Annotated in this window: 164 protein-coding genes, 1 tRNA gene, 1 other RNA gene, 4 pseudogenes and 1 other annotated feature (1 of these 171 running past the window's edge); of the genes and pseudogenes, 78 read left to right on the top strand and 92 right to left on the bottom strand. The window is 51.3% G+C overall.

The annotated features are described in order from the left end of the window. Positions 1-62: 62 nt before the first annotated feature. From OH663_RS13830 to OH663_RS13810, 5 genes and pseudogenes are all read left to right on the top strand, one after another. Positions 63-266 carry a TraR/DksA family transcriptional regulator gene (locus OH663_RS13830; protein WP_263525773.1) on the top strand — a complete coding sequence of 68 codons (204 nt, stop codon included), beginning with the start codon at positions 63-65 and terminating at the stop codon, positions 264-266. 33 nt (positions 267-299) lie between these two features. Beyond that, the gene (locus OH663_RS13825; protein ID WP_263525772.1) at positions 300-473 is read left to right on the top strand and encodes a hypothetical protein; all 174 of its coding nucleotides are present in this window, start codon (positions 300-302) and stop codon (positions 471-473) included. Positions 474-581: 108 nt separating this feature from the next. After that, entirely contained in the window at positions 582-917 is a 336-nt protein-coding gene (locus OH663_RS13820) for a hypothetical protein (protein WP_413814562.1), read from the top strand. A 2-nt stretch (positions 918-919) separates the two neighbouring features. After that, positions 920-1,012 (top strand): annotated as a pseudogene (locus OH663_RS13815) (helix-turn-helix domain-containing protein); the annotation flags it as partial. A gap of 134 nt (positions 1,013-1,146) precedes the next feature. Further along, complete coding sequence (locus OH663_RS13810) at positions 1,147-2,310, top strand: integrase (protein WP_200010382.1); 1,164 nt, start codon at positions 1,147-1,149, stop codon at positions 2,308-2,310. 15 nt (positions 2,311-2,325) lie between these two features. Here the strand turns inward: OH663_RS13810 and OH663_RS13805 are convergent. After that, positions 2,326-2,402, bottom strand: a tRNA-Arg gene (locus tag OH663_RS13805). Between the two features lie 39 nt (positions 2,403-2,441). Beyond that, entirely contained in the window at positions 2,442-2,621 is a 180-nt protein-coding gene (locus OH663_RS13800) for a hypothetical protein (RefSeq protein WP_045440841.1), read from the bottom strand. Between the two features lie 37 nt (positions 2,622-2,658). Between OH663_RS13800 and fimW the strand changes: the two genes are divergently transcribed. The 4 genes and pseudogenes from fimW to fimZ all read left to right on the top strand — a co-directional run bounded on the left by fimW (position 2,659) and on the right by fimZ (position 6,107). Continuing rightward, positions 2,659-3,252, top strand: coding sequence for a fimbria biosynthesis transcriptional regulator FimW (fimW, locus tag OH663_RS13795; protein ID WP_045440839.1), 594 nt, complete (start codon positions 2,659-2,661; stop codon positions 3,250-3,252). A 166-nt stretch (positions 3,253-3,418) separates the two neighbouring features. Beyond that, positions 3,419-4,144, top strand: a complete 726-nt coding sequence (locus OH663_RS13790) for an EAL domain-containing protein (RefSeq protein ID WP_081918183.1) — start codon at positions 3,419-3,421, stop codon at positions 4,142-4,144. Next, positions 4,114-4,875, top strand: coding sequence for a fimbria biosynthesis regulator FimY (gene fimY / locus OH663_RS13785; RefSeq protein ID WP_286595098.1), 762 nt, complete (start codon positions 4,114-4,116; stop codon positions 4,873-4,875). Before OH663_RS13790 ends, fimY begins: the two co-directional genes overlap by 31 nt. A gap of 592 nt (positions 4,876-5,467) precedes the next feature. Further along, a pseudogene (gene fimZ / locus OH663_RS13780) lies at positions 5,468-6,107 on the top strand (fimbria biosynthesis transcriptional regulator FimZ). 93 nt (positions 6,108-6,200) lie between these two features. Here the strand turns inward: fimZ and sfmF are convergent. From sfmF to fimA, 6 genes are all read right to left on the bottom strand, one after another. After that, positions 6,201-6,737 (bottom strand): fimbria assembly protein, encoded by a 537-nt coding sequence (sfmF, locus tag OH663_RS13775; RefSeq protein ID WP_413814477.1) that lies wholly within the window; start codon positions 6,735-6,737, stop codon positions 6,201-6,203. Then, positions 6,730-7,737, bottom strand: a complete 1,008-nt coding sequence (fimH, locus tag OH663_RS13770) for a type 1 fimbria D-mannose specific adhesin FimH (protein ID WP_048221911.1) — start codon at positions 7,735-7,737, stop codon at positions 6,730-6,732. Before fimH ends, sfmF begins: the two co-directional genes overlap by 8 nt. Positions 7,738-7,741: 4 nt before the next feature. Beyond that, the gene (locus OH663_RS13765) at positions 7,742-10,363 is read right to left on the bottom strand and encodes a fimbrial biogenesis usher protein (protein ID WP_048221912.1); all 2,622 of its coding nucleotides are present in this window, start codon (positions 10,361-10,363) and stop codon (positions 7,742-7,744) included. Between the two features lie 7 nt (positions 10,364-10,370). After that, positions 10,371-11,063, bottom strand: a complete 693-nt coding sequence (gene fimC, locus OH663_RS13760; RefSeq protein ID WP_048221913.1) for a type 1 fimbria chaperone FimC — start codon at positions 11,061-11,063, stop codon at positions 10,371-10,373. 41 nt (positions 11,064-11,104) lie between these two features. Continuing rightward, complete coding sequence (gene fimI, locus OH663_RS13755) at positions 11,105-11,638, bottom strand: type 1 fimbrial protein subunit FimI (protein ID WP_045449483.1); 534 nt, start codon at positions 11,636-11,638, stop codon at positions 11,105-11,107. Between the two features lie 77 nt (positions 11,639-11,715). Beyond that, positions 11,716-12,270 carry a type 1 fimbrial major subunit FimA gene (gene fimA, locus OH663_RS13750; RefSeq protein WP_045440823.1) on the bottom strand — a complete coding sequence of 185 codons (555 nt, stop codon included), beginning with the start codon at positions 12,268-12,270 and terminating at the stop codon, positions 11,716-11,718. 574 nt (positions 12,271-12,844) lie between these two features. Between fimA and folD the strand changes: the two genes are divergently transcribed. The 3 genes from folD to OH663_RS13735 all read left to right on the top strand — a co-directional run bounded on the left by folD (position 12,845) and on the right by OH663_RS13735 (position 14,570). Next, positions 12,845-13,711, top strand: a complete 867-nt coding sequence (gene folD / locus OH663_RS13745) for a bifunctional methylenetetrahydrofolate dehydrogenase/methenyltetrahydrofolate cyclohydrolase FolD (protein WP_045440822.1) — start codon at positions 12,845-12,847, stop codon at positions 13,709-13,711. A gap of 1 nt (position 13,712) precedes the next feature. Then, on the top strand, positions 13,713-13,925 hold the full coding sequence (gene ybcJ, locus OH663_RS13740) for a ribosome-associated protein YbcJ (protein ID WP_045440819.1): 213 nt from the start codon (positions 13,713-13,715) through the stop codon (positions 13,923-13,925). A gap of 123 nt (positions 13,926-14,048) precedes the next feature. Further along, positions 14,049-14,570, top strand: coding sequence for a metal-dependent hydrolase (locus tag OH663_RS13735; RefSeq protein WP_200012255.1), 522 nt, complete (start codon positions 14,049-14,051; stop codon positions 14,568-14,570). A gap of 90 nt (positions 14,571-14,660) precedes the next feature. On the opposite strand, the gene cysS is transcribed toward OH663_RS13735, so the two are convergent. After that, complete coding sequence (gene cysS, locus OH663_RS13730) at positions 14,661-16,046, bottom strand: cysteine--tRNA ligase (RefSeq protein ID WP_048221915.1); 1,386 nt, start codon at positions 16,044-16,046, stop codon at positions 14,661-14,663. A 172-nt stretch (positions 16,047-16,218) separates the two neighbouring features. Between cysS and ppiB the strand changes: the two genes are divergently transcribed. Beyond that, positions 16,219-16,713 (top strand): peptidylprolyl isomerase B, encoded by a 495-nt coding sequence (gene ppiB / locus OH663_RS13725; protein ID WP_003021875.1) that lies wholly within the window; start codon positions 16,219-16,221, stop codon positions 16,711-16,713. 2 nt (positions 16,714-16,715) lie between these two features. Then, positions 16,716-17,438 carry a UDP-2,3-diacylglucosamine diphosphatase gene (lpxH, locus tag OH663_RS13720; RefSeq protein WP_200012254.1) on the top strand — a complete coding sequence of 241 codons (723 nt, stop codon included), beginning with the start codon at positions 16,716-16,718 and terminating at the stop codon, positions 17,436-17,438. A 294-nt stretch (positions 17,439-17,732) separates the two neighbouring features. Here lpxH and OH663_RS13715 read toward each other — a convergent pair whose 3' ends face one another. The 4 genes from OH663_RS13715 to OH663_RS13700 form a co-directional block, all read right to left on the bottom strand. Continuing rightward, positions 17,733-19,082, bottom strand: a complete 1,350-nt coding sequence (locus OH663_RS13715) for a GntP family permease (protein WP_045440810.1) — start codon at positions 19,080-19,082, stop codon at positions 17,733-17,735. 107 nt (positions 19,083-19,189) lie between these two features. Continuing rightward, a complete protein-coding gene (gene yjhG, locus OH663_RS13710) occupies positions 19,190-21,157 on the bottom strand; it encodes a xylonate dehydratase YjhG (protein ID WP_200012253.1) in 1,968 nt (655 codons plus the stop codon). 10 nt (positions 21,158-21,167) lie between these two features. After that, positions 21,168-22,073: a dihydrodipicolinate synthase family protein gene (locus tag OH663_RS13705; protein WP_144243052.1), complete on the bottom strand. Its 906-nt coding sequence runs from the start codon at positions 22,071-22,073 to the stop codon at positions 21,168-21,170. A 4-nt stretch (positions 22,074-22,077) separates the two neighbouring features. Beyond that, positions 22,078-22,866 (bottom strand): IclR family transcriptional regulator, encoded by a 789-nt coding sequence (locus tag OH663_RS13700; RefSeq protein WP_045440798.1) that lies wholly within the window; start codon positions 22,864-22,866, stop codon positions 22,078-22,080. A 659-nt stretch (positions 22,867-23,525) separates the two neighbouring features. Between OH663_RS13700 and purE the strand changes: the two genes are divergently transcribed. The 3 genes from purE to mnmH all read left to right on the top strand — a co-directional run bounded on the left by purE (position 23,526) and on the right by mnmH (position 26,282). Further along, entirely contained in the window at positions 23,526-24,035 is a 510-nt protein-coding gene (purE, locus tag OH663_RS13695) for a 5-(carboxyamino)imidazole ribonucleotide mutase (protein WP_045440795.1), read from the top strand. Next, on the top strand, positions 24,032-25,099 hold the full coding sequence (purK, locus tag OH663_RS13690) for a 5-(carboxyamino)imidazole ribonucleotide synthase (protein WP_045440793.1): 1,068 nt from the start codon (positions 24,032-24,034) through the stop codon (positions 25,097-25,099). Before purE ends, purK begins: the two co-directional genes overlap by 4 nt. Before the next feature lie 97 nt (positions 25,100-25,196). Then, complete coding sequence (gene mnmH / locus OH663_RS13685; protein ID WP_200012252.1) at positions 25,197-26,282, top strand: tRNA 2-selenouridine(34) synthase MnmH; 1,086 nt, start codon at positions 25,197-25,199, stop codon at positions 26,280-26,282. Positions 26,283-26,336: 54 nt separating this feature from the next. Here the strand turns inward: mnmH and OH663_RS13680 are convergent, their stop codons facing one another. From OH663_RS13680 to ybbA, 6 genes are all read right to left on the bottom strand, one after another. Continuing rightward, positions 26,337-26,996 carry a methionine ABC transporter permease gene (locus OH663_RS13680; protein WP_045440727.1) on the bottom strand — a complete coding sequence of 220 codons (660 nt, stop codon included), beginning with the start codon at positions 26,994-26,996 and terminating at the stop codon, positions 26,337-26,339. Next, complete coding sequence (gene sfbB / locus OH663_RS13675; RefSeq protein ID WP_200012251.1) at positions 26,989-28,005, bottom strand: virulence-associated ABC transporter ATP-binding protein SfbB; 1,017 nt, start codon at positions 28,003-28,005, stop codon at positions 26,989-26,991. Before sfbB ends, OH663_RS13680 begins: the two co-directional genes overlap by 8 nt. A 62-nt stretch (positions 28,006-28,067) precedes the next feature. Beyond that, entirely contained in the window at positions 28,068-28,898 is an 831-nt protein-coding gene (locus OH663_RS13670) for a MetQ/NlpA family ABC transporter substrate-binding protein (RefSeq protein WP_200012250.1), read from the bottom strand. Positions 28,899-29,199: 301 nt separating this feature from the next. Continuing rightward, entirely contained in the window at positions 29,200-30,333 is a 1,134-nt protein-coding gene (locus tag OH663_RS13665; RefSeq protein WP_045449479.1) for a porin, read from the bottom strand. A gap of 186 nt (positions 30,334-30,519) precedes the next feature. After that, on the bottom strand, positions 30,520-32,934 hold the full coding sequence (gene ybbP, locus OH663_RS13660; protein ID WP_200012248.1) for a putative ABC transporter permease subunit YbbP: 2,415 nt from the start codon (positions 32,932-32,934) through the stop codon (positions 30,520-30,522). Continuing rightward, positions 32,931-33,617 (bottom strand): putative ABC transporter ATP-binding protein YbbA, encoded by a 687-nt coding sequence (gene ybbA, locus OH663_RS13655; protein ID WP_045449477.1) that lies wholly within the window; start codon positions 33,615-33,617, stop codon positions 32,931-32,933. Before ybbA ends, ybbP begins: the two co-directional genes overlap by 4 nt. On the opposite strand from ybbA, the gene tesA reads away from it, so the two are divergent. Genes tesA through OH663_RS13640 form a run of 3 tightly spaced genes read left to right on the top strand, consistent with a single transcriptional unit; the run spans position 33,585 to position 35,924 of the window. After that, on the top strand, positions 33,585-34,211 hold the full coding sequence (gene tesA, locus OH663_RS13650; RefSeq protein ID WP_200012246.1) for a multifunctional acyl-CoA thioesterase I/protease I/lysophospholipase L1: 627 nt from the start codon (positions 33,585-33,587) through the stop codon (positions 34,209-34,211). The two genes, ybbA and tesA, sit on opposite strands and share 33 nt — an antisense overlap. A 28-nt stretch (positions 34,212-34,239) precedes the next feature. Beyond that, positions 34,240-35,010, top strand: coding sequence for an SDR family oxidoreductase (locus tag OH663_RS13645; protein WP_045440718.1), 771 nt, complete (start codon positions 34,240-34,242; stop codon positions 35,008-35,010). Positions 35,011-35,069: 59 nt separating this feature from the next. After that, positions 35,070-35,924, top strand: coding sequence for a co-chaperone YbbN (locus OH663_RS13640; RefSeq protein ID WP_200012243.1), 855 nt, complete (start codon positions 35,070-35,072; stop codon positions 35,922-35,924). A 66-nt stretch (positions 35,925-35,990) separates the two neighbouring features. Here the strand turns inward: OH663_RS13640 and fetB are convergent, their stop codons facing one another. Both fetB and fetA read right to left on the bottom strand, forming a co-directional pair. Then, positions 35,991-36,770, bottom strand: coding sequence for an iron efflux ABC transporter permease subunit FetB (gene fetB / locus OH663_RS13635; protein ID WP_045440713.1), 780 nt, complete (start codon positions 36,768-36,770; stop codon positions 35,991-35,993). Continuing rightward, the gene (fetA, locus tag OH663_RS13630) at positions 36,757-37,434 is read right to left on the bottom strand and encodes an iron efflux ABC transporter ATP-binding subunit FetA (protein ID WP_045440710.1); all 678 of its coding nucleotides are present in this window, start codon (positions 37,432-37,434) and stop codon (positions 36,757-36,759) included. Before fetA ends, fetB begins: the two co-directional genes overlap by 14 nt. Before the next feature lie 227 nt (positions 37,435-37,661). On the opposite strand from fetA, the gene OH663_RS13625 reads away from it, so the two are divergent. The 4 genes from OH663_RS13625 to OH663_RS13610 are packed head-to-tail and all read left to right on the top strand — an operon-like array spanning position 37,662 to position 41,885. Then, the gene (locus OH663_RS13625; RefSeq protein WP_200012240.1) at positions 37,662-38,579 is read left to right on the top strand and encodes an SPFH domain-containing protein; all 918 of its coding nucleotides are present in this window, start codon (positions 37,662-37,664) and stop codon (positions 38,577-38,579) included. Beyond that, the gene (locus OH663_RS13620) at positions 38,576-39,034 is read left to right on the top strand and encodes an NfeD family protein (RefSeq protein ID WP_045440699.1); all 459 of its coding nucleotides are present in this window, start codon (positions 38,576-38,578) and stop codon (positions 39,032-39,034) included. The genes OH663_RS13625 and OH663_RS13620 overlap by 4 nt, the downstream gene beginning before the upstream one ends. 20 nt (positions 39,035-39,054) lie before the next feature. Continuing rightward, entirely contained in the window at positions 39,055-41,199 is a 2,145-nt protein-coding gene (locus OH663_RS13615; RefSeq protein ID WP_200012237.1) for a PA5441 family protein, read from the top strand. Further along, positions 41,169-41,885 carry a DUF3142 domain-containing protein gene (locus OH663_RS13610; RefSeq protein ID WP_200012234.1) on the top strand — a complete coding sequence of 239 codons (717 nt, stop codon included), beginning with the start codon at positions 41,169-41,171 and terminating at the stop codon, positions 41,883-41,885. Before OH663_RS13615 ends, OH663_RS13610 begins: the two co-directional genes overlap by 31 nt. On the opposite strand, the gene cueR is transcribed toward OH663_RS13610, so the two are convergent. Further along, the gene (gene cueR / locus OH663_RS13605) at positions 41,882-42,292 is read right to left on the bottom strand and encodes a Cu(I)-responsive transcriptional regulator (RefSeq protein WP_045449474.1); all 411 of its coding nucleotides are present in this window, start codon (positions 42,290-42,292) and stop codon (positions 41,882-41,884) included. The two genes, OH663_RS13610 and cueR, sit on opposite strands and share 4 nt — an antisense overlap. Before the next feature lie 292 nt (positions 42,293-42,584). Here cueR and OH663_RS13600 point away from each other — a divergent pair, with 292 nt between their 5' ends. The 10 genes from OH663_RS13600 to ybaK all read left to right on the top strand — a co-directional run bounded on the left by OH663_RS13600 (position 42,585) and on the right by ybaK (position 54,070). Further along, positions 42,585-44,732, top strand: coding sequence for a TonB-dependent receptor plug domain-containing protein (locus OH663_RS13600; RefSeq protein ID WP_045440692.1), 2,148 nt, complete (start codon positions 42,585-42,587; stop codon positions 44,730-44,732). A gap of 2 nt (positions 44,733-44,734) precedes the next feature. Beyond that, entirely contained in the window at positions 44,735-45,571 is an 837-nt protein-coding gene (locus OH663_RS13595; RefSeq protein ID WP_200012231.1) for a heme/hemin ABC transporter substrate-binding protein, read from the top strand. Positions 45,572-45,577: 6 nt separating this feature from the next. Further along, positions 45,578-46,915 carry a heme anaerobic degradation radical SAM methyltransferase ChuW/HutW gene (gene hutW, locus OH663_RS13590; protein WP_200012228.1) on the top strand — a complete coding sequence of 446 codons (1,338 nt, stop codon included), beginning with the start codon at positions 45,578-45,580 and terminating at the stop codon, positions 46,913-46,915. Between the two features lie 12 nt (positions 46,916-46,927). Then, positions 46,928-47,422, top strand: coding sequence for a heme utilization cystosolic carrier protein HutX (hutX, locus tag OH663_RS13585; protein WP_200012225.1), 495 nt, complete (start codon positions 46,928-46,930; stop codon positions 47,420-47,422). Next, positions 47,422-48,045, top strand: a complete 624-nt coding sequence (chuY, locus tag OH663_RS13580) for an anaerobilin reductase (RefSeq protein WP_200012222.1) — start codon at positions 47,422-47,424, stop codon at positions 48,043-48,045. The genes hutX and chuY overlap by 1 nt, the downstream gene beginning before the upstream one ends. Positions 48,046-48,096: 51 nt before the next feature. Beyond that, positions 48,097-49,089: a FecCD family ABC transporter permease gene (locus tag OH663_RS13575; RefSeq protein ID WP_045440681.1), complete on the top strand. Its 993-nt coding sequence runs from the start codon at positions 48,097-48,099 to the stop codon at positions 49,087-49,089. Then, entirely contained in the window at positions 49,086-49,856 is a 771-nt protein-coding gene (locus OH663_RS13570) for a heme ABC transporter ATP-binding protein (protein WP_045440679.1), read from the top strand. The genes OH663_RS13575 and OH663_RS13570 overlap by 4 nt, the downstream gene beginning before the upstream one ends. A gap of 137 nt (positions 49,857-49,993) precedes the next feature. Beyond that, positions 49,994-52,495, top strand: coding sequence for a copper-exporting P-type ATPase CopA (copA, locus tag OH663_RS13565; RefSeq protein ID WP_048221928.1), 2,502 nt, complete (start codon positions 49,994-49,996; stop codon positions 52,493-52,495). 99 nt (positions 52,496-52,594) lie between these two features. Beyond that, a complete protein-coding gene (locus OH663_RS13560; RefSeq protein WP_048221929.1) occupies positions 52,595-53,389 on the top strand; it encodes a TraB/GumN family protein in 795 nt (264 codons plus the stop codon). Between the two features lie 201 nt (positions 53,390-53,590). After that, the gene (ybaK, locus tag OH663_RS13555) at positions 53,591-54,070 is read left to right on the top strand and encodes a Cys-tRNA(Pro)/Cys-tRNA(Cys) deacylase YbaK (protein ID WP_045440673.1); all 480 of its coding nucleotides are present in this window, start codon (positions 53,591-53,593) and stop codon (positions 54,068-54,070) included. A gap of 115 nt (positions 54,071-54,185) precedes the next feature. Here ybaK and ushA read toward each other — a convergent pair whose 3' ends face one another. Beyond that, positions 54,186-55,838 carry a bifunctional UDP-sugar hydrolase/5'-nucleotidase UshA gene (gene ushA / locus OH663_RS13550; RefSeq protein WP_048221930.1) on the bottom strand — a complete coding sequence of 551 codons (1,653 nt, stop codon included), beginning with the start codon at positions 55,836-55,838 and terminating at the stop codon, positions 54,186-54,188. A 161-nt stretch (positions 55,839-55,999) separates the two neighbouring features. Between ushA and OH663_RS13545 the strand changes: the two genes are divergently transcribed. Both OH663_RS13545 and ybaL read left to right on the top strand, forming a co-directional pair. Continuing rightward, a complete protein-coding gene (locus OH663_RS13545) occupies positions 56,000-57,220 on the top strand; it encodes an MFS transporter (RefSeq protein ID WP_045440668.1) in 1,221 nt (406 codons plus the stop codon). A gap of 226 nt (positions 57,221-57,446) precedes the next feature. After that, positions 57,447-59,123, top strand: a complete 1,677-nt coding sequence (ybaL, locus tag OH663_RS13540) for a YbaL family putative K(+) efflux transporter (RefSeq protein WP_200012218.1) — start codon at positions 57,447-57,449, stop codon at positions 59,121-59,123. Between the two features lie 64 nt (positions 59,124-59,187). On the opposite strand, the gene OH663_RS13535 is transcribed toward ybaL, so the two are convergent. Then, entirely contained in the window at positions 59,188-60,492 is a 1,305-nt protein-coding gene (locus OH663_RS13535; RefSeq protein WP_045440663.1) for an inosine/guanosine kinase, read from the bottom strand. 152 nt (positions 60,493-60,644) lie between these two features. On the opposite strand from OH663_RS13535, the gene aes reads away from it, so the two are divergent. Beyond that, positions 60,645-61,604: an acetyl esterase gene (gene aes / locus OH663_RS13530; protein ID WP_200012215.1), complete on the top strand. Its 960-nt coding sequence runs from the start codon at positions 60,645-60,647 to the stop codon at positions 61,602-61,604. Here the strand turns inward: aes and hemH are convergent. The 8 genes from hemH to OH663_RS13490 form a co-directional block, all read right to left on the bottom strand. Next, a complete protein-coding gene (gene hemH, locus OH663_RS13525) occupies positions 61,601-62,563 on the bottom strand; it encodes a ferrochelatase (RefSeq protein WP_045440655.1) in 963 nt (320 codons plus the stop codon). The two genes, aes and hemH, sit on opposite strands and share 4 nt — an antisense overlap. 181 nt (positions 62,564-62,744) lie before the next feature. Next, on the bottom strand, positions 62,745-63,389 hold the full coding sequence (gene adk, locus OH663_RS13520) for an adenylate kinase (RefSeq protein WP_200012212.1): 645 nt from the start codon (positions 63,387-63,389) through the stop codon (positions 62,745-62,747). A gap of 235 nt (positions 63,390-63,624) precedes the next feature. Continuing rightward, on the bottom strand, positions 63,625-65,499 hold the full coding sequence (gene htpG / locus OH663_RS13515; RefSeq protein WP_045440650.1) for a molecular chaperone HtpG: 1,875 nt from the start codon (positions 65,497-65,499) through the stop codon (positions 63,625-63,627). 107 nt (positions 65,500-65,606) lie between these two features. Then, positions 65,607-66,212, bottom strand: coding sequence for a recombination mediator RecR (gene recR / locus OH663_RS13510; RefSeq protein ID WP_045440647.1), 606 nt, complete (start codon positions 66,210-66,212; stop codon positions 65,607-65,609). Continuing rightward, positions 66,212-66,541 carry a YbaB/EbfC family nucleoid-associated protein gene (locus OH663_RS13505; protein WP_003021764.1) on the bottom strand — a complete coding sequence of 110 codons (330 nt, stop codon included), beginning with the start codon at positions 66,539-66,541 and terminating at the stop codon, positions 66,212-66,214. Before OH663_RS13505 ends, recR begins: the two co-directional genes overlap by 1 nt. Positions 66,542-66,603: 62 nt before the next feature. Continuing rightward, on the bottom strand, positions 66,604-68,529 hold the full coding sequence (gene dnaX, locus OH663_RS13500; protein ID WP_045440644.1) for a DNA polymerase III subunit gamma/tau: 1,926 nt from the start codon (positions 68,527-68,529) through the stop codon (positions 66,604-66,606). Then, positions 67,207-67,271: a sequence feature (DnaX frameshifting element), on the bottom strand. (Overlaps the previous gene by 65 nt.) A gap of 119 nt (positions 68,530-68,648) precedes the next feature. Further along, a complete protein-coding gene (gene apt / locus OH663_RS13495; protein WP_045440640.1) occupies positions 68,649-69,200 on the bottom strand; it encodes an adenine phosphoribosyltransferase in 552 nt (183 codons plus the stop codon). 276 nt (positions 69,201-69,476) lie between these two features. After that, a complete protein-coding gene (locus tag OH663_RS13490; RefSeq protein WP_048221933.1) occupies positions 69,477-69,854 on the bottom strand; it encodes a DUF454 family protein in 378 nt (125 codons plus the stop codon). A 69-nt stretch (positions 69,855-69,923) separates the two neighbouring features. Here OH663_RS13490 and priC point away from each other — a divergent pair, with 69 nt between their 5' ends. After that, a complete protein-coding gene (gene priC, locus OH663_RS13485; protein WP_200012209.1) occupies positions 69,924-70,451 on the top strand; it encodes a primosomal replication protein N'' in 528 nt (175 codons plus the stop codon). A 13-nt stretch (positions 70,452-70,464) separates the two neighbouring features. Continuing rightward, positions 70,465-70,620 carry a pleiotropic regulatory protein RsmS gene (gene rsmS / locus OH663_RS13480; protein WP_071828900.1) on the top strand — a complete coding sequence of 52 codons (156 nt, stop codon included), beginning with the start codon at positions 70,465-70,467 and terminating at the stop codon, positions 70,618-70,620. Positions 70,621-70,697: 77 nt separating this feature from the next. Here the strand turns inward: rsmS and mscK are convergent, their stop codons facing one another. After that, positions 70,698-74,060, bottom strand: coding sequence for a mechanosensitive channel MscK (gene mscK, locus OH663_RS13475; protein ID WP_200012204.1), 3,363 nt, complete (start codon positions 74,058-74,060; stop codon positions 70,698-70,700). Between the two features lie 125 nt (positions 74,061-74,185). Beyond that, positions 74,186-74,830 (bottom strand): multidrug efflux transporter transcriptional repressor AcrR, encoded by a 645-nt coding sequence (gene acrR, locus OH663_RS13470; protein WP_045440631.1) that lies wholly within the window; start codon positions 74,828-74,830, stop codon positions 74,186-74,188. 141 nt (positions 74,831-74,971) lie between these two features. Here acrR and acrA point away from each other — a divergent pair, with 141 nt between their 5' ends. The 6 genes from acrA to OH663_RS13440 all read left to right on the top strand — a co-directional run bounded on the left by acrA (position 74,972) and on the right by OH663_RS13440 (position 81,770). Then, entirely contained in the window at positions 74,972-76,165 is a 1,194-nt protein-coding gene (acrA, locus tag OH663_RS13465) for a multidrug efflux RND transporter periplasmic adaptor subunit AcrA (RefSeq protein ID WP_045440628.1), read from the top strand. Between the two features lie 22 nt (positions 76,166-76,187). Next, positions 76,188-79,337, top strand: coding sequence for an efflux RND transporter permease AcrB (gene acrB / locus OH663_RS13460; protein WP_045440626.1), 3,150 nt, complete (start codon positions 76,188-76,190; stop codon positions 79,335-79,337). A 486-nt stretch (positions 79,338-79,823) separates the two neighbouring features. After that, positions 79,824-80,198 carry an Hha toxicity modulator TomB gene (gene tomB, locus OH663_RS13455; protein ID WP_003021733.1) on the top strand — a complete coding sequence of 125 codons (375 nt, stop codon included), beginning with the start codon at positions 79,824-79,826 and terminating at the stop codon, positions 80,196-80,198. 27 nt (positions 80,199-80,225) lie between these two features. Further along, positions 80,226-80,444, top strand: coding sequence for an HHA domain-containing protein (locus tag OH663_RS13450; RefSeq protein WP_002892050.1), 219 nt, complete (start codon positions 80,226-80,228; stop codon positions 80,442-80,444). 187 nt (positions 80,445-80,631) lie between these two features. Further along, on the top strand, positions 80,632-81,183 hold the full coding sequence (maa, locus tag OH663_RS13445) for a maltose O-acetyltransferase (RefSeq protein ID WP_200012200.1): 552 nt from the start codon (positions 80,632-80,634) through the stop codon (positions 81,181-81,183). A 116-nt stretch (positions 81,184-81,299) separates the two neighbouring features. Further along, complete coding sequence (locus tag OH663_RS13440; RefSeq protein WP_045440622.1) at positions 81,300-81,770, top strand: YlaC family protein; 471 nt, start codon at positions 81,300-81,302, stop codon at positions 81,768-81,770. 66 nt (positions 81,771-81,836) lie between these two features. Here OH663_RS13440 and ykgO read toward each other — a convergent pair whose 3' ends face one another. Both ykgO and OH663_RS13430 read right to left on the bottom strand, forming a co-directional pair. Further along, a complete protein-coding gene (gene ykgO, locus OH663_RS13435; protein ID WP_005125190.1) occupies positions 81,837-81,977 on the bottom strand; it encodes a type B 50S ribosomal protein L36 in 141 nt (46 codons plus the stop codon). Position 81,978: 1 nt separating this feature from the next. Beyond that, positions 81,979-82,239 (bottom strand): type B 50S ribosomal protein L31, encoded by a 261-nt coding sequence (locus OH663_RS13430; protein ID WP_045440619.1) that lies wholly within the window; start codon positions 82,237-82,239, stop codon positions 81,979-81,981. A 187-nt stretch (positions 82,240-82,426) separates the two neighbouring features. On the opposite strand from OH663_RS13430, the pseudogene OH663_RS13425 reads away from it, so the two are divergent. Beyond that, a pseudogene (locus OH663_RS13425) lies at positions 82,427-83,988 on the top strand (EAL domain-containing protein). 55 nt (positions 83,989-84,043) lie between these two features. Here OH663_RS13425 and OH663_RS13420 read toward each other — a convergent pair. Next, positions 84,044-84,397 carry a DUF1428 domain-containing protein gene (locus tag OH663_RS13420; protein ID WP_045440607.1) on the bottom strand — a complete coding sequence of 118 codons (354 nt, stop codon included), beginning with the start codon at positions 84,395-84,397 and terminating at the stop codon, positions 84,044-84,046. Positions 84,398-84,479: 82 nt separating this feature from the next. Next, a complete protein-coding gene (gene yczE / locus OH663_RS13415) occupies positions 84,480-85,091 on the bottom strand; it encodes a membrane protein YczE (protein ID WP_200012197.1) in 612 nt (203 codons plus the stop codon). A gap of 88 nt (positions 85,092-85,179) precedes the next feature. Here yczE and yczR point away from each other — a divergent pair, with 88 nt between their 5' ends. Continuing rightward, complete coding sequence (gene yczR, locus OH663_RS13410; protein WP_200012195.1) at positions 85,180-86,607, top strand: MocR-like transcription factor YczR; 1,428 nt, start codon at positions 85,180-85,182, stop codon at positions 86,605-86,607. Between the two features lie 53 nt (positions 86,608-86,660). Here the strand turns inward: yczR and OH663_RS13405 are convergent, their stop codons facing one another. The 3 genes from OH663_RS13405 to ffs all read right to left on the bottom strand — a co-directional run bounded on the left by OH663_RS13405 (position 86,661) and on the right by ffs (position 87,422). Beyond that, the gene (locus OH663_RS13405; protein WP_045440600.1) at positions 86,661-86,879 is read right to left on the bottom strand and encodes a hypothetical protein; all 219 of its coding nucleotides are present in this window, start codon (positions 86,877-86,879) and stop codon (positions 86,661-86,663) included. After that, complete coding sequence (locus tag OH663_RS13400; RefSeq protein WP_048221939.1) at positions 86,876-87,127, bottom strand: hypothetical protein; 252 nt, start codon at positions 87,125-87,127, stop codon at positions 86,876-86,878. The genes OH663_RS13405 and OH663_RS13400 overlap by 4 nt, the downstream gene beginning before the upstream one ends. 198 nt (positions 87,128-87,325) lie before the next feature. After that, positions 87,326-87,422, bottom strand: an RNA gene (gene ffs, locus OH663_RS13395) — signal recognition particle sRNA small type. 84 nt (positions 87,423-87,506) lie between these two features. On the opposite strand from ffs, the pseudogene OH663_RS13390 reads away from it, so the two are divergent. Next, positions 87,507-87,896 (top strand): annotated as a pseudogene (locus tag OH663_RS13390) (MGMT family protein). Between the two features lie 32 nt (positions 87,897-87,928). Here OH663_RS13390 and OH663_RS13385 read toward each other — a convergent pair. Next, positions 87,929-88,498 carry a YbaY family lipoprotein gene (locus OH663_RS13385; RefSeq protein WP_045440593.1) on the bottom strand — a complete coding sequence of 190 codons (570 nt, stop codon included), beginning with the start codon at positions 88,496-88,498 and terminating at the stop codon, positions 87,929-87,931. Between the two features lie 212 nt (positions 88,499-88,710). Between OH663_RS13385 and tesB the strand changes: the two genes are divergently transcribed. Continuing rightward, a complete protein-coding gene (tesB, locus tag OH663_RS13380; RefSeq protein ID WP_045440591.1) occupies positions 88,711-89,571 on the top strand; it encodes an acyl-CoA thioesterase II in 861 nt (286 codons plus the stop codon). 60 nt (positions 89,572-89,631) lie between these two features. On the opposite strand, the gene amtB is transcribed toward tesB, so the two are convergent. The 5 genes from amtB to decR all read right to left on the bottom strand — a co-directional run bounded on the left by amtB (position 89,632) and on the right by decR (position 95,579). Next, entirely contained in the window at positions 89,632-90,918 is a 1,287-nt protein-coding gene (gene amtB, locus OH663_RS13375) for an ammonium transporter AmtB (RefSeq protein WP_048221942.1), read from the bottom strand. Positions 90,919-90,949: 31 nt separating this feature from the next. Continuing rightward, the gene (gene glnK / locus OH663_RS13370; RefSeq protein ID WP_002891893.1) at positions 90,950-91,288 is read right to left on the bottom strand and encodes a P-II family nitrogen regulator; all 339 of its coding nucleotides are present in this window, start codon (positions 91,286-91,288) and stop codon (positions 90,950-90,952) included. A gap of 244 nt (positions 91,289-91,532) precedes the next feature. Continuing rightward, entirely contained in the window at positions 91,533-93,311 is a 1,779-nt protein-coding gene (locus OH663_RS13365) for a SmdB family multidrug efflux ABC transporter permease/ATP-binding protein (RefSeq protein ID WP_200012193.1), read from the bottom strand. After that, positions 93,304-95,076: a SmdA family multidrug ABC transporter permease/ATP-binding protein gene (locus OH663_RS13360; RefSeq protein ID WP_045440579.1), complete on the bottom strand. Its 1,773-nt coding sequence runs from the start codon at positions 95,074-95,076 to the stop codon at positions 93,304-93,306. The genes OH663_RS13365 and OH663_RS13360 overlap by 8 nt, the downstream gene beginning before the upstream one ends. Before the next feature lie 44 nt (positions 95,077-95,120). Next, on the bottom strand, positions 95,121-95,579 hold the full coding sequence (gene decR / locus OH663_RS13355; protein ID WP_045440577.1) for a DNA-binding transcriptional regulator DecR: 459 nt from the start codon (positions 95,577-95,579) through the stop codon (positions 95,121-95,123). Between the two features lie 112 nt (positions 95,580-95,691). Between decR and OH663_RS13350 the strand changes: the two genes are divergently transcribed. Next, a complete protein-coding gene (locus tag OH663_RS13350) occupies positions 95,692-96,747 on the top strand; it encodes a PLP-dependent cysteine synthase family protein (RefSeq protein ID WP_136345282.1) in 1,056 nt (351 codons plus the stop codon). Positions 96,748-96,799: 52 nt separating this feature from the next. Here OH663_RS13350 and cof read toward each other — a convergent pair whose 3' ends face one another. Then, positions 96,800-97,618, bottom strand: coding sequence for an HMP-PP phosphatase (cof, locus tag OH663_RS13345; RefSeq protein ID WP_045440571.1), 819 nt, complete (start codon positions 97,616-97,618; stop codon positions 96,800-96,802). A gap of 270 nt (positions 97,619-97,888) precedes the next feature. Between cof and OH663_RS13340 the strand changes: the two genes are divergently transcribed. Both OH663_RS13340 and queC read left to right on the top strand, forming a co-directional pair. Beyond that, positions 97,889-99,589 carry an SgrR family transcriptional regulator gene (locus OH663_RS13340; RefSeq protein ID WP_200012191.1) on the top strand — a complete coding sequence of 567 codons (1,701 nt, stop codon included), beginning with the start codon at positions 97,889-97,891 and terminating at the stop codon, positions 99,587-99,589. A gap of 64 nt (positions 99,590-99,653) precedes the next feature. Beyond that, positions 99,654-100,349, top strand: a complete 696-nt coding sequence (queC, locus tag OH663_RS13335; protein ID WP_045440563.1) for a 7-cyano-7-deazaguanine synthase QueC — start codon at positions 99,654-99,656, stop codon at positions 100,347-100,349. A gap of 99 nt (positions 100,350-100,448) precedes the next feature. On the opposite strand, the gene fadM is transcribed toward queC, so the two are convergent. From fadM to bolA, 9 genes are all read right to left on the bottom strand, one after another. Then, positions 100,449-100,847, bottom strand: a complete 399-nt coding sequence (fadM, locus tag OH663_RS13330; protein ID WP_045440562.1) for a long-chain acyl-CoA thioesterase FadM — start codon at positions 100,845-100,847, stop codon at positions 100,449-100,451. 252 nt (positions 100,848-101,099) lie between these two features. After that, positions 101,100-101,474 (bottom strand): helix-hairpin-helix domain-containing protein, encoded by a 375-nt coding sequence (locus OH663_RS13325; RefSeq protein WP_045440561.1) that lies wholly within the window; start codon positions 101,472-101,474, stop codon positions 101,100-101,102. 146 nt (positions 101,475-101,620) lie between these two features. After that, positions 101,621-103,495 carry a peptidylprolyl isomerase gene (ppiD, locus tag OH663_RS13320; protein WP_200012189.1) on the bottom strand — a complete coding sequence of 625 codons (1,875 nt, stop codon included), beginning with the start codon at positions 103,493-103,495 and terminating at the stop codon, positions 101,621-101,623. Positions 103,496-103,697: 202 nt separating this feature from the next. Next, positions 103,698-103,988 carry a nucleoid-associated protein HU-beta gene (gene hupB / locus OH663_RS13315; RefSeq protein WP_219352570.1) on the bottom strand — a complete coding sequence of 97 codons (291 nt, stop codon included), beginning with the start codon at positions 103,986-103,988 and terminating at the stop codon, positions 103,698-103,700. Between the two features lie 190 nt (positions 103,989-104,178). Next, positions 104,179-106,533, bottom strand: coding sequence for an endopeptidase La (lon, locus tag OH663_RS13310; protein ID WP_045440556.1), 2,355 nt, complete (start codon positions 106,531-106,533; stop codon positions 104,179-104,181). Positions 106,534-106,717: 184 nt separating this feature from the next. Continuing rightward, positions 106,718-107,992, bottom strand: a complete 1,275-nt coding sequence (gene clpX, locus OH663_RS13305; protein ID WP_045440553.1) for an ATP-dependent protease ATP-binding subunit ClpX — start codon at positions 107,990-107,992, stop codon at positions 106,718-106,720. A 252-nt stretch (positions 107,993-108,244) separates the two neighbouring features. Then, positions 108,245-108,868 carry an ATP-dependent Clp endopeptidase proteolytic subunit ClpP gene (gene clpP, locus OH663_RS13300; protein ID WP_003021624.1) on the bottom strand — a complete coding sequence of 208 codons (624 nt, stop codon included), beginning with the start codon at positions 108,866-108,868 and terminating at the stop codon, positions 108,245-108,247. A 247-nt stretch (positions 108,869-109,115) separates the two neighbouring features. Beyond that, positions 109,116-110,414: a trigger factor gene (gene tig / locus OH663_RS13295; protein ID WP_045440551.1), complete on the bottom strand. Its 1,299-nt coding sequence runs from the start codon at positions 110,412-110,414 to the stop codon at positions 109,116-109,118. Between the two features lie 346 nt (positions 110,415-110,760). Beyond that, the gene (gene bolA, locus OH663_RS13290; protein WP_045440548.1) at positions 110,761-111,084 is read right to left on the bottom strand and encodes a transcriptional regulator BolA; all 324 of its coding nucleotides are present in this window, start codon (positions 111,082-111,084) and stop codon (positions 110,761-110,763) included. A 306-nt stretch (positions 111,085-111,390) separates the two neighbouring features. Between bolA and OH663_RS13285 the strand changes: the two genes are divergently transcribed. From OH663_RS13285 to OH663_RS13250, 8 genes are all read left to right on the top strand, one after another. Continuing rightward, complete coding sequence (locus OH663_RS13285; protein ID WP_045440546.1) at positions 111,391-111,969, top strand: lipoprotein; 579 nt, start codon at positions 111,391-111,393, stop codon at positions 111,967-111,969. A 46-nt stretch (positions 111,970-112,015) separates the two neighbouring features. After that, complete coding sequence (gene ampG, locus OH663_RS13280; RefSeq protein ID WP_200012188.1) at positions 112,016-113,491, top strand: muropeptide MFS transporter AmpG; 1,476 nt, start codon at positions 112,016-112,018, stop codon at positions 113,489-113,491. Between the two features lie 459 nt (positions 113,492-113,950). Next, positions 113,951-114,898: a cytochrome o ubiquinol oxidase subunit II gene (gene cyoA / locus OH663_RS13275; protein ID WP_045440542.1), complete on the top strand. Its 948-nt coding sequence runs from the start codon at positions 113,951-113,953 to the stop codon at positions 114,896-114,898. Between the two features lie 19 nt (positions 114,899-114,917). Continuing rightward, positions 114,918-116,909, top strand: coding sequence for a cytochrome o ubiquinol oxidase subunit I (cyoB, locus tag OH663_RS13270; protein WP_048221947.1), 1,992 nt, complete (start codon positions 114,918-114,920; stop codon positions 116,907-116,909). Continuing rightward, positions 116,899-117,513, top strand: coding sequence for a cytochrome o ubiquinol oxidase subunit III (locus tag OH663_RS13265; protein WP_045440539.1), 615 nt, complete (start codon positions 116,899-116,901; stop codon positions 117,511-117,513). Before cyoB ends, OH663_RS13265 begins: the two co-directional genes overlap by 11 nt. Beyond that, on the top strand, positions 117,513-117,842 hold the full coding sequence (locus tag OH663_RS13260) for a cytochrome o ubiquinol oxidase subunit IV (protein ID WP_045440536.1): 330 nt from the start codon (positions 117,513-117,515) through the stop codon (positions 117,840-117,842). The genes OH663_RS13265 and OH663_RS13260 overlap by 1 nt, the downstream gene beginning before the upstream one ends. Positions 117,843-117,853: 11 nt before the next feature. After that, positions 117,854-118,744, top strand: a complete 891-nt coding sequence (gene cyoE, locus OH663_RS13255) for a heme o synthase (RefSeq protein WP_144243050.1) — start codon at positions 117,854-117,856, stop codon at positions 118,742-118,744. A 148-nt stretch (positions 118,745-118,892) separates the two neighbouring features. Then, positions 118,893-120,257, top strand: a complete 1,365-nt coding sequence (locus tag OH663_RS13250; RefSeq protein ID WP_045440531.1) for an MFS transporter — start codon at positions 118,893-118,895, stop codon at positions 120,255-120,257. 47 nt (positions 120,258-120,304) lie between these two features. Here OH663_RS13250 and OH663_RS13245 read toward each other — a convergent pair whose 3' ends face one another. Then, the gene (locus OH663_RS13245) at positions 120,305-120,796 is read right to left on the bottom strand and encodes a YajQ family cyclic di-GMP-binding protein (protein WP_045440528.1); all 492 of its coding nucleotides are present in this window, start codon (positions 120,794-120,796) and stop codon (positions 120,305-120,307) included. 174 nt (positions 120,797-120,970) lie between these two features. On the opposite strand from OH663_RS13245, the gene panE reads away from it, so the two are divergent. Genes panE through OH663_RS13230 form a run of 3 tightly spaced genes read left to right on the top strand, consistent with a single transcriptional unit; the run spans position 120,971 to position 123,548 of the window. After that, positions 120,971-121,882: a 2-dehydropantoate 2-reductase gene (panE, locus tag OH663_RS13240; RefSeq protein ID WP_045440527.1), complete on the top strand. Its 912-nt coding sequence runs from the start codon at positions 120,971-120,973 to the stop codon at positions 121,880-121,882. Beyond that, entirely contained in the window at positions 121,845-122,435 is a 591-nt protein-coding gene (gene yajL / locus OH663_RS13235; protein ID WP_048221950.1) for a protein deglycase YajL, read from the top strand. The genes panE and yajL overlap by 38 nt, the downstream gene beginning before the upstream one ends. Before the next feature lie 33 nt (positions 122,436-122,468). Further along, positions 122,469-123,548, top strand: a complete 1,080-nt coding sequence (locus tag OH663_RS13230) for a hypothetical protein (protein WP_200012187.1) — start codon at positions 122,469-122,471, stop codon at positions 123,546-123,548. A 68-nt stretch (positions 123,549-123,616) separates the two neighbouring features. Here the strand turns inward: OH663_RS13230 and thiI are convergent, their stop codons facing one another. Then, positions 123,617-125,065 (bottom strand): tRNA uracil 4-sulfurtransferase ThiI, encoded by a 1,449-nt coding sequence (thiI, locus tag OH663_RS13225; RefSeq protein ID WP_045440518.1) that lies wholly within the window; start codon positions 125,063-125,065, stop codon positions 123,617-123,619. A gap of 205 nt (positions 125,066-125,270) precedes the next feature. Between thiI and xseB the strand changes: the two genes are divergently transcribed. From xseB to yajO, 4 genes are read left to right on the top strand one after another with little or no spacing between them, the layout of a single operon-like run. Beyond that, positions 125,271-125,513, top strand: a complete 243-nt coding sequence (gene xseB, locus OH663_RS13220; RefSeq protein WP_045440516.1) for an exodeoxyribonuclease VII small subunit — start codon at positions 125,271-125,273, stop codon at positions 125,511-125,513. Further along, positions 125,514-126,413 carry a (2E,6E)-farnesyl diphosphate synthase gene (ispA, locus tag OH663_RS13215; protein WP_200012185.1) on the top strand — a complete coding sequence of 300 codons (900 nt, stop codon included), beginning with the start codon at positions 125,514-125,516 and terminating at the stop codon, positions 126,411-126,413. Between the two features lie 24 nt (positions 126,414-126,437). Continuing rightward, on the top strand, positions 126,438-128,300 hold the full coding sequence (gene dxs, locus OH663_RS13210; protein ID WP_045440511.1) for a 1-deoxy-D-xylulose-5-phosphate synthase: 1,863 nt from the start codon (positions 126,438-126,440) through the stop codon (positions 128,298-128,300). Positions 128,301-128,354: 54 nt separating this feature from the next. Beyond that, complete coding sequence (yajO, locus tag OH663_RS13205) at positions 128,355-129,329, top strand: 1-deoxyxylulose-5-phosphate synthase YajO (protein ID WP_045440509.1); 975 nt, start codon at positions 128,355-128,357, stop codon at positions 129,327-129,329. 46 nt (positions 129,330-129,375) lie between these two features. Here the strand turns inward: yajO and pgpA are convergent, their stop codons facing one another. The 6 genes from pgpA to nrdR all read right to left on the bottom strand — a co-directional run bounded on the left by pgpA (position 129,376) and on the right by nrdR (position 133,479). Further along, positions 129,376-129,894: a phosphatidylglycerophosphatase A gene (pgpA, locus tag OH663_RS13200; RefSeq protein ID WP_045440507.1), complete on the bottom strand. Its 519-nt coding sequence runs from the start codon at positions 129,892-129,894 to the stop codon at positions 129,376-129,378. Beyond that, positions 129,872-130,849 (bottom strand): thiamine-phosphate kinase, encoded by a 978-nt coding sequence (gene thiL, locus OH663_RS13195; protein WP_200012184.1) that lies wholly within the window; start codon positions 130,847-130,849, stop codon positions 129,872-129,874. Before thiL ends, pgpA begins: the two co-directional genes overlap by 23 nt. Positions 130,850-130,926: 77 nt before the next feature. Next, entirely contained in the window at positions 130,927-131,346 is a 420-nt protein-coding gene (gene nusB / locus OH663_RS13190) for a transcription antitermination factor NusB (protein ID WP_045440503.1), read from the bottom strand. A gap of 19 nt (positions 131,347-131,365) precedes the next feature. Next, entirely contained in the window at positions 131,366-131,836 is a 471-nt protein-coding gene (ribH, locus tag OH663_RS13185; protein ID WP_045440500.1) for a 6,7-dimethyl-8-ribityllumazine synthase, read from the bottom strand. Between the two features lie 86 nt (positions 131,837-131,922). After that, positions 131,923-133,026, bottom strand: a complete 1,104-nt coding sequence (gene ribD / locus OH663_RS13180; RefSeq protein ID WP_263525770.1) for a bifunctional diaminohydroxyphosphoribosylaminopyrimidine deaminase/5-amino-6-(5-phosphoribosylamino)uracil reductase RibD — start codon at positions 133,024-133,026, stop codon at positions 131,923-131,925. 3 nt (positions 133,027-133,029) lie between these two features. Then, on the bottom strand, positions 133,030-133,479 hold the full coding sequence (gene nrdR / locus OH663_RS13175) for a transcriptional regulator NrdR (RefSeq protein ID WP_003021571.1): 450 nt from the start codon (positions 133,477-133,479) through the stop codon (positions 133,030-133,032). A gap of 152 nt (positions 133,480-133,631) precedes the next feature. Between nrdR and OH663_RS13170 the strand changes: the two genes are divergently transcribed. After that, positions 133,632-134,171 (top strand): SadB/YajI family lipoprotein, encoded by a 540-nt coding sequence (locus OH663_RS13170; RefSeq protein WP_200012182.1) that lies wholly within the window; start codon positions 133,632-133,634, stop codon positions 134,169-134,171. Between the two features lie 298 nt (positions 134,172-134,469). Continuing rightward, positions 134,470-135,348 (top strand): nucleoside-specific channel-forming protein Tsx, encoded by an 879-nt coding sequence (locus OH663_RS13165; RefSeq protein ID WP_045440493.1) that lies wholly within the window; start codon positions 134,470-134,472, stop codon positions 135,346-135,348. A 74-nt stretch (positions 135,349-135,422) separates the two neighbouring features. Here the strand turns inward: OH663_RS13165 and OH663_RS13160 are convergent, their stop codons facing one another. The 7 genes from OH663_RS13160 to queA all read right to left on the bottom strand — a co-directional run bounded on the left by OH663_RS13160 (position 135,423) and on the right by queA (position 142,269). Next, positions 135,423-136,115, bottom strand: a complete 693-nt coding sequence (locus OH663_RS13160) for a helix-turn-helix transcriptional regulator (protein ID WP_200012181.1) — start codon at positions 136,113-136,115, stop codon at positions 135,423-135,425. A gap of 24 nt (positions 136,116-136,139) precedes the next feature. Continuing rightward, positions 136,140-136,505, bottom strand: a complete 366-nt coding sequence (locus OH663_RS13155) for a VOC family protein (RefSeq protein ID WP_045440489.1) — start codon at positions 136,503-136,505, stop codon at positions 136,140-136,142. Between the two features lie 300 nt (positions 136,506-136,805). Then, on the bottom strand, positions 136,806-137,777 hold the full coding sequence (gene secF / locus OH663_RS13150; RefSeq protein ID WP_045440487.1) for a protein translocase subunit SecF: 972 nt from the start codon (positions 137,775-137,777) through the stop codon (positions 136,806-136,808). 10 nt (positions 137,778-137,787) lie between these two features. Then, positions 137,788-139,635, bottom strand: a complete 1,848-nt coding sequence (gene secD / locus OH663_RS13145) for a protein translocase subunit SecD (protein ID WP_071828898.1) — start codon at positions 139,633-139,635, stop codon at positions 137,788-137,790. A 27-nt stretch (positions 139,636-139,662) separates the two neighbouring features. Continuing rightward, on the bottom strand, positions 139,663-139,995 hold the full coding sequence (gene yajC, locus OH663_RS13140) for a preprotein translocase subunit YajC (RefSeq protein ID WP_002890398.1): 333 nt from the start codon (positions 139,993-139,995) through the stop codon (positions 139,663-139,665). A 22-nt stretch (positions 139,996-140,017) separates the two neighbouring features. Further along, positions 140,018-141,145 (bottom strand): tRNA guanosine(34) transglycosylase Tgt, encoded by a 1,128-nt coding sequence (gene tgt, locus OH663_RS13135; protein ID WP_200012180.1) that lies wholly within the window; start codon positions 141,143-141,145, stop codon positions 140,018-140,020. A gap of 53 nt (positions 141,146-141,198) precedes the next feature. Further along, positions 141,199-142,269 carry a tRNA preQ1(34) S-adenosylmethionine ribosyltransferase-isomerase QueA gene (gene queA / locus OH663_RS13130; RefSeq protein ID WP_045440477.1) on the bottom strand — a complete coding sequence of 357 codons (1,071 nt, stop codon included), beginning with the start codon at positions 142,267-142,269 and terminating at the stop codon, positions 141,199-141,201. 295 nt (positions 142,270-142,564) lie between these two features. Here queA and acpH point away from each other — a divergent pair, with 295 nt between their 5' ends. Continuing rightward, positions 142,565-143,146, top strand: a complete 582-nt coding sequence (gene acpH / locus OH663_RS13125; RefSeq protein ID WP_048221956.1) for an ACP phosphodiesterase — start codon at positions 142,565-142,567, stop codon at positions 143,144-143,146. Between the two features lie 203 nt (positions 143,147-143,349). Further along, a complete protein-coding gene (locus OH663_RS13120) occupies positions 143,350-143,952 on the top strand; it encodes a peroxiredoxin (protein ID WP_045440472.1) in 603 nt (200 codons plus the stop codon). An 81-nt stretch (positions 143,953-144,033) separates the two neighbouring features. On the opposite strand, the gene OH663_RS13115 is transcribed toward OH663_RS13120, so the two are convergent. Genes OH663_RS13115 through OH663_RS13105 form a run of 3 tightly spaced genes read right to left on the bottom strand, consistent with a single transcriptional unit; the run spans position 144,034 to position 147,160 of the window. Continuing rightward, positions 144,034-145,902 (bottom strand): amidohydrolase, encoded by a 1,869-nt coding sequence (locus OH663_RS13115; RefSeq protein ID WP_200012178.1) that lies wholly within the window; start codon positions 145,900-145,902, stop codon positions 144,034-144,036. Between the two features lie 21 nt (positions 145,903-145,923). Continuing rightward, positions 145,924-146,469, bottom strand: coding sequence for an antibiotic biosynthesis monooxygenase (locus OH663_RS13110; RefSeq protein WP_045440468.1), 546 nt, complete (start codon positions 146,467-146,469; stop codon positions 145,924-145,926). A gap of 49 nt (positions 146,470-146,518) precedes the next feature. Continuing rightward, positions 146,519-147,160, bottom strand: coding sequence for a hydrolase (locus tag OH663_RS13105; protein WP_045440467.1), 642 nt, complete (start codon positions 147,158-147,160; stop codon positions 146,519-146,521). A 273-nt stretch (positions 147,161-147,433) separates the two neighbouring features. On the opposite strand from OH663_RS13105, the gene OH663_RS13100 reads away from it, so the two are divergent. Beyond that, positions 147,434-148,336 (top strand): LysR family transcriptional regulator, encoded by a 903-nt coding sequence (locus OH663_RS13100; protein WP_045440465.1) that lies wholly within the window; start codon positions 147,434-147,436, stop codon positions 148,334-148,336. Here the strand turns inward: OH663_RS13100 and malZ are convergent. The 5 genes from malZ to phoB all read right to left on the bottom strand — a co-directional run bounded on the left by malZ (position 148,330) and on the right by phoB (position 155,548). After that, positions 148,330-150,147, bottom strand: coding sequence for a maltodextrin glucosidase (gene malZ, locus OH663_RS13095; RefSeq protein ID WP_200012176.1), 1,818 nt, complete (start codon positions 150,145-150,147; stop codon positions 148,330-148,332). The genes OH663_RS13100 and malZ overlap by 7 nt on opposite strands. 183 nt (positions 150,148-150,330) lie before the next feature. Continuing rightward, complete coding sequence (gene proY / locus OH663_RS13090) at positions 150,331-151,704, bottom strand: proline-specific permease ProY (protein ID WP_045440458.1); 1,374 nt, start codon at positions 151,702-151,704, stop codon at positions 150,331-150,333. An 81-nt stretch (positions 151,705-151,785) separates the two neighbouring features. Continuing rightward, a complete protein-coding gene (gene brnQ, locus OH663_RS13085; protein WP_045440455.1) occupies positions 151,786-153,105 on the bottom strand; it encodes a branched-chain amino acid transporter carrier protein BrnQ in 1,320 nt (439 codons plus the stop codon). A gap of 407 nt (positions 153,106-153,512) precedes the next feature. Further along, positions 153,513-154,808 (bottom strand): phosphate regulon sensor histidine kinase PhoR, encoded by a 1,296-nt coding sequence (gene phoR, locus OH663_RS13080; RefSeq protein ID WP_045440453.1) that lies wholly within the window; start codon positions 154,806-154,808, stop codon positions 153,513-153,515. A 50-nt stretch (positions 154,809-154,858) separates the two neighbouring features. Continuing rightward, on the bottom strand, positions 154,859-155,548 hold the full coding sequence (phoB, locus tag OH663_RS13075) for a phosphate response regulator transcription factor PhoB (RefSeq protein ID WP_045440451.1): 690 nt from the start codon (positions 155,546-155,548) through the stop codon (positions 154,859-154,861). A 189-nt stretch (positions 155,549-155,737) separates the two neighbouring features. Between phoB and sbcD the strand changes: the two genes are divergently transcribed. Together sbcD and sbcC are read left to right on the top strand one after the other, a co-directional pair. Then, entirely contained in the window at positions 155,738-156,940 is a 1,203-nt protein-coding gene (sbcD, locus tag OH663_RS13070; RefSeq protein WP_045440447.1) for an exonuclease subunit SbcD, read from the top strand. Beyond that, positions 156,937-160,080 carry an exonuclease subunit SbcC gene (gene sbcC, locus OH663_RS13065; protein ID WP_200012160.1) on the top strand — a complete coding sequence of 1,048 codons (3,144 nt, stop codon included), beginning with the start codon at positions 156,937-156,939 and terminating at the stop codon, positions 160,078-160,080. Before sbcD ends, sbcC begins: the two co-directional genes overlap by 4 nt. Before the next feature lie 246 nt (positions 160,081-160,326). Here sbcC and mak read toward each other — a convergent pair whose 3' ends face one another. Continuing rightward, positions 160,327-161,238 (bottom strand): fructokinase, encoded by a 912-nt coding sequence (mak, locus tag OH663_RS13060; protein WP_045440442.1) that lies wholly within the window; start codon positions 161,236-161,238, stop codon positions 160,327-160,329. Positions 161,239-161,329: 91 nt separating this feature from the next. On the opposite strand from mak, the gene rdgC reads away from it, so the two are divergent. Then, a complete protein-coding gene (gene rdgC, locus OH663_RS13055; protein WP_045440439.1) occupies positions 161,330-162,241 on the top strand; it encodes a recombination-associated protein RdgC in 912 nt (303 codons plus the stop codon). A 44-nt stretch (positions 162,242-162,285) separates the two neighbouring features. Here the strand turns inward: rdgC and ppnP are convergent, their stop codons facing one another. From ppnP to OH663_RS13030, 5 genes are all read right to left on the bottom strand, one after another. Beyond that, positions 162,286-162,570 (bottom strand): pyrimidine/purine nucleoside phosphorylase, encoded by a 285-nt coding sequence (gene ppnP / locus OH663_RS13050; protein WP_045440436.1) that lies wholly within the window; start codon positions 162,568-162,570, stop codon positions 162,286-162,288. A gap of 71 nt (positions 162,571-162,641) precedes the next feature. Continuing rightward, a complete protein-coding gene (locus OH663_RS13045; protein ID WP_048221959.1) occupies positions 162,642-163,319 on the bottom strand; it encodes an AroM family protein in 678 nt (225 codons plus the stop codon). 246 nt (positions 163,320-163,565) lie between these two features. Then, positions 163,566-163,757 (bottom strand): protein YaiA, encoded by a 192-nt coding sequence (gene yaiA / locus OH663_RS13040; RefSeq protein WP_045440432.1) that lies wholly within the window; start codon positions 163,755-163,757, stop codon positions 163,566-163,568. Positions 163,758-163,783: 26 nt separating this feature from the next. Then, positions 163,784-164,329: a shikimate kinase AroL gene (gene aroL / locus OH663_RS13035; RefSeq protein ID WP_045440429.1), complete on the bottom strand. Its 546-nt coding sequence runs from the start codon at positions 164,327-164,329 to the stop codon at positions 163,784-163,786. 185 nt (positions 164,330-164,514) lie between these two features. Further along, entirely contained in the window at positions 164,515-164,970 is a 456-nt protein-coding gene (locus OH663_RS13030; protein WP_045440426.1) for a YaiI/YqxD family protein, read from the bottom strand. A gap of 148 nt (positions 164,971-165,118) precedes the next feature. On the opposite strand from OH663_RS13030, the gene proC reads away from it, so the two are divergent. Next, a complete protein-coding gene (proC, locus tag OH663_RS13025) occupies positions 165,119-165,928 on the top strand; it encodes a pyrroline-5-carboxylate reductase (RefSeq protein ID WP_048221961.1) in 810 nt (269 codons plus the stop codon). A gap of 15 nt (positions 165,929-165,943) precedes the next feature. Here proC and adrA read toward each other — a convergent pair whose 3' ends face one another. From adrA to OH663_RS13000, 5 genes are all read right to left on the bottom strand, one after another. Then, positions 165,944-167,059 (bottom strand): diguanylate cyclase AdrA, encoded by a 1,116-nt coding sequence (adrA, locus tag OH663_RS13020; protein ID WP_144243049.1) that lies wholly within the window; start codon positions 167,057-167,059, stop codon positions 165,944-165,946. 91 nt (positions 167,060-167,150) lie between these two features. Then, on the bottom strand, positions 167,151-167,471 hold the full coding sequence (gene psiF, locus OH663_RS13015; protein WP_045440421.1) for a phosphate starvation-inducible protein PsiF: 321 nt from the start codon (positions 167,469-167,471) through the stop codon (positions 167,151-167,153). Between the two features lie 130 nt (positions 167,472-167,601). Then, entirely contained in the window at positions 167,602-169,017 is a 1,416-nt protein-coding gene (phoA, locus tag OH663_RS13010) for an alkaline phosphatase (RefSeq protein WP_045440418.1), read from the bottom strand. 106 nt (positions 169,018-169,123) lie between these two features. Then, a complete protein-coding gene (locus OH663_RS13005) occupies positions 169,124-169,366 on the bottom strand; it encodes a sigma-S stabilization anti-adapter protein IraP (protein WP_045440415.1) in 243 nt (80 codons plus the stop codon). Positions 169,367-169,576: 210 nt separating this feature from the next. Next, positions 169,577-170,773: a multidrug efflux MFS transporter gene (locus tag OH663_RS13000; RefSeq protein WP_200012157.1), complete on the bottom strand. Its 1,197-nt coding sequence runs from the start codon at positions 170,771-170,773 to the stop codon at positions 169,577-169,579. A gap of 300 nt (positions 170,774-171,073) precedes the next feature. Between OH663_RS13000 and ddlA the strand changes: the two genes are divergently transcribed. Continuing rightward, positions 171,074-172,168 carry a D-alanine--D-alanine ligase gene (gene ddlA, locus OH663_RS12995; RefSeq protein WP_200012155.1) on the top strand — a complete coding sequence of 365 codons (1,095 nt, stop codon included), beginning with the start codon at positions 171,074-171,076 and terminating at the stop codon, positions 172,166-172,168. 154 nt (positions 172,169-172,322) lie between these two features. Here the strand turns inward: ddlA and OH663_RS12990 are convergent, their stop codons facing one another. Next, complete coding sequence (locus tag OH663_RS12990; protein WP_045440413.1) at positions 172,323-172,541, bottom strand: DUF2754 family protein; 219 nt, start codon at positions 172,539-172,541, stop codon at positions 172,323-172,325. 261 nt (positions 172,542-172,802) lie between these two features. On the opposite strand from OH663_RS12990, the gene OH663_RS12985 reads away from it, so the two are divergent. After that, a protein-coding gene (locus OH663_RS12985; RefSeq protein ID WP_045440411.1) for a DUF2755 family protein crosses the window boundary here: on the top strand, positions 172,803-173,083 show its 5' portion. The gene runs 43 nt beyond the window's last position; the window shows 281 of its 324 coding nt (coding positions 1-281); it begins with the start codon at positions 172,803-172,805; its stop codon lies off the right edge, out of view.

Raw genomic sequence — 173,083 nt, 5'->3', positions numbered from 1 at the left:
GACACGGATGATGGTGCGGTCTGCATCTGGCTTCGAAGTAAGGAGCACTCATGACATCATAAATCATCGATCAGGCCAGCGATCTCGAAGAGATGATGCGCGACCATGCTATTCAGGCTCACAGACTAAACCACTCAGCAGTATCAGCAACGCACTGTGAGGAATGCGGGGAGCCGATGATTCCTGAGCGTAGAGATGCGTTTCCTGGCTGTAAGAAGTGCGTAAGTTGTCAGGAAGATGAAGAAAAGCGGAATCGGAGGATGTGATGGGAAAAATGACTTTCGTTGTTGAGTTTGAAGATGGAAAAGAACCGCCAGTTAGCGCCGGCATGGAGCGACTATCGCGATGACTTCTTTACTGAGGACGAGAGAGAATCTATCGCGGAAATTTTAGAGGCCTCTGAGTTTGACGACCGTGTTGAGGAACCTATTGCTGAAGAAATCATGAGGAAAGTCGAATTGCTAACATACTGAACGCAACTGATAGCCAGTTATGAGCTGGCTATTGGGTGCGAATGCACTGCCACGTTATCCCCCATTTTCCCGGCCATTGTGCCGGGTTCTTTTTGCCTGGAGTAAACCATGCCTAACATGTCAGCACCAACATCCATCATTGGATTTCAGACGTACCAACCTGACCCACAGGACCTGTGCTCTCTGTGTGGTGGTAATTTCGGTAAAGCATCGATGATTGAGTGTAAAAACAAAATCCATGCGTGCCTTGAATGCGTGGGTATTCTTTCTGAAATAAAAAAAGAAAGAGAGATGAAAAAGAGAAATGAAACAGTATTGGCAATAAAGAAGGTACTTATAGCATCGGTAAAGGTTGACTACGGTGATGACCCAAGACACAGCGACGCTCTCTTTATCTATGACCAAATCTGTGCAGGTAAAATACCCGGATTGAAACTGGAGTAACCATGGAATCACACAGCCTCACACTCGATGAGGCCTGCGCATTTCTTCAGATATCCAGACCAACAGCCACAAACTGGATCCGCTCAGGCCGATTGCAAGCAACCCGCAAAGACCCCGCAAAACCCAAATCCCCTTACCTCACAACACTACAGGCCTGCATTGCGGCGCTTAACTCTCCGCTGCATACTGTCGCCGTGAGCGCGGGTGATGGCATAACAGAGGAAAAACAATGTCACTCTTCCGCAGAGGTGAAATATGGTACGCGTCCTACTCGACACCGGGCGGGAAGCGAATTAAGGAAAGTCTTGGGACTTCCGACAAGCGGCTCGCTACTGAGCTACATGACAAGCGCAAAGCTGAATTGTGGCGAGTAGATAGGCTTGGTGATTTCCCTGATGTAACGTTTGATGATGCCTGTATGCGATGGCTTGAGGAAAAGGCAGAGAAGAAATCACTGAAGGATGACCGCAGTAGAATGGCTTTCTGGCTGGCGCATTTTGAGGGGATCCGGTTAAAGGATGTGACCGAGCAAAAGATTTACTCAGCAGTGAACAAGATGAGCAACCGCAAGCAGCTTGAGATATGGAAAATCAAAGCAGCGGCGGCGCAAAAGAATGGAGAACCAGCACCCGTATATTCAGCTAAACCGGTCACCACCTCCACGAAGGCCAAGCATCTGGCATTAATGAAGGCAATTCTGCGGGCGGCAGAACGTGACTGGAAGTGGCTGGAGAAAGCGCCGGTGATCAAGGTTCCATCGGTGCGCAATAAGCGCGTTCGGTGGCTTGAAGCAGATGAGGCGAAAAGGCTGATTGATGAATGTCCGGAGCCACTGAAGTCGGTTGTTAAGTTTGCGCTGGCAACCGGCCTACGTCGTTCGAACATCATCAATATGGAGTGGCAGCAGATCGACATGCAGCGTCGTGTTGCCTGGGTAAACCCTGAAGACAGCAAGTCAAACCGCGCTATTGGCGTAGCGCTGAATGATACATCCTGCAAGGTTTTGCGTTACCAGATTGGTAAGCATCATAAATGGGTGTTCGTGCATACGAAAGAAGGTATCCGTCCTGATGGTTCAAAGACGCCTACCGTTAGGAAGATGCGCGTCGATGATCAGCGGGCATGGAATGCAGCTTGCCGCCGGGCTGGTATTGAGGATTTCCGTTTCCACGACCTGAGACACACGTGGGCCAGCTGGTTAATTCAGTCCGGAGTACCGCTTTCTGTTTTGCAGGAAATGGGAGGATGGGAGAGTATCGAAATGGTACGTCGTTACGCTCACCTTGCGCCGAACCATTTAACGGAACACGCGAAGCAAATTGACTCAATTTTCAGTGACGATGTCCCAAATATGTCCCATCTGGAAAATAAGGAACTTGCTAAAAATGGGTAAGTTACTGAAATATAATGGTACGCCCTGTAGGATTCGAACCTACGACCTACGGCTTAGAAGGCCGTTGCTCTATCCAACTGAGCTAAGGGCGCATTGTGAAGTGATGACTTCATGCGGATGAAACGCGTGAATTATACGGTCAGTGCCTGCTGAGTCAATGCCTTTTGTTCTGGTTGCTGACGAAGTGTACGAATGTTGATTTTTTCCGGACATACACAGGTATCCAGGAAATCACCTGGTAAGAACTCAGGCACCGTAAAGCCTCGTTTAAGGTTAAATGTATTTAGAAAATTAATGATTTTGCTTAACATTCTCCTATCCCCTCCCCTGCGGTTTAGGACCTCTTTAATGTTAAGTATCGCCATCAAAGAAGAAAATAGTCACTTCGAACATGGACTGAAAATCATTATTACCCGCCTGGCAGCTCAGTGGCATCAGGAAATTTGCTTCTTACCAGTCGAAGATATCGATCGCGCGGATATCGCATTTATATCGCTGGACGAAGATTGGGCAAGCGCAGGATGTTACCAGGTTCCTGTCCACACCCGACGCCAGCATCGTGTCGTCATTTGTAATGAACACGATAAAGATAAACTGATGTTTCGGCCCTGCCTGTACATGCTGCCACTGATTTACCGGGAAGATGATGTCGAAGAGATAACCAGAAAAATGGTGCTCATTTTACAAAAACGCGCGCTCCGACACAGCGTACCAGCCACCGTCTGTCACTACTGTACCACCCGCAATTTTTCCATTGCAGAACGCCAGTTCTTAATGTTCCTGGCCAGCGGTTACACACTGGCTGAAACAGCGCACCTGCTCTCAATCAGCGACGTCCAGGCTAAAGCGACTCGTCGAAGCATTATGAAAAAGCTACATGTCAAAAACGATCAGCAATTCTTGAGATACATCAGGGCTAATCTGAGTTTTCTGCAAAACTAGAGAGTTTCTCATTGATTGTTTTTTTATTGCGAAATGTCTCATCAGTAATTAAGTATCGGCGCCTACTGTACCGATTTCTATGCTGCCACAATGCCCTATGTATATTATTTCCGGGGAAACAAAAGGACACACTCGGTAATATTTACTCAGCTCCCGGGGGGATATCGTGACACCGAGCCTGTTATTATGGAATGATAAATCTGAGCGTACTGTAGTTTCCTCAAAAAACAGCGATGCAACCCCTCTGCAATTCGCGCTCAAATGTGAGCCAATTGTAGATTTGTCTACCGCATGCCGCTACGGTTTTGAAGTTCTCACGCATCTTCCCGCCCACATAAACAGCGAAGAATATTTCACTCAACTGTCCTTGCAGCGCAGACAGAACCTGTTCTTCCAACAAGTTACCAACGTCAGACACTTTCGACAGGATCAACATTACTCGTTGAATTTACCCATGAAGGCCTTGGCGGATTGGCCATTTTTTCATGCCCAAATTACGTCTTATCCTCCAGGACTCATCATTGAAATACAGGATCCGGAAACTTTTCTCTCTCTCAGCGCATACCAACGCACAACTGTGTTAGACGCAATTCAACGCGTTGAGACCTGCGGTATCCCCATCTGGTTGGATGACGTTAATGAAGACCTGATGGCAGCATTCATCGCAGCTAAATGGCACCTGTCAGGTATTAAACTGGATAAAAATACCTTTTGGGCGGTGAGTAAAATTCCTGGCAAACTCCATCAACTCATTCAGATGGGGAAAAAAATTGCGGATCTGGTGATCATTGAAGGTATTGAAACCGAGAAGCACAAGAAAATTGCCCTTCAAGCTGGCGCAAATCTGGGTCAGGGATATTTATGGCCAGCAATCTATCCAGACAAAGCATAATAAAAACGGAAAGGAAACAGGAAAGGATGCGCAGGGAACGACATCGCCGTTTACGAAAGACTGACTGTACCCATCAATATCATCACTGTACGCCACAGGTTTTTGACAGGATTGAATATCTTGCACAAAAACTCAATTACACATTACCGGGCGATACTATATCTCAGGCGATTATCACAGCCGATTACTATCTCGCCTATACGCTGAATCGTTATTTATTTTCTGGTACACGCACAGCTGTCTTTCAGACTATTGACTCAGCCCAAAACTGCCTGCTGGACCCAGGCTTTCGTCAGTTGGTCGTTGATATGGACGGCATTGTAAGTTCTTATTTCGATACCCTCGAATGCCTACGCCAACTCGCCAGACAGCGAAATGACATACAAATTTTTTTATTACTTGCCAGTGAAAACCAGAGCTTGAGGAATTTTATTGCAATGGCTGGGCCGTTTTATATCCTGTCACGTCGCCAGCATCTCCCAGACCTGCGTCACGCTTTATTATCTCCAACTTTTATTCGAGCAGAACGCATAAGTCAGGCTGACTGGGAGATGGTTTCATTACTATTACAAGGTACCTCCTTAAAGGAAATTGCTCATTTGCAGAAGCAACCGTATCACCGCATTATCTATCGACTGAATCAACTGATTACGCATCTGGGATTGCCTCATCGCCAACGTTTTTTGCATCTGATACATCGGTTGGATGTTACCTCCCCTCATTTTATTTAACATCTTAACTTGCTGTGATATAAGATTTTTTAAGAAATTACTTATTACAAACTAAGAAACAATGCGTTAATTTCACAATTTCTTAATATTTACAACTATTCCTGGTATTATGTTTACCGTGCATAATCAGCTAAGCCTTACGGATTCTGTGCTTAACTCGTCATAAATGAGCTTCATATTCTTCTTAACAAACCCTAAACAATTAGTGGGTTGTGTTGTTTTTAGTATTTAAAAAAATTTTTCAATCTGCCATAATTCAAATAGCAGGAAAATAATACCAATAGCCATTAACATACCCGAATCTTTCAGAATATCCTAACAGGCATTAATAAGTTATGTGTCGTAAGTCTTTTCCGAAAGAGCAGAGCAGGTATAATCACTACTGTCTTCTGATTATTTGCAAATTTTTCCTGGTGTGAAATGGATATTCCACAAACTCATTGTTCTGATAAAGAGCAACCGAATAAACAAGGATGAAACAATATTTATTCGGTTCTCCTCCAAGAACAATTGATGGCTATTTGACAATACTAATAACGCCTGATGTTTTATCAAAATCGCAAGATACACGAACAGTTTGAGGCATACTAAAATGAAACCAGCATCCGTTATAATTATGGACGAACACCCTATTGTCAGAATGTCTATAGAAGTACTGCTCGAAAAAAATAGTAATATCGAGGTTGTCTTGAAAACAGATGACAGCCGCGTGGCAATAGACCACTTGCGTACGTATCCTGTTGATCTGGTAATTCTGGATATTGAACTACCAGGTTCTGATGGGTTCACGTTACTCAAAAGAATAAAATCTCTGCAAGAGCAAACCCGGGTCCTTTTTCTGTCCTCAAAGTCCGAATCTTTTTATGCAGGACGCGCTATCCGCGCCGGAGCAAATGGTTTTGTCAGTAAAAGAAAGGATCTGAATGATATCTATAATGCGGTAAAAATGATTTTATCAGGATATTCATTTTTCCCCTCTCCCCTCTGACACCCTTAACTTTATTAATAACATTAATATACGAAAAGGAGTTCTGAATGACATGCCACTTTCCAATCGTGAGGTGACGGTTTTGCGGTACCTCGCAAACGGCTTATCCAATAAAGAGATTGCTGAACAACTTTTACTCAGCAATAAAACCATTAGTGCTCACAAAGCCAATATCTACTCCAAGCTTGGCTTGCATACCATTGTTGAGCTTATCGATTATGCGAAAATGCACGAACTAATGTAATAACACTCCCGACGAGATGTCGTTCGGGAGTGTATTATCAGTATGTGCCGTAAATAATTCGAGTTGCAGGCAGGCGGAAGGTAACAGGTTAATTTAATTATAGTTAATCATAAACGTAGCATCTGCCCTGGCGAGCCCTGGCTGTACCCCTTCCGCTAAAGCAATATAGTTTGCGAAAAAGGTCAACGTGGCATTGCCATTTTCGTCAATGCTCACAGCCTGACTGGCCTGTTCCAGAGGCAATCGCGTGCGGTCGCTGTCGCGCAGCTCGATGGCTACCTTTTGCCCCATTACCGCATCATCCAGCGCCAGCAAGCTTGTGCCCGACGCAGGGGTACCAGAAAAGGTTATTGACGCAGACCCAGGCGGACAACCTTCAAGTTTTAGCGTGAAAGAGACCGGTTGAGTGGTATCACCAGTGGTTTTCAACTGTTTTGTTGGCCATTTGCCCAATTCAACGGTTTTGTTACTGTCACTGGCAATCGCAACGCAGGTAAAATCCACCACATTGCCACGCAGCTCAATATTGATCTCACCCAATGAAGTGTCCGCCCAACACTGGGAGCTAAATGACAGAACAGACACCATCACGATAAGTGTACGAATCACTCTTTCTCGCGTCTTAGTCATAGTCCACTCGCAGATATCCACGGGCAGTGAATGGCCCTTCTGTCGGTTTATTGCCCGTCACGCTGACCGGCCACGCCCGAATCCCAACGCTCGCAGCGGCGTTATCATCAAGACGAAACGGAATAGTACTGGACAGATTATTGGGCGTCAGTGGTACGCCACTGCTGTCAGCAACGATGAAGCCTAAATCCGGGTTATCCGATACCATCATCTGGCCGGAGGCTTTCTCAGCTTCTACGCGCATGGACAAATAGGCTTGTGCTGCCACGTTGGTGCATTTAATAGCAACCGTTTTAGTCTGCGGATTTATACCTTCCGGTCGATTACCCACCCCTGCCTTGCTAAATAGCGAGGCGCCAATATCGCCAAAGTCAAACTCTACAACCTGCCCGGCATTCACTTCGCAGTTTTGCGGTACTTCTACCTTCCCGCTATAGCTGATGGTGTAAACCGGCATACTCAGGGCGTCACCGGTACTGGTCGTGACATAGACGCTGAACATAGTTTGCCGCGGGATCGGCACCATGTTAATGAATGAACGAATCACTTTTAATTTGAATACCAGTTTTGAATCCATCACACCAAACGGCTTCTGATTTGGCACGTTAGGGTGAGTCCCCATACGGATGTAATTACGCGGCGGATAAAATAATCCTGCGTAGCTGTCGGTAATACTCATTGCCCCCAGCAGGTAATCATTGAGTTTCAGATACTGGAAGCCACCTTCCGTGCTTTGGACAGGAAGTTCAGTCACATAGCTTCGATAGGTATAATCAACATGCGTTCCTGCCGGACAGGTTGCATTGACGCCAACCCAGCCGGATTTTTCCGGTAACGTCACCACCTGTCCTGGTCGATTATTACTGCTATTGAAGACATTCGACAGATCGTAAAAAACATCCGTTGGCGTGCCAGTAGAATTCTGGCAAACCGTTGCCGATGCCGAATTAGCCAATAGCAGTAAAGCGCCCCCCAGTAACAAACCCGTTTGTCGTCTCATTGTTTTAATCCTGTCGTCCCGACGCGCGTTCGCATGTCACATTAGTGAGCGTTACCGCCTGTTTCAGACTCTCTTCAGGCAAGGTATATCGCGCTGTGCAACGCGCATTTGCTCCTTCCCCCCATTGGATCAACAATTCCCCTTTCAGCGGCAGCCCGCTCAGGTAGATTTGCCCATCTTCGCCCACCATGCTGGTAACACCGCTTATGGTTTCACGTACCACCGAGCCGAATGGCACAGGTTTTCCGGCAAGCTTCGCCGTCATAAGTGCCCGCACGCCGATACGTGTATCAAACGCCGCACGAACCAGCGCCCCCTGCGTCGGCACCACGCTGCTAACGTTATTTTCTACATCGGTATTGTTGTTCATTGAATTGGTATCGAGCGCAACACGGTTGTAGCGGTAGACGGTGGCATACGGCATAACCGCATAGCCGCGCCAGTCGGTTTGAACACCTGTCTGGTTCTCTATCCGTACGCCCTGAGCGCCCGGTGCTTTAATCAGGACATTGGTATCACCCAGCGGCTGGCTAAGGGTAATGCCGTCCGCATGTCCTACAACGCCGCCGGAAAGTTGCCAGTTATAGTCATGCTGATCGCGATCGTAGTTATATCCCACGCCCAAGGTGCCATAAGCCGCCTGCCAGTTCGCGCTGGCGCTTCCGCTATAACCATTGGTGCTGCTGTGTCCCTGATTCACGCTATAGCTCAGATTACGCCCATCCAGCAACGTACCGCCGATACCGCTCTGCCAGCTATTTTGTCCGTTGCTGTTGCGGTTCGCATTAAAGGTGGCGTAGGTACGATCGAGCGCGTTATCACGCGAGTAGCGTCGTCCGGTCAGCAAGCTGAACGGCACCGACATATTGAACGCCAGAATGCGATCAGTATCGGAGATCCCTACCGATTCGTTCCACGACCAGGAGAGCGAATAGCTAATTCCCTGCCAACCGCTGGCATATCCCAGTTGATACCAGGTGTTGGTATCTGAGGTATTCCAGTATGTTTGCTGGCTACCCGAAACATACAGCGACCCGTAATCCCCCAGATTCTGCGAGATATTGATCTGGAACCGGCCCTTTTTGCTGTAGCTCAAATTGTGATAGCTCTTCACTTCCGGAACTTCGTGGCGATTACCCTCGCTGTCGTATTCGTACTCATAGCCTTCCATACTGCGATAAGCCACATCGTCGAGGGTATAGAACCCACGCGTCGAATAGCGATATCCCAGCAACTGGAAGTTGGTACCAAAATTGTTCAATGACTTCGCGTACAGAAAACGCAGAGATTGTCCCTGATGCGTGCTGTCATCCGCCAGTTGGCTACGCGCATGGGTTAAATCGACGGAGACCGCGCCCCAGTCTCCCAGATTTCTCCCCGTTCCCAACACTACCGAACTGTAGCGTGACGCCAGTTGCGTACCACCATAGGCGGTATAGCCTTCAGGCAGCCCGGCGATTAACGTCCCCTGGAAGAAGAACGGTGAATCCTGCTGGCTATTTCCACTCCGAAAATCCCCGGCGACCAGATCATACTTAATGCGCCCTTCACGCTGTAACAGCGGAACCGTGGAGTACGGCACCGTATAGCGTTGCTGACTACCATCTCTTTCATCCACCGTCACCTCAAGGTCACCGCTGGAAGACGTTGGGTTCAGATCGGTAATAGAGAAAGCTCCGGGTGACACATAACTTTGATAAATAACGTAGCCATTCTGACGAATGGTTAGCTTCGCTGCGGTACGCGCAATCCCGCGCACGGTTGGAGCATATCCCTGCAAACTGTCAGGATACATACTGTCTGACGAGTAAAGGCGCGCACCACGGAACCCGACGCTGTCAAAAACGTCATTGCCGGTGTTGCTGTCGCCCATCACCAGTTCGCCCTTTAGCGGAATAATGGAGCGCTGAAGCCATGTGCCTATATTTTTCCAGCTTTGCGAGTGGTATCCGTCACCTTTGGAATAGCTCCACGCACCATTGTTTCTAAGCCGCCAGGGACCATAATTCAGGCCACTCAACATACTTAAAAAATAGCTGTCAGAGTCACTCCCGCGGCTACCGGTGAAACTGTAGTTAACAAGCGCGGCGGGGATCCCCTCATCCCACTCATCTGGTGGAATGTAACCGCGTGCACTGTTCAACATCGAGGCCTGCGGCAGACTGACATTTAAGCGCAGAGTAGAAAAATCAAAGGTGATTTCGCTGCCAGGGATCGCCGCAGGCAAATTAATGCATGTGTTGTTTGGGTCCTGATTGAGTTCTGGAAACGCGGCAATATTGACGCCCAGCCGCTTAATCCAGTCGAGACCAAAGCACGGCATCAGCCCCCCGGATTTATCACCCGTCTTTTCCGTACTCGGTGCAAAATGAATATCCTGAGTGGCGATAAATTCATCATTGCGCCAGATATCTACGCGATAGACGCCTTCTGGCTGATGATTGCCTTTTTCAAAACGTGACAAATCCGCTACGGATGCCGTATCTGCAGATAAAAATGCAGGATTAAAATAGCTTTCTCCGTAGCTCAACATCGGAAAGAGCGCTGCCAGCGTGGACAACGCCACACCCGCCAGCGGTGGCGTAAACCCCGGTAACAGGCCAGGTAAATACGTTGTCTTGTTCATCGCTTTCTCAACGCACGCTAACCGTTTTGGCAGTGGTCACTGCGCCGTAATCATTGACCGTCTGGAACGTCACATTTCCCTGAGCGCCAGCGGGCAAAAGGATCTGCGTATCGTTCTTAGGTGCCACCATGACGTTATCAACCTTCGTTTTTCCTACGTTAAGGTTGACCAGCGTGACGTAATACGCCGACGGATTCGTGATTTTCAGGTGGTTGCCGGAACGAGAAAACTGCAGCATGCCGGGTGCATCTTCCGATATATGCGGAAGATTATTCGGTCGGACAAAGAGTTTGATACGCGACAGGATCGCCAGTTGCAGAACGTTTTTACCCTCAAGGCTGTTTTTATTTACCGACGGAATCGCCTTCACATTCATCCAGAACAGCGACTCGCGATCTTTAGGCAGCGGTTGACCGACATAGATGATACGCAGCGTATTTTCACTTTTAGGTTCGCTGACAAACAACGGTGGCGTGACAACAAATGATTTGTCTTTAACGCCAGCGCTGTTTTCAATCCATGAATTAACCAGGTAACGCTCTTTTGTATCGCTATTACTAATAGCAAGAGAAGTTTGTTTGGCTTCGGCAGGATAAATAACACGAGTTGCGCCTAATGCAATTCCCCCGGCAGCTTGTGCACCGGCAACTGAAAATAAGGCCAGTAAAATGATAACGCCTGATTTTAGATAATTAAACATAGCTACAAATACCTTTAGTGCGATTATCGTTGGGAGTTAAATCAGGGATACACCAACGTAAACCACACATCTGAACGAAGCGTTCCCGGCGTAATATGTTCCGAGACAGCCCGATAGCGAGCGGTGAAATGAAAAGTCATCTCTTGCGTTAAAATCGGAGCGTAATGAAGCGGTAGCGCATTCGGGATAATTTGCCTTTGCCCTTCATCAAATAATGCCAGACCGATCCCCGAAGCCGCAGAAGCATCGCCGCTGGCCAGGAAAACCTGCGGATCTTCTGCAGGAGTCACTCCGGCAAAGGCAATCCCAACATGGTCATAAACATCGGAACTGCACGACGTTAACCGCAGCGAAAATGGTACGCTGGTAGAGGCAAAGCTTCCCGGTTCGGCAAATGCATTCGTGCGATATTGCCCCATCTGCACCCGCAAACTCTGGCTGTCGGTGGCGACCGTACAAGCCCCGTTGACAAGCTGCCCACGCAGGTGAAGGCTACCGCTTTCCAGTATTACCGTCTGTGCAAACGCAGGCAGTACGCAGAGCAATCCAGCCAGCGCCATGCCTTTCCTTATCATCTGCCACATCCCTCTTCATCCCCGGATATTGCCTCATCCAGTGAGGCGATCATCTTCCTTGTGCAAATCAGAACGGCTTATTCGTACTTCATGATGAAGGTGGCATCAGCATTTGCCTGACCTGGCGTTGTGCTTGCTACAGTCGCTTTATAACGCGCAGAGAAACGCAGGGTGTTAGTACCTTCAACCAACGCCTGGGCAGTAGAGAAGGTCGCACCATCAGGCTTCAGTGCAGTGGACTTACTGTCAAGAATTTCGATACCTACGCCAGTCGCCGTGGTGCTGTTATCCGAGGAAGACACAGCCAACAGACTGTTGTTGGTGAGGTCCGACTGACCAGAGAATGCAACGGCAGCAGTAGCTGCAACTGTTGGGTCGCAGTCGTTCAGCACGATGGAGAACGGAATTTGTGCTGTGGTATCACCAACAGCAGCAAAGCTGGCGGTACGATACTGTCCTAAAGTAACAATCTGATCGGCTGACTGAGTACTTACCGCACAGGCTGCATTGACCAGTTCACCTTCAAAGTGAACGGTACCACCGCTAACACTTACCGGATCTGCCGCTACCGCTGACCCGGCAACTAACATCAGGCTGGCAATAACAGAAGAGGTTATTAATTTACGTTTCATGGAGTTCCCTTGAATTACACACATCCGGCTCCAGCATCCTGCGGGATCCGTTTGAATCATTATCGACATTAAATGTCAGGCAAATTATCTCTGCATCCTGTAAAGATATATATCGTAAAAGAATTAGCTAACCTTTTACTCCCACTATCCCGAGCCGTAAGTTCACTAATTTATCTTCACGAATATGACAATTCGTCACAGGGATAAATTAAACATTTCAATTAATGAAAAATACCTGCAAATCCTTTAAATGCACCTGGCTAATTCTTAATGGGATCCAGGAAAAATCTGTGTAAAAATACGTTGAATATACTCATAATGGGACGTAACAGTCTGGTTTCTTAAGCATTAACCATGAAAACATCAGGGTGATGAATTGTTTAATTAACGTTAATTTTAATTAGCACGCGCACTATTTATTCCGCTGGATCCTGTGTCTTGCGCCACCCTGCTCTCTGACAGTACTCCCGCAATCGCACGTAAAATCGCAAACGAAAACTGACAGCACGCCCCGCTTCTGACAAAATAGTCACATCCCCTTCGGTTTAACGTAACAGACGGAATCCTCTCTCTGATGGCAGCAAAGATTATTGACGGTAAAACGATTGCGCAGCAGGTGCGCTCTGAGGTTGCTCAAAAAGTTCAGGCACGCTTAGCGGCTGGATTACGCGCCCCAGGATTAGCTGTTGTGCTGGTAGGTAGCAACCCGGCTTCGCAAATTTATGTAGCAAGTAAACGCAAAGCCTGCGACGAAGTGGGGTTTGTCTCCCGCTCCTATGACCTACCTGAAACCACCAGCGAGGCGGAGCTTCTTGAGCTGATCGATACGCTCAATGCGGATACCACCATCGATGGTATCCTGGTACAGCTGCCGTTACCGGCGGGTATCGACAACGTTAAAGTGCTGGAACGCATTGCACCGGATAAAGACGTCGACGGGTTCCACCCATATAACGTCGGACGCCTGTGCCAGCGCGCGCCGCGCCTGCGCCCGTGTACCCCGCGCGGAATAGTGACCTTGCTTGAGCGTTACAACATCGACACCTATGGCCTGAATGCCGTGGTTATTGGGGCATCGAATATTGTTGGTCGCCCGATGAGCATGGAACTGCTGTTGGCGGGTTGTACTACCACGGTCACCCATCGGTTCACCAAAGATCTGCGTCGTCACGTTGAACATGCTGACCTGCTGATTGTAGCCGTCGGCAAACCTGGCTTTATTCCCGGTGAGTGGATCAAAGAAGGTGCAATTGTGATTGATGTCGGCATCAACCGTCTGGAGAATGGCAAGGTTGTTGGCGATGTGGTGTTCGACGATGCGGCTGCGCGGGCATCGTACATCACACCAGTACCCGGCGGCGTAGGCCCAATGACTGTCGCAACACTTATCGAAAACACGCTGCAAGCGTGCGTTGAATATCACGATGTAAAGGAAGTTTAAGATGGCCACATTTTCACTGGGTAAGCACCCACACGTTGAACTCTGCGATTTGCTGAAGCTGGAAGGCTGGAGCGAAAGCGGTGCCCAGGCAAAAATTGCCATTAGCGAAGGGTTAGTGAAGGTCGATGGTGCAGTGGAAACGCGCAAACGCTGCAAAATCGTTGCCGGACAGACCGTCAGTTTTGAAGGTCACAGCATTAACGTCGTCGCGTGATCCCGAGTGCCGGATGCGGTTTACACCTTATCCGGCCAGTTTACTCCATTGTCAGGTAACTGACTTCATCATCTCTTCACAGTAAACTTCTAACATGTTGTTTTCTCATTCGAAGTGAACCTCATGCCAACCATTATTACCCACGCTGCCGTTCCGATTTGTTTAGGTTTAGGCCTGGGACTCAACGTTATTCCACCACGTTTACTGTTCACCGGGATCGTACTGGCGATGCTACCGGATGCGGACGTCCTGTCATTTAAGTTCGGCGTCGCCTATGGAAACGTGTTTGGCCATCGCGGATTTACCCACTCGTTGTTGTTTGCCTTTGTCGTACCGCTGCTCTGCGTGATGATTGGCCGACGATGGTTTAAAACCGGCTTGATTCGCTGCTGGCTATTCCTGACAGTTTCACTGCTGTCGCATAGCCTGTTGGATTCAGTCACTACCGGTGGCAAAGGTGTAGGCTGGCTTTGGCCATGGTCAGATGAACGCTTCTTTGCGCCGTGGCAGGTGATTAAGGTCGCGCCGTTTGCGTTGTCACGCTATGCCACGCCGTACGGATATCAGGTCATTATCTCGGAACTAATATGGGTATGGCTGCCGGGATTGATAGTGATGAGTTTATTGTGGTGGCGCAGACGTTAAAAAGCCGGGTGGTGACTAACACCTTACCCGGCCTGAGAGCGGCTCATATTTTCCAGGCCGGATAAGCGTCATCGCCATCCGGCAATACGATTATTTACGACGCCAGGTGGTTCCCTGCGGACCATCTTCCAGCACAATACCCATCTCGTTCAGACGGTCACGCGCAGCATCAGCTGCTGCCCAGTCTTTCGCTTTACGGGCATCTAAACGCTGTTGGATCAACGCTTCGATTTCAGCAACTTCACCGTCATCCGCCTGTGCGCCACTTTGCAGGAACACTTCCGGCTCCTGCTCCAGCAGTCCCAGAACACCGGACAGTTTACGCAGATGTGAAGCCATCGCGTTAGCTGCAGCCATATCTTCGCCTTTCAGACGGTTAACCTCACGCGCCATATCAAACAGCACAGAGTAGGCTTCCGGAGTATTGAAGTCATCGTTCATGGCTTCAATGAAACGCGCTTCAAAGGCTTCACCACCGGCTGGCGCAACGGATTTATCAGTACCACGCAGCGCAGTGTACAGACGCTCCAGCGCTGAGCGAGCCTGTTTCAGGTTCTCTTCGCTGTAGTTCAACTGGCTACGATAGTGACCGGACATCAGGAAGTAGCGAATGGTTTCGGCATCGTAGTATTTCAGAACATCACGTACGGTAAAGAAGTTGCCCAGCGATTTGGACATTTTCTCGCGGTCAACCATCACCATGCCAGAGTGCATCCAGTAGTTGACGTATTCACCGTCATGCGCGCAGGTGGACTGAGCGATTTCATTTTCATGGTGTGGGAACATCAGATCTGAACCACCGCCGTGAATATCGAAATGGTTACCCAGCTGTTTGCAGTTCATTGCCGAGCACTCAATGTGCCAGCCAGGGCGCCCCGCGCCCCACGGCGACGGCCAGCTCGGCTCACCCTCTTTGGACATCTTCCACAGAACGAAGTCCATTGGGTTACGCTTCACATCGACCACATCAACGCGAGCACCCGCCTGCAGTTGATCCAGATCCTGGCGCGACAACTGGCCGTAATGCGGATCGGTGGGTACGTCGAACATCACGTCACCATTATCCGCCACGTAGGCGTGACCTTTAGCAATCAGTTGCTCGGTGATTTCAATAATTTCAGCGATATGATGTGTCGCTCGCGGTTCGAGATCCGGACGCAGAATATTCAGCGCGTCGAAATCCTTATGCATTTCCGCGATCATTCTATCGACCAGCGCCACAAAGCTTTCGCCATTTTCATTAGCGCGCTTAATGATTTTATCATCGATATCAGTAATGTTACGCACGTACTTCAGCTTGTAGCCGAGAAAGCGCAGATAGCGCGCCACGACGTCGAAAGAAACAAAGGTACGCCCGTGACCAATATGACAGAGATCGTAAACGGTAATACCACACACGTACATGCCGACTTCCCCGGCATGAATAGGTTTGAATTCCTCTTTTTGGCGCGTCAGTGTATTAAAGATTTTTAACATCGAAGATTCCGTGTAGACGTGTGTGGATAACAAAGCCCTATAATACCTATAAATTGGCCTCGAAGCAGCACACTTTGCAAGGTGATCGAACCTTGCGGTTATGCTATAACAAGCCCCTATATGTGACCCTGACCAGGGTCGAAGCACTACTCTATCGGAACAGGATGCAAAAATGGTTACTTTCCACACTAATCACGGCGATATCGTAATCAAAACTTTTGATGATAAAGCGCCTGAAACAGTTAAAAACTTCCTGGACTACTGCCGCGAAGGTTTCTACAACAACACCATTTTCCACCGTGTGATTAACGGTTTCATGATCCAGGGCGGCGGTTTTGAGCCAGGCATGAAACAAAAAGCCACTAAAGAAGCGATCAAAAACGAAGCCAACAACGGTCTGAAAAACACTCGTGGTACGCTGGCAATGGCCCGTACTCAGGCTCCACACTCCGCGACTGCCCAGTTCTTCATCAACGTTGCAGACAACGACTTCCTGAACTTCTCCGGTGAAAGCATGCAGGGTTGGGGTTACTGTGTGTTTGCTGAAGTTGTCGAAGGTATGGACGTGGTTGATAAAATCAAAGGCGTTTCCACTGGTCGCAGCGGTATGCACCAGGACGTACCAAAAGAAGACGTTATCATCGAAAACGTGACCGTCAGCGAGTAATCGTGGCGACACTGTTTATTGCAGATCTTCACCTCTGCACGGAAGAACCGGCGATCACCGCCGGTTTTCTGCGTTTTTTATCCGGTGAAGCACGCCAGGCTGATGCGCTGTACATTCTTGGCGATCTCTTCGAAGCCTGGATAGGCGACGACGACCCCAATCCCCTGCATCAGCAAATCGCCGCCGCGATAAAAGCGCTGGCTGATTCAGGCATCCCCTGCTTTTTTATTCACGGCAACCGAGATTTTCTGCTCGGCAAACGTTTTGCCCGTGAAAGCGGCATGACCCTATTGCCGCAGGAAAAAGTGCTCGATCTGTATGGCCGAAAAGTATTAATCATGCACGGAGACACCCTGTGCACCGATGATACGGGCTATCAGGCTTTTCGCGCCAAAGTTCACCAACCCTGGTTACAAACTCTGTTTCTTGCCATGCCTTTATTTATTCGCCAGCGTATTGCCGCGAAAATGCGCGCCAACAGCAAAGCCGCTAACAGCAGCAAATCACTGGAGATCATGGATGTGAATCCACTGGCCGTCGTTGCCGAGATGGAAAAACATCAGGTTCAGTGGCTGATTCATGGTCATACTCATCGCCCGGCAGTTCATAAACTGACCGCCAATAAACAACCCGCTTTCCGCGTGGTTCTCGGGGCATGGCACACTGAAGGCTCAATGGTCAAAGTCACCCCAGACAATGTCGAACTGATCGCTTTCCCGTTTTAAATTATCGCGACCATTTGCTGTAACGTTTACTACACAACGTGATAATGCAAAGCAGAAGCGTCCTTCCACAATAATAAAAATGCCCTGTCGTGTTTAAGAGAGTGCGTATGGCTGCTTCAGCATCAATATCCAGGCCCCCTCTTTTCCCAACGAAACGACAAAGACACCGACCGTTAAATCTGTGAGTTGGCATATAAGATAAGGCGACAACCAGAAGGTCTGAGTTTTGTCTTGTTGTTGTGAGATACAGGGGAGCCAGTAAACCGGCAAAGCGGTTCACTGGCGAACACACTATTATAAAATAATGCTGGCAACCAGAATAAACAGCAACCCGCATATGGATAATAGGGTTGACATCAGCGTCCATGACAACAGCGTCTCTTTGGTGGTCAGACCGAAGAAGTCTTTGATCATCCAGAAGCTGGCGTCGTTTACGTGGGAGCAAATACAGGATCCCGCACCGGTAGCCAGTGTAATCAAGGCCAGGTTGGTATTAGGATGTACCGCCAGCAGCGGAATGACCAGCCCGGCGGTAGAGATCGCCGCGACGGTGGCAGAACCCAGACAAATACGTAAGAATGCGGCTACGCCCCATGCCATCAGGATCGGGTTGATATCCATGCCCGACACCAGGGTGGAAATATACTGACCGACGCCAGAGTCGATGAGAACCTGCTTGAATGCACCACCACCACCGATAATCAGCAGCAGACCGGCAATACCCGCAATCGCTTTCCCGCAGGAATCCATCAGGTCAGGGATTGTTTTCCCACGGCCCAGTCCCATGGTATAGATCGCAAACAGCAGTGAAATCAGCATGGCGATCGTCGAGTTACCTAAGAACAGCATCACGTTGTAGAACAAGCCTGAGTCCGCGGCGCTTTTGGCATGGGCCATCTGGATGATAGTGACTACCGCCATCAGGATCACTGGCAGCATTGCCGTGAGAAAACTGATCCCAAAGCCAGGCATTTCGCTTTCGCTGAATCGGCGGGTTGCACCCAGGGAGGCAATATTACCCTCTTTTTTAAAGGCGTCCGGAATAATGCGCTGGCAGAATTTATTCAGCACCGGGCCGCAAAGAATAAAGGTTGGAATGCCGACAATAATACCGTATATCAATACCAATCCTACATCCGCACCATATTCACGGGCGATCACCGTCGGGCCGGGGTGAGGTGGTAAAAAACCGTGCGCGACCAGCAAACCGGAGAGCATCGGCACACACATAAACATCGGCGATATTTTGGCTTCACGGGCAATAGCGAATAAAATAGGTACCAGAAGGATTAAACCGACTTCAAAAAAAAGTGCAATACCGACAATAAATGCTGAACAGACTACCGCCCAGTCAAGTTTATTTTTCCCGAAATAATTCAGCATGGTCAGAGCTATTCGCTGCGCACCACCCGCGTCAGCCAGTAATCGACCGAGCATAACGCCGAATCCGAATATCAGGCCAATATGTCCCAGCGTACCGCCAAGACCGGACTCAACCGAGGTTACGACTTTATTCAGTTCCATTCCACTGGCGATGGCGACAGCAATCGAGACAATAATTAAAGATACAAACGTATTAAGCTTAATTTTTATAGTCAAAAGCAGGAGTAAGGCAATCCCTGCCACAACGATAATTAGCGGCATAATGTCCTCTCATTGTAGGGTAACGACCCCTAATAATCTGGCTACACAAATGATTTATAACGCGTAGTCAAATTATTAGGGTGTCTGGATTTTTTTATTTTTTACTATCAGTTCTTATTAATATAATCTCGCAGCGCAGCACCGATTTTATTCACATCATAAATACAACCCATCCATGTGCCGCCGCTAACTGCCTGGAGCATTGCCCAAAGCCGGGTATCATCGGGCAGTTCAGGATCAGGAAGTAAATCCTGATGACTGAGTCTGGCGTTTAATATTGCTGTTGCCTCCTCCCTTGAGGGTAATTTTTCATCGCTACGGGTTCCGAGGAAATTGACTTCGCCCTGAAGCTCGCGGCAATCAATTTTAATTTCGATAATATCTCCAGTGCGTAATTTACCGACTGGTCCTCCGGCCAGCGCTTCTGGCCCCACATGACCTATACACGCGCCAGTGGAAACGCCCGAGAATCGCGCATCGGTAATCAGTGAAACATGCTTACCGTATGACAGGTGTTTCAGCGCGCTGGTAACCTGGTAGGTTTCCTCCATCCCGGTACCGGAAGGACCAACACCGATAATGACCAGAATATCGCCCGCTTTAATTTTGTCGTGCTTGATATCGTAAATTGCACTTTTCTCGGACAGATAGACCTTCGCCACACCTTTATGGTAATAGACTCCCTGATCATCAATCACCGATGGATCGATGGCTGTGGATTTGATCACTGACCCTTCCGGAGCAATATTACCCACTGGGAAGGTAATTGTTGAGGTTAAGCCACGTGCCTTCGCTTGCTGCGGCGACATGATCACCTCGTCAGCGTCGATCTGTTCTTGTTCGCGCAGTAGTTGTTTGAATCGCTGTCGGCGTTCTGAGTGCTCCCACCAGTCCAGGTTCTCCTTCAGTGTACTGCCGGTTACAGTCATAACGTCTTCATGTAGCAATCCAAGATTGCGCAAATGCAGCATCACTTCTGGCACACCGCCCGCCATGAAAGCATTAACAGTTGGGTGGTAAATAGGGCCATTGGGCAGCACACTCACCAGTCGGGGCACCCGCTTATTGATGCGGATCCAGTCGTCAACGGTTGGGATATGGCAGCCTGCCTGATGGGCAATCGCCGGGATGTGGAGCAGCAGGTTTGTCGAGCCGCCAAACGCCGCATGGACAGTCATCGCATTCTCAATCGCTTTATCGGTGAGTATCTCCCGGGTGGTAATGCCTTGCTGGCACAGGTTCAACGCCGCCCTTGCGGAAGCTCTGGCGATCTCCTGCCACACCGGCTCACCAGAAGGGGCCAATGCCGAGTGCGGAATCGCCAGCCCCAATCCTTCGGCCACAACCTGCGATGTCCCGGCAGTACCCAGAAATTGACAGCCACCTCCGGATGAGGCACAGGCCTTGCAGCCGGCACGGCGTGCGTCCTGTAGTGATAACTCACCATTAGCAAAGCGTGCGCCTATGGTCTGCACCTTACCGTTATCTTCCCCATCTCTTGCAGGTAGCGTCGCACCACCAGGCACCAATACCGTCGCTTTATCATGCTGCGCGGCGAGTGCCATCATGGTAGCCGGAAGCCCCTTGTCACAGCTAGCCACGCCAATGACTGCTTTCACATCGGGCAGAGAGCGGATAAGACGGCGCATCACCATTGAGGCATCGTTACGGTACGGTAGCGAATCAAACATCCCGGTCGTGCCCTGCGTGCGTCCATCACAAGGATCGGAGACATACACAGCATAGGGCAAGGCACTGTTCGCTTTAATAACCTCAGCCGCCGCTTTCATCTGGATATCCAGCTCGTAGTGCCCCTGGTGCAGCGCCAGTGCAACAGGCTTACCGTCTGCGCCGCGTAAGCCACCGAGCGTACTGAGCAGTAAAATACCATCCCGATCCAGCTCATCCGGAGACCAGCCCATTCCGGCATTCATGGTCATACCAAACAGATCCCCACTCGGGCGGTTGATTAACATCTCCGCCGTCAGCGGCAGTTCACCATCAGGGCCATTGGCGTGCGTTCTGACGGTGTAGATATCGTGACTCTCGTCAGCAAAAATATTGCGTACAGACATGAGATTCTCCTCAGACCGGTAAAATACCCTGCGCAACCAACAGTGCATGGACTTTTTCTTTGGCTTCTTCTGACACCTCAAGAATTGGCGGCAAGCAATAAGTCTCTACTGGTAACCCTACGCATTGCATACCGTATTTGATTAGCGAGACAAACGGCGTTTCCAGAGCGTAAATAGATGGCAGTTGCAGTAGCTTTTTGTTCAGGTTGGCGGCGGTTGCCAGATCACCTTCGCGCCAGGCACGGTAGATACCAACGGAGAGTTCCGGTGCAAAGTTAGCGCTAGCTGAAATCGCGCCGTCCCCCCCTAACAGCAAGGTGTTCAGTAAATGGTCGTCATAGCCGCAAAATACAGAAAACGACGGGCGCACTGACTTAACTGCGTTAATCATCGTGCGCAAGTGACCGACACTGTCGATGGTGTCTTTGATGCCAACGATATTCTCATTTTGCAAGGCCAAACGTTTCACTGTCTCCGGGGTTAAGTCCTGGCCCGTCAAATCCGGAAAGTTGTACAGGATTACCGGCAAAGTGACGCTACGAGCGATCTGCTGGTAATAGTCGTCAAGATTTCGTGACGCGACCTTCCAGTAGTAAGGGTTGATGGCGACGACACCGTCAGCACCGCAGGATTCGGCATGCCGCGCCAATTTGACCGCTTCATCAGTGGAAGGCGAACCGACGCCAATCAATACAGGAACCCTCCCACCAACAACGGATATGGCTTCTTCGGTGAGCGCCATGCGCTGGGCGGTATTCATCTGGCTAAATTCACCACCGGTGCCAAGGTAAAACAGCCCGTCGACTCCTTTATTAATCAGGAAGTCGGCAACCTGGCGCATTGCCGTTTTATCAATGGTTCCGTCACGATGAAACGTACTGGATACCGGTGGAATAATGCCGCTGAATTTTTTCATTACTTCAATTTCCTTTTCGTAAATATTCATTTTCGCTTATGTATCCCAGTCCATATGATATTTGCCCGGCACACTTTCGGAGCAGTTCCAGATAACCGTCGATCTTATTTCCTGAGTAAACCACCGGATCGCCTGATAGCGAGATCGCATAATTAACCCGGTTATACATATTGAATACAGGCATACTTAAACATACTGCACCATAGGTCGATTCTTCGTTATCTATGGCCCATCCCCGAAGCCGCGTTTTTTGCAGTTCTTCCAGAAATAATTTTTTATCAGTAAATGTATTGCGCGTATGTGGAGTCAACGTAAGAGCATCTAAAAAATAATCCAACTCTTCTCTCGTTTTCCAGGCCAATAACGCCTTACCCAGTGCGGTAATATGTAATTCAAGTTTTTTGCCAATCCAGCTTTTGCTGGTCGGCACCGAATCCGGGCTTTCAATCTTGTCAAGATAGATAGCAGAATAGCTCTCCATCGCGCCCAGATGACAAACCAAGCCGCTTTTCAACGACAGCTCCTGCATTGGCCGCTTCGTCACTTCAAAAATATTCTGGCGGTGCAGTGCCTGACATCCCAGTTCGTAGTTTTTAATCCCCAGTGAATAATGGCCATTTTTATTTTTAATTAAGAAGCCACATTCCACCATCACATTCAATAAATTAAGCAGACTACTTTTGGGATACTGAAATTTTTTTAATAATTCCATATAACTTGCCACACCTACCCACGCAATATGGGTTAATATTTTTTCAGCACGGACTAATGAATTACACCCTTTGCGAACCATAATGGCTCCCTCTTGCTATTGGAATAAATGATATCGGCATTGTGTAGTGGAAAATATACCTTGTTCAACATGCTGAACCGTAATAAGGCGATTAAATGTGATCCTGTGCTCAATTTGAATAGCAGAATTATCGTACCGACATTCGGTGAATGCGAATGGATGCCAAATACGAAATTGTGTTATCAAGGCATGGTGGCGTGTGAGCGACTGAAAGAACGGTCCGCGGGTTGCACTATTCATAAAAAATTGTTTTTACAGGGTCGGTATCTTTAGCACTGCTACTTTGTAAGCGATACCGCTGGAGAATGTCCGCTTCGCGCCCCACGATGACACCTTTATCTACGCGCTTCTCAAAAAAGAGTGGAAAGAAGTAACTAAGCCACCGATATATGCACGCTACTCGCCGACATAACGAAGAAACGCACTTTGACCGGCGGCTAATAACAAAACCCAATGCTTCAATAACCGAAAATCTGCCAGTTCCCTACAGCCCAGCGTAACGGCCTGTTTGGCCATGAAAAATCTCCCAGTAACCCCTCAAGGGGATTACATCCAGGCGTTAACATTTCGCTGCGCAACCGTTTTCCTTGCTTGTATATCATGCTATTCTCTCTCGCCTCGAAAGCAGTGTGTTTCGCACCACAGGAGTTTTAAGACGCATGTCTTCCCGCAATAATCCGGCGCGTGTCGCCATCGTGATGGGGTCCAAAAGCGACTGGACTACCATGCAGTTCGCCGCCGAAATCTTCGAAATCCTGGATGTCCCGCACCACGTTGAAGTTGTCTCTGCTCACCGCACTCCCGATAAACTGTTCAGCTTCGCCGAGAGCGCAGAAGAGAACGGCTATCAGGTGATTATTGCCGGTGCAGGTGGTGCAGCACATCTGCCTGGCATGATTGCGGCGAAAACGCTGGTACCTGTTTTAGGTGTTCCGGTACAAAGTGCTGCCCTGAGCGGCGTAGACAGCCTTTATTCCATCGTGCAGATGCCGCGCGGCATTCCGGTTGGCACGCTGGCGATTGGCAAAGCGGGCGCGGCAAATGCGGCACTGCTGGCGGCGCAAATTCTGGCAACCCACGATAAAACGCTACACCAGCGTCTGATCGACTGGCGTAAAGCGCAAACCGATGAGGTGCTGGAGAACCCGGACCCACGAGGTGCAGCATGAAGCAGGTTTGCATACTTGGTAACGGTCAGCTAGGACGCATGTTGCGTCAGGCAGGCGAGCCGTTGGGCATTGCAGTCTGGCCTGTTGGCCTGGATGCCGAACCTGCGGCCGTCCCCTTTCAGCAAAGCGTGATTACCGCTGAAATTGAGCGCTGGCCGGAAACCGCACTCACTCGCGAGTTGGCCCGCCATCCGGCGTTTGTTAACCGCGATGTGTTCCCGATTATTGCCGACCGTCTGACGCAAAAGCAGCTTTTTGACAAGCTCGGCTTGGCGACCGCACCGTGGCAACTGCTGGCGGATAATAGCGAGTGGTCTGCAATATTCGACAAACTGGGCGAGCTGGCAATCGTGAAGCGTCGTGTCGGCGGCTACGACGGTCGTGGTCAGTGGCGTTTACGCGTCAATGAAACTGAACAACTTCCAGACGACTGCTACGGCGAATGCATTGTCGAACGAGGCATAAACTTCTCAGGTGAAGTGTCGCTGGTGGGCGCTCGCGCTCATGACGGCAGCACAGTCTTTTATCCGCTGACCCATAACCTGCATCAGGACGGCATTCTGCGTACCAGCGTGGTATTTCCGCAAGCCAATGCGAAACAGCAGGAACAGGCTGAAGCGATGTTGTCCGCTATTATGCAGGAATTGGGCTATGTCGGCGTAATGGCGATGGAGTGTTTCATCACCCCGGAAGGCTTGCTGATTAACGAACTGGCCCCGCGCGTACACAACAGTGGGCACTGGACGCAAAACGGCGCCAGCATCAGCCAGTTTGAACTGCACCTGCGCGCCATTACCGACCTGCCATTACCCACGCCGGTAGTGAACAATCCTTCGGTCATGGTGAATCTTATCGGTACTGACCTGAACTACGACTGGCTGAAGTTGCCACTGGTGCACCTGCACTGGTACGACAAAGAAGTGCGCGAAGGCCGTAAGGTCGGTCACTTGAACCTGACGGACAGCGATACCGCTCGCCTGAGCGCAACGCTGGAAGCACTCATTCCCCTTCTGCCGCCGGAATACGCCAGTGGGATTATCTGGGCGCAAAGTAAGCTGAAGTAACACATAAAATGTCGGGGAAAGGATCTTATCCTTCCCCACTCCCTCTATCAGCGCGTAAAATCCCCTCCATTGCTGTTTTGTATTTTCAGGATTCAACATGAACGATGGAACGGACTATCGTGCGATTCTGCTCGCCGGTACGCCTTTAATCGATGTACGCGCGCCCGTCGAATTTCAACAAGGTGCCATGCCTGGCGCAATTAACCTGCCTTTAATGGATAACGAGGAGCGTACCGCGGTCGGCATCTGTTACAAGCGTCAGGGACCGGAAGCGGCACTCGCGCTTGGGCATCAACTTGTCAGTGGTGACATCCGTCAACAGCGGATGAAAGCCTGGCAAGATGCCTGTCGTCTACAACCTGAGGGATATTTATGCTGTGCGCGCGGCGGTCAGCGCTCACATATTGTGCAGCAATGGCTGCGCGAATCCGGCATCAATTACCCATTGATAGCAGGCGGGTATAAAGCGCTTCGGCAGGCGGCGATGCAAGTGACCGAAGAACTGGTACAAAAACCCATCATCTTAATTGGCGGCTGTACCGGGAGCGGTAAAACGCAGTTGGTGCAACTGCAGCCGAACGGCGTGGACCTCGAAGGTCTGGCGCACCATCGCGGCTCTTCTTTTGGTCGCACGGTAGAACCCCAACTGAGCCAGGCCAGTTTTGAAAATCTGCTGGCAGTCGAGATGCTGAAAACCGATAGCCGTCAGGACCTGCATCGCTGGGTGCTGGAAGATGAAGGCCGCATGATTGGTGCCAATCATTTGCCCGAATGCTTGCGTGAACGCATGGCTCAGGCATCCATTGCGGTGGTGGAAGATCCCTTTGAGCTGCGTCTGGAACGCCTGCGTGAAGAGTATTTTGTGCGCATGCACCACGATTTTACGCAAGCTTATGGGGAAACCCAGGGCTGGCAAGAGTACAGCGAATATCTGCACCACGGTCTGTTCGCTATTCGCCGTCGTCTGGGGTTACAACGCTTCGCAGAGCTCACCGCATTGCTCGATGTTGCTCTGACGGAACAGCAGACTAATGGCAGTACCGATGGTCACATGGGCTGGCTGGTGCCATTACTCAACGAATATTACGATCCGATGTATCGCTATCAGCTGGAAAAGAAAGCCGCGAAAGTCGTCTTTCGCGGCACATGGCAGGAGGTTGCCGACTGGGTTCAGGCGCAGTAATAGAATTCGCATGCCGGGCTTAGCTACGCTTGCCCGGCCTGTTATTAGCGCGTATTAATGCCTGTCACGCTTGTCGGCACGTTTCGCCAGCCAGTCGCCAAATACCTGTACGACCTGCACCAGAATAATCAGTGCCACCACGGTGACAATCATCACCTGGGTTTCGTAACGGTAATAACCGAAGCGAATAGCCAGGTCGCCAACGCCACCGCCGCCAACAATTCCGGCCATTGCGGAGTATCCAATCAAACTCACCAGCGTTATCGTCAGTCCACGCAGCAGACCCGCGCTGGCCTCCGGTAACAGAACCGTACAGATAATACGCATCGGGCTGGCGCCAAAGGCTTCTGCCGCTTCAATGATTCCTTTATCAACCTCACGCAGCGCGCTGTCCACCAGCCGGGCATAGAACGCAATTGCCGCAACAGAGAGCGGTACCGAAGCCGCAATCGGTCCGATGGTATTACCGAGCAGAAACTGCGTTAGCGGCAGCAATAGCACCAACAGGATCACAAACGGCACCGATCGGATGATATTCACCAGCACGGAGCTGAGCAGATAGACAAAACGGTTCTGCCAGAATAAATGCCTGTCAGTAACGAAAATGAGAAAGCCCAGCGGCAGACCGCCAATAATCGCCAGCACCGTCGAGATGCTAAGCATCTGGAAAGTTTCATTGAACGCCAGTGTCAAATCCGGCAATAAATCATCCACGAATCACCTCCACCTGTGCAGTACGTTGACGAATATGTTCCACGGCAGCATCCACCGCGCCAGGATTTTGCGGTGCAGTCAGTTGCACCACTAAGATCCCCAGCGCACGCTCACCGATATACTCAATTTTGCCGTGCAGGATATTCACCGCTACACCAAACTTTACCGCCACTTCAGACAACACCGGCTGTTCTGCCGAGTCGCCGATAAACAAGATTTTCAGCAATTGACCGGGCAGATGTTCCCGCAGCCGTTCCGGGAGCGTCAGATTGAGCGTATGCGATACCAGTTGCTGCGTGAAAGCATGCTGCGGGTGGGCAAAGACATCAAACACTTCGCCTGTTTCCACCACTTTCCCGCCTGACATCACTGCCACACGATCGCAGATAGATTTGATCACGTTCATTTCATGAGTGATCAGCACGATCGTGATCCCCAACTGTTGGTTGATCTGTTTGAGCAGAGCCAGAATAGTGGCTGAGGTTTCCAGATCCAAAGCAGAGGTGGGTTCATCGCACAGCAGCACATCCGGGTGGTTGGCAATAGCGCGGGCAATGCCAACACGCTGCTTTTGCCCACCACTAAGCTGTATGGGATAACGGTTAGCCTTATCGGACAGCCCAACCAGTGACAGAATTTCCGTCACGCGCGGTCCGATTTTACTGCGCTCCCACCCGGCTGCTTTCAGGCTGAAGGCGACGTTTTGCGCAACGGTTCGGGTATGCATCAGATTAAAGTGTTGGAAAATCATTCCAATACGCTGGCGGGCCTTACGTAAATGCCCCCCTTCGAGCGCAGAGATTTCTACTCCGTTAACCTTTACGCTTCCCTGACTTGGGCGTGTTAAGGCGTTCAGGGTGCGCAAAAGCGTACTCTTTCCCGCACCGCTGGTACCGACAATGCCAAATATCTCACCCGCGCCGATACGCAGGCTGACGTCATCAACCGCCCTTGTTGACGGCCCACGGCCTGCGGTGAAATCCACGCAAACCTTATCTATCTCAATCATAGCCACCTCAGAAATGCGAAAAGGGCAGTCATCGCTGCCCTGTTAAACCTTTTGCGCAGCGATTATTTGGCTGCCGACATCCATTCCGGTTTCTGGAAGGCACTGTAGATATTTTTCGGATCGTCAATCACCGCACGATAGGCCGGAGATTTCACCGCCTCAACAATATCTTTAGCGAACGGTTTATCCGCATCTTCAGTGCGTACCGCGATGATATTTTTCAGGTTCTCATCCAGATGTTCTTGCTTAATGGCACTGGAGAGATCCAGTTTTGCCGCGACAGCAAAGTTGCCGTTGACCAGCGCCCCGGTTACGCCATCCAGCGTACGCGGCAGTTGCGCGGCTTCCAGTGGCTTAAAGATCAACCCTTTCGGGTTGCTGGCGATATCGCGCTCGGAGGCTTTGGTCGGATCGATATTGTCTTTAATGGTGATCAGATCGATTGATTGCAGGAAGCGCAGACCACGAGCCAGGTTGGTCGGATCGTTTGACAGGGTGATGACATCCCCTTTCTTCAGCTCATCCAGGCTTTTGATTTTATGCGAGTAAAAACCCATTCCGGCCGTAGGGACCACAATGAGCTTGCTCAGTTTCAACTCTTTATCAGCGGTGAATTTGTCAAAATAGAGCGAGTGCTGGAACAAGTTAGCGTCAATGCTACCGTTGGAGAGTGCCATATTCGGCTGGACATAGTCACTGAATTCGCGCACCACTACCTTGTAGCCTTTCTCTTTCAGCGTCGGGGCAATGGCCTGTTTCACCATATCACCATATGGACCCGGCGCAACACCGAACACGATGGTGTGCGGATCGCTGTTCGCATGAGCAAACTGTAATCCACAGGCCAGCAACAGTACCCCGCTCGCGACGCGTAAACTCTGACGCAATCCCATAACTTCTCCATTTTAACGTTGTGATGTAATGTCCCACGCCGTTCATGCGACGTTGTTTTTTTTGGCCTGCTTAACAGGCTGATTCTTAACATGACACAGATCACAGCCTGCTGTCCTTGAAATTATTTCATGATGTTGCGAAGTATGTCGTTGAATGAGTAAGGAAGGCGCTTATGCAAGTTTCAGGAATGAATAGTTGAAAAACGAAAAAGCCGGATAGCATCATCCGGCTTATAGGCGGCGCCTGGTCAATTACCCGATTAGCATCTCACCATCGGGCATCTGTTTTAGCAGGGCGTTCTTAGAAATCGTAGCGCAGACGCACCAGGTTCATGTCGCCCAGGTTGTCGGTGCTGGAGGTAAAGACGTGTTCGTAATCCACACGGAAACCATAATCCAGCTGGAAGCTGATACCCAACCCATTGTCGGTACGCAGATAGTTACGACCATTCACGTATTCGATACGGTCGCCCATGAAGTAAGGCTGGATGGATTTAACCGCATACTGACCAACCGGGAATGTGTAACCAGCAAAGTATTCCAGACCCCATGCGTCACCAGCAAAGTAGTCGTTAACCGATACTTTTTTGGTGGTCATGAAGTTTTGGTACCAGCCGCCACCCAGTGAGAAGGTCCAGTTGTCCGGTTTCCAGCTCAGTGCGGTACCAACGATGTTCTGATCGTAAGTTTTGCTACTGTTGCCGCGCATTTCCGCACGGGTGTAGTTCCACGCGGTACCCCAGGTTAAGTCATCAGTGATGTGGTAATCCACGCCCAGAGAGCCACCACCTTTACGCTTGTAGCGCAGGCCGTTATTCGGGTTGTAATCATCGCTGAACAGATAAGAAGCGTAGAGATCAACATCCCCAACAGCTTTTTTATACTTCAGAGACTTACGCGTGCGATATGAGCCATCGTAGTCGCCATTAATACCGTTACCTGGCGCCTGACCGATCATGTCGTAGTCCCAGATATCCGTTTTCGCACCGACCACATCATAGTAAATGCTGTTCTGTTGACCGAAGGTCAGTGTACCCCAGGTCGCGCTTTTCAGACCGGTGTACAGCATACGACGCGTGGTATCGTTGGCGCCGTCAGCGTAGTGATTATCCCAGTTGAACATGGCCGGGAAGTTAACGCCCAGCTCGTAGTAGCTCACCCAACTGATGTCATCAAACAGATAGTAGTCAGCAGCAAAGCGGAAACGCGTGCCGCCGTCAAAACCATTACGTTTGTAACCATTCTTACCATCATCGCCAGCCATATTCTGGAACTGTGGACGAATACTCCCGCCGACGGTGAAGTTAAGACGGCTCAGCGGATTGCCCGCCTGCGGATCTTGTTTCAGGACCGTGATTTCCGCCTGAGAAGCGAAAGTCGTTAATGCCACTGCTGCGCCGATCGATACCGCCAGCGCTGTTTTTTTTATAGTCATGGTTTTACCTTGATAGATAGCCTGCCAATTATTCAGCATGCAAATATTAACTTTTATTAACCCTGTCGTGTTGGCGGTTTTTTATTGATTTGTGCTGTTAAATATCAAGGAGTTATCAATTTGTGCCCTATAGAAAAAAATACGCACCGATATAAAAAACCGGTGCGTAATCATCACTGAAATGAATTAATTACTGAATTGTCGGAAGAGTGCTTTACCTTTTAACAGGCGTGCGCCGAGCCATCCGCCACATAATGAGAGCAGCAGCGCCCCGCAAAACGGCAATACTACCCACAGTCGCCAGTCAGGTTCCCATGGGAAGTCAAAGACTTTGGTTTGCAGAACCGCCAGCGCCGTTTCGGCACCAATGGCCGCCACCAACCCAGAGACCATCCCCAGCATGGCGAACTCGCACCACAGCGTGGTACGCAAAAGTTTCTTACCCGCCCCGAGCGTACGCCAGACCACCAGTTCCTGATGACGCTGGCGCATCCCAACCTGAACCTGGGCCAGGAGCAACAACATGCCGCAGGCAGTTACCAGCACGACCATCACCTCCAGCGCCCGACTGACCTGCTGCAGAACCTGACCAACCTGCTTGAGGATTGCGCCGATATCCAGCAGGCTGACGGTCGGAAACTCGCGATTAAGCTGTGTCAGCATGCCGTTACCGTTCTCCCAACGAAAACTGGTCAGCCAGCTTTGCGGCTGTCCGTCCAGTGCGCCGGAAGGGAAGATAAAGAAGAAGTTAGGCCGCAGACTTTCCCAGTCCACTTTGCGCAGGCTGCTGACCGTGGCACTGAAATCCTGGGTATCCCCCATAAAGGTCACACGATCGCCGAGCTTCACGTTCAGCCGTTTTGCCAGCCCCTCCTCCATCGATACCTCACCAGCTTTTGGCGGCCAGGTTCCGGCGGTAATCGGGTTATGATCCGGTCGGGTATCCTGCCAGGTCAGGTTCAATTCACGGTTGAGCGCTTCATCCTGATTGCCCTCGGTCGCCTTATCATTAATTGCCGTCAGACGCGCCCGCACAATCGGGTAGAACGACTCAGGAATTATCTGATGCTCAGACAGGAAACCCTTCAGCGGTACAACCTGTTCAGTCGCGATGTTGATAAGGAAGTAGTTCGGGCTTTCCGGCGGCATTTGCTGCTGCCAGCGATCGAGCAGATCGCCACGCAGTACCAGCAACAACGCCAGCAGCATAAAGGAGAGTGAAAAGGCTGAGAGCTGGCTCAGCGTTGACCATGGCTGACGCAACAGTCGGCTGACAGCTAAACGCAGCGGCAGCGAGGTTAACGTCATGCCACGCAGCACGTTGAGCAGCATCCAGCCCAGCACGCCGCACAGTAGCGCCAGTACGACCGCACCAGCCAGCACCGCCCACAGCAGCATACTGCCACCCATCAACCCCGCGAGGAGCGCAACAACAACAACCGAAACCAACGGGAGATAAAATTTCAGCGGCCAGACATTTGCCACCACGTCACGGCGCAGCACCCGCAGCGGCTGCGTGGCCAGTAACAGACGATAAGGACGTAGCCCCACCAGCAGAGAGATAACGGTCATGGTGCCTAATGCCCACAGCCATGGCCACAGACTGGCTGGCGGCAATTCGCCGGGTAATACGGGCCTGAGCAACACCACCAGAACACGCTCAAACAGTAGCCCACATGCTCCGCCGGTTATGCCAGACAGCGCCAGTACCATCAGCCACTGTCCGACAATCAATTTACGCAACTGCGCCCTGCCCGCACCGAGCGTTTTCAAAATCGCCACCAAATCGTACCGACTGCGGCAATAATGACTCATCGCCACCGCAACGGCGGCAACCGCCAGCAGCAACGTTAGCAACGCCGACAACAGGAGGAACTGCTGCGAGCGTTCGAGCGATTTCCCTAACGCCCCTTCATCCTGCTCCAGCCCGTACCAGCGTTGTTCCGGCTTTAGCTGCGGCAACAGCCATTGCTCATACCCTTCCAGTTGCTGCGGCGTACCGCCAAATTTATAACGCCATGTCACGCGGCTTCCCGGCTGGACCGCGCCAGTTTTTGCAACATCCGCCATATTCATCATCAGGCGTGGCGCTATCTGGAACGGGTTAAAGCCGGAATCTGGCTCCTGTACCACTTCTCCGGCAATATGCAGGGTGACGTCACCAACATCGATGGAATCACCGATTTTTAAATTGAGCAGCGCCATCAGGCGCGGAGCCAGCAGTACAGATCCTGGCTGTGGTTTGAGTCCCGGAGGGTTGGTTTGCAAATTACCATACATCGGGTAAACGTCATCCACCGCTTTGACGTTCGCCAGTTGCGGAGTATCGGCCGCAAAGGTCATAGTAGCGAAGGTCAGCTGTTCGCCCACCTTCAGGCCACGTTGACGCGCCTCATCAATCCATGATGTTGGCACTTCCCGCGAGCTTTGCAGCGCCCGGTCACCCGCCATAAACTCGCGACTTTGCTGACTCAGCCCTTTTTCCATACGGTCGCTGATGTTGCCCAGCGCCAGCACGCAGGCCACCGCCAGACTCAGCGCCAGCCAGACGATTAATAATGAAGGTGAGCGCCATTCGCGCCAGAACCAGCGTGCGATCATGCCTCCTCCTGCAACTGCCCGTTCACCAGACGTAAACGCCTGTCACAGCGTGCCGCCAGTTGCGGATCGTGAGTCACCAGAATCAGAGTCGTGCCGTGTTCACGGTTGAGGGAAAACAGCAGATCGGCAATTTTGTCTCCGGTTTGTCGGTCCAGGTTGCCTGTTGGCTCATCGGCAAACAGTACGTCAGGGCGCCCGTTAAACGCCCGCGCCAACGCCACGCGCTGCTGCTCACCGCCTGAGAGTTGAGCAGGAAGGTGGTCGAGACGTTTCCCCAACCCCAGTTGCTCAAGCAATGCTTTCGCACCGTCGCGGCTTTTCCCGCTATTTTCCCCCCGCAATAACGCGGGCAACTCAACGTTCTCCAACGCATTCAGGGTTGGAATTAACATGAAGGACTGGAAAACAAAACCGACATGCTTCGCCCGCAGTTGTGCCCTGGCCTCTTCATCCATAGTATGCAACGGCTGTCCTACCAGGCAGACTTCTCCGCCAGAGCCATCGTCCAGACCGGCGAGGATTGCCAGCAGTGTCGATTTTCCCGAGCCCGACTCGCCAATCAACGCAATGGTCTCGGCGCGTTTGACAACCAGTTCAACTCCGGTAAGGATGGATAGCTCGTGATCACCCTGACCGACGGATTTCTTAAGATGATGAACTTCAACAATGTTTTCCGCTGGCATTTGCCCTTCCTGTTCCTGGTCCTGTTAACGTTCCGCGCCGCCGCAGCGGACACGTTATTAATTCTGGGTGACAGCCTGAGTGCCGGATACCGTATGTCAGCCAGCGCGGCGTGGCCAGCGCTACTCCATGATAAATGGCAAACCAAAACATCTGTGGTGAATGCCAGCATTAGCGGCGACACCTCACAACAGGGTCTGTCCCGTCTGCCCGCATTACTGCAACAGCATCAGCCTCGCTGGGTGCTGGTAGAACTTGGCGGCAACGACGGGCTACGCGGGTTTCAACCTCTGCAAACCGAACAGACTCTGCGCAAAATATTGCAGGACGTGAAGGCCGCGAATGCCGAACCGTTATTGATGCAAATTCGTCTGCCGGCAAACTACGGTCGCCGTTATAATGAAACCTTTAGCGCTATTTATCCAAAGCTCGCCAAAGAGTTTGATATTCCTCTGTTGCCCTTTTTTATGGAAGAGGTCTATCTGAAACCCCAGTGGATGCAGGATGATGGTATTCATCCAAATCGTGACGCCCAGCCGTTTATTGCCGACTGGATGGCGAAACAACTCACTCCTTTAGTTAACCACGACTCGTAAATCAACGGAGATCCTGACAGGTAAAGTTATGCAAAAATCGGTCTTAATAACAGGATGTTCCAGCGGTATCGGCCTGGAAAGCGCGCTTGAGCTAAAGCGCCAGGGTTTTCAAATTCTGGCAGCCTGCCGTAAGCCTGACGATGTCGCACGTATGAATGGCATGGGATTCACCGGCATATTGCTGGATCTGGATTCGCCAGAAAGTGTGGATCGTGCTGCCGATGAGGTGATCGCCCTGACCGATAATCGTTTGTATGGGATCTTTAACAACGCAGGATACGGCGTGTATGGTCCGCTGACCACTATCAGCCGTGAACAGATGGAACAACAGTTTTCCGCCAACTTCTTTGGCGCGCATCAGCTCACTATGCGCCTGCTGCCTGCCATGTTACCGCATGGCGAAGGGCGGATTGTGATGACCTCTTCAGTAATGGGATTAATCTCCACGCCTGGACGTGGGGCGTACGCCGCCAGTAAATACGCACTGGAAGCGTGGTCCGATGCACTGCGCATGGAACTACGCCACAGTGGAATCAAGGTCAGCCTGATTGAACCCGGCCCCATACGTACCCGTTTTACCGAAAACGTTAACCAGACCCAAAGCGATTCTCCTGTCGAAAACCCCGGCATTGCCGCGCGTTTTACGCTGGGCCCAGAGGCTGTTGTCGCCAAAGTGCGCCATGCTTTTGAAAGTGATAAACCGAAACTGCGCTACCCCGTCACCCTGGTGACCTGGGCAGTTATGCTGCTGAAACGCCTGTTGCCAGGTCGCGTAATGGACAAAATTTTACAGGGCTGAGTTGAAGCCAGCACGTCTGCCCCCATGTAAAAACAAATAGACGAATAGAGAGTGACTCCATGTCCGTACAAAATATTGTCAATATTAACGAATCTAACCTGCAGCAGACCCTTGAACTGTCGATGACCACACCGGTCCTGTTCTATTTCTGGTCTGAGCGTAGCCAGCATTGTCTGCAACTAACGCCGGTACTGGAAAGTCTTGCCGCGCAGTACAACGGTCAGTTTATTCTCGCCAAACTGGACTGCGACGCTGAACAGATGATCGCCTCCCAGTTTGGCCTGCGCGCTATCCCAACGGTATATCTGTTCCAGAACGGTCAGCCAGTAGACGGATTCCAGGGGCCGCAGCCGGAAGAAGTCATTCGCGCACTGCTCGATAAAGTGCTCCCAAGTGAAGAGGAGCTGAAAGCGCGCCAGGCCATTGAGTTTATTGAAGCCGGCAATCACGCCGAAGCGCTGCCTTTGCTGAAAGAAGCCTGGCAGTTATCTAACCAAAGCAGCGAAATCGGCCTGCTGCTGGCAGAAACACAAATCGCGCTTAACCGTTCGGAGGATGCCGAAGCGGTACTGAAAACCATTCCGTTACAGGATCAGGACACCCGTTATCAAGGGCTGGTCGCGCAGATTGAACTACTGAAACAAGCGGCAGATACGCCGGAAATCCAGCAGTTACAGCAGCAAGTAGCGAACAACCCTCAAGATGCGGCACTGGCAGCACAGTTGGCGTTACAACTGCACCAGGTCGGACGTAACGAAGAGGCGCTGGAACTGCTGTTCAGCCACCTGAGAAAAGATCTTGCGGCCGCAGACGGTCAGGCACGTAAGACCTTCCAGGAAATTCTCGCTGCGCTGGGAACCGGTGATGCGCTGGCATCGAAATATCGTCGCCAGCTGTACGCGTTGTTGTACTAATCTGCGTGATTTTGCCCGATGGCGCTTACGCTTATCGGGCCTAGAAAAAACGCATCCGGCATCACATCACGGCTTTTTCAAATGCGTCACCACCAGTTGGTGGCGCGAATTGTAGAATTTCCGGTAAGTGAGATAACAGGCAATAATGGTCGACAGGCTGGCGGTAGAAAGCAGCATAAAGGTCACCATTATCTGATACTTAATTGCTTTTACCGGATCGATACCAGCAAAGATCAAGCCCGACATCATCCCTGGTAAGCTCACCAGTCCCACAGTTTTCGCTGAATCGATCGTCGGGATCAATGACGCACGAATGCTGTCGCGAATAAGCGGCGCAGACGCCACTTTCGGCGTGGCACCGAGGCTCAATTTCTCCTGGATTTGCTGCTGCTCGCTGTTAAACCGCTGCCCCAGGTTGTTGTAACATAACCCGACCGCCACCATCGCATTACCTGCGATCATGCCGGAAATTGGGATCACCTGCATTGGCGCGAATTCGATGGAACCGGACAGAACCAGAACAGCCAGCGTCACTCCCGCTCCCGACGTAATGGCGATAAACGACGAGATAAAGGCTTTATCAATATATTTACTGCGTTTTTGCGCGTTATACGCAGCGTTAAAGCAGATAAACAGCACCATCACTAGAGTCAGAATGCTGTGGTTAACGCCAAAGATATATTTCAGCACATAGCCGACGATAATAAGCTGGATCACCGCCCGGCAAACGCTCCAGAGAATATCTTTTTCCAGCGCCAGTTTTTCTTTGTGACTAATCAGTATCGCCACTACCACCAGCATCATCGCTAACGCCAGTGATTCATTGGTAATATTATGCTCGTTCATTGCTTGCTTCCTGCATCTCTCCGGCATGCGGCTGAAGGGTAATGATATTATCCGCATGATTAATTTCATCTTTGTCGTGCGTAACCCACAGCACTGCGATATTTTTCTCGCGAACGTAGCGGTGAATTAATTCATTCACGTTGCGTTTATTGGCCTCATCCAGTGCGCTGGTTATTTCATCCAGCAGCAGGATTTTAGGCAGAAACTGCAAATTGCGAATTAATGAGATACGCTGTTTTTCGCCTCCAGAGAGTTCATTAATATTTTTTTTGAGGATCTCCTCAGGCAGTTCAAAGCGGGCCAAGTCGGCCAGAAACGTATCAGGTTCAGGGCGTTTATTGCGGATTTGCCACGGGAAAATAAGGTTATCGTAGACAGTATCGCCAAACAAAGCGGGGGTTTGCGCGCAATAAGAGACCTGCTGACGATAAGCTTCGGGTTTGAGGGTAGTTATCTCCTTTCCCTCAAAAATAATCTCACCGGCACTCGGGCTAATTAACGACGCCACAATCTTCAGTAACGTACTTTTACCGCAGCCGGACTGACCGGTAATCAGCTTAAATTCCCCGGCGTTGAGATTAAAACTGATGTTATTGAGAATTTTCGTCGTTCCCGCCTGCCAGGCGACATTTTTTAACTGAAGCAACATTCTGCTTTCTTCCATTACAGATCCCTTTTTTACATCTTTCGTGCAGACAGTCTATACCCAAAATAATTCGAGTTGCATGAAGGCGGCAAGTGACTGGGATGAACGAACGTAGCTAACGCACAAGCAACTTGAAGTATGACGGATATATCCCTGTAATTTATTATAGGGGAGCCCACCCTGATTAATCGGGTATAATTTGATTAATCAGGTAGTAAAGGACAGCACAACAGGAGGTTTCATCAATGCTCATTTTTATCCCCATTCTCATTTTTGTCGCGCTGGTAATCGTCGGCGCAGGCGTCAAAATCGTCCCGCAGGGATACCAGTGGACAGTGGAGCGTTTTGGCCGTTACACCAAAACCCTGCAGCCAGGCTTAAGTCTCGTGGTGCCCTTCATGGATAGAATTGGTCGTAAGATCAATATGATGGAGCAGGTTCTCGATATCCCGTCGCAGGAAGTTATCTCCAAAGACAACGCCAATGTTGCCATTGATGCCGTCTGCTTTATTCAGGTAATCGACGCGCCGAAAGCAGCATATGAAGTCAGTAATCTTGAACTGGCGATCATCAACCTGACCATGACCAACATTCGTACCGTTCTCGGCTCCATGGAGCTGGATGAAATGCTCTCCCAGCGCGATAACATCAACACACGTCTGCTGCATATCGTTGATGAAGCCACCAATCCCTGGGGCATCAAAATCACCCGTATTGAGATCCGCGATGTACGCCCACCGGCTGAACTTATCGACGCGATGAACGCCCAGATGAAAGCGGAACGTACCAAACGCGCCTACATTCTTGAAGCCGAAGGGATCCGCCAGGCGGAGATCGTCAAAGCGGAAGGTGAGAAGCAATCGAAAATACTGAAAGCGGAAGGTGAACGCCAGTCCGCGTTTTTACAGGCAGAAGCGCGCGAACGTTCCGCCGAAGCCGAAGCTCGTGCAACTCAGATGGTTTCGGAGGCGATTGCCGCCGGGGATATTCAGGCGGTGAACTACTTCGTGGCTCAGAAATACACCGAAGCGCTGCAACAAATCGGTTCGTCAAATAACAGTAAAGTGGTGATGATGCCACTGGACGCCAGCAGCCTGATGGGCTCGATTGCCGGCATCAGCGAATTAATTAAGGACAGCGCCAGCGAACGGAAAAAATCATGATAGCGATGATTCTGGTTCACCCACATATCTTCTGGCTTAGCCTCGGTGGTCTGTTACTGGCCGCCGAGATGCTGGGCGGTAACGGTTATCTGCTGTGGAGCGGTGTAGCAGCGGTGATCACCGGTCTGGTGGTCTGGCTACTTCCGCTCGACTGGGCGTGGCAGGGTGCGATGTTCGCCTTGTTAACGTTGCTGGCAGCCTGGCTGTGGTGGAAGTGGCTGGCAAAGCGCGTACAGGAGCAGAAACCAGCTGACAGCCACCTCAATCAGCGCGGGCAGCAGCTGGTCGGTCGCCGGTTTATTCTGGAGACCACGCTGGTGAATGGTCGCGGGCACATGCGCGTTGGCGACAGCTCCTGGCCGGTCAGTGCAAACGATAATTTGACTGCCGGTACGCAGGTCGAAGTGGTTGCCATTGAGGGTATCACCCTGGTTATCAAAGCCGTATCACAATAAATCATACAGGAAATAAGATTATGGTCAGGAAGACATCCCTCGCTCTAGCCCTTTGTTCATTGTTGGCAGGAGCCCCTCAGGCATTTGCTTCTTTTGATATGGAAGATTGCAAATGGAGTGATGACCACTGTCTGCTAAAAGGTATCCCGGTATTCAGCCCGCAAAACGACAGCCGGGATAACCTGCTGCGATTGTTAAGCCAGGAAAAATCATTCGCCCTGCCCGTTCAGTCAATGCCTGAGGATATCACCCGCTCCCGCGATTTCTATTTTGCGTATCACCCGCAGTGGGATGAAATCACGTCGCCAGCCGCCGCTACGCCGGAGCAACGTGCAGATGACACGCTTGCTCGCCAGATGGACAAGCTGCAGATCGCCGCCGAAGAGATAAATGCCGACGGCACAGAGAATGAAAACCGCCATGTTTCAAATAACAGGGACAGCGTCAGTCAGTTTTTTGCCGCGCTACTGGCCGATACCTCGTTAACGGTTGAACAACGCCAGGCGTTAGCCCGGGCGCGGTTGGGGTTATTGTCCGGCGCGACCGGCGAGCAGATTACGTCCTCCCTCACCTCAATCCCAGCCGATTCATCCGCGCAACAGTATAAAACCTATCTGATCGCCGCCGCGCGTTTCTATGAAGGCGACTACGTCAATGCGGAACAGAATTTCACGCAGCTTGCCACCAGCGATCGTCCGTGGCTGGCAGAAACCGCGCAATACATGTTGATGCGCACGGCGCTGAATAAAAGTAGTCAGAACAGCGTCGGTGAATACGGTGATTTTGATATCGCCAGAATCAACCGCCAGGATGCCGCTCAGGCACAGACTCTGGCACAAACTTATCTGCAACACTTCCCGCAGGGACTTTACGCCGATTCTGCGCGCGGTATGCTGCGCCGTATTAACTGGTATCTGCAATCGTGGGCGCCGCTGGCAACACTGTATGAGCAAGGCTTCCAGCAGGCAGCCGACGCACCGCAACTGCGTAACACGGTCATCGAATACGATAATGTTTTTGGCATGCAGTTCCTGGAGCAATCCGCAGTTGAGACCTTCCCTGACGCCCCATGGGTCAGCTATATCGAACTGCTGCGCGCCCTGCGACTAAACAACGACGACAAACCGACGCTGACGCAGGCGCAGCTCGACGCCAGCAAGCCCGTTTTCGAGAAGAGCGGAAAACTGCCGCTGTGGCACAACCTGCAACTAAATCTGTGGATGGCGACTGGCAACTACACAGCCATTGTTCAGGCAGTAACCCCGGCGCAGAAACTCCCCGCAAACGACACTCTCGCCTTCAGCGAACAAGTGCTTTATGGCGAAGCACTGATGGGGCAAAAGCAGTGGTCTGCGGCGCGTGAGTTCTGGCAGCAACTATTGAAACATAGCCAGAATAACGAACAGCAACAATATGTGCAGGCTAAACTGGCGGCAACGCTGGTCTACAGCGGCGATGTGGCGGCAGTTTTCGCCCCGAACAGCATGGTTACAAACCTGCGTTTTCGTTCACAGGTGCTGAAAACACAAGCCTCTCCTGAACTACTGCGCCAGCAGGCAACCCACGGACCAAATAATGAAGAGCGTACCATCGCGCTGCATACGCTACTGGTGCGGGATTTAACCGAGAATCGCTTTGGCGACTGGCTGAATGACAGAAAACTTGCCAGCGCAATTACGCAACCGGTATCCGCAGATGCGTTTGCTGATGTCAATTTGAACACCTTTGACTGGAACGGCGATGCCGCTCAGGCCGGTTACGCATGCCGTAGCCTGACTGAAACAGTCACAGTGCTAAGCAAAAAAGCGGATGATGCCCACGCTCTGAACTGTCTGGGTGAGTTTTTCCGTACCACGCAAACCCGTGTTGATCTGTGGGCAAACAGTACAGGCAATGATGTGCTGGAAGTGGCAATTTCACGTAAAGAACCGTTCGGTCAGTACGACAGACAGCGCTACTATCAGCAGGTTATTGCTGCACCAAAAGCGGAACTCGAGGATAAAAGCTTTGCGTTGTATCGCGCCATCATGTGCTATGCACCATCAGGTTCGAACGAATGCGGTGGCGCAGAGGTGGATAAATCACAGCGTAAAGAGTGGTTCACGCAACTGAAGACACAGTATCCAGGAAGCCCGTGGGCGCAAAAACTCAAATATTACTGGTAGCTGCGCTGCTGGCCGGACAGGTACAGGCTACGGAAATTGTCACCGCCCGCGACCATCCGGCCTTCTGGTTGTGGTCAGGGGTGAAAGCCAGCAACGAACTCCAGAACGCGCAAACGGTCTATTTGCATCAGGGTGAAGTAGTCATTCAGTCAGGGGAAGTAATCTTTCAGCGGCTCGGCTTGCCGGTCAGTCGTCTGACATTTCCAACAATCTGGCTGACCGTACGCTTCACCACCCTCGACGTGCCGGAAGAGATTCCGGCGCGTATCACACGGCTGTTGCAACGCTGGCAGTCTGCAGGGAATCACGTCGTCGGTTTGCAGGTTGATTTTGACGCCGCAACTCATCAGCTCACGGATTACGCTCACTTTCTGCGTCAGCTTCGCCAACAGTTACCGCCAGAGTTCGCCCTTGGCGTTACCGGGCTGCTGGACTGGGCGAAAACCGGCGATATCGCCACGCTGAACGCATTGCCGGTCGATGAACTGGTAGTTCAGAGCTATCAGGGACGTCACACTGTGGCAAATTATCAGGCGTATTTGCCCGCGCTCATCCGGTTACGCATACCATTTAAGCTTGGGCTGGTGCAAAACGGTAGCCGGGATCCGCAGGCTGAAGCTCAGCTTGAAAAATCCCCGTGGTATCGCGGTACGGTAGTATTTATGCTCAATCCCTCTCGCCGCTAAACCTTTGCTTTGTGATGACAACAGCCGGAGAGATTATCAATAATTGGACATTCGGCGCTGTCATCGCCAGGGCAACTGTTTGCCAGCGCCAGCAAATGTCCCCGCATCGCCTGTAATTCGCTGATATGCCGTTCGATTTCAGCCACCTTCTCGAGAGTACGTTTTTTTACATCTGCGCTGTGACGTGCCGGATCGTTAAACAGGTTCACCAGCTCACCGCACTCTTCGAGATTAAACCCAACCTGCCGCGCTTGTCGCAACAACGTCAGTTCATTCAGATGTTGCTGGGTATAAGTGCGGTATCCGTTCTCGCTACGCAGCGGCGGAGTCACCAGCCCTTTCTCTTCATAAAAGCGAATAGCTTTACTGGTTAATCCGGTTTTTTTCGCCACATCACTAATATTCACATCATCCCCCACAGCTCTCTCAATGCAGAGCCACATTATAGCCCAGATTGCAGTAATCCCTTATCCGGCGAAACGCCCCAACAGGTACATCAACGATTAATTTAAAAAGCCAGCCTATTCACAAGGTTATGCGCCATCCCGATCACAATTCCACCCGCATCAACGATACAAAATTGATTCAAATCAAAAGATGTATTGGTTTTACACCTTTGATATTGAACATCTGGATACAATTTTATATACAAACGCGAATGATAATGATGATCATTAACATTAAATAAAAGGTTCTCTTATGTTGCCACGGATTAGCCAAAGGCCGTTTATTCTTTCAGCTCTGACATTATGTGTTTCAGGGGCTGTTTCAGCATCGACAACTACGACCACACACACATCAGCATCAGCCGACGACACGGTGATCGTCACGGCAAACCGTTCGGAAAGCAGTCTCTGGGAAAGCCCGGCGACGATTCAGGTTATTGACCGCCAGACGTTGCAAAACTCCACCAACGTTTCTATTGCCGACGATTTAAAGGATATACCCGGCGTTGAAGTCACTGATAATGCCCTTGCAGGCCGAAAACAAATCCGCATCCGCGGTGAAGCCTCTTCACGCGTACTGATACTCATAGACGGTCAGGTCGTCAGCTACCAGCGCGCCGGTCAAAACTACGGCGCTGGCCTGCTTATTGACGAATCAGCCCTGGAACGTATCGAGGTTGTCAAAGGCCCTTACTCCGTACTCTATGGTTCGCAGGCTATTGGCGGGGTGGTGAACTTTATTACGAAAAAAGGCGGCGATAAGCCCCTTGCCGGGAGCATTAAAGCAGTCTACAACTCCGCGACGGCAGGATGGGAAGAATCGGCAGCCGCCTGGGGTAGCATTGAAAATTTTGATTACCGTATCAATGGTAGCTATTCCGATCAGGGCGATCGCGATACGCCTGACGGAAGGTTATCGAATACCAACTTCCGCAATAACGGCCAGGGCGTCTGGCTTGGCTATAACCTCGATCGCCATAAAATCGGTCTGTCACTCGACCGTTACAAACTGTCCACACAAACCTGGTTTAACGATCCGGAAGGTCAGTTCGACGACTTCAGCGTCAAAATACCTAAACTGGAACGCGAAAAAGTAGGTCTGTTCTATGACTACGCGGCAGACGGGGATTACCTGAAGAAAATCCATATTGACGCATACAATCAGACGATAGAGCGTAAGTTTGAGAACCGGGTCAAAACCACTCAGGTTATTCCCAACCCAGCGATCAAAGCGCTGACGGTGAATAAGCAGACTTATACCAACGATAAACAATACACCCAGGGTGTCACGTTTCAGGGAAATATCTCCCTTCCGGCGAACAACGAACTGGTCATTGGTACTCAGTATCAACACGACAAAGTGAAACAAGACACAGACGGCAATACGCGTCAGACGGCGGCGACTGGCAACTTTGATACACAAACCCGGACGCTATCTCATATTGAAGCCGAACAAAGCAACACCTCTCTGTTTGCACAAAACGACTGGCGTTTTGCCGATAACTGGACGTGGACCGTTGGTGCTCGCCAATACTGGCTCTCTTCAAAACTCAATCGTAACGATACGCAAACGACGCAAAGCAGCGGGACCACATGGCAATCAGCAGGAGGAAATTCAGTACATGACGATGAACTGGTCACCTCTACCAGCCTGCGTTATTCCGGCTTTAAAGATCTCGAGCTACGTGCAGCCTATGCGCAGGGTTATGTCTTCCCGACGCTCACTCAGCTGTTTATGCAGACATCTGCGGGTGGCAGCGTCACCTACGGTAATCCAGACCTGAAAGCGGAACACTCCAATAACTATGAGCTGGGAGCCCGTTATAAAGGGGGGATGTGGCTGATTGACGGCGCGATTTACTATTCAGAAGCCAAAGACTATATCGCCAGCCTGGCTTGTGCCGGCAACCCCGTGTGCAACGGCAATAGCAACTCTTCACGAGGAGGCTATTTCTACTACGACAACATCGATCGCGCCAAAACCTGGGGCATGGAGTTAAGCGCAGAGTACAACGGATGGGCAGTTTCCCCCTATCTGAGCGGCAACATTATTCGCCGCCAGTATGAAGGCGACACCATGAAAACCTGGGATACCGGCGAACCAACACTGACTGGACGCGTGGGTCTGAAACATACCTTGCTGCTGAATGCCGCTAACGTGACCTCAGATGTGTTTATCCGCGCGGCCTCCAGCGCCAAAGATAACACCGGAAGTACGGAAATAAATTATCCGGGCTGGGCAACGCTTAATCTCGCCTTCAATACCGAATTCGGTCCGCAGGATCAGTATCAGGTCAATCTGGCACTCAATAACCTGACCGATAAACGTTACAGAACCGCACATGAATCTATTCCGGAAGCGGGTTTCAATGCCGCGGTTGGCTTTGCGTGGAATTTCTGACAATGAAGAAACTCATTATTGGTTTACTGAGCCTCGCCTGCATCTTCAACGCGCAGTCCGCCGAACGTCTGGTGGCGGCGGGCGGATCGCTGACCGAACTGATCTACGCCATAGGTGCCGGGAGCAACGTGGTTGGCGTCGATGAAACCACCTCTTATCCGCCAGAAACTGCAGCGCTTCCACATATCGGTTACTGGAAGCAACTGAGCAGCGAAGGCATTTTATCGCTGCATCCGGACAGCTTTATCACCTGGCAGGACGCTGGCCCACAGATCGTACTGGATCAACTGCGGGCACAAAAAGTGAATGTTGTCACCTTGCCGCGTGTACCGGCCACGGTTGAACAGATGTACGCCAATATCCATGAGCTGGCAAAAACACTGCGAATGCCTGAACAAGGCGATGCGTTGGTCAAGCGTATTCATCAGCGTCTGGATCGCGTTCAGCAGAGTGTGGCGGCAAAAAAAGCGCCGGTTAAAGCCATGTTTATCCTCTCCGCTGGTGGCAGCGCGCCACAGGTAGCCGGGAAAGGCAGCGTTGCCGATGCCATTTTGACGCTTGCCGGGGCACAGAATGTCGCCTCACATGCCCAGTATAAAAGCTACAGCGCAGAGTCGTTGATTGCCGCAAATCCGCAGGTCATCGTCGTGACGTCACAAATGGTGGATGGCGATCTTAATCGTCTCAGCGCTATTGCCGGTATTACCCGCACCGCCGCCTGGAAAAATCAGCGCATTGTGACGATAGACCAGGCGCTGATCCTGGGCATGGGTCCTCGCGTCGCTGACGCGGTTGAAGCGCTACACCAGCAATTCTGGCCACACGAAAGGGATTTATAAAGAAGTATGAAAACTCAAGACACGCTGGATCTCACCCCACATTTTGCTCTGGAGGGAAACCAACCATTTAAGGATCGCCGCGCCACGATGCCGTGGCGCGGGGCTATCCCTGTTGCAAAAGAGTTGTTGTCACAAACCTGGCAGAATGTCATCAGCCAGACCGTCCCTCCACGTAAACGACTGGTGTACCTGCATATCCCCTTTTGTGCAACACACTGTACTTTCTGCGGTTTTTATCAAAACCGGTTTGAAGAAGATCACTGCACTCGCTATACCAACGCACTATTGCGTGAAATAGAGATGGAGGCCGACAGCCCATTACACCAGTCAGCACCGATTCACGCCGTCTATTTTGGCGGCGGTACACCATCGGCGCTGTCGGCACGGGATCTGGCCAGAATCATCACTGCGCTGCGTGAAAAGCTACCTCTGGCTCCGGATTGTGAAATAACGATTGAAGGTCGGGTACTCAACTTTGACGATGCCCGAATCGATGCCTGCCTGGATGCCGGGGCTAACCGGTTTTCGATCGGTATTCAGTCTTTTAATAGTCGGATCCGCAAAAAAATGGCCCGAACCTCAGATGGCCCAACCGCCATTGCATTTATGCAAGGGCTGGTTCAGCGGGATCGTGCTGCCGTGGTATGCGATCTGCTGTTTGGTCTGCCGGGACAGGACGCAAAACTGTGGGGCGAAGATCTGGCAATCGCATGTGATATCGGTCTCGACGGTGTTGACCTCTATGCACTAAACCTCATTCCTAATACCCCTCTTGGCAAAGCGGTTGAAACCGGACGTACGACCGTGCCCTCCCCAGCCGAGCGCCGCGATCTCTATCTACAGGGCTGTGAATTTATGGATAACGCGGGCTGGCGCTGCATCAGCAACAGCCACTGGGCGCGTACAACGCGCGAGCGCAACCTGTACAACCTGCTGATTAAACAGGGGGCCGACTGCCTGGCGTTTGGCTCTGGCGCGGGGGGATCGGTTAATGGCTACTCCTGGATGGTCGAACGCAATCTGACCACCTGGCATGAATCCATTGCCGCCGGGAAAAAGCCGCTAATGATGATGATGCGTACCGCCGAGCGCGGTTTCCAGTGGCGGCATACGCTACAGGCAGGCATTGAAACAGCCCGCGTCCCGCTGGATGAACTCACGCCTCATGCTCAGAAACTACTCCCCTTACTGAGCCAATGGCACCAGGCTGGCCTGACGCGCGATGCCAGCACCTGTCTGCGCCTGACCAATGAAGGACGCTTTTGGGCAAGCAATATTTTACAGTCCCTTGATGAGCTTATTCAGGAACTTAACGCACCGCGTATTGCGGTAGAGCAACCATAACAGGAGTGATTTATGAGCCATGTCTCTTTACAGGATTTTTTAAAAACTGAGCCGGACGGTACGCTGGAAGCCATCGCCGCCCAGTACAACACCACGCTGCTGGAAGTAGTGAAAAACCTCCCTTCCTTGACGCTGGTTTCCGGCGATAAGTTTGATACCGTCTGGGAAACGGTCAGCGAATGGGGAAAAGTCACAACCCTGGTCCATACTGCTGATGTCATTCTGGAATTCACTGGCGAACTGCCATCCGGATTTCACCGTCACGGCTACTTCAACCTGCGCGGGAAAAAAGGAATGACCGGTCATATCAAGGCAGAAAACTGCACGCATATTGCCCTGATTGAACGCAAATTTATGGGTATGGACACCGCGTCCATCCTCTTCTTTAACCAGGCGGATAGCGCAATGTTCAAGATATTCCTCGGCAGGGATGAGCATCGCCAGCTACTGGCCGAACAGGTCAGCGCCTTTCACGCGCTGGCTTCAACGCTAAAGGAACTTGCCTGATGTCTCCATGGCTTATTTTCGGCGCGGGTGGTAACGGTGTCGGAGCAAAAACACTTGAACTGGCGCTGGCAGAACAACGCCCGGTGATTGCTGTTATTCGCAACGCGCAGGTTGCTGCCGGATTACAGGAAAGAGGTGTGCAGGTTTTTATTGGCGATGCCTGCGATAGCCAGGTAGTCGCCTGCGCCTGCCGTGCTGCAGGTCCACATGCCACGCTGATCTCCTCAATGGGCGGCGCTCAGGATTATCTGGCGCACAGAACCGTGATTGATGAAGCCGAGAAAGTGGGCATCAAACGGATGATCCTCGTGACATCGCTGGGCTGCGGTGACAGTTGGCCTTTTTTATCCGCCCGGGCAAAGGCCGCCTTTGGTCAGGCCGTACGGGAAAAATCGCTGGCTGAAAGCTGGTTGCAAACCAGTCAACTGGACTACGCCATTCTCCGCCCTGGCGGACTGCTTAATGGTGAAGCAACAGGCAAGGCGCAGCGAATACAAGGCCAGGAGTGCCACGGGTTTGTAATGCGTGCGGATGTTGCCGCACATATTCGCGAACTGGCCAATGCGCCTGCACTTAACAATCAGATCTACAGTCTGGTTGAACCTGAATTGAAACCTGCGTAATCCCCTCACGGCGCGGGAGCTCCGCGCCGCAAAGACGTTATGGAGTTTTGCGTGCTCAAGGACTCACTTTCGTCCGTCAGCATATTGACGGGCCTGTCACTATTATTGCTCGCGCTGATGCTTTTCGGTGCCAGCCAGGGAGCGCTGAACATTAGCTTCAGCGCTCTGTTCGATGAAGAATATCGTGATATCTGGTTAAATATTCGCCTGCCGCGCGTCTTACTGGCCGTCCTCGTTGGTGGTGCGCTGGCAACAGCAGGTGTCATCATGCAGGGACTTTTTCGCAATCCGATGGCCGACCCTGGTCTGCTGGGCGTCAGCAGTGGCTCTGCGCTGATGGTTGGCATCGCGATTGTGATTCCGTTTTCGTTCCCTGTTGTGCTGGTGCTGTATGAGCAGATGATTTTTGCCGTTGCAGGCAGCATGGTGGTTTGCACGATAATTTTCCTGATAAGCCAGCGCCACCACCACGGCGGTATGATGCAACTGCTGTTAGCCGGGATCGCCATCAATGCCCTGTGCGGCGCAGCAATCGGCGTGCTGAGTTACATTGGCGATGAACAGCAGTTACGCCAGCTGACACTGTGGATGATGGGTAATCTCGGGCAGGCGCAGTGGCCAACGCTGCTGGTAGCCAGCTCCTTTGTACTTCCTGCCGTTGCGGTAACCGCCTGTCTCGCCGGAACGCTAAATTTGCTGCAGTTAGGTGATGAAGAGGCACACTACCTGGGAGTGAACGTAAAACGTAAACGGCAACAACTGCTGTTGCTAAGCTCACTGCTGGTGGGCGCAGCCGTTTCGGTAAGCGGAGTGATCGGCTTTATTGGTCTGGTGATTCCACATCTGATCAGAATGACCACTGGTGCCGATCATCGCTGGCTTATTCCCTGCTCCACACTGGCAGGCGCATGTTTATTACTGGTTGCCGACACCCTGGCCCGTACACTGGTGCAGCCAGCAGAAATGCCCGTCGGTTTGTTGACCAGCCTGATTGGCGGGCCATATTTTCTGTGGCTGATACTGCGCAGCCGGAGGGTGTCATGATTATCGCCGAGAATCTGGTTTACAGCATTCATGGGCGTCGACTCACTGATAACGTCTCTCTGACGCTACCAGGCGGCGAAATCATCGCCATACTTGGTCCCAATGGAGCAGGGAAATCAACGTTGTTGCGTCAGCTCACGGGTTATCTGAAGCCACAAAGTGGACGCTGCTCGCTTCTCGGCAAACCGCTGAATGAATGGTCAATAACCGAGCTGGCAAAAACTCGCGCGGTGATGCGCCAGAACAGCCATATGGCGTTCCCGTTTAGCGTTCAGGAAGTCATTCGTATGGGCAGGCATCCGTATCGCACGCGCAACACGGGTGATGAAACTGACCATATCATGAACTTATGTGATTGCCAGAACCTGGCTACCCGCGACTATCGACACTTGTCGGGAGGAGAGCAGCAGCGAGTACAGTTAGCGCGTCTGCTGGTACAGCTTTGGGAGCCGGAACCTGCACCAAAGTGGCTGTTTCTGGATGAACCTACTTCAGCACTGGATATTCACCACCAGCAGCACCTTTTTCGTTTACTGCGGCATCTGGTACGTGAACGGCAGTTTAATGTCTGCTGCGTACTGCATGATCTCAATCTTGCTGCACGCTATGCCGACCGTGTCGTGCTGATGGAACACGGCAAGATAGTCGATAACGGCAGCCCGCAGGAGGTACTGAAACAGCAGCCGTTGAATGCGCTTTACGGCGCCGATCTCACGGTGATAAATGAACCGGCAAATCAAACGCCACTCATCGTCCTCAATCAATAAATTACCGGGAACGCCGGTCGCTGCGTTCCCGACTTCCTGCCTTTTTTCATCTTTTCTAAAAACTCCCTTGACCTTCCCCTTGCTGGAAGGTTTAACCTTTATCACAGTCAGTTAATCCCGTAAGAAAGGAGTTTGTTATGTCTCAAACGATCGACCTGACCCTGGACGGTTTGTCCTGTGGTCATTGCGTTAAACGCGTAAAAGAAAGCCTGGAACAACGTCCGGACGTTGAGCAAGCGGATGTCACCGTGACTGAAGCGCACGTCACTGGTAGCGCCAGCGCTGAAGCACTGATTGAAACCATCAAGCAAGCCGGTTATGGCGCAGAGTTAAGCCACCCAAAGGCTAAACCGCTGGCGGAGTCATCAATCCCGTCGGAAGCGCTGGCAGCGGTCCCTCCTGAGCTTCCGGCAGCTACGGCTGAAGATGACAGCCAACAGTTGCTGTTAAGCGGCATGAGCTGCGCCAGCTGTGTCTCTCGTGTACAAAATGCGTTGCAAAACGTACCGGGCGTCACGCAGGCACGGGTGAACCTGGCGGAACGTACTGCGCTGGTCATGGGCAGTGCGTCCGCCGAACAATTAGTTCAGGCCGTGGAAAAAGCGGGCTACGGCGCAGAAGCCATTGAAGATGATGTTAAACGTCGTGAGCGCCAGCAGGAAACAGCCGTTGCCACTATGAAACGCTTTCGCTGGCAGGCTGCGGTCGCACTACTGCTGGGCATACCTGTCATGGTATGGGGAATGATTGGCGATAACATGATGGTCACCGCCGACAACCGCAGCCTGTGGTTGGTAATTGGCCTCGCCACGCTCGCCGTAATGGTATTTGCAGGCGGCCATTTTTACCGCAGCGCGTGGAAAAGCCTGATGAACGGCACCGCGACAATGGATACGCTGGTGGCGCTGGGTACAGGTGTGGCATGGCTCTATTCCATGAGCGTTAACCTCTGGCCACAATGGTTCCCGATGGAAGCGCGACACCTCTATTATGAAGCCAGTGCGATGATTATTGGTCTGATTAACCTCGGACATATGCTGGAAGCGCGCGCTCGTCAGCGCTCCTCTAAAGCACTGGAAAAACTGCTCGACCTCACCCCACCAACAGCACGCGTGGTCACTGAGAAAGGTGAAAAAAGTATCCCTCTGGCAGATGTTCAAACAGGAATGCTATTGCGCCTGACCACTGGCGACCGTGTTCCGGTAGATGGCGAAATCACCCAGGGTGAAGCCTGGATGGATGAAGCCATGCTGACCGGTGAGCCGATCCCGCAACAAAAAGGAGAAGGCGACAGTGTCCACGCGGGTACCGTGGTTCAGGATGGCAGTGTACTGTTCCGCGCCAGTGCCGTTGGCAGTCACACCACGCTGTCACGCATTATTCGCATGGTGCGTCAGGCACAAAGCAGTAAGCCAGAAATTGGCAAACTTGCCGACAGAATCTCCTCCGTATTTGTGCCGGTTGTGGTGGTCATCGCACTGGTAAGTGCCGCTATATGGTACTTCTTCGGTCCGGCGCCGCAGATTGTATATACGCTGGTCATTGCCACCACCGTACTGATTATCGCCTGCCCTTGCGCGCTGGGCCTGGCAACGCCGATGTCGATTATTTCGGGGGTCGGTCGTGCCGCAGAGTTTGGCGTCCTGGTACGTGATGCCGATGCACTACAACGTGCCAGCACACTTGATACCGTCGTGTTTGATAAGACCGGGACGCTGACCGAAGGTAAACCGCAGGTTGTTGCCATCAAAACGTTCGGTGATATCGATGAAGCTCAAGTGATACGTCTGGCAGCGGCCCTTGAACAGGGTTCCAGCCACCCGCTGGCCCGCGCAATTCTGGACAAAGCCGGTGATGCCGTGCTGCCACAGGTGAATGGCTTCAGAACGCTGCGCGGATTAGGGGTCAGCGGCGAAGCGGAAGGTCATTCACTACTTCTGGGGAACCAGGCCCTGCTCAATGAACAACAAGTCGTCACCACAGCAATGGACGCCGAAATCACAGCACAGGCCTCTCAGGGTTCAACCCCTGTGCTGTTGGCCATTGACGGGAAAGCGGCAGCTCTGCTGGCAGTACGTGACCCACTGCGCAGTGACAGCGTGGCGGCACTTCAGCGTCTGCACCGCGCTGGGTATCGTCTGGTAATGCTCACAGGGGATAACCCGACCACCGCCAACGCCATTGCTAAAGAAGCGGGTATTGATGAAGTGATTGCGGGCGTCCTGCCTGACGGCAAAGCCGATGCGATTAAACGCCTGCAAAGCCAGGGGCGTCAGGTTGCCATGGTTGGTGACGGTATTAACGATGCACCCGCACTGGCCCAGGCCGATGTGGGGATTGCGATGGGAGGCGGTAGCGATGTCGCCATTGAAACCGCAGCAATTACGCTAATGCGCCATAGTCTGATGGGCGTTGCGGATGCGCTGTCAATCTCGCGGGCGACGCTGCGTAACATGAAACAAAATCTGCTCGGCGCATTTATCTACAACAGCATCGGCATCCCCGTTGCCGCCGGGATCTTGTGGCCCTTCACCGGAACCTTGCTTAATCCTGTGGTTGCCGGTGCTGCGATGGCGCTCTCTTCGATTACCGTAGTGAGCAACGCTAACCGATTACTGCGCTTTAAACCCAAAGAGTAATCGCCTTGCCGGATACCATTAGCAACACGTATCCGGCATTTCACTCATTGCACCTTCCATGACCACGCGCTAGCATGAGATTTTTCAACGGGAGGTCGTATGGATCTGTTATACCGGGTAAAAGCATTATGGTCTGCACTACGCGGCAACCATTATACCTGGCCTGCCATTGACATCTCTTTGCCCGGCAATCGCCATTTTCATCTCGTGGGTAGTATCCATATGGGCACCCGCGATATGGCCCCACTCCCGGCAAAACTGCTCAAAAAACTTCGGCAAGCAGATGCCTTGATCGTTGAAGCCGACGTTTCCGGCAACGATTCCCCTTTTAGCGATCTCCCCTCCTTTGCGCCGCTTGACGAGCGGATAAGTGAAGATCAACGTCAGCAACTGCATAAAATTACCGATGAACTGGGTATTTCCCCTTCCCTCTTTTCGACTCAACCGTTATGGCAAATCGCTATGGTGCTACAGGCAACACAAGCGCAACAGTTGGGGCTACGAGCAGAATACGGAATTGATTACCAGTTGCTAAAGGCGGCAAAACGGGAGCAGAGGCCAATCGTTGAGCTGGAAGGCGCATCCAGCCAAATCGATCTGTTGTGTCAGTTACCGGATAATGGTCTGGCTTTACTGGACGACACCCTGACACACTGGCATACCAACGCCAGACTGCTGCAACAGATGATGGGGTGGTGGCTAAAAACGCCACCGGAGAATAGCGATCTTAAACTACCCAATACCTTCAGCCAGTCGTTGTATGACGTACTGATGCACCAGCGAAATGAAGCCTGGCGGGATCGACTCTGTGCAATGCCAGCTGGCCGCTATGTGGTGGCTGTGGGCGCGCTTCATCTATATGGAGAAGGAAATTTGCCGGAGATGTTGCGATAAAAAAATGGCCAATATTTCTATTGGCCCGTCAAAGAGGAATTTCATCGTTATTATTATGCCGATGCTTAATGCATCGATCCAGGTTGATTGTCGCTCAAAGTCAGCATCCTGCCAATACTATTGCGCAAGATGGTACTATTTTTTACACCGTCATCAGGCGTATGCTTAAAGCGTATTTAGTGTTAGTCAGGAATAATTGCTATGACACCCGCCGTTAAATTACTCGAAAAAAACAAGATTTCTTTTCAGATCCACGCCTACGATCACGATCCGTCAGAGACAAACTTTGGCGACGAAGTGGTACGTAAATTAGGTCTGAATGCAGATCAGGTCTACAAGACATTGCTGGTTGCTATGAATGGCGATATGAAACAGCTGGCGGTCGCCGTCACGCCGGTCGCCGGACAATTGGATCTGAAAAAAGTCGCGAAAGCGTTAGGGGCTAAAAAAGTCGATATGGCCGACCCCATGGTCGCACAGCGCGTTACCGGCTATCTGGTTGGCGGCATTAGTCCGCTGGGACAGAAAAAACGCCTGCCTACGGTGATCGATGCACCAGCCCAAACCTTTGACTCCATTTATGTCTCCGGTGGTAAACGCGGGCTGGACATCGAACTGGCCGCAAGCGATCTGGCAAAAATTCTGGATGCTAAATTCGCTGATATCGCACGTCGTGACTAACTCTCTTTTGCCCGGTAACGCAACGTTTACCGGGCCTGCTACTGATACAGGGCGCAACTCTGCACATTCTGTCCGAGCAGTGCCCGGGTTCAAAATGGCGAACAAAATAGCCCTGTTACTGCCAGCTCACTTCACCTTTCGGTTCATACGCGCTGGCATCCAGCGGTGAATTCTTCTGTACGAACTCTTTCAGCACTTCCGCATCGATAAACCCGGTATTCACGTATCCCGGTTTGTTATCAATTCGCGGATACCCATCTCCCCCCGTGGCGTTGAAGCTTAGCGTTGCCATGCGATAGGTTTTTGCAGGATCAACAGGTTCGCCCTTGATCTGCAAATCATTCAGCTTGCCGTCTTTCGCCACAAAGCTGACGTTAGCAAACTGAGGATAAGCACCGGAGTCAGGCTTCATTTGCGCTACCGCGGTCAGATAGTCAATGGCCTCTTTACCGCTCATATCGGCATACACCACTATGTTGCCAAACGGTTGTACCTTCAGCACGCTCTTATAAGTAATATCACCGCCTTCAATGGAGTCACGAATTCCCCCCCCGCTCATCACACCAAAATCAGCGCTGGTACGCGCCATTTGTGCGGCCAGAAGCAAACGCCCCATATTGGTCTGCACAAACCGCACTTTGCTACGGTCACCTTCGAGACGCGCATTTACGCTACCAATTTTAACTTCCAGTTGCGCTTTGCCTTTATTCTGGAAAGGCGTCAGCAGAGAGAGCATCTGCTGATTTTCAACGATTTCCGGGGTGTAAAGTACGCGCTCACTTTTACCGTTATCCCAGGTGACTTTTTTCTTCAGGTTTACCGGAATAAGTTGGTAGTTCACCATTTTCATTTCGCCGTTACGGAATTCAAAGTCTGCACGACCAACATATTTCCCCCACTCATGCGCCTGTACAATCCAGATACCATTTTGCTTGTCTGGCGCACATGGTGTTCCCGGCACGTAATCAACCTGCTTTTTATTCTCCGACGCCATACACACTGGATCCTGTGAGTGACCACCCACAATCATCGCCAGCGCTCCCGCAGGCAGGCTGCGCGCCATTTCCACATCACCTGGAGCGTTTGAACCATGGTTGCCGTTGTCATAATGCCCCATATGTGTGGTAGCAATAATGACATCTGGCTTTTCACCCATATTGAGTTCCTGGATCACCAGTTTGGCTTCGTCCGCAGGCTTACGAAACTCAATATCGGTGAAAAATTCCGGGTTACCAATTTTCGCCGTATCGTCAGTAGTCAGACCAATAACGGCAATTTTTAAATCCTGACGCTTAAAAATGGCCCACGGCTTGAATAAACGCTCACCGGTACTTTTCTGGTAAATATTGGCAGAAAGAAACGGGAATTTTGACCATTTTTCCTGCTGTCGCAATACGGTCAATGGATTATCAAATTCGTGGTTTCCCACCGCCATTGCGTCATAACCAATCAGGTTCATACCACGAAAATCAGGCTCCGCATCCTGGAGATCAGACTCCGGTACGCCGGTATTTATATCGCCGCCGGATAACAGCAGTACGCTACCGCCTTCTGCAGCAACCTCATTACGAATGCCATCCACCAGCGTTTTTTGCGCTGAAAGTCCGTATTCACCATATTCGCTGCGCCAGAAATGGCCGTGGTGATCGTTGGTATGCAGAATAGTAATTTTGTAGGTTTTATCTTTTTCGTAAGCCTGAGCAGGCTGACCTGCCACCGCAAATGCGGCCAATAACGCCAGCGCCACGCCCCGTTGCAAAAATTTCATGTTTCTCTCCCTGACTCAATATCAACCGCTGAAATTACAATGATATGAAATAATAGCCGAAAATGTTTTCAGAAATGAGACTTCCTTCAAACACCAACCGCAGGTATGTTAGTCGGATAATAATTTCATCTGCACCCTCTAATAATCATTGAAGTGAACCTATGGCAACGAATCAAACCGCTCAACCGATCCCCGGCTCCGCTGCGCCGTCGCAAAAAGCACGCACCTCATTTGGCATTTTAGGTGCCATCAGCCTCTCCCACCTGCTTAACGATATGATTCAGTCGCTGATCCTGGCGATTTACCCGCTGTTGCAGTCAGAGTTCTCGCTGACGTTTATGCAGATCGGGATGATTACTCTGACCTTCCAGCTGGCCTCCTCTCTGCTTCAGCCTGTTGTCGGCTACTGGACGGATAAATACCCGATGCCGTGGTCGCTCCCCATTGGAATGTGCTTCACACTCAGCGGGCTCGTCTTACTGGCCATGGCGGGCAGTTTCCACATGGTGTTGCTTGCCGCAGCGCTGGTCGGTACCGGTTCATCGGTATTTCACCCAGAATCGTCCCGTGTGGCGCGTATGGCCTCCGGTGGTCGCCATGGACTTGCTCAGTCGATCTTCCAGGTCGGGGGCAACTTCGGGAGCTCTCTGGGGCCCTTACTGGCGGCTGTCATCATCGCGCCATATGGAAAAGGTAATGTGGCGTGGTTTGTTCTGGCGGCATTATTAGCGATTGTGGTACTGGCGCAAATCAGCCGCTGGTATGCAGCACAGCATCGAATGAGTAAAGGTAAGCCGAAAGTCGCTATTGTGAATCCACTACCACGTAATAAGGTGGTGTTGGCCGTTGGCATTCTGTTGGTGCTGATTTTCTCCAAATACTTCTATATGGCGAGCATCAGCAGCTATTACACCTTTTATCTGATGCAAAAATTCGGATTATCGGTACAAAATGCCCAGTTTCACCTGTTTGCTTTCCTGTTTGCCGTTGCGGCCGGAACGGTTATTGGTGGACCATTAGGCGATAAGATTGGCAGAAAATATGTTATTTGGGGCTCTATCCTTGGTGTAGCGCCATTTACCCTCGTTTTACCCTATGCAACGCTCCACTGGACCGGGATTTTAACCGTGATTATTGGTTTTATCCTCGCATCGGCCTTTTCGGCCATTCTGGTCTATGCGCAGGAGCTACTTCCAGGGCGTATCGGCATGGTTTCTGGGCTATTCTTCGGATTTGCCTTTGGCATGGGGGGCCTCGGCGCTGCGGTGCTGGGGCTGGTTGCCGACCATACCAGTATCGATTTGGTCTATAAAATATGTGCTTTCCTTCCACTTCTTGGGATACTGACCATATTCTTACCTGATAACCGACATAAAGCTTGATTTTCCTGCGGCCAAAAGTATTTTTTGGCCGCTCACACTTACAGAGACCATCAGCCTTTACCCCGAATATACCCCTCAGCTTTTCCGATCCGTGCTTTTTTATGTCTAAAATCCTGTTTTCATCAAAATTCAATAATTATTCATAAACATAATCATCAAAATTGTCATAAACTATTACCCGGAGTTAGTTTTTTTCAGGATCAACACAGCAATCAAAGGAGACGGAATGCATCACGCCACCCCGCTTATCACCACCATTGTTGGCGGCCTTGTGCTCGCTTTTATATTCGGCATGCTTGCCAATAAACTGCGTATTTCTCCTCTGGTGGGATATCTGTTAGCGGGCGTTCTGGCCGGTCCATTTACACCTGGTTTTGTTGCTGATACCAAGCTTGCGCCGGAGCTGGCGGAACTTGGCGTTATTTTGCTGATGTTTGGCGTCGGGCTGCACTTTTCTTTGAAGGATTTGATGGCGGTAAAGTCCATCGCCATTCCCGGCGCGATCGCCCAGATAGCCGTGGCGACGCTGCTGGGTATGGCGCTTTCAGCTGTGCTGGGCTGGTCGCTGATGGTCGGTATCGTCTTTGGACTGTGTCTTTCAACCGCCAGTACCGTGGTGCTACTGCGTGCTCTTGAAGAACGACAACTGATTGACAGCCAGCGCGGGCAAATCGCCATCGGCTGGCTTATTGTAGAAGATCTGATGATGGTTCTGACGCTGGTTCTCCTGCCAGCCGTCGCCGGAATGCTGGAAAAAGACAATGTCGGCTTTGCTTCGCTGGCCGTAGATATGGGCATCACCATCGGCAAAGTAGTGGCGTTTATCGCGATTATGATGCTGGTTGGCCGTCGTCTGGTGCCGTGGATTATGGCCCGCAGTGCCGCAACAGGCTCACGTGAGCTGTTCACCTTATCAGTACTGGCTCTCGCCCTGGGTATCGCTTTTGGTGCCGTGGAGCTGTTTGATGTCTCCTTTGCGCTTGGTGCGTTCTTCGCCGGGATGGTATTGAACGAATCTGAATTGAGCCACCGTGCGGCGCACGACACCCTGCCGCTGCGCGATGCATTTGCTGTGCTGTTCTTTGTTTCCGTCGGGATGCTGTTTGACCCATTAGTTCTGATCCAACAGCCGCTGGCGGTACTGGGTACCCTGGCCATTATCATATTTGGTAAATCGGTTGCCGCATACTTCCTGGTACGCCTGTTTGGTCACTCACAGCGCACGGCATTAACCATTGCCACCAGCCTGGCGCAAATTGGTGAATTCGCCTTTATCCTGGCAGGGCTGGGAATGGCGCTTAACCTGTTGCCGCAGGCCGGACAAAACCTGGTGTTGGCCGGGGCGATCCTCTCCATTATGCTCAACCCGGTACTGTTCGCCGTGCTGGAAAAATACCTCGCAAAAACCGAAACGCTGGAAGAGCAGACACTCGAAGAAGCTATCGAAGAAGAGAAACAAATCCCGGTCGATATCTGTAATCATGCCCTGCTGGTTGGTTATGGCCGCGTCGGCAGTCTGTTGGGTGACAAATTGATGGCAGCGGGTATTCCTCTGGTAGTTATCGAAACCTCTCGTACCCGCGTGGATGAACTTCGTGCACGAGGGATCCGCGCCGTTCTCGGAAATGCTGCTAACGAAGAGATTATGAATCTGGCGCACCTGGATTGTGCTCGCTGGCTGTTGCTGACGATCCCGAATGGTTATGAAGCGGGTGAAATTGTCGCTTCATCGCGTGAGAAATGCCCGACGATTGAGATTATCGCCCGCGCACATTATGACGATGAAGTAGAGTACATCACCGAGCGCGGAGCCAATCAGGTAGTGATGGGCGAGCGTGAAATTGCACGTACGATGCTGGAACTGATCGAAACGCCGCCAGCCGGTGAAATGGTCACGAGTTAATGCTCCGGATGTCAGTCAGTTAAACACGCAGGCCCGGTAAACTCAGCGCTACCGGGCCCTTCGTTTAACGATCCCAGTAAGACTCTTCGAGGCTGTCTTCACGCTCAGGCAGACCCCGCGTCAGGCGCGGAGAATGCTGATTCAGCACCTGATAACTCACGCGATTAGCATATTTACATACCTGAGCTAACGATGAATAAGTCAGCCAGGTGTATTTGTGTTTACTCGAGTTCGGTACATTGCTGCGGTGGTAGCTGTTGGCGGTAATATCATGCAGCAATGCCGCCAATGCACCATCACCAGCCCCGTTGGTGTTCATGATTTTTTCCGGCCCGCCCATGTACGGCGCAATGTGCGAATAAACGCGCAGCGGATTCGTACAATCTTTATAGCGCATCGCACGGCTGAACTCGTACTGATTGAATTCGGCAATGGCCCCCGGCAGCAGCGGATGCTGAGTTTTGCGTTTGACCTCATCTTCCGTGAAGCCGGCCATATACAGCCCCACGGGTCCCGCAGTACACAGCACCAGATCCACCCAGTCCAGCGCCTTGTCAGAAGCCAGTAGCGGATCATTTTCACCGGTCAGCGCCTCAGCCTCTTCTTCATTCATAGCCAAAATTGAGACATTCTCTTTCAGGAATTCCTGCCACCATTGCGGGTTATCAGCAATAACGAATTTCGTTCCCAGGGTCAGTACCACCGGAACATTGTGCTTTTTAGCAAACTCAATCGCCTTCATGGTTGCTTCCGGCATCGGCTCACCCGGCTCACAGCGCACCAGATACGATGTCAGCACCAGCGCAGAAGCACCGGCAATCACTGATTCAGGAATGCTATCCGCACGCAGCTTATTCATATGCCCGGGGCTTATTGCAAAGGTACGCTCACCGGATTCGCCAATCAGGGTGAAGCAGCGACCGATAGGGCCATCAACGCCCTGGAGGTAGTTCAAATCTGTGCGGCTGGAGGTATTGCATAAATAGCGATACGCGTAGCTGCCAATTTCGATATTGCTGCACATGACGCCCAGCAGTACTGAGCGATCATCCGCCAGCACCGAATAGTTGTGCATAGTGTTGCCGATGGTTCCACCTGCAAACTGATGGGTGATCAAATTTTCACGTACCAGCTCCTGGTAGAGCGCTTCTGCGACATCATCACCAATCACCAGAGAATGCCCGGCGCTTAATCCATAACGTTTCACAAAGTCGTCATCAACTCTGGCTTCAATATCCACCAGCGTTTGATCAATACCGACCACCCAGGCTGCGCTGGTCTCGTTTTCAGTTTGAATTTGTTGCAGCAACGGATCGCGCGCGTTGACAGGAAAATAGTGTTTGGATTTACGTTTACCGGGAAATTTCATGGTCGATTTTACGGGTGGTTAACTAAGCGGTGCATGGTAGCACATTCCTGACTGCGCATGCGATGAGGCATAAGTTTCAATATCAGACGGTGAGATCTCAGTTTATCCGGCATCAGTTTCTACAATAAATCACCCTTCACAAGGAGCGTTTTATGAAGCCAGATAACAAGATCCCCGTACTTGACAGAATTTCAGACGAAATGAAAGCCGTGGTGAATTTTCATCGTGATGATCTGCCGCCGTGGCCCGCCGCCGATGATTTTGTGGCCCAACGTCAGCATTATATCCATGAACGGCAGTTCTGGAATGCCGATGGTCCACAAATGAGTACCAGAGAGTGTGTCATTTCTACCGCACAAAGCCCCGTTACCACACGCATCTATTCGCCGCAGTCCTATAGCAAGGCCACGCTGTACTACCTGCATGGCGGGGGTTTTATACTTGGCAACCTCGACACACACGATCGCATTATGCGTCTGCTGGCGCACTACACCCAGTGTACCGTGATTGGTATCGACTATTCGCTGTCACCGGAGGCTCGCTTCCCGCAGGCCATCGAAGAAATTGTCGCCGTGTGTCAGTACTTCCATCTTCACGCCCGTGAGTACTCACTTAATGTGAGTAACATCGGTTTTGCTGGTGATTCTGCCGGCGCAATGCTGGCGCTCGCCAGTGCGCTATGGTTGCGTGATAAGCAGATAGAATGTGGCAAGGTGACAGGCGTGCTGCTGTGGTACGGGCTTTACGGTTTACGCGATTCACTTAGCCGCCGGCTGATGGGGGGAGAGTGGGATGGCTTAACTCATCAGGATCTGGAGATGTACGAGAACGCGTATCTGCGTAGCACTGAAGATCGTGAATCACCCTATTATTGCCTGTTTAACAATGACCTGACGCGCGACGTGCCGCCATGTTTTATCGCAGGTGCGGAGTTCGACCCGCTGATCGACGACAGTCGGTTACTCTATCAGACGCTACAGGCGCACCAGCAGCCTTGTCAGTACAAAATGTACCCCGGCATGCTGCACGCCTTCCTGCACTATTCGCGGATGATGAAAACCGCCGACGATGCCCTGCAGGATGGCGCGCATTTCTTTAGGGCGCAGCTTTAGCGGTACGCTTCAGTCAGTTTCAGCATCATCTCGATATGTTCCGGTGCGGCATTCAACGCCGGAATATACTCATATTTCTTACCACCTGCCTCGAGGAATATTTCCCGGTTTTGCACCGCGATCTCCTCCAGCGTTTCGAGACAATCTGCCGCAAATCCCGGACACATAACCTGGATATGACCGGTACCTTTCTCCGCCAGCATTTTTAGCGTTTCGTCGGTGTAGGGCGTCAGCCACGGCTCCCGGCCAAAACGGGACTGGAAAGTCATCATCACTTTTTCCGGTGCCATACCGAGGGCCGACACCAGCTCACGCGTGGTGTCGCGACAGCGTTGCGGATAATCATCACCTTCATCGGCGTAACGTTGCGGAATACCGTGGTATGAAAGCAGCAGCAAATCGGGTTCGCCATGTCGTGCAAACGAGTCACGGGCGCTTTTAGCCAGCGCATCAATATAGGCGCTGTCATCGGCATAATCGCGAATAAAGGAGATACCGGGAATGCCCCGCTTACGCGCTAAAATTCGTGCCAGTTCGTCCCACACCGCCGCCACCGTAGAGCAGGAATATTGCGGGTAAAGCGTTAAAACTACGATGTGCTCGACCCCATTCGCCAACAGTTCATCTACTGCACTTTCCAGCGAGGGGGAACCGTAGCTCATACCCAGGGCAACGGGGGTATCCGGCAACTGTGCAGCCAGAGCCTGCTGCTGCGCCCTGCTGTATACCATCAACGGCGAGCCATCTTCCATCCAGATGGACTGGTACAACTTTGCCACGCGCGGCGCGCGCAGCGGCAGGATCACACCGCGCAACAATGGCCACCATAACAGGCGGGAAGTATCGACCACGCGTTTATCGCTTAAAAACTGACGCAGATAGCGTTTAACGGCTTCGGGGGTTGGGGCATCGGGGGTGCCAAGATTAGCCAGCAGGATACCGGTTTTCGTCTGACGCATTACCGCCTCTTATCGATTCAAATTGTTGATAATTGTAGCGGAAAAGCGAGGAAGAAGAACTAATTGCTGTAAGAGGTAAAATAAGAATATGCCTGATGGCGCTACGTTTATCGGGCCTACACGAAAACGGTAGGCCGGATAAGGTGTTCACACCGCCATCCGGCACTGACTGCAGTAAAACTTAACCGAGGATTTTTTCAAGAGAAGCGCGAACGGCGGCAACAGCCTGAGTACCGTCTACTTTCGCATATTTAGTATTACCCGCTTCCGCTTCTTTCTGGTAGTAACCAATCAGCGGAGCAGTCATCTGATGATATTCAACCAGACGCTTACGCACAGTCTCTTCCTGGTCATCTTTACGGGTGGTCAGCTCATCGCCGGTCACGTCGTCTTTACCTTCAACTTTAGGCGGGTTGAATTTGATGTGATAGACACGACCAGAGGCCGCATGAACGCGACGACCTACGATACGGTCAACGATCAGTTCGTCCGGTACAGCGAATTCCAGAACGTAATCAACAACAATACCCGCTTCTTTCATGGCGTCAGCCTGCGGAATAGTGCGCGGGAAGCCGTCCAGCAGGAAACCATTGCGGCAGTCTTCCTGAGCGATACGCTCTTTTACCAGCGCGATCACCAGCTCATCAGTTACCAGTTTACCGGCATCCATGATGTCTTTCGCTTGTTTGCCCAGCTGGGAGCCAGATTTCACGGCAGCACGCAGCATGTCACCGGTGGAGATCTGCGGAATACCGTACTTCTCCATGATGAACTGAGCCTGAGTTCCTTTACCCGCGCCCGGAGCGCCAAGCAGAATGATACGCATTACGAAAATCCCCTTAAAGGTTGTCGATATTTTTAAAAAGCGCTAAACGATACCACCATCACGCAATTGGCTCAAGAAAGGTGCTTGCCGCTGAAACGGTTAATGGCGGGAAAATTAAGAAAAGAGCGGTTTCAGAAGGTAAAAAGCCGGATTAAGGTGCTCGCACCTTAATCCGGCTTACAAAAATACTCGGCATTGTGCCGGATAATCGCCATCCGGCACTAAAGAACAGCTATCAGGAAACCAGCAGCTGATTCATACGACGGATAAACTGGTTAGGATCTTCCAGCGTGCCGCGCTCAGCGAACAGCGCCTGATCCAGCAACAGTTCAACCCACTCTTTAAACTGTGCTTCGTCCTGGGTATCTGCCGTGCGTTTTACCAGCACATGATCCGGATTGAGTTCAAAGATATATTTCACTTCCGGTACGGCCTGGCCCGCAGCGGCAAACAATTTCGCCATCTGAGTGCTCATTTCGTCCGCGTCGGTAGTGACAATCGCCGGAGTGTCGGTCAGACGGTGCGTCAGACGCACTTCTTTTACACGATCGCCCAGCAGAGTTTTCACGCGCTCAACGAACGGCGTCAGCGCTTTTTCCGCCTCTTTTGCCGATTCGTCAACTTCGTCCGCCAGCTTGTCGATGGATTCATCAGCTTTAGCCACAGACTGGAACGCTTTACCGTCGAACTCGGTCAGGTAGTTCATCATCCACTCATCGATGCGGTCAGAAAGCAGCAGGACTTCGATGCCTTTCTTACGCAGCAGTTCCAGGTGCGGGCTGCTCTTCGCTGCCGCATAGCTGTCTGCAGTGATGTAGTAGATTTTCTCCTGCCCTTCTTTCATGCGTGACACGTAGTCTTCCAGCGACACCGTTTGTGCAGAGGAATCGGTATGTGTGGACGCGAAGCGCATCAGTTTAGCGATAGTTTCCTGATTGGCGTGATCTTCCGCCGGACCTTCTTTCAGTACCAGGCCAAACTGTTTCCAGAAGGTCTGGTATTTTTCTGCATCGTCTTTCGCCAGTTTTTCCAGCATTTGCAGCACACGCTTGGTCAGCGCACTGCGCAGGTTACGGGTGACGCTGCTGTCCTGCAGGATCTCACGGGAAACGTTGAGCGGCAGATCGTTGGAATCTATCAGACCGCGCACAAAACGCAGGTAGTTCGGCATGAACTGCTCAGCGTCGTCCATGATAAATACACGCTGGACGTACAGCTTCAGACCGTGTTTATGATCGCGGTTCCACATATCCCACGGCGCCTGAGACGGGATATACAGCAGGCTGGTGTACTCCTGCTTACCTTCCACACGGTTGTGGCTCCAGGTCAGCGGGTCAGTGAAATCGTGCGCGATATGCTTGTAGAATTCGTTGTACTCGTCATCTTTGATTTCCGACTTGTTACGCGTCCACAGCGCCTGCGCCTTGTTGATTTTCTCCCAGGAAACGACGGTTTCACCGTCTTTCTCTTCCTGTTTCTCAATCTCTACCGGCAGTGCGATATGGTCGGAATATTTGCTGATGATGGAGCGCACGCGCCAGTCATCAAGGAATTCATCTTCACCTTCACGCAGGTGCAGAGTGATTTCCGTACCGCGATCGTCTTTGGTAATGTCCGCAACGGTATACTCGCCTTCGCCAGCAGATTCCCAAAACACGCCGTTTTCCGGTTTGTCGCCCGCCGCACGGGTCCGCACGGTAACTTTGTCAGCAACAATAAATGCAGAGTAGAAGCCCACCCCGAACTGGCCGATCAGTTGGCTGTCTTTAGCCTGATCGGACCCCATGGATTCGAGGAAAGACTTGGTACCGGATTTAGCAATGGTCCCCAGATGATCGATAACGTCATCACGGTTCATCCCCACGCCGTTATCGGCAATGGTCAACGTACGCTTATCTTTATCGAAGGAGACACGCACACGCAGTTCGCCGTCACCTTCATACAGGTCCGGGTTAGACAGCGCGCGAAAACGCAGCTTGTCTGCCGCATCAGAGGCGTTAGAGATAAGCTCACGCAGGAAGATTTCTTTATTGGAATACAGAGAATGGATCATCAGGTGCAGAAGCTGTTTTACTTCTGACTGAAAACCACGAGTTTCTTGTCCTTTCATGTCGAAAATACCTCAATGCCAATTACAAGGTAAAAAAGCGTTGAGAGGGAGATGGGGATAGCTGAGGGGTATTTCAAGCGGGAGCAAAAATTTTTGCTCCCGATTGATTAAAAACGAATCTTATGCCGTCCGGCAAGAGAATGGGACAACGTAGTGCCGTCAACCATTTCCAGCTCGCCGCCTACCGGTACGCCATGAGCGATACGGCTGGCTTCAACGTCATACTGCATGCAAAGCTCGGCAATATAGTTGGCGGTAGCCTCTCCTTCGACCGTCGGATTGGTCGCAAGGATAACTTCATTGATTTGCTCAGACGCCAGACGCTGTTCCAGACGGTCAAGCCCGATATCATCAGGCCCGATACCATCCAGCGGCGACAGGTGTCCCATCAGCACGAAATAACGCCCGGAAAATTGCCCTGTTTGCTCAATGGCATAGATGTCCGCCGGACTCTCAACCACGCAAATTTGACCATTTTCCTTGCGACGCGGATTCGCGCAGATGCTACATACTTCTTGCTCTGTGAAGGTGCGGCAATCAGCACAGTGACCGATTTCCGACATCGCCTTCGTTAACGCCTGCGCCAGACGCATCCCGCCGCTGCGATCGCGCTGTAGCAGCGTGAACGCCATGCGCTGCGCTGACTTCGGGCCTACGCCCGGCAGACAGCGCAGTGCTTCCATAAGCTGAGTTAACAGCGGGCTGGTTTGCATCAGAACGGCATCTTAAAGCCAGGAGGCAGTTGCATACCGGAAGAAACAGAGGCCATTTTCTCTTTCTGGGTCTCTTCAATGCGACGTGCCGCATCATTGAATGCCGCAGCAACCAGATCTTCCAGCATCTCTTTGTCGTCTTCCAGCAGGCTAGGATCGATTTCCACGCGACGGCAGTTGTGCGCGCCATTGATGGTCACTTTAACCAGACCTGCGCCTGATTCGCCAGTCACTTCCAGCTTGGCGACTTCTTCCTGCATCTGCTGCATTTTTTCTTGCATCTGCTGGGCCTGTTTCATCAGGTTACCCAGACCGCCTTTACCAAACATAGGCTTCTCTCTCAATCACGTTAAGGGATGACGACCATAAAACCATGAGATATGGCTTACGATCAAATGGGGCGAATACTCTCTTCGTCCAGGTCCGCATCAAAAAAACGACGCAGCGTCTGAATGTTATTATCCGCAATAATCGACTCACGCGCCTGCGCGAGTTTCTCTTCATAAATAGCCTGACGCCACTCCAGCGGCGTTCGCACCGCAGGATTATCATCTTCAACGATGGTCAATTCAACTGCTGAGCCCATTAAGGCGCTCAATGCTTCCGTAAGTTTCTGCTGTGCGCCACTGGAATTGAGGTGCCGCTGCGTGGAACGCAAGTGCAGGCAAACGACATTGCCATTCTCTTCTTTCCAGGCATTAAGCGCCACCTGCTCTACCAGCTTAGGTAGCGAAAGCTGGCTAACCTGCGCGGCCCAGGGGTCGCGCTCAATCGCTTCTGCTGCCAGCTTAGCGGCCAGCTCCGGCGTTTTTTCATGCTCCAGCGCTTTTTTCAACGCTTTCGGTGTGGCAACAACCTCTTTTACTTCTGCTACCGGATTGGTTGCTTTCCAGCGATAGGCTTCTTTTTTTGCCGGAGTCTGCTCCAGCGCAGACGCTGCCGGACGAGCCTGAACACGTTCCGACACCGAAGCCAGTCTTTCCAGCGCAGCATTATTCACCGGCCGCGCGCGGGGAGCGGCTGCCGGTTCACTCTTTTTTGTTTTGGTTGCTCCCTGAGCTCGCTGCAGTTGGTTGCGCGCGGCAAGAACCCGGCTGGTAGCGTCAGATAACGGTACATCCGAATGTGCAGGTGCAGGCTGCTGTACAGGGACCTGCGTCGGTGTCATCACCGCGGTAGGTGCAGCGGGCGCAAATGACTGTTGCGGCACTTCAGGTTCCGGTAACGGAACTCGCGGATGAAAAGCTAACGCACGCAGCAGCGTCATTTCTACACCCATTCGTCTGTCCGGCGCATACGGAAGCTCTTTGCGCCCGATTAACAGGGTCTGGTAATAAAGCTGCACATCGGTCGGCGGTACAGTGCGTGCCAGATCACGCATACGCTGTTCAATGGCAGCCATATCGCTGCTCAATGCCGCAGGCGATAGCTGAACCATCGCAATACGGTGAAGCAGGGTCAACATCTCAACCAGCAACGTTTCCCATTCAATTCCGCGAGCGGCGGCATCATTCACCAGCGCCATAACACGCTCGCCATTCCCTGCCACAACAGCTTCAACCAGAGAAAGCGCCTGGTCGTCATCAAGCGTGCCGAGCATCGCGCTCACTGCCTGAGTCGTGACCTGCCCATCACCGCTGGCAATCGCCTGATCGGTCAGACTCAGCGCATCGCGCAGGCTACCGTCTGCAGCACGAGATAACAGTTGCAGCGCGCGTGGTTCGTGAGTGATGTGTTCCTCATTGAGGATATGTTCAAGCTGATGGCGAATTTGTTCGACATCCAGCGCTTTAAGGTGGAATTGCAGGCAGCGAGACAGAATAGTAACCGGCAACTTCTGCGGATCGGTAGTCGCCAGCAGAAACTTAACGTGTGCAGGCGGTTCTTCGAGCGTTTTAAGTAGCGCATTAAAACTGTGGCGCGACAGCATGTGCACTTCATCGATCAAATAGACCTTAAAGCGGCCACGCGCCGGCGCATACTGAACGTTATCCAGCAGATCGCGAGTATCTTCGACCTTAGTACGAGACGCGGCGTCAATTTCAATCAAATCGACAAAACGCCCCTGCTCAATTTCACGGCAGTTGTCACACACACCGCAAGGTGTAGCGGTAATGCCGGTTTCACAGTTGAGTCCCTTCGCCAGCAGACGGGCGATAGAGGTTTTTCCGACGCCACGGGTGCCGGAAAAAAGATAAGCATGATGAATACGCCCTAACGACAAGCCGTTCGCCAGTGCCGTCAGCACATGTTCCTGGCCGACGACGTCAGCAAAGGTTTGTGGGCGCCATTTTCGGGCTAAGACCTGATAACTCATTGGCAGGCTCTGAAAGGCTGGAGGGTGGATTCACAAGGGGGTAATGCTAACACAACCTCGCGCAGACGGCGAGGTTGTGTGTCTCGGTATTACTTTGGTCGATAAAAGATCGTCCGAAATCAGTGTCCCGGGAACGGAACCAGGCTGTAGCAGGTCAATCCCTGTTTTTCCAGGCGCTGTTCACCGCCCAGATCGAACAGGTTGATGATAAAAGCCGCATCGGTGACTTCACCACCCAGACGACGGATCAGCTTCACTGTTGCTTCAATTGTTCCGCCGGTTGCCAGCAAATCGTCCACTACCAGTACTTTGTCACCCGGCTTGATGGCATCAACATGGATTTCCAGCTGATCGGTGCCGTATTCAAGCTCATAGCTCTCAGCAATCACTTCACGTGGAAGCTTACGCGGTTTACGTACGGGTACAAAACCAACGCCTAACCCCAACGCTACCGGTGCGCCAAACAGGAAGCCACGCGCTTCGGTGCCGACAACTTTAGTAATGCCCGCATTTTTGTAGCGTTCAACTAACAGTTCAATGCTGAGTGCATACGCTTTCGGGTCTTCCAGCAAGCTGGTGACATCACGAAAAAGAATGCCAGGTTTTGGGTAGTCGTTGATGCTTTTGATGCTATTTTTGAGAAACTCAAGCTGCTGTGCAGTCGCGGTCATAAGTTTGTGCCTGATTAATACAGTATTGCTTCACGGCGCACTATACACTTTATCCTTCAAGCTGCCTCTTTGTTGGCTGCCTTCATTCATCCCAGGCACTTACTGATGTAAGCTTCGGGGATTCATTCAGTTGCCGTTTCGACGCAACTTGAATGATTTTGTGTCTATATAAGAGCAAAGGTTACATTTGTTTAACCTTTGACCGCCTGCGCCTGTGCTCGAAAACGGTCAAATTTACTGGCTGCGTGAGACAATTGCAACTGGCATTATTGCGCTTCAGTGCTTTTGTTGCTTTTCATCAATCACCGGTATCCGCCACATGAAAATCAATAAACAGGCGAGAATAACCAACAGTAATCCACGCACCCACATCATATTAACCAGCCACAGCGAGATGCCAAATGTAACCAATATCAACAATATAGCGCGCGGCTTTGCCCCCGGAGGCATCGCACGGTGTTTTTGCCAGTGGCGCAGATAGCCGCCAAACCATGAACGGTAGAGCAGCCAGTCGTGAAAACGCGGCGATGAGCGGGCAAAACACCAGGCAGCCAGCAGGATAAACGGCGTAGTGGGCAACAATGGCAATACCACACCCAGCGTTCCCAGCACTACCGCTATCCAGCCAATGATGATTAGAATAATGCGTTGCATAGTTTAAGTACTTAACACAGAGAATCGCTACTTTAGCATAACAGTTCTCATTTTCATCGGAGTGTTATCGTGAAAACCGTCATGCTGTTACAGAAGCTCGAAAGCCAGTTCAACAGCCTGCAACAACTTTGCGCACCACTGGCGCACCACGCAACACTCAGCGCCCGTTTTGATCGCCATCTTTTTCGCACGCGCAGTACGCTGTTGCAGGCCTGTCTGGATGAAGCTAGCGCGAATCTCACCGCACTGCGCCACGCTGTTGAACAGCAACAACTACCACAAATTACCTGGCTTGCGGAACACCTTGCCTCACAGTTAGAGGCTATTATGCGCGAAACTGCTACCTGGTCGCTCAGGGAGTGGGACAGTGCCTCCCCTGGGCTCGCTCGCTGGCAGCGCAAGCGCGTCCAGCACCAGGAGTTTGAGCGCCGTCTGGTCGAGATGACGCGTGAACGCAAAGAGCGTCTGGCTCAGGCTACAGGCTTTGAAGAACAGCAAAAACTGCATCGTGAAGTGGAAGCTTTCGAAGCGCGTCTGGCACGCTGTCGTCATGCGCTGGAAAGAATAGAAAACGTGCTGGCGCGTTTAACCCGTTAACCCCGGAGAAATTATGTCACTTGAGAACGCCCCGGACGACATCAAACTGGCTGTCGATTTAATTATGCTTCTGGAAGAGCATCAGGTTGCGCCTGAAACCGTACTGAAAGCGCTGGAGATTGTTAAGCGGGATTACGAAAAGAAAATACAGCAGCTCCCTGCATCATAAAAAGAGCTGAATCTGTTGGTATCGGCCTACGAGTCCAGAATTATTGCACTTCGTAGGCCAGATAAGGCGTTTACTTATCACCCCACAGCCGGTGTCGGGTCATCACCTTTGAAGTCACGTTTAACTTCAGTCACTGTGTCACCTTTGGCGTTATGCAGGTGAACTTCGAGTTGGTTAAAGGCGATATCAATATCGTTTTCACGGCACAGACGGTCAACCGCGCGGTTAAGTTCATCCACCGTATGGCTGCGATCGCGCAGTTCACGAACATATAATCGCAGCTCATGATCCAGCGTGCTGGCACCAAAGGCGGTAAAGAACACCGCCGGTTCCGGATCATGCATCACTTTCGGATGTTCCTGCGCCGCCTGCAGCAGCACCTTCTTCACCTTGTCCAGATCTGAGCCATAAGCAACCCCAATACGGATCACCAGGCGTGTGGTGGTATCAGAGAGCGACCAGTTGATCAGACGTTCCGTTACAAACGCTTTGTTCGGAATGATCACCTCTTTGCGATCAAAGTCGGTGATGGTGGTTGCACGAATGCGAATCTTACTTACCGTACCAGAGAACGTCCCAATCGTGACCGTATCGCCAATACGGACCGGGCGTTCAAACAGAATGATCAGGCCCGAGACAAAGTTACCGAAGATCTCCTGCAAGCCAAAACCGAGACCGACCGACAAGGCCGCAGCCAGCCACTGTAGTTTATCCCACGATACCCCGAGCGATCCGAACACCGTCATCGCGCCGATAGCAATGATCGCGTAATTGAGGATCGTAGTGATGGCATAAGATGCGCCCTGACGCATTTTGAGTCGTGAGAGCACTAACACTTCTAACAGTCCGGGCAAGTTGCGGATCAGCGCCCATGCCACCATTGACGCAATTATCGCAAACAGCAGGCTGCCCATGGTGACATCTTTCACGACTGCGGCCCCGGCCTCTGTACCGTTGTAATGCCAGAGCGTGATGCTGTCGAGGTAGCTGAACACGGTGATCAGATCGGACCAAATTGCCCAGAACAGAACGCCAAACAGAGCAACCATCAGTAACATCGTAATACGCAGCGTTTGCTGGTTAACCTGCTCCAGCGCAATGGTCGGTTCTTCCTGCGGTTCAGCGCCTTCGGCCCCTTCTTTTACCAGGTTCTGACGGCGCGCTAATGCACGGCGCCAGGCAATGCGACGTGCGGCCACGCTCAGCCCACGCAGTACAGTCTGATACAGCAGGTTCCAGACAATGACCAGATAGACCGTTTCAATCCAGCGCCCAGACAGGCGCAGCGTGGTATAGAAATAACCGGTAGCCGTCAGCACCATTAACGCAATCGGGATAATCGACAGCACGGTAATAGTGATCAGGCGCAGACCATGCGACTCTTTATCACGCCAGCTTTCGCGACACATTGGCCATACAAGGAAGGCGATCAGCAACAGGTTCAGGAAAATGACGACCTGTCCGAGAACGTCGTCCATCAGATTAAGCGGCGAGAGTTCAGCAACCACTGACCAGAAGTTCAGCGGCAATAATGCCAGACTAATGCGCACAATCTGGCGACGCCAGTGGCTGGTCTGTTTCGCAGGCATACCGAAGTGGCGGATCGCCACGCCATCTTTTTCCAGTACTTTCCAGCACAAACCAAACACCAGCCAGAAAATAGCCATTTTCTTACTGAATGCCCACAACAGATCGCTGACGTTCAGTTGCATGGTAAGCAGGATCAGACCAACGGCAAGGATAATCAGGCACGCAGGTAACGCTCTAATCAGATCAATCAGTATCGCTTTTGGCGTGTTGAGCTGACTGTCATTACGCAAGTTACCTACCGCAGCAGCGAGTTTTTCCTGGTACGCTTTCAACCATTTCAAACGCCAGCGAATTAGTCCGGCAATCAACAGCAGCGGTAGCCCCGCCAGAAAAGCAATAAATACCGCTGGCCAGGCTTTCTCCCAGTTCACCGTGATTTTCATCGACTTGAACTGATCTTTTAACGTTTGAGGGAAGGCTTTGATCCAGTCCCAGTCCATCGGACGGTTACTGTTAACCCAAAAGATTTGCTGGGTCAGGATCCCTTTCAGATTTTTCGATACGCTCATTAACTGCTGCTGGTTAATCTGCAGGTTAATGGCCATCATCAGTTGGTTACCCAATTGCTTATTCAGTTGGTCCAGCAGCTCACGGCGCATATCCACGACCTGGAGCAAGGCATCATGAACTTCAGTGTTCACTTCGCTGGTGTGCCCTTCCTCCAGTTTGGCGACAAAAGCGTCATTCTGGAACAGCGCGTCACGCTGCTGGTTAACCTCGAATTGTTCCAGACGCAAATCGGCGATCCGATTGGTCATATCAGCAAGTTCATCCGCTGAGGGTAATGTTTGCTGTTGTTGATACAGAATACGCGACAGCAGCAGACTACCTTTCAGAACAGCAATTTGTTCTTTAATGTTGCGTTCAGACTGCATCGCCCGATCAAGCCAGTTTTTGACCTTGATATTTTGCTGCATCAGCGCATTGCCGTTTTCGGTGGCGGAAATCAGACGCTGGCTTAGCTGATGGTTGACCTCAAGTTCCTGTTTGACTAGCGGATTGGTCTGGATACGTTCAGCTTCATCGGGCGTTACCGCTTCCTGCGCCGTCTTTTCGGTGAGCGTCAGCCGTTTGCTGTTCACCGCTTCCTGCAGGAGCTGTAACTGATGTTCAAGTCGGTTGCTGTTGGCTGTCACATAATCACGTTGTTTCTGCAAGGTGTCCTGCAAAACCGTGTTGCCTTCCAGACTTTTACGCTGCTGATCGATCTGCGCATTGAGTAGCGCTTGCTGCGCCTGCAGCAGAACCTGCTGGCTGGGGCGTAATGCCGCTTCACCGACGTTGGTACCATCCAGGCGATTGCGGATTTGCTGCATTTGCTGTGATGCGGTGTACATCGCATTTTGTACACGCTCAGGCTGCGTCTGCAACGAGACCAGTTGGCTGTTGTAAGCCGCCAGATCGTTTTGCGAGCTTTGCAGGTCATCCAGCACCTGAGCGACGCGTGTTTCAAGTTGTCGTAAAGAGAGCGTGCTCAGCGTTTTTCGCGTTTCATCGTCATTATCGACATCACTGAGCGAATTTAACGCCTCCGTCGCCTGGCGCATTTTCTCTGGCGCCTGGGCAACTTTCTGGCGAAGCTGAACGGTCTCATCCTTCACGCGGTCAATCTTATCCAGCGTGGCGAGGGTCTCGATAAGATCCTGCTGAACCAGTTTATCCTGCGCGGAAAGATCTTTTTGCTTACTCAGCGCATCCAGTTGGCTCTGGATATCCGCTTTCGTCGGCAGTTCACCATTCTGTTGCGCTCGCGCAAATGCGGATGACTGACAAGACAGCAAAATAATGAAGAATAAAGTGGTAATAGCAATAAGATGCTTTGAGCGTTTATAAAGCTGCAACATAGTCATGAGAATGAACGTTTCTAACCGGAAAGTGACCGAAAATAGTCAAGCGGCTAGAATATCACGGCGCTGACAGACAGAATAGCGCCAGGGAAAATGTCCAGGAAAATTCCTGGACTGAAATCGAGGGGTTAGCTTGTTTCCGGCACTCGCAGCGTTGGGCAAAGAAGGCACATTTCCAGCAGCACTGCGACGTATTCACGTGCGTTTTTTTTCAGGTCAAAAGATTCCGGGGCGAACAACCAGTTTTCTATAATCCCGGAAAGGTAGCTGCGCATTAAGACCGCTACACGGCGCGTGTTCAGATTCTCTGGCAACATTCTTGCGTTCATACAGTGACGTAACGTTTGTTCAATACGGTCATAGTTTTCAAGACACAGGCTGCGTTGCGCCATTTGAAAAGCAGCTATTTCCCCGACAAATTCGCATTTGTGGAATATAATCTCCATCAATAAACGCCGGCGTTCTTCTGTCACGGTAGCTTCAAGAACGTAAACTAAAATTTCTCTTAATACTGATAGTGGATCGTCGGGGAATTTTGCCTGATACTCAGTCTCTAGTTCATCAATATTGGGTTTTGCCAGATCCCAGATTTCACTGAATAAATCCGACTTGTTTTTGAAATGCCAATAGATTGCACCGCGAGTGACGCCAGCAGCTTTTGCGATCTCCGCGAGCGAGGTGGATGATACCCCTTGTTGCGAAAACAGACGCAGAGCGACATCCAGAATGTGCTGACGTGTTTCCTGCGCTTGTTGTTTGGTTTTTCGTGCCATATGTCGGTGAATTTACAGGCGTTAGATTTACATACATTTGTGAATGTATGTACCATAGCACGACGATAATATAAACGCAGCAATGGGTTTATGGGCTTTAAGCCATTGATCAATTTGAAATCGGACACTCGAGGTTTACATATGAACAAAAACAGAGGGTTAACGCCTCTGGCAGTCGTTCTGATGCTCTCAGGCAGCTTAGCGCTAACAGGATGTGACGACAAACAGGCCCAACAAGGGGGCCAGCAGATGCCAGAAGTTGGAGTTGTGACGCTCAAAACTGAACCTCTACAGATCACAACTGAACTCCCGGGTCGCACCAGTGCTTACCGCATTGCGGAAGTTCGCCCTCAGGTCAGCGGCATTATCCTGAAGCGTAATTTCACAGAAGGTGGTGACATCGAAGCGGGTGTGTCTCTCTATCAGATTGATCCTGCTACTTACCAGGCCGCGTATGAAAGCGCAAAAGGCGATCTGGCCAAAGCACAAGCAGCGGCAAATATCGCTCAGCTGACGGTTAAACGTTATCAGAAATTGTTGGGTACCAAGTACATCAGTCAACAGGATTACGATAGCGCGCAGGCAGATGCACAACAGGCGAATGCCGCCGTTGTTGCAGCTAAAGCGGCAGTAGAAACTGCTCGTATCAATCTGGCCTATACCAAAGTCACATCGCCAATCAGCGGCCGCATTGGTAAGTCATCGGTCACTGAAGGTGCTCTGGTGCAAAACGGTCAGGCGACCGCACTGGCAACCGTTCAGCAGCTGGATCCAATCTATGTCGACGTGACGCAGTCAAGCAACGATTTCCTGCGCCTGAAACAAGAGCTGGCGAATGGCACGCTGAAACAAGAGAACGGTAAAGCAAAAGTCGAACTGGTCACCAGCGACGGAATTAAATTCCCGCAGTCCGGTACGCTGGAGTTTTCTGACGTGACGGTTGATCAAACCACCGGGTCAATTACGTTACGCGCAATCTTCCCTAACCCGGATCACACCTTACTGCCGGGTATGTTTGTCCGTGCACGTCTGGAAGAAGGGACCAATCCGACCGCATTACTTGTACCTCAGCAGGGCGTTACCCGTACGCCGCGTGGTGATGCCAGCGCATTAGTTATCGGTGCGGATGACAAAGTGGAAACCCGCCAAATTGTGGCAGCACAAGCGATTGGCAATAAATGGCTGGTCACTGAAGGACTTAAGCCGGGCGACCGCGTGATTGTAAGTGGGCTGCAAAAAGTACGTCCTGGCGCACAGGTAAAAGCGCAGGAAGTCACCGCTGATAATAACCAGCAAGCCGCAAGCGGTAACCAGCCTGAACAGTCCAAGTCTTAACTTAAACAGGAGCCGTTAAGACATGCCTAATTTCTTTATCGATCGCCCCATATTTGCGTGGGTGATCGCCATAATCATCATGTTGGCAGGGGGGCTCGCGATCCTCAAATTGCCGGTGGCGCAATATCCTACTATTGCACCACCTGCAGTGACGATCTCCGCGACCTACCCTGGCGCAGATGCAAAAACAGTACAGGATACTGTTACGCAGGTTATCGAACAAAATATGAACGGTATCGATAACCTGATGTACATGTCCTCAAACAGTGACTCCACGGGTACCGTGCAGATCACCCTCACCTTCCAGTCTGGTACTGATGCGGATATCGCCCAGGTACAGGTGCAGAACAAACTGCAGTTGGCGATGCCGTTGCTGCCTCAGGAAGTACAACAGCAAGGGGTTAGCGTTGAGAAGTCATCCAGTAGCTTCCTGATGGTTGTTGGTGTTATCAACACCAACGGCACGATGACGCAGGAAGATATTTCGGATTACGTCGCCGCTAACATGAAAGACGCTATCAGCCGTACCTCGGGTGTTGGTGACGTACAGCTGTTCGGTTCTCAGTACGCAATGCGTATCTGGATGGATCCGACTGAGCTGAACAAATACCAGCTTACGCCGGTTGATGTGATTACCGCGATTAAAGCACAGAACGCCCAGGTTGCAGCCGGTCAGCTTGGTGGTACGCCACCGGTGAAAGGCCAGCAACTGAACGCCTCTATTATTGCTCAAACGCGTCTGACCTCTACCGATGAGTTTGGCAAAATTCTGCTGAAAGTGAACCAGGACGGTTCCCAGGTTCGTCTGCGCGATGTAGCGAAGATTGAGCTGGGCGGTGAAAACTACGACATCATTGCGAAGTTCAACGGTAAACCTGCGTCTGGTTTGGGTATCAAACTGGCAACCGGTGCGAACGCTCTGGATACTGCTGCGGCTATTCGCGCTGAACTGGTGAAGATGGAACCGTTCTTCCCATCAGGCCTGAAAATTGTTTACCCGTATGACACTACACCGTTCGTAAAAATCTCTATTCACGAAGTAGTGAAAACACTGGCAGAAGCAATCATCCTCGTGTTCCTGGTTATGTATCTGTTCCTGCAGAACTTCCGTGCGACGTTGATTCCGACTATTGCCGTACCGGTCGTATTGTTGGGTACCTTTGCGGTCCTTGCCATTTTCGGCTTCTCGATAAATACCCTGACGATGTTCGGGATGGTGCTCGCCATCGGCCTGCTGGTGGATGATGCCATCGTTGTGGTCGAGAACGTTGAACGTGTCATGTCCGAGGAAGGACTACCGCCAAAAGAAGCGACGCGTAAATCAATGGGCCAGATTCAGGGCGCACTGGTGGGTATCGCGATGGTGCTGTCAGCGGTATTTATTCCGATGGCATTCTTCGGTGGCTCTACCGGGGCGATTTACCGTCAGTTCTCCATCACCATTGTTTCTGCAATGGCGTTGTCGGTACTGGTGGCACTGATCCTGACCCCTGCTCTTTGCGCAACCATGCTCAAACCGATTGCTAAGGGCGATCACGGAGAAGGCAAGAAAGGTTTCTTCGGTTGGTTCAACCGCATGTTCGACAAGAGCACGAACCACTATACCGACAGCGTAGGCGGCATTCTGCGCAGCACGGGTCGTTATCTGGCGCTGTATCTGATCATCGTGGTGGGCATGGCCTATCTGTTCGTTCGTCTGCCAAGCTCCTTCTTGCCGGATGAAGACCAGGGGGTATTCCTGTCCATGGCTCAGTTGCCGGCGGGTGCAACGCAAGAGCGTACCCAGAAAGTGCTGGACGAAATGACGGATTACTATCTGACCAAAGAAAAAGCGAACGTTGAATCAGTCTTTGCCGTTAACGGCTTCGGTTTTGCGGGACGTGGTCAGAACACCGGTATTGCGTTCGTGTCATTGAAAGACTGGAGTGAACGTCCAGGCGAAGAGAATAAGGTCGAAGCGATTACAAGTCGTGCGATGGCGGCATTCTCGAAGATTCAAGACGCAATGGTCTTTGCCTTTAACCTGCCGGCGATTGTTGAGCTGGGTACAGCAACAGGCTTTGACTTCCAGTTAATTGACCAGGCCGGACTGGGCCATGAAAAACTGACCCAGGCTCGTAACCAGCTGTTCGGTGAAGTGGCGAAACATCCTGATCTGTTAGTTGGCGTACGTCCTAACGGTCTGGAAGATACTCCGCAATTCAAGATCGATATCGATCAGGAAAAAGCGCAGGCTCTGGGTGTTTCCATTAGTGATATTAATACAACACTGGGTGCAGCATGGGGCGGAAGCTACGTGAATGACTTCATCGACCGTGGTCGTGTGAAGAAAGTTTACGTCATGTCTGAAGCCAAATACCGTATGTTGCCGGAAGATATTGGAAACTGGTATGTCCGCGGTAGCGATGGACAAATGGTACCGTTCTCCGCGTTCTCTTCCTCGCGTTGGGAATATGGCTCGCCGCGTCTGGAACGCTATAACGGTCTGCCTTCCATGGAAATTCTGGGCCAGGCCGCACCAGGTAAAAGTACGGGTGAAGCTATGGCGATGATGGAGCAACTGGCCAGCAAATTGCCATCCGGTATCGGTTATGACTGGACTGGTATGTCCTACCAGGAACGACTGTCTGGCAACCAGGCCCCTGCCCTGTATGCCATTTCACTGATTGTCGTCTTCCTGTGTCTGGCGGCGCTGTATGAGAGCTGGTCAATTCCGTTCTCTGTTATGCTAGTGGTTCCACTGGGGGTTATCGGTGCGTTGCTGGCAGCGACTTTGCGCGGCTTAACCAACGACGTTTACTTCCAGGTAGGCCTGCTCACAACCATTGGGTTGTCGGCGAAGAACGCGATACTTATCGTCGAATTCGCCAAAGACTTGATGGATAAAGAGGGTAAAGGTCTGGTTGAGGCGACGCTGGATGCTGTTCGTATGCGTTTACGTCCGATCCTGATGACGTCACTGGCCTTTATTCTGGGTGTTATGCCGCTGGTTATCAGCTCTGGCGCGGGTAGTGGCGCGCAGAACGCCGTTGGTACAGGTGTAATGGGCGGGATGGTCACGGCAACCGTGTTGGCTATCTTCTTCGTTCCGGTGTTCTTTGTGGTGGTCCGCCGCCGCTTTAGCCGCAAGAATGAAGATGTTGAACACAGCCACCCGGTTGATCATCATTGATTCATTGCTAAAGATAAGGCCGCGCAAGCGGCCTTTTTTTTGAAAAAATCATAAATTGAGCTTATTGTGATTTCGTTTATTTTCTGTAAGGTAAATAAGCGATATAATCCCTGTAGGCTTAAAGGCTATTCTTAAAGAATCCTGAGGTTTCTTATTTACTTTAATAAATATTAAGATTAATCCTAGTCACTCATTGCATTGTAGACTGTTGCCTTTTGTTGCTAAACCTAAACAAGATAACCTGATGATTGCCCGAACAATAAAGAAATTGTTCCATTTCGAATACCTGTATTTATCAGTTAAAGTGTAAAAATGGAACTGCATCATAATTTGCCGTAAATGTAATTTTTCGTGATACGACGATGAAATCTTTTTTAGAGTAGATTATAGTTAAACCATCAGGAGTCGCGGGCAAGTTCCAGGTAGTTTGTTGTATCCATCCCGAAAGGTGTTCGGTTAGTTAAGCCTCTAAGAAGGGGATGCGTTATGGATGAATACTCACCCAAAAGACATGATATAGCACAGCTTAAATTTCTCTGTGAAACCCTGTATCATGACTGTCTTGCAAACCTTGAACAAAGCAACCATGGTTGGGTTAATGACCCGACTTCAGCAACCAGCTTGCAGCTCAATGAACTGATAGAGCATATTGCAACCTTCGCACTTAATTATAAAATTAAGTACAATGAGGACAATAAGCTGATCGCTCAGATTGATGAATACCTGGATGACACTTTTATGTTGTTCAGCAGTTATGGTATTAATACGCAGGATCTACAGAAATGGCGAAAGTCCGGTAATCGGTTGTTTCGCTGTTTTGTCAATGCCACCAGGGCTAATCCTGTAAGTTTGTCTTGTTAAAAATTATTACAATCATAGGTAAGAGTTATGTCCGATAAACCATTAACTAAAACTGATTATTTGATGCGCCTGCGACGCTGCCAGACAATAGACACACTTGAACGCGTTATTGAGAAAAATAAATATGAATTGTCTGACAATGAACTGGCTGTATTTTACTCAGCAGCAGATCATCGTCTTGCTGAATTGACCATGAATAAGCTGTACGACAAGATCCCAACTTCCGTTTGGAAATTCATTCGCTAATTGCTCACGAGGTTAAGTCAGGTATAGCGGTACATTTGTTTGTCTGACTGACCGTTTTCTCGTTTCTAACTATTACTTAACTCTAATCATGTGACAGTGATCACACAGAAGTACCGGGAACGTTCCCCTTAATTGCATTGCGTTTTAGTGTACTGAGATTAACCATCAGCAAACAGGAAAATGCGCAATGAGTGAGGAAAAGCAAAAGATGATCGCCGGCGAATTGTATCGCCCGGCAGACGATACTTTACGCAAAGATCGGCTTCGCGCACGCCAACTGATCCATCGATATAATTTCACCGCCCCCGATGAACAACATAAGCGGCAGGCTATTCTGCATGACCTGTTGGGTCAAAGCGAGGGAGCTTATATCGAACCTACATTTCGTTGCGATTACGGCTATAACATCTACCTCGGCAAAGAATTCTATGCCAATTTCGACTGCGTCATGCTTGATGTCTGCCCGATCCATATTGGCAATAACTGTATGCTTGCACCGGGAGTCCATATCTATACCGCAACCCACCCGCTGGATGCCGATGAGCGCAACAGTGGTAAGGAACTGGGAAAACCGGTGACTATCGGGAATAACGTCTGGATAGGTGGGCGAGCCGTGATAAATCCTGGCGTAACTCTGGGTGACAACGTCGTTGTTGCATCAGGTGCCGTAGTAACCAAAAGCGTCCCGGCAAATACCGTAGTTGGGGGTAATCCTGCGCGGGTCATCAAAACGTTGTGAACAGAAATGTAACTGTTATGCTAAATTGTGGTTAATCTGTTACTTTTTTCAGACAGGATCCCCTCTTAAAATAGGCCAATCCCTCCTGATTATTGAAGACATCACGAAGGCAAGAAATGACAGAAATACAGCGTCTGCTTACCGAAACAATCGACGACTTAAATATTCGCGAGAAGCGCGACAACAGACCGCGCTTTAGCATCAGCTTCATTCGCAAACATCCTGGGTTATTTATCGGCATGTATATTGCCTGGTTTGCTACGCTGGCGGTTATGCTGCAATCAGAAACACTGGTCGATTCAGTATGGTTGCTGGTGGTACTGTTCGTAATACTGAATGGTTTTTTCTTTTTTGACGTGGCACCGCGTTATCGCTTTGAGGATATTGACGTACTGGATTTCAGAGTCTGCTATAACGGCGAATGGTACAACACACGTTTTGTTCCATCCTCACTCATCGATACCATACTGCACTCTCCTCGGGTAGATAGTGAGCATAAAGCACAACTGCAAAAAATGATGACACGTAAAGGCGAACTCTCTTTCTACGACATCTTCACCCTGACCCGTGCACAGACCAGTCAGTAATCGCTAATAAAAAAAGTGCGTACCCGAATGGCACGCACTTGAGTCCCAGTGATGTTGGCAAAATAACTAACGTCTTTTCTTCCGACCCTGTACCGCTTTAAATCGCGGATTCGTTTTGCAGATGACGTACAAGCGCCCTTTGCGTTTGACAATCTGGCAGTCAGGATGTCGTTGTTTTGCGCTACGAAGTGAATTGAGTACCTGCATCTTAACCTCGCTTAGCGCCAATGAAATGGCCAAAACGTTTCTGGAAACGCGCCGCGCTACCTTCGTTATCGAAGGTTTTTTGTTTTCCGGTATAGTACGGGTGAGACTTAGAAGAGATATCAAGGGTAACGTATGGGTACACCTGGCCCTCAAACTCAATCTCACGTTCTGTTTTAATGGTCGAACCAACCTTAAAGTACTCATTGGCACTGGTGTCGTGAAACACCACGGTACGATAAAAAGGATGGATATCCGGTTTCATGATTACCTCAAATTGTTACGTTATAACATAACCAACAAAATACACCACTCCCGCACATATCTCAACCTGATTTGTACTATGGGTAATTAACAAGATGATAAATGGCCCTAAATATATGATACCCATCGAATAGCTTTTTTGGCTTTCAGATATACTTTCCATACGCTGTGTTAATAAGGACATCACTGTGACAACACGATATCTGATAGGTCTGATGACAGGTGTGCTTATTCTGTCCATCCTTGCGCCTGTTGGTTTAAGCCTGTGGCTGGCGCATCGTCAGGTCGAAACGAAATTTATTGATGAACTTGACTCCTTCACCAACAGGGTCGCTTTACGTACGGAAAGAGTCGGCGATCAGGCGAAAAAAGCATTACGCAAAATTGAAACTTTTCAGGGAGTACCTTGCGGAGAAGAACATTTGCTGGAAATGCGTCGATTGTCATACAGCTACCGTTATATTCAGGAAGTGCTGTATCTCAAGAACAACGTTCCACAATGCTCTTCCCTGGAGAAAAGGAGTCGGGCTGCCGCATTCCCACCGGCAATGAAAATCACGCGTGATGGTTACCAGGCATGGTTAACCACCCAAAACGATTTGGGCATCCAGCGTTTTATGGCGGCATTAGGCAGCGAGCATTATGTTGTGATGATCGATCCCAATTCCTTCATTGACGTCATTCCGTTTGGCTCATGGCCGATTGATGTCGCCATAATTGGCACCACGCGCAAAACGGTCGTCGCCAGTAGCGATAATCTCCCACCAGACATCTTGCATAACCTTCAAATAGATAATGCCATTACGCACTTAGAAAAAAATGGCGTTATCTATAATGCCCGCCCCTTCCCCGAATTAGGCATCACTATCGTAAGCTGGGCATCGACACTGCCTCTGCAAAAAATATGGCACAGACAGGCGCTTATCTGGCTCCCGGCGGGGATTATTATTGGTCTGTTAACTGCCGCATTTATTCTGAGCATTTTTCGTCGCTTACAGTCCCCTCGTCACCAGCTGCAGGAAGCTATCCGTCATCGGGATATTAAAGTTTATTATCAGCCGATTATTTCGCTCAGGACCGGAAAAGTGGTCGGAGCCGAGGCGCTGGCCCGTTGGCCCGTTGGCCACAGGCTGACGGGAGTTTCCTCTCACCGGAGATTTTCGTCGGACTGGCGGAGCAAACCGGGCTGTCAAAGCAACTTACTCAGTTGATTATTGAAAGCGTATTCGACGATTTGGGTAAATGGCTACACCAGCATCCAGAACAGCATATATCCATCAATCTTGAGTCAGACAACCTGACATCAGAAACCCTCCCAACCCTGTTAAGCCAGAAGGTAAATCACTGGCAGATCAAACCTTCGCAAATCGCCCTGGAACTGACCGAACGCGCATTTGCCGATCCGAAAACCAGTGCACCGTTTATCGCCAGATACCGCCAGGCGGGGCATTCTATTTACATTGATGACTTTGGCACCGGCTACTCCAGCCTAAGTTATTTACAAGATCTGGATGTGGATATTCTGAAGATAGACAAATCGTTCGTGGATGCACTGGAATACAATAACGTGACTCCGCATATTATCGAGATAGCCAAAACGCTGAAGCTGGAAATGGTGGCGGAAGGTATTGAGACCGCAAATCAGGAAAGCTGGTTACGTGATCATGGCGTGCAGTACGGTCAGGGCTGGCTTTACAGCAAAGCTCTGGTGAAACAAGAATTTATATTGTGGGCAGAAAAGCGGCTTTAGCGTGGCGCTGATAAGCGGTTGAGATGGCTGGCGGCACGCCGCACAGCCAGTCACGTCAGTCATCCATAATGGGCGAGAATCCACCGTAGATCATGCGTTTGCCATCAAATGGCATGGACTCACCGAACTCCTTCATACGGGGATCGGACATCATCTTCTGATTCGCCGCGTCACGCACCTCTTTTGAAGGATATTCAATCCAGCTAAATACCACTTCTTCATGATCCTGCGCTTGCACTGCCATGCGAAAATCGGTCAACTTGCCGTCGGGGACATCATCCGCCCAGCACTCCACAACGCGCAATGCACCGAACTCCTTGAAAAGCGGAGCAGCTTTTGCCGCCATCGCGATATACGCCTCCTTGTTTTCAGCGGGTACGGCAACAACAAAACCATCGACATACTTCATGAGAAAAACCTCCGAAGTGTACTGCGCGGCAAGCCGATTCCGACCGCGTCAGTAGAGGTTAAGTTTAGTCGCCCACGTGGGATCATGCCGCAGGCTTATCGCGAACCCGAATACGAGATTGCGGTTGATGCCGAAACCACGGCAGGCAAAGCTGAATTAACGGACCAATAGCCAGCGCATACAATACCGTCCCTACCCCCACGGTCCCACCGAGTAGCCAGCCTGTGAGCAAAACCGACACTTCGATTGCGGTACGAATGGTTCGGACTGACCAGCCAGTACGCGCATGAATACCCGTCATCAGACCATCACGCGGCCCAGCACCAAAACCAGCGCCAATATACAGGCTGGTCGCCAGCGCATTCAGTATCACTGCGGAAACTAACAACCCGCTGCGCGTAAGAAGAGATTCAAATTGCGGAATAACCATCAGCGCCACATCTGCAGCCAGGCCGATCATAATGACATTACTCAGTGTGCCAAACCCCGGGCGCTGACGCAGTGGTATCCACAGCAGGAGCACCAGAACTCCAACGGCAATGATCACCACACCGATATTCATCTTCAGTAAATTCGCCACACCAAGGTGGAAAACGTTCCAGGGATCGGCCCCTAAATCCGCACGCACAAACATAGCTGTCGACACACCATAAAGCGCCAGCCCTATATACAGTTGAAGTAAACGACGCAGCATGCTTTTCCCCTGTCTCCGCTCAGATAACCTTCATCTTCGCTGCAATTGGCACTATGATTAATGTCCAGTTTTCAAAAAGTGGACTGCTATGTCATCTCGCCGCTACGGAAGTCAGTCTCTTCAACGCCTGCTTGGTCACTGGCAGGAAGTCCCTTCGCGGATGCCTCTCTGGCGGCAGCTGGCAGAAGCGCTGCGTCTACTTATACTCGACGGTCGGCTGGCACTGGATAGTCGATTGCCCGGCGAACGCGAACTCGCTGCCGTTTTGGAAGTGAGCCGGACAACCATCGCCAGCGCCCTGGCGCAGCTACGTGAAGAAGGGTATCTCGAAAGCCGCCACGGTAGTGGTTCAAGGGTGATCCTACCGGAACATATTCGCCTGGTCCCAACAAGGATGCACACCAGTACAGCGCTCGATCTCTCTACCGCGGCGCTCAGCGCCGGTCCGGAAATTCATCAGGCTTACCAGCAGGCGCTGTTTGCTATGCCGCAACACCTGCTGAGTTCGGGCTATCTGCCGCAGGGATTACCTTCTTTGCGTGAATCCATCGCCCAACATTATTGCGAACGCGGATTACCCACGCAGGCTGATGAGATAATGGTAGTGAATGGTGCGGTCAGCGGATTGGCGTTGATCCTGCGATTGCTCACGGGGCCAGGCGATCGCGTACTGGTTGATCATCCCACGTATCCGCTTGCCATTGCTGCGATTCAGGGTGCATCCTGCCGCCCCGTCGGTGTGTCACTGCCTGAACACGGCTGGGATACAGCCGGTCTGGTCGCCACTATCGCGCAAACTGCCCCGAGAATGGCCTACCTGATGCCAGATTTTCACAATCCAACCGGACGCTGTATGGATGCTGCAACTCGCCAGGTCGTGGCCGATATCGCCGCCAGAACACATACAACACTGGTTGTGGACGAAACCATGGTCAACCTGTGGTACGACGCACCACCGCCACCTCCGCTCGCCGCATACAATCGCGACGCCCCCATCATTCTGCTGGGTTCCGCGGGTAAGAGCTTCTGGGGAGGACTACGTCTGGGCTGGGTTCGCGCATCGTCACGTACTATTGCCGCGCTGGTACAGACCCGCGATACATTTGATCTGGGTTCACCCGTTCTTGAGCAACTCGCCACCGGCTGGCTGTTGGATAACGCAGCCACTTTTCTTCCCGACAGAAGACAGTTGCTCACGACAAGACGTGATTTGTGCCGTGCTCTGATGAGCTCGCATTTCCCAGAGTGGCGTTTTACCCACCCAGAGGGAGGATTATCTTTCTGGGTCGAATTACCTGACACGCTGGCGACATTATTTGCCACTCGTGCAGAAAATGCAGGCATTCAGCTTGGTATCGGAACGCGTTTCGGTCTGGCTGGCGCATTCGATCGCTTCTTACGCATGCCTTTCGCGCTACCGGATGACACAATGCGTTCAGCCTTTAAGACGTTACAACCAATTTGGGATGACCTGCGCTTACAGGCCAGTAGTGGAAAACTACGCAAAATAATCTAAGTAACGAGCCTAAAGGCTCGTTACTTGCCATTGCCCATTAGAGGCAGACAACATTACTGTTGGCGGGGAACCGGGAAGCCTTTCAGGGAGATAATAAAATTATCGCCGTCTTTTTTAATCTTTGCCCCAGCATCACACCAGTCAGAAGCGATACGGAAAAATTCATCACTGCCGACATTCCAGCTCAGGCGAACATGCTTCACATAACCGGAACGCAGCAATTCACAGGCTTCGCCATAATTACAGGCGCTTGAGAGCGGTTGTTGTTTCATTTTTTCTTCTTCAGTAATCTGCGCAATGCTTTAATTTCTTTAGGAGTCAGTGCATCAACCACGGATTCTTCCGTATGCTGGCTGTCAATATCATCAGCGGAGACTCCCGCCTCTTCTACTGCGGAAAATGCAATAAGCAGCAGCTTTTCCGTTGATATACTTAAATTTTCATTATTCACTTCAGCGTAATGGCGAAGTTTTTCTTTTAGCGCTTCATCAATTTTGACGTTCAATACTGCGGTAGGCATCGTAATAAATCCTTGTGGTCAGCCAAAGCATAGCGGGTACAAGACCCATATCTTTCCGGCGAGATTGAGGCAGTAAAAACATCAAATAACATCCCTGAAACACAGTGACAGCATTTGATGACAATAAAATGACATTACGATGACAAGAAAGAGAAGATTAAGAGAAGGAGATTGCAGTAAAGCAGAATTGGGTGGGGGCCCTGCCAGCTACATCCCGGCACACACGTCATCTGCCTTGGCTGCTTCCTTCCGGACCTGACCTGGTAAACAGAGTAGTGTTGCGGGAGAACCAACAGAGCCCCCATTGAGAGCGTTGTTAACCAACGCGCAGGCGCATTATCACTGCTGCACCCTGTAATTGCAACCCATCCAGCATCGGATGCTGTTTTCTTGTGCAATGAGGCTTCACTCCCTCGCCATTCCGGATTATGCTGGAAGATTATTGCAGGAATAAATGATGGATATACAAGACTCTTTCCCCCAACGCGTCTGGCAAATCGTCGCCTCAATCCCGGAAGGATTTGTCACCACTTATGGTGATGTCGCCCGGCTCGCCGGTTCACCGCGAGCAGCGCGCCAGGTGGGAGGTGTGCTAAAGAGACTCCCGGAAGGCAGCACCCTGCCCTGGTATCGAGTTGTCAATCGCCATGGCGCAATATCCCTGACCGGTCCCGATCTACAACGACAGCGTCAGGCATTGCTGGCGGAAGGTGTGGTGGTTTCAGGTAGTGGGCAAATCGATTTGCAACGGTATCGCTGGGTGTATTAACCCTCTCCTGACGGAGAGGGTTGTAAACTGCATTAATACTGCGTCGGAGCAGGAACGGCAGAAGAAGGATTCACCTGGGTCGGAGAAGTCGAAGGAACCGTAGTCGCTGCCCCGCCACCTGCCTGCACCGGTACTTCCGTATGCTGAACAGGAACCAGCGTCAGATCGGCTTTAGTTCCGCCCTGATTGATGACTGGTTGAACAGTATCGGTAATAAAGACCAGCTTATCATTCACCATGATAGCCGCACTCAGCAGGATGCGGGCATTGGGCTGAATATCTGCCGGGTTAAACGGGAGCACGAAGCTGAATGGCGCTTGCTTGCCCTCGGTTCGAACCGCTTTTTGTGACAGCACTTTTGACGGAGCATCGGCCAGTGAAGCATCCGACAGCGTGACGGTCAGCACAGCATCCGGTGGCAAAGCGACTTTCTGGCGGATCCAAACTGTACCAGAAACATTCGGCTGTTGAATTTTTGACTGTGTGTCAGCAATTGACGTATTAGGGCTTGGCGCAGGTGTCTGAATATCTGCACTTTTATCAGCACAGGCCGCCAGCGCGACCGCAACCGCTAAACCACTTACCATGTGCACGAGTTTCATTAAATTCTCCTTATCATCTATGCACCAGCGAGAACTATCCCCGCCAGAAGAGTGGTTAACAAAAACATAACGTGACTAAGTGTGGCACAAATCAGCTATTTTTGCCTGTAATAGACCTGTTATTCAGACAATTGCACCCATCGGACCACTTTCAAAATTGCGTTATACTCTGCCTACCTCGCTGCGACATCGATATCACCTGGAGAGCACGTATGAGTCTGGCACTGAAAAATTTGCTGACATTGTTGAATCTGGAAAAAATTGAAGAAGGACTCTTTCGGGGCCAAAGTGAAGACTTAGGGTTGCGTCAGGTTTTTGGGGGACAGGTCGTCGGCCAGGCGCTGTACGCCGCAAAAGAGACCGTGCCGGAAGAACGTCTGGTGCACTCTTTCCATAGCTACTTTTTACGCCCGGGAGATAGCCAAAAACCGATAATCTACGATGTAGAAGTTCTGCGCGATGGTAACAGCTTCAGCGCTCGCCGCATTGCCGCTATTCAGAACGGGAAACCCATTTTTTATATGACCGCCTCTTTTCAGGCGCCGGAAGAGGGGTTTGAACATCAAAAAACCATGCCTGCCGCACCGGGCCCAGAAGAGCTGAAATCGGAAACGGAAATTGCCCGCTCTGTGGCTCATCTGCTGCCGCCGCTGTTGAAAGAAAAGTTTATCAACGACCGTCCGCTGGAGGTTCGTCCAGTAGAGTTTCATAACCCGTTAAAAGGTCATGTTGCCGAACCAACCCGTCAGGTGTGGATCCGTGCCAACGGCACGCTGCAGGACGATTTGCGCGTACATCAATACCTCCTTGGCTACGCTTCTGATCTGAATTTCCTGCCCGTTGCGCTGCAACCGTACGGTATTGGTTTCCTGGAGAAAGGTATTCAAATAGCCACTATCGACCATTCGATGTGGTTCCATCGTCCTTTCAATATCAATGAATGGTTGCTGTATAACGTGGAGAGCACTTCCGCCTCCGGAGCCAGGGGCTTTGTTCGTGGGGAGTTTTATACTCAGGACGGCGTGCTGGTAGCTTCTACCGTACAGGAAGGGGTCATGCGTAACCGTAATTAATAAATGCCGGTTTCGGCCTACAAGCATACTCGTTGTAGGCCGAAACCAGCAGTCGAGGGATCACGCATTGTAGGCGTTTTCACCGTGGCTGTTAACATCCAGCCCTTCACGCTCCTGCTCTTCCGGTACACGCAGCCCCACGGTCATATCTGCCAGCTTATAACCGATGAACGCCACCACGCCGGACCAGACGATGGTAATCGCTACACTTTCCAGTTGAACCAGTAGCTGATGCCCCATTGTAACGCCTTCAGCAAAGCCCACTCCCCCCAGCGAGCTGGCTGCAAATACCCCGGTCAGGATACAGCCAACAATGCCGCAGACACCGTGGACACCGAACACGTCACAGGGGTCATCGACACGCAGAAAACGTTTCAGCATCGTCACACCCCACAAACCAGCCAGACCGGCAATGACTCCGATGATCAGCGCACCACCAACTCCGATATAGCCACAGGCAGGCGTCACGCCAACCAGACCTGCAATAGCACCGGAGCATGCACCTAATAAAGATGGTTTGCCACGCAATGCCCACTCACCGAAGATCCACCCCAGGATGGCAGCAGCAGTGGCAACAACGGTATTCACAAATGCCAGCGCAGCGATTTCATTTGCCGTTCCTGCAGAACCGGCATTAAAACCAAACCAGCCGATATAGAGGATAGCGGTACCGGTAAAGACCATTGGCAGGTTATGCGGTTTAAAGGCTTCTTTGCCAAACCCAACACGTTTGCCAATCAGATAAGCCCCAACTAAACCGGCAATCGCCGCGTTAATATGTACAACCGTTCCGCCGGCAAAATCCAGAGCGCCATGGGAAGCCAGCAGTCCACCACCCCATACCATATGCGCGATAGGGATGTAGGAAAGCGTTAGCCACACCACCACAAAAATCAGTACCGCAGAGAAGCGGATTCGTTCAGCCAGTGCACCAACGATAAGCCCAACGGTAATGCAGGCGAACGAGCCCTGGAAAGCAACGTGGATATACTGATAGAAACTCCCCGTAACCGCCGTCAGCGCGATGCTTTTCAGCATTACCCAGTTGAAGTTACCGAAGAAATTATTCCCCTCGCCAAAAGCCAGCGAGTAGCCATAAACAACCCATAAAATGCAGACCAGCGCGAACGTCACTGTGACCTGAGTCAGCATCGATAAGACGTTCTTACCGCGAATCAAACCGCCGTAGAACAGCGCGATGCCCGGAATGGTCATAAACAGCACCAATGCGGTGCAAATCATCATAAAGGCATTATCAGCTTTATCTGCGACTGCCGGTGCCGCCATCGCCAGCCCCGGCAGCAACGCCAGTGAAGCAATACCCGTTTTCATCGTTGCTATCTTCATTTTTTGGTTTCCTATCACTGTGTGCCAGAAGTTACAGTGCGGCTTCGTCGGCTTCGCCGGTACGAATGCGAATCACACGTTGCAGCTCGGCGACGAATATTTTGCCGTCGCCAATTTTTCCGGTGTAGGCCGCCTTACTGATAACATCAATAACTTCATCAAGCTGGTCGTCGGCAATTGCCACATCAATCTTCACCTTCGGTAAAAAATTGACGCTGTATTCGGCCCCCCGGTACAACTCGGCATGGCCCTTCTGTCGTCCAAAGCCCTTCACTTCGGTGACGGTCAGCCCCTGAATACCAATAGACGACAGTGCTTCACGGACGTCTTCCAGTTTGAACGGTTTGATTACCACGGTAACCAGCTTCATAGATCCCCTCCAGTCAGAATTCAGTAGTGGCTGCAGATACACGGGATGAATATTGCAAGGGGTGTGCCAGGAATCGAAAAAACAGAAATGGACCGTTATTTAGTGCAGAAAACAGGGGTTCGAGTTGAAAGGCTGAAACGTGATGTACATCAGAAACAATAAATGGAAAGAAAAACGCACCATGACAGTGCATGATGCGTTATTTTTTTGCACCAACAGCGTTGGCTACAGCGAAGCTGGTGCATCAGGCGATAAGCGAGTCCTCTTGCGCGCTGGCCGCCAGCTCTTCACCGGCTAACTGCAGTTGATACATCTGCCAGTATCGCCCTTGCGCCGTCAGTAATTGCTGATGCGTACCGCGTTCAACGGCCTGACCACGGTGCAGCACCAGAATAGTGTCTGCATCCACAATCGTCGATAACCGGTGCGCAATCACCACCAGCGTAGTGTGTTCACGTACCGCCGCCAGTGCCTGCTGAATTGCCTGTTCCGTTCCCGAGTCAATACTGGCGGTGGCTTCATCCAGGATCAGTACCTGCGGCGTTTCAACCAGTACCCGCGCCAGCGCTAACAGCTGTTTCTGCCCGACGGACAAATTATTCCCTTGCTCACCCAGTCGGGTGTGAATGCCATCACTCAGGCCACGAGCCAGTTCCGCCAGTTGCACGGTCTCAAGTGCCTGCCAGACCCTATCTTCTGAAATATCACGCCCCAGCGTGACGTTAGCCAGAAAGGTATCTGCCATCACCACCGGATCCTGTTGCACCATCGCTACCCCCTGACGCAGGACGTCATGACTCAATGAGGAGAGAGGTCGTCCGTCAAGACGGATTTCCCCTTGAGTCAGCGGGTAGTAGCCCATCAGCAGGCTGGCGAGCGTACTCTTGCCGCTTCCGGTATGTCCGACCAGTGCCACAAAACTGCGCGAAGGAACAGACAGGTTGATATTTTGCAGGACCAGATTGTCATCGCGATAAGCAAATGACACATTATCAACCTCAATATTTCCACTCCTCAGAGGTTGCTCATCCTTGCCATATTGCTGGCGCGGCCCATCCATCAGTTCAAAAACACGTTCACCGGCGACAACTGCTTGTTGCAGCATCGATTGCTGAGTCGTCAGCTCGATCAGAGGTTCGTTCAGACGCCCGAGATAACTGATAAACGCATACAGAACCCCGACTTCAATTGTGCTGCCAGACGTGAAGCTGAACAGCATTAATAAACCACAAAGGATCAGCGCAGAAAAAAGGCTAAGCAACGGTCGTAATAAAAAACCGTCCAGTCGCAGGGTCTGCATTCGCGCCATATAGTGCGAACGGCTGGCCTCGCCCATTCTTTCACCAAAGCGCGCCTGCTGGCGGAACTGCTGGATCACGCTCATACCGTTAATGACTTCGTTAAAGCCATCGTTAATGTCCGCCAGATAGGCGCGAACGCGGCGCACAATAGGTGTGCTGTAACGCTGATAGATCACCATCACCACCAGCACAGCGGGGAAAATAGCCATTGCCACCAGCGCCATACGCCATTCCAGACTGAACATTGCCACCAGCATGGCGCCAATTAAGGCGGCACTGCGCAGAACCGTCGCCACTACCGTCACGTACAGGTCGCGAATAACTTCAGTGTCGTTGGTTACGCGGGAGATAAGCTGCCCGACAGGCTGGGTGTCAAATTCGCTCAGTGGCTGGCGCAACGCGGCATCCATAACATCCGTACGTAGCTGCTGCACCACACCGACAGCGGCCTGGTTAAACAGCAGTGACTGCGCGTAGTGCAAACCCGCAGCCAGCAGTTGCAGACCTATGTAAGCCGCGACCAACCCGGCGACCATCGCTAACGGCAGGTTGTTTTTCGCCACCATGTTATCGATGAAATAGCTAATCAACAGCGGACCACTGACTTCGGCCGCCGCGGCTACCCACAGCATGACCACCGCAATGGCCAGCGGTTTTCGCCACGGTGATCCATACACCAGCAGCCTTTTCAGGGTCGGCCATAATTGCCCAAAGCTACGCATTAGCCGCCTCCTCATTTATTTCCGGGGCGTCAGACAGCGCCGCTTCCAGCTGTTGATAACGGTACATATCACGATACCAGCCAGGTTGCTGCACCAAATAATCATGTTCTCCACGCTGGGTAATATGTCCATGCTGCATCACAATAATCTCGCTGGCTTCCGTCAAAGCAGACAGGCGGTGAGCGCTGATAATAACGGTTCTCCCTTCGCCCCACTGCCGCAGGTTGTGCAGGATCTGATGCTCAGTACGACCATCTACCGCCGACAGGGCATCGTCCAGAATCAGGATTTCCGCATTGAGCAGCAACGCGCGGGCGATGGAAATACGCTGTTTTTGCCCACCTGACAGCATAACGCCACGCTCACCGACTTCGGTGTCATACCCCTGGGGAAGACGTAAAATATCCTCGTGTACGCTGGCTAAGCGCGCCACATGTTCAATCTCGTCCTGCGTCGCCTGCGGGCGTCCAAGCGCAATGTTGTTGGCGACCGTATCCGAAAACAAAAATGGTGTCTGACTAACAACTGCCAGCCGACTGCGCCAGCTATCAAGCTGTAAGCGCGTTAACGGAATATCATGAAAACGCACATCGCCCTGCGTAATATCGAAGTGGCGCTGGATCAGCGCCAGAATGGTACTTTTTCCTGCACCTGTCGGACCACAGATACCCAGCATCTGCCCAGGCTTAAGCTGAAAGCTGACGTTTTCAAGCGTTGGGTGAGTCATTAACGGATAGCTGAATTCGCGGATCGCTACCGACAATTCTCCACGACCTTCCGGCACCGACTCCACGCCATCATCTACCACAGGAGCTTCGGCAAGCATGGCACGAATGCGGCTGTACGCAGCGCTACCGCGCTCGACGATGTTAAACATCCACGCCAGCGCCAGCATTGGCCAAATCATCAAACCGAGATACATCATAAAACTGGTCAACTGACCTAGCGTCAGCGATCCGTGAACCACCATCCAGCTTCCGCCGCCAATTGCCAGCAGGTTCGCCATGCCAATAGCGATATAAATTGTTGGGTCAAAGCGGGCATCAATACGCGCAACGCGCATATTTTTCTTCCCGGTATCTTCGGCGTCTGCCGCAAATAAGGCCGACTGACGGTCTTCCAGGCCAAAGGCTTTAATCATGCGAATGCTGGTCAGGCTCTCCTGAGTACGATCGTTAAGGCTGGAGAATGCCGCCTGCGCCAGTTTAAAGCGGTTATGCAACCTATCGCCGTAACGTTTAATCATCAGTGCCATCACCGGCATCGGCAATAAGGCGATTAGCGTAAGCTGCCAGCTAATTTGCGTCGACATCACGATCAATACCGCACATCCCATCACCAGTGAGTCCACCAACGTCAGTACACCTTCCCCGGCAGCAAACACCACCCGGTCGACATCGTTAGTGGCGCGCGCCATCAGATCACCCGTGCGATGGCGCAGATAAAACTCAGGATGCTGGCGGCTAAGCTGGCGGTAATAATCTTCTCGCAGCTCGACAGCAAGCTGATAGGAAGCACCAAACAGCAGTACGCGCCAGACATAGCGCAGCAAATAGACCACCACAGCGATCAGAGCAATCGTGCCGATCCACAAGAGCACTTGTTCAGTCGTGAACTGCTGAGTGCTGACGCCATCCACAATAATACCCACAACTTTTGGTGGAATAAGCTGAAGGATAGCGATGATGATAAGCAAGGCCACTGCCCCGAGGTAGCGACGCCACTCCCGACGAAAGTACCAGCTTAATTGAGCAAATAATCGCACGCGTTATGTCCTGACTTGATTTTCGGCAATGACCGCCGGAAGAATTATTCAATAGGTAGAGCAGTAGTATATTTAATCTGTTCCATGGCAAAACTTGAGGTAACGTCCGATAGCCCCGGTACGCTGTTCACCAGGCGCTTGTAGAAATCGTCATAACGTTTCATATCGGCGACCTGAACCCGCATCAGGTAGTCGTACTCCCCCGCCATACGCCAGAAACCCAGTACCTCCGGCATGCCGGTGACTTCAGTGACAAAGCGGCAATACCATTCACTGCTGTGATGCTGGGTCTTAATCAACACGAATGCGGTTAAACCCAGCCCCAGTTTTTCCGGATCCAGTAGCGCGACTTTACCGAGGAGTACGCCGTCATCCTCCAGCCTCTTGAGTCGCTTCCAGCAGGGAGTGGTGGTCAGATTAACGGCATCCGCCAATGCCTGCAAAGAAAGGGTGCAGTCCTGTTGCAGTAAGCCGAGCAGCTTACGGTCAATTTTGTCTAACATATCCACTCCACAGAGAAGAATTTTCTCCTTACATTCTATTTTAAAGGCTAAATGGCAACAATTTTTTCCGTGCTTTTCGCTAATCTAGGCACAAAATGACAAATGGATATTAATGATGAATAGATCCTGGGTTAAAAACGCCATTAATGAAATCAATGCGGATTATCAGCGCTCCGCAGATACGCATCTCATTCGCCTGTCACTCCCGGCGTTTCCAGGTATTCAGCTCTACCTGAAAGATGAGAGTACGCATCCAACTGGCAGCCTGAAGCATCGACTGGCGCGTTCATTGTTCCTGTACGGATTGTGTAATGGCTGGATCAAAGAAGGCACCACCATTATTGAATCGTCTTCGGGGTCAACGGCGGTTTCAGAAGCCTATTTCGCCCGGCTGTTAGGACTGCCGTTTATTGCCGTTATGCCTTCCTGTACGGCAAAACGTAAAATTGAACAGATTGAGTTTTACGGCGGCCGTTGTCATTTTGTGGAAAGCGCCTGCGAAATTTATGCTGCGTCCGAGCAACTGGCACGTGAACTAAACGGTCATTACATGGATCAATTCACCTACGCCGAACGCGCTACCGACTGGCGTGGCAATAACAACATTGCCGACAGCATCTTCCGCCAGATGGAATGCGAACCCAACCCCGTTCCCAGACATATCGTGATGAGCGCCGGAACCGGTGGTACATCAGCAACGATAGGCCGCTATATTCGCTGCCAAGGTTATGACACTCATCTGATGGTAGTTGACCCGGAAAACTCTGTCTTTCTGCCATACTGGCAGGATCGTGATGCCACGTTACGCAGCCCTGTGGGAAGTAAAATTGAGGGTATCGGTCGCCCGCGCGTAGAACCGTCTTTCATTCCCGATGTCGTCGATGAAATGCTGCGCGTACCGGATGCAGCCAGCGTTGCCACTGCACATTGGCTGGAAACACAGTTGGGCCGAAAAGTCGGTGCCTCAACAGGAACCAATATGTGGGGAACGTTACAACTTGCCGCCCGCATGCGCGATGCAGGAGAAACTGGCTCGTTGGTGACGCTTCTGTGCGACAGCGGCGAACGCTATCTTGAGACTTACTACAACCCGCAATGGGTCAGTGTGCATATCGGTGATTTAGCGCCATGGAAAGCGGAAATATCCCGGTTACTGAATATCGACTAAAGCAGATAAAAAAAAGCCAGACCTAAAGGTCTGGCTTGCTGGAAGGGATCTCTCATTCGGGGGAATAAGGTAGATGCGGATTATCCAGCCAATGCGTCAAAAAGTGAGATACAGCCTGATTGCGGCAATGCCCAATCACCGATAAATGAGGAAGTTCAGCAATCAATTGCGGCATGGCGTTCCCCATAATCAGCCCGCGCCCGACGCTGCCCAACATTTCACGATCGTTCATGGCGTCACCAAATGCCATGCACTCTGCCATTGAAAAACCTAAATGATCACTCAACACCGCCAGCGCGGAGCCTTTATTGCAGCCCAGCGGCAGAACCTCCAGACAATCTACGGCGGAAAAACAGAGATTTGCCTGCTCGCCCAGCACCTCATTTAATTGAATGCGCAGGCGGATGAGATCGTCATGATCGCCGCAGAAACAGATCTTCGTTACCTGATGGGCCGGAATTCGTTTCACATCAACTATCTGATAGCGAAATCCACTGTATACGTGCGCTTTCAGGATCGACGGGATCTCTTGTCCGGTAAACCAGCCGTTATCGTTGAAGACATGCATACTGGCCTGCGTATCCCACACATGATGCAGGAGAATATCAGCCACAGCGGGGTTCAGATCCTGACGGTGAAGTACATCGCCTTCCAGCGAATGAATGCGCGTCCCGTTGCCCGTTATCAAAAAGGCATCCAGCGAGATCGTACCTAAAATATGGCGCATCTCCAGGACATGGCGACCGGTGGCAAACGTCAGAGTGATATCGCGTTCACGCAGGCGTGCCAACGTTGAGAGCGTTTCATCACCTAAATGGTGATTCGGCATCAAAAGGGTGCCATCCATATCAAACGCAGCCAGACGAGCCATTTCTTTCTCCACACTGTGACGCAGTTAACTTGTGGTTCAGTATCACCTGAGATATACGGAAGTAATAGTGAATAGATAAAACAAATTGTTCCGGGTTTCTTTACACAACATCATTCGAGAAGCATCGAGGCGGCAAGTGAAGGAATTCCCAGGAACATATATTCCAGTATGTGACAGGGGCGGAGCAGATTTGAACTCTACCTGTAGCGGCCCCTTAAGGGGCGGGTAATGTGCAGCCAACAAAGAGGCAGCTTGAATGATGAAGTATAAATGCGACTTTTAAATCGCCTGAACCAGTACCAACGCCTCTGGCAGCCGTCGAGCGGAGAACCCCAGTCGGTCACCGTTGGCGAACTGGCTGAGCGATGTTTTTGCAGCGAGCGCCATGCAAGAACGTTACTGAAACAGGCGCAGGATGCCGGGTGGCTGATATGGGAAGCACAGTCCGGCCGCGGAAAACGGGGCCTGTTGCGCTTTTTGGTAACACCCGACTCACTGCGCAACACGATGATGGAACAGGCACTACAAAAGGGAGAACAACTCAGCGTACTGGAACTGGCCCAGCTGGCCCCCGGAGAGTTAAGAACTCTGCTGCAACCGTTTATGGGGGGGCAGTGGCAAAACGATACGCCGACATTGCGTATCCCCTATTACCGCCAGCTTGATCCGCTACATCCAGGCTTTCTCCCCGGTCGTGCTGAACAACACCTCGCCGGGCAGATATTCTCTGGCTTGACCCGCTTTGATAGTTATACCCAACGCCCCTGTGGAGATTTAGCTCATCACTGGGATATCTCCGCCGACGGCCTGCGCTGGGATTTCTATATTCGCTCCACGCTGTACTGGCATAATGGTGATGCGGTAAATACTGCACAGCTACATCAGCGCCTGTTAATGCTGCTCGAACTTCCTGCGCTCAATAAATTGTTTATCAGCATTAAACGCATTGAAGTAACGCATCCTCAATGTCTGACCTTTATTCTCCATCGTCCTGATTTCTGGCTGGCGCACCGTCTGGCAAGCTACAGCAGCCACCTTGCCCATCCTGAACAGCCACTCGTCGGCACCGGTCCGTTCCGGCTGACGCTGTTTACACCCGATCTGGTACGCATAGAGAGCCATGAGCACTATCATCTAAACCATCCGTTACTGAAAGCTATTGAATACTGGATCACCCCGCAACTTTTCGCCCAGGACCTGGGTACCAGCTGTCGTCATCCGGTGCAAATTGCGATTGGTAAACCTGACGAGCTTGCCATGCTAAGTCAGGTTAGCAGCGGGATCAGCCTCGGATTTTGCTATTTGACGCTGCGGAAAAGTTCTCGTCTGAACACGCTCCAGGCTCGCCGGTTGGTCAATATCATTCATCGTTCTTCCCTGTTACAAACTCTTGATGTGGATGAAAATCTCATTACCCCAAGCAATGCGCTGTTGCCCGGGTGGACCATCCCACAATGGGATAACCAGGACGAAGTACCACTGCCGGAAAAACTGACATTGGCCTATCACCTTCCGGTTGAACTGCACGCTATGGCCGAACAGCTTCGCCAGGCGCTGGCAATACTGGGCTGTGAATTAACGCTGATTTTTCATAATGCGAAGAACTGGGATGGCGACCATCCTCTGGCCCAGGCCGACCTGATGATGGGTGACAGGCTAATTGGCGAGGCGCCAGAATATACCCTCGAACAGTGGTTGCGCTGCGATCAGCTATGGCCGCATGTTTTGGACGCTCCAGCGTTCTCCCATCTGCAAGCGACGCTGGATGCACTGCAAATTCAGGCTGATGAGGGCCATCGACACGCGGCTTTACAACAGGTTTTCGCCAGCCTTATGAATGACGCCACGCTAACGCCGCTGTTCAATTATCACTATCGCATTAGCGCTCCACCAGGCGTAAATGGCGTACGCCTGAACCCACGAGGCTGGTTTGAGTTCGCCGAGGCCTGGCTCCCCCCCCCTTCAGCGTGAAGAAGCTGGTCGGCGCCACGCCCAGGCGCTACCATAGGGTTTTTGTTATTTGTCAGGAAAAGCCATGAAACGTGCCGTTGTAGTATTTAGTGGAGGTCAGGACTCCACCACTTGTCTGGCGCAAGCGCTGCATCAGTATGATGAAGTGCACTGCGTGACCTTTGATTATGGTCAGCGCCATCGCGCTGAGATTGATGTCGCACGTGACCTGGCCTTAAAACTTGGTGCCCGTGCACACAAAGTCCTTGATGTCACGCTGCTCAGCGAACTGGCTGTCAGTAGTCTGACCCGGGATAATATTCCGGTTCCGGATTATGAACCGGATGCTGACGGCATCCCCAATACCTTCGTGCCAGGGCGCAATATTCTGTTTTTAACGCTGGCGGCTATTTATGCTTACCAGGTGAAAGCGGAGGCTGTCATTACCGGCGTCTGCGAAACCGATTTCTCCGGTTATCCGGATTGTCGCGATGAATTTGTCAAAGCGCTGAACCATGCCGTTAGTCTGGGGATGGCAAAAGACATCCGCTTTGAAACCCCGCTGATGTGGATTGATAAAGCTGAAACCTGGGCGCTGGCCGATTACTGGGGCAAGCTGGATCTGGTGCGTAATGAGACACTGACCTGCTACAACGGAATTAAGGGCGACGGTTGTGGTCATTGTGCCGCCTGTAATCTGCGCGCTAACGGTCTGAACCATTATCTGGCGGATAAATCCGAGATTATGGCTGCAATGAAGCGCAAGACCGGGTTAAAGTAATTTTTGAATTGAGCCGGATTGCGGCATAACCGCCTAATCCGGCTTACAAATAATGAACTTCTGGGCCTGATAAGAAAAACGCCATCAGGCAACCGACAATTACTGCACCATCTGCTCCAGCTTTTCTCGCAACTCTCCTTCCAGCGGTAGCGCTTTCTGAGTTTTCAAATCAATGCAGACAAAAGTAATTAACGCATCGGCTACGACCTGCCCTTCCGGCTCCAGAGTGATTGTCTGGTTTAAAACTCCACTTTTTCCGTTTAACTGTTGTACCTGGCTGGTTATGGTCAGCAGATCGCTCAGCACAGCAGGACGCCGGTAGTTAATATTGATGTTAACCACCACAAAAGCGATGTTGTGTGCGGTCATCCACTGAAAGCTATCACTGTTTTCAAGACCGTCCCAGCGGGCTTCTTCCAGAAACTCAAGATAACGGGCATTGTTGACGTGCTGATAGACATCGAGATGATAACCACGGACTTTAATCTGTGTTTGCATAGCGCGGGAACCCTAATTTTTTTATAAGAACATACTCTAAGGATTTCGAGTTGCAGGACAAAACACGCTGTGTTTTGAACAGCGCTTGCGCTGGCCCCTAAGAGGGAGGTCGCAGACCGAGTAACTCAGCAAGCGTATAATTCGGGCAAGTGAGCGTAACCAACGCATCTACAGCTTGAAATGCGACGAGTATAGAGGTCATAACTGGTATGACCTCTATAGTCTGGCAAATTTTTGCCACTGCGCAAGTTATTAAAGTGTTAAAAATGCCAGATTACGTTCCACCAGTGAACTTCCCATTCCCGGCACCTGCTTTAAATCATCGACGGTTTTAAACGGTCCGTACTCCTCCCGATAACTGACTATCGCCTGCGCCTTCTTCAATCCCACACCATTCATAACCCGCGCTAAATCCTCCGCAGAGGCTGTATTGATACTTACCCTGGTGCCTTCATCATCGCTGGATTTTGCCGGTGCAGTTGCTTTTCCATGCGCCGCACCAGAGGTATCTGCTTTGGTCTGGGTCATCTGACTGTTTGCGACAGGTTCCGCCGCCAGCGCACTTTGTGTCATACCCACACAAGTCAACGAAAGGGTAATAAGCAGTGCTTTGATTCCATGTTTCATACTGTTTGCTCCTTGTTTGTTAACAGTAGAGTCACGATAGCGAGGTGAAGAACAGCAGACAAATAGCAAATATCAGAAATGGAAAAGGCCGCGAAAGCGGCCTTTGGGGAATACAACTTTTTGCAATTTTTTGCGAAGAGCCTCGGTTACTGCTGCTGTTCCAGCGCATCACCGACTTTAATTTTTGCAGCTTTACGCAGGTTGCTCATCAGCGCTTCGAAGACAATCTGTGCGTTATTCTGGGTAATCCCCTGAACCATCGCTTTCTTCTGCTGCTCAGGCATAGAACCCGCTTTCACTTCTTCCAGTGCCAGCAGAACTACATTGCCCTGCATATCGTTCGCCACACCGTAGCTCGGCTTGTCTTTCGCTGGCAGCCCCAGGCCAAATGCAGCCTGACTCACGGGATCCTGGCCAGTTCGGCTCAGCGTCTTCTCTTCGCCGAAGCTAAGACCGGCTGCTTTCATTGCTTCATCACCTTTACCGGCTTTCAGCTCAGTCAGCAGTTTGTCTGCATCCAGTTTCGCCTGTTGCTCAGCTTTATTATGCTTAACGAGCGCGATGACCTGCTCTTTCACATCCGCCAGTGGCTTAACAGCCTCTGCTTTATGCTCCGCAATACGCAGCACAAACGCACGATCGCCATCCACTGTGATGATGTCAGAATTACTGCCCGGAGAACCATTCTCACCAATCAGACCACCGTTAAAAATGATGTCAGAGACAGGTTTGAAATTCAGCTCTTCCGGCAGGGTGTCACGGCTAAACCAGCCCGTTTCGACCGCTTTCATGCCAGCAGCCTGCTCAGCCCCCGCCAGGGATTCGTTATCGTTACTTGCAGCATCGCTCACTTTCTGTTGCAACGCATAGTAAGCATCCAGCGCTTTTTCCTGCTTCACTTTCGCCGCGATATCATCACGCGCTTCGCTCAGAGGTTTAACCTGTGCTGGCTGGATATCGTCCAGGCGGGCAACGAGGAAACCAACCGAAGATTTGATCACACCTGACAGCTGACCTTTTTCTTTCAGGCCAGCATTTTTCAACTCATCCGGCGTAGTAGATTCTTCCAGCCATCCCATATCACCGCCGTTACGGGCAGAGATAATGTCGGCGGATTTTTCTTTGGCCAGAGCGGCAAAATCACCGCCTTTGTTCAGCGCATCCAGTACCGCTTTGGCTTCATCTTCCGTTTTAGTCTGAATGATGCTGTAACGGCTACGCTGAGGTTGGGTGAACTGATCCTGATGCTGGTCATAGTAAGACTGAATATCAGCATCGCTGGCTGTTTCCTGCATTGCTGCAGCATCCAGCTTGATGTAACTCACACGGAACTGCTCCGGCGTCATAAAGCGATTTTTATTCTGCTCGTAGTAGCTGGCTACTTCCTGGTCGGTCACCGATTGCTTCGCAGCAAGGGCGTTGACGTCAATCGTCGCTTCACGCACGACACGTTGTTGTGCGACCAGCGCCGCCAGCTCATCCGTTTCACCTTTCAGCATGAAATCTGTCCCGGCAACGCCGTTGATCAGTTGCTGCGTGGTGAGCTGGTTACGCAGTGCCTGAGCATACTGGTCTGCAGTCATCCCCATCTGATTCACAATCGCGTTGTAGCGGTTGTTATCAAATTTGCCATCAACCTGGAAAGCAGGAGTAGCAAAAATAGCCTGTTTAACCTGCTTGTCGCTGATGCTGAGCTTAAGCTCACGGGAGTACTGATCCAGCAGAGCCTCGTCCACAAGACGATTCAACACCTGCTGACGCAGCGTTTTCATGTAGCCTTCGTTTGCCGCCAGTTCAGAGTACTGATCGCCCAACTGCTGCTGCATGCGATTACGTTCGCTGTTAAACGCATTCTCAAACTGCCCGCGGCTAATTTCCTGGCCATTCACTTTTGCGGCGTAGTTGTTGCTTCCGCCAATCAGGTAACCACTCACGCCGGTCAAAATGAACGACACGATAATGATACCGAAAATAATCTTGAGCACGAGACTGTTAGCAGCCGTGCGTAAGCTGTCCATCATGGTGTAACCACACTCCGCTGTAGGTGACTGTATACCTCACGCAGCATAGCGTTTTCTGAACGCTGCGCGGAAAGGTCTATTGTGACAAGAAACAGGGGCAATTGTCAGCCCACAACACGTAGAAAGTCCCGGAATGGGAAATAAAAAAGGCACATCAGTTGATGCGCCCTTGTACTTTGTCACATCCCCAAGGGGATCACTCTTAGTTTACCGCGTCTTTCAGTGCTTTACCTGCACGGAAACCCGGTACTTTTGCCGCGGCGATGGTGATCTCTTTACCAGTTTGCGGGTTGCGACCAGTACGGGCAGCACGCTCTTTAACGGCAAAAGTACCAAAACCTACCAGCGCTACGTCATCACCCTCTTTCAGAGATTCGGTAACAGAAGCAATAATTGCATCTAACGCACGGCCAGCCGCAGCTTTAGAGATATCAGCCCCTGCAGCAATTTTGTCGATCAGTTGAGATTTATTCACTCTTCTCTTCCTCTTTATAATTTATATCGCACCTGAATCCTTCAAAGTGCGAACGCGCAGCAGTTATATCAGGCCTGCCATGCCCTTACAACACCCGTTAATGATGGCAGACCTAATCCGTCATCTAAATTAGCTATACAAAAAAAGGCTGGCAAGTCCGAAATGACCTGCCAGCCCTGTTTTTATTAGTGCTCTTTGCGCGAGGTCACTATTTTGCCGCTACAACCTGCATTCCAGACGGTTCATTTTGCAGTGCGAGAGTCAGAACTTCCTCAATGCGTTTCACCGGATGGATGTCCAGATCGGCAATTACGTTGTCCGGAATCTCTTCCAGGTCACGTTTGTTTTCATCTGGAATTAAGACCGTTTTGATGCCGCCACGGTGTGCTGCCAGCAATTTTTCTTTCAAACCACCGATAGGCAGAACCTGACCACGCAGAGTGATCTCGCCGGTCATTGCCACATCCGCACGCACCGGGTTACCAGTCAGACAAGACACCAGCGCAGTACACATGGCAATACCCGCACTCGGACCATCTTTCGGTGTTGCCCCTTCAGGTACGTGGACGTGGATGTCGCGTTTTTCGTAAAAATCCGGATTAATGCCCAGTTTTTCCGCACGCGCACGAACCACGGTCAGCGCTGCCTGAATGGATTCCTGCATCACTTCACCCAGAGAACCGGTGTAGGTCAGCTTGCCTTTACCCGGTACACAAGCGGTTTCAATGGTCAGCAGATCGCCACCTACTTCCGTCCATGCCAGCCCCGTAACCTGACCAACGCGGTTTTCGTTGTCCGCACGACCGTAGTCAAAGCGCTGTACCCCCAGGTAATCATGCAGGTTATCGCCATTGATTTCGATATGCTTCAGTGACTTATCGAGCAACAGTTGTTTAACCGCTTTACGGCACAGTTTGGAGATTTCACGCTCCAGACTACGTACGCCTGCTTCACGAGTGTAGTAACGAATAATGCCCACAATGGCGCTATCGTCGACCGTCAGCTCGCCTTTTTTCAGCGCGTTACGCTCAATCTGCTTCGGCAGCAGGTGACGTTTGGCGATATTCAGCTTCTCGTCTTCGGTATAACCGGACAGACGGATCACTTCCATACGATCCAGCAACGGCGCCGGAATGTTCATGGAGTTAGAGGTCGCAACGAACATGACGTCGCTGAGATCGTAATCCACTTCCAGGTAGTGATCGCTGAACGCCACGTTCTGCTCTGGATCCAACACTTCAAGCAGTGCGGAAGCCGGATCGCCACGCATGTCGGAAGACATTTTGTCGATCTCATCAAGCAGGAACAGCGGGTTTTTAACGCCCACTTTGGCCATTTTCTGGATCAGTTTACCCGGCATCGAACCAATATAAGTCCGGCGGTGACCACGAATTTCAGCCTCATCACGCACGCCGCCCAGCGCCATACGAATGTATTTACGCCCGGTCGCTTTAGCGATGGACTGGCCCAGAGAGGTTTTACCCACCCCCGGCGGTCCAACCAGGCACAGGATCGGCCCCTTGATTTTGTTCACACGGCTTTGAACCGCAAGATACTCGAGAATACGGTCTTTCACGCGCTCCAGACCGTAATGGTCGGTATCAAGGATTTCCTGCGCCTGACGCAGATCTTTTTTGACCTTGCTACGCGCATTCCACGGAACCTGTACCATCCAGTCGATGTAGCCACGTACTACAGTCGCTTCTGCCGACATTGGAGACATCATTTTCAGCTTCTGCAGTTCAGCTTCCGCTTTCTCTTTTGCCTCTTTCGGCATTTTCGCCGCGTCGATCTTACGTTTCAGCGCTTCGTTTTCATCCGGCGCATCGTCCATCTCGCCGAGCTCTTTCTGAATGGCTTTCATTTGCTCGTTCAGATAGTACTCACGCTGGGACTTCTCCATCTGCTTTTTAACGCGGTTGCGAATGCGTTTCTCAACCTGCAGCAGATCGATTTCAGATTCCATCATCGCCATCAGATATTCCAGACGTTCGTTAACGTCGGACATCTCCAGCACGGACTGTTTGTCCGCCAGCTTCAGTGGCATATGGGCAGCGATGGTGTCCGCCAGACGCGCAGGATCGTCAATGCTGTTAAGCGACGTCAGCACTTCTGGTGGGATTTTCTTGTTCAGCTTGATATAGCCTTCGAACTGGCTGATTGCGGTCCGCACCAGCACTTCCTGTTCGCGCTCATCAATGGCTGGCGAATCAAGGTACTCCGCTTTCGCAGAGAAATGCTCGCCGTTATCAGACAGCGCAGAAATACGCGCGCGCTGTAACCCCTCGACCAGCACTTTTACGGTGCCGTCAGGCAGTTTCAGCATCTGCAAAATAGAGGCCACGGTCCCGACGGTGAAAAGATCGTTTACACCCGGCTCATCCGTTGAAGCTTCTTTCTGCGCGACCAGCATGATTTTTTTATCATGGTCCATAGCCGCTTCAAGGCAACGGATAGATTTTTCCCGCCCTACAAATAAGGGTATGACCATGTGCGGATAAACCACCACATCGCGCAACGGCAATACGGGGATTTCAATGCGTTCAGAACGCTCAGGATTCATAGAGCTCTCTCTTAGTTTAGTGTCCGCCAGGTAATCGGATGGCATTGCTGTGCTTCATACCACCTTTAACATGTATGTCAGTATATGGGGATGTTTCCCACACATTCAACGCCATGTTTACGGAAAAATAAAAGGGGAGATAAAATCCCCCCTTTTTGATTAACCGATTGTATAAAATGGTTAATTATTCACCAGATGCCTGCTGTGCTTCCGGCTTACCGTAAATCAATAACGGCTTGCTTTGGCCACTGATCACGGACTCGTCGATCACTACTTTTTCGACGTCTTCCATAGAAGGCAGATCGTACATTGTGTCGAGCAGCGCAGCTTCCACGATAGAACGCAGGCCACGGGCACCGGTTTTGCGCGCCATCGCTTTTTTAGCAATCGCATCCAGAGCTTCTTCACGGAATTCCAGATCGACACCTTCAAGATTGAACAGCGCCTGATACTGTTTGGTCAGGGCGTTTTTCGGTTCTTTCAGGATCTGGATCAGCGCTTCTTCACTCAGTTCGCTCAGAGTTGCCACAACCGGCAGACGACCGATGAATTCAGGGATCAGACCAAACTTGATCAGATCTTCCGGTTCGACCTGCGACAGCAGTTCACCTTCGCTGGCTTTATCAGACTGGGCTTTTACCGTCGCACCAAAACCAATGCCGGAGCCGGTTTCAACACGGTTAGCAATCACCTTATCCAGCCCTGCGAAAGCACCACCGCAGATAAACAGGATCTTAGAGGTGTCAACCTGCAAGAACTCCTGCTGCGGATGCTTACGTCCACCCTGAGGCGGAACTGCAGCAACTGTCCCTTCGATCAGTTTCAGCAACGCCTGCTGTACGCCTTCGCCGGAAACGTCACGCGTAATAGACGGGTTGTCTGATTTACGTGAGATTTTGTCGATCTCATCAATATAGACAATCCCGCGCTGCGCTTTCTGTACGTCGTAATCGCACTTCTGCAACAGTTTCTGAATGATATTTTCAACGTCTTCACCCACATAACCGGCTTCGGTCAGGGTGGTGGCATCAGCCATAGTGAACGGAACATCCAGCAGGCGCGCCAGCGTTTCAGCCAGCAGCGTTTTACCGGAACCCGTCGGGCCAATCAGCAGAATGTTACTTTTGCCCAACTCGACGCCATTGCTGGTGTCGCCATTGCGCAGACGTTTGTAATGGTTGTATACCGCGACCGCCAGCACTTTCTTCGCCTGTTCCTGACCGATAACGTAATCGTCCAGGTGGTTGCGAATTTCGTGTGGCGTCGGCAGCGCACTGCGTTCACGGTGCGGTGCTACTTCCTTAATCTCTTCGCGAATGATGTCGTTACATAAATCAACACATTCGTCGCAGATATACACGGATGGACCGGCAATCAGCTTGCGCACTTCATGCTGGCTTTTGCCGCAAAAAGAGCAGTACAACAATTTGCCCGAGCCATCTTTGCGTTTATCTGTCATGGGTCAAAACCTCTTCTTTGTTCTTTGTGCCGCACACGACGACGCAAATGCCATTCTCAGGCGCAAGGCCGCTTGTCAGCGTTGTGCCGCCCTTCATTAGTATATACACAAAATCATTCGAGCTACATCGAGGCGGCAACTAAGCAAATCCCCGGCCGCTTACATAAGTAAGTAACAGGAGTAAGCGCTGGCAGCCTACAAAGAGGTAACTTTAAGGATAAAGTGTGTAGCGGCACACCTGCACCTCAGGCATCAATTACGATGGGTCAAAATCGAGTCGACCAGACCATACTCCACCGCTTCAGAAGCGGAGAGGAAGCGATCGCGCTCAGTATCACGCTCAATCTGCTCAAGAGATTGACCCGTATGGTGCGCCATAAGTTCATTCATGCGCCCTTTCACTTTCAGGATTTCACGGGCATGAATTTCAATATCCGTCGCCTGGCCCTGGTAACCGCCCAGAGGCTGGTGGATCATGACGCGAGAGTTAGGCAGGCAAAAACGCTTACCTTTTGCCCCTGCAGTCAGCAGGAACGCGCCCATTGAGGCCGCCTGGCCCATACAAATGGTGCTGACGTCCGGCTTAATAAACTGCATGGTGTCATAGATAGACATCCCTGCGGTAATCACCCCACCAGGGGAGTTGATGTACAGGTAGATATCTTTTTCCGGGTTTTCCGCTTCCAGGAACAGCATCTGCGCCACAATCAGGTTAGCCATATGGTCTTCGACCTGGCCAGTCAGAAAAATAACGCGTTCCTTAAGTAGACGAGAATAGATATCAAAAGAGCGCTCACCACGTGAGGTCTGTTCAATGACCATCGGCACCAGCGCCATATGGGGTGCAAAGTTATCTCGTTCGCCGCTGTATGACATTTCCGTCTCCTGGATAAAATTTGAAAAAACCTGCTGTGCTGATTGTAACCTTATGGACGGATTATCAGCTAGTCCCTCTGTAATGGGTACGACATCGCCATAATTCAAGCATAACAATCTTTTGTTGTAACGCTAACACTGAAACGCTGTTTTCGCACTCTTCCCATGCAAAATCCATGACAAAAAAAAACCCGCCACCTGAAGGTGACGGGCTTGCGTATATATTTCGTGCTAAAAAAGCGACGAATTACGCCTGCTGGTTCATCAGCTCGTTGAAAGAAGTGGCTTTTTCAGTCACTTTCGCTTTCGCCAGAACCGCTTCAACAGCCTGTTCTTCCAGAGCGACGTTGCGCATGTTTTCCATCAGCTCTTTGTTTTTGCTGTAGAATTCAACAACTTCTTTCGGATCTTCGTAAGCAGAAGCCATCTCTTCGATCAGGCCCTTAACACGCTCTTCGTCAGCTTTCAGCTCATTGGTACGAATCACTTCGCCCAGCAGCAGGCCAACAACTACGCGGCGTTTAGCCTGTTCTTCGAACAGTTCACGCGGCAGTTCCAGAGCTTGTTTCTCGTTGCCACCAAAACGCTGAGCAGCCTGACGACGCAGAACATCGATTTCGTTGTCAATCAGAGCAGCAGGAACGTCGATGTCATTGGCTTTCACCAGACCTTCGATCGCCTGAGTCTTAACGCGGTTACGCACGGCACCTTTCAGCTCGCGTTCCATGTTTTTACGCACTTCAGCGCGCAGACCGGCAACGGAACCATCTTCAACGCCGAAACGTTTGATGAATTCTTCAGTCAGTTCCGGCAGTTCACGTTCTTCAACTTTTTTCAGGTTGATAACGAATTTAGCGGCTTTACCTTTCAGGTTTTCAGCGTGGTACTCTTCCGGGAAGGTCACGTCGATAGTGAACTCTTCGCCAGCTTTGTGACCTTTAACACCTTCTTCAAAGCCCGGGATCATACGACCCTGGCCCATCGCCAGTACGAAATCAGATGCTTTGCCGCCTTCGAACTCTTCACCGTCTACAGAACCGGTGAAGTCGATGGTTACACGGTCTTCTGCATCAGCAGCGCCGTCTTTGTCTTTCCAGGTTGCCTGCTGCTTACGCAGGGTGTCCAGCATAACGTCAACGTCAGCGTCGGTCACTTCAACAACTGGTTTTTCAACTTCAATAGCTTCCAGACCGGTCAATTCAACTTCCGGGTATACTTCGAATTCTACCGCGTAAGTGAAATCTTCACCCAGTTTGTATTCGCCCGGAACGTAGTTCGGTGCGCCAGCCGGATTAATTTTTTCTTTAATGATTGCGTCAACGAAGTGACGGCTCATCAGGTCACCCAGAACGTCCTGGCGAACAGATGCGCCATAACGCTGAGCAACAACATTCATCGGTACTTTTCCCTTGCGGAAACCGTCAATACGCACTTTCTTCGCTACGTTGACCAGCTCGCTTTTCACAGCGGTCTCGATGCTGTCAGCAGCGATAGTAATCGTTACACGGCGGCCAAGGCCTTGAGTGGTTTCAACTGAAACTTGCATCTTGTTACCTCAAAAAATCACAGTGCTCGGTCAACTCTTCTCCGCAAGCACAGGTTGTTGGCTTCGCGGAACCGGGATGTTCTCATAATCAATCACATTCCCTGTCGTCAGAATCATCCCGAAGACATTCCGAAAAATAAGACGCGCATTATAGCGGCATCACTTTTATGAGTCGAGAACGGTTATCGCGCGTTGCTGCGGCTTTTTTCACAATTCCCGGCTAATTTTTGTCTGAATACTATACGACTCGCTCAGAATTCAGACAAAACAAAACGGCCCGTAGGCCGTTTTCACATAATCTGTAGCAACATACTGGAAAAGCGCCGGTTGTTGCAAATCCGTTTTTCTACGCGATGCTTCCCGCTCCACCTCCACGACAGGGAGGAGAGGCAAAAACAGTATCCTGCAACCCTTCCCACTCCTTAGTCGTGTAGGTATGCAGGGCTAGTGCATGCACGGTTGTGGAGAGCTCCGCCGTTAACGTACCGTAAATCATCCGATGACGATTAAGAAAACGCTCACCTGCAAAGCGATCGCTGACCAGCACAACCTTAAAGTGGCTTTCAGAACCTGCCGGAACATTGTGACGATAGCTTTCATCCACAACTTCGAGGAACACGGGTTGGAACGCTGCCCTTAATTTTTCTTCTATTTGCTCACGAATCATCATGAAATATTTCCTCCGACAACGCTGAGATGTCACCCATCCCTTTAAATACTAGCCGCTTTTACCGTTTTCATTACACCTAAGCAACAAATAATTAGCGTTTGTCTGATTTTCTCATTCAAACGAATGAAGTTCACTGGTTCATCTGTTCGTTTGATTGCAAAAACTCCACTTATGGTATCTACAAAGTAACTAAACGGACAACGCGATGAATTTACATGCGTTACCCACTTCCCCTCGTCGTTGGCGATGTTATGATGGCGGGAAATTTCTCTAACCATACAATTTAGATTCGCTGAGAGCCCTGGCATGTTTAAAAAAATCCTCTTTCCTTTAGTCGCGCTGTTTATGTTGGCTGGCTGCGCAACTCCACCCACCACCATTAACGTTTCTCCGAGAATTACCCTGCCGCAGCAGGATCCTAGCCTGATGGGTGTGACTGTCAGCATCAACGGCGCCGACCAGCGTCAGGATCAGGCACTGGCGAAAGTGACCCGCGACAATCAACTGGTTACTCTGACTGCTTCCCGCGATCTGCGATTCCTGCTGCAAGAAGTACTGGAGAAACAGATGACCGCGCGCGGTTACATGGTAGGTCCGAACGGTGCAGTTAACCTGCAAATCATCGTTAGCCAACTGTATGCTGATGTGTCTCAAGGTAGCGTGCGCTATAACATCGCCACCAAAGCCGACATCGCTATTATCGCAACCGCGGCAAACGGCAACAAGATGACGAAAAACTACCGCGCAAGCTACTCTGTTGAAGGCGCATTCCAGGCCTCTAACAAAAATATTGCGGACGCCGTTAACAGCGTCCTGACAGACACCATCTCTGATATGTCTCAGGACACCAGCGTTCATGATTTCATCAAGCAGAACGCACGTTAATTTCTGCATCCTGACCCGGCTAACGCCGGGTCAGCTTTAAATACTCATGCCCAGTCACTATTTAAGCATTTTCCAGCAACCGAAATCAGCTATTCTGCTGATGCTAGGCTTTGCCTCCGGTTTACCACTCGCACTGACCTCCGGTACGCTCCAGGCATGGATGACGGTTGAGAATATCGACCTTAAAACCATCGGCTTCTTTTCTCTGGTCGGCCAGGCCTACGTCTTTAAGTTCCTCTGGTCCCCGGTTATGGACCGCTACACGCCACCTTTTTTAGGGCGACGTCGCGGCTGGCTGCTCACTACCCAGCTATTACTACTCATTTCTATCGCCGCAATGGGATTCCTGGAACCTGGCTCGCAACTACGCTGGATGGCTGCACTCGCAGTAGTCATCGCGTTCTGCTCAGCCTCACAGGATATCGTCTTTGACGCATGGAAAACGGACGTTTTGCCCGCAGAAGAACGAGGAACCGGCGCGGCAATCAGCGTGCTGGGTTACCGCCTGGGGATGCTGGTTTCCGGTGGACTGGCCCTGTGGATGGCCGATCGCTGGTTGGGCTGGCAAGGAATGTACTGGTTGATGGCAGCACTACTCATTCCTTGTATTATCGCCACCCTGTTGGCCCCCGAACCCACAGATACTATTCCGGTTCCCAAAACGCTGGAACAAGCGGTTGTCGCCCCACTACGTGACTTCTTTGGGCGTAACAACGCCTGGCTTATCCTGCTGCTCATTGTGCTGTATAAACTTGGCGATGCCTTCGCCATGAGCCTGACCACGACATTTTTAATTCGCGGCGTCGGATTTGACGCAGGCGAAGTCGGCGTCGTCAATAAAACGCTGGGGCTGCTGGCCACAATTGTTGGCGCACTCTACGGCGGGATCCTGATGCAGCGTCTGTCGCTGTTCCGTGCATTGCTGATTTTCGGCGTTCTGCAAGGGGCGTCAAATGCAGGCTACTGGTTACTTTCCATTACTGATAAGCACATGTTCAGTATGGGCGCGGCAGTATTCTTCGAAAACCTCTGCGGCGGCATGGGGACAGCGGCGTTTGTCGCCCTGTTAATGACGTTGTGTAATAAATCTTTTTCTGCAACGCAATTCGCCCTGCTCTCAGCCCTTTCCGCAGTTGGACGCGTTTACGTAGGTCCGGTAGCGGGTTGGTTTGTCGAAGCGCACGGCTGGCCAACATTTTATCTGTTCTCTGTGTTTGCCGCGATCCCAGGCCTCGTGTTGTTGCTGGTTTGCCGTCAGACGCTGGAACATAGCTGGCAAAACGAAAGTTTTATCCCGCGCACGGAATTCCGCGGAGCATACAATCTGGCATTAATGACGCTATTGGTGGGCTGCTGTCTACTGGCTGTATGGCTGTTACTGCTAACGATGAACGCCCTCGATTACACCAATTTCTCCTTCCTGTCGGAACTCCTTGAAGTTGCGGTCCTGATCGCCGTCTGTGGGATCGTATTCGGTGGACTGCTGGATTACCTGGCTCTACGCAAAACGCGTCTGGCGTAATTTGACCGGTTTATTTGGCCGTTGTAATCACCCTGCGTAATTATAACGGCTAAATAAACAACGATTGATAAAAATAATATTTGTTGTTTTGTGCCCCATAGAATTTGGAAATTATTGACGCCTTTTATAAATTCTATTTTCCTTACTCGATTCAGCCAAGACAGATTTATTTTCCGCCCTTCAATTGTCTCTTTATTGATAATCAATTGTTAAACAATTGTTTTATTTTACCATTGGTTATACCAATTGCCCTCTATGCCTTCTCCATGAACCCGCTTTCGTTATAACATGATGTTGCAACAGGTTCTTAAAGCCAACCTGACATATATTGCAACATATGTGACACGCACGGCAGAACCCGGTAACACAGATCCAATGATGTTTACAGTAATGTAACCTTCCCGTAAAATGCCCTCACACTTTAAACGCCACCCGGTCCCGTGGAATTGAGGTCGTTAAATGAGACTCAGGAAATACAATAAAAGTTTGGGATGGTTGTCATTAATTGCAGGCACTGCATTACTCAGTGGCTGTAATTCTGCGCTGCTTGACCCTAAAGGACAGATTGGACTGGAACAACGTTCACTGATACTGACGGCATTTGGCCTGATGTTGATTGTCGTTATTCCGGCCATCTTGATGGCTGTTGGTTTTGCCTGGAAGTACCGTGCAAGCAATAAAGATGCGAAGTACAGCCCGAACTGGTCACACTCCAATAAAGTGGAAGCTGTGGTCTGGACGGTGCCGATTCTGATCATCATTTTCCTTGCTGTACTCACCTGGAAAACCACTCACGCACTTGAGCCAAGCAAACCGCTGGCGCATGACGAGAAGCCCATTACCATCGAAGTGGTTTCCATGGACTGGAAATGGTTCTTCATCTATCCGGAACAGGGTATCGCTACCGTGAATGAAATCGCCTTCCCGGCGAACACTCCGGTTGAATTCAAAGTGACATCCAACTCCGTGATGAACTCCTTCTTTATCCCGCGTCTGGGTAGCCAGATTTATGCCATGGCCGGTATGCAGACTCGCCTGCATCTGATCGCTAACGAAGTCGGTACTTATGATGGTATCTCCGCAAGCTACAGCGGACCAGGCTTCTCCGGTATGAAGTTCAAGGCTATCGCAACAAAGGACCGCGCCGAATTCGACCAATGGGTTGCTAAAGCGAAACAGTCCACGAACACCATGAGTGACATGGCGGCGTTCGAGAAAGTGGCTGCGCCAAGTGAATACAACCAGGTGGAATACTTCTCCAACGTGAAACCGGATTTGTTTAAAGACGTTATTAACAAATTTATGGCTCACGGTAAGAGCATGGACATGACCAAACCAGAAGGTGAGCACAGCGCACACGAAGGGATGGAAGGCATGGACATGAGCCACGCGGAATCCGCTCACTAAGGGGCCGAGGAAGAATACGATGTTCGGAAAATTGACACTGGATGCAGTCCCGTTCCATGAACCAATCGTCATGGTTACGATCGCTGCCATTATCATCGGTGGAGCGGCCTTACTAGGCCTTATCACTTACTTTGGTAAGTGGACCTACCTGTGGAAAGAGTGGCTAACTTCGGTTGACCACAAACGCCTTGGCATCATGTATGTCATCGTCGCAATCGTCATGTTGATCCGTGGCTTTGCTGACGCCATCATGATGCGTAGTCAGCAAGCGCTGGCTTCTGCGGGTGAAGCGGGCTTCCTGCCTCCTCACCACTACGACCAGATCTTCACGGCTCACGGCGTGATCATGATCTTCTTCGTAGCAATGCCATTTGTTATCGGTCTGATGAACCTGGTGGTTCCACTGCAGATCGGCGCACGTGACGTTGCATTCCCATTCCTGAACAACCTGAGCTTCTGGTTCACCGTTGTCGGCGTAATCCTGGTTAACCTGTCTCTGGGCGTAGGTGAATTCGCACAGACCGGTTGGCTGGCGTATCCGCCACTCTCGGGAATAGAGTACAGTCCAAGCGTCGGGGTCGATTATTGGATATGGGCGGTCCAGCTGTCCGGTATCGGTACAACACTGACCGGTATCAACTTCTTTGTGACCATCATTAAGATGCGTGCACCAGGTATGACTATGTTCAAGATGCCAGTATTTAGCTGGGCATCTCTGTGCGCAAACATACTGATTATCGCCTCCTTCCCAATCCTGACCGTCACCGTCGCGTTGCTGACCCTGGATCGCTATCTGGGTACCCATTTCTTTACCAACGATATGGGCGGCAACATGATGATGTACATCAACCTGATTTGGGCCTGGGGCCATCCGGAAGTGTACATTCTGGTTCTGCCGGTCTTCGGTGTTTTCTCCGAAATCGCTGCAACCTTCTCGCGTAAACGCCTGTTTGGTTACACCTCGCTGGTGTGGGCAACCGTGTGTATCACCGTACTGTCGTTCGTTGTTTGGCTGCACCACTTCTTCACCATGGGTGCGGGCGCTAACGTAAACGCCTTCTTCGGTATCACCACGATGATTATCGCCATCCCGACCGGGGTGAAGATCTTCAACTGGTTGTTCACCATGTATCAGGGCCGCATCGTATTCCACTCAGCAATGCTGTGGACGATTGGCTTCATCGTAACCTTCTCAGTCGGCGGTATGACCGGCGTGCTGCTGGCGGTTCCGGGTGCAGACTTCGTACTGCACAACAGTCTGTTCCTGATTGCGCACTTCCATAACGTTATCATCGGCGGCGTCGTGTTCGGTTGCTTCGCGGGTATGACCTACTGGTGGCCAAAAGCGTTCGGCTTCACGCTGAACGAAACCTGGGGCAAACGCGCATTCTGGTTCTGGATCATCGGCTTCTTCGTGGCATTTATGCCGCTGTACGTGCTGGGCTTTATGGGGATGACCCGTCGCCTCAGCCAGCAGATTGACCCTCAGTTCCATCCGATGCTGGTCGTTGCCGCTTGCGGTGCCGCGCTGATTGCACTGGGTATCCTGTGCCAGCTGATTCAGATCTTCGTTTCTATTCGCGACCGCGAGCAGAACCGTGACCTGACCGGTGACCCATGGGGTGGCCGTACACTGGAATGGGCAACCTCTTCCCCGCCTCCGTTCTATAACTTTGCCGTTGTGCCGCACGTTCACGAGCGTGATGCCTTCTGGGAAATGAAAGAAAAAGGTGACGCGTACAAACAGCCTGCGCACTATGAAGAGATTCATATGCCGAAAAACAGCGGTGCAGGTATCGTCATTACCGCCTTCGCAACACTGTTTGGTTTCGCCATGATCTGGCATATCTGGTGGCTGGCGATTGCAAGCTTCGCAGGCATGATCATCAGCTGGATTGTGAAAAGCTTTGATGAAGACGTGGATTACTACGTGCCGGTACCGGAAGTCGAAAAACTGGAAAACCAGCATTTCGATGAGATTACTAAGGCAGGGCTGAAAAATGGCAACTGATACTTTGACGCACGCGAATGCCCACGCGCACGAACACGGGCACCACGATGCAGGCCAGACCAAAATCTTCGGATTTTGGATCTACCTGATGAGCGACTGCATTCTGTTCTCTATTCTGTTTGCAACCTATGCCGTTCTGGTGAACGGCACCGCAGGTGGCCCAACAGGTAAGGACATTTTTGAACTGCCGTTCGTTCTGGTTGAAACATTCCTGCTGTTATTCAGCTCCATTACTTACGGCATGGCGGCTATCGCCATGTACAAGAACAACAAGAGCCAGGTTATCTCCTGGCTGGCGTTGACCTTCTTGTTTGGTGCCGGATTTATCGGGATGGAACTCTATGAATTCCATCACCTGATTGTTAACGGTATGGGCCCGGATCGTAGCGGCTTCCTGTCAGCATTCTTCGCGCTGGTCGGTACCCACGGTCTGCACGTCACCTCCGGTCTTATCTGGATGGCAGTGTTGATGGTGCAAGTTGCTCGTCGTGGCCTTACCAGTACTAACCGTACCCGTATCATGTGCCTGAGCCTGTTCTGGCACTTCCTGGACGTGGTGTGGATCTGTGTGTTCACTGTTGTTTATCTGATGGGGGCGATGTAATGAGTCATTCTAACGAGAGCGGCGGCGCATCCCATGGCAGCGTAAAAACCTACATGACAGGTTTTATCCTGTCGATCATCCTGACGGTCATTCCGTTCTGGATGGTAATGACAGGTTCTGCCTCTCCGGCCGTCATTCTGGGGACTATTCTGGCGATGGCAGTGGTACAGATTCTGGTGCACCTGGTGTGCTTCCTGCACATGAATACCAAATCTGATGAAGGTTGGAACATGACGGCCTTTGTCTTTACTGTGCTTATCATCGCCATCCTGGTTGTGGGCTCCATCTGGATTATGTGGAACCTCAACTACAACATGATGATGCACTAAGAGCGGCGATTATGATGTTTAAGCAATACCTGCAAGTAACGAAACCAGGCATCATCTTTGGCAACCTGATCTCGGTGATTGGGGGATTCTTGCTGGCCTCTAAAGGCAGCATTGACTATCCCCTGTTTATCTACACGTTGGTTGGGGTGTCACTGGTTGTGGCGTCGGGTTGTGTATTTAACAACTACATCGACAGGGATATCGACAGGAAGATGGAGAGGACCAAAAACCGCGTGTTGGTTAAGGGTCTGATTTCCCCTGCGGTCTCGCTGGTATACGCCACCCTGCTGGGTATTGCTGGCTTTATGCTGCTGTGGTTTGGCGCTAACCCTCTGGCCTGCTGGCTAGGGGTTATGGGCTTCGTCGTGTATGTTGGCGTATATAGTCTGTACATGAAGCGTCACTCGGTTTACGGCACGCTGATTGGCTCACTCTCCGGCGCTGCGCCGCCGGTGATTGGCTACTGTGCGGTAACTGGTGAGTTCGATAGCGGTGCACTGATTCTGTTGGCTATTTTCAGCCTGTGGCAGATGCCGCACTCTTACGCGATTGCGATTTTCCGCTTTAAGGATTATCAGGCAGCCAACATCCCGGTACTGCCGGTGGTAAAAGGCATTTCAGTCGCGAAGAACCATATCACTCTGTATATCATTGCGTTTGCCATCGCTACGCTGATGCTCTCACTGGGTGGTTACGCTGGATACAAATATCTAGTGGTTGCAGCAGCAGTGAGTGTCTGGTGGCTAGGCATGGCGTTGCGTGGTTATAAAGTGGAAGATGACCGGGTCTGGGCACGTAAGCTGTTCGGTTTCTCCATCATCGCCATTACTGCGCTGAGCGTGATGATGTCCGTCGACTTTATGGTGCCAAACTCGCAGAACCTGCTGACTTACGTCTGGTAAAATCTGCTGATGCGAAAAAGGGTGCTTAGGCACCCTTTTTTATGTGCGTCACAATCCCTCCTGAAACGTAATATTTACTCATTAACCGTGTATTTACCCCGCCACCATACCGCTTTACACTAGGCGCGAAATTAATACAGAGGTGGGAATGAACGATTATAAAATGACGCCTGGTGAGTTGCGCGCCACCTGGGGTTTAGGGACCGTATTCTCGTTGCGCATGCTTGGCATGTTTATGGTCCTGCCGGTTCTGACCACATACGGTATGGCGCTACAGGGTGCCAGCGAAGCGCTTATTGGTCTTGCCATCGGCATTTATGGCCTGGCGCAAGCCGTTTTCCAGATCCCCTTTGGTTTGGTCTCTGACCGCATTGGTCGAAAACCGCTTATCGTTGGCGGGCTGGCGATATTCGTTTTTGGCAGCGTGATTGCTGCACTTTCAGACTCCATTTGGGGAATTATTCTCGGTCGCGCGCTGCAGGGTTCCGGGGCGATTGCTGCCGCCGTGATGGCGTTACTGTCCGACTTAACACGTGAGCAAAACCGCACTAAAGCGATGGCGTTTATCGGCGTCAGCTTCGGTATCACTTTTGCCATTGCAATGGTGTTAGGTCCGATCGTCACCCATGCGCTGGGATTACACGCGCTGTTCTGGATGATTGCAGCCCTCGCCACCACCGGCATCGTGCTGACGATTTGGGTAGTCCCCAATAGCACCACCCATGTGCTGAACCGCGAATCGGGCATGGTAAAAAGCAGCTTCCGCAAAGTGCTGGCAGAGCCTAAACTCCTGAAGCTCAATTTCGGCATCATGTGCCTGCACATCTTGCTAATGTCCACCTTTGTCGCGTTGCCTGGCCAGCTTGCGAAAGCGGGTTTCCCCGCAGCGGAACACTGGAAAATTTATCTGGTAACGATGCTGCTGTCTTTTGTTTCCGTGGTGCCATTCATCATCTATGCCGAAGTAAAACGTCGGATGAAACGGGTTTTCCTGTCGTGTGTGGTACTAATTCTTGCCGCAGAGATTGTATTGTGGATCGCGAACATTCATTTCTGGGGCCTGATTGCGGGTGTTCAGTTATTCTTCCTTGCCTTTAACCTCATGGAAGCTCTCCTCCCTTCGCTTATCAGCAAAGAGTCTCCCGCAGGTTATAAAGGGACGGCAATGGGCGTTTACTCCACCAGCCAGTTTCTCGGTGTCGCGATTGGCGGCTCACTTGGTGGATGGGTTGTCGAGATGTTTGATGGCCAGGCTGTATTCCTCGCCGGTGCATTGCTGGCAGCGGTCTGGCTGCTGGTCGCAAGCACAATGAAAGAGCCGCCGTATGTCAGTAGCCTGCGTGTCGAAATTCCACCGGAAATTGCCGCGGATGACACACTTAAGCAGCGTTTGCTGGCCAAAGAAGGGGTGAGCGAAGTGTTGATTGTGGCGAATGAACATTCGGCCTACGTGAAAATCGACAGTAAAGTGACCAATCGATTTGAAGTTGAGCAGGCGATAAGCCAGGCGTGATCGTGAGCTTGCCGGATAGTGAGTAACCCACCATCCGGCATAAGAACTTAATCGCGGAAGTTCTTGAACTGGAATGGCTGCCCCAAATCGCCACCGCGAACCAACGCCATAACGGCTTGCAGATCGTCACGAGCCTTACCAGTCACACGAATTTCTTCGCCCTGAATCTGCGCCTGCACCTTCAGCTTGCTGTCTTTAATCAGCTTCACAATTTTCTTCTGCACTGCGCTTTCAATGCCCTGCTTCAGTTTCGCTTCCACAAACCAGGTTTTGCCGCTGTGCACGAAGGTTTCCGGCACGTCCAGCGAAGTCCCTTCAATACCACGCTTCAGGAGCTTGGCACGCAAAATATCCAGCAACTGATTAACCTGGAAATCAGATTCGCTCAGCACCTTAATGGTCTTATTTGACTCGTTCAGCTCAAAAGTAGCCTCTACGCCACGAAAATCAAAACGTGACTCTACTTCGCGGCTCGCATTATCGACCGCGTTACGGGCTTCCTGAAGATCAACTTCAGAGACAATATCGAAAGATGGCATCTTTTCTTCTCCCTTCATTTTTGATGCGAAGCATAATACCTGCAAAGTTACTCAACAGACAGCGCTATACTAGGCTGTACCTTCTAATTGTACGTGGTACTGATATCCGCGAACAATAATAGGGTGCGGCCGATATGGATTAACACCTGGTGCTGTTGCAGGTGAGGAGGAAGAATGAAAATTACCGTACTGGGATGTGGAGCCTTAGGGCAGCTTTGGCTTACAGCGCTGTGCAAACATGGACATGAGGTACAAGGGTGGCTACGTGTACCACAGCCTTATTGCAGCGTTAACCTGATTGACACGGATGGGTCAGTTTTTAATGAATCCCTGACGGCAAACGACCCCGACTTTTTGGCGAAAAGCGATCTGTTGCTGGTCACACTAAAAGCCTGGCAGGTTTCTGATGCGGTAAAGAGCCTGGCTACAATTCTGCCTGAAACCACGCCTATTCTGTTGATTCACAATGGAATGGGAACGATAGAAGAACTGCATAACATTCCGCAGCCATTGTTAATAGGCACTACGACACAGGCAGCGCGTCGTGACGGCAATGTCATTATTCATGTGGCGAAAGGTACAACGCGTATCGGCCCGGCGCGTGAGCAAGATGGTGATTTTAGTTATCTGGCCGAAATCCTGCAGGATGTGCTGCCGGACGTTGCCTGGCATAACAACATTCGCGCTGAGCTGTGGCGTAAACTGGCAGTAAATTGCGTCATTAATCCGCTCACCGCGCTATGGGACTGCCCTAACGGCGAACTACGCCAGCATCCTGAAAAAATAGCGCTGATATGCCAGGAAGTAGCTGCGGTCATTGAACGCGAAGGTCACCATACATCAGTGGATGATTTACGTTATTATGTCGAGCAAGTGATTGACAGTACGGCGGAAAACATCTCATCAATGCTGCAGGACATTCAAGCCCTGCGTCATACCGAGATCGATTACATTACCGGCTATTTGTTAAAACGCGCACGTGCGCACGGCATCGCCGTCCCGGAAAATGCCCGCCTGTTTGAAATGGTTAAGCGAAAGGAGAGTGAGTATGAGCGCTCAAGCACTGGTATGTCTCGCCCCTGGTAGTGAAGAGACCGAAGCGGTCACCACTATCGACCTGTTGGTGCGTGGCGGCATTCAGGTAACTACCGCAAGTGTCGCCAGCGATGGCGACCTGACGATTGTTTGCTCACGCGGCGTGAAGCTCCTGGCGGATGCGCCGTTGGTCGAAGTCGCTGATGGCGATTATGACATCATTATCCTGCCCGGCGGTATTAAAGGCGCGGAATGTTTCCGTGACAGCCCACTGCTGGTTGAAACCGTAAAACAGTTTCACCGCTCCGGGAGAATTGTCGCCGCGATTTGCGCCGCAGCGGCAACCGTACTCGTCCCACATGATATTTTCCCCATCGGCAACATGACCGGTTTCCCGGCGCTGAAAGACCGCATTCCAGCGGAGCAGTGGCAGGATAAGCGCGTCGTATGGGATCCTCGCGTCAACCTGTTGACCAGCCAGGGGCCAGGGACGTCTATCGACTTCGGCTTGAAAATAATCGATCTGCTGGTTGGACGCGAAAAAGCCCATGAAGTGGCGTCACAACTGGTCATAGCTGCGGGTATTTATAACTACTACGAGTAACACTTCAGGCCACTCCCTATAAAAGGAACCGTTATGAAAGGATATCTGAGCGGAGTGGCTTTAATGCTCCTTTCCAGCTACTCCACAGCAACCCAACTTGAAATAAAGAACATTGAGTACCGCTATCCTGATAGCACTGAAATACAGTATCGCCTGCCCTGGTTTTCCTCGACTGAAAACCCAAAGGTCGCAAAGCGCATCAATGATTATGTTTTCGCAAACGTCCTCAATCAGTTACCGGGTAATAACCCACAGATCACATTGGATCAGCTCGCCAGATCAGGCATTGATGGCACGGCAAACCTTGACTACACAGTTGAGTATCGCGATGACAAAATCCTGTCGCTGAACATATTCGCCGAAGGATGCGGGGCGTATTGTGAATCGTACAATGTGCCGATAAATTTCGATTTAACCAACGGCGCGAATATTACGCTCAACGATCTGTTTTCCTCAGCCACCATCGCAGAATTAAATACGCGCGTCAGAAAAGATATTCGCGGCCAAATCGATGCGTTTATTGAGCAAAATAAATCGCGGACGCCTGAGCAGCTCAAAGAAGAGAAAGGCGAGGATTTTAACTATGCCGACTTCTACGCCTCATGCGCCACCTACACCGACGGTTTGTACTATGTCGACAAATACTCTCTGCAAAAAGAGCAACTGGTCTTCCTGAACGAACGCTGTAGCAATCATGCCAACCGCGCACTTGACGACCTGGGCGACTTCACGACGAAGATTCCTACCGCAACGCTGCGCAGTCAACTCACGCCTTATGGCCAGTATCTGACAACCGCAAACAGTGAAAAACCGCACCCTTCTGCACCGGGTCTTAACGGCAAGTTGCTCTATGGCACACTGGGGAAAAGTATGCGCATTGTGTTACAGGCAAACTGCAAAGATGGATATCTGAACGGAGCCTACTACTACGAGAAGTTTGGTGCACCTATTGAACTAACCGGTAAATGTGACGCTGAAAATAATCAGAATTATGAATTAAAAACGACAGCCTCTGCAGATTCTGAAGAGAAGATGACGCTGGATTTAAAAGGGGGTGTTTATCAGGGGGTTTGGGAATCGAACGGGAAGACACTCCCCGTTCGATTTGAATAACGTTGCCGGATGACGTCATATATCGTTTGTAAGCCCGGTAAGCAAATCGCCACCGGGCAACAAAAGAACTAAGGACGATACACCTTCACATTTTCGAAGCCCTGCTCGCGCAGATAGAGCGCCTGCAGACGACTCATCACGCCACGTTCACACCACAACAACCAGGTTTTATTCTGGTCCAAATCGCCGAATTTAGTGCTGAGTTTGTAGAACGGCAGAGAAACCACATCGACACCTTCAACCTTCAGCGGTTTGTCATCCTGTTCATCCACAGAACGGATATCCAGAATCACATCGTTCGGGCCGAAACCACTCACGGTTTCTACTTCCACGACAGTCTGCTGCGTCTGCTGGGCAATGTCGCGAATATCAATATTATTGGCTTCTTCAACCACTTTATCGAGGATCGAGAAGTCGAAGTTTTCTTCTTCGGCCTCAATCTTCGCTTTGATGGCTTTCACCGTTGGGCTTTTCGAGATCACACCACAGTATTCCGGCATGGTGCGGGCAAAATCCTCAGTACCAATTTCCCGCGCCAGATTAATGATGTGCTCTTTGTCGTGAGAAATCAGCGGGCGCAGGATCAGCGTGTCAGATACATTGTCGATCAGGCGCAGGTTAGTCAGCGTCTGGCTGGACACCTGGCCCAGCGCTTCACCGGTCACCAGCGCCTGTACGCCGTAACGCTCGGCCACTTTAGACGCCGCGCGAACCATCATACGTTTGAGGACCACGCCCATCTGACCATCGTCGACTTTTTCCAGGATCTCACCGACCACCGGCTCAAAGTTGATAGCGACAAAACGCACGCGATGCGAGCTACCAAAGCGGTTCCACAGGTAATGTGCCACCTGACGAACGCCGATTTCATGCGCGGCACCGCCGAGGTTAAAGAAGCAATAGTGTACGCGACAGCCGCGACGCATCAGCATATAGCTGGAGACGCCGGAATCGAAACCACCGGAAATCAGGGAAAGAACATCTTCCTGCGTCCCGATAGGGAAACCGCCAATTCCTTCATAGCGACCTTTTACCAACAGCAGACGGTCATTTTCGATTTCAAGATTGACGGTCACATCAGGTTTCGTCAGCTTCACGCGTGCGGATTCAATATGCTGATTCAGTCCACCGCCAACATAACGTTCCACCTCGATGGAGCTAAACTCATGTTTACCGCGACGCTTGACGCGCACACAGAAGGTTTTACCTTCCAGTTGATCGCGGTATTGCACCAGCGCTTTCTCGAAAATATCGTGCATATCAGTGAACGGCACGTCTTCCACTTCGAGAATATGGTGGATACCTGGAATACGAGTCAGTGCGTCACGAATATCCAGGCGCTGGCTTTCATCTTTAGCGCGAACCTCAACGTGATCCCAGTGACGGACGACGGCAAGGTCCTCATCATAGTGCTTTAAAACGTTACGGATGTTCCCTGTCAGAATTTTTATAAAGCGCAAACGCACAGATTGGCTTTTGATGGTGATTTCTGGGAACAATTTAATGATAAACTTCATGGCGGCAATGGTTCTTTGGCAAGTCTGAACGACTTGTAATGGGAAAAATACAGCAGCCCATACCCTGCGGCTGCATCCAGGCGCGCAAGTATACCACCATCATGGTCATCCTGTGCACATTGCCTTACCATTGCGCGTTATTTGATAATTGCGCTGAGTCCGTTACCATGACCAGGCTGAAAATATTAAGAGTCAGACATTCATTATGCCGAAGAAAAATGAAGCGCCCGCCAGCTTTGAAAAATCGCTGAGCGAGCTGGAACAGATTGTTACCCGTCTGGAAAGCGGCGACCTGCCGCTGGAAGAGGCGCTGAACGAATTCGAACGTGGCGTACAGCTGGCGCGTCAGGGACAGGTGAAGTTGCAACAGGCTGAACAGCGCGTGCAAATTCTGCTGTCAGATACGGAAGACGCCGCCCTTACGCCTTTTACACCGGATAATGAGTAAATGGATTTTACGCAGCAGCTTCAGGCTTGCGTTGAGCAGGCCAACCAGGCACTGAGCCGTTTTATCGCGCCACTGCCCTTTCAGAACACTCCCGTGGTTGAAACCATGCAATATGGCGCATTATTAGGCGGTAAACGTCTGCGCCCGTTCCTGGTTTACGCCACCGGTCAGATGTTTGGCGTGAGCCTGAGTACACTTGACGCTCCCGCAGCCGCCGTCGAATGCATCCATGCTTATTCGCTGATGCACGATGATTTGCCCGCCATGGACGACGATGACCTGCGTCGCGGCCTGCCAACTTGCCACGTGAAATTTGGCGAGGCAAACGCGATTTTGGCCGGAGATGCGCTGCAAACGCTGGCGTTTTCCATCATCAGCGACGCGCCGATGCCGGAAGTTTCTGACCGAGACCGCATCGCGATGATCTCTGAACTGGCCCAGGCCAGCGGTATCGCCGGTATGTGCGGCGGACAGGCACTTGATCTGGCAGCAGAAGGTCACCAGGTTGAGCTGGATGCGCTGGAGCGTATTCACCGCCATAAAACCGGAGCTTTGATTCGCGCTGCCGTTCGTCTGGGTGCGTTAAGCGCGGGTGATAAAGGGCGAGAATGCCTGGCAATACTCGATAAATACGCAGAAAGCATCGGTCTGGCCTTCCAGGTTCAGGATGACATACTGGATGTGGTAGGCGATACTGCAACATTGGGTAAACGTCAGGGTGCCGATCAGCAGCTTGGCAAAAGTACCTATCCTGCACTTCTGGGTCTTGAGCAAGCCCGGAATAAAGCCCGGGATTTGATTGAGGAAGCCCGCCAGTCGTTAAGTTTGCTGGCCGCACAGTCACTCGATACCTCGGCACTGGAAGCGCTAGCGGACTACATAATCCAGCGTGATAAATAAACTAACATATCCAATGAGCTTGCGATGAGTTTTGATATAGCCAAATACCCGACCCTGGCGCTGGTCGACTCCACCCAGGAGTTAAGACTGCTGCCAAAAGAGAGCCTGCCAAAGCTTTGCGACGAACTGCGCCGCTATTTGCTCGACAGCGTGAGCCGTTCCAGCGGGCATTTTGCCTCCGGTCTGGGCACTGTGGAGCTTACCGTCGCGCTGCACTACGTCTACAACACCCCTTTCGACCAGTTAATCTGGGATGTGGGACATCAGGCTTATCCGCACAAAATTCTTACCGGTCGCCGCGATAAAATCGGCACCATTCGTCAGAAAGGCGGCCTGCATCCGTTCCCATGGCGCGGCGAGAGCGAGTATGACGTATTAAGCGTTGGGCACTCCTCAACCTCTATCAGCGCAGGCATTGGTATTGCGGTTGCCGCCGAGAAAGAAGGCAAAGAGCGCCGCACCGTTTGCGTGATTGGCGACGGAGCTATCACTGCGGGAATGGCGTTTGAAGCCATGAACCACGCGGGGGATATTAAGCCTGACATGCTGGTTATCCTGAATGACAACGAAATGTCTATTTCGGAAAACGTCGGCGCGCTGAACAACCATCTGGCGCAACTGCTCTCTGGCAAGCTCTATTCTTCGCTACGCGAAGGCGGAAAGAAAGTCTTCTCCGGCGTGCCGCCAATTAAAGAACTGCTCAAACGCACTGAAGAACACATCAAAGGCATGGTGGTGCCGGGCACGCTGTTTGAAGAACTGGGCTTTAATTATATCGGCCCGGTAGACGGTCACGACGTACTGGGACTCATCACCACGTTGAAAAATATGCGTGACCTGAAAGGCCCGCAGTTTCTGCACATCATGACCAAAAAAGGTCGTGGCTACGAGCCTGCAGAAAAAGACCCGATCACGTTCCACGCAGTGCCAAAATTCGATCCTTCCAGCGGATGTCTGCCGAAAAGCAGCGGCGGTCTGCCGAGCTATTCAAAAATCTTCGGTGACTGGTTGTGCGAAACCGCAGCGAAAGACAACAAGCTGATGGCAATCACCCCGGCGATGCGCGAAGGCTCTGGGATGGTGGAATTCTCACGCAAGTTCCCGGACCGCTACTTTGACGTGGCGATTGCCGAACAGCACGCGGTGACCTTTGCAGCTGGTCTGGCGATTGGCGGTTATAAACCCGTCGTCGCTATCTATTCCACCTTCCTGCAACGCGCCTACGATCAGGTGCTGCACGATGTCGCCATTCAGAAACTGCCGGTACTGTTTGCCGTTGACCGCGCGGGGATCGTGGGTGCGGACGGGCAAACCCACCAGGGGGCGTTCGATCTCTCCTTCCTGCGCTGCATCCCGGAAATGGTCATTATGACCCCGAGTGATGAAAACGAATGCCGTCAGATGCTGTTCACCGGCTATCACTACAATAACGGCCCAACCGTCGTACGCTATCCGCGCGGTAATGCCGTTGGCGTTGAGCTGGCACCGCTGGAAAAATTACCGATTGGTAAAGGGATCGTGAAGCGCCACGGTGAGAAACTGGCAATTCTGAACTTTGGTACACTGATGCCAGAAGCCGCTAAAGTTGCGGAAGCGCTGAACGCTACGCTGGTCGATATGCGCTTTGTCAAACCGCTGGATGAAACATTAATTCTGGAGATGGCCGCCCGCCACGAGGTGCTGGTCACGCTGGAAGAAAATGCCATTATGGGCGGTGCTGGCAGTGGCGTAAACGAAGTGCTGATGGCACACCGCAAGCCGGTTCCTGTGCTCAATATTGGTCTGCCTGATTTCTTTATTCCACAAGGCACCCAGGACGAAGCCCGCGCAGATCTTGGTCTTGACGCCGCTGGAATTGAGTCCAAAATCAAGGCCTGGCTGGCATAATCCCCTCTTCGCTCCTGCTATGCTTAAGAGATTATTCATAGCGGGAGCTGCAGCATGCAATACAACACCTTAGGAAAAACCGACCTTCGGGTATCTCGTCTTTGTCTGGGCTGCATGACGTTTGGCGAACCTGACCGTGGTAATCACGCCTGGACGCTGCCTGAAGAAAGCAGTCGCCTAATCATCAAACACGCCCTTGAGGGTGGCATCAACTTTTTCGACACCGCTAACAGCTACTCCGCAGGCAGCAGTGAGGAAATTGTCGGTCGTGCCCTGCGCGATTTCGCCCGTCGTGAGGAGGTGGTGGTGGCAACCAAAGTTTTTCACCGCGTTGACGACCTGCCGGAAGGGTTATCCCGTGCGCAAATTTTGCGTTCTATTGACGACAGCCTGAGACGACTCGGCATGGACTATGTCGATATCCTGCAAATTCACCGCTGGGATTACAACACGCCAATTGAAGAAACGCTGGAAGCTCTCAACGACGTGGTGAAAGCCGGGAAAGCACGCTATATCGGCGCATCCTCCATGCACGCTTCGCAGTTTGCTCAGGCGCTGGCCCTGCAAAAACAACACGGCTGGGCGCAGTTTGTCAGCATGCAGGATCACTACAACCTGATTTACCGCGAAGAAGAGCGCGAAATGTTGCCTCTCTGCTCTCAGGAAGGTGTCGCGGTGATCCCGTGGAGTCCGCTGGCGCGTGGTCGCCTGACGCGGCCATGGGGAGAGACGACAGCGCGTCTGGTTTCTGATGAGGTTGGCAAAAATTTGTACAACGAGAGCGATGAAAACGACGCGCAAATTGCTGCACGACTGACTCGAGTCAGTGAGGAACTTGGCGCGACACGTGCGCAGGTGGCTCTGGCATGGCTGCTGAGCAAACCCGGTGTTGCCGCACCGATTATCGGCACATCGCGTGAAGAACAGTTAGATGAATTACTTAACGCGGTGGATTTAACGCTGAAACCAGAGCAGATTGCTGAGCTGGAAATGCCGTACAAACAGCATCCGGTCGTGGGATTTAAATAACAAATTGCCCGATAGCGCTACGCTTATCGGGCATACCTGTTCACTCTCAGAACAGCCCAATCGGCCAGTGATGCCCGATAAAATAGAGGATCCCAGCAGAAAGGATCCCGGCCACAATATCATCAATCATGATCCCCGTACCGCCATGCACGTTACGATCGAACCAACGAATCGGCCAGGGTTTCCACATATCCAGAATACGAAAGATCACAAATCCGCCGGCAACCCACTGCCAGTCATTGGTCGGCAGCGCCATCAGGGTTATCCACATCCCGACAAACTCGTCCCAGACAATGCTGCCGTGATCGTGCACACCCATATCTTTCGCCGTCTGATGGCAAAGATAGACGCCGATGCAGATCGACAGCATGACAACCAGAGAATAGAGCTGCCACGGCAGAAACGTCATTAGATACCAAAACGGGATCGCCGCCAGCGATCCCATGGTGCCCGGTACAATGGGACTCAACCCACTGCCAAACCCGGTGGCCAGCAGGTGCCACGGATTGCGCATACTCAAACGGCTTTTTGCGACATCTTTTTTAAGGCGTGGCAAAATGGTCATATCCTTTCCAGTCAAAAGTGACAGGCTTGCCGTCACGCGTAAAGTGAATGCCTTCCACGTCAGCACTCATCTGTCCGATGCAGGTAAATGATGCGCCCAGATGCCCCAGCGCCACGTCCAGGGCGCCACGGTTTATTTCCGGTACAGTAAAGCATAACTCATAATCTTCACCACCCGAGAGCGCCCAACGCAACGCCTGTTCAGGCTCAACGCATTGGGCAAGCGCTGTCGAATATGGCAAGGCATCGACGTTAACCCGTGCGCCACAGCCACTGGCATTGACGATATGCCCCAGATCAGAAATCAGACCATCAGAAAGATCGATTGCCGCACTCGCCAGGTCGCGCAGGCCCTGGCCCTGCAAAATTCGTGGCGTTGGACGCAGATGCCGCTTAAGCAAATAATCCTCATGTTTTGCATCTGCAACCTGTAAATGGTGCTGCAAAATCGCCAGCCCTGCAGCGCTGTCGCCTGGCGTGCCGGTCACGTAGATCCAGTCTCCTGGCTTCGCACCGGAGCGTTTTAAGGCCCGTCCTACCGGGACGTAGCCATGGATACCCAACGTCATCGACAAGGGCCCACGCGTGGTGTCACCGCCAATCAGTTGCATATCATAATAATTGAGGAGTTCAAACAGGCCATCACTGAAGGCTTCGAGCCAGGCTTCATCGACGTCAGGCAAAGTGAGCGCAAGCGTTAGCCATGCAGGATCAGCCCCCATCGCAGCCAGATCACTCAAGTTCACTGCCAGCGCTTTCCAGGCCAGATCGGTGGGATCGATGTCAGGAAGGAAGTGATTACCCGCTACCAGCGTGTCAGTACTGATCGCCAGGGTTTGTTTATCAGGGATATTCAGGAGTGCGCAATCGTCACCAATACCGGTTTCGACATCAAGACGAGAGCTTCTAACACGGTCAAAATAACGGGCAATCAGGGAGAATTCGCCACATGCCATACGTTATGCCTCAGCAGGAAAAAAGAAAAGGCCGGCGACAGCGGAAATATAATTCCGCTATCCTACCGGCCTGGAGATCACTTTTTGTTGGGGCGAATCGCAGGTGCTGCTTTATCCAGTACGCCGTTAACGAATTTATGGCTATCTTCAGCGCCGAAGGTTTTCGCCAGTTCAATCGCCTCGTTGATGGCCACTTTATACGGCACATCACTACGTTTAGACAGTTCAAACAGCGCAATACGCAGCACGGCTTTTTCTACCTGACCCAGCTCTTCCAACAGGCGAGACAGGTAAGGCTTCATTAGTCCATCCAGGTACGCGCTGTTAGTCGCCACCCCGGACAGCAGTTCACGGAAATACAGAACGTCGACATCTTTTACGTCCTGTTCCGCCAGGAACTGGTATTCAACATCAGCGATGTCGTTCTGGGACAACTGCCAGGAGTAGAGCGCCTGGACGGCACACTCACGGGCGCGGCGACGAGCAGCAGGTTTCACGGATTTCCCCTTACAAAAATCAGGCCTTAATGGCTTTCAATACATTAATCATTTCAAGTGCAGTCAGTGCAGCTTCTGCGCCTTTGTTGCCGGCTTTAGTGCCAGCACGTTCAATGGCTTGTTCAATACTTTCGGTGGTCAGAACACCGAAGGCTACCGGAATGCCACTGTCCTGAGCGACATGCGCCAGGCCATTGCTTGCACCGCCAGCCACATATTCGAAGTGTGCGGTACCGCCACGAATCACCGTGCCTAACGCAATCACCGCGTCGTATTTACCGGTTTTTGCCAGCGCACCTGCCGCCAGCGGCAGCTCATACGCGCCTGGAACCCAAACGACGGTAATGTTTTCATCTTTAACCTGACCAATACGTTTCAGGGCGTCGATCGCACCTTCCAGCAGGCTGTCATTGATAAAGTTGTTGAAACGCGCAATGGTGATGGCGACGCGAGCGTCCGGGGTAGCAACGTTAGCTTCAATAATGTTCATATTCTTCCTTCGGATTCACTAGACCCCGCAGGGGGGCGGATTTTATCATAATAATCTGTGCGCTGCTTCCCTTTCGAACCGGGAGATCATGCGCCCACTAAATGCAGGCAAAGGTCCGGACCTACATGGCGTATCTCATTGAATTTGAAATGGGGGGCATCAGCCAGTTTCTCAAGCCCTGGCAGCACACATAATCCTCGTGCATCGCTCCCTAACAGTTTAGGCGCAACATAGATGATTAGCTCATCAACCACTCCGGCCTGTAATAACGCGCCCGCAAGCGTCGGGCCAGCCTCAACCCAAATGCTGTTAATTTGTTGCTTGCCCAGTTGCATCAGCAGCACCACCAGGTCCAGATGCCCGTTATGTTCAGGAATCTTCAGGCTACGAACCGCCTCCGGCCAGTTACGGGGATCGTCATGAGTACGGGCAATCCAGGTTTCTCCCGGCTGCTGCACAATACGATGCTCCGGCGTCACCTGGTTTTGGCTATCAAGGACAATGCGGATCGGCTGACGCAGATTTTCTTGCGGATAGAGAGCCTGGGTTGACTCCCCCAACTCCTCCCAACGGACGGTAAGCTGAGGATCGTCCGCCAGTACCGTGGCGCTGCTGGTCAAAATGGCATGGTTTTGTGCGCGCAGGCGCTGCACATCGCGGCGCGCCTCGGGCGAGGTTATCCACTGACTTTCGCCGCTGGCCATCGCAGTGCGGCCATCGAGCGATGCGCCAAGCTTAAGCTGCACATACGGGAATCCTGTACGCATCCGCTTGAGGAAGCCTTTATTAAGTTGTTCAACCTCACTCATCATCAGCCCGTGGCTGACGTCAATGCCCGCCTGTTGCAGGCGATAAAGCCCGCGCCCAGCGACCTGCGGATTGGGGTCCTGCATGGCGGCCACAACTCGCGTCACGCCTGCGGCGATCAGCGCATCACAGCACGGCGGAGTCCGACCATGGTGGCTGCAGGGTTCCAGCGTAACGTAGGCCGTTGCGCCTTTTGCTTTCTCACCCGCCATCCGCAACGCATGAACTTCAGCATGCGGTTCACCTGCGCGATGATGATAACCTTCACCGACGATCTCGCCATCTTTAACAATCACACAGCCTACGTTGGGGTTGGGATGTGTGGTAAAACGTCCGCGCGCAGCAAGCTTCAGCGCTCGCGCCATGTAAAATTCATCCTGCATGGCTTAGTCCTGTAGGCGAGCAATCTCTTCGCCAAATTCTTTGATATCTTCAAAGCTCCGGTAGACCGAGGCAAAGCGGATGTAGGCGACTTTATCGAGCTTTTTCAGTTGCTCCATCACCAGGTTACCGATCATCTTGCTCGGAACCTCACGTTCGCCTGTCGCGCGCAGCTGGGATTTTATATGGTTTAACGCCATTTCGACGTCATCAGCGCTAACAGGTCGTTTCTCAAGTGCTCTGAGCATACCGCTACGCAGTTTTTCCTCATTAAAAGGTTCACGCACATCATTGCTTTTTACAACGCGCGGCATGACAAGTTCAGCCACTTCAAAAGTGGTAAAACGTTCGTTACAGACCAGACACTGCCGGCGGCGGCGTACCGAGGAGCCCTCGCCTACAAGACGAGAGTCAATTACCTTAGTGTCTACGGCGAAACAGAATGGGCAATGCATACGGCGTCCTGACCAGGTGGTTAACAGAAATCTATTTTACCCTGAACTGGCGTGACAACAAAGGCAGAGCGCTTTTGAGATAAAGGATCGATGCCTTCGTGCTCTTTGCACACTACCATTATGCTATCGCGACAATAAAGGAAGTAACCTACATGACAAGACGTTACCTAAGAATTCTCCTGGTGGGAAGTCTCTTTAGTCTTAGCGCCTGTGCACAGCAAAGCGAAGTACACCAAATGCATCAAAGCGTCAGCACGCTGAACAAAGAGATGACACAGCTTAATCAGGAAACGGTGAAAATAACGCAGCAGAATATGTTGAATGCAAAATCCACCAGTGGCGTCTATTTACTACCGGGTTCCAAAACCCCCGCCCGACTGAACAGTCAGATCGGTACGTTACGCATGTCACTGGTGAATATTGCACCAAATGCAGACGGTACGCGCCTGACATTACGTATTCAGGGCGAATCCGACACCCCTTTACCCGCTTTTAGCGCCACCGTAGAGTACGGGCAAATTCAGGGCACCACGGACAACTATCAGGAGGTGAATGTTCAGAACCAATTGATAAACGCTCCGGCAAGTATTCTTGCACCCAGCGACGTAGACATTTCGTTACAGCTTAATGGCCTGTCTCCGGAGCAACTGGGGTTTGTACGCATCCACGACATCCAGCCTGTGACACAATAAACTTTTTTGCGGAACGTTTTGTGCGTTCCGCAACATCACCAGCCTTCATTTTGTTACTCCTCTGACATCATCGAGATTTTTAGTAAAACTTGGCAACATTCATGGGAGCCAGTACAATTCGCCGCCTAAAGTACGCAAACGTGAACGCAATCGATTACGTAAATGATAGAACTGTGAAACAAGACATATTTTTGTGAACAATGATTTTTATAATAGGCTCCGAAGAAATACGAAATATTTAGAAACGCAAATTGCGCCTTTTTCACTCCCGAAAGGGATTTCAAACAGTGGCATACATATGAAAAAAACATTACTTGCAGCCGGTGCAGTACTGGCGCTCTCCTCGTCCTTTACTGCTAATGCGGCAGAAAATGACAAACCGCAATATCTTTCCGACTGGTGGCATCAGAGCGTTAACGTAGTAGGTAGCTACCACACCCGTTTCGGACCACAGATCCGTAACGATACCTATCTGGAATATGAAGCTTTCGCTAAGAAAGACTGGTTCGACTTCTATGGTTACATGGATGCGCCAGTCTTCTTCGGTGGTAACACCGATGCGAAAGGTATCTGGAACCACGGTTCCCCGCTGTTTATGGAAATTGAACCGCGTTTCTCCATCGACAAACTGACCGGTACTGATCTGAGCTTTGGTCCGTTCAAAGAGTGGTACTTCGCCAACAACTATATCTACGACATGGGTCGTAACAAAGATGGCCGTCAGAGCACCTGGTATATGGGTCTGGGTACCGACATCGACACTGGCCTGCCGATGAGCCTGTCCATGAACGTATACGCTAAGTATCAGTGGCAGAACTACGGTGCAGAAAATCAAAACGATTGGGATGGCTACCGTTTCAAAGTGAAATACTTTGTGCCAATTACCGAACTGTGGGGTGGTAACCTGAGCTACATTGGTTTCACTAACTTTGACTGGGGTTCCGATCTCGGTGATAAGAGTGCTTATGCTGAGAATGGTATTAAACAGCGTACTAACGACTCTATCGCCTCCAGCCACATTCTGGCACTGAACTACGACCATTGGCACTATTCCGTCGTCGCTCGTTACTGGCACAACGGCGGTCAGTGGAACGATGACGCTGATCTGAGCTGGATGAAAGAAAACGTTCGTTCTACCGGTTGGGGTGGCTATCTGGTTGTCGGTTACAACTTCTAATTTTACCTGATACCGGGCGGCACTGCGCCGGCCCGGAGACCAGCATGTTAAAGCCAGCTTAACCGCTGGCTTTTTTATGGCTTATCGTCACAGCGAACTTTACGCAAAAAGTCGCTTAGCGAACGTCCGGTATCCTCACGAAAATGCCTGTCCACAGGGGTAACACAGAGACAACGATCAACACGAAAACAACGATAATCCTCACACCTTTCACACCATGCAACCAGTAGCCAGTGCTCTCCCCAGAAAAATAACCCCAGCGGCTGCACATCTCGCCAGGAGAGTTGCCCGGCTTCGTCACGATAATGCAGTGCCAGAACCTGTTGGATAGATACAGCCCGGTGTATAAGATCAAATGTGCTACGAGAATGTAATTGAGTTCCAAAGTCAGGGGCAAAAATACGCGTCTGTTCTGCCCTGCGACGACTCTCTTCTGGCAGGATCGCCAACACTTTTTCCTGCGCCGATTCCAGCTCCCGCGAGAGCGAATCACCGCCCCAGGTTTTGAGTAATCGGATTGCGACCATCAGTGCTTCTGACTCACGGTGAGTGAGCATTAAAGGTGGCAGATCAAATCCTGCCATTAAACGGTACCCGCTGCCCGCCTCCCCTTCAACAGGCACGCCGGATAATGATAAATCGCAGATATCGCGGTAGATCGTGCGAGGAGAAACCTCGAGCCGCTCCGCCAGATGCGCCGCCGTTGTCAGCCTCCTGCCACGCAGGATCTGTACAATCTGAAATAAACGGTCAGCGCGCCTGGTCATCTTAACCCTCTGTATTTAGAAATATTATGCAGGCTGGTGCAAGCCAACGCGATTACCTTCACTATCGGTAAATAACGCAATCGTGCCAATATCCTGCCCCAGCTCAAGTGGTCCAAACACACACTTACCACCCGCTGTTTCGACACGCGCAAGCGTAGCCGGGAGATCGTCCGTATGCAGATAAATAATAGCGCCCTGCTGCGAAGGCGTAATACCATCAAATTTAGCCAGTGCGCCACCGGGGGCTGGGTCCTGATGCGGGAACACTGCCAACTCAGCACAATCCATATTCTCCCGACGCAGCGAAACCTGCATCACCGGTTCATAAAAAGCAATGGCACGATCCATTTCCGCTACCGGGATTTCAAACCAGTTAATCACGTTATTCATACATCCTCCTGCCTTTGTGGGTAATCTCAGAAGGACTATAAAACAGGACTACTGACAGCATACTGTCAGTAGTGTTTGCAAAAAGGGCCAAAAGTTTCCCTCTGGCCCGTTTCGGGCGCATGTTGCCACGCGGCGACAAGGCCAACGGGGATCAAGCCCCGCAACACTGTGCCTCACCGGGTCACCCCAGCTTGGGGCGATTCTACTCCACTCGCTAATATCCACACGAAATCAGCGTGCTACAGGCAAAAAAAATCCCGACCTTGCGATCGGGATTCCAGCTTTTACGCGCAGCTTCGGTTACGGCAGAATAGACGGCTGATCCGCCCCTTCTTTCTCGACCTTCTGCTGCAGCATGTGCTCGCGCTTCATACCCAGCTTCAACGCCAACGCCGATGCTACGTAGATAGACGAGGCAGTACCGATGGAGACACCGATAAGCATGGTCAGCGAGAAGCCTTCCAGCACCGGACCACCAAAGAGGTACAGCATCAGAATAACCACTAACGTCGTACCGGAGGTGATTAACGTACGGTGCAACGTCTGGGTCAGTGACACGTTAAAGATTTCGTAAGGCGTACCGCGACGGATTTTGCGGAAGTTTTCACGAATACGGTCAGATACCACGATACTGTCGTTTAGCGAGTAACCAATTACCGACATCAACGATGCGACGATTGTCAGGTCAATCTCGATATGGAACAACGACAGGATCCCTAAGGTGATAATCACGTCGTGCGCAAGGGAAATCACGACCCCAGCGGCCAGTCGCCACTCAAAGCGGAAACCGACATACACAAGGATGGAAATCAGCGCCACCATCAGCGCCATCGCACCGGTTTGCGCCAGATCAGCACCCACGCTGGGTCCGACGAACTCGATACGTTTCACAGCGGCATTCTGGTTAGTTGCTTCGTTAATTACACTCAGCACTTTACTACCCAGTACCTGCCCGCCGTTTTCACCTTCAGTTGGCGGCATACGAACCATAATGTCGTGGCTACTACCGAAGTTCTGCAGCAGCGGCTCAACGAAACCCGCTTTCTCCAGCGCATCGCGCATCACGTCCATTTCCGCTGGTTTTTCCAGCGTGATTTCAATTACCGTACCACCAGTAAAATCGAGCCCCCAGTTAAATCCGCGTACGCCCATCACCACGATGGCCGCAATCAGCAGAAAACCAGAGATGCCGAAAGCCCAGTAGTCCCAGCGCATAAAGTCGATGACTTTACGGCCGTGGTTCAATTGTTCAACAGTATATTCCTGTGCCACATCGCACTCCTCAGATTGACAGCTTTTTGACGCGCTTGCCGCCATACAACAGGTTTACGATGGCACGTGTACCGACGATCGCGGTGAACATCGACGTCGCCACACCAATACCGGTAGTAATCGCGAACCCTTTAATTGCCCCAGTACCGACTGCATACAGGATCAGGACCTTAATCAGCGTCGTAATGTTCGCATCGAAGATGGAACTGAACGCGCCCGCATAGCCCTCGTTGATCGCCTGCTGTATCGAACGTCCGTTGCTCAACTCTTCTTTGATACGTTCGTTGATCAGTACGTTCGCATCGACCGCGACGGCAAGGGTTAAGACGATCCCCGCAATACCCGGCATACTTAGCGTGGCACCCGGCAGCAACGACATGATACCGACGATCAGTACCAGGTTGGCAATCAGCGCACTTGTCGCAATCAGGCCGAACTTCTTATAGAAGAAGATCATGAACAGGATAGAAACCACCAGACCAGCCAGACAGGCTTCCAGACCCTGCTTGATGTTCTGCATACCCAGAGTCGGGCCGATAGTCCGTTCTTCAACAATCTGAATCGGCGCAATCAACGCACCGGCACGCAGCAGCAGCGACAGCTGACGCGCTTCGTTCGGGTTGTTAATTCCAGTGATACGGAAGCTGTTACCCAGGCGAGACTGGATGTTGGCGATGTTAATCACCTCTTCCTGTTTCACCAGCATCGCACGGCCGTTGGCATCTTTTTTACCGCTGTCTTTGTACTCGACGAACAAGGTCGCCATCGGCTTACCGATATTGTCCTTGGTAAAGTTAGACATGATGTTACCACCCGCGCTATCCAGCGAGATGTTAACCTGCGGTTGGTTATACTCATCCATGCTCGACGTGGAGTCGGTGATATGGTCGCCGGTCAGGATCACGCGTTTATACAGCACAACTGGCTGTCCTTCGCGGGACTGTTTCACTTCTGAGTCGCCCGGTACGCGCCCGGATGCAGCAGCAGACTGATCAACGTTGGTATTTACCAGACGGAATTCCAGCGTAGCAGTCGCACCCAGAATTTCTTTCGCACGCGCGGTGTCCTGAATACCAGGCAGTTCGACCACAATACGGTCAGCGCCCTGGCGTTGAACAACCGGCTCAGCGACACCCAGTTGGTTAACACGGTTGCGCAGAATGTTAATATTCTGCTGTACCGCGTATTCACGAGCTTCGCTCAAACGCGCATCAGTCATCACCGCACGCAGCGCATTGCTGCCCTGGCTTGAAATCACCAGATCCTGATGACGCTTGCTCAGGTAAGAGATAGCCTCGTCACGGGCTTTGCTGTCACGGAAGGTGATGCTCAGACCGTAGTTATCTTCTTTACGAACGGTAGTATAAGGAATGCCTTTTTCACGCAGGTCGCTGCGCAGGCTGTCGATATTTTGTTCCTGCAGTTTACCCAGCGCGGTGTCCATATCCACTTCCATCAGGAAGTGAACGCCGCCACGCAGGTCAAGACCGAGTTTCATCGGTTCTGCGTGAATGGCAGCCAGCCAGCGTGGTGTTGCCGGAGCCAGGTTAAGCGCCACGACATATTGATCACCCAGCACGCCCAGCAGCACTTCACGTGCGCGCAGTTGGGTATCGGTGGAGTCGAAGCGCGCAAGAATAGCGCCCTCTTCCAGAGCCACAGACTTAGGTGTAATTTTTTCTTCTTGTAACGTTTTCTGGACCTGGATCAGCGTTTGCTCACTGGCGGCGGCACCGCGCACGCCAGTGATTTGAACAGCCGGATCCTCACCATACAGGTTGGGAAGTGCGTAAAGCAGGCCGACGATAATCACGACGACCAGCATGATGTACTTCCACAAAGGATAACGGTTTAACACGGCAGTTCCCTTCGGGAAAACAATAAATTACAGCGCCTTCATCGTGCCTTTCGGCAGAACGGCAGCTACGAAATCACGTTTGATAACCACTTCAGTGGTGTCGTTCAGCGCGATAGCGATGTAGCCAGTTTCTGCTACTTTGGTCACGCGACCGACCAGGCCACCGTTAGTCAGCACTTCATCACCTTTGGCAATGGAGTTCATCAGGTTTTTATGTTCTTTGGTGCGTTTCTGCTGTGGACGCAGGATCATGAAATAGAAAATCAGACCAAACACCACCAGCATCAGAATCAGAGACATCGGGCTGCCCTGCGCCGGAGCACCTGTTGCCGCTACCGCATCAGAAATAAAAAAGCTCATTCAAATTCCCTCATTATTAAAATTAATCAACGTTCAAAGGTGGAACAGGTCGACCCTGACGTTGGTAAAAATCGGTCACGAAGCTCTCTAATTTACCCTCTTCAATAGCCTTGCGTAAACCCGCCATCAAGCGCTGGTAGTAACGAAGGTTATGAATCGTATTGAGTCGCGCGCCTAATATTTCGTTGCAACGGTCAAGATGATGCAAGTAGGCGCGTGAATAATTGCGACAGGTGTAGCAATCGCACTCGGCATCGAGCGGACTGGTGTCGCTTTTATGTTTCGCATTACGAATTTTTACCACGCCGTCAGTCACAAACAAATGACCATTACGGGCATTTCGTGTTGGCATCACGCAGTCAAACATATCCATACCACGACGTACACCTTCAACCAGATCTTCTGGTTTGCCGACGCCCATCAGGTAGCGAGGTTTATCTGCCGGAATCTGCGGGCAAACATGCTCCAGAATGCGGTGCATATCTGCTTTCGGCTCACCCACAGCCAAACCGCCGACAGCGTAGCCATCAAACCCGATATCTACCAGACCTTTGACAGAGATATCACGTAAATCTTCGTAAACGCTGCCCTGAATGATGCCAAAAAGCGCATTTTTGTTGCCGAGCCCGTCAAAACGGTCACGGCTACGCTTCGCCCAGCGCAAAGACATCTCCATCGAGCGTTTAGCATAGTCCCAGTCAGCCGGATAAGGAGTACATTCGTCGAAAATCATCACGATATCGGAACCGAGATCGTATTGGATCTCCATCGACTTTTCTGGATCAAGGAAAATCGGATCACCGTTGATCGGGTTGCGGAAATGCACACCCTGTTCGGTAATTTTACGAATGTCGCCCAAGCTGAAGACCTGGAAGCCGCCGGAATCGGTGAGGATTGGCCCTTTCCACTGCATGAAATCATGCAAATCGCCATGCAATTTCATGATTTCCTGACCCGGGCGCAGCCACAGGTGGAAAGTGTTACCGAGAATAATTTGTGCACCGGTAGCTTCAACTTCTTCCGGCGTCATGCCCTTCACGGTGCCGTAAGTACCAACCGGCATAAAGGCTGGCGTTTCTACTACGCCACGATCAAAAACCAGGCGGCCGCGGCGAGCGCGACCGTCTGTGGTGTCCAGTTCAAATTTCATTTTAACTCCTGCGTCAGAAAAACAGTCTGACGTTAAACACTCATGCCGGGGATTTACTCCCCGACACGCTCGGAAATAGCTTGCGGATTGTACGTGATAAACATGGCATCCCCGTAACTAAAAAAGCGATATTCCGCTTTTACGGCTTCATGATAGGCGTTCATGGTGTTTTTATAGCCCGCAAACGCTGAAACCAACATAATCAATGTTGATTCAGGCAGATGGAAGTTAGTCACCAACGCATCGATCACTTTGTACTGATAGCCCGGGTAAATAAATATTTGCGTGTCGCCAAAGAATGGCTCAATCAGGTCGTTTTTAGCCGCCTGCGCCGCGCTTTCCAGCGAGCGAACTGAGGTCGTCCCCACCGCAATAACACGATTACCGCGTGCTTTCGCCGCTAGCACCGCGTCGACCACATCCTGCGGCACTTCCGCATATTCGGAGTGCATGATGTGATCTTCGATGGTGTCGACACGCACCGGCTGGAACGTCCCCGCGCCAACGTGCAGCGTCACGAACGCCATCTCAATGCCTTTATCGCGCAGTTTTGCCAGCAACGGATCGTCAAAGTGCAGACCAGCAGTCGGCGCCGCCACGGCACCGGGTTTTTCACTGTAGACCGTCTGATACAGTTCGCGGTCGGCATCTTCGTCAGGGCGGTCGATATACGGCGGCAGTGGCATATGGCCGATAGCATTCAGGATGTCCAGCACGCTGCGCTCGTCGTCAAACTCCACTTCGAACAGTGCGTCATGACGGGCAACCATTGTCGCTTTAATGCTTTCATCGTCGCCCAACAACAATTCAGCACCCGGCTTCGGCGCTTTAGATGCGCGAATATGTGCCAGAATACGTTTATCATCCAGCATACGCTCGACCAGCACTTCAATCTTGCCGCCGCTGGCTTTACGGCCAAACAGACGCGCCGGAATTACGCGGGTGTTGTTAAAGACCAGCAAATCTCCGGGGTTGAGCTTGTCGAGCAAATCAGTGAAAGTACCGTGTGTCAGCGCGCCAGTCGGCCCATCCAGTGACAGCAAGCGGCAGCTACTGCGCTCTGCCTGCGGATAGTGGGCAATCAGGGATTCGGGTAGTTCAAAGGTGAAATCGGTAACGCGCATGACACTGACTCAGACTAAAATAAGAGGCGGGTAGTCTAGTGCCGGGGCGCTCTCCCTGCAACCTTTACCCCTCAAGATGAGTGACATAATCTATACGCAAAATCATTCAAGATGCATCGAGGCGGCAACTGAATGAGTCCCCAGGCGCTTACACTAGTAAGTGACTGGGGTAAGTGACAAATCTGTAGGGAACAGATTTGAACGTCGCGGAGCGGCGGTCCGTAAGGGCGAGTCTCATGGATGAGACGAGTAACTCAGCAGCCAACAAAGGGGCAGTTTGAAGGATGAAGTGGATATGAATTTTCTTGCACACCTGCACTTAGCCCATCTTGCCGACAGCTCGCTTTCTGGCAATTTACTGGCCGATTTTGTTCGGGGGAACCCGGAAGCCAGTTTTCCACCTGACGTGGTGGAAGGCATTTTTATGCACCGTCGTATCGACGTAATGACCGATAACCTGCCTGAAGTGCGTGAAGCCCGAGAGTGGTTTCGCCGCGAGACTCGCCGCGTCGCGCCTATTACGCTGGATGTCATGTGGGATCACTTCCTGTCGCGTCACTGGTCAGAAATATCACCGGACTTCCCGCTCGCGGCCTTTGTCAGCTACGCCCACACGCAGGTTGCCACTATCCTGCCTGAATCGCCGCCGCGCTTTGTGAATCTGAACAACTTTATGTGGTCAGAGAAATGGCTGGAGCGCTATCGTGATATGGACTTTATTCAGAATGTCTTAAACGGCATGGCCAGCCGCCGTCCAAAACTCGACGCACTGCGCGACTCCTGGTATGACCTGGATGCGCATTACGATGCCCTGGAAGCACGTTTCTGGCAGTTTTATCCGCGCATGATGGCGCAGGCCAGCAGCAAGGCTCTTTGATTGCCTGATGGCGCTACGCTTATCAGGCCTGCCTGTTGTATCAGGGGTTGCAGACCGGATAAGGCGAAACCGCTATCCGGTAATGCATTGATAGCCAAAACCTGTCTCATTGATTGCCAGCGCCTCTTTGTCTTATTCCCGAACAGTCTCTATACTGGCCCGCGTTGCGTTCCAAAAACCCCTTAACTTTGCAGGAGAATTATATGGTACTGGTAACTCGTCAGGCTCCGGATTTCACAGCAGCTGCGGTACTGGGTAGCGGTGAGATTGTTGAAAACTTCAACTTCAAACAGCATACCAACGGTAAAACCACCGTTCTGTTCTTCTGGCCAATGGACTTCACCTTCGTTTGCCCGTCAGAACTGATCGCGTTCGACAAACGTTACGAAGAATTCCAGAAACGCGGCGTTGAAGTCGTTGGTGTTTCTTTTGACTCTGAATTCGTCCACAACGCATGGCGTAACACCCCTGTCGACAAAGGCGGCATTGGTGCAGTGAAATACGCAATGGTTGCTGACGTTAAGCGCGAAATCCAGAAAGCCTACGGCATCGAGCACCCGGAAGCGGGCGTTGCTCTGCGCGGTTCTTTCCTGATTGACGCTAACGGCGTTGTTCGTCACCAGGTTGTAAACGATCTGCCGCTGGGTCGTAACATTGACGAAATGCTGCGTATGGTTGACGCGCTGCAGTTCCACGAAGAGCACGGTGACGTTTGCCCGGCTCAGTGGGAAAAAGGTAAAGAAGGTATGAACGCGTCTCCGGACGGCGTTGCAAAATACCTGACCGAAAACGTATCCAGCCTGTAATAGGCTAACGTTTAGCAAAAAGGCTCGCGCAGGCGAGCCTTTTTTGTTGCCGGATGGCGGCGAAGCGCCACCGGGCAATGATTAAAACGCGAAACAAGAACAACCCAGCACGCCCCAAAACGCACGATCGTCTGACACCGGGATCCCCGATTTACGCGCCATATCGTGCTGATGTCCGTGAACGCCACAGCTACCGCAACACTGATGCATCTGGACCATAGCACCAACTTTCGCAGTAGTAGGTGGCGCAGAGCGATAATGCCCCGGAACGTTTACCACTGGCGACCAGTCAGGGACAACAGGGATCGCAGGCGGTGCCAGCGGCGTGAAATGCCCGGCAGCATAAACGACTTTGCCATCAACAATGGTCATCACCGACTCAATACCTTTGATCTCCTCCTCCGGTACGCTGAAATAATCTTTTGATAACACCACCAGATCGGCAAGTTGATCTTTTTCAATGTGACCTTTCTTACCCTGCTCGCTGGAGAACCAGGCACTGCCTGCGGTCCACAGTTCCAGCGCCACATCGCGCGCCAGTCGGTTGTTATCGTCGTACATCGCCATCCCGCCGACAGTACGTCCGGAAACCAGCCAGTAGAGCGCCGTCCACGGGTTGTAACTTGCCACGCGGGTTGCGTCGGTCCCCAGTCCAACCGGAACATCAGCCGCCAACATTTTTGCTACCGGTGGCGTATGTTTAACCGCATCTTTTCCATAGCGATCGACAAAATACTCGCCCTGGAACGCCATCCGATGCTGAACGGCAATACCGCCACCCAGCGCTTTTACGCGCTCAATGTTACGTTCGGTAATCGTTTCTGCGTGATCGAAGAACCAGTGCAGGCCGTTGAACGGAATATCACGATTCACCTTCTCAAAGACATCCAGCATCCGGCTGATGGACTCATCATAGGTTGCATGCAGACGGAACGGCCAGCGATGTTCCACCAGGTGGCGGACGACACGCTCCAGCTCATCCTCCATGCCTTCAGGTAAATCCGGGCGCGGTTGCAGGAAGTCTTCAAAATCCGCCGCCGAGAAGACCAGCATTTCCCCTGCTCCATTAGCACGATAAAAATCAGTCCCTTGCCCTTGTTTGAGCATATCGGTCCAGCGTTCGAAATCTTCCAGTTCCTGCTTAGGACGCTGGGTAAACAGGTTGTAGGCAATACGGACCGTCATCTGCTTATTGGCATGTAGTTGCTCGATAATTTCATAATCTTCCGGGTAATTCTGAAAGCCGCCGCCGGCGTCAATGGCGCTGGTGAGCCCAAGTCGATTTAGCTCTCGCATAAACTGACGGGTGGAATTAACCTGCATTTCCAGCGGAAGTTTTGGTCCTTTCGCCAGCGTAGAGTAGAGGATCATAGCGTTCGGTTTGGCGATCAGCATCCCCGTAGGATTACCATTGCCATCGCGAACAATTTCTCCCCCTACCGGATCCGGCGTTGCTTTGGTGTAACCGACCGCTTTTAGGGCCGCGCGATTTAGCAACGCCCGATCGTAGAGATGCAGCACAAATACCGGTGTATCCGGCGCGGCTTCATTGAGTTCTTCCAGCGTCGGCATACGGCGTTCAGCGAACTGAAATTCACTCCAGCCGCCTACCACGCGAACCCATTGCGGCGAGGGTGTTCTGTCAGCCTGATCTTTAAGCATACGTAGCGCATCCGCCAGCGACGGCACACCTTCCCAACGTAACTCAAGGTTGTAATTCAACCCTCCGCGAATGAGATGCAGATGTGAGTCGTTTAAACCTGGGATCACTGTATGACCTTTCAGATCAATAATCTGTGTCCCATCAGTCGCAAAATTCATGATCTGATCATGAGAACCGGTCGCCAGAATTTTTCCATCTTTAATCGCCACGGCGTCCACCTGAGGGCTTTGGCGATCAAGAGTATGGATTTTTCCGTGAGTCAGAATAAGTGTTGCAGTTTGAGACATAACAATCTCCTGAGAAACCGGTCAGGCTTTTTTCAGCCAGCCGGCAAACAGACGGGTTACGATAGGCATCCAGAACCAGACCACCAGCGCAACCACACAGGCATCATTAATCAGATGCAGGAGCAATGATCCCTTCATTGAGGGCAGCACGATACCGGTCAGCCACGGCACCAGATTGGTGCTGGGAAAAATCACCAGCAGAGTTATCAGGAACTGCTTCCAGCGTTTAGGCTGGCGAACATGTGATGCAGGCGGGGTAAACCAAAATGCCGCTTCCGTACGAATCTCGGTTTTATCGCCCTCCGCCAGCAATGGCGCGATCTCCTCGACCAGCGCACGGCGCGTATCAGACTGGGTCCAGTTATACAGATGCTCGACGGTGTCAAAGCGGATAATAATGTTCCACAGGTTTTGTCCGTCGGTAGGGCGAATGACGTTAGCGCCAAGATGACCTGGAAACTCTGCGGCCACTGGCATGATTTTCCCCAGCCACTGCTCATACCGCTGCGCCTGGTCAGGCCGCAAGGTGTGAGTAATCACCAATGTCACATGTTTATTCTGCGCCATGAAGGGTTCCTTGCTGAAGGATAATGGCGGGATTGCCCCGCCAGCGGAATTAAATCTTACGTTCTGGTGCACCATGTACCATGGTATAGGCATAATCCACGCCCATACCGTACGCACCGCTGTGTTCACGCACCAGGTCCATCACCGCGTCGTAAGTCTCTTTACGTGACCAGTCGCGTTGGTACTCCAGCAGCACCTGCTGCCAGGTAACTGGTACCGCACCCGCCTGCACCATACGATCGATAGAACGTTCATGAGCATCCACGGATGTACCGCCGGAAGTGTCGGTGACCACATACACTTCATAACCCGCTTCCAGCGCCATCAACGCCGGGAATGTCAGGCAAACTTCGGTCCACAGTGCGGAGATAATCAGTTTTTTACGCCCGGTCGCTTCCACTGCTTTAACAAAGGCCGCATCTTCCCAGGAGTTCATTGAAGTACGCTCGATAGGCTTGACATCAGGATGAACAGCTAACAATTCCGGCCAGATATATCCGCTAAAACTTTTCGTTTCAACCGAGGTATAAATCACTGGAACATTAAATATTTTTCCGGCTTTGGCTAATGCTACAGTATTATTTTTCAACGTCTGGCGATCAATATTCGCCACACCAAATGACATTTGCGGTTGATGGTCAATAAAAATAAGCGTTGAGTTTTGTGGGTCAATCAGTTCCCGAATAGACATAGCACACCTTCTTAATCAATGAGTTAAAAGGCAACGGTCTGTAACTGCCGTCAGCAGCAGGATCCTGAATCAGAAAGCTTGTTGAGTATAGCGGGAATTTTCTAACGAGTTATTAAAGAAAACTTATCATCGAGTGATGATAATAATTTTGTCTTGAGATATATCTCAATCATCATCAAAAAAATGCGAATGTCTTATCTAATTTATTCACTGGCATTGTTTTTCTCTATTCTGTAAAAATGAGGTGTTTAATTTTCAGGATATATTCAGCTTATGCGCATCAATCTGGACGTTCTGCTCATCCTCGACGCACTCGACAGGCATGGTTCATTTGCTGCCGCTGCCGAATCACTGTTTAAAACCCCTGCCGCACTCAGCTATATGATTCAGAAGCTGGAAAACGATCTGAATATCGAATTGCTCGACCGTTCCGGGCATCGGGCAAAATTTACCGATACCGGCCTGATGATGCTGGAAAAAGGACGTTTGCTCCTCAGCGCTGCCAAAGACCTCGAAAAACAGGCGTTACAACTGAGCGCTGGCTGGGAAAAAGAGCTGGCAATTGCGCTGGATGCCTCCTTCCCCTTCGCCGCACTGGTGCCGATTATCGAAGCTTTTTACGCACTCAATAAACAAACTCGCCTCAACTTTACTCACCACACGCTGGCAGGTTCCTGGGAAGAACTCACCCATAACGGAGCGGATATTATTCTGGGCGCTATTAATGAGCCACCAACATCAGCGGCCTGGTCTTACAAAATGCTCGGCACGCTGGATAATGTGTTTGTTGTCGCACCCGGGCATCCACTGGCAGCGGCATCGGATAGTTTAACCAATGAACAACTGTGCCTGCACCGGGCGATAGTCATCAGCGACAGCGCCCGCTATTGTCATCCGTTACAAAGCAACCTGATGGATGAACAGGCGCAGATTCGTGTCGATGATTTCCACAGTAAAGTGATGTTACTGCGGGCGGGAACCGGTTGCGGATTTCTCCCACGCCACATCGCAAGCCCATGGTTAGCCACAGGCGAGCTGGTGGAAAAACCCGTGTTGTCTTTTCGTCAAAAAGACGTCGCCTATATGGCGTGGCGCAATAGCAATGACGGACTGGCGCAGCGCTGGTGGCGGGAAACGCTGCTGACCAGTGAGGAGATTGCGCGTTTGTATCAATGACACATCCAGATTGAGGCAGAAATCGCAGGTAGCGTCAGAATATCATCCGCGAGCTGGCCTTTGCCTTCTTTGTGCAGCCATTGGCTGGCATTGAGCAATGGCGTGGCTGGCAACACCACTTCACAGGCCTGGCCACGATTGATTGCTACCAGCACGCGCTGTCGGTTTAGTACTCGCACAAATACCACCACGTTATCCTCTGCGTAAATCACCTGACAACCGCCGTGGCGTAGCGCCTGACTCTGATGACGCATTTTAGCCAGCCGCTGATACAGCGCCAGCAGGTCAGAATCCTGTTTGTCCTTCTGCCATGGGAACGGCTTGCGGCAAAACGGATCGTTATTACCGTCCAGCCCAACTTCATCACCGTAGTAGATACAGGGAACCCCCGGCCAGGTAAACAACCAGACTACCGCCAGCGGCAGGCGCGCGACATCTTTACCTAGCAGCGATTTAAAACGGGCCGTGTCGTGGCTGTCGAGCTGATTGAACATGCGCAGTTGCTGCTGATGTGATAAACCTGCACGATAGTTATCCATCCACGCCATACAGGTTCGGGCATCAATAAACTGCGGATCGTAAGAGATATCGGTATTGGCAAGAAATCCCCATATGGGAAAGGTAAAGCCACGATAGTTCATCGCGGCATCTTCAGCATCAGCCTGCAACCACTGACGCGCATCACCGAAATGTTCGCCAACAATGTATGCTTCTGGCTGAGTTTCTTTCGCCGCCTGCGCGATCCCGGCAACATGCTGGAGGTTATTGCGCGCACCACCGGCTTCACCCAACATGTGTACGACATCAAGCCGCCAGCCATCCATATTCCATGGTGCTTTTAACCAGTGACGGACAATGCTGTCTTCGCCGCGATAGATTTCATTCACCAGGCTTTCAGATGCAAAGTCCAGTTTGGGCAGGCTTGAATACCCCAGCCAGTCCAGCGCGACGCCTTCCGTTGAAAAATGGTACCAATCGCGCCAGGGGGAATGTGGGTTATGGCATGCGCCATCCGTTCCCCGACTATGCCGGTCAAACCAGGCGTGCGAATCGCCGCTGTGGTTAAATACGCCGTCCAGAACCAGCCGCATTCCCTGCGCCTGTGTATTGTGTCGCAGGCGCAGTAACGCCCTGTCGCCACCAAACTGTGGATCAACATGACGATAATCTTCAGTATCGTACTTATGTACGCTTGGTGCGGTAAACACCGGGTTCAGATATAGCGCGGTTACGCCCAACGTTTTCAGATAGGGCAGTTTCTCACTGATACCGTCCAGATCACCGCCATAGAACGTGGAACCGCCAGCCTGCGCAGTCAGCGGCTCATCCCACTCACGCTGCACAATATCCTGTCCTGCTGCATGGTGGTAATAAACGTTGTTCTGATACGCTTCACGTGACTGGCTACGTGCAAAACGGTCCGGGAAAATCTGATAGAAAATCTGATCGGCCACCCATTGCGGTCCGTTATCCGGCACATCCACGGCGAACTGTTCCAGACGTGCTGGCGGAATACGGCTGAATCCCTGCGGGGTAAACCACAGCTGACGATCAAGCCACAACAATTTAAAGCTATAACGCCGACGAGGTTGACCGCTGGAAAGATCGATTGCGGCTCGCCACGCAGTAACGCCAGGCTGAGGCTGGCTGCGCTGCTTACGCATAATCAGCGAAATCTCTTCGTTATCATTTTCCGCGCGTAGCGTTATACGTTGGGGAGGATTATCTCCCGCCAGCCATAACGTAATCGTCAGTTGATCTTTGTTTTGTTTAACAAATGGGGCAACCGGAAGGTGCCAGGCGTTCAACATCACGTATCCCCTTTGATGAAAATGAAGCCACCTTGCCATAGCGAAGTGCAGGATCACTCATCATCTTAACGTTTATTGGGGGAGGAGTTCGGGGGAGGAGATTTCGCCGGATGGCGCTACGCATCTTTGGCCTACACACTCTCGAGTAGGCCAGATAAGACATAGCGGTCATCCGGAAAAAAATTACTGTGCTTCAGCCAGTTGACGCTCGCGACGACGCTTAAATACCCAGCCAACCAACAACAGGATAATCCACGCGAAACCAACGTAAAGCGAAATACGAGTATCCGGGTGGTAACCGATGAGCGCGATAATAAAGACCAGGAAAATCAGGCCAACAACGGTCGTCGTCACTCCGCCAGGCACTTTGAATTTCAGCGCCTTAACCTCTTCCGGCGGCAGACGGCGGCGGAAGGCAATCTGCGACAGCAGAATCATAATCCACACCCATACCGTGGCAAACGTTGCCAGTGAGGCAATCACCAGGAAGACGTTTTCCGGCATGATGTAGTTGAGATAAACCGCAAACAACAGTGCGAATGTCATCACCATCACCGTCACCCACGGCACACCGCGACGTGAGGTTTTAGCAAACATTTTCGGCGCGCTGCCCTGCTCCGCCATACCGTGCAGCATACGGCCTACGCCAAAGACGTCAGAGTTGATCGCCGACAACGAAGCGGTCAGCACCACAAAATTCAGGATACCGGCGGCAAAAGTAATCCCCATATGCTGGAAGGTCAGTACAAACGGGCTTCCATCTGTACCGACCTGGTTCCACGGGTAGATGGACATAATGACGAACAGCGTGCCCACATAAAACACCAGGATACGCATCGGTACAGAATTGATAGCACGCGGGATAGATTTTTCCGGGTCTTTTGCTTCACCTGCGGTAATGCCAATAATCTCAATCCCGCCATAGGCGAACATTACCATTTGCAGCGACATCACCATACCGAGCCAGCCGTTGCTGAAGAAGCCGCCGTTACTCCACAGGTTGTGGATGCCGGTCGGTTGCCCACCGTTACCAATGCCCCAGATGATGATGCCGAAACCAGCAACAATCATGATGATAATAGTGGCGACTTTAAAGAATGAGAACCAGAACTCCAGTTCACCAAACACCTTCACGCTCATCAGGTTAATGGCGCAGATAATCAATACCACGCTGAGGACCCAAATCCAGTGCGGTACGGCCGGGAACCAGACACCCATATAAATACCGAAGGCAGTAACATCGGCGATGGCGACAATCAGGATTTCAAAACAGTAGGTCCAACCGGTAATGTAGCCCGCGAGAGGCCCGAGGTTTTCCTGCGCATAGCGCGAAAAAGAGCTGGCTGCAGGGTTATGAACTGACATTTCGCCCAGCGCACGCATAATTATGTACGCCGCCACGCCACCGATAAGATAGGCCAAAAGTACGCTTGGCCCCGCCATTTTGATGGCATCGGCCGAACCATAAAACAGCCCGGTACCAATTGCTGAACCTAATGCCATAAAGCGAATGTGCCGGGTGCTCAGCCCACGCTTTAGCTTGTTATTACTTTCCATCGATTCCTAACCTGTTAACACAATAAAAAAACCACGGGGCCATATTAATAGCCCCGTGGTTAAAACTTATTGTCAGTGATTTTAGTGTGCGCTGGAGGTCACTTGTCGACCCGCTGCGCGATCCCAGATTACTGCCAGGACCACCATCACGACTGTTGGCATCAACCACGCCAGACCTTGTTCCGCCAGCGGTAAACGCTGGGTCCAGGCCGGTAAGATGTCGCCAATTGCAGAAGCTTTAATGCCATCAAGGATACCAAAAATCAGGCTGATAAACATCGCAGGTGCAATGACGCGGGAAGAATTATGCCACCATGAGCGGGTAAAGCTTAATACAACCAGTGCGATGCATGGCGGATAGATAGCCGTCAGCACCGGAATGGAGATCTGAATCAGGTGGCTCAGACCCAGGTTCGATACCACCATCGAGAAGCCGCCGAGGATAAACACCAGCGTACGATAAGACAGCGGCACATACTGGGCAAAGAACTCAGCGCACGCACAGGTCAGGCCAACTGCAGTCACCAGACAAGCAATAAAAATCAGTGCGGCCAGCAAGAAGCTACCTGCGCCACCGAAGGTATGCTGAACATACGCATGCAGAATCGCAGCACCATTAGCAGACTGATCGACCAGCGTCGCACTGTCAGAACCCAGGCGGAACAACGCGAGGTACAACAGCGTTAAGCCCACACCAGCCATCAGACCCGCCCAGACGGTATAACGGGTCAGCAGACGCGCTTCAGTAACGCCACGCGAACGAGCGGCGTTAACAATAACAATACCAAAGACCATCGCACCCAGCGTATCCATTGTCAGATACCCGTTCACGAAGCCATTAGAAAACGCTGCGGTTTCATAGGCTTCCATGGCGTTACTGATCGGGCCCGCAGGCCAGACAATCGCTGCAACAGAAAGCACAACCAGCGCAATAATTTTCAGCGGCGCAAGGAAATTCCCCACCGTATCCAGCAGTTTGCCCGGATAGAGCGACACCAGAATAACAATCGCGAAATAAACCACGCTATAGATAAACAACGGCAGCGCCGAGTCACCAGTCAGCGGAGCAATTCCCACTTCAAAAGAGACTGTCGCGGTACGCGGAGTAGCAAATAACGGCCCTACCGCCAGATAACAAACGGTAGCCAGCAGTAAACCTGCTACTTTGCCGATCGGGGTGCTCAGGCTGTCTACACCGCCACCGACTTTCGCCAGCGCTACAACGGTAAGCACCGGAAGACCAACGGCGGTAATCAAAAAGCCAAAAGCCGCAGTCCAGACGTGTTCGCCGGCCTGCAAACCAACCATTGGGGGGAAAATGATGTTACCTGCACCAACGAACAGTGCAAATGTCATAAATCCCAGGGCGATAATATCGCGTGATTTTAACTGATGGGTCATAAAGTCTTACAGCCTGTGGATGTGGTGTTGAAAACGTTTAATTTTCTGCCGTTCCCTGAGGGACAATACAGCGGCATTTTTAATCAATTCCAGCGGGATATCCTCCCAACCAGACGCAGCGAAGAATAGTTTTTCGATTTACCGCGTAAATGCAGTCGGTATGACAGCACTTGGTGCGCAATTTAAACGCTTATAACGTTTTAAAGCAAGGTGGGATCTAAAAACCAGAACAATATAGTGATATGAAAAATTGAACCAGCACAAAACACCATTCCCGTGAAAAAGTCATGGGCAATAATGCGAACAAAAAACAATCAAACGTCGTAAAATTCAGGATGTCATTATTGACGATGATGAAAAAAGCCAGCTTGCGCTGGCTTTTGGAAAGTTAACATTACAAATAAGCGTTAGCGGTTACTTTTGGCAATTAAACGTTCCGGGAGTATGAAACTAAACCGCGTTCCTTTTCCTGGTGCACTGTCGATAATCAACCGACTGTCATGATGATTTAACGCATGCTTCACGATCGCCAGCCCTAATCCACTACCGCCCGTTTGCCGGGATCGCGCTTTATCTACGCGATAAAATCGCTCAGTCAGACGCGGGATATGCTCAGAAGCAATGCCGGGGCCGTTGTCTTCGACGCTGAACTCAGCGCCTTGGGTCACATGCTGCCAGCGAACGGTGATGTGCGTTCCCGCAGGAGTATGGTTGACCGCGTTATAGATAAGATTCGAGATAGCACTGCGCAGTTGCTCCTCATTACCCAACACACTTAGCTGGCTATCAACGTCAAAGGTAAAGGTGTGTTTATTCTGGCTCAGCGTTTGCGCCTCATGTTCAACCACGCGCAGTATCACCGGCACATCGACTTTTTCATTCAACAGCAGCGCTGGTGCGGCCTCGATTCTCGACAATGTCAGCAGTTGCTTAACCAGCCCTTCCATACGCTGTGTTTGCTCACGCATGGTGTGCAGCGCTTTTTCTCGCGTTGCACCTTCCAGGGGATGTTCCTGCATCATTTCCAGATAGCCTTGCAGCACCGTGATTGGTGTACGCAGCTCATGGCTGGCGTTGGCAAAAAAGTTACGCCGCGCACCTTCCAGTTGGTGCATCTGGGTGACATCACGCGCCACCATCAGCAATTGCTTATCGGTATAGGGCATCACGCGAATTTCCAGATGTCGTCCGGTATTGAGAACCAAATTGATCGGTCGACTAAAGTCGCGCGTTTTCAGGTACAACGTGAATTCCGGGTAACGCAGCAGGTTAAGAATATTTTGGCCGCTATCGTCCGGCCAGCGTAATCCCAGAACCTGCTGCGCCAGGCCATTACACCAGAAAATACCGCCCTCTTCGGTAGTCAGTACAACCGCATCGGGGAGTGATTCAGCCCCACTACGAAAGCGTTTGATCAGATTACCCAGTTCACGACGGCGCTTCTTGTTACGTAGCTGCATTTGATGCAAACCGTACAGCAACGGTTCCCAACTGCCTCGCCCCGGCGGTGGTGTCATACTCCTGTCGACCCACAACCACCAGGACAAACGTAATAAATTCCAGAAATGCCAGACAAGCAGGCTTGTTACCGACGCCAGTAAAAACCAGGGCAGATAACCGAAAAAAGCACTAAGGATAAAAGCCGGTATGCAGCAAAGTATCAGCTCCAGTACCAGCCTTCTCCATGACAATCGTTCAAGCAAACGTCATACTCCATTTACAGCCAGGTCCATTAGGCTTGTATTCTTACCAGTCAGAAGCGGGTCGAAAAACGATATCCCGTCCCACGCACCGTCTGCACCATGCGATCGTGTCCGCTGTGCTCCAGCGCCTTGCGCAACCGGCGGATATGCACATCTACTGTCCGGTCTTCCACGTAAACATTGGTGCCCCAGACATGATTGAGTAATTGCTCGCGACTGTAGACGCGCTCAGGGTGGGTCATAAAGAAATGCAATAACTTGAATTCGGTGGGTCCCATATCAAGCGGATCCTCGCCGGTCATCACACGATGCGAGGTTGGATCCAGGCTCAGGCCCTGCATCTCAATGACCTCTTCAACCGCCATTGGCGAAATACGACGCAAAACGGCTTTAATACGCGCTACCAGTTCCTTGGGAGAAAACGGCTTAGTGATATAGTCATCTGCACCGGTTTCCAGACCACGCACGCGGTCCTCCTCTTCCCCTCTTGCCGTCAGCATCATCACAGGAATGTCCCGCGTCATCGCTTCTCGCTTGAGATGTTTAATGAACTGCAGACCCGACCCGCCCGGAAGCATCCAGTCCAGCAGGATGAGATCCGGCCAGGGTTCATTAAGTTGGTTCACAGCACTGTCATAGTCTTCGGCTTCTACGGGATGAAAACCGTTTTGCTCGAGCACGAAGCAGACCATTTCACGAATTGGAGCTTCATCTTCTACGACCAGAATACGTCTCGCCATGATTTGCCCTGTTTTTTAATTAACTCGTTTATCATCAATACGGTGTCATTATGCGTCAGATTTATGACAGATTTATGAAAAGATAGTCCAGGTTTAACGAAGGTTGTTGAATTATGACAGCCCGGAGGCAAGATATTACCGTCCTGCAAAGGTTATAATCCTGTTCACGTTTTTTGCCATGGAACACTTATGCGCATCCTTCACACGTCTGACTGGCATCTGGGCCAAAACTTCTACAGCAAGAGCCGCGCCGCTGAGCATCAGGCCTTTCTCGACTGGCTTCTGGATACGGCACAATCCCATCAGGTGGATGCGATTATTGTGGCTGGCGATATTTTTGATACCGGCTCTCCCCCAAGCTACGCCCGTGAGCTATACAATCGCTTTGTTGTAAATCTGCAACAAACAGGTTGTCATTTGGTGGTGTTGGCAGGAAACCACGACTCTGTCGCCACGCTCAATGAATCCCGCGATATTCTGGCGTTTCTGAACACCACGGTGGTCGCCAGCGCAGGTCATGCGCCACAGATACTCCAGCGCCGCGACGGCACGCCGGGTGCGATATTATGCCCGATCCCTTTTTTACGTCCACGCGACATCATCACCAGCCAGGCAGGACTCACAGGCGGAGAAAAGCAGCAGCATCTGCTGGGAGCCATCACCGACTATTATCAACAGCAATATGAGGACGCCTGTAAGCTACGCGGCGACCAGAACCTGCCCATTATTGCGACAGGGCATCTGACTACCGTCGGTGCCAGTAAAAGTGACGCCGTTCGTGACATCTACATTGGCACGCTGGATGCATTTCCGGCACAAAATTTCCCGCCAGCGGATTACATCGCGCTGGGACATATTCACCGGGCGCAGGTCATCGGCGGAACAGAGCATATTCGCTACTGTGGCTCGCCGATTGCGCTGAGTTTTGATGAGTGCGGCAAAAATAAATGCGTTCATCTGGTGAGTTTCGAAGAGGGTAAGCTGCGCGCGGTTGAAAACCTCACCGTGCCGGTTACACAGCCGCTTGCGGTACTGAAAGGCGATTTAGCGTCTATTACTGCTCAACTTGAGCAGTGGCGCGACACAGATCAGGAACCGCCCGTCTGGTTAGATATCGAAATTACCACTGATGATTATCTGCACGATATGCAGCGTAAAATTCAGGCCTTAACTGAAGACTTACCGGTAGAAGTCTTGCTGGTACGCCGCAGCCGGGAACAGCGTGAACGTATTATGGCGAATGAACGACGCGAAACGCTGAGCGAACTGAGCGTGACAGAGGTCTTTGACCGCCGCCTGGCGCTGGAAGAGCTGGAAGAACCACAGCGCGAACGCCTGAATCAGCTGTTCAGTACCACATTACAGACACTCGCCGGGGAGCATGAAGCATGAAAATTCTCAGCTTGCGCCTGAAAAACCTGAACTCCCTGAAAGGGGAATGGAAAGTCGATTTCACGGCAGAGCCGTTCGCCAGCAACGGCTTGTTCGCTATCACCGGTCCGACAGGGGCTGGAAAAACCACACTGCTGGATGCTATTTGCCTCGCGCTGTACCACGAAACACCGCGACTGAGTAACGTATCTCAGTCACAAAACGATCTGATGACCCGCGACACCGCAGAGTGTCTGGCGGAAGTGGAATTCGAAGTCAAAGGCGAAGCCTATCGTGCCTTCTGGAGCCAGAACCGTGCCCGTAACCAGCCAGAAGGTAACCTGCAGGTCCCACGCGTAGAGCTTGCCCGTTGCGCCGACGGGAAAATCCTTGCAGATAAAGTCAAAGACAAACTGGAGATGACCGCCACGCTCACCGGGCTGGACTACGGACGATTTACCCGCTCCATGCTGCTTTCACAGGGGCAGTTTGCCGCGTTTCTTAACGCCAAACCGAAAGAACGTGCCGAACTGCTGGAAGAGCTGACCGGCACAGAGATCTACGGCCAAATCTCGGCGATGGTATTTGAAAAACACAAAACGGCCCGCACAGAGCTGGAAAAACTGCAGGCGCAGGCCAGCGGCGTTTCGCTGTTAGCAACAGAACAGGTGCAATCGCTCACAGAAAGTTTGCAGGTACTTACTGACGAAGAAAAACAGCATATTGTCAGTCAGCAAACTCAGCAACAGCACCTCAACTGGTTAATTCGGCAAAATGAGCTACAGACGGAAATAAACCGCCATCAGCATGCGTTGCGGGTCGCACAAGAGGCGCAGGAACAAGCGCAGCCGCAGCTGGCGTCACTCAGCCTGGCACTACCTGCCAGAGCATTACGCCCGTACTGGGATCGAATTCAGGAACAAACGGCTACACTCACCCAAACACGCCAGAATATTCAAGAAGTGAATGCTCGCTTACACCACAGCTTAGCGCTGCGCAGTCGCATTCGTCAGCATGCGCAAAGGCAATCCGTCATAATGTTAACCGCAAAACAGACGTTAACGAACTGGCTGGCCGAGCATGACCGTTTCCGTTTATGGAACAGCGAACTGGCGGGGTGGAAAGCACTCTTTGCCCAGCAGTCTGACGCCAAAAACCAGCTACGCCAGTGGCAACAGTTGCGGGAGAACGACACGCGTAAACTGGAGGCTCTTGCGCAACCGACGCTGTCACTTTCGGCTGAAGACGTATCCCTGGCGCTGGCGCAACATGCACAGCTTCGTCCGTTACGCCAGCGTCTGAGCACGCTTCATGGGCAAATTGCCCCCAGGCAAAAACAGCTAACGCAACTGCGCACGACTATCCAACAGCGACAGCAGGAGCAGCTTCAGCGCAACGCCGCTCTGGCGGATAAACGCCAGCGCTATAAAGATAAGAATCAGCAACTTGCTGATGTAAAAACGATTTGCGATCAGGAAGCCCGCATTAAAGATCTGGAAAGTCAGCGGGCATTACTGCAGTCAGGCCAACCGTGTCCACTCTGCGGCTCCACCACGCATCCGGCGATCGCGACTTATCAAACGCTTGAGCTGAGCGTCAACCAGGCACGGCGTGAAGCGTTAGAAAAAGAGGTCAAAACGCTGGCTGATGAAGGCTCTACCCTACGTGGGCAGCTCGACGCAATAACTCAGCAGCTACAGCGTGATGAACACGAAGCGCAGACGCTTTCTCAGGAGGAGCAAGCACTTACTCAAGAGTGGCAAACAGTGACCGCCGGTCTGAACATTACCCTCCAACCGCAGGACGATATCTCCAGTTGGCTCGCCGCCGAAGAAGAGCACGAGCAACAACTTCACCAGTTGAGCCTGCGCCATGCCCTGCAGGCACAAATCACCGCGCATACAGAACAAATCTCTCACCTGCAGCAACAGATTGATCAACGCCAGAGCACGTTGCAGGCTGAGCTAACCCGGAATGGCCTGTCTCTTCCTGCCAATGGTGAAGAAGCTGCGTGGCTCAGCGAGCGGGCAAGCGAAACACAAATATGGCAGAGCCGCCAGAGTGAACTGACCGAGCTACAAGCGCAGATTGCACAACTTACTCCTCTGCTGGAAACACTACCTGAGACCGAAGTCATTCAGGATAACGAAGATAACCTGTCACTGGAAAACTGGCGACAGGTGCACGATGATTGCCTTTCGTTACAGGGCCAGTTGCAAACACTGCAACAGCAGGAGGCACAAGACCTCCAACGCGTCGCTGAGATTCAGGCGCAATTTGATGCCGCACTGCAAACCAGCATCTTCGACGATCGCGACGCTTTTCTTGCCGCCCTGCTGGATGAAGAGACCTTTAACCGACTCGAACAGCTAAAGCAGTCGCTGGAAAGCCAGTTACAGCAGGCTCAAACACTGGTCAATCAATCGACACAGGCGCTGGCGACGCACCAACAGCAACCGCCCGTCGGCGCGGACCTCACCCTTAGTCAGGAACATCTTCGCGATACGCTGACGCAGCTCGCTCAAAGGCTACGGGATAACGCCACCCGTCAGGGAGAAATTCGCCAGCAGCTCAAGCAAGATGCCGAAAACCGTCAGCAACAAAAGAGTCTGATGCAGGAGATTGAAAAGGTCTCGCAGCAGGTCGAAGACTGGGGTTATCTGAACGCCCTTATCGGCTCTAAAGAAGGTGACAAGTTCCGCAAATTTGCGCAGGGGCTGACGCTGGATAATCTGGTCTGGCTGGCCAATAACCAACTGACCCGCCTGCATGGCCGCTACCTGCTACAGAGAAAAGCCAGCGAAGCGCTGGAGCTGGAAGTGGTTGATACCTGGCAGGCCGATGCCGTTCGCGATACCCGGACACTTTCCGGCGGCGAAAGCTTCCTCGTCAGTCTGGCACTGGCGCTGGCGCTGTCCGATCTGGTCAGCCACAAGACGCGAATTGATTCCCTGTTCCTCGATGAAGGCTTTGGCACGCTGGACAGCGAGACGCTTGATACCGCCCTGGACGCGCTGGATGCCCTTAACGCTACCGGCAAGACCATTGGGGTTATCAGCCACGTCGAAGCGATGAAAGAGCGTATTCCGGTGCAGATAAAAGTTAAAAAAATCAATGGACTGGGTTACAGCAAACTCGACAGGATGTTTGCGGTGGAATAGGCCAGACTCTGTTGTAATGCCGGATAGCACAGATAAACGTGCATACCCAAAATAATTCGAGTTGCTTGTAGGCGGCAATTGAGTGAAGCCCCAGGAGCTTACTCAGGTAAGTGACTGGGGGAGTGACAAATCTGTCAGGAGCAGATTTGAATGCTGCGGAGCGGCGGCCCGTCAGAATGAGGTTAATGGACGAGCCGGGTAACGCGCAGCCAACTTGAAGTATGACGGGTTATCCGGCAAAAGAGATTATGACTCTTGCGGCCACAGCCAGGCCGCACCGCGTACGCCGCTGGAGTCACCGTGCAGCGCTTTTCGTAGAGGCGTTTCACACTCGCCGCCGAAGACAAACTGCTTAATCAACGACGGGACCGTTTGATACAACCTGTCGACATTGCTCATCCCGCCGCCCAGTACAATGACGTCAGGATCAAGAATGTTCACCACATGAGCTAACGATTTCGCCAGGCGTAACTCATATCGTCTCAGTGCCTGCTCAGCCAGGGCATCCTGCTCATCTACCAGGCGAATAATTTCACTGCCTTTTAGCTGATTTCCGCTCAGCCGATGATAATCCGTAGCAAACCCAGTCCCAGAAATGAAGGTTTCAATACAGCCCTGTTTGCCGCAATAACAAGGCACTTCCTGCCGATAACGCAGTTCATCCTCATCCATCCACGGTAGCGGGTTATGTCCCCACTCTCCCGCCGTACCGTTGCCACCGGTATGCGCTCGCCCATTCAAAGCCACGCCAGAACCACATCCCGTACCGATAATCACTGCAAACACGGTTTGCGCACCCGCCGCCGCGCCATCTACCGCTTCAGAAACGGCCAGACAGTTGGCATCGTTTGCCAGACGCACTTCACGCTTCAACCGCGCGCTTAAATCTTTATCAAAAGGCTGACCATTGAGCCAGGTCGAGTTGGCGTTCTTCACCACACCAGTGTAAGGGGAAATCGAACCAGGGATCCCCATACCAACGGTTCCCGTCTGGCCGGTTGCGTTTTCCGCCATTTCCACCAGCGTAGCGATTGTTTCTATTGTTTGCCGGTAATCATCACGCGGCGTGGGCAGGCGATGGCGAAAAAGCTGTTCGCCCACATCACCTAGCGCAATCACTTCTGTTTTCGTGCCGCCTAAATCGATACCTATACGCACTGTATGTCCCTCTTCCCGATTAACAATGCAAGCATAGCGACAATTCGCTATTATGCCCGCTGGATTTAACGACAAGGCCGTGGAAATTATCATGCTGTGGTTCAAAAATTTAATGGTTTACCGTCTTAGCCGCGATGTTTCTTTGCGTGCCGAAGAGATGGAAAAACAGCTAGCCTCAATGACGTTTACCCCTTGTGGCAGCCAGGATATGGCAAAAATGGGTTGGGTTCCGCCGATGGGATCGCACAGCGATGCATTGACGCATACCGCCAACGGCCAAATTATTATCTGCGCCCGCAAAGAAGAGAAAATCCTGCCATCCCCTGTGATTAAGCAGGCGCTTGAAGCAAAAATATTCAAACTGGAAGCTGAGCAGGGTCGCAAACTCAAAAAGACCGAAAAAGACTCGCTTAAAGATGAAGTGTTGCATTCATTGCTGCCGCGCGCCTTTAGCCGCTTCAGCCAGACAATGATGTGGATAGACACCGTCAATGACCTGATCATGGTCGACTGCGCAAGCGCGAAGAAAGCGGAAGATACGCTGGCGTTGTTGCGTAAAAGCCTGGGTTCTCTGCCGGTTGTTCCGTTAGCGCTGGAAAATCCGATCGAGTTAACGCTCACCGAATGGGTGCGTTCCGGCTCTGTCGCCCAGGGCTTCCAGTTGCTGGATGAAGCGGAACTGAAAGCCATGCTGGAAGATGGCGGCGTGATCCGCGCGAAGAAACAGGATCTGGTGAGCGACGAGATTGCCGTTCATATTGAAGCCGGTAAAGTCGTCACCAAACTGGCTCTCGACTGGCAACAACGTATTCAGTTTATGATGTGTGACGATGGCTCACTAAAGCGTCTGAAGTTCAGTGATGAACTGCGCGATCAAAACGAAGACATCGACAGAGAAGACTATGCTCAACGTTTTGATGCCGATTTCATCCTGATGACCGGAGAACTGGCGGCGTTAATCAAAAGCCTGGTGGAAGGATTAGGCGGAGAAGCACAGCGCTGATTAGGATGTGCCGGATGGCAGTTTCGTCATCCGGCATTTTACAATTACAAATAGCGGCAAAGATACGATGTTGGCTCTGCCACCTGCAGATGAAACTCACTGTGCCCTGGCACGTTGAACACGTCCCCTGCAGCATACACTTTCCACTCAGTTTCCCCTGGCAGCAACACATTCAGCGCGCCGCTAACCACCGTCATCTCTTCAGGTGCCGCAGTACCGAAAGTGTATTCGCCTTCCGCCATGACGCCAACGCTGGCACGGCCAGTACTGCTGCTGGTAAAACCAATCGATTTTACTTTGCCGGAAAAGTATTCATTACTTTGAAGCATACAACTGGCCCTATCTCGTTATTAAGTTAACAAACAATATAGGGGCCTGACGTTCCACCTGTCACGCAAAATTAAGCGAGCAGTTCTGAAGCCAACCGCGCAATCAGGACATTAGACAAAAGCACCGGAACATCCAGCGATTTTTGCAGTAAATCACGATGTCGCTGATTAAACCCTAAACAATCCAGCATGATCACATCAGCACCTTGCTCAATGAGATCTTTCCCCGCATCGATCAGTTGTTGTGCGGATCCATCAAGAGGATTTGCCACGGCATAAACTGGCGGGGTCTGTAATACCTGCCATTTACTCACCTGGGCCTCAAGCAACTCAGTGACAGGCACAATCACCCCGACCTGATGCCCATCCACAATCGATGCCACCAGAGGGGGGATAATACGTAGGGGCTCAAGCAGGATGCTATTGTGTGCCGTCAGGCGGGCAATTGAAGCGGTACTCATCAATAAGATGACGTCAAAACCCTGGTTATCCAGCACTTCAACAATGCTTTGGAGATCGCGCTCAACTTTCTGGCGCGAGACATGAGCAAGCCGATGGTCGCTGAGCAACGTTAATAACAAATCATCACCTGGCGATACGGCATATTCGAGCATCACATCTTCCCTCTGCATCTGCCCCAGCAGACTATGGTGCGTGATGTGTTGCTCATCAATATATTCCGTCAGGAGCGGTAATACCTCACTCATCGGGACAACACCAATCGTGAGGATAGCCAGCGACGTACTCATTTGTTACTCCACCGTCTTCTTACTGCGTCATGAATTCCCAGGCAAATGCCGGACACCTACCTGCGCTACAAATGCTCAAAAGCGTAGCAGCAGATAAGCAAGGCATAATGTAAAGATTCCTAATCATTCCAGTATTATGTTGTTATCGTTTAATTTTCAATTTTCGCTGTGTATGACGACGTGCGAAAAATGTGATACCGATACGAGCAGAGGGTACTCTGATTTCTTTACCAGCAACGCCTGGCGTCAGGTTTTATCGGGATCCTCATAGCGCTTTTTGGCGTCCATGGCCTCTTGCGCGGAAGGATGTTCACTGATCAATGAATCGGGTTTAGGATGATCGGCGCGAAGTTGATACCAGGTTACCGTCTGGCCAGGCGTCCCTTTCTCAACTGTCACAATGGTAGCTTTACGCGGGTAAGGTGGTTTTGTCGGCATATCTCTTCCTTTTGAGTGGATGAGCTTTAAGTATAGACACCACCCTGTAACCGTGACGCCGGCTGCGACAGTAGCCCCAGAATATCGGCAACAACCTGAGAAGGTTTATTTGTTGCATCAACAATGTAGTGCGCCGCTTCCCGATACAGGACATCGCGCTGCTCCAGCACTTCCTGCACTTCTTCAGTTAATGGTTTACCGGTTAAGGTCGGGCGTAACCCTTCTTCCGGCGCGGCCTCCAGGCGGTTAACCAGTACTGATACGGGTGCGCTTAAATAAATGACTACACCACTATTGCGCATGTAGTGCCGGTTGTATTCGGTGAGAATGATACCGCCGCCGGTCGCAACAACGGTTAAAGGTGCGGTAACGGCTTCCAGAGCAGCCGTCTCCTGGGCGCGAAACCCCTCCCATCCCTCTCTTTCGACAATTTCCGCCACGGTCATTTGTACATGAGATTGCAACCAGCGATCGGTATCAACAAATTGGAAATCGATAGCCTTGGCGAGCGCCATTCCGGTTGTCGTCTTACCACACCCCCGGGGGCCAACAAGAAAAAGAGGTTGCGTCATCACAGAAATTCCCCAGAGAACCGCAAGCGAGCGGGATCTGATGCTGTTAAAGTTATAATCATACCATCAAACTAGTACATCACCAAAGTGTAAACAATACATTCCACTTAGGGCAATTAAATTAATTAAGCCCTACTATAACAAGAATTCACCATGATGAAAGTGTAAAAAATAAATTACAGCCACTATTTTCTGCGCTGAACTTCCAACCACCATTTATCAAGTTCAGCTGCAAAATGCTGGCGATCGCGTGGTGAAAGACTATCAGGCCCGCCGGTCTGGATCCCACTGGCACGCAGGGTATCCATAAAATCACGCATCGTCAGGCGTTCACGGATTGTCGCTTCGGTATAACGTTCTCCGCGTGGGTTTAGTGCAGCCGCACCTTTTTCAATAACCTCAGAAGCCAACGGGATATCCGCCGTGATCACTAAATCGCCCACATTACACTGGCGCACAATCTCATTATCTGCGACGTCAAACCCGGCAGGAACACGTAAAGTACGGATTAAACGCGAAGGCGGGACGCGCAAACTCTGATTTGCCACCAGAATCAGCGGCATCTGCATACGTTCAGAAGCACGGTATAATATTTCTTTAATCACATTAGGACACGCATCCGCATCCACCCATATTGTCATATCACCTCCCGACTCATGTGCAATCGCGTATTGTCTCGTGCTTTTACTTTCCAGCAAAGTGCTGTTTCTCCTTCTGAACACATTCATTCCGCGCTAAGCTTACCTTTCCCAGGTAAAACAACGAATATCACGTATAGGGAGTGACACAATGGACAAGAAAATTGGGTTTATCGGCTGCGGTAACATGGGCAAAGCGATTCTTGGCGGCCTGATCGCCAGCGGCCAGGTTCTCCCCGGACAAATCTGGGTCTATACCCCTTCCCCCGAAAAAGTCGCCGCCCTGCACGACCAGTACGGCATTAATGCAGCACAATCTGCGCAGGAAGTCGCGCAAATTGCCGACATTGTTTTTGGGGCCGTGAAACCAGGCATCATGATTAAAGTGCTGAGTGAAATTACCTCCAGCCTGAGCAAAGATTCACTGGTCGTATCTATTGCGGCTGGCGTCACCCTCGATCAGCTCGCCCGTGCATTGGGTCATGACCGCAAAATTATTCGCGCAATGCCAAACACTCCGTCACTGGTTAATGCCGGTATGACATCTGTGACACCAAACGCGTTGGTTACACCAGAAGATACCGCTGACGTGTTGAATATTTTCCGCTGCTTTGGTGAAGCGGAAGTCATCGCAGAATCAATGATTCACCCAGTCGTTGGGGTCAGCGGTTCAGCACCGGCATATGTTTTTATGTTTATCGAAGCAATGGCGGATGCAGCTGTTCAGGGTGGCATGCCGCGCACACAGGCGTATAAATTCGCGGCACAGGCGGTGATGGGATCGGCGAAAATGGTCCTCGAAACGGGTAAGCATCCTGGTGAGCTGAAGGATATGGTGTGTTCGCCTGGTGGAACCACCATTGAAGCTGTCCGTGTCCTGGAAGAACGCGGCTTCCGTTCTTCGGTGATTGAAGCGATGGTTAAGTGTATGGAACAATCGGAGAAACTCAGCAAATCCTGAGTGGATAACCGGACGTCAGGCCGCCGCTTCAGTGCGGTTACGTCCGGAATTCTTTGCTTTGTATAACGCCATATCCGCCGATTTTAACCATTCTCGATAATGTTCAGTCTCTGCGGTCAGGGGCGCCACACCCACGCTAATCCGCAGGGCAACCTGCGGAGCGCATGATAAGCGTAACTGGCTGAGCCGTTCGTGGACCCGCGACATTGCTGCAATAGCGTTGGCAGCCGGCGTTCCGCACATAATCACAGCAAACTCATCACCGCCAAAACGCCCTATGACATCACTGCCGCGTAATGTCATCTGCAATTGACGAGTCAGAGCGACGATAGCCTCATCCCCGACGTCATGTCCCCAGGTATCATTGATGCTCTTGAAGTGGTCGATATCAATAATCAGTAACGTGGCATCACGCTGATAGCGACGACAATTATCAAATTCATTGCGCAGTAAAAATTCCCAATGGCGTCGGTTATACACCCCGGTCATACCATCCCGCGTACTCATCACCTGCAACCGACGTTTATGCTCCGCCAGCTTTATTACCGTTTGATAGCTGACCCAGGCAAACAGCAACGGATAAATAACCAGCACCGGCAAAGATAGCAATACGCTCAATTGTGTACTGCTAAAAGCAACGGAGATAGCCGTTAACTGCAACGTGACAAGGCATGAAACCACCAACAACACGGCACCCGCGATGAATAATCGCACACCACCTGCGCCCATCAGGTTGATGCAGATAATCATCAGCAGTGCCGTGGATGGCAGCAGGTTAACCCCCATAATCCCCATCCACATACCCGCCAGGATCGCATCCGCTTTTAAATTAGTGAATTCACCATGTTGAGGATCTTCTGCTTTGCTCGCCAACTGCCACGCCAGGTGTGGCCAGACAAAGGCCCATCCCACCAATAACAGCCACCAGCCGCCGGTAATCGGCTGTGAAACTAATACAGAAGCAATGGGGAAAAACATTCCCCCCAGCCCTACCGCACGCGGCAGCCTGATCCGTCGGGCAAATCGCAGTCCGGAGCGCTGATGGTCATTTCGATGAAGTGATAATAACGCTTCATTCTGTACGACCTTTTTTTGATAGAAATTTTCATCATTCATCGTATTTGGGAATATTCTGAAACAAATTTCCCAAATTATAGGAAGGGGTCTGGCGGTGAAAGTATGATATTTCGGGTGAGCGATTTTCTCTGCTCACCCGTATGTATTACGCAGCTTTTTTCAGACAGGCACTCATAAACTTATTACGATCATCGCCTTTCAGAGACTGCTCTGTCGCCTGGACATTGCACTCACGCATTTTCTGCTGCTGTGGCGTCAGGCTCTTTTCCTCTGGAGCAGATTTACTGTTTTTCAGGCAATCACTCATGTACGTCTTACGGGCATCCCCTTTTAAGGTTTGCGCCGTCGCTTGCTGGTTACAGGTGGTCATACGCTGTTGTTGCGGGGTTAATGTCTTCTCGGCAGCACCGACGGTAGTTAAGAAAATCAAACCAAATAGCAACGTAACCAGTAATGTTATTTTCATAGCACCATCCTTTTATAAGCATGCAACTCTAAACGCCGCCCTATTCTGAACGACAGCATGTAGGTATAAGTCTGGCTGCTAAACACAAAAAAACCACCCGACAGCAAAAGTATTGCCGCCGGATGTCTGCTTATTTAAGCCCTAATGCGGCTTTCATGGTGTAGAACAGATCGGTTTGGTCGGTCAGACCGACAACATTCGCAGCATGTGGTCCATAGGCCGCAATACGCAACTGGCTGCCGGTATGCTCCTGGGATTCTTCCTCGGAGTTGCCGTAGCTTATAACCATTACCGCGCCATCTTTGGTGTTCAGCGCCTGGGTTAAACCTGGAGCCTTCGTATCCGGCGCAACAATCTGGCTGGAATGGGCGTGATCGGCGGTAACTACAACCAGGGTGTTGCCATCTTTCTTCGCAAATGCTAGCGCACGCTGTACCGCCTCATCCAGATCGACCGTTTCTCCAATCTGCCCACATGGGTTAGCGGCGTGATCCTGCTTATCGATTGACGCCCCTTCAACTTGCAGGAAGAAACCTTTCTCATTTTTGCTCAACAGCTCAATCGCTTTATCCGTCATCTGTGCCAGCGTGGGCACGGTATCGTTACGCTTTGGGTTCGGCGCACAAGTCACGACGGGTTGATCAATGTTGCCGTGATATGACGCTTTCGGACCTTCCCAGCGTACCGGCATGTTGCCCTCGGAGAACAGACCCAACAACGGTTTATCCTGATTGGCTTCAGTGATTGCTGCAAGCGTTGCGGCATCGCTCACCAACTGATATCCACGCGCCTGTGCCTGTTCACGCAGCGTTTTCCCCTGCCAGTCACCTGCTGCCGCGGTCTCTGCAAAGGTTTTTGCCCCACCTCCAAGCGTAACATCGGCGCGGGCGTTCAATAATTGTTCCGTGATCGACCCTTTACCACCTTTTTCCAGCGCATTGGTCGGGCATTTTTCAGCGGTTACACTCGGACCGTAGCATTTACGTGAGGTCACATGCGCCACCAGGGCAGCCGGAGTCGCATCCTGCAACTCAGCAGTAGAAACGTTGCCTGTCGCCAGACCTGCGGCTTTCGCCATTTCCAGAATCGTGGTGTGATTTTTTTCGTGAATATCAACACCCAACGCACCATTGTAGGTTTTAACACCGGTCGTCCACGCCGTTGCTGACGCCGCAGAATCCGTTACATAATCAGGTTTACCCGTTTTTTTATCCAACGCGTAATGTGTGTATTGCCCGGTCAGAGGTAATGCATCAATACCTTTAAAAAATCCACCTGCGCCTTCGGCATAATTGCGAGCTGCTGTAATTTCTGAATCCCCCATGCCATCACCGATCAATAAAATAATATTCCGGGCAGGTTTATCAATCAGTGAATCACGCAGAGCCGCCGTTTGATCAGAGGTTAATCGGCGCGCCCCACCAGGCGTGGTGATATCCCCCTGGGCGGCACGATTATCCATAACCGGTACAGCAGATGATTCAGCATAAATAACCGGGGTAAACAGTAATGGTAACAGGGCAATAGCGAGTGCACTTTGTTTCACTTTATTTTCTCCATGTATAAATACAGTAAAATTAAAACAAAGTGACTATAAGTATTTGATGTGACACTTTTATGATGTCAGGGGGTAGTGAATTTCTGGAGATCGCTCAATACGTTTTTGGTAGGCTTTCACCCGGATTATGCAGAGTTGTCAAAAATGCCGGCATACGGCTTACGCCCGCCAGCGCCCCCTCAATTTGACGAATCAATATTTGCTGATCATTTTTCGCCATATTGCTTAGCATCTCCATGATAACCCACTCTAACGTTTCTACCTGGGCAGCCAGCTCCTGCGACTCTTCTTCTTTTTGGGCAAGCTTAAGTAGTAACTCAGTGACGAGATTTTTCATTTTCGTATTCCCTTTACAAAATATGGGTCACGTTAGCATTATGGCTCACGACTGCCTAGGGGATGAAAGTTGTATTTTTATAAATAATAAGACGTTTTGCGAAAACAATCACAACACAAAATAATGTGCAATGCCCCTTACTCCAGAACTATTCAATATTAAAGAGTAAGGGGATGAATAATCACACAGATATACAATACCTACGTGAGCTTAGTGCGCATGACGCCGGCGTCGTAACGCGATGGCCAGTTGCCAGATATTAATAAGTACAATACATGCGGTCGCGATAAAAACCCAGCGGAAACCCGCCATTGCCGATACCGTTGCGCCCATTAATGGCCCTGCGACGTTACCCAGATACATAAACGACTGATTATACCCAAAGATGCGACCGGTAATCTGATCGCTGGAATATTTGACCAGCAACGTCTGCACAGCAGGTAGCATCGCGCCATCGGCAAAACCAAGCAGGAAACGCAATATTCCCAACTGCAATGGCGTAGTAACCCAGGACATGGCGAAAAAGAGCACCACGGCGAAGATTAACGTCGCCATAAGAATTCGCTCCGTGCCAATTCGATCGCCCAGTTTTCCAAGTCGGGGCGCCGATATCAGCGCCGATACGCCAGGTACCGAAGCAATTAAGCCGCTGAGAAAAGCAATGTTTGTGCTGTCTGGCACCATAGATTTGATAAACAGTGCCAGAATGGGACCTATTGAGCCGTTACACAGCTGAATAACCATAGTGGTAAAAAACAGGCTAATCACCAACGCCGGATAAGGCAGTGAGGCGAAAACCGCCTTGCCGCTTAAACGTTCACTTTTTTTAATCGTCGGACGCACGCCCTCTTTAATTAAAAACAATGTGACCAGAAAACTTACTACCAGCAGCGCCGCAGTAATACAAAATACCGCCCGTAAGCCGATATGATCGGCAATAAACCCACCCATCAGCGGCCCGCCAATAACACCGCTAATTTGCGCCGTAGAGAGCGTACTCAGCGCCCAACCGCTGCGTTCACGCGGTACCTGTGACGCGACCAGCGCCATCGCATTGGGGATATATCCCGATGTTAACCCCATCACGCCACGGAGCAGGAAAAGCTGCCAGACGTTAGTCGCAAATGCCTGCAGTAAAATTGCGATGGCCATCCCTAACGAAGCGCGCAACAGCATTAATTTGCGCCCTTTGCGATCGGCTAAGCTACCCCACATCGGTGCAACAATGGCAGAAATAAGAAAAGTGACACTAAACGTTAAGCCGGACCACATCGACAGCGCTTCATGCGAGGTCACCCCAAGCTGGGAGATATAGAGCGGTAAAAAAGGCAGGATTTGACTGATCGCCAGTCCGGTAAAAAAGCACCCGAACCAAACGGAAATAAGGTTAACTCTCCAGGATTCCATAAGACTCATAACGATAAGCAGCTGAAAACTGCGAGCAGCTTAACAAATTACGTATCCAGACGGAGGTTCAGCGGTGCGATGTATCACAGTTTAGTATTTTATCTCCCCGCTCATCATAATTGTGATATCCATCACATCAAATCCACACTTTATACAGGTGATTATGCTTTAACCAGCGCACTCGGGTTTAAACAAATTTGTTCCCCTGTACTTCACGAAAACATTCTGCCAGAAGCCGAGGAATCCTGCGTTTTGTCGTGGTAATGTATGTGCTTTGCATTCATGGAATGGGTTTTTAAGATGGCAAAGTTGCGGGTAGGAATCGTATTTGGTGGTAAGTCAGCAGAACATGAAGTGTCATTGCAATCGGCTAAAAATATTGTCGATGCCATCGACAAGACTCGCTTTGATGTTGTGTTGTTAGGTATTGATAAACAAGGGCAATGGCACGTCAGCGATTCCGGTAATTATCTGCTTAATGCAGACGATCCGGCTCATATTGCGTTGCGTCCTTCACTAACCAGCCTCGCTCAGGTACCGGGTAAACAAGAGCATCAACTGATCGACGCGCAGAATGGTCAGCCGCTGCCAACGGTGGATGTTATTTTTCCAATCGTTCACGGTACGCTGGGAGAAGATGGTTCTCTGCAAGGCATGCTACGCGTAGCGAACTTACCGTTCGTCGGCTCCGATGTGCTTGGTTCCGCAGCCTGTATGGATAAAGACGTGACCAAACGTCTGCTGCGTGATGCCGGGTTAAACATCGCACCATTTATTACGCTCACCCGCGCAAACCGCCACACCATCAGCTTTGCCGAGGTTGAATCACGCCTGGGTCTCCCACTGTTCGTGAAACCTGCCAATCAGGGGTCATCCGTTGGCGTTAGCAAAGTCACCAGCGAAGCACAGTACAACCAGGCCGTCGCGCTGGCATTTGAATTCGATCATAAGGTGGTTGTGGAACAAGGGATCAAAGGCCGCGAGATCGAATGCGCGGTACTGGGGAACGATCACCCCCAGGCCAGCACCTGTGGCGAGATCGTTCTGAACAGTGATTTTTACGCTTACGACACCAAATACATTGACGACAACGGGGCAAAAGTTGTCGTTCCTGCGGCGATTGCGCCAGAAATTAACGATAAGATCCGCGAGATTGCGATTCAGGCATACCAGACGCTGGGCTGCGCCGGCATGGCCCGGGTGGATGTATTCCTGACTGATGAAAACGACGTGGTGATCAATGAGATCAACACGCTGCCAGGCTTTACCAATATCAGTATGTATCCAAAACTGTGGCAGGCGAGCGGTTTAGGCTATACCGATTTGATCACCCGTCTGATCGAACTGGCGCTGGAACGCCACGCTGCGGATAGTGCGTTGAAAACCAGTATGTAAAACTGACCAGAATGCCTGATATACCCTAAATATTTCGGGTTACAGAAAGGCGGCCACGCCGTGAATCCCCAGGAGCTTACATCAGTAAGTGACTGGGGTGAGCCAGGAAAGCCAACACACCTGCAACTTGAAGTATGAGGGGTATAACAAAACGTTATTGGGTATCTTTCACATCATCAGCTTCCACACGACGGCGTATAATGAGTCCGGCGAGCCAAAAACTGATCACCCATGTGACCAGCCCCACCGCATAGGTTTGCCATCCCTTAGCTTCAAAACCCAGTAATCCCACCACACCATTCAGAATAAAGATAAGCCCAATGGCGAACGCATAGTAGTGCCAGTCACGGCGAATTTTAGCAGGCAGGTTCATAGCAGCTCCGGAGAAACACACATTAGGCGCATCCTCGCACATTTTCTCTGAGACGTCTGTGGTGTATGCGGAATTTCTTAAATGTCACAAAATTTCACTTAAGGTTAAAGATTTGTGACTATCCGCAAAAAACTTAAATCCAGGAATAATCCCTGGCTGAAATTACCATCATTCTGATATTGACAATGGCGATCACCTGTCAGACTCACTGTCAGTTGTTGGCATTACGTCGAAAGAAGCAGGTTATTTCCGGAGGTCTTTATGGCTGATTTTACGCTCTCTAAAACCCTTTTTAAGGGCAAGTATCGGGATACCTCCTCCCTGACCGGCAATATTGCGTATGCCGTATTTGTACTGTTCTGTTTCTGGGTGGGAGCACAGATTTTAAATCTGTTAGCTCACGCACCCGGAATTTACGAGCAACTGATGCAGCTACAAATGCAGGAAACCGGACGTCCGCGAATCGAAATCGGTTTTGGCGTCGGTACGATTTTTGGCGTGATCCCCTTCCTGGCCGGAGGGCTGATCCTTGGCATCGTCGC

This window comes from Citrobacter sp. Marseille-Q5395 (genome assembly GCF_947057495.1).
GTDB lineage: Bacteria > Pseudomonadota > Gammaproteobacteria > Enterobacterales > Enterobacteriaceae > Citrobacter > Citrobacter murliniae.
Note: the sequence above shows the minus strand (reverse complement) of the source record. Positions and strands in the feature narration are given on the sequence as shown.

What these genes read in the sequence shown, in the direction of transcription:
- OH663_RS13825 (WP_263525772.1), top strand. Translation starts at nt 300, where the DNA reads ATGGAAAAGAACCGCCAGTTAGCGCCGGCATGGAGCGACTATCGCGAT.
- OH663_RS13820 (WP_413814562.1), top strand. Translation starts at nt 582, where the DNA reads ATGCCTAACATGTCAGCACCAACATCCATCATTGGATTTCAGACGTAC.
- OH663_RS13810 (WP_200010382.1), top strand. Translation starts at nt 1,147, where the DNA reads ATGTCACTCTTCCGCAGAGGTGAAATATGGTACGCGTCCTACTCGACA.
- OH663_RS13800 (WP_045440841.1), bottom strand. Translation starts at nt 2,621, where the DNA reads ATGTTAAGCAAAATCATTAATTTTCTAAATACATTTAACCTTAAACGA.
- fimW (WP_045440839.1), top strand. Translation starts at nt 2,659, where the DNA reads ATGTTAAGTATCGCCATCAAAGAAGAAAATAGTCACTTCGAACATGGA.
- fimY (WP_286595098.1), top strand. Translation starts at nt 4,114, where the DNA reads ATGGCCAGCAATCTATCCAGACAAAGCATAATAAAAACGGAAAGGAAA.
- sfmF (WP_413814477.1), bottom strand. Translation starts at nt 6,737, where the DNA reads ATGACTAAGACGCGAGAAAGAGTGATTCGTACACTTATCGTGATGGTG.
- fimH (WP_048221911.1), bottom strand. Translation starts at nt 7,737, where the DNA reads ATGAGACGACAAACGGGTTTGTTACTGGGGGGCGCTTTACTGCTATTG.
- OH663_RS13765 (WP_048221912.1), bottom strand. Translation starts at nt 10,363, where the DNA reads ATGAACAAGACAACGTATTTACCTGGCCTGTTACCGGGGTTTACGCCA.
- fimC (WP_048221913.1), bottom strand. Translation starts at nt 11,063, where the DNA reads ATGTTTAATTATCTAAAATCAGGCGTTATCATTTTACTGGCCTTATTT.
- fimI (WP_045449483.1), bottom strand. Translation starts at nt 11,638, where the DNA reads ATGATAAGGAAAGGCATGGCGCTGGCTGGATTGCTCTGCGTACTGCCT.
- fimA (WP_045440823.1), bottom strand. Translation starts at nt 12,270, where the DNA reads ATGAAACGTAAATTAATAACCTCTTCTGTTATTGCCAGCCTGATGTTA.
- folD (WP_045440822.1), top strand. Translation starts at nt 12,845, where the DNA reads ATGGCAGCAAAGATTATTGACGGTAAAACGATTGCGCAGCAGGTGCGC.
- ybcJ (WP_045440819.1), top strand. Translation starts at nt 13,713, where the DNA reads ATGGCCACATTTTCACTGGGTAAGCACCCACACGTTGAACTCTGCGAT.
- OH663_RS13735 (WP_200012255.1), top strand. Translation starts at nt 14,049, where the DNA reads ATGCCAACCATTATTACCCACGCTGCCGTTCCGATTTGTTTAGGTTTA.
- cysS (WP_048221915.1), bottom strand. Translation starts at nt 16,046, where the DNA reads ATGTTAAAAATCTTTAATACACTGACGCGCCAAAAAGAGGAATTCAAA.
- ppiB (WP_003021875.1), top strand. Translation starts at nt 16,219, where the DNA reads ATGGTTACTTTCCACACTAATCACGGCGATATCGTAATCAAAACTTTT.
- OH663_RS13715 (WP_045440810.1), bottom strand. Translation starts at nt 19,082, where the DNA reads ATGCCGCTAATTATCGTTGTGGCAGGGATTGCCTTACTCCTGCTTTTG.
- yjhG (WP_200012253.1), bottom strand. Translation starts at nt 21,157, where the DNA reads ATGTCTGTACGCAATATTTTTGCTGACGAGAGTCACGATATCTACACC.
- OH663_RS13705 (WP_144243052.1), bottom strand. Translation starts at nt 22,073, where the DNA reads ATGAAAAAATTCAGCGGCATTATTCCACCGGTATCCAGTACGTTTCAT.
- OH663_RS13700 (WP_045440798.1), bottom strand. Translation starts at nt 22,866, where the DNA reads ATGGTTCGCAAAGGGTGTAATTCATTAGTCCGTGCTGAAAAAATATTA.
- purE (WP_045440795.1), top strand. Translation starts at nt 23,526, where the DNA reads ATGTCTTCCCGCAATAATCCGGCGCGTGTCGCCATCGTGATGGGGTCC.
- purK (WP_045440793.1), top strand. Translation starts at nt 24,032, where the DNA reads ATGAAGCAGGTTTGCATACTTGGTAACGGTCAGCTAGGACGCATGTTG.
- mnmH (WP_200012252.1), top strand. Translation starts at nt 25,197, where the DNA reads ATGAACGATGGAACGGACTATCGTGCGATTCTGCTCGCCGGTACGCCT.
- sfbB (WP_200012251.1), bottom strand. Translation starts at nt 28,005, where the DNA reads ATGATTGAGATAGATAAGGTTTGCGTGGATTTCACCGCAGGCCGTGGG.
- OH663_RS13670 (WP_200012250.1), bottom strand. Translation starts at nt 28,898, where the DNA reads ATGGGATTGCGTCAGAGTTTACGCGTCGCGAGCGGGGTACTGTTGCTG.
- OH663_RS13665 (WP_045449479.1), bottom strand. Translation starts at nt 30,333, where the DNA reads ATGACTATAAAAAAAACAGCGCTGGCGGTATCGATCGGCGCAGCAGTG.
- ybbP (WP_200012248.1), bottom strand. Translation starts at nt 32,934, where the DNA reads ATGATCGCACGCTGGTTCTGGCGCGAATGGCGCTCACCTTCATTATTA.
- tesA (WP_200012246.1), top strand. Translation starts at nt 33,585, where the DNA reads ATGATGAACTTCAACAATGTTTTCCGCTGGCATTTGCCCTTCCTGTTC.
- ybbA (WP_045449477.1), bottom strand. Translation starts at nt 33,617, where the DNA reads ATGCCAGCGGAAAACATTGTTGAAGTTCATCATCTTAAGAAATCCGTC.
- OH663_RS13645 (WP_045440718.1), top strand. Translation starts at nt 34,240, where the DNA reads ATGCAAAAATCGGTCTTAATAACAGGATGTTCCAGCGGTATCGGCCTG.
- OH663_RS13640 (WP_200012243.1), top strand. Translation starts at nt 35,070, where the DNA reads ATGTCCGTACAAAATATTGTCAATATTAACGAATCTAACCTGCAGCAG.
- fetB (WP_045440713.1), bottom strand. Translation starts at nt 36,770, where the DNA reads ATGAACGAGCATAATATTACCAATGAATCACTGGCGTTAGCGATGATG.
- fetA (WP_045440710.1), bottom strand. Translation starts at nt 37,434, where the DNA reads ATGGAAGAAAGCAGAATGTTGCTTCAGTTAAAAAATGTCGCCTGGCAG.
- OH663_RS13625 (WP_200012240.1), top strand. Translation starts at nt 37,662, where the DNA reads ATGCTCATTTTTATCCCCATTCTCATTTTTGTCGCGCTGGTAATCGTC.
- OH663_RS13620 (WP_045440699.1), top strand. Translation starts at nt 38,576, where the DNA reads ATGATAGCGATGATTCTGGTTCACCCACATATCTTCTGGCTTAGCCTC.
- OH663_RS13615 (WP_200012237.1), top strand. Translation starts at nt 39,055, where the DNA reads ATGGTCAGGAAGACATCCCTCGCTCTAGCCCTTTGTTCATTGTTGGCA.
- OH663_RS13600 (WP_045440692.1), top strand. Translation starts at nt 42,585, where the DNA reads ATGTTGCCACGGATTAGCCAAAGGCCGTTTATTCTTTCAGCTCTGACA.
- OH663_RS13595 (WP_200012231.1), top strand. Translation starts at nt 44,735, where the DNA reads ATGAAGAAACTCATTATTGGTTTACTGAGCCTCGCCTGCATCTTCAAC.
- hutW (WP_200012228.1), top strand. Translation starts at nt 45,578, where the DNA reads ATGAAAACTCAAGACACGCTGGATCTCACCCCACATTTTGCTCTGGAG.
- hutX (WP_200012225.1), top strand. Translation starts at nt 46,928, where the DNA reads ATGAGCCATGTCTCTTTACAGGATTTTTTAAAAACTGAGCCGGACGGT.
- chuY (WP_200012222.1), top strand. Translation starts at nt 47,422, where the DNA reads ATGTCTCCATGGCTTATTTTCGGCGCGGGTGGTAACGGTGTCGGAGCA.
- OH663_RS13570 (WP_045440679.1), top strand. Translation starts at nt 49,086, where the DNA reads ATGATTATCGCCGAGAATCTGGTTTACAGCATTCATGGGCGTCGACTC.
- copA (WP_048221928.1), top strand. Translation starts at nt 49,994, where the DNA reads ATGTCTCAAACGATCGACCTGACCCTGGACGGTTTGTCCTGTGGTCAT.
- OH663_RS13560 (WP_048221929.1), top strand. Translation starts at nt 52,595, where the DNA reads ATGGATCTGTTATACCGGGTAAAAGCATTATGGTCTGCACTACGCGGC.
- ybaK (WP_045440673.1), top strand. Translation starts at nt 53,591, where the DNA reads ATGACACCCGCCGTTAAATTACTCGAAAAAAACAAGATTTCTTTTCAG.
- ushA (WP_048221930.1), bottom strand. Translation starts at nt 55,838, where the DNA reads ATGAAATTTTTGCAACGGGGCGTGGCGCTGGCGTTATTGGCCGCATTT.
- OH663_RS13545 (WP_045440668.1), top strand. Translation starts at nt 56,000, where the DNA reads ATGGCAACGAATCAAACCGCTCAACCGATCCCCGGCTCCGCTGCGCCG.
- ybaL (WP_200012218.1), top strand. Translation starts at nt 57,447, where the DNA reads ATGCATCACGCCACCCCGCTTATCACCACCATTGTTGGCGGCCTTGTG.
- OH663_RS13535 (WP_045440663.1), bottom strand. Translation starts at nt 60,492, where the DNA reads ATGAAATTTCCCGGTAAACGTAAATCCAAACACTATTTTCCTGTCAAC.
- aes (WP_200012215.1), top strand. Translation starts at nt 60,645, where the DNA reads ATGAAGCCAGATAACAAGATCCCCGTACTTGACAGAATTTCAGACGAA.
- hemH (WP_045440655.1), bottom strand. Translation starts at nt 62,563, where the DNA reads ATGCGTCAGACGAAAACCGGTATCCTGCTGGCTAATCTTGGCACCCCC.
- adk (WP_200012212.1), bottom strand. Translation starts at nt 63,389, where the DNA reads ATGCGTATCATTCTGCTTGGCGCTCCGGGCGCGGGTAAAGGAACTCAG.
- htpG (WP_045440650.1), bottom strand. Translation starts at nt 65,499, where the DNA reads ATGAAAGGACAAGAAACTCGTGGTTTTCAGTCAGAAGTAAAACAGCTT.
- recR (WP_045440647.1), bottom strand. Translation starts at nt 66,212, where the DNA reads ATGCAAACCAGCCCGCTGTTAACTCAGCTTATGGAAGCACTGCGCTGT.
- OH663_RS13505 (WP_003021764.1), bottom strand. Translation starts at nt 66,541, where the DNA reads ATGTTTGGTAAAGGCGGTCTGGGTAACCTGATGAAACAGGCCCAGCAG.
- dnaX (WP_045440644.1), bottom strand. Translation starts at nt 68,529, where the DNA reads ATGAGTTATCAGGTCTTAGCCCGAAAATGGCGCCCACAAACCTTTGCT.
- apt (WP_045440640.1), bottom strand. Translation starts at nt 69,200, where the DNA reads ATGACCGCGACTGCACAGCAGCTTGAGTTTCTCAAAAATAGCATCAAA.
- OH663_RS13490 (WP_048221933.1), bottom strand. Translation starts at nt 69,854, where the DNA reads ATGCAACGCATTATTCTAATCATCATTGGCTGGATAGCGGTAGTGCTG.
- rsmS (WP_071828900.1), top strand. Translation starts at nt 70,465, where the DNA reads ATGTCACTTGAGAACGCCCCGGACGACATCAAACTGGCTGTCGATTTA.
- mscK (WP_200012204.1), bottom strand. Translation starts at nt 74,060, where the DNA reads ATGACTATGTTGCAGCTTTATAAACGCTCAAAGCATCTTATTGCTATT.
- acrR (WP_045440631.1), bottom strand. Translation starts at nt 74,830, where the DNA reads ATGGCACGAAAAACCAAACAACAAGCGCAGGAAACACGTCAGCACATT.
- acrA (WP_045440628.1), top strand. Translation starts at nt 74,972, where the DNA reads ATGAACAAAAACAGAGGGTTAACGCCTCTGGCAGTCGTTCTGATGCTC.
- acrB (WP_045440626.1), top strand. Translation starts at nt 76,188, where the DNA reads ATGCCTAATTTCTTTATCGATCGCCCCATATTTGCGTGGGTGATCGCC.
- tomB (WP_003021733.1), top strand. Translation starts at nt 79,824, where the DNA reads ATGGATGAATACTCACCCAAAAGACATGATATAGCACAGCTTAAATTT.
- OH663_RS13450 (WP_002892050.1), top strand. Translation starts at nt 80,226, where the DNA reads ATGTCCGATAAACCATTAACTAAAACTGATTATTTGATGCGCCTGCGA.
- maa (WP_200012200.1), top strand. Translation starts at nt 80,632, where the DNA reads ATGAGTGAGGAAAAGCAAAAGATGATCGCCGGCGAATTGTATCGCCCG.
- OH663_RS13440 (WP_045440622.1), top strand. Translation starts at nt 81,300, where the DNA reads ATGACAGAAATACAGCGTCTGCTTACCGAAACAATCGACGACTTAAAT.
- ykgO (WP_005125190.1), bottom strand. Translation starts at nt 81,977, where the DNA reads ATGCAGGTACTCAATTCACTTCGTAGCGCAAAACAACGACATCCTGAC.
- OH663_RS13430 (WP_045440619.1), bottom strand. Translation starts at nt 82,239, where the DNA reads ATGAAACCGGATATCCATCCTTTTTATCGTACCGTGGTGTTTCACGAC.
- OH663_RS13420 (WP_045440607.1), bottom strand. Translation starts at nt 84,397, where the DNA reads ATGAAGTATGTCGATGGTTTTGTTGTTGCCGTACCCGCTGAAAACAAG.
- yczE (WP_200012197.1), bottom strand. Translation starts at nt 85,091, where the DNA reads ATGCTGCGTCGTTTACTTCAACTGTATATAGGGCTGGCGCTTTATGGT.
- yczR (WP_200012195.1), top strand. Translation starts at nt 85,180, where the DNA reads ATGTCATCTCGCCGCTACGGAAGTCAGTCTCTTCAACGCCTGCTTGGT.
- OH663_RS13405 (WP_045440600.1), bottom strand. Translation starts at nt 86,879, where the DNA reads ATGAAACAACAACCGCTCTCAAGCGCCTGTAATTATGGCGAAGCCTGT.
- OH663_RS13400 (WP_048221939.1), bottom strand. Translation starts at nt 87,127, where the DNA reads ATGCCTACCGCAGTATTGAACGTCAAAATTGATGAAGCGCTAAAAGAA.
- OH663_RS13385 (WP_045440593.1), bottom strand. Translation starts at nt 88,498, where the DNA reads ATGAAACTCGTGCACATGGTAAGTGGTTTAGCGGTTGCGGTCGCGCTG.
- tesB (WP_045440591.1), top strand. Translation starts at nt 88,711, where the DNA reads ATGAGTCTGGCACTGAAAAATTTGCTGACATTGTTGAATCTGGAAAAA.
- amtB (WP_048221942.1), bottom strand. Translation starts at nt 90,918, where the DNA reads ATGAAGATAGCAACGATGAAAACGGGTATTGCTTCACTGGCGTTGCTG.
- glnK (WP_002891893.1), bottom strand. Translation starts at nt 91,288, where the DNA reads ATGAAGCTGGTTACCGTGGTAATCAAACCGTTCAAACTGGAAGACGTC.
- OH663_RS13365 (WP_200012193.1), bottom strand. Translation starts at nt 93,311, where the DNA reads ATGCGTAGCTTTGGGCAATTATGGCCGACCCTGAAAAGGCTGCTGGTG.
- decR (WP_045440577.1), bottom strand. Translation starts at nt 95,579, where the DNA reads ATGTTAGACAAAATTGACCGTAAGCTGCTCGGCTTACTGCAACAGGAC.
- OH663_RS13350 (WP_136345282.1), top strand. Translation starts at nt 95,692, where the DNA reads ATGATGAATAGATCCTGGGTTAAAAACGCCATTAATGAAATCAATGCG.
- cof (WP_045440571.1), bottom strand. Translation starts at nt 97,618, where the DNA reads ATGGCTCGTCTGGCTGCGTTTGATATGGATGGCACCCTTTTGATGCCG.
- OH663_RS13340 (WP_200012191.1), top strand. Translation starts at nt 97,889, where the DNA reads ATGCGACTTTTAAATCGCCTGAACCAGTACCAACGCCTCTGGCAGCCG.
- queC (WP_045440563.1), top strand. Translation starts at nt 99,654, where the DNA reads ATGAAACGTGCCGTTGTAGTATTTAGTGGAGGTCAGGACTCCACCACT.
- fadM (WP_045440562.1), bottom strand. Translation starts at nt 100,847, where the DNA reads ATGCAAACACAGATTAAAGTCCGTGGTTATCATCTCGATGTCTATCAG.
- OH663_RS13325 (WP_045440561.1), bottom strand. Translation starts at nt 101,474, where the DNA reads ATGAAACATGGAATCAAAGCACTGCTTATTACCCTTTCGTTGACTTGT.
- ppiD (WP_200012189.1), bottom strand. Translation starts at nt 103,495, where the DNA reads ATGATGGACAGCTTACGCACGGCTGCTAACAGTCTCGTGCTCAAGATT.
- lon (WP_045440556.1), bottom strand. Translation starts at nt 106,533, where the DNA reads ATGAATCCTGAGCGTTCTGAACGCATTGAAATCCCCGTATTGCCGTTG.
- clpX (WP_045440553.1), bottom strand. Translation starts at nt 107,992, where the DNA reads ATGACAGATAAACGCAAAGATGGCTCGGGCAAATTGTTGTACTGCTCT.
- clpP (WP_003021624.1), bottom strand. Translation starts at nt 108,868, where the DNA reads ATGTCATACAGCGGCGAACGAGATAACTTTGCACCCCATATGGCGCTG.
- tig (WP_045440551.1), bottom strand. Translation starts at nt 110,414, where the DNA reads ATGCAAGTTTCAGTTGAAACCACTCAAGGCCTTGGCCGCCGTGTAACG.
- bolA (WP_045440548.1), bottom strand. Translation starts at nt 111,084, where the DNA reads ATGATGATTCGTGAGCAAATAGAAGAAAAATTAAGGGCAGCGTTCCAA.
- OH663_RS13285 (WP_045440546.1), top strand. Translation starts at nt 111,391, where the DNA reads ATGTTTAAAAAAATCCTCTTTCCTTTAGTCGCGCTGTTTATGTTGGCT.
- ampG (WP_200012188.1), top strand. Translation starts at nt 112,016, where the DNA reads ATGCCCAGTCACTATTTAAGCATTTTCCAGCAACCGAAATCAGCTATT.
- cyoA (WP_045440542.1), top strand. Translation starts at nt 113,951, where the DNA reads ATGAGACTCAGGAAATACAATAAAAGTTTGGGATGGTTGTCATTAATT.
- cyoB (WP_048221947.1), top strand. Translation starts at nt 114,918, where the DNA reads ATGTTCGGAAAATTGACACTGGATGCAGTCCCGTTCCATGAACCAATC.
- OH663_RS13265 (WP_045440539.1), top strand. Translation starts at nt 116,899, where the DNA reads ATGGCAACTGATACTTTGACGCACGCGAATGCCCACGCGCACGAACAC.
- OH663_RS13260 (WP_045440536.1), top strand. Translation starts at nt 117,513, where the DNA reads ATGAGTCATTCTAACGAGAGCGGCGGCGCATCCCATGGCAGCGTAAAA.
- cyoE (WP_144243050.1), top strand. Translation starts at nt 117,854, where the DNA reads ATGATGTTTAAGCAATACCTGCAAGTAACGAAACCAGGCATCATCTTT.
- OH663_RS13250 (WP_045440531.1), top strand. Translation starts at nt 118,893, where the DNA reads ATGAACGATTATAAAATGACGCCTGGTGAGTTGCGCGCCACCTGGGGT.
- OH663_RS13245 (WP_045440528.1), bottom strand. Translation starts at nt 120,796, where the DNA reads ATGCCATCTTTCGATATTGTCTCTGAAGTTGATCTTCAGGAAGCCCGT.
- panE (WP_045440527.1), top strand. Translation starts at nt 120,971, where the DNA reads ATGAAAATTACCGTACTGGGATGTGGAGCCTTAGGGCAGCTTTGGCTT.
- yajL (WP_048221950.1), top strand. Translation starts at nt 121,845, where the DNA reads ATGAGCGCTCAAGCACTGGTATGTCTCGCCCCTGGTAGTGAAGAGACC.
- OH663_RS13230 (WP_200012187.1), top strand. Translation starts at nt 122,469, where the DNA reads ATGAAAGGATATCTGAGCGGAGTGGCTTTAATGCTCCTTTCCAGCTAC.
- thiI (WP_045440518.1), bottom strand. Translation starts at nt 125,065, where the DNA reads ATGAAGTTTATCATTAAATTGTTCCCAGAAATCACCATCAAAAGCCAA.
- xseB (WP_045440516.1), top strand. Translation starts at nt 125,271, where the DNA reads ATGCCGAAGAAAAATGAAGCGCCCGCCAGCTTTGAAAAATCGCTGAGC.
- ispA (WP_200012185.1), top strand. Translation starts at nt 125,514, where the DNA reads ATGGATTTTACGCAGCAGCTTCAGGCTTGCGTTGAGCAGGCCAACCAG.
- dxs (WP_045440511.1), top strand. Translation starts at nt 126,438, where the DNA reads ATGAGTTTTGATATAGCCAAATACCCGACCCTGGCGCTGGTCGACTCC.
- yajO (WP_045440509.1), top strand. Translation starts at nt 128,355, where the DNA reads ATGCAATACAACACCTTAGGAAAAACCGACCTTCGGGTATCTCGTCTT.
- pgpA (WP_045440507.1), bottom strand. Translation starts at nt 129,894, where the DNA reads ATGACCATTTTGCCACGCCTTAAAAAAGATGTCGCAAAAAGCCGTTTG.
- thiL (WP_200012184.1), bottom strand. Translation starts at nt 130,849, where the DNA reads ATGGCATGTGGCGAATTCTCCCTGATTGCCCGTTATTTTGACCGTGTT.
- ribH (WP_045440500.1), bottom strand. Translation starts at nt 131,836, where the DNA reads ATGAACATTATTGAAGCTAACGTTGCTACCCCGGACGCTCGCGTCGCC.
- ribD (WP_263525770.1), bottom strand. Translation starts at nt 133,026, where the DNA reads ATGCAGGATGAATTTTACATGGCGCGAGCGCTGAAGCTTGCTGCGCGC.
- nrdR (WP_003021571.1), bottom strand. Translation starts at nt 133,479, where the DNA reads ATGCATTGCCCATTCTGTTTCGCCGTAGACACTAAGGTAATTGACTCT.
- OH663_RS13170 (WP_200012182.1), top strand. Translation starts at nt 133,632, where the DNA reads ATGACAAGACGTTACCTAAGAATTCTCCTGGTGGGAAGTCTCTTTAGT.
- OH663_RS13165 (WP_045440493.1), top strand. Translation starts at nt 134,470, where the DNA reads ATGAAAAAAACATTACTTGCAGCCGGTGCAGTACTGGCGCTCTCCTCG.
- OH663_RS13160 (WP_200012181.1), bottom strand. Translation starts at nt 136,115, where the DNA reads ATGACCAGGCGCGCTGACCGTTTATTTCAGATTGTACAGATCCTGCGT.
- OH663_RS13155 (WP_045440489.1), bottom strand. Translation starts at nt 136,505, where the DNA reads ATGAATAACGTGATTAACTGGTTTGAAATCCCGGTAGCGGAAATGGAT.
- yajC (WP_002890398.1), bottom strand. Translation starts at nt 139,995, where the DNA reads ATGAGCTTTTTTATTTCTGATGCGGTAGCGGCAACAGGTGCTCCGGCG.
- tgt (WP_200012180.1), bottom strand. Translation starts at nt 141,145, where the DNA reads ATGAAATTTGAACTGGACACCACAGACGGTCGCGCTCGCCGCGGCCGC.
- queA (WP_045440477.1), bottom strand. Translation starts at nt 142,269, where the DNA reads ATGCGCGTTACCGATTTCACCTTTGAACTACCCGAATCCCTGATTGCC.
- acpH (WP_048221956.1), top strand. Translation starts at nt 142,565, where the DNA reads ATGAATTTTCTTGCACACCTGCACTTAGCCCATCTTGCCGACAGCTCG.
- OH663_RS13120 (WP_045440472.1), top strand. Translation starts at nt 143,350, where the DNA reads ATGGTACTGGTAACTCGTCAGGCTCCGGATTTCACAGCAGCTGCGGTA.
- OH663_RS13115 (WP_200012178.1), bottom strand. Translation starts at nt 145,902, where the DNA reads ATGTCTCAAACTGCAACACTTATTCTGACTCACGGAAAAATCCATACT.
- OH663_RS13110 (WP_045440468.1), bottom strand. Translation starts at nt 146,469, where the DNA reads ATGGCGCAGAATAAACATGTGACATTGGTGATTACTCACACCTTGCGG.
- OH663_RS13105 (WP_045440467.1), bottom strand. Translation starts at nt 147,160, where the DNA reads ATGTCTATTCGGGAACTGATTGACCCACAAAACTCAACGCTTATTTTT.
- OH663_RS13100 (WP_045440465.1), top strand. Translation starts at nt 147,434, where the DNA reads ATGCGCATCAATCTGGACGTTCTGCTCATCCTCGACGCACTCGACAGG.
- malZ (WP_200012176.1), bottom strand. Translation starts at nt 150,147, where the DNA reads ATGTTGAACGCCTGGCACCTTCCGGTTGCCCCATTTGTTAAACAAAAC.
- proY (WP_045440458.1), bottom strand. Translation starts at nt 151,704, where the DNA reads ATGGAAAGTAATAACAAGCTAAAGCGTGGGCTGAGCACCCGGCACATT.
- brnQ (WP_045440455.1), bottom strand. Translation starts at nt 153,105, where the DNA reads ATGACCCATCAGTTAAAATCACGCGATATTATCGCCCTGGGATTTATG.
- phoB (WP_045440451.1), bottom strand. Translation starts at nt 155,548, where the DNA reads ATGGCGAGACGTATTCTGGTCGTAGAAGATGAAGCTCCAATTCGTGAA.
- sbcD (WP_045440447.1), top strand. Translation starts at nt 155,738, where the DNA reads ATGCGCATCCTTCACACGTCTGACTGGCATCTGGGCCAAAACTTCTAC.
- sbcC (WP_200012160.1), top strand. Translation starts at nt 156,937, where the DNA reads ATGAAAATTCTCAGCTTGCGCCTGAAAAACCTGAACTCCCTGAAAGGG.
- rdgC (WP_045440439.1), top strand. Translation starts at nt 161,330, where the DNA reads ATGCTGTGGTTCAAAAATTTAATGGTTTACCGTCTTAGCCGCGATGTT.
- ppnP (WP_045440436.1), bottom strand. Translation starts at nt 162,570, where the DNA reads ATGCTTCAAAGTAATGAATACTTTTCCGGCAAAGTAAAATCGATTGGT.
- OH663_RS13045 (WP_048221959.1), bottom strand. Translation starts at nt 163,319, where the DNA reads ATGAGTACGTCGCTGGCTATCCTCACGATTGGTGTTGTCCCGATGAGT.
- yaiA (WP_045440432.1), bottom strand. Translation starts at nt 163,757, where the DNA reads ATGCCGACAAAACCACCTTACCCGCGTAAAGCTACCATTGTGACAGTT.
- aroL (WP_045440429.1), bottom strand. Translation starts at nt 164,329, where the DNA reads ATGACGCAACCTCTTTTTCTTGTTGGCCCCCGGGGGTGTGGTAAGACG.
- OH663_RS13030 (WP_045440426.1), bottom strand. Translation starts at nt 164,970, where the DNA reads ATGACAATATGGGTGGATGCGGATGCGTGTCCTAATGTGATTAAAGAA.
- proC (WP_048221961.1), top strand. Translation starts at nt 165,119, where the DNA reads ATGGACAAGAAAATTGGGTTTATCGGCTGCGGTAACATGGGCAAAGCG.
- psiF (WP_045440421.1), bottom strand. Translation starts at nt 167,471, where the DNA reads ATGAAAATAACATTACTGGTTACGTTGCTATTTGGTTTGATTTTCTTA.
- OH663_RS13005 (WP_045440415.1), bottom strand. Translation starts at nt 169,366, where the DNA reads ATGAAAAATCTCGTCACTGAGTTACTACTTAAGCTTGCCCAAAAAGAA.
- OH663_RS13000 (WP_200012157.1), bottom strand. Translation starts at nt 170,773, where the DNA reads ATGGAATCCTGGAGAGTTAACCTTATTTCCGTTTGGTTCGGGTGCTTT.
- ddlA (WP_200012155.1), top strand. Translation starts at nt 171,074, where the DNA reads ATGGCAAAGTTGCGGGTAGGAATCGTATTTGGTGGTAAGTCAGCAGAA.
- OH663_RS12990 (WP_045440413.1), bottom strand. Translation starts at nt 172,541, where the DNA reads ATGAACCTGCCTGCTAAAATTCGCCGTGACTGGCACTACTATGCGTTC.